Here is a 168400-nt window from a genome sequence, read left to right as displayed (position 1 = left end):
GGGGGGTTGCGTTTTTGCCGGACCTTCCGCCATGCGCAACCCCCCCACCGGCCCTCCGGGCCACCCTCTCCCCAGAGGGGAGAGGGCTAAAAGCGCCAAATGCGATTTCCCTGCGGGCGAGGGGTTCTTGGATTTGGCAATCACCGACTCAGCAGCTTGCGCTCGGGAATCGGCGGGGGCGAGGGGTGCAGGAGGACGCCGGTGTCGGAGAACTCCACGCGGGCGGTCTCGTAGACGGCCAGCGCGAGGTCGAGGGCCACGCGGAACTCCGGCTTGAAGTGCTTCAGTTCCTTGTACCCGCCGCCGAACTGGTTGAAGAGCGCCTTCCAGGTCACCGGCGTCGGGTCGCGCAGCACATGCAGGCGGTAGGCGAGCCACACATACACGTCGATGGCCATGGAACAGCCGCCGATGTGGCGGATCGCCGGCTCCCAGATCGGCACGGGGGAACGCTTCAGGGCCGCGAAGAAGGTCTCCGACAGTTGCACCGTCTCGCGCCACAGCGTGCCCTGCCCGTCGTCGTCGCGCAGCCGGATGCCGCCGTTGACGATGTTCTCCTTGGCGAAGCCCTCCGCCCCGTCCTTGTCCCAGAAGAAGGTCAGGCGGCACAGGTTGATGCGGGTCGCCTGCTCCTGCACCGCCTTGTAGGTGGAGCCGCCGGCCGACACGCCCATGCGGTCCAGCCAGTCGTTCATGGAGCGGCCAAGCTCGATCTCGCGGCTGTTGTCCTGGATCGCGCGGGTCTGCAGGTACAGCAGGATCAGCCGCGCCTTGGCGCCGTAGGGCACACCCACGGGCATCAGGCTGCCGTCGCGTTTGCGCTCCTTCCCCGGCTCCACCAGCAGGGTCACGCGGCCCTGGTCGCGGCGCCATTCAGCGTCGGGCGCCAGTTTCCGGTGCGGCAGGCTGGTCAGGCAGAAGCCGGAATAGGTGATGCCGAGCGCGTTCGACTCATCCTCAAGCACCGCCGCCGCGACGTCGACGACGCTGGCGCGCTTCGGATCGACGAGGTTCCGGGCTTCCTGCCGGCCGTGCGTGATGATGAGTTGGTGTACGTCGCCCATCGGTCCCCGATCCCCCCGCTCCATGATGCCCGCAGTCGATCATGCACCGCCCCGGGAGTCCATTTGGCGATCACCGACCAAGCTAATTGGACCCTAATTGCCGGAGTCTATTTGCTAGGTCGGCGATTGCCTGTGGACGACTCGGGAATCGGTCGGCCATCGCCAAGGAACGGGTCGGCCATCGCCAAAGGTCCCTGTGGGAATCCGGCCGACTCGTGCCCTGGTCGGTGATTGCCAAACGCCCCGGTGGCTCGAATCGCGGCGACTCGGCGCGGCGATGGTCGGCGATTGCCAAACGCTGCCCAAACCCCGCCGGATCGCGGTTTGGCAATCGCCGACTCCCCCGGCCATGGCTCCGGAATGGGCGCCGAATGGTCGGCGATTGCCAAACGGGACGGAGGGGTACCCCGCGACGAAACGGCAGCGGCGCGGTTGGAGCTTTCCGGGGGCGCGCCGGTTGCGTCCCATGTTCCGAACGCAGCCTCCAGTCGGGAGTACGGGCCTTGACCGCCGATCACTTGGGAAAAGAAGTCCTGCGCCGCGTGAGCGATCTCGACGCTGCGGCCCACCGCAAATCCGTCGCGCTGGGCGAAGAGGCGCCAGCCCTGCGCGACAGCCTTCAGGTGCAGGCCTCGCGCAAGGTGCTGGTCCCGGTGCTGACAGGCCTGTGGGCCGCCGGGCGAGGGCGGGAAGAGCCGGCGCTGTCGCGGCTCGCGCGGCAGGGGCTGCTCGCCATCCTGCTGGGCACCATGGCGGCCAAGGCCGGCAAGCGGATGGTCTGCCGCGCCCGCCCGAACGAGGGCGGCGACCCGTCCCGCTGGGGCAAGGCCGACGGCAAGCACGCCTCCTTCCCCTCGGGCCACGCCACGGACGTGGCGGCGGTCGCGACGGTGATCGGCATGAACCGGGGCTTCTCGCCGGTGACCGTCACCAGCGTCGGCTTCGCCGCCGCCGTCTGCTGGTCGAGCATGGCGACCGAACGCCACTGGGCGTCGGACCTGCTGGCCGGATCGGTCAACGGCATCGTGGCCGGCGTGGCCGCCGGCCTGATCGACGAGTGGGTGGAGGAGCGGACGGACAAGGCCTGACCGCGCGCCTTCAGTCCAGCCAGCGGAAATCCGGAAGCGACAGGCGCCGTAGCGGCCCGCCGTCGGCGCGGGACAGGGACAGCTCCAGCCGGGGCGGCGCGCCCTTGGGCAAGGCTTCGACCGTGAGGATGCCGGCGGCGCTCAGAACTGCGAGATCACCACCCGGTGGACCGTCCAGCGGCATGGACAGGTGAACGCCCACGATCTCCGCCAATCCCGCCGCGCTCTGGCGGTCGCCGGCCCGGCCGTCGGTCCAGGCGTCGGGCCGCGTGCTTCCGGGGGAACGGAACAGGAAAAGCCGCGCCGGATCCTCGCTGTCCAAGGAAACCGGGATCGTCATGCCGGGCGGCAGGTAGGGCGGCGCGAAGTCCCACGTCTCGAACGGCAAGGGCTGGCCGGCGGAGTCCGTGCGGACGGAGATGCCGAACGGGCAGGCCCCCGTCTCGCGCCACCGCGCCCGCTCGGCAAGGCGGGTCCGCGCGATGGACGGACCGCGGATCGCGTCGGCGTCCGTTTCCCACAGAAGCTCAAGGAAGGCGTTGTCGAAGCAATAGCAGAGGTTGGCCGTCCCCTGCCCCGGGTGCTGCCGCCGGTAGCTCGGCCGCAGCCCGGCGGCATCGAGGGCCGCCGCCTCGGGCGCGCCGGGTTCGACGAAGACGAAGACGTGGCAGAGATGCAGATCGGGGAGCATGGAACGGCCCCTTACCCCGCCGCGTCGGCCATGGAGTGGAGCAGGCGTTCCCGGATTTGGGCCAGCTTGTTCTCGTGGGTCACCTTCAGGCCGAACACGTCCTTCACGTAAAACACGTCGATGGCCTTTTCCCCATAGGTGGAAATCTTCGCCGACGAGATCTGCAGGGTCAGGTTCGACAGGGCGCGGGTCAGGTCGTACAGCAGGCCCGGCCGGTCGCGGCCGTTCACCTCGATCACCGTGTGGGTGGTGGAGGCGTTGTTGTCGATCAGCACGCGCGGCGGCACGTGGAAGACGCGGGTGCGGCTGGCGTGCGGGGCCTTGCGCTGGGCGAGGTCGTGCAGCGGCTTCAGCTGGCCGGACAGCACCCGTTCGATCATCACCGACAGTTTGGCAAGCTTGTCGCCGCTCTCGAAGGCGCCGCCACCGGCCGCGTCCTGCACGGTGAAGACGTCCAGCGCCATGCCGTTGGTCATGGTGAAGATGCGCGCGTCCACGATGTCCGCCCCCGACGCCGCCAGCGCGCCGGCAAGGCGGGAGAACAGGCCGTGGTGGTCGGTAGCGTAGATCGTGACTTCCGTGATGGCGCGGCCGCGGTCGATGCGGGTGTCCACGGTCAGCGGGCGCTGGTCGCGCTCCGCCTCGCGGACCAGCCGCGCGTGGCGGGCCAGCGTTTCGGCGTCGAAGGCCAGCCAGTAGGCCGGGTAGCCCAGCGCCGTGTGCCGGTCGAAGTCGGCATCGTCGAAGTCGCTGAGTTCGGCCCGGAGTGCCGCCTGCGCCGCCTGGATGCGGCGCCCGCGCCCCTCCACCGACAGGCCGCCGGACATCAGCTCTTCCGACCGGTTGTACAGCTCGCGCAGCAGCGTGGCCTTCCAGTTGTTCCAGCGCTGCGGCCCCACGGCGCGGATGTCGGCCACGGTCAGCACCAGCAGCAGGCGCAGACGCTCCGGCGACTGGACCAGCGAGACGAAGTCGCGCACGGTCTTGTCGTCCTCCAGGTCGCGCTTGAAGGCGACCTGCGACATGGCGAGGTGCCAGCGCACCAGCCACGCCACCGTCTCCGTCTCCTCCGCCGTCAGGCCCAGGCGCGGGCAGAGCTTTTCCGCCACCCGCGCGCCCAGCACGGAATGGTCGCCGCCGCGCCCCTTGGCGATGTCGTGCAGCAGCACCGCGACGTAGAGCGCGCGCCGCGACACCACCTTGTGGATCACCTCCGACGACAGCGGCAGCTCGTCGGTCAGCTCGCCCGTCTCGATCTTGTGCAGGATGCCCAGCGCGAACAGCGTGTGCTCGTCCACCGTGTAGACGTGGTACATGTCGTACTGCATCTGCGCCACCACCCGGCCGAAGTCGGGGATGAAGCGGGCGAGCACGCCGGCCTCGTTCATGCGGCGGAGCGTGATTTCCGGGTCCTTGGGGCCGGTCAGGATCTCCAGGAACAGCCGGTTGGCCTCCGGGTCCGCGCGCAGCTTCGGCCCCACCACCGACAGGGAGCGCGTGATGGCGCGCAGCGCGTTCGGGTGGATGTCGATGTCGTTGATCTGGGCGCAGTGGAACAGCCGGATCATGTCCAGCGGCGCTTCCTTGAACTGGCGGTCGCTGCGGACGTTCAGCCGTTCGCCGTCCACGATGAAGCCGTCCACGTCCTTGCGCCGGGTCAGCGCGGCCAGCCGCAGGATGTTGAACTTCGGCGGGCGCTTCGATTCCGCCTCCAGCGCCGCGCAGAAGATGCGCGTCAGGTCGCCCACGTCCTTGGCGACCAGGAAATAGTGCTTCATGAATCGTTCCACGCCCTTGGTCCCGGCGTGGTCGGTGTATCCCATGCGGCTGCCGATCTCCGTCTGCACGTCGAAGGTCATCCGGTCTTCCATGCGGCCGGTCAGGTAGTGCAGGTGGCAGCGCGCGGTCCACAGGAAGTTCTGCGCCTTGGCGAAGCGCTGCGCCTCCTCCGGCAGCAGGACCTTCTTGCCGACCAGATCCTCCACGTCCTCCACGCGATACAGGTACTTGGCGATCCAGAACAGCGTCTGCAGGTCGCGCAGGCCCCCCTTGCCGTCCTTCAGGTTGGGTTCCAGCACATAGCGGCTGTCGCCCAGCTTCAGGTGGCGGTTGTCGCGCTCGGCCAGCTTGGCCTCCACGAACTCCGGCCCGGATCCGGCGACGACCTCCTTGTCGAAGCGGCGCTTCAGCTCGCCGTAGAGCTTGCGCGGACCCCAGAGGTAGCGGCTCTCCAGGATGGCGGTGCGGATGGTGACGTCGGCCTTGGACTGCCGGATGCACTCGTCCACGCTGCGCACCGCGTGGCCGACCTTCAGCCCGAGATCCCACAGGATGTAGAGCATGTACTCGACCACCTGCTCCACGCGCGGCGTGCGCTTGTAGGGCAGCAGGAACAGCAGGTCGATGTCGGAGAAGGGCGCCAGCTCCCCACGGCCGTAGCCGCCGGTCGCGACGATGTCGAACACCTCGCCCGAGGTCGGGTTGGCCGTGGGGAAGATGTTCTGGATCGTGAAGTCGGCCAGCGTGCGGACCAGCCCGTCGGCAAGGTAGCAGTTCTGCCGCACGCAGTCCTCGCCCGAACCCTTGGCCTCGAACCGGCTGCGCACCTCCGCCCGGCCGTCGTTCAGCGCGGTGCGCAGGCAGGCGATCAGGGCGGGGCGCAGCTTGTCGCCGGTCCCAAACTGCTCGACCAGCTTTTCCAGCTCCTCCGCCAGCTTGCGCCGGGACAGGATCGCGCGGCGGTTCGGGATGTGCTGGGCGTCGGCAGCAGACTCAGGCGCGGCGGACCCGGGTGTGGCGGACTTGGGCGCGGCGGCGCGGGCAGAGAGCATCGGCAAAGCGAAAGCCTTCCCAGGAATAACAACGGGTGCGACAAACCGTGAAGCGCGGGGACTATAGCCGGAAACGCGGGGGACCGCACGCGACTCGGAATGCGATCCAACAAACCCTTTTCCGCAACCGTCGGAATGCCTTACGATGCCGGGCCAGGGCCGGGTTCGCTCCCCAGCAGCGCCGGCGCAGAAGGGCTATCCATGGCGCTGTCTTCGAAGTCACCGATGCGGAGCCTGATCGGCATCCTGATTGCCAGCCTTGTCCTTCCGCTCGTCATCTTTGCCGGCGTCTGCGCCTACGACCGCGCCCGCATCCTGGAGGAGGCGGAGGAGTCGCTGCGCCGGACCACCGACATCCTGCATGAACATGCGCTGCGCATGCTGGAAATCCAGGATCTGGTGATCCGCCAGGTGGAGGGCCGCATCGCCGGCCTGTCCTGGGACGAGATCGCCCGGTCGGAGGACGTTCATCGGTTCCTGCGCGACCTCGACCAGGGGCTGGAGCAGGTGGACGCCATCTGGATCACCTCGCCGCAGGGGATCACGGTGGCGGGCAGCCGCTATTTCCCGTCGCCGATGACCGACGCCAGCCAGCGCGAGCACTTCACCGCCCTGCGCGACGGCGGGTCGGACTTCATCCTGTCCCGCGCCATCCAGGAATCGATCAGCAAGCAGACCTTCTTCGTGGTGGCGCGTCGGCGCCCCTCCCCCGACGGACGCTTCAACGGTCTGATCGCCGTGTCGATCAGGGCGGAGACGCTGGTGCGCCTGTACCGGGAGGCGGCGCCCCACCTCAACCACGCGGCCGGACTGATCCGGGAGGACGGCGTCTTCCTGATCCGCGACGCGGAGATCCCGCCGCCGGGCACCGCCCCGCAGATGGCCAGCCAGAACTTCCGCCGCGCCGTGGCCGCCGAGCCGGAGCGGGGAAGCTTCACCGGCGCCTCGGCCATCGACAACGTGAAGCGGCTGGTCGCCTACCGCAAGGTCGGCAAGTACCCGGTCTATGTCGTGCTGGCCGCCGGGCAGGACGCGGTGCTCGCCCCCTGGCGCCAGCATGTGCTGATCCTGGGCCTGCTGTGCGGCGGTGCCGCCCTGTCGCTGTTCCTGATGACGCTGCTGGCCCTGCGCCAGACCAACCGCGAGCGCGCCGCGCTGATCCGCCTGGAGCAGGAGGCCGCCAAGCGCGAGCTGGCCGAAGCCGCGCTGCGCCAGAGCCAGAAGCTAGAGGCCATCGGCAAACTGACCGGCGGCATCGCGCACGACTTCAACAACCTGCTGACCGCCATCATCGGTAGCCTGGAAACGCTCCGCAGCCGCCTTGCCCACGGTGGCCACAGGGTCGAGGGCAAGGACCTCGACGGCCCCATCGACATCGCCCTGCAGGGCGCCAACCGGGCGGCCAACCTGACGCAGCGGCTGCTCGCCTTCGCCCGCCAGCAGCCGCTGAACCGCAGCACCGAGGATATGAACCGGCTGGTGTCGGGCATGACGCCGCTGCTGCGCCGCTCGCTGACCGAATCCATCACGCTGGAAATGGAGCTGGCCGAGGAGCTGTGGCTCACCTCCTGCGATCCGGTGCAGGTGGAAACGGCGCTGCTGAACCTCGCCATCAACGCCCGCGACGCCATGCCGGAGGGCGGGCGGCTGCGCGTCCGGACCGCGAACGTCGCGCTGAATGCCACCACCGCCGCGGCCATCGGCGACGTCCCGCCCGGCGACTATGTCCGCCTGTGCGTGTCCGACACCGGAACGGGCATGCCGCCGGACGTGCTGGCCCGCGCCTTCGATCCCTTCTTCACCACCAAGCCGGTCGGCCAGGGCACGGGGCTGGGCCTCAGCCAGGTCTACGGCATCGTGCGCCAGTGCGGCGGCGGTGCTCGCATCCTCTCCTCCCTCAGCCAGGGGACGACGGTGGAGCTGTACCTGCCCCGCCACGTCCCGCCGGCCGAGGAGCCCGCCGATACGGTGGCCCCGGCCACGACCGGCTCAGCCGCTCCGGGCATCGCCGGCGGGGGGCCGCGGCGCATCCTTCTGGTGGAGGACGAGGCCATCGTCCGCTTCGTCGCGGCCGAGGCGCTGCGCGGCGCCGGCTACGACGTGGAGGAGGCGGAGGACGCCCCCTCCGCCATGGCGCTGGTCGAGGGCTCCACACCCTTCCACCTGATGCTGACCGACGTCGGCCTGCCCGGCCTGAACGGCCGCCAGCTCGCCGAGATGGCGCGGCGCCAGTGCCCGGCGCTGAAGGTCGTCTACATGACCGGCTATGCCGGCATCGCCAACGAGTCGGAGTTCGAGGCCGGCACGCTGCTTTTGCCCAAGCCCTTCACCCCCGACGCCCTGGTCCAGAAGGTCGGACAGGTGCTGGCCCAAGGGAACGTCCCGGCCTGAAGGGGCTGTGACCGCTGTCACTGAACGCTATTCCCATTCGGAGTAGGGATTCATCCGGGAAAGACGGGAGAGCTCCGATGACCGGAACGGCGGACAAGGCGCGCGGCGAACTGGCGAACCTCGGCAACGCGCTGACGCTCGCGGAGCGCGGCCTGCCGCGCCACAGCATCATCGACCTGATCGCTTGGCTGCTGCACGCGGCGAACCTTCACCCCGGCGCCGTGTCCGACAGCCTGCTGCTTGAGGTCTGCGACGTGGTCTGCGGCACCATCGCCGAGGACAGCGAAAAGATCGCCCTGATCCGCATGGGCTGGGCGGCCATCGTCCAGGCCCAGTACAAGCGGCACGGTCTGGTCCTGGTGAACGGAGACGGCGAGATCCGCGCCTGCGCGGCGTGACGACGTAAAGCCCCCTCGCCCATCCCCTCGCCCTCTCCCGGCGGAGCCGGGCGAGGGGCTTTTCTTCACTCCTCGCGCACGGCCAGATGGACGTTCCTGCCGCCGTGGCGTTCCAGGATGGCGCCGGCCTTGGCCTCGACGGCCGGATCGGTGACGCGGACCCAGAGGATCACGCCCCCGGCTTCCAGCGCCCGGCTGAACTCGTCGGTGTCGGGGTGGCTGGTCAGCTCGTCCAGATAGTCCTTGATGGCGACACCGCCCAGACCGGCCGCCACCAGCGCCGCCAGCGGGGCGGCGATCGGCCCGCCGACGATGGCGAGCAGCCCGGCGGTGGTCAGCGGGAAAGCGTATTTCAGCTCGCCCACCAGACCGGTCAGCGCCTCGTCGCGCGGGGCGGGCGGGCGCTGGTCGGCGGCCTCCAGCGAGGTGTGGCTCGCCAGGATGGACAGATCCTCGCGGGTGAAGCCGGCCTCCAGAAGGGCGGCGACGGCGCGGTCGAACGCCTCGCGCGTTTCGAACAGGGCGACGACCTCGTGCACCTCGCGCCCCGCATTCGATTGAATGGCATTCGATTGGGCGGCGTTCGGAGCGCGGTTGTTGTCGGACGCTTGCGTCACGGCCTCTTCCTCCCCAGCTTCGTAAGGATGGGCAGTCTACCGGACGGCGCCGCCGGAAACAAAGGCCCGCAACGCATAGACCCCGGCCCAGGCCCCCGCTGCCGCCCCCCACCGCCAAGCCTCTCTTCCGCAGGGCGCGGCTCGTGCTAGGGTGGCGCCCCATTCCGTTCCCCCACCATCGAAACCCGGTCGTACCTCCCGTGTCAGACGCGATTGCCGCCGCCGTCCCCGCCGCCATTCCTTCGGACGCCACCCCGATGATGGTGCAGTATCTGGAGATCAAGCAGGCGCACCCGGATTGCCTGCTGTTCTACCGGATGGGCGACTTCTACGAGATGTTCTTCGAGGACGCGGTGAACGCGGCTCGCGCGCTGGACATCGCCCTGACCAAGCGCGGCCAGCACCTGGGCGAGGACATCCCCATGTGCGGCGTGCCGGTGCACAGCCACGAATCCTACCTGCAACGCCTGATCCGCCAGGGCTTCCGCGTCGCCATCTGCGAGCAGATGGAGGACCCCGCCGAGGCCAAGAAGCGCGGCAGCAAATCGGTCGTGAAGCGCGGCGTCATCCGCATCGTCACCCCCGGCACGCTGACCGAGGATTCGCTGCTGGATTCCCGCTCCTCCAACTGGCTGGCGGCGGTGGCGGAGGCCGCGGGCGGGGTGGGGCTGGCGTGGCTGGAGCTGTCCACGGGCGAGCTGGTGGTCCAGCCAGTGGAGCGCGCCGGCCTTGGCGCCGCGCTCGGCCGCCTCGACCCGCAGGAGGTGCTGGTTTCCGAAAAGCTGTGCCAGAGCCCCGACCTGTACGAGCTGTGGGGGGAGTGGAAGGCGCGCCTGACCGTGCAGCCCACCCCGCGCTTCGACAGCGAGAACGGCCGGCAGCGCCTGCTGACGGTCTACGGCGTCGGCACGCTGGACGCCTACGGCCAGTTCTCCCGCGCGGAAGTCGCGGCGGCCGGTGCGCTGGTCGCCTATGTGGAGTTGACGCAAAAGGGCCGCGTGCCGCGCCTGTCGCCGCCCCGCCGGCTCGGCCCCGGTGCGGTCATGGAGATCGACGCCGCGACCCGCCGCAACCTGGAGCTGACCCGCACCCTGACGGGGGAGCGGCGCGGCAGCCTGCTCGCCACCATCGACCGCACGGTGACCGGGGCCGGCGCGCGGCTGCTCGCCGCCCAGCTCTCGGCCCCGCTGACCAACCCCACGGCCATCGCCAAGCGCCACGACATGGTCGAGTTCGCCATGACCGAGGAGCGGCTGCGCCTGGACCTGCGGGAAGGCCTGCGCCGCTGCCCGGACCTGGAGCGCGCGCTGTCCCGCCTGACGCTGGGGCGTGGCGGTCCGCGCGACCTGGCCGCTGTACGCGACGGGCTGGCCCAGGCCTCGGCCATCCGCATGCTGCTGAACGGCGTCCCTGGCCCCCTGCCCGACGGGTTGGGCGCGGTCGCCAAGGGGCTGGGCGAGCACAGCGAGCTGGTCCACCAGTTGACGCAAGCCCTGTCACCGGAGCTGCCGCTGCTGGCCCGCGACGGCGGCTTCATCGCGCAAGGCTACTCCTACGCGCTGGACGAGCTGGTGACGCTGCGCGACGAAAGCCGCCGGCTGATCGCCGGGCTTCAGGCGAAGTATGCCGATCTCGCGGGCGTGCCGACGCTGAAGGTCAAGCACAACAACGTGCTGGGCTATCACATCGAGGTGACGGCGACCCACGCGGACAAGCTGATGTCCGGCAAGGGGCGCGAGGTCTTCATGCACCGCCAGACCATGGCGAACGCCGTGCGCTTCGGCACGGTGGAGCTGTCGGACCTGGAGCGCCGCATCTCCGAGGCCGCCGACAAGGCGCTGGCCGTGGAGCTGGAGCTGTTCAACGAACTGGTGGAGGGGGTGACGGGCCGCGCCGACGCCATCGCCCAGGCCGCCCACGCGCTGGCCGCGCTGGACGTGGCGACCTCGCTGGCCGAACTGGCGGTGGAGCGGCGCTACAGCCGACCAACCGTGGACGGCAGCCTCGCCTTCTCCATCCGGGGCGGCCGGCATCCGGTGGTGGAAGCGGTGCTGGACGCCGGCAACGCCGGCCCCTTCGTCGCGAACGACTGCGACCTTGCCCCGGACAACCGGCTGTGGCTGCTGACCGGCCCGAACATGGCCGGCAAGTCCACCTTCCTGCGCCAGAACGCGCTGATCGCCGTGCTGGCGCAGATGGGCAGCTTCGTCCCGGCGGACAGCGCGCACATCGGCGTGGTCGACCGGCTCTACAGCCGTGTCGGTGCGGCCGACGATCTGGCGCGCGGGCGCTCCACCTTCATGGTGGAGATGGTGGAAACCGCCGCCATCCTGAATCAGTCCGGGGAACGCGCGCTGGTCATCCTGGACGAGATCGGGCGCGGCACGGCGACCTTCGACGGCCTGTCCATCGCCTGGGCCTGCGTGGAGCATCTGCACGACGTCAACCGCTGCCGCGCGCTGTTCGCCACGCACTATCACGAACTGACCATGCTGGCGTCGAAGCTGCCGGCGCTCAGCTGTCACACCATGCGCATCAAGGAGTGGCAGGGCGACGTGGTCTTCCTGCACGAGGTGACGGCGGGTGCCGCCGACCGCAGCTACGGCATTCACGTCGCCAAGCTGGCCGGCCTGCCGGGCGCCGTGGTCGGCCGGGCCGAGGAGGTGCTGACCATCCTGGAGTCGGGCGAGCAGAACGCCGCCATCCACCGGCTGGCGGAAGACCTGCCGCTGTTCAGCGCCGCACTCAAGCGTCCCGCCCCGGCCGCAACGGCGTCGGCCCCCGCCACTCCGGCGGAACCCTCCCCGGTGGAAGAGGCCCTGAAGTCCATCGACCCCGACAGCCTGACGCCAAGGCAAGCGCTGGAGGAGTTGTACCGGCTGCGGGGGATGGTGAAGTAACCGGTGGTAATGCGTAGGTTGTGTTGAGCCCTTGCGAAACACAACAGCATCGCGCGGCAAGGAATGTTGGGTTGCGCTGCGCTTAACCCAACCTACAACTGCTCAAACGAAAGAGGGGCGGTGTAGCAGCACCGCCCCTCTTTTCGTTTGCAAACCTCATACGGTGACCATCCGCCTGAGGAATGCGGGTACCGGAGAGTGTTGAACTGACCCCTGGTGTCTAAAATATAGCGCCGGAGGACGGCTTCGACAACCGCCTTCCCGCTCAGGGGCTGGCCGCTCAGGGGCGGGCCGTTTCGGGCTCGTCTTCCTCGGCGGCCGCGCCGCGGTCGTGGATGGTGGTGACGTGGCGTGCGTGGCGCAGCTTTTCCTCGACCGCCTCGCTGACGAACTGGTCGAGCGACCGGCCTTCGCGCGCCGCCGCCTTGGCCGCTTCGGATTCCAGCGCTTCCCGCAGATGAACCATGTCGATGCCTCCCTCGCGGTCGTTTCCCGGAAGGAGACATGGGAAGCGAACCTCGTGGGCGCGAGTCACCTATCCGGATGTTGCAGCGGAACGATGGTGTTCAGCGCCCGCGCGGCCACGGCCAGCGGGTCCTCGCCTGGCGCGCAGGGGTGGGCGGCGGCGAGCAGCGCTTCGGGCACGCTGGCGGCCACATAGTCCTCCACCGTCTCGAAGACGGGGATGATCATGGCGATGCGGGTCAGTTCCACGACCTTCTTCACCGGACCGCCCGCCGCCAGCATGGCGAGGTGCTTGCCAACCGACGCGGCCTCCCCGTTGATGACCAGCATCATGCCGATGCCGGCGCTGTCGATGAACCCCAGCCCGGAAAGGTCAAGAAGGTAGCGGCGCTCCGGCCCGCCCTTGATGTCGGCGATCACGCGGCGCACGGCGTCGGCGTCCTGGCCGGTGAAGCGGCCGGTCAGCACAAGACGCGCGAAATGGCGTTCCCTCTCGATGCGATGCTGCACGGGCCGCAACCTCTCCTGTTCCTGCTCGCCATGATCCGCACGGCTCGCGCGTCGGGCAAGGCACCGTGCGCAGGATGGCCTGCGGGTTGTTGACGCAGGGCACCAAAAGAGGCCCAAGGGGTTGATGACTAAGCGGTTGATGCTTGACGGCGTGCAGCGCCGGTCCTAAAAGCGTGTGCACGTGGTGATTTGGTCGACCGGCTTGCGGGCCACGTAAAACAACCCGCTAAAAAGGTCCGAGCCGCGTCCGCGCCTCGACCCGAACGGTCGGGGCTTTTTTGTTTGGCCGGTCTGCCCCGCCGGCGGACACAGGAGAACACGCGGCATGGCACGCACCGACCATCGCACCCCCAACGTTTCGGGCCTGCGCCCGCGGTCCAAGCTGGTCCACGGCGGCATCCGCCGCTCCAGCTTCGACGAGACCTGCGAGGCGCTGTACCAGACCTCCGGCTACGTCTACGGCTCGGCGGAGGAGGCGGAGCACGCCTTCGCCAACGACGGCTCCCGCCACGTCTATTCGCGCTTCCGCAACCCGACCACCGCCATGTTCGAGGACCGGTTGGCCGAGTATGAGGGGGCCGAGTGGGCCTACGCGACCACCAGCGGCATGGCGGCGGTGCACGCGGCCCTGTGGTGCAACCTGCGCACCGGCGACCGCATCGTGGCGCCCCGCTCGCTGTTCATCTCCTGCTACTGGGTCATCAAGGAGCTGTCGGCCCGCTTCGGCGTGGAGGCGGTGTTCGTGGACGGCACCGACCTGAACGCCTGGGAAGCCGCCCTGTCCAAGCCGACCAACGCCGTCTTCCTGGAAACACCCAGCAACCCGGGCCTTGAGGTCGTGGACCTGCGCGCGGTCAGCGAGATGGCCCACAAGGCCGGGGCCAAGGTGGTGGTGGACAACGCCTTCGCCACGCCGGTCCTGCAACGTCCGTTCGAGATGGGCGCCGACGTGGTCGTCTATTCCGCGACCAAGCACATCGACGGCCAGGGCCGCTGTCTGGGCGGCATCATCCTGACCAACGACAAGAAGTACGGGTCGGAGGTGATCCACCCCTACCTGCGCCACACAGGCCCGACCATTTCGCCCTTCAACGCCTGGCTGCTGCTGAAGGGGCTGGAGACGCTGGAACTGCGCGTCGCCGCGCAGAGCGCGTCGGCCCTGAAGGTGGCGGAGTTCCTGGAGGGCCACGCCAAGGTGGAGCGCGTGCTCTACCCCGGCCTGCCCAGCCACCCGCAGCACGACCTCGTCCGCCGGCAGATGACCGGCGGCGGCACCATGCTGTCCGTCTTCCTGAAGGGCGGCAAGGAGGAGGCCTTCCGCGCCCTGAACGGGCTGGGGATGGTTATGATCTCCAACAACCTGGGCGATTCGAAGAGCCTGATCACCCACCCGGACACCACCACCCACTCCAAGCTGACGCCGGAGGAGAAGGTGGCGGCGAACATCCGCCCGAACCTGCTGCGGCTGTCCGTCGGCCTGGAGGATGCGCAGGACATCATCGAGGATTTCGACCGCGCGCTGGCCGCCCTCTAACCACACTGTTGTAATCCGTCCGGTTCGGACCCAGATTGAGCCCGGAACAAAATGCTGCACTGCAGCGTTGGGTTCCGGGTTTTGTTTTTCGGGCGAGGTGACGGATCATGGCAAGGCACAAGGCCGGCAACGGCGAACCGACGGAACGGCTTCTCACCCTGGCGGGCGATCTGACCCGCACCGGCGTGAAGACCGGCGAAATGGGCGTCGCGGCGGCCCAGACCATCGGCTATCGCACCGCCATGATGGCGGCGGCCATGGGCAATCCCATCGACCTCGCCAACCCCGAATTCATCCGCATGGGCTCCGAAAAGGTCGAGGCGATGGTGGAGGCCACCCACGCCGTCGCCAAGGGCATCGGGGAGTTCCAGCACGCCTGGGCCACCCTGATGCAGGGGCAGGCGCAGGCCGCCATGATCGTCGTCGGCGGCCTCGGCCAGTGCCGCACGCCGGCCGACTTCGTCGAGTTGCAGCGCCGCACCCTGACCGAGTCGCTGGAAGCCGGCATCCACGCGGCGCTCTATCTGGTGGAGTCCGCCGCCGCGCTGACCGCCGCCGGCATGACCCCCGCCTACCGGACCGTGCGCGCCAACGCCCGCCGTCTGGCCCGCCAGCACGCGTAGGACAGGCTTTTCCTACCCCTGCAAGCCGGCGATCAGCAGTTCGACCATCCGGTCGAAGCTCTCGTCGATGCTGGCGGACAGGCCGAATCCGTGCGCCCGCTCCAGGGTGATGAAGCCGTGGAGCGCGCTGCGCAGGGCGCGGACGGCGTGCACCACGTCGTCCCCGCCCAGACCGCGCTGCCGCAGTGGACGGCCGACGAGTTCCACCACCTCCAGGAAGGCCGCCGAGAGTTCAGGATCGTCGCCGGGCGTCACGGCGCGCTGCGTCGCCTCGTACAGGCCGGGGTGCGCGTGGGCGAAGGCGCGGTAGGCCCGCGCGATCGCGCGCAGGCCGTCCATTCCGCTGCGGCCCTGCATCGCCGCCGCGAGTTCCACCTTCAACACCCTGGCCGCGCGCAGGGCCAGGTCCCGCTGCAACCCGTCCAGCCCCGCCACATGGGCGTAGAGCGACGGGGAGCGCACGCCGAGCCGTTCGGCAAGACGGGCGAGGGTCACTGCGGACAGCCCTTCGGCGTCGGCCAGTGCCACCGCCTCGTCCAGGACCCGCGCTGGGGTCAAACCGATCCGCCGCGCCATCAGGCAGCCCGCCCCCCGGCGTTGCCCTGGGCCAAGGCTTCCGCCCGCTGCTTCAGCGCGCGGTTCATCGCCTCGAACCCCGCCCGCGTCGGTCCGGCCATCCGGATCCACAGCGGCGCGACCAGCAGGCCGCGGAAGCGTTCCTCGTGACGGAAGCAGACCCCCGCCCCGTCCGGTTCGATGCGGAAGGCGTGTTCGCCGTCGAACAGGCCCGGCAGCAGCACGCGGCCCAGCCACCGCAGTTCCCGCCCAGCCTCGCAGAGCAGGACGGTCGGGCGGAAGGTCATCGGCGCCGCGCCATCGGGCGCGATGCGGACGCGCAAGCGGGCACCCGTGGCCAAGTCGCCCTCCAGAGAGCGGATGAAGGGATTCCAGTCGGGATAACGGGCGGTGTCGGTCAGAACGGTCCAAACGACGGAAGCCGGTGCGTTGATGCGGATGGCGGTGTCGATGCGACGCATGGTCGGTACCTGTCTAAGGTCATTAGGCCTGCACCGTGCCTAAGACCATTAGGTAAGTCAAGGCTCCCGATTATGATTTCCATCTGGTATGACCAGCCGACCGTTGACAGCCCGCAATTGCCGCGCGAACATTAACCACACTTCTCGCATGTCAATAGGCGCCGGCCCGGACAGGCCGCGCATACCAACGCACCCTTCGATCTCACAGGAAATGCCGTTGCTCAGGGGAGCCGTCGCGTGTATCAACAGGCGCTTAACCTTCTGAGGCAGTTCGCGGAGAGGGCGTTCCAGGCCGTGAGCGGTGATCTCTCCATAGAGCAATTGCGCGACCTGATGCATCCGGGCGGCCACACGCCCATCATCCAGCGCCGTCGCGCGGTGCTGATTCATTCCCGCGTGCGGATGGTCGCGGCGGTCTTCGCCGTGCTGACGCCGCTGTGGATCGTCATCGACGTCCTGATTTTCGGCTGGCCCTTGTGGGGCTATCTGGCGGGCCTGCGTGTGGTGGCGAGCCTCGCCTTCGGCGCGCTGGCGCTCGGCTACCGCATCTGCGACGAGATCGGCAGCGCGTGGCGCGGGCTGGCCCTGCTGCTGGCCGTGCCGACGATCTTCTTCCTCGCCTCCCACCCCATGCTGAACGAGGACGAGATCGCGGGCAGCGCCGCCGCCGTGGCGGCCGGCTACGCCTTCCTGCCCTTCGTGATGGTCGCGGGGCTCAGCGTCTTTCCGCTGACGGCATTGGAAGGCATCGTCTTCGCCCTGCCGCTGCTGCTGGCCCATCTGGTGGCCGGCGTCTACGGATCCCTGGTCTTCCCGTTCCCATCCTACCTGGGCGCCCTGTGGCTGCTGGTGCTGATCATGGTGGTGGCCACGCTGTCGGCCATGAGCCAGTTGCACTTCATGATGGCGCTCGTCGATCAGGCTTCCCACGACGGGCTGACCGGTGCCTTTTCCCGCCGCATCGGTGAGGAGCTGCTGCGCCTTCAGTTCGCGCACGCCCAGCGGTCGGACCACCCGCTGTCGCTGGTCTTCTTCGACCTGGACAACTTCAAGGCCATCAACGACCGCTTCGGCCACGACCAGGGCGACAAGGTGCTGGGCCGCGCCGCCGAGTCCATCCGCAGCATGTTGCGCACCTCCGACGTGCTGGTCCGCTGGGGTGGGGAGGAGTTCCTGGTCATCATGCCGAACACGCCCCGCGACGGCGCGCTGGTCGCGGTGGACCGGCTGCGCATCAAGGGCTTCGGCCAGCGCCCGGACGGCACCGGCCAGACCGCCAGCATCGGCATCGCCGAATACACCGTGGACCGCCCCGTCGACTGGGAAAAGCTGGTCGAATTGGCCGACCACCGCATGTACCTCGCCAAGCAGAACGGCAAGGACCGCATCGTCGTCAGCGACCGGGTCTTCGAACCGGCGCAGTGACGGCACGTAGGTTGGGTTAAGGCGCAGCCGCAACCCAACACACGCCGCCGTGCAATGGATGTTGGGTTGCGCTGCGCTTAACCCAACCTACGCAGGCACAAAATGAAAGCCGCCCGAAGGCAGGAACCTTCGGGCGGCTTTTTTCTCTCGCCTTTCGGCGTCCATTACTCGTCGCGCTGTCCCAGGAACTGCAGCAGGAACTGGAACAGGTTGATGAAGTCCAGATACAGCGTCAGGGCGCCCATCAGGGCCAGCTTGCCCTGGCTTTCATGGTCGTAGCCCTCGGCATACTGCTCCTTGATCGCCTGCGTGTCGTAGGCGGTCAGGCCCGTGAAGATCAGCACGCCGATGGCCGAGATGGCGAAGTGCAGCGCCGGCGAGTGGAAGAAGAGGTTCGCCAGCCCGGCGATGATGATGCCGAACACGCCCATCATCAGGAAGGAGCCCATCTTCGACAGGTCGGCCTTCGTGGTGTAGCCGTAGAGGCTCATCGCCAGGAAGGTCGCGGCCGTCACGAAGAAGGTCAGCGCGATGCTGGCCCCGGTGAAGACCAGGAAAATCGCCGACATCGACAGGCCCATCGCCGCGCAGTAGGCCCAGAAGACCGCCTGTGCCGAGGCGAAGGACAGGCGGTTGATGCCGAAGGACAGCACCATCACGAAGGCCAGCGGCGCCAGCATGACCACCCACTTCAGCGGGGTCATGAAGATCGCCTGCATCAGCGCCGGGCTGGTGGAGACCAGGAACGCCACAAGGCCCGTCACGACGAGGCCGGCGCCCATGTAGTTGTAGACACGCAGCAGATGCTGCCGCAGGCCTTCGTCGAAGTACCCCCGATCGAACGCGCGGCCTGCCGTCGCATAGCGGTTGAAGGTCGGGTCAGCCATGAGTCGTCCTCGGAACAGAGTTATTCCCGTTTCCAGGACATATTGGCGAACGCCCAACGCCGTTCAACAGGAATCGGGAGCGTTGCCGTTGGATGAAAAAGGCTTCATGCCCCTTTCATCCATAGGAACACTAATCATTGCGCAGCAAAGGCGCCGACGGCTGGCCCAGCGCCCGCCACGTTCCATAGAAGCCGAAAGCCAGCGTGATCGCGGTGCTGAGCAGTGCCGTCGTCACCACGGCGGACGGCAGGAACGTCCAGTCCCAATGCATCATGCGGGTCAGCACCGCCCAGGCGGTCACTGTACCGATGACCCCGGCGATGGCGGCGGTCAGGATGCCCAGAAGCCCGTATTCCAGCAGGAAGGCCTTCAGCACGTCCATCCGCGTGGCGCCCAGCACCTTCAGCACCACCGCGTCGTAGACCCGGCGCCGGTGCCCGGCCGCCACCGCGCCGGCCAGCACCAGCGTGCCGGCGGCCAGTGTGATGGCGGCGGTGATCCGCACGGCGGTGCCGATGTGGCCCAGCATGGTGTTGACGGTGTCCAGCGCGTCCTTCACCCGCACCAGCGTGACGTTGGGGAAGCGTTGCAGCACGGTGCGCTGCACCTCCGCCTCCGTCTCCGGCGCGCTGCGGACGGTGGCGATCCAGGTCTGCGGGGCCTTTTCCAGCGTGCCCGGCGCGAAGACCAGCGTGAAGTTGATGGCGAGCGTGGAGAAGTCCGCCGCCCGCACGTTGGCGACCTTCGCCTCGATGCTGCGGCCCAGGATGTTGACGCCGAGCCGGGCGCCGGGGCCGATGCCGAAGGCGTTCGCCACGCTCTGGTGGATGGAGATCAGCGGCTCGCCCCGGTAATCCTCCGGCCACCATTGGCCGGCGACGATTTCCGAATGCTCGGGCAGTTTGGCGGAGTAGGTGATGCCCCGGTCGCCGGAGAGGATCCAGGCCTGATCCGGATTGGACAGGGCCTTTTCCGCCTCCACCCCGTTCACCGTCTCGATCCGGCCGCGCAGCGACGGCACCGCTTCGAAGCCGCTGGTGCCGGGCAGGGCGGCGACCATCTGTTTCAGCGGGTCGAACTGGTCCGGCTGGATGTCCACGAAGAAGAAGCTGGGCGCGTCCTTCGGGATGGTCTCGTTGACGCGGCGGGAGAAGTTGCCCTCGATCAGCGCGATGGCGACCAGCACGGTCAGGCCGAGGCCGAGCGACAGCACCACCGTCCCCGTCGGGTTGCCGGGCCGGTGCAGGTTGGCGAGCGCCAGCCGCAGCCCCGGCCGGCGCGGGCGCCCGACCCCGGCCGCACCCTGGGTGACCAGCCACGCCGCCGCGCGGAAGGCCGCGAAAGTGGCGATGGAGCCGCCGACGAACCACGCCGCGAAACCCTTGTTCTCCGCCGTGACGACGGCGAGGCCCGCCAGCGCCAGGACGGTCAGGGCCGTGCCCAGGATGTAGACGGCGCGTGGACGCCCGCCGGCCGGGGCCACCACGTCGCGGAACTGCGCCGCCGCCGGCACCTCCCGCGCGCGGCCGAGCGGCCACAGCGAGAAGGCCAGCGCCGTCAGCACGCCGTAGAGTGCCGCCAGCGCCAGCGCCCCCGGATAGACGCCGATGCGCACCGAGACGGGCAGCAGATCCTCCAGCAGCACACCGAGACCCAGCGGCGCCACCGTGCCCAGAACCAGCCCCAGCAGGATGCCCAGCGCCGCCAACGCGAGGATTTGCAGCAGATAGACCTGAAAGACCAGCGGCCCCGGCGCGCCCAGGCACTTCAGCGTGGCGATGGTGCGCGCCCGCGAATCGAGGTGGCTGCGCACCGCGTTGCCCACCCCGACGCCGCCGACCAGCAGCGCGGTCAGCCCCACCAGCGTCAGGAACAGGGTCATGCGCTCGATGAAGCGCTCCACCTGCGGGGAGGCGTTGGTGAAGTCGCGCACCCGCCATGTCGCGTCGGGAAAGCGCGCCTTCAGCGCCGCCTGCCACTGGGCGGGATCGGTGCCCGGCTTCAGCGCGACCTTGGAGGTCCAGTAAACGATGCTGCCCGGTTGCAACAGGCCGCTGCCCTCCAGCGAGCCCAGCGCCACCATCAGCCGCGGCCCGAGCGAGAAAGCGCCGGAGGAGGCCTTGTCCGGCTCCCGCGCCAGGACGCCGCGAATCGTGTAGGTCCCGTCGCCGAGTCGCACCGCGTCGCCGACCTTGGCGCCCAGCCGGTCGAGCACGCTTTCCTCGACCAGGGCGCCCCATCGGCCATCCCTGTTCGCCAGCGCGCCCTGGAGGTCGCCGTCCGGCCGCAGGCTTGCCGTGCCGTACAGCGGGTAAAGGTTGTCCACCGCCTTCAGTTCGACCAGCGAGGAGCGCTGCTCGTCGCCGGAGCGCAGCATGGCCCGCATCTCCACGGACTGGGAGACGCGGCCGGACTGTTCCAGGAAGGCGCGTTGTTCGGCGTTGGGCGGCGTGTAGATCTGCCGCACCGACACGTCGCCGCCCAGAATCGCCCGGCCGTCCGCCTGCAACCCGTCGAGAATGCCGTCGGACACCGACTGCACCGCGGCGATGGCCGCCACGCCCAGGGTCAGGCAAGCCAGGAAAATCCAGAACCCCTTCAACCCCCCGCGCAACTCACGACGGGCTAGACGGAAGGCGAGGGAGAGATTGCTCATGGCAGCACCGAAAGCCCTTCTCCCCACGACATGTTTCCACCGTCATCCCCGCGAAGGCGGGGATCCAGGCCGAAGGAGCACCCTGAGGCGGAGTTTTCTGGATCCCCGCCTTCGCGGGGATGACGGGAAGGAGAGGTGGTTGCAAAATCGAACAAAGGTTTCACGCCTCACTCCCCCGCGACGCGCACGCGGTCGGCGCGGGCGGCGAGGCCGTCGTCGACGATTCGGCCGTCCATCAGGCGCACCGTGCGGTCGCAGCGCTTGGCCAGCGCGGGGTCGTGGGTGATCAGGACCAGCGTCGTGCCGCGCCGCTCGGCGAGGTCGAACAGCAGTTCCACGATGGTGGAGCCCGTGTCGATGTCCAGGTTGCCGGTGGGCTCGTCGGCCAGCAGGAGCGACGGCTCTGCCACGAAGGCGCGGGCCAGCGCCACGCGCTGCTGCTCGCCGCCCGACAGCTGGCCCGGATAGTGGCTGAGCCGGTGGGCCAGCCCGACCGCCTCCAGCCCTTCCCGCGCGCGGTCGAAGGCGTCGGCCGCCCCGGCGAATTCCAGCGGGATCGCCACATTCTCCAGCGCCGTCATGGTCGGGACGAGGTGGAAGGCCTGGAACACGATGCCGACATGGTCGCGGCGGAAGCGCGCCAGCCCGTCCTCGTCCAGCCGGCCGAGATCGTGCCCGGCAACGCGTACGGCGCCGCTCGTGGGACGTTCCAGTCCCGCCATCACCATCATCATGGTCGACTTGCCGGAGCCCGACGGGCCGACCACGCCGACCCGCTCTCCCGCCTCGACGCGGAGATTCAATCCCCGCAGGATGTTGACGGGTCCGGCCGCGCTGTCCAATCTCAAGTGGACCTCGTCGAGGGCGACGATGGCAGAGGCCGGGGAATCGGGGCGGGACATTGGCATGCGTCTCACGGACCAGCGGAAAAGCCTTTCGCCATATGGCACGGTGCGCCGCCATTTCAACACGGGTCTGGCCGCGCTTATGGTCGCGGCGGGCCTGGGCTTGAGCGCGCCCGCCATGGCCGCGAACGGCCCCGTGAAGCTTCTGGCGCTGGGCGACAGCCTGACCGCCGGCTATGGCCTGCCGGAACCGCAGGGCTTCACCGCGCAGTTGCAGGGCGCGCTGCGGGCCAAGGGCTACAACGTGACCATCGTCAACGCGGGCGTGTCCGGCGACACCACGGCGGGGGGCCTGTCGCGACTCGACTGGGCGCTGGCCGACAAGCCGGACGCCGTGCTGGTGGAGTTGGGCGCCAACGACATGCTGCGCGGGCTGGACCCCGCGGCGTCGCGCCGCAACCTGGACGGTATCCTGAAGCGGCTGACCGCTGAAAAGCTGCCCGTACTCCTGACCGGGATGGTCGCGTCGCCCAGCCTGGGCCGCGCGTACGGCGACAGCTTCAACGCCATCTACCCCGAGCTGGCGCGCACGTACGGCGTACAGCTCTACCCGTTCTTCCTGGACGGGGTCGCGGCCGACGCGGCCCTGAACCAGCCGGACGGCATCCACCCCAACGCGGCCGGAGTGAAGGTGATCGTGGAACGCATGGCGCCCCACGTCGCCCGCCTCCTGGACAGCATCACCAAGACCGGAGGCTGAACCCCATGGCGACCCTGGCCGACGACAACACTGCCACCGACCTGCGCTTCAAGGCCGCCTCGGCCACCGGCTCCGACCCCACGGGCTCCGATTGGGGGACGCTGGTCAAGGAATGCCTGGACGAGCTGGGGGCGGTGGAGGACTGCAACCTCGGCTTCCTCTACATCACCGACGCGATGGCGGAGCACGCGACCAGCATCGTCACGCTGCTGCGCGGCGTGACCGGCATCCGCGACTGGGTCGGCACCGTCGGCATCGGCGTCTGCGCCAACGACGAGGAGATCTTCGACCAGCCGGCCATCGCCGTCATGGTCGCCAAGCTGCCGCCGGACAGCTTCCGCCTGTTCCCGATGGTGAAGGGCGACCTGGAGCCGCTGCGCCGCATGGCCGGCGGCTGGCTGGACAAGCACGGGGCGATGCTGGGGCTGGTGCACGCCGACCCGCACCACCAGGATCTCGCCGGCCTCGTCACCACCCTGTCCGACGCGACGGGGGCCTTCCTGGTCGGCGGCTTCTCCGCCTCCCGGACGGAGTTCCCGCAGTTCACCATCCCCGGCAACACGGCCACCATGGTCAGCGGGCCGGTGGACAAGGGCGGCGTGTCGGGCGTGCTGTTCGCGCCGACGCTGACGGTCGCCACCGGCCTGACCCAGGGCTGCACCCCCATCGGCCCGATCCGCACCATCACCGCCGCCGAGGACAACGTCGTTCTGGAGATCGACGGCCGCCCGGCGCTCGACGTGTTCAAGGAGGACATCGGGGAGATCCTGTCCCGCGACCTGCGCCGCGTGTCCGGCTACATCTTCGCCGGCCTGCCCATTCCGGGATCCGACACGGCGGACTATCTGGTGCGCGACCTGATCGCCATCGACCCGCGCGCCGGCTGGATTTCCATCGCGCACCGCGTGCAGAGCGGCCAGCAAATCCTGTTCACCCGCCGCGACCAGCAGAGCGCCGAGTCCGACATGCGGCGCATGCTTGCCAATCTGAAAAAGCGCGTGAAGACGGTGCCCAAGGGTGCCATCTACGTCAGCTGCATCGCCCGTGGCCCCAGCCTGTTCGGGGACGGCAGCCAGGAACTCGCCCTCATCCGCGAGACCTTCGGCGACATTCCGCTGGCCGGCTTCTTCGCGTCGGGCGAGATTTCCCACAACCGCCTGTACGGATACACGGGCGTGCTCACCCTGTTTCTCTAAGGATTTCGCCTCATGCAATACCGTCCGCTCGGCCGCACCGGCCTGTCGGTCAGCGCCATCGGCCTGGGCACCATGACCTGGGGCCGCCAGAACACCGAATCCGAGGGCCACGCCCAGATGGATTACGCACTCGACCAGGGCGTGACCTTCTGGGACACGGCCGAAATGTACGCGGTCCCACCGACCGCCGACACCTACGGCAAGACCGAAACGGTCATCGGCAACTGGTTCAAGGCGCGCGGCCGGCGCGACAAGGTGATCCTGGCGACCAAGATCATCGGCCTGGGCGACGGCTTTTCCTGGGTGCGCAATGGCAAGTCCACGCTGGACCGCGCCAACATCTTCGCGGCGGTCGAGGACAGCCTGCGCCGGTTGCAGACCGACTACATCGACCTGTACCAGCTCCATTGGCCGGACCGCGTCACGAACCGCTTCGGCCAGCGCAACTACGTCCACAAGCCGGAAAAGGACCGCACCCCCATCGAGGAAACGCTGTCCGCGCTGGACGAGCTGGTGAAGTCCGGCAAGGTGCGCCACGTCGGCCTGTCCAACGAGTCGCCCTGGGGCACCATGACCTTCCTGCGCATCGCGGAGCAGAAGGGCCTGCCGCGCGTCGCCTCGATCCAGAACGCCTACAACCTGCTGAACCGCACCTTCGAGGAAGGGTTGGCCGAGGTGGCCCTGCGCGAGGAGGTGGGCCTGCTGGCCTACTCGCCGCTCGGTGCCGGCACGCTGTCGGGCAAGTATCTGGACGGCGCCGTCCCGCCGGGCACGCGCCGCGCCATCGACCACCGCCCGTCGCGCTACGCCACCGTCAACGCCGACGCGGCGACCCGTGCCTATCTGGACATCGCCCGGCGCCACGGCCTGTCGCCGACGCAGATGGCCATCGCCTTCACGCTGCACCAGCCCTTCGTCGCCTCGTCGCTGATCGGTGCCACGAGCTTCGAGGATCTGAAGTCCAACATCGCCGCCATCGACGTGAAACTGTCGGATGAGGTGTTGAAGGAGATCGACGCGGTCAACGAACGCTACCCCGACCCCTGCCCCTAAGGTCCTGATGATCCGTCTCTTCGTCGCGCTCGACTTTCCGGAGGAGATCCGCCACCGCCTCGCCGGGCTGGGTGGCGGGGTTCCCGGCGCCCGCTGGACCGACGCGGACAACCTGCACCTGACGCTCCGCTTCATCGGCGAAGTGCCGGAGGATCAGGCCGCGGAGATCGACGACGCACTGGCGGAGGTGACGGCTCCCGCCTTCGACTTGGTTCTGGACGGCGTGGGCGTGTTCGGCAGTGGCCGGAACGCCCGCGTCCTCTGGGCCGGGGTGGAGCGCAGCGAGGCTCTGTCCCACCTCCAGTCCAAGGTCGAGTCGGCGCTGGTGCGCTGCGGCCTGCCGGTGGAGGAGCGCAAGTTCTCCCCGCACATCACGCTGGCCCGCCTGAAGGACGCGCCCAAGGACCGCATCGGCCGCTTCATCGAAGAACGCGGCCTGTTCCGCGCCGGCCCGATCCGCATGAACCACTTCACGCTCTACCGCAGCCACCTCGGCAAAGGGGCCGCGGTGTATGAGGCGTTGCGGGAGTATGGGTTGGGGTGAGGGGGTTCTCGATTGTCGTCGGGCAACGGATGCTCGTCGGGCAACAGGATTCACACGGATTTCACGGATTTAAGCACGGATGACACGGATTTGAGTCGCGTAGGTTGGGTTAAGGCGCAGCCGCAACCCAACGCCCGCAGCGACGCAAAGCCTGTTGGGTTTCGCGTGCGCTCAACCCAACCTACGGGCATTCAATCCGTGAAATCCGTGTCCAAATCCGCGAAATCCGCGAAAAATCTGTTGCCGCCAAGAATCCTGCCCCCTTACAGCGGCACGCCCTTGATCATGCGCGGCAGGTCGCCGACCACACCCATCGCGTGCCGCATGAAGAAGCGCTTCAGCGGCGGCAGGCGGTTGACGACGGCCATGCCGAGGTCGCGGGCCAGCCGGATCGGCGGGATGTTGTTGGAGAACAGGTGCACCAGCCCGTCGCAGACGGCGGCCAGCAGCACGGTGTCGAAGCGGCGCCAGCGCTGGAAGCGGGCCAGCACCTCCGGCGAGCCGACGTCGAGGCCCAGGCGGTGGGCGTCCACGATCACCTCCGCCAGCGCCGCCACGTCGCGCAGGCCCAGGTTCAGGCCCTGGCCGGCGATGGGGTGGATGGCGTGGGCCGATTCGCCGACCAGCGCCAGACGCTCCGCGATGAAGCTCTCGGCCAGCAGGACGGACAGGGGCCAGCCCTCGCGCCGGGTCAGGATCTCGATGTCGCCGAGATAGCCGCCGGAGCGGCGGGTCAGCTCCTCGATGAACTGGTCCTCGGGCAGCTTCAGGTACATGTCGGCCAGCGAGGACTTCTCGCTCCACACGATGGAGGAGCGGTTCTCCGTCATCGGCAGGACGGCGAAGGGGCCGTTGGGCATGAAATGCTCCACCGCCACGCCGTTGTGCGGCTGCGAATGGCGGATGGTGCAGATGATGGCGGTCTGGTCGTAGGCCCAGCGGCGCACGCGGATGCCGGCGCTCTCACGCGCCAGCGAGCGGCGGCCGTCGGCCCCCACCACCAGCCGCGCCTTCACCACCCGCCCATCGGCCAGCGTCACCGAGGCGCCGTTGCGCGACCGCTCGATCTTCGTCGCCTGGGCCGGGGCCAAGTGCACAAGGCCCGGCAGTTCCGCCGCGCGGGCGAACAGGGCGCGGCGCATGTCCTTGTTGTCGAGGATCCAGCCGAAGGGCTGGTTCTTGCCGTCCACCGTCACGTCGGTGTGGTCGTAATGGACGAACAGCGGCGAGAACTGGTCGGCGACGCGGATGTCCAGGATCGGGCCGGCTTGCGGCTCCATGTGCTTCCACACGCCCGCGCCTTCCAGCACTTTCATGGAGGCGTAGGCCACCGCCGTGGTCCGGATGTCGAACCCGTCCGCCGCGTGGTGGTCCGGGCTGTCACGGTCGATGCAGACCACCGGAACGCCGGCGGTGGCGAGTGCGGCCGCCATGCTGAGCCCGGCGAGGCCGCCGCCCAACACCACAACCTCGGTCGTGATCTCCTGCGCTGCGGTGGTGCCCGAGTCGGTCATGATGACGTGCCCTTCGAAGTTCGTATGCGGGTGAACAATCGTCCCCCCTTTGCCGGATGTCCAGTGGCGCAGCGTCGCGGCTTGCGCAATGCACAGAAAATAGGCACTCTCTGCCCAAGGGCGCGCCGGATGCGCTGGATTCGCTTGAAATTGGCGGCTCCTGCAACCGGCACGATTTTTGAAGACGTTGATTTTTGCGGTCGAGGCGAACACGCTCGATGCACGTTCGGGCTATCCCTCGGGAGAGAGGGGATCGACCGAGGGGCCGGGCGACCGCGCGGGCCGGCACACACGCTTAAAGGGGAAGCCACATGAAACTGGTTATGGCCATCATCAAGCCGTTCAAGCTGGACGAAGTGCGCGAGGCGCTGACCTCGCTCGGGATCCAGGGCCTGACGGTGAGCGAGGTGAAGGGCTTCGGCCGCCAGAAGGGTCAGACCGAGATCTACCGCGGTGCCGAGTACTCCGTGAGCTTCCTGCCCAAGGTCAAGGTCGAGGTCGCCGTGTCCGACGACCAGTACGAGCAGGTGGTCGAGGCGATCCAGAAGGCCGCCAACACCGGCCGCATCGGCGACGGCAAGATCTTCGTCATGGAGATCGCCCAGGCCGTGCGCATCCGCACCGGCGAGACGAACTCCGAAGCCCTGTAATACCATGTTCGAAACGTTCTGACGTTTCGAACATGGTATCGGCCGCGACGGCGGCCGCGGCCCGCAAGGGCCGAAGCCTGCGTGGCGTGTGAACGCAGCGGTCCGAATGTTTCGGACCGCGTGTAACGCGGCGCTTCGGGCCGGGCTTCCCGGCACGACCGTTCCGGGTCCGCCCGTCCGGCTGGGCGGACCCAGGACGGGTTTTGGGTCGGATCTTTGCGGCGTTTCCCGCCGGGGCTGAGCGCGCTGTTCGTTTTTCTTGCGCGGCCATTCCCGCGACTTGAGGGCGCCTCTTCCAGTCCTTCGAAAGCCGCCGTGAACCAGCCCGTTCGCGCGCTGTTTGCTTTTCCTTGTCCGGTTTTGTGCCCTTGTGCGGGCGCACCACCGCCGGTAGGATCGTTTCCGATTCGTACGGGTTGCGCCGAACCGGCGGGCCTGTCTTTTTGGCCGACCTATTGGAAGGATTTTCGGCGGCATGTCCCTTCCGGACCTTGGCACCTTCGCGACCATCAACGACCGGCTCGACCGGCTGTCCGATTATCCCTTCACGCGGCTGGCGGCCCTGCTGTCCGGTGTGACGCCGCGCGCCAACGTCGAGCCGATCATGATGTCGGTGGGCGAGCCGCAGCACAAACCGCCGGCCATCATCGACGAGACGCTGCGCGCCAACGCGCATCTCTGGGGCAAGTACCCGCCGGTGGGCGGCACGCCGGAGTTCCGCAGCGCCGTCGGCGACTGGCTGACCCGCCGCTACGCCCTGCCGGGCGGGCTGTTCGACGCGGAAAAGTCCGTCCTGCCGGTGTCCGGCACGCGGGAGGCGCTGTTCCTGCTCGCCCTGCTGGCCGTGCCGACCACCAAGGCGGGCCGGCAGCCGGCCGTGCTGATGCCCAACCCCTTCTACGCGCCTTACGAGGGGGCGGCCCTGCTGGCCGGGGCGGAGCCGGTGTTCCTGTCGGCGACGCGCGAGACCGGCTTCCTGCCGGACCTCGACGCCCTGTCGCCGGAACTGCTGGAGCGCACGGCGCTGTTCTACCTCTGCACCCCGGCCAACCCGCAGGGGGCGGCGGCGGACGCCGCCTATCTGACGCGGGCCATCGGGCTGGCGCGGCAATACGGCTTCGTGCTGGCCGTGGATGAATGCTACGCCGAGATCTACCTGGACAGCCCGCCGGTCGGCGCGTTGCAGGTGGCGTCGGGCCTGGAGCACGGCAGCGATCCTTGGCGCAACCTGCTGGTCTTCCATTCCCTGTCCAAGCGGTCGAGCGCGGCCGGCCTGCGGTCCGGCTTCGTGGCCGGTGATCCGCGGCTGATCGCGGCCTTTTCCCGCGTGCGCAGCTATTCCAACGCCGGCATGCCGCTGCCGGTGCTGGCGGCCAGCGCCGCGCTGTGGCGCGACGAGGCGCATGTGGAGGAAAACCGCGCGCTTTACCGCGCCAAGTTCGAGGCGGCGGAGGCCTCGCTGAAGGGCCGCTTCGGCTATTACCGGCCGGACGGCGGCTTCTTCCTGTGGCTGGACGTCGGCAACGGCGAGGAGGCGACGCGCCGCCTGTGGGCGGAAGGCGCCATTCGCGTGCTGCCCGGCGCCTATCTGTCGCGCAGCAACCCGGGCGAGCCGAACCCCGGCGATCCCTTCATCCGCGTGGCGCTGGTCAACGACACCGAAACCGTCGCCAACGCCTGCGCCGCCATCGCGCGGATTCTGGGCTAAGACATCTAGCCCCTCTCCCTTGAGGGGAGAGGGGTTGGGGTGAGGGTGGCGGGGTTTTTTCCCGGCTGCCGCCGGTAATGACCCCTCAACCCAACCCTTCTCCCCCAAGGGGAGAAGGGATTTTTGATTGTGGCACATCAGGAACTCCACCCATGGCTCGACCCGCAAGCCCCCGCAGCGGAAGCGGCAAATCCTCCGGACGGCCGGAGAAGCCGCCCTTCTTCTCGCCCGCCATGCGCGCCTTCGTGGTCGCGCGGGCGCGCGAGCTGGCGGGATTCGCCCTCGGCGTGCTGGGGCTGGGGCTGATGATCGTGCTGGGCAGCTACAACCCGTCCGACCCGTCCTGGAACGCTGTGCCCGCCGCCGGGGCCCGGATCCACAACCTGTTCGGCCTGTTCGGCGCCTATCTGGCCGACCTGCTGATCCAGGCGCTGGGCTGGGCCGCCTATCTGCTGGCGCTGGTGCCCATGGTCTGGGGCTGGCGGCTGAGCCTGCAGAAGAGCGTCCGCCACCCGCTGTTCCGCAGCGTGCTGGCGGTGTGGGGCGTGCTGCTGGTCGCCATGTTCCTGGCCGGCATGACCGACCTGGAGGACGACCCGCTGAACGGCCATCCCGGCGGCAGCTTCGGCATGGTGCTGCTGGAGGGGGTCAGCAACCTGCTGCTGGGCGGCAACGGCCGGTCGGCGGTCGCCACCTCGGCGGGCGTGGCCGGCGGCTTCATCCTGTTCATCGCCATGGGCCTGTCCATCGGCGAATGGCTGGCCAGCCTGCGCCAGCTCCTCACCCTGCCCGGCCGGATCCGCCGGGGCGTCGGGGCGGGCTTCGGGGCCGGATTCGGGCTGCTGCGCCGGCACGGCAACGCGGCCATGAGCTTCGCCACCAGCCGCATCGGCGACATGAGCCGCCGCGACCCGCGCTTCGAGGCTCCGGACGAGCCCCACCCGGCGGACACGGACGCGGACGAGGGCGGCACGGACACCCTGCGCGCGACGCCGCGCGCGTCCCGCACCCGCACCGAGCCGACCATTGAGCCGCGCCCCGACGCCAAGGCCCGCGACGTGGCCGTGGTGACCAGCGCGCCCAAGCCCGCCAAGGCCGCCGCCGACGCGCCCCGCCGCGACACCCCGCGCCAGGCCGCCCTGCATCTGGAGGAGGCTGACGGCTACGAGCTGCCGCCGCTGGACCTGTTGCAGGTCGTCCCCACCTCCGGCCGTGGCGAGAAGGTGGACGAGGCGGCGCTGCGCGAGAACGCGGTAAAGCTGGAAGGCGTGCTGTCCGACTTCGGCGTGCGCGGTGAGGTGCAGAAGGTCCACCCCGGCCCGGTCGTCACCCTGTACGAGCTGGAACCGGCCCCCGGCACCAAGTCGTCCCGCGTCATCGGTCTGGCCGACGACATTGCGCGGTCGATGAGTGCCGTGTCCGTGCGCGTCGCCGTGGTGCCCGGCCGCAACGTCATCGGCATCGAGCTGCCCAACGCCAAGCGCGAGACCGTGCTGCTGCGCGAGCTGATGGCCGCCGACGCCTTCGACAAGAGCGGCGGCAAGCTGGCGCTGGCGCTGGGCAAGGACATCGGCGGGCAGCCCATCGTGGCCGACCTCGCCCGCTTCCCGCACCTGCTGGTGGCGGGCACCACCGGTTCGGGCAAGTCGGTGGCGATCAACACGATGATCCTGTCGCTGCTCTACCGCCTGCCGCCGGACCGCTGCCGCTTCATCATGATCGACCCCAAGATGCTGGAGCTGTCGGTCTATGAGGGCATCCCGCACCTGCTGTCGCCGGTGGTGACCGATCCCAAGAAGGCGGTCGTCGCGCTGAAATGGACGGTGCGGGAGATGGAGGACCGCTACCGCAACATGTCCAAGCTGGGCGTGCGCAACATCGAGGGCTACAACGCCCGCCTGCGCGAGGCCCGCGCCGACGGCGAGTCGCTGACCCGCCGCGTGCAGACCGGCTTCGACCCCGACACCGGCAAGCCGATCTTCGAGGAACAGCCGCTCGACCTGAAGGAGCTGCCCTACATCGTCGTCATCGTCGACGAGATGGCCGACCTGATGCTGGTGGCGGGCAAGGACATCGAGGCGGCGATCCAGCGTCTGGCGCAGATGGCGCGTGCCGCCGGCATCCACCTGATCATGGCGACGCAGCGTCCGTCGGTGGATGTCATCACCGGCACGATCAAGGCCAACTTCCCCACCCGTATCAGCTTCCAGGTCACCTCCAAGATCGACAGCCGCACCATCCTGGGCGAGCAGGGGGCGGAGCAGCTGCTCGGCCAGGGCGACATGCTCTACATGGCCGGCGGCGGCCGCATCACCCGCGTCCATGGCCCCTTCGTGTCGGACCAGGAGGTCGAGCATGTGGTGAAGTACCTGAAGACGCAGGGCGAGCCCGCCTACGTCGACGCCATCACGGAGGAGGACGACGAGGACGCGTCCTCCTCCTTCGATGACGGCTCGGCGGCCGGCGGCGGGTCGGGCGACGACCTCTACGACAAGGCGGTGGCCGTGGTCTGCCGCGAGCGCAAGGCCTCCACCAGCTTCATCCAGCGCCAGCTGCGCATCGGCTACAACTCCGCCGCCCGCCTGATCGAGCGGATGGAGACCGAAGGCGTGGTCAGCAAGCCCAACCACGCCGGCAAGCGCGACGTTCTGGCGCGGAACATCGAGGAGTAGCGAATCATACCCTCGCCCATCTCCGATGGGAGAGGGAGGGACCCACGGCGCAGCCGTGGAAGGGTGAGGGCAAGGTTCCTCGGGATGACCTTGCCCTCACCCTCCCACCTTCGGCGGGTCCCTCCCTCTCCCGCTGGAAGCGGGAGAGGGGAATTCAGGGCCACGCTCGTTTCCGGCCCTGTTTCAGCCCAAAAGATCCTGTAGAAGCAGGGACCATGAAGACCGCGCTCCTCCGCCGCACCCTCGCCGCCGCCGCTGTTGCCCTGTTCGTGGGCACGCTGGCCGCCACCCCGGCCCTGGCCGCTCCCCCCCGCCCGGCCACCCTGTCCGCCCAGGACCAGGCGGTGATCGCGCATGTGGAGGAGTACCTGAACGGCATCCACACGCTTCAATCGAAGTTCGTGCAGGTCAGCCCGAACGGGCAGCAGACGACGGGCACCTTCTACCTGTCGCGGCCGGGCCGGATGCGCCTGGAATACGACCCGCCGGTGAAGGACTTCGTCGTCGCCGACGGATCCTTCATCTTCTACTGGGACGGGGAGATGCGGCAGCAGTCGAGCGCGCCCATCGGCTCCACCCTCGCCGACTTCATCCTGCGCAAGGACATCCACCTCAGCGGCGACGTGACCGTGACCGGCGTCTTCCAGGCGCCCGGCGTGGTGGAGGTCAGCCTGACCGAGACCAAGGACCCCGGCAAGGGCACCCTGACGCTGGTCTTCGAGGATCGGCCCTTCCAGCTGCGCAAGTGGCGCGTGCTGGACGCCCAGGGCTTGACGACCGAGGTGGCGCTGCTGAACCCGCGCAGCGGCGTGCAGTTCGATTCCAACCTGTTCTACTTCGTGGAGCCGAAAAAGGGGTCGGATTACGGCCGGGGGAACTGAGGCCGCAACCAAACCCCTTCCGGCCCTGTTGCCGCTTGTGTGCATCGCACCAACACAGGAGGCAAGCCATGGCTGTGGTCCGCGTCTACGACGCCGAGCGCGTCCAGTGCATGAACGACCTGCTGGCGCGCAACTGGTGGGTTATGGCCCTGCGCGGGGCCGCGGCGATCGTTCTGGGATTTCTCGCCTTCATGATGCCGGGGGTGACGGTCGCCACGCTGGCGATCATGCTGGCGGCCTACCTGCTGGCGGACGGTGTCCTTGCCATCATCGCCGGCATCCGCGCCGCCCGCGCGCAGGAACGCTGGCTGCCCTTCGTCCTGGAAGGCATCGCCGGCCTGATCGCCGGGGGGCTGGCGGTCCTGTGGCCGAAGGCGACCCTGTTCGCGCTGGTCTTCCTGGTTGCCGTCTGGTCGGTCGTCACCGGCTTCGCCGAGATCATGAGCGCCTGGCGCATGCACCGCAGCCACGGCAAATGGGCCTGGGGCATCGCCGGCGCCCTGTCTGTGGTGTTCGGCTTCGGCGTGTGGGCGGTGCCGGCGCTGGGGCTGCTGGCGCTGGCCTGGAGCGTGGCGAGCTACCTGATCGCCTTCGGCGTGCTGACGCTGGTCACCGCCTTCCGCCTGCGCCGCTGCCACCACGACCACAGCCATTCCGATCACGGCACCGCCGTGCCGGCCGAATAGCCGTCAGGCCAGCGCCGCCAGCATGAAGGCCGGCAGGGCGAAGCTGGCGGCGTGGATGTCCGGCGTGTAGTAGCGGGTCACCAGCCCCGCCGCGTCGAAGCGCGGGCGGATGGCGTCGGCCGTCTGGCGGCGCAGCGACTCGTCGTCGGTCGCCCAGCCGAAGGCCATGAAGCCGCCGTAGTAGCTGGGCACCGGCGCCACGAAGAAGCCGGCATCCTTGAACAGCCGGCCCAGCCGCCGATGGCTGGTGTTCAGCTCGTCCGGCTGGAGGAAGGGCACGCCGTTCTGCGTGACCAGCACCCCGCCCGGCGTCAGCCGCGCCTTGCAGTCGCGGTAGAACTCCTCGGTGAAGAGGACCGCACCCGGCCCGTGGGGGTCGGTGGAGTCGACGATGATCACGTCGTAGGTCTCGTCGGTGTCCTTCACGAAGGCGCAGCCGTCCGCGATCACGAGGTTGGCGCGCGGGTCGTCGAAGGCCCCGGCGCTGATGGAGGGCAGATGCGCAATCGACAGGTCCACCACGGTCCGGTCGATCTCCACCATCGTCACGCGCTCGACCGCCTTGTGTTCCAGGCAGCGGCGCAGCATGCCGCCGTCACCGCCGCCGACGATCAGCACACGGCCGACGCGCCCATGCGCCAGGATCGGCACATGGGTCAGCATCTCGTGATAGATGAACTCGTCGCCCTCGGTGGTCTGGATGACCCCGTCCAGCGCCATGACGCGGCCAAGCACCGGGTTCTCGAAGATCACCAGATCCTGGAGGTCCGTCTTGTCCCGGTACAGGACGCGGCCCATGCGCAGGCGCTGGGCCACGTCCGGGTACAGGGTCTCGTCGAACCAGCCGCCGTTCTTCTGGCCGCCGTTCACTTTATCGGAGGTCATGACTCGGTTTCGCCGCGCAGCAGCTCGTCGCACTTCACCCGGGACGGGCTGAAGGCGCGTTCCAGCACCGGGATGGCCTTCATCGGTTCGGCGTCGCCGCACATGAAGATGTCCAGCGCGGCGTAGCCACGCTCCGGCCAGGTGTGGATGCTGATGTGCGACTCGGCCAGCACCGCCACGCCGGAGATGCCGCCGTTCGGCGTGAAGTGGTGCAGGTGGATGTGCAGGAGCGTCGCGCCCGCCACCTCCACCGACTCGATCAGCGCCGCGCGGACGTGCTCAAGCTCGTCCAGGCGCTCCGCGCCCCACAGGTCGATGATCAGGTGCGTGCCGGCGAAGACCTTGCCGTCGCGCGCGATGAAATGGTCCTTGCGTTCGTCTTGGGCTTCTTTCCAAGGACCCGTCGTGACATTCGTCCGGTCGACGGTGTGACCTTCCGCTTGGGCTTTCCTTGGAGCGCTTCCCAAGTCCATCCCCAATTGGAAGAGAGAAGCGGACTTCGCCATCGTTCTCCCCCATCAGCAGATGTTCCGCGGAGACCGCGGAGAGGGGCGGCATATGGCCCAAGCCGCCCGGCAAATCAACAAAATTCTACAGCTCGACAGCGCTTTTTGGCCCGTTTCCGGCCCACTGGCGCAGTGTCCTCGCCCCGCGCATAATCGTGGAGCTAACCGCCCACGAGCCGCCCACGAGCCGCAAATGAACCGCAAACCCCTGATCGGCGTTCCCGCCTGCGCCCGCATGATGGGCGAGCACCCCTTTCACGTCGTCGGCGACAAGTATGTGCGCGCGGTGTCGGACGGGGCGGGCGGCATGCCGCTGCTGATCCCCGCGCTGGGGACGGCGCTGGAGATGGACGATCTGGCCGGCCGGCTGGACGGCCTGCTGGTCACCGGCAGCCCGTCCAATGTGGAGCCGCACCGCTACGGTGGCGCGCCCAGCGAGCCCGGCACCCTGCACGACCCGGAGCGCGACGCCACCACCCTGCCGCTGATCCTGGCCGCGCTGGAGATGGGCGTGCCCCTGCTGGGCATCTGCCGGGGGTTCCAGGAGTTGAACGTCGCGCTGGGCGGCACGCTGCACCCGGCGGTGCACGAGGTGCCCGGCCTGTCCAACCACCGCGAGGACAAGGAGGCGCCGCTGTCCGTCCAGTACGGCCCGGCGCACAGCATCCGGCTGGCGCCCGGCGGAATCCTGGCCGAACTGGCCGGCGGGGCGGTGGAGGTGCACGTCAACTCCCTGCACGGGCAGGGGATCGACCGGCTGGCGGACGGCTTGATGGTGGAGGCGACCGCCGCAGACGGGCTGGTCGAGGCGGTGCGGGTGGCCGGGGCGCCGGCCTTCGCGCTGGCGGTGCAGTGGCACCCGGAATGGCGGTTCTGGGAGAACCCGCTGTCGGCGGCGCTGCTGCGCGCCTTCGGGGCCGCCGCCGCCGAACGGGCTCGGCGGCGGGCGTCCTGAAAACGCAGGCGCACTAAACTGTTCGCAACCTTAACGTGCTTGAAATCCAGGCACGCCTTCGGTGCTTATCCGGCGCGGGAGACGCGGCGCAGGAAGTCGATGAGCTGGGCCTGCTCCTCCGGGGAGAGATCCTTCACCATGGCCTTGTCGTGGGCCTCGATGCGTGGAATCAGCTCGTCCAGCAGCTTTTCGCCTTCCGGCGACAGGCGCAGCGCGTAGGAGCGGCGGTCGTTCGGCGACGGCGCGCGGATCACGAGGCCGCGCGACTCGAGCCGGTCGATCACCGCGACCATGGTGGAGCGATCGATGCCCACGGCCGCGCCCAGGTCGGACTGCGACAGGCCCTCGTTCTCCTTGATCATGATCAGCACGCCGAACTGGCCCGGCGTGATGTCGTGGGGAGCCACGGCGTTCTGGAAGCTTTGGAAAACGGCCACCTGCGCCTTGCGCAGATTGTAGCCGACCAGCTCCGGCAGGGGGCCGAGAGCCATTTTTCCGGTCTTGCTGGGACGCTGGCGGGTGCGGCGGTCCCCGGTGGTGGAACGGTCGGTGTCAGTCAACGGTAGCGCCATTGTGTATGAGCTTGTCTGTTGGTCGGGTAAAATGCAGGCAAGTGCTACTTTTGTCAGCAAGAACCGCGCAGTCCGATTCGATTGCATAGCACCCATTCGCGTTACGCATTGGTTACACCGCAAGCAGTGACCACCTCTAAGTGTACGAAGTGACCGCGCCCCGCCGAATTCACGGGCATGCCTGACGCGGTTGCCCGCGGCCGGTCTTCCCCTGCCGCCCGCGGGATCCGGAACGGAGCTTCCGACGCCCGGTCCCCCCCAGACCGGGCGTCTTCGCGCCCGGCCCATGCTTCCAGACAAGACCGTCTTTCAGACAAGATCATTGTCCGTCCGGCGGGCTTTCAGGCAAGCAGACTTTCGGATAGGTGTTGGTGTCCGCAGCATCCGAAAGAAAGGCGCGCCATGGCCTACGCCATCCCTCTGTGGTCCCAGCCCACCGTTCCGGTCGTCGGCGGCGATCCGTTCCCGGTCCGCCGCATCTACTGCGTCGGCCGCAACTACGCCGCCCACGCGCGCGAGATGGGCGCCGATCCGGACCGTGAGCCGCCCTTCTTCTTCGCCAAGCCCGCCGACGCCGTCGTGGCCGACGGCGGCACCGTCCCCTACCCGCCCAAGACCGCCAACCTCCACCACGAGATCGAGCTGGTCGTCGCCATCGGGCGCGGCGGGCGCGACATCCCGGTGGAGAGCGCGCTGGAGCATGTCTACGGCTACGCCGTCGGGCTGGACATGACGCGCCGCGACCTTCAGAACGCCGCGAAGAAGGAAGGCAAGCCCTGGGACATGGGCAAGGGCTTCGACCATTCCGCCCCCTGCAGCGCCATCCGCCGCGCCGCCGACATCGGCCACCCGGACAAGGGCGCGGTGACGCTGTCGGTCAACGGTGACCTGCGCCAAAAGGGCGACCTGTCCGACCTGATCTGGTCCATCTCCGAAACGATCTCGTACCTGTCTGGCCTTGTCGAGCTTCAGCCAGGCGACCTGATCTACACCGGCACGCCGGAGGGCGTGGCCGCCGTGGTCAGCGGCGACCGGCTGGAAGGCGCCGTCGAGGGCGTCGGCACCCTGACCGTGACCATCGGCTGAGTAATCGAATGCGCATTGCCACCTGGAACATCAACTCCGTCCGCATGCGGATGGAGTTGCTGCTTCGCCTGATCGACGAGACGCAGCCGGACGTCATCTGCCTTCAGGAAACCAAGGTCGTCGACGCGGACTTCCCCCTGGCCCCGCTGGCCGAGAAGGGCTACGTCCACGCTCACGTCCACGGGATGAAGAGCTACAACGGGGTCGCCATCCTGTCGAAGCTGCCCTTCGTCTCGCGCGACGTGCAGCACTGGTGCAAGAAGCAGGACTGCCGCCACGCGCTGGCCGAGCTGCCGGGCGGGATCGAGCTGCACAGCGTCTACATCCCGGCGGGCGGAGACATTCCGGACCCGGAACAAAACGACAAGTTCGCCCACAAACTTCAGTTCGTAGACGAAATGACCGAGTGGTGGACCACCCACCGCAGCCCCGAGCGGCGCATGGTCATGGTCGGCGACCTGAACATCGCGCCGCTGGAGCACGATGTGTGGAATCACAAGGAGTTGCTGAAGATCGTCTCGCACACGCCCATTGAGGTGGAGAAGCTGACGGCCATGCAGCGCTCCATCGGCTGGGTGGACGCCGTGCGTCATTTCGTTCCCGAAACGGAAAAGCTCTACACCTGGTGGAGCTACCGCGCGAAGGATTGGGCGGCGTCCAACCGGGGCCGCCGCCTGGACCATGTGTGGGTGACGCCGCCGCTGAAGGACGCCTTGCAGGGCCACCAAATCCTCCGCGACGCCCGCGGCTGGGAGCCGAAACCCTCAGACCATGTCCCAGTGATCGTGGATCTGAATATCTGAATCGGCGCTTCTATCCCCTCTCCCAGCCCCGCTGGGAGAGGGAGGGACCCGCCGCAATGTGGCGGGAGGGTGAGGGCAAGGTTTTCCCGAGAATCTTGCGACTGCATGCCCTGGAGTCTCGGCGAAACCTTGCCCTCACCCTCCCATCGCTTTGCGATGGGCCCCTCCCTCTCCCGCCGGGGGCGGGCGAGGGGTTTCTAAAAGCGCTTCATTCCACTATCGAAACATTCATCGCCACGACGCTGGGCGTTCCATCCTTGGCGATCCGGAAGCGGTGGAAGCAGCCGTCCGTGAGGCGGTGCGCCGGTTTGGCGACCATGTCCCAACCGGTGGCCAGCGCGTAGAGCGCGCGCATGACGCCGTTGTGGGCGACGGCGCCGGTTGGGCGACCGTCGGCCGCCAGTTCGGCCAGCCAGGGCTTCAGGCGGTTCTGCACGTCGCGCGGGCTCTCCCCGCCCGGCGCGTGGAAGTCGAGGCCGAGCTGCTCGCGCTCCGCCGTTAGGGCGCCGCTCGCCCGCAGATCGTCCAGCAGGCGCCCTTCCCAGTCGCCCCAGTTCATCTCCACCAGCCGGGGCTCCGGCGTGGGGTCGAGGCCGAGGAGCCGCGCCGTTTCCCAGGCGCGCCGCTTCGGGCTGGCGACCCAGCGGTAGTTCAGCACCTCGGAAGGCAGGCGCCAGAGGGCGACTCGGGTGCGGCCGGCGTCGGACAGGGGCTCGTCGACGCTGCCCTGGATGCGGCCGGCGGCGTTCCAGGCCGTCGGGCCGTGGCGCAGGATGATGAGGTCGGTCATGGGGTTCCCTTGAGCGCGATGCGCCGAACCAAGCCATCCAGTTCGGCCGCCGCGATGGAAAAGTCGTGCTCGTCGCGCGCGATGCGGCGCGCGGCCTCGCCGAAGGCCCGGCGGCGCTCCGAGTCGCGCAGCAGCGACTCGACGGCACCGGCGAAGGCAACCGCATCGCCGACGGGCGTCAGCAGCCCGGTGACGCCGTCGCGCACCACGTCGGGCACGCCGCCCGTCCGCCCGGCCACGACCGGCAGCCCGGCCGCCTGCGCTTCCAGCAGCGCCATGCCATAAGCCTCGTTGATCGCGGGCCAGACGAGAAGGTCCGAGGCGGCGTAAAGGGCCGGAAGGGCGGGTGCATCGAGTTGGCCGAGGAAGTGAACGGCTCCACGGGCAAAAAGCAACTCGATCCGAGCACGGGCAGAGCCGTCGCCGACGAGGAGGAGGTGAAGAGGGGGCAAAGCTTTTCCGGCCAGAGCTTCCGCCAGGATCTCGTACGAGCGCTCCTTGTCGCCGGGGCGCATCATGCCGACGGCCAGCAGCCAGGGGACGTCCGGAGACAGGCCGTGGCGCTCGGCCAGCGCGGCACGGTGCTGCGCGCGGGCGTCCGCGGCGGCGGCGAAGGGGGCAGTCTCGATGAAGGGGCGCAGGGGCACCAGCCGGTCCGGCGAGTCGAGCAGGGGCAGGATGCCCTCCGCGTCGTGGCCGGCTATGGTGACGATGGCGGCGGCCTGCCGGATCGCCGATTCCGTGGCGCAGTGTCCGGCGGCGAAGGGGCCGATGGCGCGCTTGGGCGCGAAGGAAGCCTCGGCCGCCACGTAGGGAATGCCGAAACGGCGGCAGACCGTCGGGCCGATCCAGTCCGGGGCCTTGTGGTAGAGGTGGTAGGTGAACCAGAGGTCCGGCGGTTCCCCCTGCCAGCGCCGGATCAGCCGGTCGGCGCAGCGGGCGCCCAGCTCCGCGAGGCGCTCCGCCCGGCCGGGCTGGCGGCCGTCGTCCCAACTGCGCAGGTTGGAGGCGAGCGTCACCCGGTGCCCGCCGGCCTCCAGCGCGGCGATCAGCAGGCGCGCCATGCGGCGGTCGCCCGACGGGACGGGGTGCGTCGGGGATTTCAGAGGCGCGTAGAAGGCGATGCGCATGCCCGCCCGCGCTCCCCAACCGTTCTAGATAAGGACCGGGTCCGGCGCGGCGACCACCCGGTTCCGGCCGGCGGCCTTGGCGCGGTACAGCGCCTCGTCGGCGCAGGACAGCAGGCCGTCCACGCTGCGGGACCCGGCGTGGCAGGAGGCCAGCCCGATGGACACGGTGAAGCGCACCTCCTCCGCTCCGGCCGGGACGGACAGCTCCGCCGTGCGGGCGCGGATGCGCTCGGCCACCAGGGCGGCGCCGGCGGCGTCGGTTTCCGGCAGCAGGATGGCGAACTCCTCCCCGCCCATGCGGCCCAGCAGGTCGTTGCCGCGCAAAACGCTTTGGCAGGCGTCGGTGAAGACCCGCAACGCCTCGTCCCCGACAGCGTGGCCGTGGGTGTCGTTGATGCGCTTGAAGTGGTCGACGTCCAGCACCAGCAAGGCGACCGGCCGGTCGTAGCGGCGGGAGCGGGCCATCTCCTGCTCCGCGACGTCGAAGAAATGGCGGCGGTTGCAGGCGCCGGTCAACGGGTCGGTGATCGACAGTTGACGCAAGCGCTCCTCGCTCTCCTTCAGCGCCGTCACGTCGTTGATCAGCACATAGATGACCGGCAGCCCGTCCCAGGGCAGCGGCGACATGCTGACCTGCGCGCAGGTGCGCCGCCCGTCCGCGGAGACGACGACGCCGTCCTGCGAGCGGATCAGCTCCCGTTCCTGAAGGCAGCGCAGGAAGGCCGCGCGCTGCGCCTCGGTGTCCGCCTCCTCCACGAAATCCAGGAAATGGCGCCCGACCAGCGCGTCGCCGCTCTGGCCCAGGATGCGCGCGGCTTCCTGGTTGGCGAAGACGATGCCCATTTCCTGATGGATCAGCAGCCCCGCCGGCAACAGGTCGAGCAGATCGCCCAGCTTGCTGCGCGTCACCGACAGCTCGTGGCTGGTGACGACCGCATCGGTGTCGTCGTCCAGCTCGATGAAGGTGAGCAGGGACGAAGCGCTGGAGTCGGAGAAGATGGTCATGAGGTCGCAGTCGTGGCGCGGCGTTAACACTTTACCGCCCGCCCATCAGTCGTGCAACGCACAACAGGCCGGATCACCAACAAAGGTCATAGGACTACCCCCGCCGGTGAAGCGCGCGAACAGGCGGTCGATGCCCGCCTCGCAGCCGAAATCCCGGCGCACGCGCGCCGCACCGGCCCGGCCCAGCGCGGCACGGGTCGCCGGGTCGCGGATCAGCCGTTCCAGCGCGTCGGCCAGCGCCTGGGGATCCTCCGGCTCGACCAGCCGGCCGGTGGCGCCGTCCTCGATCAGCTCCGGCACCGCGGCGGTGCGGGTGGACAGGCAGGGCAGAGCCTGCGCCTGCGCCTCCATCAGCACGTTGGGCAGCCCGTCGCGGTCGCCGTCGCGCGCCGTCCGGCAGGGCAGCACGAACAGGTCGGCGCGCCGGTACTGGGCGATCACCGCGTCCTGCGCCCGCGCGCCCATCCACTCGATCCGGCCGGTCAGGCCGAGACTGGCGGCCTGCGCCTTCAACGCCGTCAAACGCTCCCCACCGCCGACATGGACCCAGCGCCAGTGCAGCCCGTCCGGCAGGCGGCCCAGCGCGTCGACCAGCAGGTCGAAGCCCTTCTTCTCCACCGCCCGCCCGACCGACAGCAGGATCACCGGGTCGGCGGGATCGGACCCGTCGCGCGCCGGACGCACGGCGGGCGGGTCGGGGAAGCGGGCGAAGTCCAGCCCGTGGTACAGCAGCTCGACCCGCTCCGGCTCCGCCGCCAGCGCGGCGAGATGGTCGTGGCCGAAGCCCGTGCAGGTGACGCCCCAGCGCGCCTCGGCCAGCTTTTCCCGCTTTTCCCAGTCGGGCGAGGTCCAGATGTCCTTGGCGTGGGCGGAAAAGCTCCAGGGCAGGCCGGTCAGCAGGGCGGCGTAGCGGGCCACGCTGGCCGGCGTGTGCAGGAAATGGGCGTGCAGCCACCCCACCCCGGCCGGCAGCTCCGCCGCCAGCACGCAGGCCTGGCCGAAGCGGCGGACGCGGTTGCGCGTGGGGTCGCGGCGCAGATCGGCCGTCCAGGCGGCCCGAGCCGTCCGCCAGCCGGGCAAGCGCCGCGCGGCGGCCAGCGCGCGCAGCACCCGCACCGGTTCCTGGTGCAGATACTCGGGCAGGTAGGTGACCGGGGCGGCGACGCGGCGGTTCAGCTCGTGCACCGCCTTGTCGGTCGGGTGACGCAAGCTGATGATGTGTTGACGCAAGCCGCGCCGCTCCAGCCCCAGGATTTCCTGCGCGATGAAGGTCTCCGACAGGCGCGGCCAGCCCTTCACGAGGACGGCAACCGTCATGGGGGCGACCGTCATGGGATTTGCGCTCACGCGCAGCCCCCGGCGGCGCGCCGAAGCTCCGGCTCCCTCTCCCGCATCAACTCCCTTTGCGGCAGGTACCGCCCGGCCAGCCGGTTGACGCTGTCCAGCCCGTCCAGCAGGCCGGGCACGACGACCGAGGAGGGCGGGGACTGCCAGGGAAGCCGGCGCAGGGCCGTCGCCATGGCGGCGGCGTGGCGCACCCCGTCGTCCATCAGCACGGACACCAGCCCCAGGTCCCGCGCGCGGGTTGCCCGGATGGTCTGCTCGCGGCGCGGCGTTTCACGTGGAACGATCAGCGCCCGCTTGTCGAAGGACAGGATCTCGCAGAAGGTGTTGTAGCCGCCCATGGCGACCACCCCAGCCGCCCCCTGCATCAGCCTCTCGATCCGCGCCTCGAAGGCGGTGGCGGTGACCTTCGGCAGGGCGTCGGCCCGCGCCAGGAACTGCGCCTGGAGTTCCGGCTGCATGAAGGGGCCGAAGACCAGCACGGCGCGGTAGGGGATGTCGGGGTCAGCCTCGTAGGCGCGCAGGACCCAGTCCACCATCGCATCCCCGTCGCCGCCGCCGCCGGGGGTGACCAGGATGTAGGGCTCCTCCGGCAGGCCGGGCTCGTGCGGGGCGGCGGCCGGGACGGTGCGCTGCAGATAGCCGGTGTAGACCATCTTGGCCCGCGCCTCGTCCGAAAGGTCGATCCCCTCCAGCGGGTCGCAGACCTGCGGCAGGCCGTAGACCCAGATCTCGTCGTAGAGGCTGTCCAGCACCGGCAGCACGCCCTTGCGCTCCCACTCCGGGGCGAGCAGCGCCGGCTCGTCCAGCACATCGCGCAGGCCCAGCACCAGCGGCACGCCGCGCGCCTTCAGGTCGTGCAGAGTCTCCCGCACCTCGCCGCGCAGGCCCAGCGGTTCCTTGTCCACGATGAACAGATCGGGCTGGTACATCTCCGCCGTGTGGCGGATCAGCGAGGCCCGCATCGCCAGAATCTCGTCGATGTCCAGGTGCAGGTTCAGCGCGGTGTACTCGCCGTTGCGCAGCTTGATCACGCCGGGGATGCGCACGAAATCGACGCGCGCGCGGAAGTCGAAGCTGCCCACGATGGGCGACCCCGACAGGATCAGCACGGACAGGTCCTTGTAACGCTCCACCAGCGCATGGGCGATGGCCCGGCAACGGCGCAGATGGCCGAGCCCGAAGGTGTCGTGGCTGTAGATCAGCACGCGGCCGGAGGATGGGCGTTCGCTCATGAGCTTTCCTTCCCCCATATCTGGCCCCACATCTGGCCCCACCGTCTGGCCGGGCCGTCCCGGCCTGCGCGCGGTCCGTGAATGAGTGTGCGTCATGCCGCCTTTGCGGTTGTAGCAGACCAGTGTATCAGGAACCATGCCCCATGCTGCCGTGCAGCAAAGGAGGTACGGTTTCTGCTACCTCTGCGCGCCCGTGTCCCCTTGGTAGAATGGCGCCATGGAATCCAGCATCTTCCGGTTCATCTTTCGGCACAGCGCCCGCCAGCAGATCGCGCTGACCGTCATGACCCTGGCGTCGTTTCCGTTCCTCTATGCCTCGCTCGACCTGCCGAAGCGGATCGTCAACGAAGCCATCGCCGGCAAAAGGCTGCCCCAATCCTTCCTGGGCTTCCACGTCGATCAGGTAAGTTACCTGTTCGTGCTGTGCGGGCTGTTCCTGAGCTTGGTGTTGGTTAACGGGTGGTTCAAGTACGTCATCAACACCTACAAGGGGCGGCTGGGCGAGCGGATGCTGCGCCGTCTGCGGTACGAGCTGTATGTGCGGGTCCTGCGCTTTCCGCTGCCGCGCTTCCGGAAGATGTCGCCGGGCGAGATCATCCCGATGATCACGGCGGAGGTGGAACCGCTGGGCGGCTTCATCGGCGACGCCGTCGCCATCCCCGTGTTCCAGGGCGGCACGCTGCTGGTCTACATCGCCTTCATCTTCATCCAGGACCCGGTGCTGGGCGCGGCGGCGGTGGCGCTCTACCCGTTCCAAGGGTGGCTCATCCCGCGCTTGCAGCGCAAGGTCAATCAGCTTGGCAAGCAGCGCGTACGAGCCATGCGTCAAATCGCTGACCGCATCGGCGAAACGGTGTCCGGCATCCAGGAGGTGCACACCCACAACACCGCCGCGTGGCATCTCGCCGATCTCAGCCACCGGCTTGGCGATGTCTACGACATCCGGTTCGAGATCTATCAGCGCAAGTTCTTCGTGAAATTTTTAAACAACTTCATCAACCAGTTGACGCCCTTCTTCTTCTATTCCATCGGCGGTTATCTGGTCATCCACGGGCGGCTGTCCTTCGGTGCGCTGGTGGCGGTGCTGGCCGCGTACAAGGATCTGGCCGCTCCCTGGAAGGAGCTGCTGGACTGGTACCAGCAGAAGGAGGACAACCGGATCAAGTACGACCAGGTCGTCGAACAGTTCCATGTTCCGGATCTTCTGGACGACCACCTGCTGAACGGGGAGGAGGACATCCCCCTGCGCGGCACGCTGGCCTTCCGCAACGTCGGCTTCGGCGAGGACGGCAGCGCGCGGGTGCTGGAGGGGATCAGCTGCGAGATCCCGCTGGACGGCCACACCGCCGTCGTCGGCATCGGGTCCGGCCGGGACGAGCTGGCGCAGCTGGCGGCGCGGGTGCTGCTGCCCAGCGCCGGCCAGATCCAGCTGGGGGACTGCGATTACGCCGTCCTGCCGGAAAGCGTGACCGGGCGCCGCGCCGCCTATGTGGGGGCCACGCCCTACCTGTTCGCCGCCTCGCTCTACGACAATCTCGTCTACGGCCTGCGGCACCGGCCGCTGCGGCCGGGTGAGCATGGCAACCCCTCCCCCGAACGGCGCAAGCGCCGCATGACCGAGGCGGTGCTGTCCGGCAACACCACCGACGACGTGCGGGCGGACTGGATCGACTACGCCGCCGCCGGCTGCGACGGGCCGGAGGACCTGAAGGCGCGCATCCTGAAGGTGCTGACGCTCGTGAACCTGGACGAGGACGTGTATGGCATGGGGCTCGGCCGCACGGTCGATCCGGACAAGCGGCCGGAGGTGGCCGCCCGCGTGCTGGAAGCGCGCGATGCGATGCGGACCATGCTGGAAAACCCCGACCTCGGCCGCCTTGTGGAGCGGTTCGACCCAGCCCGCTACACCCTGAACGCCAGCGTCGCGGAGAACCTGCTGTTCGGCACGCCGGTCGGGCCGATCTTCCAGCCCGACGCGCTCGCCTCCAACCCGTACGTGCTGTACGTGCTGGACAAGGTCGGCCTGACAGAGCTGTTCCAGGACGTCGGCCGCCGCGTGGCGGAGACGATGGTGGAACTGTTCGCCGGCCTGCCGCCGGGGCACGAGTTCTTCGAGCGCTTCTCCTTCATCGGCTTCGCCGAGCTGCCCGAGTATCAGGCCATCCTGGGGCGCATCGCCAAGGAAGGCATGGGCACCCTGAAGCCGGAGGAGCGGACGCGGCTGATCGCCCTGCCCTTCCGTTTGATCCCCGCCCGCCACCGCCTGGGCCTGATGACCGCCGAGATCGAGCGCCAGCTCATGGAAGCCCGGCGCGTCTTCGCCGCCGACCTGCCGGCGGACCTGAAGGGCGCCGTCGCCTTCTTTGAGCCGGACACCTACAACGCCGCAGCCAGCATCCAGGACAACATCCTGTTCGGAAAGCTGGTCTACGGGCAGGCCCAGGTCCATTCCAAGGTCGGCCGCATCCTGGCGGAGCTGGTCGACCGGCTGAACCTGCGCGACACGGTGGTGGAGGTCGGGCTGGACCATCCGGTGGGCGTCGCCGGGTCCCGCCTGTCGGCGGCGCAGCGGCAGAAGGCGGCGCTGGCCCGCGCCCTGCTGAAGCGGCCGGACCTGCTGGTGCTGAGCGAGGCGACCAGCGGCCTGGACACCGCCAGCCAGAACAAGGTCCACAGCGCGATCATGGAGGACCGGCAGGGCTGCGGCCTGATCTGGGTCCTGCACCGCGCCACCTTGGCACGCGCCTTCGACCGGGTCATCGTGCTGAAGGACGGGCGCATCGCCGAACAGGGCCGATTCGAGGAATTGAGCAGACCCGGAACGCTTCTGCATGAGATGATGACGGCCGAATAGGCCGCCCGGCACGGAGGAGGCTTGAGCGCATGAGCATCGCCGAAGAAGTCGAGTGCCTTCGCAGGATCCCGCTGTTCGCCAACGTGGAGACGGCCAAGCTGAAGCTGCTGGCCTTCACCAGCGAGCGGCTGAACTTCAAAGCCGGGGACGTCCTGTTCCACCAGGACGAGATGGGCAGCTGCGCCTACATCCTGCTGAGCGGCGAGGCGGAGGTGGTGGTCACCGGTCCGGGCGGCCCGCTGGCCGTCGCCACGCTGGGCGCCAACGAGATCGTGGGCGAGATCGCCATCCTCTGCGACGTCCCCCGCACCGCCACCGTCCGCGCCGCCACCGACCTGGAAACGCTGTGCGTGCCCAAGGACCACTTCTTCCAGATGATGAAGGAGTTCCCGCAGATGGGCGTGGAGATCATGCGCGCGCTGGCCCACCGCCTGGAAAAGACCACCATCCGCCTGCGCGAAGTCCTGAGCCGACAGGTGTCGTGACCTAAAAATCCCTCGCCCGCCTCCGGCGGGAGAGGGAGGGGCCCGCGCCGAAGGCGTGGGAGGGTGAGGGCAAGGTTTTTCCGAGAGTCCTTCCTCTGCCTTCCTTGGATTCTCGGAGAAACCTTGCCCTCACCCTCCCGCCGCTTTGCGGCGGGCCCCTCCCTCTCCCATCGGGGATGGGCGAGGGAGTACTCGGACAGCCCCCGAAAGGTTCCCATGAACATCCTCTTCCATGTCCAGCATTTGCTCGGCATCGGGCATGACCGGCGGGCGGCGCTGATCGCGCGGGGGCTGGCGCGGGCCGGCATGGGCGTGACGGTGCTGCGCGGCGGGCATCCGGTGCCGGGCATCGACTACGGGCCGGCGGCCGTCGTCCAGCTTCCGCCGGCCCGCGCCGCCGACGGGACCTTCAAGACCCTGCTGGACGAGCACGACCGCCCCATTGACGACGCTTGGCGCGCCCGCCGGCGCGAGGCCGTGCTCAACGCGTTTAAACACACCCGGCCCGACGCGCTGCTGGTGGAGTCCTTCCCCTTCGGCCGCCGCGCCTTCCGGTTCGAGCTGCTGCCCCTGCTGGAGGCCGCCCGCGCCGTCGGCACGGTCACTGCCTGTTCCGTCCGCGACATCCTGGTCGCCAAGTCGAAGCCTGAGCGGCTGGACGAGACCGTCGCGACGGTGGAGCGCCTGTTCGACCGCGTGCTGGTGCACGGCGACCCGGCCCTGATCCCGTTCGAGACCACCTTCCCCGCCGCCGCGCGCATCGCCGGGCGCATCCTCTACACCGGCTACGTCGCCCCCCCGCCCACGGTTGCAGAAACGAACGACGGGGCGGACGAGGTGGTCGTCTCCGTCGGCGGCGGGGCGGTCGGGTTGCCGCTGCTGCGCGCCGCGCTGGCCGCCCGCGCGCTGACGCCCGCGCGGGACGCGCGCTGGCGCCTGCTGGCCGGGCCGGATGTGCCGGAGGCTGAGTTCCACGCCCTGCGGGCCGAGGCCCCGCCCGGCGTGGTGGTGGAGCGCGCGCGGCCGGACTTTCCCGCCCTACTCCGCCGCTGCCGGCTGTCGATCAGCCAAGCGGGCTACAACACCGTGCTGGACCTGCTGCAAGCCGGCTGCCCCGCCGTCGTGGTGCCCTTTGCCACCGGCAACGAGACCGAACAGGCCACCCGCGCCCACCTGCTGGAGCAGCGCGGCCGGCTGGTCGTGGTCGAGGAGGCGGGCCTGACGCCGGAGAGTTTAGCCGAGGGCGTGAAGCGGGCGCTCGCCCTGCCCCCGCCCCCGCCGGTTCCCGTCCGCCTGGACGGCGCCGCCGAAACCGCGCGCCTGCTGGCTGATCTGGTGGATATGGCGAGGCGCCACTAAACCGTTTGGGATGCTTGGATTTTCACGCCGGGGGGGCCATGCTGGGGCCTGTTTCGGTCCCGGCACCCCGGTCGTGATGACGAAAACCGCTCTTCTCAGCCCTCCGCGCGCCGGTTGGGGCGATCTGGCTGCCGAGCTGGACGCTTGGGCGGACCGGGGGCTTACCGCGACCTTCTGGTGGCGCGACGACGACGCGACGGTGCCGACGCCGGAGCTGGGACGGCTCACCGACCTGTCGGACGCCTTGCGCGTTCCCCTGGCGCTGGCCGTCGTGCCGGCGACCGCCGCTCCGGATCTCGCCCGGCTTCTGGAAGGGTTTCCCCTCGTCAGCGTGCTCCAGCACGGCTGGTCGCACGCCAACCACGCCGCCCCACCGGCCAAGAAGTGCGAGCTGGGCGCCGACCGGCCGGCGGAGACCGTGGTGGCGGAGCTGGCCGAGGGTAAAGGCCGGCTGGAAGCTCTGTTTGGCGCGCGCGCCCTGCCCGTCCTGGTCCCGCCCTGGAACCGCATCGCGCCCGGCGTTGAGGTGCGTTTGACGGAGTTGGGAATCCAGGGCCTGTCCACCTTCGCCCCGCGAAAAGTGTCAAGTGGCCCCCTTGCTTGTGTCAACACGCCCGTGTGCGTCAACACGCATGTGGACCCGGTGGCGTGGCGCGACGGCGGGCGCTTCCTGGGCGAGGCTGAGTCGCTGGGCATGGCGGTCGCCCATCTGCGCGCGCGCCGGCTGGGGGAGGTTGACGCCGGGGAACCCACCGGGTTGCTGACGCACCATCTGGTGATGGACGGCGAAACCTGGGCCTTCACCGAACGTTTCCTGTCCGAGACCGTGCGTCACCGGGCGGCGGCCTGGCTGCCGGCCGGCGCCCTGTTCGGAGTTCCCTGAAATGGCGGAGGTGCTGCGCTATCCCTCCGCGGTGCTGCTCGGCGACTACGCGCGGGCGGCGGCGGGGCTGGCGCTGACGGCGCTGCCGCTGGCGCTGATCCCGGTCACCCCCTGGGTCGGCGGGCCGCTGGCGGCCTGCGCGCTGCTGTTCGCGGCCTTCGCCGTGCGCACCGTCCAGCGCCAGATCACCCGTGTGACCATGGACGAGGACGCCCTGCGCGCTGACGGGCCGCTGGGCGCCATGGTCCGCTGGGACGAGCTGTCGGACCTGCGGCTGCGCTACTACACGACCCGGCGCGGGCGCGACGATGGTTGGATGCAGGCGACCCTGCGAGGGCGGGGCGGGCGCATCCGGATCGACTCGACGCTCGACGGCTTCGACGCGGTGATCGAGCGGGCGGTGGAGGCGGTGAAGCGGAGGGGCCTGCGGCTGAGCCCGGTCACCATCGACAACCTGCTGGCCTTGGGCATCGAGCCCCCAGATCATACAGGACCGGAGGAACCGGCATCATGACCCGCAAGCTGCTCCGGGTGGAAGACCTGAAGGTCGGTTTCCATGTTCCGGGCGGCGTGGTGCAGGCTGTGCGCGGCGTGTCCTTCCGGGTGCGGGCGGGGTCCACCGTCGCGCTGGTCGGAGAATCCGGGTCCGGCAAGTCGGTGGCGGCGCAGTCGATCCTGCGCATCCTGCCCCGCTCCGCCCAGATCACCGGCGGGCGCATCCTGTTCGACGACGGGGACCGGACCGTCGACATCGCCGGCCTGCCCGCCGACGGCAAGGCCATGCGCGCGCTGCGCGGCGGCCGCATTTCCATCATCTTTCAGGAGCCGATGACCTCCCTCTCGCCGCTGCACACCATCGGCGATCAGGTGGGCGAGGCTGTGCGGCTGCACCAGCGGGTGACCGCCGCGCAGGCCCGCGCGCTGGCCGAGGACATGCTGCGCCGGGTGCGCTTCCCCGACCCGAAACGCGCGCTCGACACCTACCCGTTCGAGCTGTCGGGCGGCCTGCGCCAGCGCGCGATGATCGCCATGGCGCTGGTCTGCCGCCCGGCCCTGCTGATCGCGGACGAGCCGACGACCGCGCTGGACGTCACCATCCAGGCGCAGATCCTGAAGCTCATCAAGGACTTGCAGGCGGATTTCGGGATGGCCGTGCTGCTGATCACCCACGACCTGGGGGTGGTCGCCAACCTCGCGGAGGAGGTGGTGGTCATGCACCGGGGCCGGGTGATGGAGTCCGGCACGCGCGAGGACATCTTCGCCGACCCGCGCCATCCTTACCTGAAGGCGCTGCTGCGCGCCGTTCCCCGCTTCCACATGGCCCCCGGCGAGCGGCTGGTGCCCATCCGCTCGATAACGTCGAAGGGCGGCAGCCTGCTGGAGCAGGACCACCGGCCCTGGCCGCCCGGCGCCGACGAGGCCGGCCCCCTGCTGGCCGTGGAGGGCATCACCAAGCGCTACGGCGCGCGCAAGTCCGGCTGGTTCGGGGCGAAGGCCGGGGCGGGCACGCTGGCCGTGGACGACGTCAGCTTCACCATCCGCCGGGGCGAATGCCTGGGGCTGGTGGGGGAGTCCGGCTGCGGCAAGACCACGCTGTCGAAGATCCTGATGCGCGCCCTGACCCCCGACGCGGGCACCGTCCGCTTCAACGATTACGGCCGGGCCGTGGACGTGCTGGGCCTGCGCGGCGACGCGCTGACCGCCTTCCGGCGCAAGGTGCAGTTCGTCTTCCAGGACCCGTTCGGATCGCTGAACCCGCGCATGCCCGTCGCCGACATCATCGCGGAGCCGCTGGTCATCCACCGCATCGGCGACGAGGCCGAACGCGCCGCCCGCGTGCGGGAACTGATGGAGCTGGTCGGGCTCGACGCCCGCCACCTGAAGCGCTACCCGCACAGCTTCTCCGGCGGCCAGCGCCAGCGCATCGGCATCGCCCGCGCCCTGGCGCTGCGGCCGGAGCTGCTGCTGCTGGACGAGCCGGTGTCGGCGCTGGACGTGTCCATCCAGGCGCAGGTGCTGAACCTGCTGAAGGACCTGAAGGAGCGGCTGGGCCTGACCTACCTGTTCGTCAGCCACAATCTGGCGGTGGTGGACTACATGGCCGACCGCATCCTGGTCATGTGCCGGGGCCGCATCGTGGAGAGCGCCCCGCGCGAGGCGCTGTTCCGCAACCCGGTCCACCCCTACACCCAGGCGCTGCTGGCCGCCGTGCCGGAACCGGACCCCAGCCGCCCGCTGTCGCTGACCGAGCTGGAGGAAGGCCGCAGCTCCGACCCCGCGCGCTGGCCAGCGCCCTTCACCATCGACGCCGACCACCAGCCGCATCTGGTGGACCTCGGCAACGGCCACTGCGTCCGCGCCGCCGCGTCGGTGCGGGTGCGGGAGGTGGCGTGATGGCACGCCGCCCTGCCCTCCTCGCCCTCGTCTTTCTTGCGTTGAGCGCGTTTAGCGCCGTTGACGAGGCGGTCGAGACGCCCATGCTGGCCGGCGCGGTCGCGGCGGGCACCCTGCCGCCGGTGACCCAGCGCCTGCCCGCCGAGCCCGCCGTCGTGCCCATGGACTGGGCATGGCAGAAGCCCGGACGGCACGGCGGGGACCTGAATGTGCTGATGGCGCGGGTGAAGGACACCCGGCTGATCTACGTCTACGGCTACGCCCGGCTGGTCGCGCTGACGCCGGACCTGCGCATCGTCCCGGACATTCTGGAGCGGGTGGAGGAAAGCGACAGCCGCGTCTTCACCTTCACCCTGCGGCGCGGCCACCGCTGGTCCGACGGGCACCCCTTCACCACGGAGGATTTCCGCTACTGGTGGGAGGATATGGCCTCCAACTCCAAGCGCTACCCCGGCGGCCCCCCGGCCGAGCTGCTGGTGGCCGGGGAACGCCCGACGGTGGAGATCATCGACGAGGTCACCGTCCGCTACAGCTGGAGCCACCCCAACCCCTTCTTCCTGCCCATGCTGGCCGGGGCCAAGCCGGTCGAGATCTACGCGCCGGCCCATTACCTGAAGCAGTTCCACCCCCGCTACACCGACGCCGCGACGCTGAAGCAGCGGGTGGAGGAGGCGCACCAGAAAAGCTGGCAGCAGCTTCACAACCGCAAGGACAACCTGACGGAGTTCGACAACCCCGACCTGCCGACGCTCCAGCCCTGGGTCCCGACCACCGCGCCGCCGGCGGAGCGCTTCGTCTTCGTCCGCAACCCCTGGTTCCACCGGGTGGATGCGCAGGGCCGGCAGCTGCCCTACATCGACCGCGTCGTCATGACCGTCGCCGACGCCAAGATCATCCCCGCCAAGACCGGGGCCGGGGAAAGCGACCTTCAGGCGCGCTACCTGCGGTTCGACAACTACACCTTCCTGACCCAGGGGGCGAAGCGCAACGACTACCGGGTGACGCTGTGGCGCACCGGCATCGGGGCGCAGATGGCGCTGTTCCCCAACCTGACCTGCAACGACCCGGTGTGGCGCACGCTCAACCGCGACGCCCGCTACCGCCGCGCCCTGTCGCTGGCCATCGATCGGGAGGAGTTGAACCAGGTCGTCTATTACGGCCTCGCCACCCCGTCCAACAACACGCTGCTGGAGGCCTCGCCCCTGTGGAAACCGGAATACCGGGACCGCTGGGCCCAACACGACGTGCGGCAGGCCAGCCGCCTGCTGGACGAGATCGGCCTGACCAAACGCGACGCGAACGGCGTTCGCCTGCTGCCCGATGGCCGCCCGCTGGAGATCGTCGTGGAGACCGCCGGGGAGAGCACGGAGGAAACCGACGCGCTGGAGCTGATCGCCGACGGTTGGCGGCGTATCGGCGCGCGGCTGTACATCCGCTCCTCGCAGCTGGACGTGTTCCGCAACCGCATCTTCGCGGGCGAGACCTGCATGTCCATCGCCCGCGGCCTGGACGACGCCATCGCCACCGCCGACATGAGCCCGGCCGAGCTGGTGCCCGTGGACCAGGGCAAGTACCAGTGGCCGAAATGGGGCCAGTTCCACCAGACCATGGGCAAGGAGGGCGAGCCCCCCGACCTGCCCGAGGCCAAGGAGCTGATCGACGCCTACCGTGCCTGGCGCGACGCCCCGGACGAGGCCGGCCGCGCCGCGGCGTGGGAGCGCATCCTGACCATCAACGCCGACCAGGTCTTCACCATCGGCACCGTCGCCGGCGTGCCGCAGCCGGTGGTGGCCCGGCAGACCCTGAACAACGTCCCGGCCGAGGGCCTCTTCAACTACGACCCCGGCGCCCATTTCGGCATGTACCGCCCCGACACCTTCTGGTTCGCGGCGAAGGAGGGCGGGTGATGGACCAATTCATACCCCGTTCCCTCTCGGGTGCAGCGCCGGAACGATCGGTAATCGTCATCCCCGCGAAGGCGGGGATCCAGGCCGATTCGGAAACGTGCCGGGGTGCCCTGGATCCCCGCCTTCGCGGGGATGACGGAAAGGGAGCTTTCGTCCGGGATGATCGGAGGGCACCATGCTGGGCTATGTGATCCGCCGCATCCTGATCATGATCCCGACGCTGCTGGCGATCAGCGCGATCACCTTCGTCATCATCCAGCTGCCGCCCGGCGACTACCTGACCTCGATGGTCAACGAGCTGCAAAGCCGGGGTGAGAATGTGGACCAGGGGCGGCTCGCCATGCTGCGGGAGACCTACGGGCTCGACCGGCCGATGATCCAGCAGTACGCGGTCTGGCTGGCCGGCATGCTGCGCGGGGATTTCGGCTATTCCTTCGAATACAACATGCCGGTGCGGGACGTGGTGGGCGACCGGCTGGTGCTGACGGTGGTGATCTCCGCCGCCACCATCGTCTTCATCTGGGGCGTGTCCTTCCCCATCGGCATCTATTCCGCCACGCACCAGTACAGCCTGGGCGACTACACGCTGACCTTGCTGGGCTTCCTGGGGCTGGCGACGCCGAACTTCCTGCTGGCGCTGGTGCTGCTGTATTTCGCCAACGTGTGGTTCGGCCTGTCCATCGGCGGGCTGATGGACGCCAAATACCTCGGCCAGCCCTGGAGCTGGGGCAAGGCGGTGAGCGTGGCCGAGCACATGTGGATCCCGGTCATCGTCATCGGCACCTCGGGCACCGCCGCGATGATCCGCCGCCTGCGCGCCAACCTGCTGGACGAGCTGCACAAGCCCTACGTCGTCACCGCCCGCGCCAAGGGGCTGCCGCCCGGCCGGGCGCTGATGAAGTACCCGCTGCGGGTGGCGCTGAACCCCTTCGTCGCCGACATCGGCAACCTGCTGCCGCACATCGTGTCCGGCGCCGCGGTGGTGTCGGTGGTGATGTCGCTTCCGACGACGGGGCCGATGCTGCTGCAGGCGCTGCGCAGCCAGGACATGTATCTGGCCGGGTCCTTCCTGATGTTCCTGGCGGTGCTGACGGTCGTCGGCGTCTTCCTGTCGGATTTGGCGCTGGCGGCGCTCGACCCGCGCATCCGGCTTGGCGGAGGAGCCCGGCGATGAGCGATACGCCCCTTTCCCATGGCCCCCTGCCCCACGCGGTCGACACGGCCCCCTGGGACCCGGAGGAGATCGAGCGCCTGTCGCCGGAGCAGGAACGCTTCACCATGGCGTCGCAGTGGTGGATGGTCTGGTGGCGGCTGCGGCGGCACCAGCTGGCGGTGCTGTCGGGGGCGATCCTGATTCTGCTCTACGCCTCCACCCTGGTCAGCGAGGTGCTGGCGCCCTACGCGGTGGACAGCCGCCATTCCCGATTTATCCACGCCCCGCCGCAGGCCGTGCATCTGTTCCACGAGGGGAGCTTCGTCGGCCCCTTCGTCTACGGATACAGCTACCACCTGAACCTGGAGACGCTGAAGCGGGAGTACGCGCCCGACCCCGCCAAGGTGCAGCCGATCCGCTTCCTGTGCCGGGGCGATTCCTATCACTTCTGGGGGCTGGTCGAGGCCGACCTGCATCTCGCCTGCCCGGCCGAGGGCGGCACGCTGTTCCTGCTGGGCACCGACCGGCTGGGCCGCGACCTGCTGTCGCGCATGATCTACGGCACGCGCATCTCGCTGACCATCGGGCTGATCGGCATCACGGTCAGCTTCGTGCTGGGGATCACCATCGGCGGCATCGCCGGCTATTACGGCGGCTGGGTCGACAACCTGATCCAGCGCCTGATCGAGATCATCCGATCCTTCCCGGAGCTGCCGCTGTGGATGGCCCTGTCGGCCGCCCTGCCCGTCACCTGGAACCCGATCTTCGTCTATTTCGGGATCACCATGATCCTGGGCCTGCTGGAATGGACCGGGCTGGCCCGCGCCGTGCGGTCCAAGCTGCTGGCCCTGCGGGAGGAGGACTTCACCACCGCCGCCCAGCTGATGGGCGCCAGCCCCGCCCGCATCATCGGCCGCCACCTGCTGCCCAGCTTCATGAGCCACCTGATCGCGTCCGCCACCTTGGCGATCCCCGGCATGATCCTGGGCGAGACGGCGCTGAGCTTCCTCGGCCTTGGCCTGCGCCCGCCGATCACCAGCTGGGGCGTGCTGCTGACCGAGGCGCAGAACATCAACGTGGTGGCCCTGTACCCCTGGCTGATGCTGCCGGTGGTTCCGGTGATCGTGACGGTGCTGAGCTTCAACTTCCTCGGCGACGGTTTGCGCGACGCGGCGGATCCGTATAGGTAACGCTCAGAATAGGTAACGCTCAGACGTTGGGTTTCGCTTTACTCAACCCAACCTACGGAAGCGTGCAATCTCTCGTAGGTTGGATTGAGCGCAGCGAAACCCAACGTCTGGAGCTTTCCACCGATCAGGGCTTCCTCTTCGCCGCCACCGGAGCCGGCTGGTCCTTGAGCTGCGCCAGAACGTAGCGCACGCGCGACAGGTCGGGTTCGGCCTTGGCGGCCACCTGGGCCGGCGCGGGCGCGGCCTTTCTGGGCGCGGGAGCGGGTGCCGCCACCGGCGCGGCCTTGACCTCGACCGGCTTCGGTTTCGGCTCCGATTCCACCACCGCGGCGACCTCCGCCCTGGCGGGCTCGGGCGTCGGGGCGGCGGGTTTGCGCGGGGTCGCCCTGGCTTCGAGGATGGCCGGCGTGGTGCGCGGTTCGCCGTTGCCCTTCGGCGTCCAGGTGCGGAAGGGGCCGGTGTCCACATGGACGTGGCCGGTGCTGGCGTACATGGCGTAGCCGCCGCGGTGCATGGCCTCCGCCTCCTCCGCGATGCGGCGGGCGGAGACGCCGGGGATGTAGATGTCCGCCGCCTGGCCGCGCAGGTGGTAACTGTGCTCCGCCACGTTCGGGTTGGTGCGGGCCAGCGCCACGTTCGTCGCTTGCGAGCGGTAGCCCGAGGTGATCTGGACCGGCGTGTCCGGCGTCGCACCGCAGCGCTCGCGCAGTTCCACCAGCATATCCACCAGCGCCGGGTCGACCGGGGCGACGTCGCCGGTCCTGCGGTCGCGGAACAGCTCGGAGATGCGCTGCAAGGCCGCGGGGTCGTAGCCGCCGGGCCGCCAGTAGGTGACGCTGACCGTCTCACCGCTGGCGGGGTGGTACAGGGTGATCGACCGTGGGTCGCCGCCGAGCGATGTCTGGGGAGTGGGGGTGGAAGCACAGCCGGCGAGGATACCGCCGGCGAGCAGGCTCAACCATGACAGGCGCAGAAAAGGTCGCTTGTTCATCCCCAGAGTTCCCCCTCCGGTTGCAAGCGTCCTTCATACCATGATTGTCACAGAACTTGGCAGTGACAACGCACCATGGGACTGGCACTTCGGCGGTTTTTGTGACCGAAAAACATCACAGCCAAGGTCATAGGCCCGCTTGGCGCGAGCCCCCTGCCCCACGGTCAGGGCCTTACGGCGACAGGACCATCCCTTCGCGGGCGACCAGGGTGCCGGGGCGCAAGGCCTCGGCCTCGGCGGCGATGGCGTCCAGCTGCGCGTCGGTGCGCCTGGGGTCGTGGTGGAAGATGACCGCGCGGCCGACCCCGGCCTCGTCGGCGAGGCGCAGGCATTCCTGCCACGTCGAGTGGCCCCAGCCGAGATGGGCGGGGTATTCGGCGTCGGTGTAGGTGCTGTCGTAGACCAGCAGGTCGGCGCCGCGCACGAGGTCCAGGATACGGGGGTCGCGGCCCTCCGCCGGGTGCTCCGTGTCGGTGACGTAGCAGAAGCTGCGCCCGCCGAACTCGATGCGGTAGCCGACGGCCTCGTCGGGGTGGTTCAGCCGGCCGGTGCGCACGGTGACGCCCGGCTTCAGGGTCAGCGTGTCGCCGGCCGCGAATTCCTGGAAGGAGCAGTCGGCCCGGAAGATCTCCACCGGCACCGGGAACAGCGGCGGCGACATCATGCCCTGCAGGACGGAGCGGATGGTCCGCCCCGGCTCCAGATGCCCGGCCCAGATGCGCACGGAACTGGCCGCGTCGAAGGCCGGCGCGAAGAAGGGAAGGCCGCAGATGTGGTCCAGGTGGCTGTGCGTCAGCAGCAGGTCGAGATCGACCGGACCCTGGCGCATCAGCGCCTCGCCCAGCGGGCGGATGCCGGTGCCGGCGTCCAGGACCAGCAGCGCGTCACCGCACCGCACCTCGATGCAAGGCGTGTTGCCGCCGTAGTGAACCGTCTGTGGACCGGGGGAGGCGATGCTGCCGCGAACGCCCCAGAAACGGACGGCAAAGGCCGGCGGCGCGGCGGGCGTATCGGAAACGGTGGATTCCGTCATGATGCGCCCAATTTGGCGGGAGCCTTTTCCCAAGTCGAGTGAAAAGGCACTCCCTTGGATGGAACAAAAACCCTGTGGCTATTCCCTACATGTGGAGATGCTGAATCCAATAAGATGTGGTAGACAGGCCAGGACTCGCCAATCGACGCGATGAACCGCCTCCGGACACGATCGACGGATGGATCCTGACAAGCTCGCCAAAGTCCTCGCCATGGCCGAGTCGGAGCACCAGGGCGAGGCTCAGTCCGCTCTGCGCGCCGCCCGCATCATGCTGGCGCGGGCCGGCCTGTCGTTCCGCGATCTGGCGCGCGGCGCCCGTCCCATCGCGGCGTCCGAGCCGCCCCCGTCCGCCGCTGCCCAGCCGGCCGCGCCGCCGGACCGGCCGCCGCCGCCCGACCAGCTCGTCCAGGGCCTGCGCCGGCAGGTGAGGGACCTGGAGCTGGAGATCGCCGGGCTGAAGCGGCAGCTGGAAAAGACCACCGGCGACATGGAGCGCCAGCGCGAAGAGGCCGACCGCTGGCGCACGCTGGCCCGCGAGACCGCGGAAAAGCTGTGGGACCTCGGCAAGGCGATGGAGCGCAAGCACAGCCGCCACACCAGCAAGGACAAGCGCCGCGCCATCCTGGACCTTCTTCAGGACCCCGGCAGCGCCCTGCTGGCCGACCACGAGATCGCGCGCCGCGTCGGCACCTCGACCAAGCTGGTCGCGCACTGGCGGCGGCGGCTGGCCATCGTCGGGCGGAAAATCCGGCTGCTGCCGGTGGTGCCGCGCGGGCGGGGCCTGTGGGGCGGCGGCCATCGCAAGCATGGGGCGGCGCTGGAAGGCCCGCGGCGGCGCTGGATGGGCTATCCGGTGGCGGTCACCATCTCAGGCCGCTCCGACCCCCACGGCCACCATCACGGGACCCATCACGGGACCAGGCGGTAGCCTCCGGGCTCGGTCACCAGGATTTCGGCGTTGGAGGGGTCGCGCTCGATCTTCTGGCGCAGGCGGTAGACGTGCGTCTCCAGCGTGTGGGTGGTGACGCCGGCGTTGTAGCCCCACACCTCGCCCAGCAGCGTCTCGCGCCCGACCACCGCGTCGCCGGCCCGGTGCAGGTATTTCAGGATCGCCGTTTCCTTCTCGGTCAGGCGGATCTTGCGGTTCTTGCCCTCCTCCACCAGCAGCTTCGCCGAGGGGCGGAAGCTGTAGGGGCCGATGGAGAAGACGGCATCCTCCGTCTGTTCGAACACGCGCAGCTGCGCGCGCAGGCGGGCCAGCAGCACGCCCATGCGGAAGGGTTTGGCGACATAGTCGGTGGCGCCCGAATCGAGCCCCAGGATCGTGTCCGCGTCGGAACTGGCCGCCGTCAGCATGATGACCGGGCAGCGCACGCCTTCCCGCCGCAGCAGGCGGCACAGGTCGCGCCCGTCCATGTCCGGCAAGCCGACGTCCAGCAGGATCGCGGAGAAGGCCCCCTCGCGCGCAGCCCCCAGGGCGGAGGCGGCGTCCCCGGCCTCCACCGTTTCGAACTCCTCCAGCAGTTGGAGCTGTTCGGACAGGGATTGCCGGAGGGCGACATCGTCGTCGACGAGGAGAATGCGTTTCGCAAGCGTCATGCGGAGGTGATCACCGTTGGCCCGGGCGCGAATTTGGGCGTGAATTTACCACGCGGTGCGCGGGCTTGTCTTTGGAAACGGGGGCCGATCCGGGAACAGCGCCAGGGATTGTTCCGTCCCGGAAACATTCCGGTCATGCGCCGAACAGGCTGGTCAACCGCTCGACACCCCCGGCGTCCGGCGGCGCCGCAACGATCCGCCCCGCCGCGAGGCCGAGCGCGCGCAGCTCCGCCGCCACATCCTCCGTCGGCACGGCGATGCCACGCATCAGCGCCAGTGCACCCTGTTCCAAGTGGCGCAGCGCCGCCGCCTCGCCGGTGCCGAGGGCCGGGTCCCGCCACAACGGTTGGTCCACCAGCGCGACCAGCTTCAGGCGGCGGTTGTCCACGGACAGCGCCCCCGCCACGCCGGGCAGGGCGAGCCCGTCGACCAGCACCGCCGCGCCGTCCGGCAGGCGCGACACCGCGATGTCGGCGGCGAGGATCGCCGACTGGTCCACGCGCGGGTAGGGACCGGGCAGGGGCCGCCCGGCGACGGACCATCTGGCCTCCCGCAGCGCCGCGACCATGCGCGGGCCATAGGCGCCGGGCGACCGGCCTTCCGGAACCAGAACATGCAGAGCCGGCCGATCCGGCATGACCCATACTCCCCAAGGCTGCGAGCGGAGGGATCATACCGCAGCGCAGCATAACCTGCACGGGGATCTCCCCGGTCTGCGGTCGCCGGGGGCATCGTTGCCGGAGACATCGTTGCCGGGCGCGAAACGGTGTGACGCGCGGGATTTGCTGGACAGGGGTGCGCCTCCTGCGCTTTGCTTCCCGCGCCTTCGCGCCTATGTCGTGATCGTTCGTGACGCACGGCGCGACCCCGGCACGGTCCTTTCAGAAAAGCCCCTCAGGCACAGTCCCCCAGGCACAGCCCCATGCACGCCGACCTTACTTCCGAACCCGCCCAGCCCTTCGACGAGGCCGCCATGCGCGCGGTGGACCGGGCGCTGGCCGCGATGCGCCGGGGTGAGGCCGTCGCCATCGAAACCGCCGACGGCACCGTCGGCGCCGCCGTGTCGGTGGAATCCGTGGCGATCGACGCGGTGGAGCGGCTGACCCGCCTGACCGGTGAGACGCCGGTGCTGGCCGTCACGCGGCGCCGCGCCACCGTGCTGAAGCTGATGGAGGAGGGGACGGGCGTCGTCGCCCTGTCGCTGCCCCGCTGCCTGACCGCCGACGAGGCCCACGCGCTGGCCGACCCCGAACATTATCCCTATTCATGTGGGGGGCCGGACGGCGGCCTGCCGGACGGGCTGACCGCCACGGCCATGGCCCCCGGCTCGCGCGAGGCGGCGGCGGTGGATCTGGCCCGGCTGGCCCGGCTGCTGCCCGCGGCGGTGGTGGCCCCGGCGCCCGCGGCGCGGGGTTCGGCGGCGGACTGGGCGGCGGAGCACGACCTGTTGCTGGTGCGGGCGGGCGACATCGCCGATTACCGCATCCATGTGGTGCGCACGCTGCGCAAGGTTGCCGAGGCGCGCGTGCCCCTTGCCGGCGCGGAGAACACGCGCATCGTCGCCTTCCGCCCGATCGACGGCGGGCCGGAGCATCTGGCGATCATCATCGGCGACCCGCAGCCGGACGCCCCGGTGCTGGCCCGCCTGCATTCGGAATGCTTCACCGGCGACCTGCTGGGCAGCCTTCGCTGCGACTGCGGCGACCAGCTGCGCGGCGCGATCGCGGAGATCGCCCGACACGGCAGCGGCGTGCTGCTGTATCTGGCGCAGGAGGGGCGGGGCATCGGTCTGGTCAACAAGCTGCGCGCCTACCGCATCCAGGACCGCGGCTTCGACACGGTGGACGCCAACGAGATCCTGGGCTTCGAGGCGGACGAGCGCGTCTATCTGCCGGCGGCGGAGATGCTGCGCCAGCTTGGCTTCGCCGGGGTGCGGCTGATGACCAACAACCCGGAGAAGCTGCGCCAGCTCGCCCGCTGCGGGATCGAGGTGGTGGAGCGCGTTCCCCACATCTTCCCGGCCAACGGTCACAACGAAGGCTATCTGCGCACCAAGGCCGAGCGCAGCGGCCATATGTTCTGATTCTTCGACTCTTCATTGGGCAGGAACAGCCCCCGCGACCCGGCAGCTCTTGCCGGGCAGGGGCGGGGGCGGCAGCGCTTTCCGGGTGAAAGCGGCGGCGGGGGCGGCAAACCGGCCCGAAGAGTTGGCACGGAGGTTGCTTTCCCACCGGTGGACTCAGTGCCGGGAGACCGACCATGGCCATCGACGCCGCCACCATAGACACCACCGCCGCCTCGCGGCCGGTGCTGCGCGAGCGTCCGCCGGAGCGGTCCACCGCTTCACCGATCATCAACGACGGGCACAACGGGCGCGGGGTCGAAATCCAGGGGGACATGTCCTTTGGGGATTTCCTGGACATCATCAACCCGCTGCAACACATCCCGATCATCAGCAACATCTATCGCGAGATCACCGGCGACACGATCAAGCCGTCGTCAAAGGTAATCGGCGGCATCCTGTACGGCGGCCCGCTCGGCGGCATGGCGGCCATCGCCAACGCCGTGGTGGAGGAAGCACAGGGCAAGGATCTCGGCGATCAAGTCATGGCGTCGCTCGGCTTCGGCGGCGGCGATCATGCCGCGCCCGGTGCGGCCCCCAACGCAGGCAAAACGGCCGTCGCGGCCCTGCCGGACACGGCGGCGCTGGCCGCAGCCACGGCGACAGGTGCCAAGCCCGCCTCCGCCATGCCGACTTCACCAACGGCGGCTCCGGCCGCGCAGGCGGCAGGGGCCGACAAGCCGGTCCGCTTGGCCGCGGCGGCGCAGCAGGGCGCTCAGCCGACCGCGGCGGGCGGGCGCGATGCCCTGCTGGCTGCGGACACGCCGCACCCCACGCGCATGCCGACCCGCGACACGCCGCTCGCCAGCTCGATGCTCGCCAAGCACGCGGCACCGAGGTTCGCGGCACCGATGCCCGGCTCCACGACGGCGACGGCCGGTGCCCTGCCGAGCGGAGCCAAGGCCAGCACCCCGGGGAACCAGCCGGCGGCGAACCAAGCGGGAGCGAACCAACCGGCCGGCCAGGGCGCCGATCAGGCGACGGCCAGGGCGGACGCACCGAACCCGATGCGGCCGGTGGCGCCGGACATGCTGTCCGAGACGATGATGCGCAATCTGGCGAAGTACGAGCAGAGCAAGAGGGCCGCCCAGCCGGCCGCCCCCAGCCTGCGCGTGTCGAGCTGACCGCGACCGTTCCGGCAACGGCCGGTTGATCAGGGCAAGAGGGAAGGGCGGGGCTTCACCCCCTGGAGATCCCCATGGACATCATCGTGCATCAGGACGCCGGGTCCGGCGGCCATCTGGATTTGGGCCTTCTGGAATGGCCGGGCGGGTCGTTCCGCTGCGCGCTCGGGCGCGGCGGCGTGCGGGCCGACAAGCGGGAAGGGGACGGCGCCACCCCGGTCGGCCGCTTCCCCCTGCGCCGCGTCCTGTGGCGTGCCGACCGTCTGGCGCGGCCGGAGACAGGCCTGCCCACCGCGCCCATCGCCTCCGACGACGGCTGGTGCGACGACCCGGCCGACCCCGCCTACAACCGCCCGGTCAAGCGTCCCTTCGCCGCCAGCCACGAAGAGCTGTGGCGCGCCGACGGCGTCTACGACGTGATCGTGGTGATGGGCCACAACGACGACCCGGTGGTGCCGGGGCAGGGCAGCGCCGTCTTCATGCACGTCGCCCGCCCGGATTGGGAGCCGACCGCCGGCTGCGTCGCGCTGCCCCTGCCGGACCTGCTGCGCCTGCTGAAGGACTGCGGGCCGGGCACCTTTCTGACGGTGCTGGACCCCGCTCAGACGGGATAAGGGCGCGCCCCGAAGATCGCCGTGCCGACGCGGACATGGGTGGCGCCGAAGCGGATGGCCGTCTCGAAGTCGCCGCTCATCCCCATGCTGACCTCTGGGAGGCCCAAGCGGCTGGCCATGTCGGCCAGCAGGGCGAAATGCATGGCCGGCTCCTCGTCCACCGGCGGGATGCACATCAGCCCGGTTACGGGCAGGTTCCAACGCCCCAAGCAGGCGGCCAGGAAGGCCTCGACCTCGTGCGGGGGGATGCCGGCCTTCTGCGGTTCCTCACCGGTGTTCACCTCGATCAGGCAGCGCGGGCGGCGGCCGGCCTTGGTCATCTCGCCGGCCAGGGCTTCGGCAAGCTTCGGGCGGTCCAGCGTCTGGATGACATCGAACAGGGCCACCGCCTCCTTGACCTTGTTGGTCTGAAGGGGGCCGATCAGATGCAGCTCCAGGTCCGGGAAACGCTCCCTCAGGGCGGGGAACTTGCCCTTGGCCTCCTGCACGCGGTTCTCGCCGAAGACGCGCTGTCCGGCCGCCAGAGCCTCCTCCACGGCCTCCGCAGGGTGGGTCTTGGAGACGGCCACCAGCGTCACCGCGCCCGAGTCGCGTCCGCAGGCCGTGCAGGTGTCGGCGATGGAGCGGCGCACCGCCTCCAGGCGAGCGGTCACGGTGTCGCCGGACCAATTGGCCCCAACGTGCGAAGCGGGTACGTGCGAAACAGTGTTGTGCGACGCGGTCATGGCGGCCCTCCCACTCACGGGTCCTTAAGTCCTTTGGTCCCGATCCGCAGGTCCGATGCGCGGATGCGACGGCGCGCGCCGGTGTACAGGGACCGGAGGGCGTGGTAACGGACAGACCCACGAAACGCAAGCACCCCGAGGAGAAGACCGCATGCGTGGCTGGACGCGCCCCATCATTCCGTCGGCGATGATCTTATCCGCCCTGATGCTGGCCGCCGGGCCTCTGACGTCGGGGGCCGCCATCGCGCAGGACGCCGGCAAGCCCCAGGCAACTCCACAGCAGACGGCTCCACAGCAGGCGGCCCCGCAGCAGGCCCCCGCGCCGCAACGGACGGCCGCCGGCTCCCCCCTGGCGCAGGTTCCCTTCACCGAGCAGCCCTTCCCCCTGCGCGACGGGGACGGCAGCTACAAGGAGTTCCTGAACAAGGTCGCAGCCGACGTCGGCCGGCGCTGCGGCAAGCAGGAAAATTATGGCTGGGAGTTCCGCAAGGGCGACCAGGAGAAGATGGACCGCATCTTCCAGGGCACCATGGACAACTTCTCCCAGGCCGGCTGGGCGGTGGGAGCGGCCAAGTCCCGCTCGATCCCGGATCCGGAAACGGCGGCCTATGTGGCGGACAAGGACAAGCGGCGCCTGCTGCTGATCTGGGTGCCGATGTCGGACGCGGCGCTTCTGCTGATGTGCGAGACGGAAGCCCCAGCACCGAAGAAATGACTCCGCCGAAGAAGTGATGCGCCGGTTCAGTTGAAAAAGTCCGGCTGAAATAGTCCGGCTGGAAACGAAAACGGCGGCGGAAAATTTCCGCCGCCGTTTCCTTTTGACCGTCCGCTGGCTGGATTAGAAGGCCAGGCGGGTGTCCAGCATGATGACGTGGGCGTGGTCGTCCAGGTTGGCGCCACCGGTCAGAGCCGGCGCAGCCTTGGAGTCATAGTTGACGTAGCTGTACTCCAGGCCCGTGGTCAGGCCCGGCGCCACGGTGTAGGTCACGCCGCCCTGCCAGATGTCGGCGCGGCCCGGCAGAACGCCGTTCACGTTGTCGTTGCCGCGGGAGTTGAGATAGTCCACGGCCAGGACGAACGGGCCGGTGGTGTACTGCGCACCGACGATCCAGACTTCCTGCTTCTCCTTGGCGGTCAGCGCCTTGTCGTAGCCGCTGTCGCCGCTGTAGGCGTAGCTGCCGCCGAACTTGAAGCCGGCGTAGCCGATGTTGGCGCCGGCGTGGACCGAGCTGAGATCCTTGAAGTCGGTCCCCGCGACGTTCACCGACTGGCCGAGCTGGTAGAAGGCGCTGGCCTCGACGGCGACGCTGCCGAACTCGTTCTTGTACAGGCCGCCGAACTCCACGACGTCCTGGAACACGCCATAGCCGCCGTTGTTCTTGCGGCGGTTGACCGACTGGTTCACGTCGCCGGTGCGCGGCATGTAGGACACGCCGGCCTGGAACCCGGAGAAGGTCGGGGTCAGGTAGATGATCTTCGTGCCGGCATCGCCCGAGGCGAAGGCGCGGAAGTTGTTCGTCGTGCTCGGCAGCAGGTCGAGCAGGGCGTTGCCGTTAACGGTGTTCGCGCCGTTCAGGAAATAGACGGTGTTGTTGTCCGGACCGCCGGCGATGCCCTCGACGTTCGGGCCGATGATGCCGTACTCGTCCGACAGGCCGTTGATCACGCCGGCCTGGATGGTGCCGAAGCCGCCGTTGGCGAAGATGAAGGCGCGGTCGCCGGTCACGCCGGTGCCGGTCTGCGTCGCAGCGCCGTTGCCGGTGCGGATACGGACGCGGCCGCCATACTCCAGACCGTTGTCGGCCTTGGCGGTCGGGGTGACGACCAGGCGGTAGCGGTTGGAGAATTCGGTCGAACGCAGGCCGGCGTCGTTCTTCTGGTCAACGTAGGCGCCCTGGAAGAAGGCATCGCCACCGATAACCACGTCGAACTTGGATTGGGCCGACGCCGTGCCGCAGCCGGCGGCGAGGGCAAGAGCGGCGCAGCCGATGACGAGAGAACGCTTCATGGATGATCCATCCTTTTGACAGGCGACCCCGAGGAGGGGCTAGGCGGTTGTGCTTCCCAAATGCGAGTTAACCTGCGCGAGGGTGCCGCAGCAAGCGCCTTTGCGTCGTCATTCAGCGGTCGTGTCACACCGTTGCATCCGGAACACACCTCTAAGTGGCTGAAACAATTGGATGATGTTGCTATGCTGCAAAATTAACACATTCCGTGCCCACATTTAAGGCGAACTGCCTGGAAATAGGGCACAAAAAAAAGGGCGGTGGCCGAAGCCACCGCCCCTCTTCTCGCGAACGATCTTGGCTTAGAACGCCAGGACCGAACGGACCAGGAACACCGAGCCCTTGTCGTCCGGCGAACCGAGCGTGGCCGTCGGGGTCTTGTCGCTGTTGGCGTCGAAGTAGTCGTACTGAGCCTGCAGGGTCAGGCCCGGGGCGACGGTGTAGCCGGCGCCGACTTCGATGACGCTCAGACGGCGGCTGCCCGGCAGAGCCATGTCGCCCGGATCCACGCCGTACTTGTAGTTGGCGCCGACAACGATCGGGCCAGTGGTGTACTGCACGCCGGCGACCCAGTTGTAGGTGCGCTCGCCGAACTGGCCGGAAATGCGGTTCTGGCCCGACTTGCCGAAGTCGGTGTAGCTGCCGCCAACGGCGAAGCCGGCGTAGCCGACCTGCGCGCCGACCTGCCAGGCGTTCAGATCGCGGTAGCTCTGGACCGGGACCGAAGCGGTGGTGGTGCCGACGGCGTCACCCCAGAAGTAGCCGGCGCTGCCCTGAACCTTGAAGCCGCCGAAGGTGTTGCTGTAGTTCGCACCAACTTCGACCAGGTCCTGCCAAGTGCTGGTGAAGCCCGAGGTGGCCGTGCCCAGCTTAACGCGGTTGACGTCCTGGTTCACGCTGTCGTTGCGCGGGGTGTAGCTGGCGCCCAGCTGCAGACCGGCGAAGCGCGGCGAGAAGTAAACGATCTTGGTGCCGTTGCCTTCCGGCGTCAGCGACGGCCACACGATGCTGTCGCCGCCGTTGATGCCCATCACGACGCCGCCGTTGACGTCCGCGCCGGAGTAGCGGCCGTTGACGACGGCCTGCTGCGGGTAGTTGCTCTGCGAAGCGCCGATCCAGTTGACCACGCGGTCAAACAGGGACAGCGGCAGGTAGTCCATCGGGGCCGTGGTGTAGGTCTCGTCGTTGAACGAGTTGGTCACACCGAGGCGGACCTGACCGAAGGTGCCCTGCGCGAAGATGTAGGCGCGGTCGCCCGACACGCCGGTGTTGGTGCCGGCGGCGCGGATGCGCACGCGGCCGCCGTACTCCAGACCGTTGTCGGCCTTGGCGGTCGGGATGATGTTGACGCGGAAGCGGTTCTGGAACTCGGTCGAACGCAGGCCGGTGTTCAGATCCTGGTCGACGTAACCAGCTTCGAAGTAGGCGTCGCCGCCGACCTTGACTTCAAACTTGGCCTGGGCGTTGGCCGCGCCGGCGCCGAGCGCCAGAGCAGCGGCGGCGCAGCCCGCCAGCAGATAACGATTCATGATTGTTGCCTCCATCCTGGCAGCAGAATTTTCAGCCGGATTAACTTCCTGGCTTGGACTGTCGTACGCACATGGACGAGAGCCAGCAAGCCGGAAATCGCGAAAATGCAGCTTTGATGGAACAGTGTGTCCGACGGATCACACCGCCAAGCGGCGGAAAAGCAGGCTCCGGCAAGCGATGGAGGCCGGCCGCGAACCCGTCGTGCATGGCTGGAAGGGCGCATCGCCTGTTGCCGTTGACGGGTATTTATGGTCTTTTCACCGGCACCCGCCGCACGTCCGTGCGCGGTACCCCGATTTTATTGACCCAGGTTCCCGACCATGCGCCGTTCCCGTGCCCTTCGCCTCACCCCCGTCGTGATCGCGGCTACGCTCGCCCTCGCCGGCTGCTCCAGCTGGGGCGGCAAGACCGAGACGATGGACGAGCAGATGCGGAACAAGGATTACAAGTTCGGCAGCCTGCTGGGCACCGAAGGCGGCATCAACCTGTTCGGCAAGAACAAGCGCAACGGCGCCGACCAGGGCGACCCGAACGGCATCGGCGTCAACAGCTTCCTGTGGCGGGCTTCGCTGGACACGCTGTCCTTCATGCCGATCGTCTCGGCCGACCCCTTCGGCGGCGTGATCCTGACCGACTGGTACTCCCCGCCGGACGCGCCGAACGAGCGCTTCAAGGTGAACCTCTACATCATGGACCGCCAGCTCCGCGCCGACGGCGTGCGCGTGTCGGTGTTCAAGCAGCAGCGCGCCGGCGCCGACTGGCGCGACATCCCGGTCGGTCCGGAGACCGCCAGCACGCTGGAGGACGCGGTGCTGACCCGCGCCCGGCAGCTTCGCGTGGCCCAGGCCGCCGCGTCGCGCTGACGCCGGCCTCTGCCCGGCGGCGCCTGTCGGTCCGCCGCCGGCGCCTTATCTGATAGAGCCTTCGAAACACACCAAACGGCGTCTGCGGTCATGTCGCGTTACAATGTCAAGGAAACCGAGGCGAAGTGGCAGGGCGTGTGGGAGCGGCAGGGCTGCTTCACCGCGCGCGAGGACGCCTCGCGGTCGAAATATTACGTGCTGGAGATGTTCCCCTATCCGTCGGGGCGCATCCACATGGGCCACGTCCGCAACTACACCATCGGCGACGTGATCGCGCGCTACAAGCGCGCGCGGGGCTTCAACGTCCTGCACCCGATGGGCTGGGACGCCTTCGGCCTGCCGGCGGAAAACGCGGCGCTGGAGAAGAAGGTCCACCCCGCCAAGTGGACGCGCGAGAACATCGCGACCATGCGCGGGCAGCTGAAGACGATGGGCCTGTCCATCGACTGGGACCGCGAGGTCGCCACCTGCGACGTGGAGTATTACCGCCACGAGCAGAAGATGTTCCTGGATTTCCTGAAGGAAGGCCTGGCCTACCGCAAGGAGTCCTGGGTGAACTGGGACCCGGTGGACAACACCGTGCTGGCCAACGAGCAGGTGATCGACGGCCGCGGCTGGCGCACCGGCGCGCTGGTGGAAAAGCGCAAGCTGTCGCAGTGGTTCCTGAAGATCACCGCCTTCGCCGAGGAGCTGCTGCAAGGCCTGGAGACGCTGGACCGCTGGCCGGAACGCGTCCGCCTGATGCAGGAGAACTGGATCGGCAAGTCGACCGGCGTGCGCTTCCGCTTCGACGTGAAGGGCCGCGAGGACAAGCTGGAGGTCTTCACGACGAGGCCCGACACGCTGTTCGGCGCCTCTTTCGCCGCCATCTCCGCCAACCACCCGCTGGCCGCCGAACTCGCCGCGACCAACCCGGCCCTGGCCGAGTTCATCGCCGAGTGCAACCGCCTGGGCACCAGCGAGGAGGCGATCGAGACCGCGGAGAAGAAGGGCTTCGACACCGGCCTGCGCGTCGTGCACCCCTTCGACCCGGATTGGGAGCTGCCGGTCTTCGTGGCCAACTTCGTGCTGATGGAATACGGCACGGGCGCCATCTTCGGCTGCCCGGCGCATGATCAGCGCGACCTGGACTTCGCCCGCAAGTACGGCCTGCCGGTCACGCCGGTGGTCATCCCGGCCGACGCCGACCCGGCGACCTTCACCGTCGGCGACGAGGCCTACACAGGCCCCGGCCTGCTGCGCAACTCGCGCTTCCTCGACGGGCTGGAGGTTGAGCCGGCCAAGCAGGAGGTCGGCAAGCGGCTGGAAGAGAAGGGGCAGGGCGAGCGCACCACCCAGTACCGCCTGCGCGACTGGGGCGTGTCCCGCCAACGCTACTGGGGCTGCCCGATCCCGGTCATCCACTGCGAGAGCTGCGGCATCGTCCCGGTGCCTGAGAAGGATCTGCCGGTCGTGCTGCCGGAGGACGTGACCTTCGACAAGCCGGGCAACCCGCTGGACCACCACCCGACCTGGAAGCACACGACCTGCCCGACCTGCGGCAAGCCGGCGGTGCGCGAGACGGACACCTTCGACACCTTCATCGAGTCGAGCTGGTATTTCGCCCGCTTCTGCTCGCCCAAGGTCGAGGATCAGGCCTTCACGCGCGAGGCGGTGGACTACTGGCTGGCGGTCGACCAGTACATCGGCGGCATCGAGCATGCCGTGCTGCACCTGCTCTATTCCCGCTTCTGGACGCGGGCGCTGAAGCAGTGCGGCTACCTGAACGTGGAGGAGCCCTTCGCCGGCCTCTTCACCCAGGGCATGGTCAACCACGAGACCTACAAGGACGCCGCCTCCGGCGCCTGGCTGGCCCCGACCGACATCCAGAAGAACGACACGGGCAATTACGTCCGCACCGACAACGGCGGCGCCGTCACCGTCGGCCGCGTCGAGAAGATGTCCAAGTCCAAGAAGAACGTGGTGGACCCGGCGCACATCATCGGCACCTACGGCGCCGACGCCGCCCGCCTGTTCATGCTGTCCGACAGCCCGCCGGAACGCGACCTGGAATGGACCGAGGCCGGCATCGACGGCGCGTGGCGCTACATCAACCGCTTGTGGCGCATGGTCACCGAGGCTCCGGTGGAGCTGCCGCCCCCCGGCGCACCGAAGCCGGACGCATTCGGCGAGAAGGCCGAGGCGACCCGCCGTCTCGTCCACAAGGCCATCGCCGGCATCTCGGAAGACCTGGAGAAGTTCCGCTTCAACAAGGCCGTGGCCCGTGTGCGCGAGCTGTCCAACGCTCTGGCCGAGCTGGATGGGAAAGGCGCCGGTGAGGGCTGGGTCCTTCGCGAGGGCTTCGAGGCCATCATCCGTCTGATCGGCCCGATGATGCCGCACCTGGGCGAGGAGCTGTGGGCGCAGCTGGGCCACAGCACGCTGCTGGTGGACCAGCCCTGGCCGGAGGCCGACCCGTCGCTGGTGGTGGAGGACGCCGTCACCGTCGCGGTGCAGGTCAACGGCAAGCTGCGGGCTACGCTGGAGCTGCCGCGCGACATGGCCAAGGACGCCGCCGAACAGGCTGCCCTGGCCGACGCGAACGTCCAGCGCGCCTTGGAGGGCAAGCCCGTGCGCAAGGTCATCGTCGTCCCGAACCGGGTGATCAATGTCGTCGTCTGACCGGCCCCGCCTGACGCGGATGAGCGTGAAGGGAATGAACCGGCGGGGGCTTCTGGCCCTCGCCGCCCTGGCCCCGGTGGTCCTGGGGACCTCCGCCTGCGGCTTCCACCCCCTTTATGCCGGCAAGGGCGCCGACACCGTCTCCGCCAAGCTGCAGGAGGTGGATATCGGGCCGATCGCCGACCGCTACGGCCAGCAGCTCCGCAACCTGCTGATCGACCGTTTCTACAAGGACGGGCGCCCCGCCAACACGCGCTACCAGCTGTACACCAGCCTGACCGCCTCGGAACAGAAGCTGGCGCTGCAGAAGGACGCCACCGCGACCCGCGCCCAGCTCGTCGTGTACGCGCCCTACCGGCTGGTCGAGGCCAGCACGGGCCGCGTGGTGCTGCAGGCCAACGCGCGGTCCTACGTCAGCTACAGCGTCCTGGAGCAGCAGTACGCCGGCCTCGCCACGGTGGACAACGCCTACGACCGCGCCCTGCTGGAGATTTCCAACGACATCACGACCCGCGTCGGGATGTTTCTTGGCAAGGAGCCGTGACGGCCTGACCACCGTCACGCAGCCCATCACGCAAGGAGGGGCGGTTTCCCGGTGAAGCTGCAACCGAGGGCGATCGACGGCTTTCTGCGCAGCCCCGACCCGAAAATCCGCGCGGTCCTGTTCTACGGCCCCGACGCCGGCCTCGTGCGCGACCGGGCGATGACGGTCGGCCGCACGGTCGTGCCGGATCTCTCCGATCCCTTCCGCGTCACCGAAATGCTTGGCCGTGCGGTGGCCGAGGATCCCGCGCGCCTTGCGGACGAGGCGGCGGCCATGTCCCTCATCGGCGGACGGCGCCTGATCCGTGTGCGCGAGGCGGAAGACAACGCCACCGCCGCCTTCACCACCTTCCTGGCCGACCCGCCGCCGGGCGACAGCCTCGTGGTGGTCGAGGCCGGCGACCTCGCCAACCGGTCCAAGCTGCGCACCCTGTTCGAGGGTGCCGACCACGCCGTCGCCATCCCCTGCTACGTCGAGGAGGAGGCCTCGCTCGGCCGCGTGATCGCCGACATTCTGCACGGCCACGGGCTGACCGCTGACCCCGACGCCTTGGCCTTCCTGGCCGGCAACCTCGTGGGCGATCGCATGGTGGCGCGCGGGGAGGTGGAGAAGCTGGCGCTCTACATGGGCGCGGAAAAGCGCGTCCGGCTGGAAGACGCGCAGGCCTGCGTCGGCGACAGCGCCGCGCTCTCCCTGGACGAGCCGATCTGGGCGGCGGCCGACGGCGACTTCCCGACGCTCGACCGCTCGTTGGCGCGGCTGTTCGCGGAGGGCATAGCCCCGGTGGCGATCCTGCGCACCGCCCAGCGCCATTTCCAGCGCCTGCAACTGGTCGCGGGCGCCGTCGCCGCCGGCAAGTCCGTGGACGCCGCCGTGGAGTCCCTGCGCCCGCCGGTGTTCTTCAAGATGAAGCCGCGCCTGACATCCCAGGCCCGGAAGTGGCCGGCGCCGTTGGTGCGTCAGGCCCTGGAACGGCTGGTCGAGGCCGAGGCCGACTGCAAGCGCACCAACATGCCCGACCAGACCATCTGCGCGCGCGTTCTGTTCCAGCTCGCTTCGCTGGCGCGGCGGTAGGGCAGGGGATCAGGACGGTTCAGTCCGCAAAGGCCCGAAACACGGCGACGCATCCCACCAGTGCTATGTCATGGCGCGGGAAGCGTTTCGCCAATTCGCCGTCGAGCACCTCGACCGTGTCATCCCGGTTCGAAAAGATGCCCTTGGCGTTGTAGATGTCCATCAGCTTCTGCGCCGCCGCGCTGCGCGGGGCGGAGCCCTGGACGATGGTGGCGCCGAACAGCACGCCACCCCGGTTCATCAGCGGCCGCAGATGGTCGAAGGCGACCGCTTTTTCCGCCATGCTGCCCGGGACGCAGTGCAGCAAATACATCAGGCCCACCGAGTCGAATCCCGGATTGTCGAAGCGGATCGGCTCCAGAACATTGCGGCGGAAGGTCTCCGGGCGGTAGCGCGCAACGCGGCGGGCCGCGAAGGCGAGGCTGTTCCCGTTCAGGTCCATCAACGCCAGCCGCGGTTCCGGGTCCGGAAAGCGGCAGTGGTCGAGATACCAACCGGTGCCCACACCGACGTCCAGATGGTTGCCGGTGACGTTGGCGTCGTAGAGGTCCAGCAGACGCGCCGTCGGGCACTTCCACAGGCGGTGGTTCGAAAAGCCGAGGACCAGCGCGTCGTACACCCACTTCAGGATCCAGCCCTTGTAGGCCGCCTGCCCGGCTTGAACGGCGTCCGCGCTGACCATCGCGCTTACTCCCCGCCGCCGAGCCGCCGCAGCACGTCGTCGAGCTGGTCGAGCGTCTGGTAATGGATGCTGATGGTGCCGCCTTTACCCTGGGGACTGATGGCGACCTTCAGCCCGATCCGGGCCGAGATCTCCTCCTCCAGGTTCACCAGATCGACGTCCTTCAGGGTCGGGTCGGCGGCCGGGCTGCGGCTCGGCTTTTTCGCGGCGGGCGCACCGCCACGCATCAGGTCTTCGGTCTGGCGCACGTTGAGGCCGCGCTTGACCACCTCGCGCGCGACCGACACGGGATCCGGCGCGGTCAGCAGGGCGCGAGCGTGACCGGCGGTGAGCGCGCCTTCCTGCACCATGCCCTTGACCGGATCCGGCAGGGCCAGCAGGCGCATCATATTGGCGACGTGGCTGCGGCTCTTACCAACGGCACGGGCCAAGTCTTCCTGCGTGTGTTCGAACTCCTCCATCAGGCGCTTGTAGCCCTCCGCCTCTTCAAGCGGGGTCAGGTCCTGACGCTGGATATTCTCGATCAGCGCGATTTCGAGCGCTTCGCGGTCCGACAGGTCGCGGATGACGACCGGCACCTCGTGCAGGCCGGCAATCTGCGCCGCGCGCCAGCGGCGTTCGCCGGCGATCAGCTCGTAGGTGGTGGTCGAGTCCGGATCGCGCCGGACCAGCAGCGGCTGGAGGATGCCCTTGTCGCGAATCGATTCGACGAGACCCTGGAGCGCCTCGTCGTCGAAGTTCCGGCGCGGCTGGTACTTGCCGGGGTGGATGAACTCAATGGGCAGCTGCTTGGACTGTCGCACCTTGTCGAGCGCCGAATAGTCCTCCTCCGCCTCACCGAACAGGGCGGACAGGCCGCGGCCCAGGCTGGCGCGGCGGGCACCGCCGTCGGTACGCTTGGTCTCCTCCATCACGCGCTCAGCCTCTTTTCACGGCGCAGCACTTCGCCGGCCAGGTGGATGTAAGCCTGCGAACCGGGGCAGCGCATGTCGTAGATCAGCACCGGCTTGCCATGGGACGGCGCCTCCGACACCTTCACGTTCCGGGGGATGACGGTGTCGTAGACCTTCTCCCCAAAGAAGCCGCGGACGTCGGCCGCCACCATGTCGGACAAGTTGTTGCGCTTGTCGAACATGGTGAGCACAACACCATGTATGTCGAGGTCCGGGTTGAAGCTGCGCTTCACCCGTTCGATCGTCCGCACGAGGTGGCTGAGACCCTCCAGCGCGTAGAACTCGCACTGCAGCGGCACCATGACGGCGTGCGACGCGACCAGCGCGTTCAGCGTCAGCAGGCCGAGCGCCGGCGGGCAGTCGATCAGCACGTAGTCGTATTCCAGCGCGCTCTTGTCCACGGCCTCGCGCAGCCGGAACTCGCGGCGGTCGGCGGCGACCAGTTCGATCTCCGCACCCGACAGATCCACCGAGGAGGTGATGATCGACAGGTTCGGCACGGTGGAGATCACCGCGGCCTCTTCCAGCGCCATGCCGTCGAACAGCACGTCGTAGATGCCGACGCGGCGGTCGGCGCGCGGGATGCCGAGGCCGGTGGAGGCGTTGCCCTGGGGATCGAGGTCGATCACCAGCACGCGCTTGCCGATGGCGGCAAGCGCGGTCGCCAGATTGATCGTCGTCGTGGTCTTGCCCACGCCACCCTTTTGGTTGGCGATGGCAATGACGCGGGCAGCGGACAGGGCGGCGGGCATGGCAGCCTCTCGGGAAGCCTCGGAGCGGGAATGCATCTGGGTCGCGGTCTTAGACACGGTCGATACCACTCACACGCAGGATGGTTCCGGTGGGGTCGGTCTGGCTGTCGAAGCGCTCGGTGCGCATCATCCAATATTTGGTAGTATCGGTCAATTCTTCCGCCACATTTTGGCCCTTCGGAAAGATCGCAACACCGCGGCTTCCGATGAACGGATGCGCCCAGGACAGCAGGTTGTTCAGGGGGGCGAGGGCGCGGGCGGTCACCACGTCGGCCTCAATGCCCGACACCGCCTCGATCCGCTTGTTGTGCACCGTCACGCGCGCACCGGCCGCGCGGGCCGCCTCGCGCAGGAAGGCGCATTTGCGGGCGTCGCTCTCGATCAGATGAACCTCCGGCACGCCCATGATGGCGAGCACCAAGCCGGGAAAGCCAGCCCCGCTGCCCAGGTCGACCAGCACCCGCACCGACTCCGGGATCAGCGGGAGGAGCTGAGCCGAGTCCAGGAAGTGCCGCCGCCACGCGTCGGGCAGGGTGGAGGGTCCGACGAGGTTGATCTTGGGCTGCCACTTGCGCAGCGTCGCCTCATAAGCGGCGAGACGGTCCAGTGTTTCACGTGAAACACCGGTCGCATCCCGAAACGCCGTAGCGTCAAACCCTGCCATTTACACCGCCACCTTCACATCGCGACGTTTCACATGGCGGAGCAGGGCGACCAGCGCCGCCGGAGTCATGCCGGGAAGACGCGCCGCCGCACCCAGTGTCGCCGGGCGGGCTTGGCGGAGCTTCTGCCGGATCTCGGCGGATAGGCTGCCGATGGCGTCCGGGTCCAGATCGTCGGGCAGTTCCAGCGCCTCGTCCTTGCGGAATGCCCGGATGTCCGCTTCCTGCCGGTCGAGATAGCCAGCGTATTTCCCGTCGATTTCCAACTGCTCGGCGATGTCCCCGGTGATCTCACCCAACTCCGGCCACAGGCGGGACAGAGTCGACAGGTCCAGATCCGGATAGCGCAGCAGGTCGGCGGCCGAGCGGCGCACGCCGTCCTGGTTCACCGGAATGCCTTGCCGCAAAAGCTCCGCCGGAGTGGCCTGAAGGGTGCGAACCAGCTCCCGCGCGGCGCTCAGGGCCGCCGCCTTCGCGGTGAAGGCGTCGCGGCGCTCCGACCCCACACAGCCGATGGCGAGACCCTTGGGCGTCAGCCGCTGGTCGGCGTTGTCGGCGCGCAGCAGCAGCCGGTATTCGGCGCGGGAGGTGAACATGCGGTAGGGCTCATTCGTGCCCCGCGTGATCAAATCGTCGATCAGAACGCCGATGTAGGCGTCGGCGCGGTCGAGCACGAAGCCCTCCGTCGACCCGCCCGCGACCATGGCAGCGTTGATGCCCGCCATGATGCCCTGCGCCGCCGCTTCCTCGTAACCGGTGGTGCCGTTGATCTGGCCGGCGAAGAACAGGCGCGGGACGCGCCGCGTCTCCAGCGTCGGCTTCAACTCGCGCGGGTCCACATAGTCGTATTCGATGGCGTAGCCGGGGCGGACCATCGCGGCCCGCTCCAACCCCGGCATGGTCTTCAGGAAGGCCAGCTGCACATCGCGGGGCAGGGAGGTCGAGATGCCGTTCGGATAGACGGTGTCGTCGTCCAGCCCTTCGGGCTCCAGGAAGATTTGGTGCCGCTCTTTGTCGGCGAAGCGCACCACCTTGTCCTCGATGGACGGGCAATAGCGCGGGCCGGTGCTTTGGATCTGGCCGGAATACATCGGCGCGCGGTGGAGGTTGCCACGGATCAGCGCGTGCATCTCCGGTGTCGTCCAGGTGATCGCGCAGTCGATCTGCGGCGTGTCGATCCGGTCCGTCAGGTAGGAGAAGGGCGGGGGCGGCGCATCGCCTGGCTGCTTCTCCAAAGCGTCCCAGTCGATCGTCTTCCCATCCAGCCGGGGCGGGGTGCCGGTCTTCAGGCGCCCGAGCGGAAAGCCGACGCGCGCCAGCCTGTCCGACAGTCCGATGGACGGAGCCTCACCGACGCGGCCGGCCGGCGTGGTCTCCTCCCCGATGTGGATCAGGCCGCGCAGGAAGGTGCCGGTGGTCAGGACCACCGCGCCGGCACCGATGGTCTCCCCGGCCCCGGTCACCACGCCGGACACACGCCCGGTGCCGTCGATGATCAGGTCCTCCGCACCGCCGGCTTCGATGGACAGGTTTTCCTGTTCCGCCAGGATCGCCTGCACCGCTTGTCGGTAGAGCTTCCGGTCAGCCTGGGCGCGCGGGCCGCGGACGGCCGGACCTTTGCTGCGGTTCAGGATTCGGAACTGGATGCCGCCCCGGTCGATGGCGCGGGCCATGACGCCGTCCAGGGCGTCGATCTCGCGCACCAGATGCCCCTTCGCCAACCCGCCGATGGCCGGGTTGCAGGACATCTCGCCGATGGTTTCCACCTTGTGGGTGAGGAGCAGCGTGCGCGCACCCATGCGCGCGGCAGCGGCCGCAGCCTCGCACCCCGCGTGGCCACCGCCGACCACAATGACGTCGAACGTTCGCATGCGCGGGACCATAGCGGAGTCGGTCGCTTGCGCCAAGCGCCGCGACGCGCGTCACCCATGTTTCACGTGAAACACAGGGTCACTTTCCGATGCAGAAGTCCCGGAAGATGACGTCCAGCAGGTCCTCCACATCCACCCGCCCCGTGATGCGCCCAAGCGCCCGGCTTGCCAGCCGCACATCCTCCGCCATCAGCTCGGGAAGGGGTGCCGTCAGCGCGCGGCGGAGGGTATCGCGGCATTCCTCCAACGCCGCGCGGTGCCGCGCCCGGGTGAGGGCAGGCGTTCCACTCCCGGCGAGCCGGTCGGCGGTAAACGCGGTCAAACGCCGTTCCAAGTCCCGCAGCCCAGCCCCGGTGCGCGCCGAAACAGGGATAGCCTCCCGGTCGGCAATCACCGGAGCATCACTGGCGGCAAGGTCAGTCTTGTTCAGCACGATCACCGTTTCCGCATCGACCAACGCTACCGTTGCCGGATCGAGCGCGGGCAGGGCGGTTGCGTCGAACACGGCAATCTTCACATCCGCCCGTGCGGCCCGGTTGAGCGCGCGGCGGATGCCTTCCTCCTCCACCTCGTCGGCGGCAGCCTCGCGCAGGCCGGCGGTGTCGGCGAGGACGACGGGATAGCCGCCCAGGTCCAGATGCACCTCGATCACGTCGCGGGTGGTGCCGGCGCGGGCGGAGACGATTGCTGCCTCACGGCGGGCCAATGCGTTCAGCAGGCTCGACTTGCCGGCGTTGGGCGCGCCGACGATGGCAATGTGCAGGCCCTCGCGCAGCCGCTCGCCCCGGCCCTTGTCATCCAGATGCGCGTCGATCTCCGAGGCGAGCGCGTCCAGCACCGGACGCGCCGCGTCCGACACGCCGGAGGGCAAATCCTCGTCGGGAAAGTCGATGTCCGCTTCGATGTGGGCGAGCGAGCGGGTCAGCCGCTCCCGCCAGCCGTCGTAGAGCTTGCCGAGCGCACCTTCCATCTGCCGCAGGGCCTGCCGGCGCTGGGCCGACGTCTCGGCATCCACGAGGTCCGCGACCGCCTCCGCTTCGGTCAAGTCGAGCTTGCCGTTCTCGAAGGCACGGCGGGTGAACTCGCCGGGCTCGGCGACGCGAAGGCCGGGCAGGGCGGACAGCGCCTCCACCACGCTAGCGACGACCGTGCGGCCGCCATGCAGGTGCAGTTCCACCACATCCTCGCCCGTGAAACTGCGGGGCGCGGTGAAGTACAGAACCAGGGCGTCGTCCAGCAACTCCCCGGTCTTCGGGTCCCGCAGTTTGGCGAGGGTTGCTTCACGGGGGCGGGGCAAGGGCCGGCCGGTCAGGGCGCCGAGCGCCGCGCCGGACGCCGGCCCCGAAACGCGAACCACCGCCACACCGGCGCGGCCGGGGGCGGTGGCGAGGGCGAAAATGGTCGCGGTCATCGCAAATTCCGAAGCGCTCAGCCGGCCTGTTCCGGCCGCAGCTCCTTCTGGTCCGTGGCGAGCATCAGGCGTTCGACGCGGCGCCCTTCGACCAGATGAGTCGTCAGGATCTCGTCCACATCGGCGGGGGAGTGGTAGGTGTACCAGACGCCTTCCGGATAGACGACCATGGTCGGTCCAAGCTCGCAACGGTCAAGGCAGCCGGCGGAGTTGATCCGCACCTTGCCGTCCAGGCCCAGCTCACGCGCGCGGGCCTTCATGTAGTCGCGGAGCTTTTCGGATCCCCGGGCCGCGCAGGACCCGCGTTTGTGCCCATCGGGGCGGAGGTTGGTGCAGCAGAAAACGTGGGCTTCGAAATAGGGCTTCGGATCGGTCACTTGCGTCCATCCTGTCCCAGGGCACTGGCCATCTGGGACCAAAACATTTTCTGAAGCTGCTCGATGCCCTGAATGCCCGCGGGCAGCCACGTCTTCATCATCGTTTCCGGATCCATGGCGTGCAGGCTGGCGTGCATGCGGTCCTGGATTTCCTGCATCATGGCGTCCTGCATCGGCTTCACGTCGGGCAGGCCCAGGAAATGGCGCGCCTCTTCGGGTGTGCAGTCGATGTCGATGGTGATCTTCATGGCCCCATTCCCTCGGAAAACGCGTGGATCGCAGGAAATTTAGGGTTGAGCGCCGCTTCGGCTCATGCCCCACTATACAGATAGGGAGCCCTGGCGCAACGGCACCACCGCGCCAGTTTATTCCCCGAACGCCCCACAGAACCGGAAATGCCGTCATGCCCTCGAATCGGCTTGGGGAAGAGACCAGCCCCTACCTGCTCCAGCACAAGGACAACCCCGTCCATTGGATGGCCTGGGGCACCGACGCCTTCGAGCGGGCGAAGCGCGAGAACAAGCCGGTGCTGCTGTCCGTCGGCTACGCCGCCTGCCACTGGTGCCACGTCATGGCGCACGAGAGCTTCGAGAATCCGGAGATCGCCGCCCTGATGAACGACCTGTTCGTCAACATCAAGGTGGACCGGGAGGAGCGGCCGGACGTCGATCAGATCTACCAGTCCGCCCTGGCGCTGCTGGGTCAGCCGGGCGGCTGGCCGCTGACCATGTTCCTGACGCCGGACGCGGAGCCCTTTTGGGGCGGCACCTACTTCCCGCCCAGCGCCCGCTACGGTCGCCCCGGATTCCCCGATGTGTTGAAGGGCGTGGCAGCGAGCTACCGGAGCAAGCCCGACAGCATCGCGCACAACGTCACGGCGCTGAAGGACGCGCTGGGCAAGCTGGCCCAGAACACGGCGGGCGGCGCGATCGAGATGGCCGTCCTCGACCAGATGGCCGAGCGGTTGGTGCGGGAGGTCGACCCGTTCCACGGCGGCATCGGCAACGCGCCGAAGTTCCCGCAGGTGCCGATCTTCGAACTGCTGTGGCGCGCGTGGCAGCGCACGGGCAAGGAGCCGTACCGGGAGGCGGTGACAAACACGCTGGCGCACATGTGCCAGGGCGGCATCTATGACCATCTGGGCGGCGGCTTCGCCCGCTATTCGGTGGACGAGATGTGGCTGGTCCCGCATTTCGAAAAGATGCTCTACGACAACGCCGAGCTTCTCGACCTGCTGACGCTCGTCTGGCAGGGGGAGCGGGAACCGCTGTTCGAAACGCGCATCCGTGAAACGGTCGGCTGGCTGCTGCGCGAGATGATCGCGGAGGGCGGCGCCTTCGCCGCGACGCTGGACGCCGATAGCGAAGGGGAAGAAGGCCTCTTCTACGTCTGGAACGAGGCGGAGGTGGACCAGCTGCTCGGCCCCGACGCGGCGGCTTTCAAGAGCGCCTATAGCGTCACGACCAACGGCAACTGGGAGGGCGTGACGATCCTGAACCGCCTGCACCGGATCGAGGCCCTGGACGACGCCACCGAGGCGACGCTCGCCCGCGCGCGCGCCATCCTCTGGGCGGAGCGGGAGAAGCGCGTCCGTCCGGGTTGGGACGACAAGGTGCTGGCCGACTGGAACGGGCTGATGATCGCGGCACTCGCCCACGCCGGCATGGCCTTCGGCGAGCCCGAATGGATCGCCGCCGCGCAGCGCGCCTTCGCCTTCGTCCGCGACCGCATGACCGAGCAGGGGCGCCTGCGTCACAGCTGGCGGGCCGGCAAGCTGAAACACGCCGCGACGCTGGACGACTACGCCCACATGGCGCGCGCGGCGCTCGCGCTGGTCGAGGCGACCGGCGACCCGGCGGCGCTGGAGCAGGCGCGGGAGTGGGTGCGGGTGCTGGATGAGCATTTCTGGGATCCGGCGGCCGGCGGCTACTTCTACACGGCCGACGACGCGCGCGACCTGATCGTCCGGACCAAGTCCGCTCACGACAGCGCCATCCCCAGCGGCAACGGCACGATGCTCGCCGTGCTGGCGACGCTCTACCACCGCACGGGCGAGGAGGCGTATCGGGAGCGCGCGGACGCGCTGGTCGCCGCCTTCTCCGGGGAGTTGGCCCGCAACTTCTTCCCGCTGCCCACCTTCCTGAACGCGGCGGAGCTGTTGCAGAACGCACTGCAGGTCGTCATCGTCGGCGATCCGGCGGGAGCGGACACGGCGGCGCTGCGCCGCGCCGTGCTCGACCGCTCGCTACCCAACCGCATCCTCAGCGTGGTTGCGCCGGATGCCGTCCTGCCGGCGAACCACCCGGCGCACGGCAAGGGCATGCAGGGTGGCGTGGCGACGGCCTATGTCTGCACCGGCATGACCTGCTCCCCGCCGGTGACCACACCCGCCGCCCTCGCCGAAGCCTTGCCGAGGAGATGACCGCATGGGACGCCTGACCGTCGACAGCCCGCTTGGCCCCCTGACCCTGATCAGCGCCGACGACGCACTCGTGGCGCTCGACTGGGGACGGCAGGGGGAGGATGCGCCGGATCCGGTCCTGGCCGAGGCCGCGAGCCAGCTCGCCGACTATTTCGCCGGTCGGCGGCGCGACTTCGACCTGCCGCTGGCGCCACGTGGAACGGACTTCCGGCAGCGGGTCTGGGCGGCGATGCTGGCGATCCCCTATGGCGAGATGCGAACCTACGGCGACATCGCCCGCGCGCTGGGCTCGGCACCGCGCGCGGTGGGCGGAGCCTGCGGGGCGAATCCGATTCCGGTCATCGTCCCCTGTCACCGGATCGTCGGTGGAGGCGGGTCGCCCGGCGGCTATTCCGGCTTCGGTGGGTTGGAGACCAAGGACTGGCTGCTGCGGCTTGAGCGCCGCCACCGCGTGACAGGCGATGCGGCCGGGGCTACGCTGACGCTTCAGCTCACATAAAAACAGGGAAGGGACCAACCATGGTTCACGCGATCCGCATCCACGAATACGGCGGACCCGAGGTGCTGCGCTGGGACGAGGTCGAAGTCGGGGAGCCCGGCCCCGGCCAGGTGCGCGTCCGCCAGACCGCTGTGGGGCTGAACTACATCGACACCTACCACCGCACCGGCGCCTACAAGCTGCCGCAGCTTCCGGCCGTGATCGGCATGGAGGCGGCCGGCGTGGTCGAGGCGGTCGGGCCGGACGTTACGACGCTGAAGGTCGGCGACCGCGTCGGTTACGCCATGGTGATCGGCGCCTATGCGGAATCCCGCCTGATCCCCGCCGACCGGCTGATCCCGCTGCCGAGCTGGATCGAGGACCGGCAGGCCGCCGCCATGCTGCTGCAAGGCATGACCGCGCAGTTCCTGCTGCGCTCCACCTACAATGTGCAGCCGGGCGACACGATCCTGGTGCAGGCCGCGGCGGGCGGCGTCGGCCTGATCCTGTGCCAGTGGGCCAAGCATCTGGGCGCCACGGTGATCGGCACGGTCAGCAGCGACGAGAAGGCGGAGCTGGCCCGCGCCCACGGCTGCGACCATCCCATCGTCTACACGCGCGAGAACTTCGTGAACCGCGTGAAGGACCTCACGGACGGGCAGGGCGTGCCGGTCGTCTATGACGGCGTCGGCAAGACCACCTTCATGGACAGCCTGGACTGCCTGCGCCCGCGCGGCTTCATGGTGCTGTTCGGCGCTGCCTCCGGCGCTGTGCCGCCGCTGGACCTGCAGGTTCTGGCCGCCAAGGGTTCGCTCTACGTCACGCGGCCAACGCTGGGCACCTACGTCGCCAAGCGCGAGGACCTGATGCAGAGCGCCGCCGACCTGTTCGAGGTGGTGCACGCCGGCGGGGTGAAGATCGCCGTTCAGCAGACCTTCCCGCTGCGCAACGCGGCAGAGGCCCACCGCGCGCTGGAATCCCGCGCCACGACCGGTTCGACCGTGCTGTTGCCGTAAGCGGTGGTGTTGGGTTTCGGCTGCACCTCAACCCAACCTACGAAAGCGCTTCGCCGTAGGTTGGGTTGAGCGGCGCGAAACCCAACGCCGGACCGCTATTCCGCGACCCAGAGCGGGTTCTTCAGCTTCTTCAGAAGCTCCGCGTGTGCCGACAGTTCCTCTTCGCTCGGGGCGTGGGGGCGTGGGGCGCGGAAGGGGCGATCGATGCGGATGGACGGGCCGCCGCTCGCCGAGGGGCCGGAGGCCAGCTGCAGGCCCGCCTGCCGCCCGCCCATAAGCTCCAGATACACCTCGGCCAGGAGCTGGGCGTCGAGCAAGGCGCCGTGGTAGGTGCGGCTGGAGTTGTCCACGCCGAAGCGCTTGCAGAGCGCGTCCAGGGTGGCCGGCGCGCCGGGAAACTTCTGGCGGGCCATCAGCAGCGTGTCGATGGCGCGGTCCTTCGGCATCACCGGATAGCCGGCGATCCGCAGCTCCCAATTCAGGAAGTGCATGTCGAAGGCCGCGTTGTGGATCACCAGCGGCGCGTCGCCGATGAACGCCACGAAGTCCGCCACCACGTCGTTGAACAGCGGTTTGTCGGCCAGGAACTCGGTCGTCAGGCCGTGCACCGCCACGGCGTCCGGCGGCACGTCGCGTTCCGGGTTGATGTAGCAGTGGAAGCTCTTGCCGGTGGCGATGTGGTTGTGCAGCTCCAGGCAGCCGATTTCGATCAGCCGGTGCCCTTCCTCGGGCTTGAAGCCGGTCGTTTCCGTATCCAGCACGATCTCACGCATGCACCACCTGTCCCGGCTGGTAGCCCCGCGGCGGCCACTGCCGGCCGCGAAGTCGTTTCACATCAGCAATTATTTCCCGCAGAGCCCTTCTGGTGCTTAGGCGCCCGTCGCCGGTGTTGACGACGTAGTCCGCGCGCCGCCGCTTTTCAGCGTCGGGCGTCTGCCGCGCCAGAATAGCGGCGAACTTCTCCGGCGTCATGCCCGGCCGTGCCAGCACGCGCGCCTTCTGCACGGTGAAGGGGGCGGAGACGACGACGGTGCGGTCCACCCGGCGCTCCCCGCCGGTCTCGAACAGAAGCGGGATGTCCAGCACCGCAACCTTCACGCCACGCCGGGCGGCGTGGCGGAGGAAACTCTGCTGCGCCTCGCGCACCTTGGGGTGCAGGATGGCCTCCAGCCGCTTCAGCGCCTCCGGGTTCCCAAAGACGGCGGCGCCCAGCGCGCGCCGGTCCACGGCGCCGTCGCGCACCACGCCGGGGAAGGCGGCGTCGATGGCCGGCACGGCGGCCCCGTGCCGGCCGAGCAGCCCGTGCACCACGGCGTCGCTGTCGCACACCGGCGCGCCCATGCTTGCCAGCATGCGCGCCGCCGTGCTCTTGCCCATGCCGATGGAGCCGGTGAGACCCAGGACGATCATGGCCGGTCCGCGTCAGCCCTGGAGCACGAAGCGCTTCAGATCCTCCGTCACCTCCGGCTCCGTGCCGAACCAAGCGGCGAAGCCGGGGCGTGCCTGGTGCAGCAGCATGCCGATTCCGTCCACCACGCGGTTGCCGCGCGCCTGCGCCGCTTCCAGCAGCGGGGTCATCAGCGGCGTGTAGACGATGTCGGTCACCACGGCGGCGGCGGACAGGGCGCGCAGATCGAGATCCAGCGCCGGCTGTCCGGCCATGCCCTGCGTCGTGGTGTTCACGACGAGGGATGCCCCCTCCAAAAGTGTTTCACGTGAAACCCAATCGGCGACCTCGATGGCCCCGCCGATGTCGGCGGCCAGTTCCTCGGCGCGCGCCCGCGTGCGGTTGACCAGCCAGACCAGAGGCGCGCCCTCGTCGAGCAGGGAGGCGACCACCGCGCGCGCCGCTCCGCCGGCGCCGATCACCAGGGCCGGCCCGTTGGACGCTTTCCAACCCGGCGCGCCGCTTTTCAGGTTCTCGATGAAGCCGAAGCCGTCGGTGTTGCGGCCCTCCAGCGAGCCGTCCTCGCCCACGACAATGGTGTTCACGGCGCCCATGCGCCTGGCCGTGGCGTCCAAGCGGTCCACGGTGCGGTAGGCCGCCTCCTTGTGCGGGACGGTGACGTTGCAGCCGCGGAAGCCCAGGGCGGGCAGGGCGCGGATGGCGTCCTCGATGCGCTCCGGCGGGACGGCCAGCGGCACATAGGCGCCGTCGATGCCGTAGCGATCGAGCCAGTAGCCGTGCAGCCGGGGAGACCGCGAATGGCCGACGGGCCAGCCCATGACGCCGGCCAGCTTTGCTTTTCCCGAGAGTATCATTCCGTGATCACCCCATGCGCCCGCAGGAACCCGAGCAGCGGCAGCAGCGGCAGCCCCAGGATCGTGAAGAAGTCGCCGTCCACGCGGTGGAAGAGCTGCGCGCCCAGGCCCTCCAGCTGATAGGCGCCGACAGAGTGCAGCACGCCTTCGCCGGCCGCGTCCAGATAGGACTCCAGAAAGGCGTCGCTGAAAGGGCGCATGGTCAGGCGCGCGCGGTCAATCTGGTGCCACAGCCGCTCCCCGTCGCGCACCACGACGGCGCAGCTGACCAGCCGGTGCGTCTTGCCGCGCAACGCCTTCAGCTGTTCGCGCGCAGCGTCGCGGCCGCTCGGCTTGTCGAACCATTGCCCGTCGCATTCCAGCATCTGGTCGGCGCCGATCACCAGCGCGCCGGGATGCTTGCGCGTCACGCGCTGTGCCTTCAGCTCGGCCAGCGCCTCCGCCACCTCGTCCACGCCGATGCCCTGGGCACGGGCGGCGAGTTTCACCTCCTCCTCGTCCACCGCGGCGGGGGCGAGGGTGACGCGCACGCCGGCGCGCTCCAGCATCTCCGCGCGCGTCCTGGAGCCCGAGGCCAACACCACGCCCACCTTATTCTCAGGGGTCATGCCATCGGCCCTCCAGGCAAGCCGCCGCTCTGGCGCCGGGCGAGCAGCATCATGATCTCCGCCGCCGTCTCCTCGATGGAGCGTCGGGACACGTCGATCACCGGCCAGCCGCGCCGGCTGAACATCCGCCGCGCGTCGGTCACCTCGGCCCGCACCACCTCCGGATCGACGTAGGTGGAGGACTCGTTCTGGTTCAGCAGCTTCAGCCGGTTGCGGCGGATCTGGACGAGCCGGTCCGGGTCCTTGGTCAGGCCGACGATCAGGGGGCGGGTCAGCTTCTCGATCTCCGGCGGCAGGGGGCAGCCGGGCACGATCGGGATGTTGGCCGCCTTGATGCCGCGGTTCGCCAGATAGATGCAGGTCGGCGTCTTCGACGTGCGCGACACGCCCATCAGGATCACGTCGGCCTCGTGCAGGTCCCAGCTCGACTGCCCGTCGTCGTGGGCCAGCGCGAAGTCCATGGCGTCCATGCGCCCGAAATACTCCGCGTCCAGCGCGTGCTGGCGGCCCGGCTGGCGCTGCGACTCCACGCCCAGGAAGGCGGCCAGCGCGTTGATCAGCGGATCCAGCACCGGGATGCAAGGCACCTGCACCTCGCGGCAGAAGTCCTGGAGCCGGCGGCGCAGCGTCTCGTCCACCAGCGTGAACATGACGAGGCCCGGATTCTCCTGGATGCCTTCCAGCACCATGTCGAGCTGCCGGTCAGTGCGCACGAGGTTCCAGAAATGCTCGACCGGGCGCACGTCGTCGAACTGGATGACGCAGGCGCGCGCCACGCTGTTGATGGTCTCGCCCGTGGCGTCCGACACAAGATGCAGATGGAACTGTCTCATCCGTCCCCAATGTGTTGTGGAGAACCCGGTCCAAACCTGTGGACAACGGGGATACTCCTGATTCCATCCCAAGGAGCGGGACTCACCGCCCCCGCTGGAGCCCCCTTCGGGACAAGTCCGGCGTCCTCTTCGGAAGATGGGAACAACCGTCCGCGCGGACCATGTTATCCACGGGATTCCCATGCTTCGAGATATAGCATTCCCGCCATTTCCGGCGGAAGCGTCCGGAGTCGTCCACATCACGCCGGATCCGTCCACAGAACGCGGGGCAGCCTGTGGATGACTCCGGGCAAAGCGGGGATTCCCGTTTTCCACAGGCTTCCACCACCCCATCTTCCTTTCTCTTCTTAAAAAGAATACTGAGTAGGAGGTGAAGCCCGAGGGACGTGTTTCCGGGGCGACAGACTTCTTAATAGGGAACGAAACGCCGTGTCCGAGACCGTCAAGCCGATGCTCGCCGCCCTTGCCGGGGAGGTGCGCCCGCGCCCGCCCTTCTGGCTCATGCGCCAGGCCGGCCGCTATCTGCCGGAATACCGCGCGCTGCGGGCCAAGGCCGGCAGCTTCCTGGACATGTGCTACAACCCCGACCACGCGGTCGAGGTGACCTTGCAGCCGCTGCGCCGCTACGACATGGACGCGGCGATTCTGTTCTCCGACATTTTGGTGGTGCCGCACGCGCTGGGCCAGCCGCTGGCCTTCCAGGAGGGGGAGGGGCCGAAGCTCGACCCTGTGAGAAACGTGGAAGACCTGAAGCGGCTGTCGCGCGACCGCTTCCACGAGCGGCTGGAGCCGGTCTACGAGACGGTGCGGCGGCTTTCCAAGGCGATCCCCGCTCACACCACGCTGATCGGCTTCGCCGGCGCGCCCTGGACCATCGCCTGCTACATGGTGGAAGGGGCGGGGTCGAAGGAATACGCGCATGTGAAGCGCTGGGCCTACGGCGACCCGGCGGGCTTCGCTCAGCTGATCGACCTGCTGGTCGAGGTGACCGCCGATTATCTCTGCACGCAGATCGAGTCCGGCGCCGAGGTCGTGCAGCTGTTCGACAGCTGGGCGGGCGTCCTGCCGGCCGGCGAGTTCCGCCGCTGGGTGACGGAACCGACGCGCCGCATCGTCGCGCTGATCAAGGAACGGCACCCCACAGTTCCCGTCATCGGTTTCCCGCGCGCTGCGGGCCTCTGCTATGAGGACTACGTGGCCGACAGTGGGGTGGATGCCGTCGGGCTCGACACCACCGTCCCGCCCCTCTGGGCGGCCCGCAATCTGCAATCCCGCCTGCCGGTGCAGGGCAACCTGGACCCGATCATGCTTGCGGTCGGCGGCGAGGCGCTGCGCAAGGCGGCATGGGAGATCCTGGACACGCTGGCCGGCCGGCCCTTCGTCTTCAACCTGGGCCACGGCGTCATCCAGACCACCCCGCCGGAGCATGTCGCCGAGCTGGCGCAGCTGATCAAGAGCTGGCCCAACCGGGGCTGACGAAAGCGGGGCTGAAAAGGCGGCTAAAAAGTATGAGGGAGGGGCTGGACAGGAGAGCGGTCACGCTCCAGTTTACCGCTCCATGCCAGTCCCACCCTCCTCTCCCCATCGCGCGCAGCGAATCGCAGTGGTCCTCTTCAACCTCGGCGGCCCGGACAGCCCCGAGGCGGTGAGGCCGTTCCTGTTCAACCTGTTCGCCGATCCTTCGATCATCCGCATCCCGAACCCGATGCGGTTCCTGCTGGCCAGCTTCATCTCCGGCCGGCGCGCCAAGGCGGCGAAGGACATCTACGCCCAGATCGGCGGCCGGTCGCCGCTGCTGGAGAACACCCAGGCGCAGGCCGACGCGCTGGAGTCCGTGCTGACGGGGCAGGGGCTGGAGGCGAAGGTCTTCATCGCCATGCGCTACTGGCACCCGATGAGCGCCGAGACGGCCGCCCGGGTGAAGGATTACGCGCCGGATCTCGTGATTCTGCTGCCGCTCTACCCGCAATTCTCGACCACCACGACCGGATCCAGCGACCGTGTGTGGCGCGAGGCGGCGAAGACCGTGGGGCTGACCGCGCCGACGAAGCTGGTCTGCTGCTACCCGACGCAGGCCGGCTTCATCGACGCCTCGGCCGCGGTGATCCGGCCGCTCTACGAGAAGGCGCTGAACCACGGCAAGCCGCGCGTCCTGTTCTCGGCGCATGGGCTGCCGAAGAAGGTCGTGGCCGGCGGCGACCCCTACCAGTGGCAGTGCGAGCGCACGGCCGAGTCCATTGCCGCGGCGCTGGGGATCGAGGATCTGGACTGGCTCAACTGCTACCAGAGCCGCGTCGGCCCGCTGGAATGGATCGGCCCTTCCACCGACGAGGAGATCCGCCGCGCCGGCCGGGACGGCGTGCCGATCCTGGTGGTGCCCATCGCCTTCGTGTCGGAGCATTCCGAGACGCTGGTGGAGATCGAGATCGAATACCGCCACCTCGCCAAGGAGGTCGGCGTGCCTTGGTTCGGCCGCGTGCCGACCGTGGGGGTGGAGCCGGCCTTCATCGACGGGCTGGCGCGGCTGGTCCACCAGTCGGTCGCCACCAAAGCGCCGATCTGCGCCCAGAACGGCGGCCAGCTCTGCCCCGCCGGATTCTCCGGCTGCCCCCAGCAGTCGAAATAAGAAACCGCAAGAAAGGGGACTCCGGTGCTCTACCTCTGGGTCAAGGCGCTGCACGTCATCAGCATTATCGCCTGGATGGCCGGGATGCTCTACCTGCCGCGGCTGTTCGTCTATCACTGCGAGGCCAAGCCGGGCTCCGAATCGTCGGAACGGTTCAAGGTGATGGAACGCCGCCTGATGCGCGCCATCATGAACCCGGCGATGATCGCGGCCTACGTGTTCGGCATCACGATGATCGTGCTGAATCCGGATTGGCTCCACCAGGGCTGGCTGCACGCCAAAATCCTGTTCGTGCTGGCGCTCAGCGCCGTGCACGGCATGATGTCGCGCTGGATGAAGGACTTCGCCGCCGACCGCAACACGCACCCGCAGCGCTTCTTCCGCATCATGAACGAGGTGCCGACCCTGCTGATGATCGGCATCGTCATCTTCGTGATCGTGAAGCCGTTCTGACGTCGTAGCCCTTCTGACGTCGTAGGTTGTGTTGAGCCCCCAGGCTCAACACAACAAGCGTTCCGCCGCGTGTTGTTGGGTTTCGCTGACGCTCAACCCAACCTACGATGCGTCCTGCAAACGCCGGTTCACGGCCTTTTCCGCCTCCACGATCAGGAACACCGCCACCCCGGCGCTGGTCATCCAGGCCCAGTCCGCCCACCCAACCGCCGCCGTGCCGAACAGGCGCTGCATCGAGGGGGCGTAGGTGAAGGCGACCTGCAGCGCCAGCATCAGGACGATGGAGATCCACACCGGCCGGCTGCCGAACAGCCCCTGCCGGTTCAGCACGGACGCGCTGACCGCACGCGCGTTGAACAGAAAGGCGATCTCGCCGATCACCAGCGCGTTGACGGCCATGGTGCGGGCAACCGGTGCCGGGTCACCGTGCCCCTCGTGCAGCAGGAAGAACCCGAAGCTGGCGGCGACCAGCAGCGCCATCACCAGCACCATCCGCCCGATCAGCACGCCGGTCAGGATCGGCTCATCCGGCGGGCGGGGAGGGCGCTTCATCACGTCGGCCTCCGGCGGCTCGAAAGCCAGCGCGAGGCCCAGCGTCACCGCCGTCACCATGTTGACCCACAGGATCTGCACCGGCGTGATCGGCAGGGTGTAGCCGGCCAGCACCGCCACCAGGATCACCAGCGCCTGGGCGCCGTTGGTCGGCAGCAGGAACAGGATCGTCTTGCGCAGATTGTCGTAGACGGTGCGGCCTTCCTCCACGGCGTGGGCGATGGAGGCGAAGTTGTCGTCGGCCAGCACCATGCTGGCGGCCTCCTTCGCGGCCTCCGTGCCCTTGCAGCCCATGGCGACGCCCACGTCGGCGCGCTTCAGGGCGGGCGCGTCGTTCACGCCGTCACCGGTCATCGCGACCGTGTGCCCCTCCGCCTGGAGCGCGCGAACAAGCCGCAGCTTGTGCTCCGGCGTCGTGCGGGCGAAGACGTCGGCGTCGCGGGCCACGGCCGCCAGCGCCGCGTCGTCCATGCGGTCGAGCTGCGCCCCGGTCACGGCCTCCCCCTTGAGGTTGAAGCGCTGCCCAATGGCCTGCGCGGTGCCGGCGTGGTCGCCGGTGATCATCGTTACGCGAATGCCGGCTTCCTGGCAGCGCCGGACGGCGGCGATGGCCTCCTCCCGCGCTGGGTCAATCAGCCCGCAGAGTCCCAGCAGCGTCAGCCGCTCCCGCACATCCGCCATGGCGAGTCCAGAGGGGTCGGCGGCGCGCCGGGCGAGCGCCAGCACCCGCTGTCCCCGGGCGGCCAGGGCCTCCACCCGCGCGTGCCACGCCGCCGTGTCCAGCGGCTGCGGCCCGTCAGCACCGAGCACGGTCGCGCACATCGCCAGCACCCGCTCCGGCGCGCCCTTCACGTACAGCACGCCATGCCCGGAACCGTTCCGGTGCAGGGTCGCCATGAATTTGTGCTCGGACTCGAAGGGGATCACGTCGGCGCGGGGGTGCCGCTTGGCCTCCGCGCGGGCGTCCAGGCCGGCTTTGCGCGCCAGGACCAGCAGGGCGCCGTCGGTTGGGTCGCCGGACACCGTCCAGTCGCCGGCCTCGTCCCGCTGCAGCGCCGCGTCGTTGCACAGCAGGGCGGCGCGGGCTAGTTCCGGCAGCACCGGTTCGGAGGATGGTTCCACGGCGGCGCCGTCGCGCTGGAAGGCGCCCTCCGGCCGGTAGCCGGCGCCAGTGACGGTGTAGCGGCCCTCCGCCGTCACAACCGTCTCCACGACCAGCTCGTTGCGGGTCAGCGTGCCAGTTTTGTCGGAGCAGATGACCCCGACCGAGCCCAGCGTCTCCACCGCCGGCAGGCGGCGGATGATGGCGTTGCGGCGGGCCATGCGGGTGACACCGATGGCCAGCGTGATCGTCATCACCGCCGGCAGCCCTTCCGGGATCGCCGCGACCGCCAGCCCGACGGCGGCCATCACCATGTCGGGCCAGGGCTCCCCCTGCACGAATGTGCCGAACAGGAAGGTGAGGGCGGTCAGCGCCAGGATGCCGATGGTCAGCCAACGGCCGAACACGGCCATCTGGGCCAGCAGTGGCGTGGTCAGCTCCTCCACGCCCGCCAGAAGGCTGCCGATGCGCCCCAGCTCCGTCGCGTCCCCCGTGGCCACCACGACGCCGACGGCCTGTCCCTGGGCCACCAGCGTGGCCGAATAGGCCATGCCGCTGCGGTCGCCCAGCGGGGCGTCCGGCTCCACCGGATCGGTGGTCTTGGCGACGGGGACGGATTCGCCGGTCAGGGCCGCCTCCTGCACGCGCAGGCCCTTGGCGTGGACCAGCCGCAGGTCGGCCGGCACCCGATCGCCGGAGGCCAGCAGCACCCGGTCGCCGGGCACCAGCTCCTCCGCCGGGACGGTCGCCTGACGGCCGTCGCGCAGCACCACGGCCTGGGGGGACAGCATGTTGCGGATCGCGTCCAGCGCCTGCTCCGCCTTGCCCTCCTGCACGAAGCCGATCAGCGCGTTGATCAGCACCACCCCGGCGATCACCGCCGCGTCGGTCAGGTGCCCCAGCAGCAGCGTCAGGACCCCGGCGCCGATCAGCACATAGATCAGCACGTTGTCGAACTGCGCCAGGAAGCGCCGAAGGCTGGAGCGGCGGGGCGGCGGGGTCAGCCGGTTCGGTCCCCAGCGGTCGAGCCGGGACCGCGCCTCCTCCGGCGACAGGCCGCCCTCCGGGCTGTCCAGCGAGGCCAGCGTCTCCGCCGCCGGGCGTGCGTGCCAGGGCGGGGCAGGCGCTTCGGATGTTCGGTCTTGCAGGTCCATGGAAGTCCGTAAGGGGCTGAGTCGATCACCCACCTGTGCATGTCGTACCGGATGGGCAAAAACACCAGGGGTTGCGGCGCCGGGTCCTGTACCGAATAGTCCACGGTTTCGCTTTCGTTTGACTTGCAGCGAACGATCCGCTAACCATTTCATTCACCACGGGGCGGCAAGCCTCGCGGGACCCCACACCCACATCTGCCGTTCCGTCCCTCCCCAACGATTCGGGCGCGGCGACCGAAGAGCCTCATGCTCCCCTCAGCGTCGTCTGACGCCCAACCGACGCACCCGTCGTCGGCCCGGGACTTCTGGCACTCCCCCCGCATGACGATTCCCTAAGGCACCCCCATGCATCTCCAAGAGCTGAAGTGCAAGAGCCCCGCCGAACTTCTGGCGTTCGCGGAGGAGCTGCAGATCGAGAATGCCAGCACCCTGCGCAAGCAGGACATGATGTTCGCCATTCTGAAGCAGCTGGCCGAAAACGACGTTCCGATCTACGGCGATGGTGTGCTTGAGGTCTTGCAGGACGGTTTCGGGTTCCTCCGTTCCCCCGAAGCGAATTACCTCCCCGGTCCCGACGACATCTACGTCAGCCCCAGCCAGGTGCGCCGCTTCGGCCTGCGCACCGGCGATACGGTGGAAGGCCAGATCCGCGCGCCCAAGGACGGGGAACGCTACTTCGCCCTCCTCAAGGTCAACACCATCAACTTCGATGCGCCGGACAAGGTCCGCCACCGCATCAACTTCGACAACCTGACCCCGCTCTACCCGGAAGAGCGGCTGCGCATGGAAGTCGACGACCCGACCAAGAAGAACTACACCGGCCGCATCATCGACCTCGTGGCGCCGCTGGGCAAAGGCCAGCGCGGCCTGATCGTCGCCCCGCCGCGCACCGGCAAGACGGTGATGCTGCAGAACATCGCCCATTCCATCGCCACCAACCATCCGGAAGCCTACCTGATCGTGCTGCTCATCGACGAGCGCCCGGAAGAGGTGACCGACATGGCCCGCTCGGTGCGGGGCGAGGTGATCAGCTCCACCTTCGACGAGCCGGCGACCCGCCACGTCCAGGTCGCGGAAATGGTGATCGAAAAGGCCAAGCGCCTGGTCGAGCACAAGCGCGACGTGGTCATTCTGCTGGACTCCATCACCCGTCTGGCGCGCGCCTACAACACGGTCGTGCCGTCCTCGGGCAAGGTGCTGACCGGCGGCGTGGACGCCAACGCGCTCCAGCGGCCGAAGCGCTTCTTCGGTGCGGCCCGCAACATCGAGGAGGGCGGTTCGCTGACCATCATCGCGACCGCGCTGATCGACACCGGCAGCCGCATGGACGAGGTGATCTTCGAAGAGTTCAAGGGCACCGGCAACTCCGAGATCGTGCTGGACCGCAAGCTGTCGGACAAGCGCACCTTCCCGGCCATCGACATCTCCAAGTCGGGCACCCGCAAGGAAGAGCTGCTGGTCGACAAGGGCACCATCTCCAAGATGTGGATCCTGCGGCGCATCCTGATGCCGATGGGCGTGACCGACGCGGTCGATTTCCTGGTCGACAAGCTGAAGCACACCAAGTCGAACGCCGAATTCTTCGAATCCATGAACCAGTAAGGCGTCCGACGTTCTTACTGCGAAACGAAAAAAGGCGAGCGGCATCAAGCCTCTCGCCTTTCTTTTTGTCCCGATGCACGGCCCCGTCGAAACGGGACCGGAATGTCCGGATCAGAACGGGGACTGGTTGGCGGCCTGCTGCGCCTCCGCCTGGGCGGCGGTCTGGCGGCGGTACAGGTCCACGAAGTCGATCGGGTTGATCATCAGCGGCGGGAAGCCGCCGTCCTGGGTGCAGCCGGCGACGATCGCGCGGGCGAACGGGAACAGCATGCGCGGCCCCTCGATCAGCAGCACGGCGCGGTGGTGCTCCTTCGGCAGGCCCGGCAGCTGGAACAAACCGCCGTAGGCGACCTCGGTCAGGAAGGCGACGGACTCGCCCTGCTTGGCCTCGCAGCGCAGCTTCAGGACGACCTCGTAGACGTCCTCACCAACCGGCTGGGCCTGGACGTCGACGCCGATGTCCACCTGCGGCTGGGCCTGCCCCGGCATGAGGCTCTGCGGCGCGTTCGGGTTCTCGAAGGACAGGTCCTTCACATACTGCGCCAGCACATGCATCGGCAGGGAGCTGGCGGCTTCCTGGTCTTGACCGTTCGTCTGCTGATCGGACATGAACAACTCCTGGCCGCGGGGGCGGCGTGACAGTGGAAAAATGCAGGATCCGCTGGCTAGCACGGATCCGGCGGACCGACAACGAAAAGAGCCGTGGGAAAAGAGCCGGGAGAAATCCTCCACCGGCTCTCCCTTTACCGGTGATCGTTCCTGAACCTGGAATCCGGCGGTGCCCAGCGGGATTCGCCCAGCTGCGGGGCATCGCCGGGCTGGGGCTCCGCCGGGTCCACCTCGCGGTAGTCGCCGTCGATCACGCCGGGCGGCGGGCGGTGGCGCGGGTCCGGGCTTTCTCCGCTGCTCCAGCTCCGGCCCCCCATCTGCCCGTACATCTGGAAGGACGCGTTGCCCCGCAGACGGTCGAACAGCCAGCGGCCCAGGGCGTTGCGCAGCGGGGGCACGAACAGCAGCAGGCCGACGATGTCGGTCAGGAAGCCGGGAATGATCAGCAGCACGCCGGCGGCAACGACGCAGAACCCCTCGAAGACGGCGCCGACGGGAAACTCGCCGCGCTGGGCGGCCTCCTGGGCGCGGCGCAGGACGGACAGCCCCTGCCAGCGGATCAGCAGCGACCCGAGCACCGCGGACAGGATCACCAGCCCGACGGTCGGGCCGGCGCCGATCCAGTCGCCGACCTCCACGAAGGTGGCGATCTCCGCAACCGGCAGCAGAAGGAACAACAGAAGCAACGGATTCATGGCTGTCCTTGCTCTTTCAACCTTATGGGCCTATCTAGGCTTGGGTAAGCCTCCCGGTTTTCGGATCGGTTTGGCTTCTCCGGTACAGGGCACCGGGCATATTTCCTTCGAAATGTCCGCCGGTGAGCGTTCAGGGTACACTTAATGACGACCCGCCGGAGGGTCCAGTGGTTCGGTCGGCCCTTTGTTCGCCGGCCCTCAGTCGCCCGGAAGGATTGACGATGGGAGATGGTTTCGTGTTCGTCGAAATCGTGATTTTCGCGATGATCGCCGCGTTTCTCGTGTACCGGCTGCGCAGCGTGCTCGGCCGCCGCACCGGTGAGGAACGGCAGCGGCCGAACCCCTTCTCCCCGCGCACGGGCCTGCCCGACAACGTCGTCCCGATGCCCGGCCGCGACCGCCCGGCGCCCGCCGCCGCTCCGTCGCCGGACGAGCCGGTGTCGCTGCACGCCGCGCTGGTGCAGATCGCCGCCGCCGACCCGAGCTTCGAGGAAAAGCACTTCCTCCAGGGCGCGCGCGGCGCGTTCCAGATGATCGTGGAGGCCTTCGCCAAGGGGGACACCGCCACGCTGCGCCCGCTGCTGGCCGACGACGTCTACGACAACTTCGCCCGCGCCATCCGCGAGCGTCAGGCCGCCGGGGAGACGCTGGAAACCCGTATCGAGCGCATCGCCGACGCCGACGTGGTGGAGGCGCGCATGGACGGCCGCACCGCGCTCGTCACCGTCAAGTTCGTGTCGGAGCAGATGAACGTCGTGCGCAACCGCGACGGCGCCGTGGTGGACGGCGACCCGAAGGCGGTGGTGGAGGCGGTGGACGTCTGGACCTTCGCCCGCAACACCCGCGCCAGCAACCCGAACTGGTCGCTCGTCGAGACCCGCACGACCCACTGATGCCCACATCATCGATGATCCGTTTCAGCGCCGCGGCAGTCCTTGCCGCGGCGTTTCTCGTTTCCTGTGGCCGGAAAGAGGAGGAGGCGAAGGCCCCGCCGCCGCCCGACAAGCTGGTGCTGAAGCCCGTCGCCTTCGCCGACCTGCCGGGCTGGACCGCGGACCGGGTGGCGGAGGCGCTGCCGGCCTTCCGGCGCTCCTGCGACAAGCTGAAGGCTTTGCCGCCCGATCGTCCCGTCGGACCTGACGGGGTCGGGGGCAGGGCGGTGGACTGGCAGGCGCCCTGCGCCGCGCTGGCCGGTCTTCCGGCGGGGGACGACGCGGCGGTGCGCGCTTTCTTCGAGGGGAACTTCACCCCCTATGCCGCCGCGAACAACGACAACCGGCGCGGCCTCTTCACCGGCTACTACGAGGTGGAGCTGAAGGGCAGCCGCAGCCCGGATCCGGCCTATCCCGTGCCGCTGTACAAGCGTCCGGCCGACCTGATCCTGGTCGATCTGGGCGACTTCTCCGACCGCTGGAAGGGGGAGCGCACGGCCGGGCGCGTCATCGACGGCCGGCTGAAACCCTATGAGGACCGCGCCGCCATCGAGGCCGGCGCGCTGCGCGGCAAGGGGCTGGAGCTGCTATGGCTTCAGGACCCGGTCGCCACCTTCTTCCTGCACATCCAGGGCTCCGGCCGCGTGCGCCTGCCGGACGGGACGGACACGCGCGTCGGCTACGCCGCCCAGAACGGCCACAAATACGTCGCCATCGGCAAGGAGCTGATCGACCGGGGCGAGCTGAAGCGGGAGGAGGTCTCGCTCCAGACCATCCGCGCCTGGCTCCAGGCCCATCCGGACCAGGCCGCCGCGCTGATGAACAAGAACCCGTCCTTCGTCTTCTTCCAGGAACTGAAAGGGGAGGGGCCGAACGGCGCCCAGAACGTGGCGCTGACGCCGGGCCGCAGCCTCGCCGTCGACTCCAAGTTTCTGCCCTACGGCGTCCCGGTCTGGCTCGACGCCGAGGACCCTATAGGCGGAAAGGCGCGGTTGCGCCGCCTGCTGGTCGCCCAGGACACCGGCGGCGCCATCCGCGGCCCGGTGCGCGGCGACGTCTTCTGGGGCCACGGCGATGAGGCCGAGACGAAGGCCGGCGTGATGAAGAGTGCGGGGGAATACTACATCCTGCTGCCGAAGACGGTCACGCCGGCGTCGTGACACTCGGTGGCGAGCCGCTCTAAATAAAGGTCGAATACCTTCAAATACGCATCTTCGTGGCGTCCGCCCGGAACGGGGATCAGGGCGACAGAGGGGAAATTTTTAATCGCCGGTCGTAAATCCTCCAGGGGTGTGATGTCATCGTCGACGCCCTGGAAAATGGTCGTCGGGGTTCCGTCCAGCCGGTGCAGCGCTGGGACGACGGAGTAACTTTCCGTCAGAAACGCCTCAATGGGCAGTGCGGACCAAGCATAGCTGTACCAGTGTCTGCGAAAAGCGGCTCGGATGGCGAAAAGTAGAGAAGGGGACACACCGTCCAGGATCAAGGCACAAGGTCGATGGTCGGCAGCCTCCAGTATCGCGACGGTGGCGCCGAAGGAGCGGCCGATGAACAGGGTCCGTTCCGGGGAACACCGCGTACGTGCGGCGATGGTCGCCAATGCGGTATCCATGTCCGCCTTGAATGCTTCCAACCTCGCGGGTCCGGCAGCACCGTCCTGGCCTGGGTAGGAAAGGGCGTGGATGGTGATGCCGAGGTCTTGTATCCGAGGAAACAACTCAACCTCGTAACGCCCAAGGGCACCGTGTTGGCCAGGGAAGAACAAAGCGCAGTCGGCCGAATTTTCCGGACCGTAACGGCGCACCATGACGCTCCGTCCACCCCCAACGGGAACTTCCAGGGCGGCGTCGGCACTTTGGGCCAGCGCCGAACTCGCCGGGAACAACAGCGCATCCAATGCAATGCGCAACGCCAGCATGGGCAAAAGGAAGTATAACGCAACCACGATGGTTGCCACGGCACCTAGTCGGCGTACCATCGAGAAAAGGGTGCTGCGGGAAGACGTATCTCCCGCGCCCCGATGTTTCACGTGGATCAGAGTCCGCTCACGCTTTGTCGAGCATCCGGCCGAGGTCCCGTCCGGCGAAGACGTGGATGTGCAGGTGCGGAACCTCCTGATGGGCGTCGGTGCCGCAGTTGGACAGGATGCGGTAGCCGGGCTCGGCGGCGCCGGCTTGGCGGGCGACCTCGCCGACGGCGCGGAACAGGCCGGCGATCTCTGCTTCCGACGCCTTGGCGGTGAAGTCGTCCATATCGACGTAGGCGCCCTTCGGGATGACCAGGATGTGGGTCGGGGCCTGCGGGTTGATGTCGTGGAAGGCCAGGGCGTGCTCGGTCTCCAGGACCTTCTTGCACGGGATCTCGCCGCGCAGGATGCGGGCGAAGATGTTGTTCGGGTCGTAGGTCTTGGCCATCTCGTCGATTCCCTTCCGCCGTGTTCTTCGAGCGTTACGCCTTGCGCGCCTTCTTCTCGGCGATGCCGCTGGTGCCCTCGCGCTGGGCCAGCTTTTCCCAGACCTCGGCCGGATCCAGGCCGGCATCGGCCCACAGAACCATCAGGTGATAGAGCAGGTCCGCCGATTCCGAGGCCAACGCCGCCTTGTCGCCGCGCACGGCCTCCAGAATGGCTTCCACCGCCTCCTCGCCGACCTTCTGGGCGATCTTGGAGGTGCCGCGGCTGAACAGCTTGGCGGTGTAGGAGGTCTCCGGGTCGGCGCCCTTGCGGGACAGCACGGTGGCGTGCAGCCGGTCCAGCACCTCGGCGGTCGCTGCGCCCTTGCCCTTCTTGTCGTCACCCATGGGCCGGCTCCGAGGCTTTTCTTTCGGCGTTGGGGGCGGGGCGCACCGGGATGCCGGCCTGGGCGAGCGCCGCCTTGGCCTGACCGATGGTGTAGGTGCCGAAATGGAAGATGGAGGCCGCCAGCACCGCCGTGGCGTGGCCCTCGCGGATGCCTTCCACCAAATGGTCCAGCGTGCCGACGCCGCCCGACGCGATGACCGGGATGCGCAGGCTGTCGGCCACCTTGCGGGTCAGCGCCAAGTCGAAGCCGCTCTTGGTGCCGTCGCGGTCCATGGAGGTCAGCAGGATCTCGCCGGCCCCGTAGGACTCCATGCGCTTGGCCCACTCCACCGCATCGATTCCCGTGGCCTTGCGGCCGCCGTGGGTGAAGATCTCCCAGCGGCCGGGCGACACCTGCTTGGCGTCGATGGCGACGACGATGCACTGGGCGCCGAACTTTTCCGCCGCTTCCTGCACGAACTCCGGCCGGTGAATGGCGGCGGTGTTGATCGACACCTTGTCCGCACCGGCCAGCAGCAGCTTGCGGATGTCCTCCACCTGACGGACGCCGCCGCCGACGGTCAGCGGCATGAACACCTGCTCGGCGGTGCGGCGCACCACATCAAAGATGGTGTCGCGGTTCTCGTGGCTGGCGGTGATGTCCAGGAAGGTCAGCTCGTCGGCGCCTTCCCGGTCATAGACGCGGGCCTGCTCCACGGGGTCGCCGGCGTCCACCAGATCGACGAAGTTGACCCCCTTCACCACCCGGCCGTCCTTGACGTCCAGGCAGGGGATGACGCGCATCTTCAGCATCAGTCGGCATCCCCGGAGACAGGGGCGGAAGAGAGCAGGTCGAGCGCCGTCTTCGGGTCGATCCGGCCGTCGTACAGCGCGCGGCCGCAGATGACGCCCTGGATGCCCGTGTGCTCTTCCTTCTTCAGCGCGGTGAGGTCGTCGATGGACGACACCCCACCCGACGCGATCACCGGCGTGGTCAGGTGGAAGGCGAGGTCGGCCGTCGCCTCCACATTCACGCCGCCCATGGCGCCGTCGCGGTTGATGTCGGTGTAGATGATGGCGGCCACACCGCTGTCTTCGAACTTCAGCGCCAGATCCAGCGCCTTGATGGTCGAGGTCTCGGCCCAGCCGGCGACGGCGACGAAGCCTTCGCGCGCGTCGATGCCCACGGCGACCTTGCCGGGGAACTCCTTGCAGGCTTCCTTCACCAGCTCCGGCTCGCGCAGGGCGACGGTGCCCAGGATGACGCGGCTGACGCCCTTTTCCAGCCACATGGCGATGGTCTTCAGGTCGCGGATGCCGCCGCCGAGCTGCACGGGGATGTTCACGGCGCCGAGGATGCCCTCCACGGCCTGGCCGTTGACCGGCTTGCCCTCGAAGGCGCCGTTCAGGTCGACGAGGTGCAGCCACTCGAAGCCCTGGCTCTGGAACAGGCTGGCCTGGGAAGCGGGCTCGGTGTTGAAGACGGTCGCCTGGCTCATCTCACCACGCAGGAGCCGAACGCAGGCACCGTCCTTGAGGTCGATGGCGGGATAAATGATCATCGCGGTGTCTCGTCCTATGGCGTGTCGGGGAGCGTGGAGGAAGGCGTGTCGGTGTCGAGGTCTTTCACATAGAAGTGTCCGGCCAGTCTTTTGCCGTCCACCAGCGCATAGAAGGGATGCGTCCCCCAGCGCTTGAAACCCAGGTCTTCGTAAAGCGCGATGGCCGCCTGCTGCGTCTCGCGCACGTCCAGGTTCAGGACGCGGAAGCCGGAGGCCCGCGCCTCCTCCTCCACCGCCTGCGTCAGGCGCTTGGCGAGGCCGTGGCCGCGCGCCCAGGGGGCGACGAAGCTGGTGGTCAGCGCGGCGGCGTGGGCCTGCGCCTCGTTGTTGCGGGCGGGCTTAACCAGCTGGGCGGATCCGGCGATCACGCCGTCCAGCCGCGCAACGAACAGGATGCGCTCCGGCACGACCAGGACGCCCTTCCAGTAGCGCTCCATCACGTCGCGCGGCGGCGGGGCGACCCAGCCGAAGCCGCCGCCCACCTTGATGGCGTCGTCGGCGGCGTCGCACAGGTCGTGCAGGTCGCCGGTCTTCAGAGCCTCGACGCGCTCGATGGCGATTTCCGCCATGGTCAGACCCGCCACGTCAGGAAATTGCCGACCAGCGCAAGGCCGGTCGCCTGACTCTTTTCCGGGTGGAACTGGGTGCCGACCATGTTGTCGCGCCCGATGACCACGGGGAACGACCCGCCGTAATCGACTGTGGCGATCACGTCGTCCGGGTTCTCCACCGCGAAGCGGTAGGAATGGACGAAGTAGGCGTGCGCGCCCTCCGGCAGGTTCGCCAGGATCGGGTGCGGGCGGCGGATGTTCAGCTCGTTCCAGCCCATGTGCGGGATTTTCAGGGTCGGGTCGGCGGGCTCCATCTTCACGACTTCGCCCTTGATCCAGCCGAGCCCTTCGGTCACGCCGTATTCGCGCCCGCGCTCGGCCATCAGCTGCATGCCGACGCAGATGCCCAGGAAGGGGCGGGCCTTGACGTGCACCACCTCCTCCAGCGCCTCCAGCATGCCGGGGACTTCGGACAGGCCGCGCTTGCAGTCGGCGAAGGCGCCCACGCCCGGCAGCACGACGCGGTCGGCCTTGCGCACCGCCTCGGCGTCGGAGGTGACCAGCACCTGGAAGGAGGCATGGGACTCCGCCGCCGCGCGCTCCAGCGCCTTGGCGGCGGAACGCAGGTTGCCGGAGCCGTAATCGATCAGCGCAACGGTTTCCATGGAACAAAAGCTTTCAGAAGAGGACCGGCTTTAGAGGGAACCGCCCAGCGTGCCCTTGGTGGACGGCACGGCGTCGCGCTTGCGCGGGTCGATCTCGATGGCTTCACGCACCGCGCGGGCGAGCGCCTTGTAGCAGCTCTCCACGATGTGGTGGTTGTTCTCGCCGTACAGGCACTCGACGTGCAGCGTCACGCCGGCGGCCATGGCGAAGGCCTGGAACCACTCGCGGAACAGCTCCGTGTCCATGTCGCCGATCTTGTCGCGGCTGAAGGCGACCTTCCAGATCAGGTAGGGCCGGTTGGAGAAGTCCAGCGCCACGCGGGTCAGCGTCTCGTCCATCGGTACGTAGGAATGGCCGTAGCGCTGGATGCCCTTGCGGTCGCCCAGCGCCTTCGCCACGGCCTGGCCGATGGCGATGCCGGAGTCCTCGGTCGTGTGGTGGGCGTCGATGTGCAGGTCGCCCTCGGCCAGCACCGTCAGGTCCATCAGGCTGTGACGGGACAGCTGTTCCAGCATGTGGTCGAGGAAGCCGACCCCCGTCTTCACGTCGTAGACGCCGGTGCCGTCCAGGTTCACGGCAACCCGGATGCGGGTTTCGGTGGTGTTCCGCTCGATCGAGGCGCGGCGGCCGCCATTGGCAGGGCTCTGGTCCATGGACTCGGTATTTAGCAGGAAGCGGTGCCACACGCCAGCGGTGCAGACCCCAAAAACGGCTATGACGGGTTCATGCGATTGTCCTACGCACGTGTGCGGGCTATCATCGAATGCACGCAACACGAGCATAGCCCAATATGCCGCTTTTCCGCCTCCGCCGGTTGGTCCTTGCCGCCGTTTTGACCCTCGCCGCCTGCGCCACGATGGACCCCCCACCCCAAGGAAAGCAGACCCCAGGAAAGCAGGCCCCGCCGGTCGCGCGCGGCTCGACGGAGCCGATCCGCTTCGCGGAGCTGGCGCTGGGCTCCATGCGGCGTGGTATGGCGATCGGGCGCTATGTCTGGGACATCGACTGCGCGCCGCCCTACGAGGACGTCTACTGGACCACCGGTCGCAACCTGCGCCAGGGCTCCACGATGGAGGAGCGCTTCGCCGAGGTGCTGACCGACGCCGGCTTCGACGTGACCGGCCGCCTGAACGGGGTGCATGACCCGGAGGTGGACCGCCACCGCGCCCGCTTCACCGTCCAGGGCGACCTGCGCGACATCCGGCTGGAGCTGTGCCGGCGCAAGCACTGGATCACCGGGGCGGGGAAGGGCGATTCCGGCACGGGGGCGGTGCGGGTGGACTGGTCGGTCTACGACGCGCACAGCGGGCAGCTCGTCCACCGCGTGACGACCAACGGCGTGGCGCGCAAGGAGGCCGGCGTGCCGCAGGGAGACATCATGCTCATCGAGGAGGCCTTCGCCACCGCCGCCGAGGCGCTGGCCGCCGACCCCGGCTTCCGCGCCGTCGTGGCGAAAGGGAGTGTGTCAAGTGGTGGGGGCCGAGAGTCAAGTCCGCCGCTTGCGTCAACCATCCCCGTTGTGTCAAGTGCCCAACCGTCAAGTGGACCGGCTTCCGAACCCCCGGCTTCCGAACCCCCGGCCTCCGATCCCATAGTGTCAAGTCCGGTGCCGGTTGACACACCCGCTCCGCCAGCGGCGCTGCTCATCCGGGGGCCGGCCGCTTTCCAGGGCTACGCCGACGATCCCACCGCCCGCGCCACCTCCGCCCGCTTGCGGGTGGGGGAGGAGGGGCACGGAGTCGCGCTGGGCGAGATCGACGGCCAGTCCGTCGTCTTGACGCCCAGCGCCGGACTTGACGCACGCATCACCGTCCGCCCGGCGCAAGGCGTGGCGCTGGACGGCACCGTCGTGGCGCGTGACGCGCTCGGCGGCTTTGCGTTGGTCCGCGTTCCGGCGCGTTTAACCGCCGTTCCCGTGCGCGGGGGCGAGCCCGCGGTCAGCGAGACGGTCACCGCCGTGGTGAAGGGCGGGGCCGACGCCGCGTCCGGCATCGTGGCGGCGCTACGGCCCGACCCGCGCGCGGGCATCGACGTGATCCAGGCGGACCTGACCGGGCCGCAACCGGCCCTGGGTGATCCGCTGGTGGACGAATCCGGCAACCTGCTGGCGCTGGCCCGCGCGCCGGCCCCGCTGGGCGGGCCGGGGGCGCACGGGCTGGCCGACTTCACGCCGGTGGGGCCGATGTTGACGCGCATGGGGGTGCGGTTGACGCAAGGGCCGGTTGGGGCCACTCCCGCCCGGACCTCCCTGGGCCGGACCAAGCCCGGGCTTGACGCCAGTCTTGACGGGAACCGCCGTCCCCCCACATAGACCCGTGACCCAATGTGCCTTTGTTCGGTTGATCCCGCATGGGCACGGGCGTCTTTCCCTTCGAACGCGGTCCCAATGACTTCCTCCCACGATCCAATCCAGTGGCACGGCACCACCATCCTGTCGGTCCGCAAGAACGGCCAGGTGGTGATCGCCGGCGACGGCCAGGTGTCCGTCGGCCAGACGGTCATGAAATCGAACGCCCGCAAGGTGCGCTGGCTGGCCGGCGGCACGGTGATGGCGGGCTTTGCCGGCGCCACCGCCGACGCGCTGACCCTGTTCGAGCGTCTGGAAGCCAAGCTGGAGCAGCACCCCGGCCAGCTCACCCGCGCCTGCGTGGAGATGGCCAAGGACTGGCGCACCGACCGTTACCTGCGCCGGCTGGAGGCGATGATGGCCGTGGCCGACCGCAGCGTCAGCCTAGTCCTGACCGGCAACGGCGACGTGCTGGAGCCGGAGGACGGGCTGATCGGCATCGGCTCCGGCGGATCCTACGCCCTGGCGGCGGCGCGCGCGCTGGTCGACATCGACGGGCTGGACGCGGAGGCCATCGCGCGCAAGGCGATGAAGATCGCCGCCGACATCTGCGTCTATACGAACCAGAACGTCACTCTTGAAAAGATTTAACCCTCATATCGGGTCCGCCGCCATGACCGCCGCCATCTCCTCCAACACCGCCGCCTTCAGCCCGCGCGAGATCGTCTCGGAACTCGACCGCTACATCGTCGGCCAGCACGAGGCCAAGCGCGCGGTCGCCATTGCGCTGCGCAACCGCTGGCGCCGCCAGCAACTCCCCGAGGGCCTGCGGGAGGAGGTTCTGCCCAAGAACATCCTGATGATCGGCCCGACCGGCGTCGGCAAGACCGAGATCGCCCGCCGTCTGGCAAAGCTGGCCCAGGCCCCCTTCCTGAAGGTGGAAGCGACCAAGTTCACCGAGGTCGGCTACGTCGGCCGCGACGTGGAGCAGATCGTCCGCGACCTCGTGGAGGCCGCCATCGGCATGACCCGCGAGCGCCTGCGCAAGGAGGTCGCCGCCAAGGCCGAGCTGCGTGCCGAGGAACGCGTGGTCGACGCGCTCTGCGGCGAGAACGCCAGCCCCGAGACGCGGCAGAAGTTCCGCAAGATGCTGCGCGAAGGCTCGTTGAACGACCGCGAGATCGAGGTGCAGGTGGCCGACACCGGCGCCGGCAACATGCCGACCTTCGACATCCCCGGCATGCCGGGCGCCCAGATGGGCATGCTCAACCTGAACGACATCTTCGGCAAGGCCTTCGGCGGCCGCACCAAGACCCGCCGCATGACCGTGCAGGAATCCTACGACGTGCTGATGGCCGAAGAATCGGACAAGCTGCTGGACCAGGAAAAGGTCGTGGCCGAGGCCATCCAGGCGGTGGAGCAGAACGGCATCGTCTTCCTGGACGAGATCGACAAGATCTCCGCCCGCTCCGACTACAAGGGCGGGGCCGACGTCAGCCGCGAGGGCGTGCAGCGCGACCTGCTGCCGCTGATCGAGGGCACGACCGTCAGCACCAAGCATGGTGCCGTGAAGACCGACCACATCCTGTTCATCGCGTCGGGCGCCTTCCACCTCGCCAAGCCGTCGGACCTGCTGCCGGAACTGCAGGGCCGCCTGCCGATCCGGGTGGAGCTGAAGGCCCTGACCCAGGACGACTTCAAGCGCATCCTGACCGAACCGGAAGCCAGCCTCATCAAGCAGTACAAGGCCCTGCTGAATACCGAGGACGTGGAGCTGATCTTCGCCGACGACGCCATCGACGAGCTGGCGCGGCTCGCCGCCGACATCAACGCCACGGTGGAGAACATCGGCGCCCGCCGCCTGCACACGGTCCTGGAACGGTTGCTGGAGGAGATCAGCTTCACCGCCAGCGACAAGGCCGGCCAGACCGTGACCATCGACGCCGCCTACGTCCGCGAGCAGGTCGGCGGTTTGGCGAAGAACACGGATCTGTCGAAGTTCATTCTGTAGGCTGTGCAGCAATTGCGTAGGTTGGGTTAAGCCGGAGGCGCAACCCAACACCGTCCACAGTGCGACGTGTGTTGGGTTTCGCTTGCGCTCAACCCAACCTAGGCTACCAATCGGTGACGAAGCGTTCCCCGGGCAGGCGGATGATCACCGACGTGCCGGTGCCTTCCATGGAGCGGATTTCCAGGCGGCCGCCGTGCTGTTCGATCAGGGATTTGGCGATGGACAGGCCAAGCCCGATGCCTTCGTAGCGGCGGGCGAGGCTGGCGTCGCCCTGGACGAAGGGCTGGAACACCGTTTCCAGACGGTCTTCCGGAATGCCGATGCCGCTGTCGAACACCTCCGCCACCAGGGCGCCTTCGCTGTCGACGCGGGCGGACACGCCGATGCGGCCGCCTTCCGGGGTGAACTTGATGGCGTTGGACAGCAGGTGCAGCAGCACCTGCTTCAGCGCGCGGGGATCGGCCAGAAGGGGCGGCAACTCCACCCCGATGTCGGCCTCCACGCGCAGCTTGCCGCGTTCCGCCCGCTTGGCGACCAGGCGCAGGCAGGACACGACCACGTCGCGGAAATCGCAGAGCGATTCCTCCAGGTCGACACGGCCCGCCTCGATGGTCGCCATTTCCAGAAGGTCGTTGATGTTGGCGAGCAGCAGTTCGCCCGACCGTTTGATCTCCGCCGCGTAGTTCACATACATCGGGTTCTCCAACGTCCCCAGCATTTGCTGATGGATGACGTCGGCGAAGCCCAGAATGCCGTTCAGCGGCGTGCGCAGCTCGTGGCTCATGTTCGACAGGAAGGCGGTCTTGGCGCGGTTGGCCAGCTCCGCCGCCTCCTTCGCCTCGACCAGGGCCAGCTCCGCCGCCTTGGTGTCGCTCGTGTCGCGCAGCATGGCGACGAAGACGTGGAAGCCGGGCAGGTCGATCTCCGACAGCGACAGCCAGGCCGGGAATTCGCTGCCGTCGCGCCGCCTTGCGGTGACCTCGCGCCCGATGCCGATGACGTGCCGCTCGCCGGTGGTTTTGTAGCGGCGCATGTACTCGCCGTGCCGCGCCGCCTCGTCCGGCGGCATGAGCACGTGGATGTGCTGTCCCGCCAGCTCGTCGGGGCGATAGCCGAGAAGACGCTCCGCCGCCTGGTTGGAGCTGAGGATGACGCCGCGCGCGTCCACGGTCAGGATCGCCTCGACCGCCTGTTCGACGATGGCGCGGTTCTGCGCCTCGCTGCGTTTAAGCTCCTCCGCGGCGGCGCGGTCGGCCGTGACGTCCTCGATCACCGCCGTCAGAGCCTGGATCCGCCCGTCCGGGCCGCGCAAGGCCGACGGGCGCATGGCGGCGCGCATGACCGTGCCGTCGGCACGGAGAAAGCGCTTTTCGAAAGGGGCGGGCGTGGCGTCCCCCCGCACGACGCGGGCGAAGCGCTCGCTCTCCCAGGCCCAGTCCTCGGGGTGGGTGATGGCCTCCAGGGAGCGGCCGACCAGCTCCGCAGAGCGGCAGCCCAGGCTGTCGGCGAAGGCGTCGTTCGCCGCGACGATACGGCCGTCCAGCCCGGCGACGACCATGCCGACGGATGCGCTCTCGAAGACGTGACGGAACAGGTCGTCCGCGTGGCCGTCTTGCGGCACCCAGGGGGCGGCCTTGGCGGTCATCGAACGATCCTGTCTGAACGAACGTGGTCGCGGTGCAGCATGGAACAAATGTCATAGGCGTTCGCGCCGGGGAAATCGACCTGAAACGTTCCAGGGAATTGCCCCGGGGTGCGACCGATCATCCCACATGCGAATGATGGCCAGGGGATGAAGGCCGATCAGCGCCGCCGATCAGCGCCGCCGATCAGCGCCGCCGGTCAGCGCCGTCGGCCAGCCACCCGGCGCCGGGGCGCCGGGCCGCAGCGGGCCAGCGTTTCGTCCAGCACGCCGAGCATCCGTTCCAGCGTGCCGTCGTCCAGATCCTGGATGCGCTCGGCCAGCCGGTTCGCCAGCTCCGTCGCCTTGGGGCTGAGGCCGGCGGTGTCCACGGTGACGCGGGGGTGGGAAAGGTCGGCCAGCCGCTCCAGCTCCTCCGCCTCGTCCCAGATGATGCCGAAATAGGCACAGATCTGGCGGACCAGCTGCGGGGAAGGCTGGCCCCGCTTGCCGTGCTCCAGCGCCGACAGATAGGCCGAGGAGATGTGGAGGTCCGTCGCCATCTGCTTGAGGGTCACGCCCTTGCCCTCGCGCAGCGTGCGCACCCGTTGGCCGAAGGGAGTCATCGCCGCCCTCGTCCCTACCGGTCCCGGCGCCGCTTGATGAGGACGTAGAGCGCGCCCTCGCCGCCGTGCCGGGGCTGCGCGGGCCGCACGGCCAGAACCATGGGCCGCAGGGGGGAATCGGCCAGCCAACGCGGCACCGATTGACGCAACACGCCGGCCCCGCCGCTGTAGGTGCCCTTGCCGGTGATGACCAGCACGCAGCGCCGCCCCTCGTGCCAGGACCGGTGGACGAAGCCCGACAGGGCGCCGTGCGCCTGCGCCTGGCTCATGCCGTGCAGGTCGATGCGCCCGTCGATCTCCATCTCGCCGCGGCTGAAGCGGTCGGCGGTGCGGCGGTCGATGTTGTCCGTGTTGCCCAGCGTCAGCGGCGGCTGCGACGGGCGCGATCCCTTGGACAGGCCACCGCGCGGTGGGGCCACCGGCGGCGGCGCGGCGCTGGTGGGGACAGGTTCGGGCTCCGTGGCGGGGGCCGGTGGCGGTTCCGGATCCTCGACGACGCGTCCGGGCATCGGCTCGGCATCGCGCATGGCGATCCGCCACAGGCGCCGCTCCTCGGTGGTGACCGAGCGGCGGCGGCTCATGGCGCGCTCCTCGCCGCCGGGGGCGCGAGGAAGGGGGAGCGGGGCGGATCAAACACGGCTGTTCAAGGGCTTCCGGCACGGATGATCAGGGATAAGCCCTTGAACATTCCGCCGTGTCAATCCTCCACCAGCAGAATGTGCAGCCGGCGGGGGCCGTGGGCGCCCAGCTCGATCTTCATCTCGATGTCGCCGGTTCGTGACGGACCCGTAATGAAATTCACCGTGCGGGGCATGGCGCCGGCGGCGCGCAGCCGGTCCCAGGCGTCCTCCATCGTGCCGACCACCTGTCCGCGCTTCAGCACGACGATGTGCGTGTCGGGCAGGAAGTTCAGCGTCGTCGGTCGTTCCGCTCCCGAAAGGAGCATCAGCGTGCCGGTCTCTGCCACGGCTGCGAAGGCGCCGGTGACCGACGCGCCGTCGCTGTCGCGGGCGCGCCCCTTGGTGACGGTCAGGGTCGGGCGCTCGTCCCAGGGCACGGCGTCGAGAGCTGCGTCGGGGGCGACGCGCACCTCGGCAGGCAGGTTCAGCCCGGCCAGATACTCGGCCACGGCGCGCGGCACGTCGCCCAGCGACGGCAGCCGTTCCACCGTCGCCGCGACCTCCGTCGCCATGGCGACGAACAGGTCCACTTGTTGGTCCGGCGGGATCTGGGCGCGGGCCGGGACGAGGTTGCGCGGGTGGACGGCCAAGCGCCGGCGCGCCTCGTCGGCGCCGTCCGCCGAGTTCAGCGCCTTGCGGATGCCGCCCAGGATCTGGGCGCGGGCGGAGGAAGTGTCGGCCATGGTCAGCGCTTCCCTTTCGTCTCGGCCCAGAGCTGCTGGAAGGTCTTGCCCTCCGGCGCCGGCATGTCGCGGTATTGGGTCCAGCCCTGCGCCAGCGGCAGCGTGGCGAAGCGCCCCTTGCCGCGGCCGAGCGCGCCCAGCGCCCGCACGGCCATGCGCGTCGCCGCGTGGTACAGCGCCGGACGCCGCGCGAACCAGCCCCAGAAGGCCAGCCCCTTGCGCATACTGGCCGGCTGGAGACCGCGTTCGAACTCCTTCTCCCGCCAATGGCGCATCATCTTGGGCAGGGGGATGCGCATGGGGCAGACCGCCTCGCACCGCCCGCAGAAGGTGGAGGCGTTGGGCAGGTGCCCGGCCTCCTCGATGCCCAGCAGGGCCGGCTGCATCACCGACCCGATCGGCCCCGGATAGACCCAGCCGTAGGCGTGCCCGCCGACCGCGCCGAAGACCGGGCAATGGTTCATGCAGGCGCCGCAGCGGATGCAGCGCAGCACGTCCTGGAACTCCGTTCCCAGCAGCGCCGACCGCCCGTTGTCGAGCAGGACGACGTGGAACTCCTCCGGCCCGTCCAGGTCGCCGGGGCGGCGCGGGCCGGTGGAGACGGTGGTGTAGGCCGACGCCTCCTGCCCCGTCGCGGAGCGCGCCAGCAGGCGCAGCACCAGCGCCGCGTCCTCCAGCGTCGGCACCACCTTGTCGATGGTGGCGATCACGACGTGGACGCGCGGCAGGATTTGCGTCAAGTCGCCGTTCCCCTCGTTGGTCACGATGACGGTGGAGCCCGTCTCCGCGATCATCAGGTTGGCGCCGGTGATGCCGACGTCCGCCTGCTGGAACTTGCGGCGCAGCACCTGCCGGGCCTCGGCGATCAGCACCTTGGGATCGTCCAGCACGCGTTCCGGCGGCAGATCCGTGTGGGCCTCGCGGAAGGTGCCCTCCACATCCTGCTTGGACAGGTGGAAGGCCGGGGCGATGATGTGGCTGGGCGGTTCGCGGCGAAGCTGGATGATGTATTCGCCCAGATCCGTCTCGATCGGCGTCAGGCCGTTGGCCTCCAGATAGTCGTTGATGCCGATCTCCTCGGAGATCATCGACTTGCCCTTGGTGACGGTCTTTGCGTCAACCTTGCGGCATATGCCCAGGATGGCGTCGCGCGCCTCCTGGTCGGTGCGGCACCAGTGCACATGGCCGCCCTGCTCGGTCACCTTGGCCTCGAAGGCCTCCAGATAGGTGTCGAGGTTGGCGAGGACGTGGTTCTTCAGGTCGCGGCCCTGGTCGCGCAACGCCTCGAACTCTGGCAGGCGGTCGGCGGCTTGGCGGCGGCGGTTGACGAAACCGGCCGGCGCGATGGCGAGGACCTTCTGAAGCCGCTCGTCGCTCAGCGCCTTGCGGGCGTTCTCGGGGAAGGCGTGGGTGGTCGGGTGCATGGTCTCACGCCCTTTCGCCGATGGGTTCGCCGATGGGGGGAGCGTCGGTGACGCCGGCCAGCACCTCCGCCACATGACGCACGCGGATGGCGGAGCCCTCGCGCTTCAGCTTGCCGGCCATGTTCAGCAGGCAGCCCATGTCGCCGGCCAGCAGCGTGTCCGCCCCGGTCGCCGCGATGTCGGCGGTCTTCGCCTCGACCATGCGGTTGGAGATGTCCGGGTACTTGACGCAAAAGGTCCCGCCGAAGCCGCAGCAGACTTCCGCCCCCGGCAGTTCGTTGATCGTCAGGCCGTCCACGCTGTTCAGCAGGTGGCGGGGCTGCTCCTTGATGCCCAGCTCGCGCAGGCCCGAACAGCTGTCGTGGTAGGTGACCACCCCGTCGTAGCGCGCCTCCACGCCGGTCAACCCCAGCACGTCGGTCAGGAAGGAGACCAGCTCGAAGGTCCGCGCCGACAGGTAATGCGCCCGCGCCGCCCAGGCCGGGTCGTCGGCCAGCAGCTCCGGATAGTGCTTCTTGATCTGCCCGCCGCAGGAGCCGGACGGCACGACGACGTAGTCGAACCCCTCGAACGCCGCGATGGTGTTGCGGGCGAGGTCCTGCGCCGTCTTCCGGTCGCCGGAATTGAAGGCGGGCTGCCCGCAGCAGGTCTGTGCCGATGGCACCTCCACCGTGCAGCCGGCATCCTCCAGCAGCTTCACGGCGGCAAAGCCGACCGTCGGGCGGTAGATGTCGACGAGGCAGGTGACGAACAGCCCGACCCGGCGTGAAGCTTCCGGGGGCGATGTTTCCGGGGGCGAGGGGCGCTTTTCGGCCATGATGTCCCGTTCTTGCTGGGATTCGTTCTTCCTTGAGAGAGCGACTTTAGGTGGTCGTACCAGCGATGGCAACGGGGAGGGATGTGCGCCCAACTACGAAAATTCGCAGTTGTCGGTTATAGTAAGCGCTCACAAGAACGCTTGTGGGAGCGCTGCCATGGGCCACATGACCCGCCGTGACTGGATCCGCGCGAACGGCTGGGACCCGCGCGATCCGGACGCCATCGTCGCCTTCGTCCTCGAAAAGTCGGAAACGGAGGAGGACAAGAAGGCTGTCGAGGTCGAAGCGCACATCGTCGCCGCGCTGATGGGGGCCGAACCGTGGCCCGTGTGAAGGTCCTTCTCGCCGACACCGGCCCGCTGTTCACGCTCGCCTTGGGGGATGCCCTCGATCTGCTCGGCCGCCTGTCCGTCCCCGTCGTGCTCACCGACGAGGTCGTTTACGAGGCCACCTGGAACACGCAGAGCGAAGCCGCCCGCCTTGTCCGCCGCTGGCTCGACGGCAAGCCGGACTATCTCGAAGTCGTGGAAACCGAAGTCGGCCATATGGCGGCAAGCCTGCGGCGTGCCGGCATGAACGCGCCAAGCGACCTTGGGGAGGAGTCGGTGCTCAACGCCATCAAGCTCGGTCGTGTGGGCGAGGGTCCCTACATGATCGTGTTCGAAGAAGCGCGCTTGGCCGATCCGCAATTCTATGGTCCGCGCCCGGTTCACGCGGTGTCCACCCGCGCCTTTCTCGTCGGGCTTGAGCGGTCCGGTATCCTCACGCCGGGTGAAGCGGACGCCGTCTGGCAGAAGGTCCGCGGGGCGCGGCGCAACCCGAACCCGGCGATCATCGACATCCCGTCCGAGGTGGATGGCGAGGAAACACGCTGGATACCCGCCCCGGACACTCCCTAACCCCTCGCCGGCACGACCGCACTCGCCAGGAACAGGGCGGCTGCGGCCACCACGACGCTCGGGCCGCCGGGGAGGTCCCAGCGCAGGGAGGCGAGCAGGCCGCCCAGAACCGCGACCATGCCGAAACTTGACGCAAGCACCGCCATCACCTCCGGCGTGCGGGCGAAGCGGCGGGCCGCGGCGGCGGGGATGATCAGCAGGGAGGTGATCAGCAGGATGCCGACGATCTTCATCGCCGCCGCGATCACCAGCGCGATCAGCAGCATGAAGGCCAGCCGCAGCGCCTCCACCGGCATGCCCTCCACCCGCGCCAGGTCCTCGTCCACCGTCACGGCCAGCAGGGGGCGCCACAGCGCGATCAGACCGCCCAGCGCGACCGCCCCGCCGGCGTATATCCAGGCCAGATCCGCCGTGGTGACGGACAGGATGTCGCCGAACAGGTAGCTGATCAGGTCGACCCGCAGCGTCTCCAGAAAGGCAATGGCGACGAGGCCCAGCGACAGCGACGAATGCGACAGGATGCCCAGCACCGTGTCCGACGCCAGCGCCCGGTGCCTCTGCAACCCGACCAGCGCCAGCGCCAGCGCCACGCAGACCCCGACCACGCCGACCAGCGGGTTGACGCCCAGCAGGAAGCCCAGCGCGACGCCCAGCAGGGCGGAATGGGACAGCGTGTCGCCGAAATAGGCCATGCGCCGCCACACCACGAAGGACCCCAGCGGCCCGGCCAGCAGCGCGATGCCGCAGCCGGCGGCCAGGGCGCGAAGCACGAAATCATCCATGGCAGCAGTCCCCGTCGTGGCCGGGCATCACGCTGCCGTCTTCGGCGTGCGCGTGGTCGTGGTGGTGGACATAGACGGCCAGCGCGTCGGCGTGGCGGCCGAACAGGGCATGGTATTCGGGGTGGCGCCGCACATCCTCCGGCGTGCCCTGGCAGCAGACGTGCCGGTTCAGGCACAGCACCCGGTCGGTGCGCGCCATCACCGTGTGCAGGTCGTGGCTGACCAGCAGCACGCCGCAGCCGCGCGTCCGGCGCAACGTCTCGATGCGGGCGAAGAGTTCGGCCTGTCCGTGCACGTCCACGGCCTGGTCGGGCTCGTCCAGCACCAGCAGGTCCGGGTCGCCCAGCAGGGCGCGGGCCAGCAGCACGCGCTGCATCTCCCCGCCGGAGACGGACTGCACCGGGCTGTCGGCCAGATGGGCGACTCCGGCGTCCTCCAGCGCCGCCGCCAGCCGCTCCCGGGTCACGGGGCGCCACAGGGCGAGGAAGCGGCGGACCGTCAAGGGCAGGGTTGCGTCAACTGTCAACCGCTGGGGCATGTAGCCGATGCGCAGCCCGGGCCGCCGGCCGACCGTCCCGGCGGAGGTGCGGACGAGACCCAGCACCGCGCGCACCAGCGTCGTCTTGCCGGCGCCGTTGCGGCCGATCAGCGTGACGATCTCGCCCGGCCGCACCTCCAGGTCCACGCGGTCGAGCACGACGCGCCCGCCCAGGCGCACGGTCAGCCCTTTTGCGTCAACCAGGGGGGCTTTCGCTAGGGGAGCGCCGTCCTTGGGTGGTGGTGAGCCGGCAAGCTGAATTGACATGTTATGTTATAACGTGACATTGATCCGGACGAACACCCGTATGCGCCCGAAACGCCCGACTGTCCAGACCGACAAAAGGAACCCACCCATGCGCATCGCGCTCTCCGCCGTGCTTGCTGCCCTGATCGCCTCCGGCCCCGCGCTGGCCGACCCCCCGAAGGTCGTCGCCTCCATCAAGCCGGTGCATTCGCTGGTCGCGTCGGTGATGCAGGGGGTGGGGGAACCGGCGCTGATCGTGCGGGGCGCCGCCTCGCCGCACAGCTACGCGCTGAAGCCGTCGGACGCCAAGGCGCTGGCCGACGCCGACCTCGTCTTCTGGATCGGGCCGGAGCTGGAGGGTTTCCTCGCCAAGCCGCTGGAGGCCACCGCCGCCAAGGCCAGCACGGTGGAGCTGCTGACCGCCCCCGGCGTGACTCTCCTGAACGCCCGCGAGGGCGGCGCCTGGGACGCCCACGACCACGGTCACGGCCACGACCACACCTCCGCCCGGCACGAGCGTGGGCATGAGGAGGCGAACACCCACATCTGGCTCGACCCCGCCAACGCCCGCGCCATGGTCGCCGCCGTGGCCGACGCGCTGGCCGGCAAGGACCCGGCTAACGCGGCCACCTACAAGGCGAACGCGGAGCGCACCGCCCAGCGCATCGACGCGCTGGACGCGGAGCTGAAGGCCGCGCTCGCCCCGGTCGCCGGCAAGCCCTTCGTCGTCTTCCACGACGCCTACCAGTATTTCGAGGCGCATTACGGCCTGAACGGCGTCGGCGCCATCACCGTCAGCCCGGAACGCCGCCCCTCCGCCAAGCGCCTGTCCGACATCCGCGCCAAGATCGCCTCCCTGGGGGCGGCCTGCGTCTTCGCCGAACCGCAGTTCGAGCCGGCGCTGGTCGACACCATCGTTGACGGCACCAAGGCGAAGAAGGGCGTGCTCGACCCCGAAGGCGCCGACCTGCCCGACGGGCCGGACCTCTACCCCACGCTGATGCGCAACATCGCCGCGTCGCTGAAGGGCTGCCTGTCGTAAGAATCCTTAGGTTCAACCGGCGGAAGATCTCGGCCAGTGGGCAAGCGCTTTCTCCTGGCCGTCATCCCCGCGAAGGCGGGGATCCAGAAAGCTCGGCACATAAGTGCTTGAATCGGCTGGATCCCCGCTTTCGCGGGGATGACGATGGAAAGATTTTGCCCTGTTGACCGGGCCTCGTCGCGCAACGTTGGTGACAACTTAACCCAACCGGCGAGACGTGCTAGACCGTGCGGGAAGTTTCCCACGGAGGCAGGCATGAAGATCGGGGTCGTCGGGTGCGCGGGGCGCATGGGGCAGATGCTGGTGCGCGAGATCGCCGCCACGCCGGGCTGCACGCTGGCCGGCGGCACGGTGCGGGTGGGCAACCCGGCGCTCGGCAAGGATCTCGGCACGCTGGCCGGAATCGACGCGCTGGGCGTGGCCGCCATCGACGACGCGGCGGCCCTGTTCGCGGAGGCCGACGCGGTGATCGACTTCACTACCCCCGACGCCACCGTCCGCCACGCCGCACTGGCCGCCCAGTCGGAAACCGTGCTGATCGTCGGCGCCACCGGCATCAGCCCGGCCCAGCAGGAGGCCATCAACCAAGCGGCCACCCACACGCCCATCGTGCAGTCGCCGAACATGTCGCTGGGCGTCAACCTGCTGCTGGCGCTGGTCGAGCAGGTCGGCCGCGCGCTGGGCGACGACTTCGACATCGACATTCTGGAAATGCACCACCGCAACAAGGTGGACGCGCCCTCGGGCACCGCGCTGGGCCTCGGCCGTGCGGCGGCGGCGGGGCGCGGGGTGAAGCTGGAGGACGTCTGGCAGAAGGTCCGCGACGGCCACACCGGCGTGCGCCCGCGCGGCGAGATCGGCTTCGCCACGCTGCGCGGCGGCGACGTGATCGGCGACCACACGGTCGTCTTCGCCGGCGACGGGGAGCGGGTGGAGCTGACCCACAAGGCGTCGGGCCGGCAGATCTACGCCAAGGGCGCGGTCCGCGCCGCCCTCTGGGCCAACGACAAGAAGCCGGGCCTCTACAGCATGCGCGACGTGCTGGGCGTGTGATGCGCCGCCGGTCCCTCCTGATGGCGGCGGCGCTGGCGATTTTCGTCGGATTGCCGGGCGGACTGCCGGCCGGGATGGCGGCCGAACCGACGCCGGAGGCGTTCGTCTCCGGCCTCTACCGGCACTATGTCGGCAAGGGCGCGCGCGGGCTGGACCTGCACGATCCGGCACTGTGCCGGCGCCTCTTCACGCCCGACACCGCCGCCCTGCTGACCGCCGACCGTCGCGAGGTCGCCCGGCTCGGCGAGACGGGCCGGCTGGACTTCGACATCTTCGTCGCCGGCCAGGACTGGGAGCTTGCCAAGCCGCCCCAGGTCCGGGCGGAGCCGACCGGCCGCACAAGCGCCACGGTGATCGCGGAGGGGGTGAACGGCCTCGGTCCCGCGACCGTGCGCTACGACCTCGTGAAGACCGACGCCGGCTGGCGCATCCAGGACATGCGCTGGACGGACATCCCGGACTCGCTGCGCGCTATCCTCCAAAGGCCGTACTGAACCGCGCTCAAGCCACCGCTTCATCCTCCTCCACACCCTGGGCCTGTTCCCAGGCGAGCAGGGCGCGCTTGCGCGGGACGCCGTAGCGGTAGTTGTGGATGACCCCCGACTTCTGGATCACCCGGTGGCAGGGGATCAGCAGGCAGATCGGGTTGCGTCCGATGGCCGCACCCACGGCGCGCATGGCGGTCGGCTGGCCGATGGCGCGGGCCACGTCCTCGTAGGAGACGACCACGCCGGAGGGAATGCGCATCAGCGCCTCCCACACCTTGATCTGGAAGTTGGTGCCCTTCATCAGCAGGCGCATGGGTTCCTGGGCGGCCCCCTGCCAGCGGAAGGCGCGGGCGGCCGCCGGGCGGGTGGCGTCGGCGTCCTCGACCAGCCGGGCGGCGGGCCAGGCGCCGGCCAGCTCCTCCAGCGCGTCGCGCCCGTCCGGCCGGTCGGCGAAGCTCAGCCAGCAGACGCCGCGCTCGGTCGTGGCGACCAGCGACGGGCCGAAGGGCGTCTCGTGCAGGCCCCAACGGATGGTCAGGCCGCCGCCCAGCGCCTTGTACTCGCCGGGGGTCATGGCCTCGCAGGCGACGAACAGGTCGTGCAGCCGCGACGGCCCCGACAGCCCGACGTCCAGCGCCACGTCCAGCACGCTGCGGTTTTCGGCCAGCAGCCGCTTGGCGTTGTCCAGCGTCAGGAACTGCACGAAGCGCTTCGGGCTGATGCCGGCCCAGCGGGTGAACAGGCGCTGGAAGTGGAAGGGACTCATCCCCGCTACTTCGGCCAGCTCCTCCAGCGTGGGCTGATCCTGCCAGTTCTCGATCAGATGCCGGATGACGGTGCCGAGGACGCGGTAATGCTGCGCGTCGATGGAATCGGCGACGGGGGGATCGGCGACGGGGTTCAAGCACGGCATGGCGACGGTCTCCCTGGCTCCATGGACGGCCCAGGATGCGCCGAGGCCGGAGACCGACCAACCCGTTTCTTGCGGTCTTCCTAGTGGACCGGTTCCGGAGGGCAGGGGGTGTGGCGCCACGCGGCCAGGGCGTCCTTCAGGGCCTTGGCGAACTCCGCCCGCTCGTCCGGCGACAGGAAGGAGCCGACGACCACCGACTGCCCGTGCGAGGACAGGGTGACCTGACTCTCATGCCGGGGCGGGTCGTCCATGGTGACGCGCAGCCAATAGGGCTGGAAGGTCCAGCGCCGCTCCGGCCGCTTCCAGGCGACGCGCTGCACGGTCAGGTCGCTGTCGGTCAGCCGCACCCGCTCGTAGAGCCGCGCGGCCCGATAGTTGACGCGGAAGGCCAGCCACAGCACCAGCACGTCCAGCCCGCAGAAGGGCACCACCGGCCAGGCGCCGTTGGCGACGAAGATGCCGGCGATCAGCAGGTTGACCAGGATCACCGAGCCCATCAGCACCCGGAACCCGTGCCGCCCCAGGCTGCGGTGGGGGTGCAGGATCGCGTCGAAGAGGATGCACGGGGGCCGGGCTGTGGTCATATGACGAAGCTAATAAGCCTCCCGTCCGGAGTCCAGCGGTCCGCGGCGTCGGCGCGTTTGCATGACCGGTCGAGGTCCCGCTATTCTGCGCGCCATGAAGCCCGCCGCCGTCCAAGAATTCTTCCGCCGCCTCAGCGCCGCCAACCCGGAACCGAAGAGCGAGCTGGAGTACGTCAACCCCTACACGCTGCTGGTCGCCGTCGTGCTGTCGGCGCAGGCCACCGACATCGGTGTCAACAAGGCGACGGGGCCGCTGTTCCAGATCGTCACCACGCCCCAGCAGATGATCGAGCTGGGGGAGGAACGGCTGCGCGGTTACATCAAGACCATCGGCCTGTTCAACACCAAGGCCAAGAACGTCATCAAGCTGTCGGAGATCCTGGTGAAGGACCACGGCGGCGAGGTGCCGCGCGACCGCGAAGCGCTGGAGACGCTGCCGGGCGTCGGGCGCAAGACGGCCAACGTGGTGCTGAATGTGGCTTTCGGGGAGGAGACCATCGCGGTCGACACCCACATCTTCCGCGTCGGCAACCGCACGGGTCTCGCCCCCGGCAAGACCCCCGACGCGGTGGAGCAGAAGCTTCTGAAGGTGGTGCCCAAGGCCTACCGCCGGCACGCGCACCACTGGCTGATCCTGCACGGCCGCTATGTCTGCAAGGCCCGCAAGCCCGACTGCCTGGCCTGCCCCGTCGGCGATCTCTGCGGCTTCAAGGACAAGACGAAGCCCGCCGGGGCGTGACGCCGGGGGACGCCAGAGGACTCCAGGGGGCTCATCGACGGTTCATCGTTCGCGCCACGGCGTAGGCTCCCGCCACCGCGCCGGCGGTCAGCAGGGCCGCCCCCACCGCGCGGGTGAGGGAGCGCGGGGGACGCGGTGCCGGGGGCAGGCGCTTCCACACGGCCCAGGCCTCCTCCGGCCGGTCCGGGTCGGCGATGCGCAGGGCGGCGAAGGCCTGCTCGGTCAGGCCGGGGTCGGTGTCGGGCAGCGGCACCAGACGGCGGCCCGACGGTTTCCCCAGACGGTCCATGGCGGCGACGAGGCTGCCGGTCTCGCGGATCGCGGCGGACAGGTCCGACGGCTCGACCCCCATATGCTCGGCCAGCAGGCGGTTGCGCAGGGCACGGATCGCGGCGGCGGCGGACTCGTCGCCGGGGGGCGCCTCCAACGCCAGGTCGCATTCCGTGTCGTAGCCCATGGAGCGGTTGTTCAGGTTGGACGAGCCGACGCGCAGCAGACGGTCGTCCACCACCATCACCTTGGAATGCACGACGATGCCGGCCCCGCCCTCCGTCACCGGGGTCATGGCGCGCAGCCGGCCGTGCCGGTCCGCGGCGCGAAGCTCCTGAAGCACCACGCCGCGCGGCGTGTCCATGGCCATGCGGTCGAACCAGCTCGGGCTTTCCATCGGCACGACCACCACGACCTCCGGCCCGTCGGGCTCGGCCAGCCGGCGGGCCAGCGCGTGGGCGACCCGGAAGGAGGCGAAATACTGGTTTTCCAGATAGATGCTGCGGCGCGCCCCGGCGATGGCGGCGAAGGTCAGCGCCTCGTTCTCGCGCACCGCCGAGCCGGCGAGGCTGTCGGGGATGGTGCGGGCGATGCCGACCTGGGCGCCGGTCAGCAAGGGTGCCATGTCCTTCGGCCAGGGATCGCCCCCGGAAGCACCGGTCGCCGGAGGGGCGGCGGGGGGCGGGGCCTCCCCGGTGGCGTGGCGCCAGCGCTCGCGCGCCAGATCGCCCAGCGCGCGGGCGGCGTCGCCGTCCACCGCCATCATCAGGTCGTGGCGCGGCGCGTGGAGTTCGCCCGTCGGCCAGCGGCGGCGGGGCTCGTCGTCGCGGTGCTCCGGCGTGTCCCAGCGGTCGCCGGCCAGGTCGATGCCGCCGCAGAAGGCCAGCGCATCGTCGATCACCACCACCTTCTGGTGCTGGGCGGCCCCGACCGGCAGCGCCCCGTCCAGCCGCAGCGTCAGCCGCCGCCCGGTGCGGCGGTTCAGCTCGACCAGCGGGGCATGGGGATGCTCCAGCGAGATGGGGAAGGGCATGTCCCACTTCAGGGCGTGGACCCGCAGGGACGGGCGCCGCGCGATCAGGCCGGCGAGGAAATGGCCCAGCGTCTCCGGCGCGTCGGGGTCGAGGCGCATGCGCGGGTCGATGTCCCAGCCCAGCACCAGGATCGAGTGCCGCGCCCGCAGCATGGCGGCGCGCACCGCCGCGAAGAAGGCCGCCCCGTCCACCAGAACGGCGACGCGCTCCGCGCGCTCGATCCGCCAGCAGGTGGTGCCCGCGCGCAGGATCGTTCGCGGCGTCGCAAGCTCTGCGGTGTCGCGGTGATGGTCCATCCCGGCTCCGATCCGTGTCTGCCCTGCATCGAGTAACCCCTTCGGCGTCCCCCTGTTCCGCATCCGGGCTGGGGCGCCGGAAGGGCGAGCGCCGCAACGATGTCGGGGATTGCCTGTTGAGGTTGGCGAAAGGGGGCGCGGCTCCCGCAACGGGACGCACGGCGTTATGAGGCCGGCGGACCGGAGCCTTCGCGAAAATCCCCCGTTGGAAAAGGCGCCTCCGTGAACGGCGCCACCACCAGATGGAGAGATGAGGATGCGTAACCTGATGATCGGCGCCGTCTCGGCGCTCGCCCTGATGGCCGGCACGGCCGTGGCCCAGACCGGCAGCACCACGGGCACCACGACGGTCCGCCCGAGTGCTCCCGCCACCACGACCGCCCCGTCCACCGGCATGAGCACCACCGGCCCGGGCACCTCGGGTTCGTCGGGCATGTCCGGCACCTCGGGCTGGTCGGGCCAGACCACCGCCCCGTCGGGTCTCGGCAGCACCACCAGCAGCACCCCGTCGCGCGACAACCAGACCGCGACCGGCACGCATTGCCCGCCGGGCACCGCGAACTGCGGCCCTGACCAGGGCGCTACCGGTGGCGCGGGCGGCGCCGGCGCCGGCTCGGGCTCCAGCGGCACGGGCGGTGCCGGTGGCACCGGCGCGAGTGGCGGTGCTGGCGGCGCCGGGGGTGCGGGTGGCGGCGCTGGCGGTGGTGCCGGCGGCGGTGCTTCCGGCGGCCACTGACGCCACCGCAGCTTGGCTGCAAGACAGCGGGCGCGCCGGTTCTCCGGCGCGTCCGTTTTTCTTGTGTCCGATTTTTGTGTCAGGCGGTGGCGGCTTCCAGCGTCTCGGCGCCGGCGGCGGTGGCGACCAGGGTGCGGAACAGGGCCTGCTGGCGGTTGTCGGCGACCAGATATTCCGGGTGCCACTGGACGCCGATCAGGAAGGGGTGGGCCGCCGCCTCGATACCCTGGACGACGCCCGCGTTCTCCCGCGCCACCACGCGCAGGCCGTCGCCCAGCCGGTCCACGGCCTGATGGTGCAGCGCGTTCACCCGGCATTCGGCGATGCCCAGGATGCGGTAGAGGTGGCTGTGCGGCTCGATGCGGATGCGCTTGCGCGGCAGCACGGTGCGCAGGCGCGGCGCCTCCAGGTAGATCTCGTGGATGTCCATGTGCAGGGAGCCGCCGCGGTGCACGTTGATCATCTGCGAGCCGCGGCAGATGCCCAGCACCGGCAGGGTCAGCTTGGCCGCGCAGTCCAGCGCGTTCAGCTCCAGCTTGTCGCGCTCGGGGTCGATGCGGATGTGCGGGCGGGCGGCCTCGCCGTAGAGCGAAGCGTCGATGTCGTCCCCGCCGCCCACCACCAGCCCGTCCAGCCGGTCGATGGGGAAGGGATCCAGCGCGGTGATGCGCACCGCCCGCGCCCCGGCGCGGTGCAGGGCCAGCCTGTTCGCCCACCAGGCGATGCGGCTGCCGTGCACCGAGGCGGTGACCCCGATCAGCGGGCGTCCGGTGGGGAGGAACGCGGCCATGGCGTGCGCGTCAGCCGGTGCGCCGCCGACCGGCTTCGGCGGCCCAGTCGTCCAGCGCCTTGCGGGCGGCGAAGTCGCGGTAGTCGGAGCCCAGCCGGTCCAGCCGCGGGCGGTCGGCGGCCAGCTCCTCCACCGCCACCCAGCGGTTCCAGTCCTGGGCCAGCCGCCAGTTCGGGTCGCCCAGCCGGGCGTTCGGCAGGCGGTAGTGGAAGGTCGGGCGCGGCCGGACGTGCGGGTCCTGCACCTTGGCGAACAGCGTGTCCGGGGTCAGGTGGGCGAACAGCGGGAACAGGTCCAGCTCGCGGTTGCGGGTCGGGTTCGCCTCCAGATAGTCGGCGACCAGCCCGTCCATGTCCGGACGGTAGGCGGGATCGACGACCTTGACCGCGTAGTCCACCGGGAAGGCGGCGATGTAGCCGGTCAGCCGGCGCGTCGGGTCCACGCGGATCTCGCTGCGCAGCCAGGGCGACAGGATCAGGAACGCCTTCAGGTGGTCCAGCACATAGTCCGCGTCGGTGCGCGCCACCTGCGGATTGAAGTGCAGGCCGAAGGCGAACAGCGGGCTTGCCTCCGTCCCCGACGCGCCGCGCTCCCGCAGGGTGGTGAACAGCGCGTCCAGCTCGGGCAGGCGGTCGATGGGGATGGGCGGAGCGGCGATCTCGAAGGGCATGACGAGGCTGCCGATGTTGCCCCACCAGGGCCGCAGCGTTTCAACCACCGTTTCCACGAGCTTGGCGGGAGTGCCGGGCTCCGCGTCCGCCTCCTTCTTCTCGGGATGGGCGGAGCGCATGTCCAGTTCCACCGTGAAGTCGCCCAGCCGCGTGCCGGTCACGCGCCAGCGGTGGGGGTTCTCCCTCTCCGTCGTGCCGCCGTAAAGGTCGCGGACCACGGCGGCGGAGGAGGGAGCGTCGAGATCGGCGAATTCCACCTCCACGCCGACCTGGCGAGGGGAACCGTCGGGCGCGGTGGGGTGCGGGGGCGTCAGGAAAGCTGTATCCATGGTGCCCGTTCAACACGGCGCCCCAAGGCCCGGTTCCAGGAGGAAAAAAATGCCGGGTACCGCGCAGGAGGGAAGGGGGATGCCGCGTATAACCCTGTGGAAGCGGCCGGGAAGGCCCGACGGGGCGTGCCGGACGCGTCGTCCGGAAGAATCTTCCGCCAACGGGTCTTCCGCCAACTGGGCTTTCGCCAACAAGGGGTTCGCGGTCGCTTGGGACTGACGCGCAGACAGGAACGCATCGACGGATGCGGGGCCGCCGATTTCGGTGACCTGAGCGACGAGTCATTGATGGCCGAGGTGGCGGCGGGCAACCGCCGCGCCTTCGACGTCCTGACCCGCCGTCATTTGACGAGGAGCTTGAGCTTGGCCCTGCGCATCGCCGGGAACGCCCACGACGCCGAAGAGGTCGTCCAGGACGCCTTCCTCCAGGTCTGGCGGAACGCCGATGGCTGGCGGGGCGACCGCGCGCTCTTCACGACGTGGCTGTACCGCATCGTGGTCAACCGCGCCCTGACCAGCCGGCGGCGGCGCGGCTTCGCCCCGATGGAGGAGGCGGCCGAGATCCCCTCGCCGCTGCCGGGCGCGGAGGAGGCGGTGGAGGAGCGGCAGCTCGCCCGGAGCGTGGACAGCGCCATTGCGGCACTGCCCGAGCGCCAGCGGGCCGCGCTCAGCCTGTGCGTGTATGAGGAACTCAGCTGCGCCGAAGCGGCGAAGGTCTTACAAGTTTCCGTCTCCGCCATGGAGAGCTTGCTGGTCCGGGCGCGGCGCGTGCTTCGCGAGACGCTGCGCCCCCTGGTCGGCCCGTTCGACGAGGGCAACCGATGAAGCACAGCCCGATGAAGCATGGCCCGATGAAACACAGCATGACGATCGCACGCTTCCGGCATCTGGCCGAGGCCTACGGCGCGGACATCGCGCGCTGGCCGGCGGCGGAACGCGCCGTCGCCGCGGCCCTGCTGTCCACCTCGGACGAGGCCCGACGGGCGCTGGAGCAGGCGCGGGCGCTCGACTCCTGGCTGGCGCTCGCCGCTCCGGCGGTGGACGACGCACAGGCCGAGCGGATCTTCGACGCCATCGGCGAGCGCATCGACAACGAAGCCGCACCGTTGCTGGGCGGCGCCGTGATTCCGTTCCGCCGCACCCCGTCGCGTACCTTCTGGCCGGCCGCGGCTTTCCTCGCCGGGATGGCGGTGATGGGCGTGCTGGCGGGAACCGAAAACCTTCTGCAACCGGCCTCGACGCAAGCGGACGGCCTCGCCAGCCTCGTTGCGCCGCAGTCCTATCTTCTCGCGTGGAACGAATGACCACCCCCATGCGCCGCCCCATAGGCCGCCGTTTGATGCCCATCGCCCTGCTCGGGTCCGTCGGCCTGAACCTGTTCCTGGGTGGCTTCCTCCTGGGGCGCCCCCATCACCATGGCGGCCCGCCCCCGCCCGAGCGCTTCATCGAGCGGGTCGCCGAGACGCTGCCCGACGCCGATGCGGCCATCCTGCGCCGCGCCATGGCGGAGCATCGCGAGGACTTCGGCCGCGACCACGCGCGGCGCGACGACTTCATCCGGCAAGTCCAGGCTCTGCTGTCGGCGGAACCGTTCGACCCCAAGGCCATGCAGTCCCTGTTCGCCGCCCATGACCGCGCGGAGCAGGACTTCCGCGACCGCCTGCAAAAGGACCTGATCGCCGCCGCGACCGAGATGTCGCCCGAAGGCCGCCACCGCCTAGCGACCTTCCGCCCGGAGGGACGCCGGCCGTGAGGCGGCCCGTAAAATTTTAGCGACAGCGCGCAGGAGTCGGCGCAGGCGCGTGTCTAACCCTTTGTGAGCAACCCGCCCGGATCCCGCAGGACTTCCCGCCCTTGCGGCCGGAGGCGGGGCGGACGAAGGAGAATGACATGTCCATCTCAAGCGTGACCTCATCCTCGGTCGCCGGAGTGGCCCAGCAGCGGCCGCCGGGGCCGGGCAAGGAAATCCGGGAAGGGATCGGCCAGCTCAAGAAAGCCATCGATTCCGGCGATCTGGACTCCGTCCAGAAGGCCTATGATTCGCTGTCCAAGCTGCAAAGCGACTCCCAGTCCTCCAGCACCGGCGGCACCAGCGGCGCGTCCGATTCCAACAACCCGCTGTCGAAGATGCTGTCCGCCGTCGGCGACGCGCTGAAGACCGGCGACGTCTCCCAGGTTCAGAAGGCGTTCGAGGCGAACGGCCCCAAGGCTCATGGCGGCGGGCGCGGCGGGCGTGGCGGCGGCGACCGCATGGGACTCCCGCCGGACGGCGGCCAGGGCGGCCCGCCGGACGAGGTGAAGAGCGCCATGGGCAGCCTCGCCCAGTCGCTGCAATCCGGCGACCTGACCTCGGCGCAGGATTCCTTCTCGTCGCTGGCGAAGCTCCTGGGCACCAGCAACGACAATTCCTCCTCCACATCGTCCACCAGCAGCACGAGCAGCACGGGCTCGGCCAAGGACCGCTTCAAGACGATGCTGGACAGCCTCGGCACCTCCTTGCAGTCCGGCGATCTTTCCGGCGCGCAGAAGGCCTTCGCGTCCCTGGCGCCGCGCGGTTCGCAGGGGGTCAACGTCACGGTGTGACGTGATGAGCCGACCTGTCGGCCGAACGGAACGACGCCGAACGGAACGACTGGGCAAGCCCCGTCCGGGCCGGGAATGGCTGCGGACGGGGGCTCAGGTGTCCCAGTTCGGCGCCCAGCTGGGCGCGATGGTGCGGGTGTGGCCGGCCAGCTTGTCCAGCGCCGCGCGGTCGGCGGGATCGAGCTGGAGGTCGAGTGCGGCGAGATTCGCGCGCAGATGCTCGACGCTCGTCGCCTTCGGGATGACCGCCACGTTGTCCTGGCCGAGCAGCCATGCGAGCGACACCTGCGCCGGGGTGGCCCCCATCTTGTCCGCGATGCGCCGGATCTCCGGATTGGTCAGCACCTCCCCGTGGGCCAGCGGGCTGTAGGCCACCAGCAGCATCCCGCGCGGGCGCAGATAGTCCAGAACCGGCGCCTGCGACAGCAGCGGGTGGTATTCCACCTGATCGCAGAAGATGTCGGCCCCGATCTCCTCCACCGCCTGACGCAGAAGGGCGACGGGGAAGTTGCTGACGCCGATGCGGCGCACCTTGCCGGTGGTGCACAGCTCCGTCATGGCGCCCAGCGTCTCCTCCAGTGGCACACGTGGGTTCGGCCAGTGGATCAGCAGCAGGTCCACATAATCGGTGCGCAGCCGGCGCAGGCTTTCCTCGGTGGAGCGTTCGACCTCGCCGCGGGTCAGCCGGTCCATCCACAGCTTCGTGGTCAGGAAAAGCTGGCTGCGGGTGATGCCGGCTTCGGCGATGGCGGCGCCGACCTCGGCCTCGTTGCCGTAGGCTTGCGCGGTGTCGATGTGCCGGTAGCCGAGGTCGAGCGCGCCCCGCACCACCCGGGCGCACACCGATCCGGTCAACTGCCAGGTGCCGAGTCCCAGCGCGGGCATGTGGGTTCCGTGGTGTGTGAGTGTCTTCATCGAGGGCTACCCCTTCCGATCAGCGGAAACATCTGCATTTTAGGTAAACTTCATAATAAAGACTTATCGTCGTTCGGAGCTGTACTCCGTAATTGTAGCCTTTGATCGAGCATGATCCAGACAATGCCGTGGATTTGTTTGAGCGATTAACTGTGATTTAACCATAACCGGCTATCCCAGAGACCGGCGGAACGGTCCTGACCTTCGACGCCCGGCCGCTTTTCCGCCCGATGGGGAGCCCGAGACACCATGACCCTGCTGGCCCGCCTTTTTGCGCTGGTGCTGCTCGCCGTGCTGCCGGCCATCGGCATCCAGGCCTACAGCGTCCTCCAGTTCCGCGCGGAGCGCGAGCAGGAGGTGGCTGCCCAGGCCGAGCGTCTGCTGCACCTCGTGGAGGGTGAACAGGCGCGCATCGTGGATGGCGCGCGGCTGATGGTCACGGCCATCGCGGAATCGGCCACCGTGCGCGCGGGCGACCACGTTCGGTGCCGGGAGCATCTGGGCCGTCTGGCGCACCGGGCGTCCGAATACCGCGGGCTGGCGGTGATCGGCCTGGACGGCGCCGTCCTGTGCAGCGGCGTGCCGGAAACGGCGGGCGCCGTCGCGATGGACCAGCCCCACATCCGCCGCGCGATCCAGGAAGGGCGCTTCGTCGTCGGCGAATGGACTCCGGATGGTGCGAGGGGGGATGGTGCAAGGGGCGACGGTACGAGGGGTGATGGCGCGACGAGCGAGGCTCCGGGCCGGGGTGTGCTGCCCTTTGCCGTGCCGTTCCGCAACGATGCGGGCGACGTGGCGGGGGTCGTGACGCTCGGCCTCGACCTGCCCTGGCTGTCGGCCAACTTCGCCGCGCGCCCGCTGCCCGACAACGCCAGCCTGATGGTGACCGACCGCAAGGGCGCCATCCTCGTGAAGCTGCCCAACGGCATCGCGCAGCGCGGGGAGCGCGTGCCGCAATCCTACCTGGACCTGATCGACGACGAGCGCGGTGGCGTCCTCACCATGCCGGGATTGGACGGCGTGACGCGCGTGCTAGCCTATTCCCCGGCGCAGCGCGGCGCGCGCGACCTGTTCGTCAGCGTCGGGCTGGACCACGCCGCGGCCATCGGGGCCATCGACCGCACCACCCGGCACGGCCTGCTGATGACGCTGGCCGGGCTGCTGGTGGCGATCGCCGCCGCCTGGGTCGGCGGCACCCTGTTCATCCGCCGGCCGGTCGAGGCGCTGATGCGCGCCGCGCAGGGCTGGCGCGAGGGCAACTCCGCCGCCCGCGCCGGGCTGGTGGACCGCAACTCCGAAATCGGCCGTCTGGGCCACGCCTTCGACGCCATGGCCGAAACGCTGGAGGCGCGGGAGCGCGCGCTGCGCGGCTCGGAGGAGCATATGCGGGCGGTGCTCGACGCGCTGCCGGCCTTCATCGGCGTGCTGACCCCGACGGGCGAGGTCCTTCAGGTCAATCGCGCCGCCGTCGAGGTCGCCGGCCTGCCGGCCGACCGGATCGTCGGGCGTCCCTTCCACGAGACCTGCTGGTGGTCCTTCGACGGCTCGGCCCGCGACCGCCTGCGCGCGGCGGTGGCCCGCGCGGCGCATGGCGAAGCCTCCCGCTTCGACGCGTCCATCAGGCTGTCCGACGACCGGTCGATGATCGTCGACGTCGGGCTGACCCCGATGCTGAACGCCGAGGGGCGGGTCACGCACCTGATCGTCTCCGGCATCGACATCACCGAGCGCAAGCGGACCGAGGAGGCGCTGCGCGTCACCAACGAGCGGTTCCGCACGGCGCTCCGCAACTCCGGCGTGGTGGTGTTCAACCAGGACCGCGACCTGCGCTACACCTGGATGCACAACCCGGCGCTGGGCTTCACGAACGAGACCGTGGTGGGCAAGACCGACCGCGAGATCTTCGAGGACCGCGGCGATGCCGACGCCCTGACCGCCATCAAGCGCCGCGTCCTGGACACCGGCGAAGGCGTGCGCGAGGAAATCCGCATCCGGCAGAAGGGCGAGGACCATTACTTCGACCTGACCGTCGATCCGTTGCGCGGCCATGACGGCGCCGTCGTCGGCATCACCTGCGCCGCCGTGGACGTCACCGGCCGCAAGCAGGCCGAGGCCGACCTGCGCCGCGCGCGGGAGGAGGCGGAGCAGGCGGCCGTCAGCAAGTCCAAGTTCCTGGCCGCCGCCAGCCACGACCTGCGCCAGCCGGTGCAGTCGCTCTACCTGTTCGCCGCGGCCCTGACCGACCGGCTCCAGGGCAACCCCAGCCTGCCGCTGCTGGACAACATGCGCCAGTCGCTGGACACGTTGAAGGCGCTGCTGGACGGGCTTCTCGACATCTCGCGGCTGGAATCCGGCAAGATCGCCGTCGCCCCGACCGAGGTGCGGATGGGGCAGGTGCTCGGCCGGCTGGTCGCCGAATACGCGCCGCGCGCCGCCCAGAAGGGGCTGGAACTGCACGCCGTGCCGACCCGCGCCTGGGTGCGCACCGACCCGGCCCATCTGGAGCGCATCCTGCGCAACCTGATCGAGAACGCGCTGCGCTACACCCGCCAGGGCCGCATCCTGATCGGCTGCCGCCGTGCGGCCAAGGACCGGCTGCGGGTGGAGGTCTGGGACACCGGCGTGGGCATCCCCGCCGACCGGCTGGACGAGATCTTCGAGGAGTTCACCCAGCTGAACCAGAGCGGCGACCGCGGGCTTGGGCTGGGGCTGGCCATCGTCAAGCGCTTGTCCGCCCTGCTGGAGCACCGGGTGACCGTGCGGTCGCGCGAAGGGCTGGGCTCCGTCTTCGCGGTGGAGCTGCCGCGCGTCGTCACCGACCGGGATCGCGCCCGTCCGGCGGCCGCCCGTCCGTCCGCCGCCCACCCGTCCGCCAGCGTCGACGTGCGCCAGCCGGCCAACGACTGCGAGGTCAAGGGCATGGTGCTGGTCATCGACGACGAGGCGATCATCCTGCTCGGCCTCAAGGCGATGCTGGAGGGCTGGGGCTACAGCGTGCTGACCGCGCGGTCGGGCGACCAGGCTCTGGAACGGCTGCGCGCCGACGGCCGCCGCCCGCAGATCGTGCTGGCCGACTACCAGCTCCAGCAGGGGCGGACCGGTCCGGAAGCGCTGGCCGCCGTGCAGGGGCTGGTCGGCAAGGACGTGCCCGGCATCATCCTGACCGGCGACACCGCCCCGGAACGGCTGGACGAGGCGCGCCGCAACGGCTTCCGCATCCTGCACAAGCCGGTGTTCCCGAACGACCTGCGCAAGCTGATGGCGAGCGCCGGGGCGGCCTGACCCTCATCCGTCGGCAGGGGGCGCGCCGCCCGGATCAGGCCTCGGCGCCGGTGTTCACCACGAGGTCCGACAGGCCGACGCCGGCGCGCGCCGCGTCCTCCGTCAGGTCGCGGCGGCTGCTCCAATAGCTGCGGCCGTTGATCTCTGTCATGCGGCCGTTCCGCTTCACCACCCACACGCCGGTCGCCGCCATGTGGATGACCTGGGCCAGGGGTTGGCTGGCAGGGACCGCCGGGCGGGCCTGCGTGACGGGGTGCGGTGCGGCGTCGGCGCGCAGGAAGACGGGGATGTCGGGATGGCCGCTCACCGGATGCATCGGGCGCCGTTCGCGACGGTCGCTCGGGCGGCAGGGCGAGGTGGCTGGACGGGCTTGCGGCCGAGCGGTGAGGGTCATGGCATGCATCCTGGAACGTTTCCGGTCCACCCGCGCTTTTTCCGTCGGCAGGTAGTTACGACACTAAACTTCCATGGATTGGTTCGGGAAGTAAAGCAAAAATGATCGTTTAATTTCGTTAATCATACTATCGAACGGTCGCATGCAAATGAATACATGCGATCATTTGATAAAATTTTACACGTCTTGCAGACTTCTCTGCACCGCGCCGCGCATCCGTTGCGCGGGGCGCACGAAACTCCGGCGCGGCCTTGAGGGTTGAACTCTGGGGCCGAAAGGCTTCGCAAGGATGACGCAAAGACCGGAGGACGACGACATGGCCGCCGAACCGAAAAATGCCCAACCAAAGAATGCCCAGCCAAAGAATGAAGGCGAGGGCAACCGCACCGCCGACGCACAATACCGCAAAGGCGTGCAGGACCACGTCCAGCACCACGACGTGCAGGGCGACGCCCAGCGCGCCCGCGACGCCGTGGACGGCCCGGAGGGCGAGGAACTGCGCCGCGCCGAAGAGGAAGGCAAGCGTCACGCCAAGGGCGAGGACCCGCAACTCAAGCCCTGAACGGAGACGCCAGGGCGCGGTTGAAACCCACATGCACGGGCGCCGGCCGCGCGGCGCCCGTGTCCTTTCATGCCCTGGAATGATCACACGCAGCGGCGTGTTCAACCCGTAAGCATAAGCCCGGCCGTCGGAGCGATCCGGCGCGCCGGGACGACAGGCCCCCCGAAGGACGGGCCAGCCAAGACGGGCCAGACAAGACGGGTAGGAACAGAATGAAGACGATTGCGGTGATCCTGGTCGGCGCGACGGTGCTGGCGGGTTGCTCGAACCTCAGCCATCGCGAACAGCGCACGTTGTCCGGTGGCGCCATCGGCGCGGCGGGCGGTGCGGCGGTCGGCGCCCTGACCGGCGGCAGCGCCGTCATGGGCGGCGTCATCGGCGGCGCGGCGGGTGCGGCGGTCGGCGCCCTGACGTCGGACAGCGGCCACCACCGCCGCTAAACGGGCTCTTAAAGCGGATTTCAATCCGCTTTGGACCGCGACTGCGGTCCCGGACGCCCATGCGTCCGAAGCCCGGCCTATCGCGGCAACTTCGTTACCGCTGGCGGCAGGCGGATGCCACAGGCATCCGCTGAGAGCCGGCAAATGAGGCCATTTGAATCTAGAGCGAACCGGCCGGATCATGCCACCGTGTGTTGCGGTGCGGGACCCGGCCGGGATCGCCGGCCCTTTCCGGCCGGGTCATCAAAGAGTAGCAGGCCCGTCGCCAACGCTTGCAAACGGCGGTGGATCGCCTAGAACACTCGTTCATGACCCAACCGCTCCGCATCGGCACGCGCGGCAGCCCGCTGGCGCTGGCGCAGGCCCACGAGACCCGCGACCGTCTGATCGCGGCGCACCCCCATCTGGGCGCCCCTGGCGCCATCGAGATCGTCGTCTTCAAGACCACGGGCGACCGCATCCTGGACCGCACGCTGGCCGAGGCCGGCGGCAAGGGCCTGTTCACGAAGGAACTGGAGGACGCGCTGCTCGACGGGCGCGCGGACCTCGCCGTCCATTCGATGAAGGACGTGCCGACCTGGCTGCCGGACGGGCTGGAGATCGCCACCCTGCTGCCGCGCGAGGACACGCGCGACGCCTTCTTCTCGCGCGGCGGGCACGACGTCGACAGCCTGCCCGCGGGATCCGTCGTCGGCACCGCCGGCCTGCGCCGGCAGGCGCAGATTCTGGAGCGGCGCCCCGACCTGACGGTCGTTCCCTTCCGCGGCAACGTGCAGACGCGCCTCGCCAAGCTTGACGCCGGGGAGGTGGACGCAACGCTGCTGGCGCTGGCCGGGCTGCGCCGCCTGGGCCTGACCGACCGCATCACCGCCGTGCTGGAGCCGGAGGTCATGCTGCCCGCCGTCGCCCAGGGCGCCATCGGCATCGAAATCCGCAGCAACGACGACGCGACCCGCGCGCTGCTCGCCCCGCTCCATTGCGGCGACACCGCCGCCCGCGTGGGGGCGGAACGCGCGCTGCTCGCCATGCTCGACGGCTCCTGCCGGACGCCCATCGCGGCCATGGCCACGCTGGACGGCGACCGGCTGACGCTGAAGGCCAAGGTGCTGTCGCCGAACGGACGGCAGGTCTTCCGGGCCGAACGCAACGGCCCCACGACCGAGGCCGCCGCGCTGGGCGCCGATGCGGGCGCGGAGATCAAGGCGGTCCTGCCGCCCGGCTTCTTCCTGCCGTAACGGAACGGCCGCGATGCAACCGGCTAGGGCGCGGCCGCACCTCCTCGTCACCCGCCCGGCGGAAGACGCCGAACCGCTGGCCGCGCGCCTGCGCACCCTGGGCTTCGACGCCTCCGTCGAGCCGATGCTGGATATGGTCTGGCTCGACGGGCCGGAGCCGGAACTGGACGGCGTACAGGCCCTCCTTTTCACCAGCGCGAACGGCGTACGGGCATACGCCAGACGTACAGTCCGGCGCGACCGTCCGGCCTATGCGGTGGGCGACGCGACCGCCGCCGCCGCCCGCGCCGCCGGGTTCGCCGCGGTGGAGAGCGCGTCGGGCGACGTGTACGCGCTGGCCGATCTGGTGCGGGCGCGCTGCGCGCCGGACCGGGGGATGCTGCTTCATGTCGCAGGGACGAAGCTGGCCGGCGACCTGTCGGGATTGCTGACGGCATCCGGTTTTTCGGTCCGCCGCGAGGCGCTGTACGATGCCGTTCCGAGCACACGGCTGTCCGACGATACGGCGGCGGCGCTGCGTACGGGAACACTCGACGCCGTGTTGTTTTTCTCTCCCCGTACTGCCCGTTCGTTTGTTAGGCTGGTCAACGAGGCGGGGCTGCTCGACTGCTGTCGTACAGTGGACGCGCTCTGCCTCAGCCCCGCGGTCGCGGAGGCTGCCTGCACGTACGGCGACCTGGGAGTGACGCCGTGGCAGAACGTACGGGTGGCGCCGCGGCCGGAGCAGGACTCGCTGCTCGGCCTGCTGCCGGAACCCTCCGGCCGCATGGGCCGGGCTTGAGCGCATCCGCTTGGGGGCCGTGGCGTACGTCGAGAACAACAGCGACCAAGAAGGCACCCCATGACCCCTCGCCCAGGCTCTGATCACGAGGCCGATCCGAACGGCCCGACGCCGTCCGACAACACGCCGGCCGCCGGCGGTCCCGCCGTCGAGCGCATCATCGAACGCTTCGGCGGCATCCGCCCGATGGCGCACAAGCTGGACATCCCCGTGACCACCGTGCAGGGCTGGAAGAAGCGCGGGGCCATTCCGCTAAACCGCCACGCCGACCTGCGCGCCGCCGCTGCCAAGCGCAACATCAAGCTGGACGAGGCCGACCTTGAGGCCGCCACCCCCATCGAGGACCGGCCCACCCCCGCCGGAGCCCCGGTGGACGCCGCCGATTCGGTGACGCCGCTGCCCCCGGAAGCCGCCGCCCTGTCCGCGCCGGAAGGTGTGGAGGCCGAGAAGACGCCCGAGAAACTGGCCGAGGGCGCGGAACTGGTCGAGCCGGTCATCATCGCCGGCCCGGCCCACGCCACCGAGGTGCCGGCCGCCGAGCCCGTTTCGACGGAGCCCAAGCCGGAAGACATCAAGCCGGCGGAGCCGTCGGTTGAGCCGGCCACCGCCGAGCCGGTGCACGTCGAGCCCGCGCCTGTCGAACCGGTCCATGCCGAGACGACCCGCGTCGAGACGCCGGTCGTCGAACCGATCGAGCCGGTCCAGTCCGCCGCCGCGGCTTACGAGCCGCCGCACCATCACGTTCATGAGGAGCGCCGCTCCGGCGCCGGCTTCGCGACCGCCGTGTCGCTGCTCGCCCTCCTCGTCGGCGCCGCCGCCCTGTCGGAGCCCTGGTGGGGTCCGCGCGTGCCCGGCTGGCCCGCCAGCGGTGCCGCCCCGGCCCAGCAGGCCGCCGCGCCCGCCCCGGCGGCGCAGCCCGACCCGGCGCTCCGCACCCAGCTTCAGCAGATCGCCGACCGCGTCGGCCGTCTGGAGCAGCGCCCGGCCCCGGCCGCCGGGAACGGCGGTAATGCCGGCGGCGTCGATCCGCAGGTTTTGGAAAACGCCCTGCGCCAGCTCTCCGGCCGCATCGACCAGCTGGACCAGCGCGTCCAGCAGGCCGCGTCCGCCGGTGGCGCTGCCGCTCCGCAGCCCGACCCGCGCGTGAACCAGCTCGCCGAACGGCTGGGCGGGATCGAGCAGCGCGTGTCCGCCGTGGGCGCCAACACCCAGGCCGCCGAGGAACTCCGCAAGGAGGTGGACGGGCTGAAGCAGCAGCTCGCCTCCGTCAATCAGGTCGTGGAGACCCGCCGCGACGCCGCGACCGCGGCGCAGGCCCTGGTGCTGGCCGCCGGGCAGCTTCGCTCGGCGCTCGCCACCGGGCAGCCGTTCCAGCAGGAACTCCAGGCCGTCCGCGCGCTGGGCGTGAACGACCCGCAGGTGACGCAGCCGCTCGACGCCGTGGCGGGCTACGCCGCCAAGGGCGTGCCGACGCAGCCGCAGCTCGCCGACCGCTTCCAGTCCCTGTCCTCCGACATCGTGCGGGCGGACAACCAGGGCGAGGGCGGCGACTGGGTCAATCAGGTCACCGGCAAGCTCGCCACGCTGGTTACCGTGCGCCGCCAGGGCGGTGGCGTGGTCGGTGACAGCGCCGGTGCCGTGGTCGCCCGCGCCGAGGCGGCGGTGCAGGAAGGCAACCTCGCCAAGGCCGTCGAGGAGCTGGGCGCCCTGAAGGGTCCGGCGGCCAACACCGCCGCCCCGTGGGTTGCCGACGCCAAGGCGCGGCTGGCCGCCAATCAGGCGGGCCAGCAGCTGACCACCCGCGCCATCGGCCTGCTGTCGCAGTCGGCGGGCGGGGCCACCGGCGAGAAGGGGGCCGGCCAATGATCCGCGCGCTCTGGTTCCTCCTGAAGGTCGCGGTCCTCGTCGCCGCGGCCATCTGGCTGGTCGAACGGCCGGGCACCGTCAACATCAGCTGGCAGGGCTACGTCGTCGAGACCAGCTTCGGCATCGCAGTGCTGATCGCGCTGGCCGCGCTGGCCTTCGGCGTCTTCCTGTTCCAGTTGGCCCGCGGCATCCTCCGCGCGCCGCGCAACATCGGCCGCTACAGCCGCACCCGCCGGCGCGAGCGCGGCTACAAGGCGTTGACCCGCGGCATGGTGGCGGTCGCCGCCGGTGACGCGGTCACCGCCCGCAAGATGGCGCGCAAGGCCGACGGCCTGCTGAACGAGCCGCCGCTGACCATGCTGCTGTCGGCCCAGGCCGCCCAGCTTCAGGGCGACGACCGCGCGGCGAAGGAATACTTCACCGCCATGCTCGATCGGCCGGAGACCGCCTTTCTCGGCCTGCGCGGCCTGCTGACCCAGTCGCTGAAGGCCGGCGACCGGGTGGAGGCTCTGCAGCTCGCCCGTCGGGCGCAGTCGCTCCAGCCCAACACGCCCTGGCTGCTCGGCACGCTCTACGACCTGGAAGCCCGCGCGGGCGAATGGGCGGCGGCCGAGGGCACGCTGCAACAGGCGGTGCAGGCCGGCGCCATCGCCAGCGACCAGGGCCGCCGCCACCGCGCCGCCCTGCTGCTGGAGCGCAGCTTCGAGGCGGAGCGCCGTGGCCGCAGCGATGCCGCCCTGGCGCACGCCCAGGCGGCGCACGACCTCGTGCCCGGCTTCGTCCCGGCGGCGGCCCGCGCGGCCCGTCTGCTGCTGGCGGCCGGCAAGCACAAGCAGGCCTCCAAGACGATCGAGCGGAGCTGGCGGGTCCACCCGCATCCGGACCTGACCGACGCCTACCGCGAGGTGGTCGGCGGCTACGACGCGATGACCCGCGTGAAGCTGTTCGAGAAGCTGCGCACCATCGCGCCGAACGACGTCGAGTCGCACATCGCCGTGGCCCGCGCCTCCCTGGACGCGCAGATCTGGGGCGAGGCGCGCGCGCACCTGAACAAAGCGCTGGAGCTTCAGCCCTCGCGCCGGCTCTACCGCCTTCTGGCGGAGCTGGAGCGGGCGGAGCACAACGACGAGGACGCGGCCCGCGCCTGGCTCGCCCAGGCGGCCGCCGCCCCCGCCGACGCGGCCTGGACCTGCACCGCCTGCAACGCGGTCACCCCGGCCTGGGGCGGCCTGTGCGGCCATTGTGGCGCCTTCGACAGCCTGGAATGGAAGGCCCCGACCATGACCGTGTCGCTGATGGCGCCGGAAGGCGCCCCGGCCATCGCGCATAAGCCCGCCCATCCGGCGGAGCTGCCCGTCGGCCAGATCGCCCCGCAATCCGCGACATAGCGACTCACCGGCAGCCTTTTTGGGCCGAACGCCTCTTGGGACGCTGCGAGAGCCCCTTCCCGGTCCGCCGGGGAGGGGCTTTTTGCTTTGGCCATTTCCTTTGCCTATGGCTCTTGTCGAGAAGCCGCCGATCCTCGGCCTAATCCAGCGCGGCGGTGAGGTGGTGCCGCACATGCTGGCCAACGTGCAGCAGGCGAGGATCCGGCCCGGCAGTCTGATTTACACCGACGAGTACGACATCTACGCGCGCCTGGAAGCCTGAGGCTACGAGCACAAGACGGTCTGTCACGCGCGCGGCGAATACGCCCGCGATGAGGATGGCGACGACTTGTGTGAGGTGCACGTTAACGCTCTCGAAGGGCTTTGGTCGTTGCTGCGTTCCTGGTTGCTTCCGCACCGCGGCATCTCGCAGGAAAAGCTCCCGGCCCATCTCGGCTTCTTCCAAGCCGTCCATAACACCCGCCGACGGCGACAGGCTCTACTCGGCGCCCTCATCGCCGCCCTGGTTGGGGGTATCATGAAACCTTCGCCCGGTTACTCGGTCAAAGTGAGAAGCGACCGCCTCATATCTGCTCAAGCGTATGTGCAGGTGATCAAGCATTCATATTTTCAGAATTGGAGGCGCAGCGGGCAATGATCGCACCATCTTTGTGGAGAAACCAAGATATTCAAAGCTATGTCGTGGTGATGACTTGACACTTGCATCGCAAGAAGCGCCCAATTTTCGTCTCCCTTGAACCGTATGATGAACCGTATGACCATAGGCCCTTTTTCGCGGCATCTATGGCATCGAGATGCAGCAAGGCTAGGAGGCGGCAATGAGAACAACCACACTCGCTCTGTTCCTGCTGGTTTTCACCGCCGATCTCACGGTTCTGCCCCATCCACGCGTGCTTGCCGGACCCGCCGAAGATGTGCAGTCGGCAATGCAGCTCCTCAAGTCCAAGGCCGCAGCGTTGGGCGTGCCGAGCATCAAAGGAGAGGAAGCCGTTGCGGGAAAGACTGTGCCAGCGCTGTACTTCGGCAACACCAAGATGAACAACAATTTCTCGTTAGTTGACGAGGTTCAGAAAGAAAAAGGAGGCACGGCCACTATCTTCGTAAAAAGTGGAGATGATTTCGTCCGCGTAGCAACGAACGTGAAAAAAGATGATGGCTCTCGCGCTATCGGCACCCTGCTGGACCCCAAGGGTAAGGCGATCGCCGCAGTCGCCAAAGGCGGGAGCTTCTACGGAGACGTCGACATATTGGGCAAGCCCTACATCACAGGGTATGAACCAATCCGTGACGCACAAAACAACATCATCGGTGTCTATTACGTCGGCTATTTGAAGGGTTAAAAGGCTCGAGCGAACGGATACGCCTGCCTTTGCGTGCGCCGGCGCGGCTCAGGAAACGCGACCAGCGCCGGCCGAGCGCGGGATCGGGCGTTGCGAGGAGTCCGCCCATGGGAGAGCCCCGCAACCGGCCCGCAACCGGGTTGTTCAACTCAGGAGCTTCGGCGGTCCCGACGAATTGGAGACCGTCGACGCTCCCCTGCCCACGGCCGGCCGGGGCGAGGTCCGGGTTCGGGTGCTCGCCTCGAGCATCGAGTACACCGACGTGGTGGTCCGGCGTCACCTCTACCCGTGGGTGCGCCGCCGGCCGCCGTTCATGTTGGGCGCCGTTCGTGTTGGGCGCCGTTCGTGTTGGGCTATGACGTTGTGGGGGAAATCGATCAGCTCGGCGACGGCGTGCGCGGCTTTCAGCTTGGCGATCGCGTCGCTGATCTGACGGTGGTCGGGTCGAACGCCGCCTGTCGCACGCTCCGGGCCGACCGGCTGACCCGTGTGCCAGTGGACCTCGACGCGGCGGAGGCAGCCCATTTCCTTTGCCTCATTTCCTTCGCCTCATTTCCTTCGATGGTAAAGGGTTTGGAAAGAAGCCCCCCTCTACAACGCAGCGTGGTTGATCGGCAGGGCGAACCCGATGGGGCCGGACACGGCAGAGATGAGCAATACCGACGTCACCGCGCTGCTGCGGCGCGAGGAGGAACTGGCGCGGCGCACCGCCATGCTGGACGCGGTGACGCAGGCCGCCACGCGCATCGTCGGGCAGGGCGACTGGCAGACCGGGGCGGAGGAGCTGCTGGCCCGGCTCGGCCGCGCCCTGGGCGCCCGGCACGCGGCGCTCTATCAGGCGCACCGGGTCGGCGGCGCGGTGATGCAGGCCAGCCTTGCCGAATGGGCGACGGAGGGCGCGCCCAGCGCCGCCAGCGACCCGTCGCGGCTGGTCGTCCGGCTGGACGACGCGGACGCGGTGGAGGCGTTGCAGGACGGCTTCCCGGCCCAGCGGGGCGACGGCTGGCTGGCCGTGCCGATCACGCTGGACGGCCAATGGTGGGGCCATCTGGCCTTCGACAGCGGGGCCGGCCGGCCGCGCAGCCCGCGCGAGGTGGAGGTGCTGAAGACCGCCGCCACGCTGCTGTCCGCGGCCATCGAACGCGCCCGGCTCGACGACGAGCTGCGCAAGAGCCAGGCGCGCAAGCAGGCCATCGTCGAATCGGCGCTCGACTGCGTGCTGACGGTGGACGCCTCCGGCCTGCTGGTGGAGTTCAACCCGGCGGCGGCGCAGACCTTCGGCTGGAGCCGGGCGGAGGCGCTGGGGCAGCGGATGGACGAGCTGATCATCCCACCGGCCCAGCGCGCCGCCCACCGGGCCGGCTTCGCCCGCTTTCTCGCCGGCCAGGGCGGCGCCATGATCGGCCGCCGCGTCGAGGTCACGGCCATGCGCCGCGACGGCAGCGAGTTTCCGGCCGAACTCTCCATCGCGTCGAGCCGCGTCGGGGACGAGCTGTTCTTCACCGCATACCTGCGCGACATCACCCGGCGCAAGACCGCGGAGCGCGCCCTGCTGGAGGCCAAGGCCAGGGCCGAAGCCGCCGCCGAGGCGAAGAGCGCCTTCCTCGGCAACATGAGCCATGAGCTGCGCACCCCGCTGAACGCCATCATCGGCTTTTCGGAGATCCTGAAGGATCAGGTGCTCGGCCCCCTGGGCGATGCGAAATACGCGGAATTCGCCGCCGACATCCACGAAAGCGGTGCGCATCTGCTGGGCATTATCAACGACGTGCTGGACATGGCGCGCATCGAGGCGGGCGAGCACCACCTCCAGCCGGAGACCATCGACCTCGGCGCGGTCGTGCGCTCCTGCCTGCAGATGATGCGCGACCGCGCGGCGAAGGGCGGGGTGGCGCTGGTGGACGACACCGGGCCGTTCCCGGTGGGCCTGCACGCCGACCGCCGCGCCGTCATGAAAATCCTGCTGAACCTGCTGTCCAACGCCGTGAAGTTCACCCCGTCCGGCGGCCGGGCGCGGGTCTGGGCCGGGCCGGACGAGAACGGCGCGGTTCTGCTGACGGTGGAGGACAGCGGAATCGGCATTCCGCCCGACGCGCTGCCCCGCGTGTTCGAGCCCTTCCAGCAGGCCGACATGAACCTGAACCGCCGCCACGACGGCGCGGGCCTCGGCCTGACCGTCACCCGCGCGCTGGTCGAACTGCACGGCGGCACCATCACGCTGACCAGCGCGCCCGGCCAGGGAACGACCGCGACCGTGCGTTTTCCGCCAATGGACGTGTAGGTTAAACGCTAGGCGTTGTTGCCCAGGCGGGTGCCTTCCAGGATGGCCTCGTCGAAGATGGCGCCGGTGCGGCTGCATCCCGTCAGGTCGGCCATGGTCAGGTCGCAGCCCTTCAGGTTGGTGGAGGTCAGCGACGCGCCGGCCAGCCGCGCGCGCACCAGCGAGGAGCGCATGATCTTCGCGCCCGCGCTGATCAGCAGCGTGCCCAGGTTGGCGCCGTCCAGGCAGCCGTCGATCAGGATGGCGCGGTCCAGCTTCGCCCCGCGCATGTCGGCGCCCCTGAGGTCGGCGGAGCGCAGGTCGGCGCCGTCGAACTGGGCCGCCTGAAGCTGTGTGCCCTTCAGCCGGGCGTTGCGCAGCCGCGCCCCCGTGCCCTTGGCCAGCGTCAGCACCTTGCCCGACAGGTCGGCCCCGTCCAGGTTCATCCCCGACAGGTCGAGCTGCTGCCCCTTGGCGCCGCTGGTGCCGAGCCAGAGCAGGTGCTGGTGCAGCAGCCGCTCGATCTCGTCGGGCGGCGGGCAGGGGCGGGTGTCCGCCTCTTCCGCCGGCTCGTCCTCGACGATCGGCTTTTGCGGGGTGGCGGCGGCGGCGACCGCTTCCGCGTCGGTGCGGATGGAGTTGGCGAGGTCGCTCTCCGACACCTTGGCGCCGTCGAACCTGGCGCCGCGCAGGTCGGCGCCGTTGAAGTCCGCCCCCTGGAGGTCGGCGCCGGAGAAGTTGCAGTCGCGCAGGTCGGTGCGCTGCATGCGCGCACCCTGCATGCGCGAGTTGGTGAAGTCCGCCGCCCGCGCGAAGCTGCCCGACAGCTTGGCCCGCGCCATGTCGGCGTTGGTCAGGCGGGCGGAGGACATGTCGGCCGGCCCCGGCTCGAAGCCGACGACCTTGATCTCGCCGTTGGCGCCCCGGTTCGCCATGCTGCCGTCGCGCAGGTCCACCTCGACCATCACCGCGCCGTCCAGGATGGCGCCGCGCACGTTGGCCCCGCGCATGTCGGTGCGGAACAGCCGCGCCTCCGAGAGGTCGGCTCCGCGCAGGTCGGCGCCGTAGAGGTCGGCGTGGTCGAGGATGGTGCCCTTCAGCGTCGCGTCGCGCAGGATGGCGCCCGACAGGTGCGCGCCGGTCAGGTTGCGGCCGGACAGGTCCAGCCCCGACAGGTCGAAGAAGGGCAGGTTGGCGCGGGCACCGTTCGGCCGTCCCTCCGTGAAGCGGATGTGCCGTTCGCAGACCCGGTCCAACTGGTCTTGCGTCAACCGGATGCGGGATTTGAGGGTGCCGTCGTTCGCCATGGCACCCTCAGGCAAACAGCGCGTCGATGTCGGACTGCGAGATCTCGCCCCCGCCCGACGGTTCCGGGGGTGGCGCGGCGGGGCGCGGGGCTGCGGGGCGGGGCGCCGGCTTGACGGGCGGTGGAGCTGGCGGCGGCGGCGCGGCCGGCTTGGTCGCCGGTTCGGCGCGTTCCATCACGTGGGGGATCTGCGTCGCCAGACCGTCGAACAGCGCGTCGATGTCGTCCTGGCTGACCTCCGGCCCACCGAGCTGCGGACCGTTCAGCAGGTGTGCGTCGGGACGGGTGTCGCCGATCTTGCGGTGGGAGGCCACCTCCTCCGGGGTCGGCGCCGCGGCGATGCGTTCCACGCCCCAGATCTCGATCATCGTGTTCACGCGCTGCTCGATGTAGCGCAGCGTGTTGACGACCTTGGTGGTGCGCTGGCCGGTGATGTCCTGGAAGGAGCAGGCGGTCATGATCTCGATGCACCACGCCTCGATGGCGTCGACCATCTCCGCGATTTCCGGATCCTCACGCGGGATGCACTGGGTGATCTCCTGGATCTTCTCCGTGGCGTTCAGGATGTCGGTGGTCGCGCGCTCCGTCGCCCCGACGATCTCGTCCAGCTCGCCGGTCGCCGCCTCGATCCGGTTGGAGCCGGTGTCGGCCGGGCGCAGGGCGGCGATGTCGCTGCGCGTCTCGCGCACCACCTGGGTGATCGCCGTCAGCTCCTGCTGGAGCGCCAGCCCGTCGCCCGAGGCGCGGGCCATGGTCCCGGGCTCCGCGCCGCGCAGGCGGTTGACCTGCTGCTCCAGCGCGGCGGTCACGCGGTGGAGTTCGTCCATCGCGATCACGCGGGACCGCCGGTCGCGCATGCGCAGGAAGGCGCGGCCGCGCGCCGTCTGCGACAGGGCCTCCTCCATCTGGAGGTAGTCCAGCTCGGTCAGTTCCAGCAGGGGAACGTCGTTCATGTCCGTCACCGTCGGCGGGACCCTGGTCGAAATGGCGCCGGTGGAGCGCGCATAGATAAAATGTCGGATATCACGATACGCCCGGCGGGCCTTCGCGCAAAGCGCAAAGCCGCCGCACGTCTCGGTCGCATTTCCGTCCTGAATAAAGTATTAACGCGGCGCGTGGGTGCGCATGATGTCGCACCGTTGGTTCCGCCGTTGGATTTTTGGGGGGCCGTCTACTTGCGCGGCGCCATGCTGCCCGCGACGCCGCCCTTCGCGTCAGCGGGCGCCATCATCGCCAGGATCCATAGAGGCGGCGCCCAGAAGAAGGGCGAACCGGAAACGAGATAGGCCGCGGGCCACAGCCCGGCCCAGGCCGTGTTGGCGGCGGTCATGGCGCGCAGCGTGCCGATGTGAAGGGCCAGCGGATCAGCCGTGGCGGGGTTGGCTGGGGCCGAACTGGTGCGGGTGCGGGCGTTGGGGGAGGGCATGGGGGCGTTTCCTGGCCGGGGTTGTCGGGAGGCGGCTTTTTCTTTTGGGGCATCCGTGCTTCGGTCCCGGGCCGCCTTCACGTATAGTCGCCAACAGCGGCGCGGCGCAAACGGCTCCGGTCCCGCCGCGGTGACGGCGGCCGTCCCCGGACCGGCCAATGGGAGCATCCGATGCATGGGGTTGAACGGAATGCCGTTTTCTCCCAAATCTGCCGCGCCCGCTGAATGTTGATGATGGGTGCCGGGTGCTGGGGAGGATGATTCGATGAAACGGACGGTTCGGCTTGCGGCGGTGGCCTGCGTCTCCGCGATGCTGGGGGCCGGACTGCTGGCGGGCGGCATTGCGGCGGGGCCCGCCTCGGCGGCGTTGCCGGCCGGCATCGGCGGTGCCACGACCATCGCCCCGATGCTGGAGCAGGTGACCCCCGCCGTGGTGAACATCGCCGTGCTGTCGCGCGCCCCGCAGGCGGAAAACCCGCTGCTGCGCGACCCCTTCTTCCGGCGCTTCTTCAACGTTCCCGAACAGCAGGCGCGTCCGCAGGTCAGCGCCGGGTCGGGCGTGATCGTGGACGCACGGCGCGGCTACGTCGTCACCAACGCCCATGTGGTGGAGAACGCGCAGGAGATCGCCGTCACCCTGAAGGACCGACGCCGGCTGCGCGCCAAGCTGGTCGGGCGCGACACCGCGACCGACATCGCGCTGCTGAAGATCGAGGCGGAGAACCTGACCGCGCTGCCCTGGGGCGACTCGGACCGGCTGAAGGTCGGCGACTTCGTGGTCGCCATCGGCAACCCCTTCGGGCTCGGCCAGACCGTGACGTCCGGCATCATTTCCGCGCTGGGGCGCAGCGGGCTGAAGATCGAGGGGTATGAGGACTTCATCCAGACCGACGCCTCCATCAACCCCGGCAACTCCGGCGGCGCGCTGGTCAGCTTCAATGGGGAGCTGATCGGCATCAACACCGCCATCATCGGGCCGGCCGGCGGCTCGGTCGGCATCGGCTTCGCCGTGCCGGTCAGCATCGTGCGCTCGGTGATGGAGCAGCTGGTCGAGTATGGCGAGGTGCGGCGCGGCCGGCTGGGCGTGGCGATCCAGGACCTGACCCCCGACCTGGCCGAGAGCATGAGCCTGGCCGGCGATGCCGGCGCCGTCATCGCCCAGGTGGAGCCGGGCTCCGCCGCCGACAAGGCGGGGCTGCGCAGCGGCGATGTGGTGGTGGCCGTGGAAGGCCGCGCGGTGCGCAGCGCCACCGACTTCCGCAACCGCGTCGGGCTGGTGCGCGTCGGCACCCCGATGCAGGTGACCGTGCTGCGCGGCGGCGGCGAGCGCAACCTGACCATCCGGACGGCGAAATAGCCGGGATGGACAGGACGGAATGATCGGGCGCCCCTCCCCCCCGAAACGGCAGGCGCCACCCGCGCCGATGATCAGCGCGGCGCAACGCCAGCGCGAGGTCGCCAAGCTGCTGATGCGGCTGGACGCCATGCTGAAGTCGTCGGGCGATCTCGCCGCCGCGGCGCGCGAGCGCGTGTCGGTCGGCGGCATGGGGCGCTACCGCAAGTTCACCAAGAAGGTGCGCGACTTCTTCGCGCTGGCCGCCGTCACCCAGGAACGTCTGGACGCCGCCCCCTCCGAGATGGAGGAGCTGATCGGTCCCATGACCACCGCGCTGGAGCGCCTGCACGCCCGCATGGTGATCCTGTTCGTGGAGGAGAGCGCCGGTTTCTTCGGCACCTTCGCGCGGGTGAAGGCCCTGCCCATCGGCACGCACGAGATCGTCGGGGTGGAGCTGCGGGCGCTGCTGGAGATCCGCAAGTTCCTGGACGATCCGCTCTACGACGGGGAGCGCGGGCAGACGCTGCGCGCCCAGACGGACCGCATCGCCGGGCTGATGCGCGTGGTGATGGACCGCTGCCCGCCCTTGCCCGACTTCGGCGACGAGCCGAGCATCGGCCCGAGGGGTGCCGTCAACAAGCCGATCCGCCCGCCCCGTCGAACGGCCCCCGACCCCCGTCAGCCCCCGGCGCGGCCGACCCCCCCGCCGTTGCCGCAGCCCGACCCGCGCCTGGAGGTCCGCCCGCTGACCTTCGACGATATGGACGACGAGGACGCCTGACGTCGGGTTGGGTTGCGCTTAGGAGAACGGGGCGCAGGCCGGTGCCTGTGCTGACCTGAAAACCCCTCTCCCATCGGGGATGGGCGAGGGGTTTAAGACGCGCTCATATGCCTTCGCGGCATCCGCTGCCCGCAAAAAACCCGGCGCGGACTTTCGTCCGGCCGGGTTTTTGCCGAAACAACCTGAAAAGTCAGGTGTTTAGGGGCGTTTACTCGCCGTCCGCGACCACGGGGGCCGGAGTGGTGGCCGCCGGCTTGGCCTGGGCGCTGTACAGGCTGACTTCGCCGTTCAGCTGGCCGCCGCACTCGACCATCAGCTCGCCGTACTTGACGGCGCCGTTGATCCGGCCGGTGGAGCGCACAGTCAGGCGGCCGCGCACGGTGATGTCGCCTTCGAAGCGGCCGCCGATGTCGGCCTCGTCGATCTCGACGGAGCCCTTGAACAGGCCGGTCTCGGCGATCTCGATGGAGCGGCCGTTGCGCAGCTTGGCCTCGACCGTGCCTTCGACGACCAGCACGTCGCAGGACCCGATCTCACCGGCCAGCGAGATGTCGCGGCCGACGATCAGGCGGCGGTGGTCGGACGCCAGCGGGGCGCTGGCCGGTGCCGGGGCCGCCGGGGCCGCGGCAACGGGGGCCGCCGGGGCGCCGAAGCCCTCCGGCTTGCGGGGAGCGACGCCCGGAAGGTCGACGGTGCGGCGCGGGATGTCGGTCGGCTTGAAGCTCGCACCGGGGATGCCGGCGCCGGCCGGCGGCTTCGGGATGCTCGTGTTCATCTCGGGTCCCTTATCGGAAAACGGCACGGGGGTCGGCTCGGAAGACGGCGCGCGGGCGGCCGGAGCGGGGGCTTGCGGAGCCGAGGGGGAAGACGGATGCGCGGACGGTGCCGCCGCAACGGACGGGTTCGCGAGCGAGGCGAGCGGCGAGACGGTCGCCGCGCCTTCAGCGGTGGCCACCGCCGGCGCGGCCCCTTCGGTGCTTTGGCCGGCGCTCGGGGCTTTCGGCGCACCGGCGGGCGGAGTCTTTCGTCCGAACAGCATGAACGTTGGTCCCCAGGTCAGTCAGGTCATCAAGGCAGCGTCAAGATGCCGGGGGCCCTGATCGACGGCTGTCAAAAACGGCGGTCAAAAAGCCCACCCCAGCGGGGGTAACACGGTCATCCGGCCGGCCGCAAGTGGGCTTTCACGGACGGGAAGAGCCCGCCGCGCCCGCTACGGACGATCGCGCCGCCGCATGCCCCGTCATCGAATGATAGACATGGACCATGAAGGCGCTCGCGATCACCGGCACCAGGAGGTTGACGAAAGGGATCGTCGAAAGAAAGGCGATTGCGACGCCAGCCGAAAAAGGTTTCAACGGCCGGGCACGCCGCAGGAAGCCGGCCTCTTTTCGTCCCAGCCGGCGGATGGCGACCATCTCGAAGTATTCGCGCCCCAGAAGATAGCCGTTCGCCGTGTAGAACACCAACAGGTTCAGCCCGGGCAGCATCAGATACAAGGGCAAGGCCGCCACATTCACCAGAAGCACGACCGCGAAGAAGCGCAGGGCGGTCACCAGTTCTTCCGTAATCCCCGTCTGGCGGGCCGGGGGAAGGTGGGGGTAGTGGCGGCGCTCCACCGCGTTCAGCACCTCGTCCAGGAAGAAGCTGGACACCATGCCGACGGTCGCCGGGAACAGGAACCAGGCCAGTATCAGGACGGCCAGGCCGCCCAGCACGTCCAAAGGCTGGTCCACCCAGGCGTAGCCGGTCAGCTGGGTGTGGAACAGCGCCCACCAGACCCCGACGGCCAGCAGCCCGAAGGCCGCGGCGGCGGACAGCACGCCGATCCACACCACCCGGCGCGAGGTCGGATCCGACAGCTGGGCGAAGGCGAGAAGCAGAGCGCGGATCATGGCAGTCCCCTTGGAAGGCGCTGCTTATCTACGACGGCGCGGCGCCGTCTTCCAGAGCCCAGCCGCGCGCCCGAACGTCGAGCGGCTTGTGACGCGGCGACGCGTCTGTATACTCCCGGCCAATTTCCCCCTGATTACCCCATAGGAGAGACCATGGCCCCGGCCGAATTCGACGTTACCGGCATCGGCAACGCCATTGTCGACGTGATCGCGCACGCCGACGACGCCTTTCTCGCCGCCAACGGCATCGAAAAGGGCGCCATGACCCTGATCGACGCCGCCCGCGCGGAGGAACTGTACGGCCGCATGGGGCCGGGCGTCGAGGTGTCGGGCGGCTCCGCCGGCAACACCATGGCGGGCATCGCCTCGCTGGGCGGCAAGGGGGCCTACATCGGCAAGGTCCACAACGACCAGCTGGGCCAGGTCTTCCGCCACGACATCCGCGCCACCGGCGTGCATTTCGAGACGCAGGCCGGCCACGGCGGCGCTCCGACGGCCCGCTGCCTGATCCTGGTGACGCCGGACGCCCAGCGCTCCATGAACACCTTCCTCGGCGCCTGCGTGGAACTGGGGCCGGAGGACATCGACGAGGCCCTGATCGCCAACTCGCAGGTCACCTACCTGGAAGGCTACCTGTGGGATCCGCCCCGCGCGAAGGAGGCCTTCCTGAAGGCGGCCACCATCGCCCACGGCGCCGGCCGGCAGGTGTCGCTGTCGCTGTCCGACAGCTTCTGCGTCCATCGCCACCATGGGGAGTTCCTGGACCTTGTCCAGACCCACGTCGACATCCTGTTCGCCAACGAGCATGAGATCTGCGCCCTCTACAAGACCGACCGGTTCGAGGACGCGCTGGAGGCGGTGAAGCGCCTGGGCAAGGTCGCGGCCCTGACCCGCAGCGAAAAGGGCGCCGTCATCGTCACCGGCGGTTCGGTGGTCGAGGTTCCGGCCGCCCCGGTGGAGCGCGTGGTGGACACCACCGGCGCCGGCGATCTCTACGCGGCGGGCTTCCTCTACGGCCACACCCGCGGCCTGTCCCCGGCGGTCTGCGGCCGCCTGGGCGCCGTCGCCGCGGCGGAGATCATCAGCCACGTCGGCGCCCGGCCGGAGGTCGTGCTGGCCGATCTGGTGACGCAGAAGGCCGTTCTGGCGTAATTGGTTCCGGCGTAATTGCCGGACCACGCTTCCGTGGGTTAAGCTGGCGGACGCCCCCCGTCCGCCGGCCCTGCCCATCATGCAAGTGTATCTGCCGATTGCCGAGATGTCGGTCAACGCGCTGCTCGTGCTCGGCATGGGCGGGCTCGTCGGGTTCCTGTCCGGCATGTTCGGGGTGGGCGGCGGCTTCCTGATGACGCCGCTGCTGATCTTCATCGGCGTGCCGCCGGCGGTGGCCGTGGGCACCCAGGCCAACCAGCTGGTCGCGGCCAGCGTGTCGGGCGTGCTGGCCCACTGGCGGCGCGGCAACGTGGACGTGAAGCTGGGCATCGTCATGCTGCTGGGCGGCATGGTCGGCACCGTCGTCGGCGTCTGGATCTTCGGCCTGCTGCAGCGGATCGGCCAGATCGACGTGGCGATCACGCTGGCCTACGTCTTCTTCCTCGGCACCATCGGGTCGATGATGCTGGTGGAATCCAGCCGCGCGCTGATCCGCCGCCGCGCGCCGACGGCCAAGCGCGGAAAGCTGCACCGGCACCTGTGGCTGCACGGCCTGCCGCTGAAGATGCGGTTCCAGCGCTCCAAGCTCTACATCTCGGCGCTGCTGCCGGCGGGCATCGGCGCCATCGGCGGCATGCTGGTGGCGATCATGGGCATCGGCGGCGGATTCATGCTGGTGCCGGCGATGATCTACCTGCTGAACATGCCCACGGGCCTCGTGGCCGGCACCTCGCTGTTTCAGATCATCTTCACCACCGCCATGGCAACGCTGCTGCAGGCCGCCACCAACCAGACGGTGGACGTGATGCTGGCGCTGCTGCTGCTGATCGGCGGCGTGGTCGGCGCGCAGTTCGGGACCAAGGCGGGTGGGAAGCTGCGCGGCGAGCAGGCGCGGCTGCTGCTGGCCTCCCTGGTCGTGGCCGTCGCGCTGAAGCTGGCCTGGGATCTGGTGGTCGAGCCGAACGACGTCTTCACCATCTCCACGAGGATGCTGTGAGGCGGATTTGGTGGTTCCGCGGCGCCGGGGCGCTGGCCGGACTGGCCGTGGGTGGCACGCTGGCCGCGACCGTCTGGGCGCAGCAGCTCGTCGCCGATCTGTCCAGCCACCTGATCGCCATCACCACCGGCTTCACCGGCACGGAGGTCGTGCTGTTCGGCACCACCGACGGGGCGGGCGACGTCGCCATCGTGGTGACCGGCCCGCGCGGCTCCGTCACCGTGCGCCGGAAGGAGCGCATCGCCGGCATCTGGATCAACGCCCGCAGCGCCCGGTTCGAGCAGGTGCCGAGCTACTACATGGTGGCGACCAACCGGCCGCTCGACCAGTTCGCCAGCCGGCCGGTCCTGGAACGGCACCAGATCGGCCTGCCGAACCTGCAGCTCGGGCCGCGCGAACAGCTGTCGCCGGAGCAGCTGGCCCTGTTCCGCTCCGCCCTGATCCGCAACAAGCAGCGCGCCGGCCTCTACGGAATCACGCTGGGTCAGGTGTCCTTTCTTGGCGAGCGGCTGTTCCGGACCAACATCTACTTTCCGGCCAACGTGCCGACCGGGCTGTACAATGTGGAAGCCCTGCTGATCCGCGACGGCGACGTGGTCAGCGCCCAGACCACGCCGCTGGTGGTCTCGAAGGTCGGGTTCAGCGCCGAAGTGTTCGAATTTGCCCGCAACCAGCCGGTGACCTACGGCCTTGCGGCGGTGATCGGTGCGATCGCCGCCGGCTGGCTGGCCGGCGCCGCCTTCCGAAGGGTGTGAGCCCACAGGTGCAAGCATGACCGACCCGACCGCATCCTCCAGTCCGGAAACCGCCGAACCGACAGCGGCCGCCAAGCCGCCCGTGCGCATCTTCCTCGTCGTCGTGGACGAAAGCCCCGAACACCGGGTCGCCCTGCGCTACGCCTGCCTGCGCGCCCGCAAGTCGGGCGGCAAGGTGGCGCTGCTGACGGTCATTGAGCCCGGCGAGATGCAGCACTGGCTGGCCGTCGAGAACCTGATCCGCGAGGAGCAGCGGACGGAGGCCGAACAAAAGCTTCAGAAGCTCGCCCGCGACGTGAACAAGCTGACCGGCACCCTGCCGGCCCTGTACGTGCGTGAGGGCAACCGCCGCGACGAGGTGCTGGCCCTGATCGAGGAGGAACCCAGCATCTCCATCCTCGTGCTGGGCGCCGGCATCGATCCGGAAGGGCCGGGGCCGCTGATCTCCTACTTCACCGGGCGCGGCCTTGCCCGCCTGCGCATCCCGCTGACCATCGTCCCCGGCGGCCTTGGCGACGACGCCATCGACGCGGTGACGTAAGGATCACCGCCCGTACAGTGCGGCGAGGCTGCGCAGGTCGATGTCGCTGCGGTCGTCGGTCAGGACCGGCTGCCCGGCGGTGTTGGCGGGGGCGAGGCCGTCCAGGATGCGCCGCGCGGCATACGCCGCGGCGGGCGGGGCGTTCTCCAGCCGTACGCGCAGCTCGTCCAGCGTACGTCTCTCCTTCGTGGCGATCAGCAGGTAATTGCCGCGCCCGGCCTCGGTGACGTACACCGACGGAAAGACGGCGCCCTGCGTCGCCGCCAGCGGCCCGACCAGCGCGTCGCGGTCGAGCGGCGAGGCCACGTTCATCAGCAGGACGCCTCCGGGCGCCACGCGCCGCTCGACCGCCGCGAAGAACTCCCGCGTTGCGGTGAAGAAAGGGATGATGGCGGTGGAGTAGAGGTCGACGATCACCACGTCGTGCTGCTCGGCCGAGATTTCCACATGGCGGCGGGCGTCGTCCACCGCGACCCGCACCTCCGGCCGCAACCCGAAACGCTCCCGCGCCACCTCGACCACGGCGGGGTCCAGTTCGACGCCCAGTATGTCGGCGCCAGGCCACGCCTCCAGGATCTCCTTGGCGACCGCGCCGCCGGCCAGCCCAAGCACCAGCACGCGCGTCCCTCCTGCCGGGGGAGGGGCGGCCAGCGCCGGGGCCGCCGCGAACAGGTCGTAATAGAGGCCGGTCGGCCCTCCGTCCTTACGGATGCGCGACTGCGTGGCCCACAGCACGTTCAGGTGCAGGCGGATCTCCTCACCGTCGTCGCGAACCATGATCGTGTTGTGCGGCGTCTCCCGGTAGACGGTGAAGCCCTTCCCCTCGCCGAAGCCCGCCGCCCAGGCCGCCGGCACCGCCAGCGCGGCCGCGGCGGCCATCCGCCTCCCGCCGGGAACGACGGCGCAGGCGAGTGCCGGCAGGGCGGCGGCCAGCGCGTAGCCGCCCGACACACCCAGCTCCGGAATGGCGTAGAAGGAGGCGAAAAAGGTCCCGCCGATGCTGCCCAGCGTGCCCACGGCGTAGATCCGCCCGGCCGCCGCCGCTCCCGACAGGGCGCTCAGCCCCGCGCAGATGGGCGACACCATGGCCAGCGCGAAGGACGGTCCGCCCAGGATCAGCGCCGCCCCGAAGACGGACCCCTCCGCCGCGTTCATCCGCGCCGCCGTGTCCGCCAGCATCGGCTTGCCGAGCCAGGGCGTCAGCGCCGCCGCGACCGCCCCGGCCAGCAGGGCGAAGCGCAGCGCCGGCACCGCCTTCGGCCCGTCGCCGACCTGCCCGCCGACCCAATATCCCGCCGCCATGAAGGTCATCACCACCCCGATGACCGCACCCCACTGGTAGACCGAATAGCCGAAATGCGGCGCCATCAGCCGCCCACCGAGGATTTCCATCATCATCAGCGACCAGCCAGCGGCGAAAGCCGCGGCGGCGAGGGCGTAGGGGCGGGTGGGGGAGGACTCCGGGTGGGATTCTTGCAAAATCGAACGTCCTTGTCTTTACGTCACCCCGCGAAAGCGCATGGGTGCTGACGTGAGTCCCCCTCTCCCGGCGGGGCCGGGCGAGGGTTTTGGTGCCGCTACCCCGCCAACCCATAGACCTCCACGGGCTCGGCCAGTCCCTTCACGGCATGGCGTCCCAGCGGTTCCAGGCGGGCGCCGCAGGCGGCGGCGATCTCGGCGGAGGTCAGGACGGTGCGGCCGAGCTGGCTGCACAGCCCCTCGATCCGATTGACCAGGTTGACCGCCGGGCCGATCACCGTGAAGTCCAGCCGGTTGGCCGAGCCGATGTTGCCGTACATGACGTCGCCGATGTGCAGCGCGATGCCGCAGCGGAGCGTCGGCTGGCCCCAGGCGGCGCGTTCGGCGTTGCGGGCCTCCATGGCCTTCAGGGCGGCTTCGGCCGCATCCAGCGCCTTGGTGCAGGCGGCGGAGCCGCTGTGATCGCCGTCCTCCAGCGGGAAGATGGCCAGCATGGCGTCGCCGATGAACTTCAGGATCTCGCCGCCGCGCTCCTCCACGGCCCCGCCCATGATCTCGAAATAGCCGTTCAGCAGAGCGATCAGCTCCTCGCGCGGCAGGCGGTCGGCCAGCGGCGTGAAGCCGCGCAGGTCGCAGTACCACAGCACGGCGCGGACGTTGGCGCCGGTGCCGCGCCGGATGTCGCCGGACAGGATGCGCGTGCCGGTCTGCCGGCCCACATAGGTGTCCAGCACCGTGGTGGCGAGCCGGCGCAGCGCCATCGTCTCCAGCACCGCGCCCAAGGCCGGCAGGACCGCATCCACCAGCGCGAGGTCGGCGGTGGAGAAGCCGCCGGGCCGGTCGGTGGTGAAGCTCAGCACGTTGCGCCGGCCGCCGGTGAACAGCAGGACCATGGCGACATAGTCCGTGGCGCCCTGCTCGCGCAGTTCGCCCAGAACGGGGTAGGGCCAGGGCGGCTCCATCTGCTCCAGCCGGTAGCGCATGCCGTCGGCCCCGTGGTCCAGCAGGGTGGCGAAGGGGCTGGTCAGATACTCGGCGCTGGCTTCGGTGCCGTGGGGGCGGGGGTTGACCTCGACGCTTTCGGCGTCGCGGCGCCAGAAGAAGCCGATGGAGCGGATCTGCGGGTGCAGCAGCGGCAGGCCGCAGACCACGCGCATCAGGGGAACGCCGGCCGCCATCAGGCGATGGCAGAAGCGGTCCATCAGCTCCTCGATGCTGCCGGACTGCCGCCCTTCGCGCAGCAGCCAGTCGATCAGCGCCTGCGCGTCGCGGATCGGTTCGGGAGTGGGGAGGGGTGCTGCGGGCCGCGCAATGCTCACGTGACGATAACCATACAGACGCGGTGCTTGATCTGGCGGCGGATTCTGCCCAAGTTTCGCCTACGCCGCCAGTCTTGTTCGGCGTCGATGGAGGATATTGCCATGTTCATTCAGACCGAGCAGACGCCCAACCCGGCGACTCTCAAGTTCCTGCCGGGTCGCGACGTGCTCGGATCCGGCGCCGCCGACTTCTCCAGCCGCGAGGAGGCCGGCAACTCCCCGCTCGCCCAGCGCCTGTTCGAGATCGACGGGGTGCGCGGCGTGTTCCTGGGCAGCGACTTCGTCACCATCACCAAGTCGGACGACAAGGAGTGGTTCCTGCTGAAGCCGTCGATCCTTGGCGTCATCATGGAGCACTTCACCGCCAACCGCCCGGTGCTGCTGGGCGACGCCGGCGACGGCCACACCCACGCCGACCACGGTGACGACGACGAGATCGTCAGCCAGATCAAGGAACTGCTCGACACCCGCGTGCGCCCGGCCGTGGCGCAGGACGGTGGCGACATCACCTTCCACGGCTTCGAGGAAGGCGTGGTCTATCTGGTGATGAAGGGCGCCTGCTCCGGCTGCCCCAGCTCCACCGCCACGCTGAAGGCCGGCATCGAGAACATGCTGCGCCACTACATCCCCGAGGTGGTCGAGGTGCGCGCCGTCCGCTGACCCGGATCAGGATTACGGCGATAAAAAGGGCACGGGGAGACCCGTGCCCTTTTTGTTTGCGCGGGAACTTATTCCGGGCCGTGAAATCTATTCCGGAACGACGAACTGCATGCCCAGCCAGCGCCAGCGGCCGTCCGCCGTCGGCAGGGTGCAGTTGACGCGGGCGCGGCCGGGGGCGAAGGCGTCCTTGATGCGGACCTCCACCCGGTCCTCCGCAATGCGCTCCAGCGCCGTGCGGCCCTGGCCGGAGGCGAAGCAAGCCAGCCGCGACAGGTCGCCCACCCCCTCCGCCACGGTGAAGCCCAGCGGCGGCGGGTTGACGGTCAGCAGCGGGTCGTCGGGCGTCAGGTCGGTCACCGGCAGCGGCAGCGCGTTGGCGGCCAGCCGGAAGCGGTCGACGCTGCCGAAGCTCTCGTTCATCACGAAGCGCGGCAGGCTCCAACGGTCGGCGTTGGCGTGCAGCACGCCGGACTGCTGGCCGAAGGCGGCGGTGAAGCCCTGCTCCGTCACGATGGTGCGGACGGCGGAGGACACCTCCCCCTGCGGGTAGGCGAACAGGGTCGGGCGCTGGCCGGTCTCCGCCTGGATGCGGTCGGCCATGCGCTTCAGCTCCGCCCTGATGTCGGCGGCCGGGCGGTTCACCAGCGACTGGGTGGAGGCGCCGAGGCCGCCGATGGTCACCCCGGCGGACGTCAGCTGCCGGACCTCCGCCCAGGTCATGTGGGCGGGGGAGCCGCGGTCGATGGCGTCGGTGGCGACGAACAGGGTGAAGGGCAGGCCGGCTGCCTTCAGGCGCGGCCAGGCCTCGCGGTAGGCGGATCGGCTGGCCTCGTCGATGGTGATGGCCACCGTCCGGTCGGGCAGCGGCGCGCCGGAACGCAGGGCCTCCAGGATCTTCGGCAGGGGGAGGACTTCGTACTCGCCGTCCTCCAGCTCGTCCAGATGGGCTTCGAACTGGTCGAGGCGGATGCTGATCGAGGGGGTCTGGTCCTCGCCGAAGCGGTCGTAGGCGAAGACGACGGCCGTTGGGGTGCTGGCCATTGGGGCGCCGGGCGCCTCCGCCGCCACGGCGGGTCCGCCCGCCCAGGCCTGGAAGACCCAGGCGGCGGCCACGGCGAACAGTGCGGCGGCGCGTCGAAGCGGCATATCGGCCCATGCGGATCGTGAAACCGGACGGCGGTCCGGCTTACCCCGGGTGGTGTGACACATCCGGGCCGTGGTGAACAAGTCCGCAACGCCCGTATATGACCCCGCGGCGTGCTGCCGACCACCGGTTGATGCAGGGATGCAACAAACAGCCCCGCATCCGCTCAACCAAACACCCGGTCAGGTGCCCATCAGCAGCCCATCAGCAGGCCGCCCGCCGCCGCGTCGGTCAGCAGGGGATAGCCGTCGGCGTCGGGAAGCTGGTAGTGCCACCACTCGCAGGCGTAATGCCGCCAGCCGGCCGCCGTCATGATCCCCAGCAGCAGGGCGCGGTTGCGCTGTTGGTCCGGGGTCAGGTCGGTGCGCGCGTGGTGCGAGCGGTCGGTCATGTCGTCGAAGCCGGTGCCCATGTCCAAGGGCCGCCCGGAACCGTCAGCCAGGGTCAGATCCACCGCCACCCCGCGAGAATGCATGGAGCCGATGCGCGGGTCGGCGATGTAGGCGGGGTCGGGGAAGGCTTCCCAAAGCCTCCATTGCGCCTCGACCGGCCGGAAGGCATCGTAGATGCGCAGCCGGCAACCGATGCCGCGGGCAAGCCCGATGGCGGCGCGCAGCCGCTCCGCCGCGTCCGGGTGCAGCAGGCAGACGGGCTGGCGGTAGATCGGAACGCCGGCCAGATTGTCGGGCGTGGCGTAGAGCAGGTCGAGATCGACGTCGAAGGCCGGCGGTGCGATGGGCGTGAGCATGGCCGCTGTTTAGCACGGCCCCGATCGGTTACAGAAGCCGCTGGTAAGAGCAAAAGGTGTGGAAACGATGAGGGTTCTGGGATTGGACACGGCCACGTCGGGATGCTCGGCGGCGGTGTGGGACGACGGGCGCGTCACCGCGCGCCGGGCGGAGCCGATGGCGCGCGGCCAGGCGGAAGCGCTGGTCCCCATGGCGGAGGCGGCGCTGGCCGAGGCCGGGGTCGGCTTCGACGGTCTGGACCGCATCGCGGTGACGGTCGGCCCCGGCGCCTTCACCGGCCTGCGCATCGCGCTGGCGGCGGCGCGCGGCTTCGCGCTGGCCGCCGGCCTGCCGGTGGTCGGCATCACCACCTTCGAAGCCATCGCCCACGGCCTGCCGGAGACGGAACGCGCCGGGCGGGCGGTGCTGGTGGCCGTGGACTCCCGCCGGGCCGAACCCTTCCTCCAGCTCTTCGCCCCCGACCTCGCGCCGATGGGGGAGCCGGCGATGCCCGATCCGGCCGCGATCCCCGGCTGGCTGGACGGGCTTTACGCCCGGGGGCCGCTGCTGGTCGCCGGCGACGGGGCCGGGCTGCTGCGTCTGTTGCTGGAAGGCCGGCCGGACACCGCTTTCGCGAGCGGGCCGGGCATGCCGGACGCCGCCGTGGTGGCGGCGCTGGGGGCGGAGCGCGCGGCCGGCCTGCCGGCCCAGCCCTTCTACCTGCGCCCGCCCGACGTCACGCTGCCGCGCCAGCCCTCCTGAGCACCATCATGAGCCCTGCATCATGAGCACCGACATCCTGTTGCGGCCGGCCGGCGTCCTGGAGGCGCCGGTGCTGGCCGAACTGCAGCGCGTCTGCTTTCCCGAGGATCCCTGGGGGGCGGAGTCCATCGCCACGCTGGTGGGCCAGCCGGGCAACTTCGCGCTGCTTGCGCTGCACGCGGGGGAGCCCATCGGTTTCGTCATGGCACGCGTCGCGGCGGAGGACGGGGAAATCCTTGCCATCGGTGTGCTGCCGGAGGCACGGAGCGGCGGCGTGGGGCGGCACCTTGTCGCGGCGGCGCTGGACGGGGCGCAGCGGCTCGGCGCCACCGCGCTTTTCCTTGAAGTTGCTGAAGACAACGGCGCGGCGCAGGCCTTGTATAAGGCCAGCGGTTTCTTTCCGGTCGGCCGGCGGCCCGGATATTACAAGCGGCCGGACGGAAGGGTTGCCGCGCTCGTCCTGCGACATTCCTATGCAAACGAATAGATTTTAACCTTTACGGACCAAAAGGCGGTGGATCCCGGCCGGATCATCCGGATTTTCGGGCATTACGGCCAGAATGGAGTGACCCAGCTCAGCCAAGGATCGGGGTACATTCTCCAAGGGTTCGCCAGCGTTCAGCCGCACTTCCAGCGTCTGCCCCGGGGCCATCCGCTCCACCGATAACTTGGTTTTGACGAAGGTTAACGGGCATACGTCCGTGGTGATGTCCAAAAAGAAATCGGGCGAGTTTTTTTCGTACACTGCTTCCTCTTTGCGATCAAAGGATGGATATTGCACACGGCCTCAAACCTCTTTATATGGAGAGGAACGCCAAGCCGCGGAGCAAGCTTACATGAGCAATGGGAACCCTTCCAACGCGCTGTTGTCTCTGACCACGGAGATCGTTGCGGCGCACGTCTCCAACAATACAGTGGCTCTCAGCGATCTTCCGACGCTGATTGAGCAGGTCTACAAGTCTCTGGCGAACGTCGGCACGGAGCCGGTTGCGACGGAAGAGCGTCCGCAGCCCGCTGTGCCCATCAAGAAGTCGGTGACTCCCGATTACATTGTGTGCCTGGAGGACGGCAAGAAGCTGAAGATGCTGAAGCGCCACCTCAAGACGGCCTACAATATGTCGCCGGAGGAATACCGGGACCGTTGGGGTCTGCCGGCCGACTATCCCATGGTGGCCCCGAACTACGCGCGCCAGCGCAGTTCGCTGGCCAAGCAGATCGGGCTCGGCACCCGTGCGCGTCGCGGTGCGGCGTAAGGTCAGTCTGGCTTGAGCGTCGGTTTCCGGCGGACCGCCGATCCGGTCGGTCCGCTCCGGAGCCTTTTTTGGTTTCGGAACGCTTTTTTGCTCCGTCCAGCCTGCGACAACGCGCCTGCCGATGCCGCAATCGGCGACGAGGCGGTTGACCGGCAACCAGCCCTTTGTGTTATCCCTGTTGTGTGATTGAACCGGGCTCCGGATGGGGTGCGGGTCGTCGCCATGAACACGAACAACGCCAGCGAACCGTCGAATGGCTGATACAAGCACGGACCAGGGCAGTTCGTCCGAACTGCGCATGGGCTCCCTGGAAGTGCGGCTGGCCGAAACGGCCGCCGAGATCGACTGGGCGCAAGCGCTGCGCTACCGCGTCTTCTACGAGGAGATGTCGGCGGTCCCGACCCCCGACATGGCGGCGCGCCACCGCGACTTCGACGACTTCGACACGCTGTGCGACCACCTGCTGGTGATCGACCACGCGCGCGGCGACGGGCCGGAATCCGTGGTCGGCACCTACCGCCTGATCCGCCGACCGGCGGCGGCGAAAGCCGGGCGCTTCTACTCCAGCGACGAATACGACATCAGCCGGCTGGTCGCCCATCCCGGCGAGATCCTGGAACTCGGCCGGTCCTGCGTGGACGCCGCCTACCGCACGCGCGGCAGCATGCAGCTGCTGTGGCGCGGCATCGCGGCCTATGTGTTCCACCACGACATCGCGCTGATGTTCGGCTGCGCCAGCCTGCCGGGCACCGACCCCGCGGCCCTGGCCGAGCCGCTGGCCTACCTCCACCATTACCACCTCGCCCCGCCGGAGCTGCGCCCCGTCGCCCTGCCGGAACGGCACGTCGGCATGGACCTGATGCCGCGCGACCAGATCGACCCGCGGCGCGCGCTGAACGTGTTGCCGCCGCTGATCAAGGGGTACCTGCGGCTGGGCGGCTTCATCGGTGATGGCGCGGTGATCGACCACCAGTTCAACACGACGGACGTGTCCATCATCGTGAAGACGGACCTCATCACCGACAAATACTCCAAGCACTACGAGCGGCGCAGCCGCGACGCCCAGATTGCATGACGGGCAAGTTCGCATGAGCGCGGTGGACGCCTCCGGTTGTCACCCCCTGGGATCGCCGGTCCGCGGCGCCCTGCGTCTTGTCGTCTATCTCGCCTGGACGCTGCTGCTGGTGCCGCTCCAGCTGCTCGCCCAGACGCTGAAGCTGACGGCGCGGTACCGGATCCCGCTGGTCTACCACCGGATCTGCGCCCGCATCCTGGGCTTCGACGTGGTGGTGCGCGGGGAACGCGCGGCGGACGGGCCGGTGCTGTTCGTCTCCAACCATTCCTCCTACCTGGACATCACCGTTCTCGGCTCGCTGATCCCCGGCTCCTTCGTCGCCAAGAGCGAGGTGGCCGGCTGGCCCTTCTTCGGCTTTCTGGCGAAGCTCCAGCAGACCGTGTTCGTGGAGCGCAAGGCCCGCGCCGGCGTGGAGCGGCAGCGCGACGAGCTGGGCGCGCGGCTGGACGCCGGCGACAGCCTGATCCTGTTCCCGGAAGGCACCTCCAGCGACGGCAACCGCACGCTGCCCTTCAAGACGGCGCTGTTCGCGGTCGCCGCCCGGCGCATCGACGGCAAGCCACTGACCGTGCAGCCGGTCAGCATCACGCCGACGCGGTTGGACGGCATCCCCATGGGCATCGCCTTCCGGCCCTTCTACGCCTGGTACGGCGACATGGACCTCGCCCCGCACCTGTGGACGGTCTTCACGTTGGGCCGCATGACGGTGGAGGTGGAATTCCACCCGCCGGTGACCATCGACGGCTTCTCCAGCCGCAAATCGCTCGCCGAACATTGCCAGCGCGCCGTCGCGCGCGGGGTGGAGCGTTCGGTGTCGGGACGCTGATCAAAAAATTTTGGAAAAAATGCAGCGGCCCGCGAATCCTTTTGCCGCCCTCCGGCCTCTTACGGGTTGAGGCGTCCCGCCTCGGCTTGTTTCGGAGGATTGTCATGGCGTTCTACAGGAAGAACATCGGCGGCGTGCATCAGGCGGTTCGGGTGGCGGGCGGCCTTGCCGTCGCGGCCGGGGCCTTCGTGTCGCTGTCCGGCGCGGCCGTGTGGCTGGTCGCCGCCGGCGGCGCGGCGTTCGCCCTGACCGGACTCGTCGGTTACTGCCCGATGTGCGCGGTCGCCGGCATCGGCAAGGAAGGCCCTGCATGAGGGCGGCGATCACGGCTGATTTGCCGGCCGATTTGTTCGAGGCGGCGCGCCTGGGAGACCAGGGCGCCATCGTCCGCCTGCTGGAAAAGGCGCAGCCCGACATCCGCCGCTACGCCCGCGCGACCTGCCGCACCTCGGCGGACGCCGAGGACGCCGCGCAGGAAGCCCTGTGGCGGCTGTTCCGGCACGTCGGCACCATCCGCACGCTTTTGTCCTTCTCTGGCTGGCTGTTCAGCGTGGTCCGGCGGGAATGCCTCCGCCTCGCCCGCCGGGCTGGAGCGACGGTCGCGGAGAGCGAGGCCGAAGCGGTCCTGCTCGACCGGACGGAGGCCGAGCTGCGGCTTGACGTGGCGGCGGCCTTCGAGGCCTTGCCGCCGCACTACCGCGAGGTCGCGCTGATGCGCGACGTCAACGAAATGACCATCGACGAGATCGCCACGGCGCTCGGCACCACGCGGCAGGCGGTGAAGGCCCGCCTGCACCGCGCCCGCCTGCTGCTGCGCGAATATCTGACGCGGTGACGCATGATCGGTGACGCATGGCCGTTCCCCTGAACCGGGATGAGCCTGCGGTTGACTCGTTTTGCCGCACTCGTGTTACCATATTGGCTGGAAGCGATGCCGCGACGCGGCGGATCGCGCGCCTGACGGGTCCAAAATCGATGGGCCGTCTCGGCGCGCCTTTTTGTATTGGTGCGGAAGGGATCGTTGAGTAAGAAGCTCTTCATCAAGACCTGGGGCTGCCAGATGAACGTCTACGACTCCGCCCGCATGGCGGATGTCCTGGCACCCCTGGGCTACCGGCCGGTGGACGAGCCGGACGGCGCCGACATGGTGATCCTCAACACCTGCCACATCCGCGAAAAGGCGTCCGAGAAGGTCTTCTCGGAGCTTGGCCGCCTGCGCCTGCTGAAGGACAGCAAGGCCGAGGCCGGCGACGGCCGCATGATCGTCGCGGTGGCCGGCTGCGTCGCGCAGGCGGAAGGCGAGGAGATCGTCGCCCGCGCGCCCTACGTGGACATCGTCTTCGGGCCACAGACCTACCACACCCTGCCGGAGATGGTCGCCAAGGCCAGCCGCAAGGCTGGCAGCGTGCTGAACACCGACTTCCCCGTGGAGTCCAAGTTCGACTTCCTGCCGGACGAGAGCGCCGCCCAGGGCGTGACCGCCTTCCTGGCCGTGCAGGAGGGCTGCGACAAGTTCTGCACCTACTGCGTCGTGCCCTACACGCGCGGGGCCGAATTCTCGCGCAACGCCGACCAGATCCTGGCGGAGGCCCGGCGCCTCGTCGCCAACGGCACGCGGGAGATCAACCTGCTGGGCCAGAACGTCAACGCCTGGCACGGCGACGGGCCGGACGGGTCGACCTGGGGCCTGGGCCGGCTGATCCGCGCGCTGGCGGAGATCGACGGGCTGGCGCGCATCCGCTACACCACCTCGCACCCCAACGACATGGACGACGACCTGATCCGCGCCCATGCGGAGGTGCCGCAGCTCATGCCGTACCTGCATCTGCCGGTGCAGGCGGGCTCCGACCGGGTGCTGGCGGCGATGAACCGCAAGCACACCGCCGACGACTACCGCCGCGTCATCGACAAGCTGCGCGCGGCCAACCCGGATCTGGCGCTGTCGGGCGACTTCATCGTCGGCTTCCCCGGCGAGAGCGATGCCGACTTCGCCGACACGCTGCGCATCGTGACCGACGTGGGCTACGCCCAGGCCTATTCCTTCAAGTACAGCGCGCGCCCCGGCACGCCCGCCGCCCTGGAGCATTCCCAGGTGCCGGAGGATGTGAAGGACGCCCGGCTGGCGGCGCTCCAGCAATTGCTGAACGCGCAGCAGCAGGCCTTCAACCAGAGCTTCGTCGGCCGCACCGTGCCGGTGCTGTTCGATCGCAAGGGCAAGCACGCCGGCCAGCTGCTGGGCAAGAGCCCCTTCATGCAGTCGGTCCATGCCGAAGCGAACGACCGGCTGTTGGGTCGAATCGTGGAGGTGCGGATCGACGCCGCCCACCCGAACAGCCTCGCCGGCACCATCGTAACGGGCGAATTCCAAACGTCCCTAAACGGGACTCAACCGCTGGAGGCCAGTGTTTGAACGGCTTGCCGGATCAGCGCATCGACCTGAATTTCGACGACAACCGGCTTCTGCCGATGCTGTACGGGGAGCATGACCGCCACCTCGCGCGCATCGAAAACCAGCTGGGCGTCTCCCTGATTTCCCGAGGCAACACGCTGACCATCGCCGGCCCATCGGAGTCCGCCGAATCCGCGCGCTCGGCGCTGGACGCCCTGTACGAGCGGCTGAAGCGCGGCATGCCCGTCGGCACGGGGGAGGTGGATGCCGCCGTCCGCATGGCCACCGGCGTCGGTGGTGCTGTGCGCGACCAGAACCTCGCCACGCTCAGCCGGGCGGAGATCGCGGTGCGCACCCGGCGCAAGGGGGCCATCACTCCCCGCTCGCCCATGCAGGCCACCTACCTCCAGGCGCTCGCCGAAAGCGAGATGGTCTTCGGCCTCGGCCCGGCGGGCACGGGCAAGACCTACCTCGCCGTGGCGCAGGCCGTGGCGATGCTGACGACGGGGCAGGTGGACCGCATCATCCTGTCGCGTCCCGCCGTGGAGGCCGGGGAGCGGCTGGGCTTCCTGCCCGGCGACCTGAAGGAGAAGGTGGACCCCTACCTGCGCCCGCTCTACGACGCGCTGCACGACATGCTGCCGGCGGAGCAGGTGAAGAAGCGGCTGGAGTCCGGCGAGATCGAGATCGCCCCGCTTGCCTTCATGCGCGGCCGCACGCTCGGCAACGCCTTCGTCATCCTGGACGAGGCGCAGAACACCACGCCCATGCAGATGAAGATGTTCCTCACCCGCCTGGGCGAAGGCGGGCGCATGGCGGTGACCGGCGACATCTCGCAGACCGACCTGCCGGCCGGCACCAAGTCCGGCCTGCGCGAGGCGCTGGACATCCTGCAGGGGGTGGACGGCATCCGCTTCGTGCATTTCACCGACGTGGACGTGGTGCGCCACCCGCTGGTCGCCCGCATCATCCGCGCCTACGACCGCTTCGACGCCCAGCCCAAGCCCGCCCGCCGGCCCGCCGCCGGCAATGGGAACAGCGGCACGGACGGGGAGGGGACACCGTGATGGCCGTGGATGTCGTTGTTTCACGTGAAGCCGGCGACTGGGCGGACAACGCCGAATGGCTGTCGGAGCGCGCCGCGCTGGCCGCGCTGTCCGTCACCTACGACGAGGACGAAGGGCCGGCGGAGCTGTCCATCGTGCTCGCCGACGACGCGCTGGTGCACCGCCTGAACCGCGAATACCGAGGCAAGGACAAGCCGACCAACGTCCTGTCCTTCGCCCTGACCGAGGCGGAGGAGCCCGACGCGGGCGAGGACGCTCCCGTCATGCTGGGCGACGTGATCCTGGCCTGGGAAACCGTCGCCCGCGAGGCGGAGGAGCAGGGAAAGACGCCTTCGGACCACATGACCCACCTTGTGGTGCATGGCGTTCTGCACTTGTTGGGGTATGATCACGAGACGGACGAGGATGCCGAGGAGATGGAGCAGCTGGAGGTCCAGGTGCTCGAAACCCTCGGGATCGCCGATCCGTACGCCACAACGCGAACCTCTTCCGGAACCCCTCCGGGAGAGGCGAACCTGGACGAACAACCGCCGGACCGATGAGCGAAATATCCGACAGTCGAACGCCCCGTGAAGACGGGGCCGAAGACCACCATTCCCTGGGCCACCTGTTCAAGGGGTGGCTCCGCACCGTCATCGGGGGGCGCGACGACGCGACCCTCCGCGCCACGATCGAGGAATTGATCGAGGAGCCGGACGGCGAAGAGGGATCCCTGGGGGCGGGCGAACGCGCCCTCCTCGCCAACATCCTCAAGCTCCGCGACCGCACCGTCGACGACGTGATGGTGCCGCGCGCCGACATCGTGGCGGTGGAGGTGGACACGCCGTTCCCCACCCTCGTCCAGCGCATGGCGGAGGAGGCCCATTCCCGCCTGCCGGTCTACCGCGAGACGCTGGACGAGGTGGTGGGCATGGTCCACATCAAGGACGTGCTCGCCGCCGTCGCGAAGGGCCTGACGGTCGAGCTGAAGGACATCGTCCGCGACCTCTCCATCGTCGCCCCCAGCATGCCGGTGGTGGACCTGCTGGTGCAGATGCGCCAGAAGCGCCAGCACATGGCGCTGGTGGTGGACGAGTTCGGCGGCATCGACGGCCTCGTCACCATCGAGGATCTGGTGGAAGAAATCGTCGGCGAGATCGAGGACGAGCACGACGAGGAAGCCCAGCCGCGCCTCGTGGAACGCCCCGACGGCTCGATCATCGCCGACGCCCGCGTCTCCATCGAGGATTTCGAGGAGCGCGTCGGTTCCTTCCTGACCGAGGAGGAGCGCGAGGACGTCGACACGCTCGGCGGCCTGGTCGTCTCGCTCGCCGGCCGCGTGCCGGGCCGCGGCGAGATGCTGACCCACCCCTCCGGCATCGAGTTCGAGATCGTCGAGGCCGACCCCCGCCGCATCAAGCGCCTGCGCGTCCGCAACACCCCCGCCAACAACTCCGCCCTGGCGGAGGTGGGCTAGTCGTCGTTCCCCTTCCTCCTCCGTGGGGAAGGGGAACGCGTTTTTTCCGTCATCCCCGCCTCTCGCGCTGGCGAAGCCAGCGCTGACGGCGTCAGGCGGATTGAAAATCCGCTGAGAGCCTGCGCGGGGATGACGATGAAGGTTGCCGCGCTGCTCCCCACCTACGGTGGGCAGCCCCGCCACACCGGAGTCCATTCCTTGTCCCTGTCCGACACCCTGACCACCCCGGTTCCGCGGCACCGGTTCCCGGCGCGCCTTGCCCAGCTTGCCGGATGGCGGCGGCTGGCCGTGGCGGCGGGCTTCGGCGGGTTGGCGACCTTCGCGCTGCCGCCGGCCTGCGCCGTGCCGTTGCTGCTGATCGCCTTTCCGGGGCTGCTCTGGTTGCTCGACGGGGAGCGGACGGGGCGGCAGGCCTTCGCGGTCGGCTGGTTCTTCGGCTTCGCCCATCATCTGCTCGGCCTCTACTGGATCAGCGCGGCGCTGTTCACCGACATCGGGCGCTTCTGGTGGGCGCTGCCGCTGTCGGCGGCCGGGCTGCCGGTCCTGCTGTCCATGTTCACGGGCTTCGCCACGCTGCTCGTCTGGAAGACGCGGGCGACCGGGCTGGCGCGGGTGGTCCTGTTCGCCGCGTCCTGGGCGCTGTTCGAATGGCTGCGCGGCCATGTCTTCACCGGTTTCCCGTGGAACCTGATCGGCTACGGCTGGACCGGCTTCCTGCCGGTGCTGCAGAGCGTGTCGCTGTTCGGCATCTATGGCCTCAGCCTGCTGACAGCCCTGGTCGGGGCGCTGCCGGCCGCGCTCGGTGATCCGGCCCTGCCGCCGCGCCGGGCCTGGGGGGCGCTGGCCGCCGGGCTGGCGCTGTTCGTGGGGCTGGGCGTGTGGGGTGAACTCCAGCTTGCCGGCGCCCCGACGGAAACGGTGCCGGGGGTGCGGCTGCGGCTCGTCCAGCCGGCCATCGACCAGCGGCTGAAATGGGCGCCCGGCGAGAGGGTGCGCAACGTCCAGCAGCAGCTCGACCTCTCCGCCGAGCCTCCGTCGGCACCGTCGGCCGAGCCCCCCACCCACATCATCTGGTCGGAAACGGCCGTCCCCCTGTTCATGGAACAGGATGCCCGCGTGCGCCAGGCGCTGGGCTCGGTGACACCGCCGGGCGGGCTGGTGATCACCGGCGCGCCGCGCGTGACCATGGGGGCGGACGGGGAGCAGCGCTACTACAACAGCCTGCTGGCGGTGGACGGCAGCGGCGCTATCGCGGGCAGCTTCGACAAGTTCCACCTCGTGCCCTTCGGCGAATACATGCCGCTGCGGAACTGGCTTCCGGTCGGGGCCATCGCCGGCAACGGGGCGGAGTTCTCGGCCGGGCCGGGGCCGGTGACGCTCGACCTGAAGGGCCTGCCGCCGGTCAGCCCGCTGATCTGCTACGAGGTGATCTTCCCTGGTGCGGTGGTGGACCACGCCCACCGGCCCCAATGGATGCTGAATCTCACCAACGACGCCTGGTACGGCAACACCGCCGGCCCGCATCAGCATTTCGCCATCGCCCAGACCCGCGCGGTGGAAGAGGGGCTGCCCCTCGTGCGCGTCGCCAACACCGGAATCTCCGGCGTCGTGGACGCCTACGGGCGGGTGACGGCCATGCTCGGCCTCGGTCAGCGGGGCATCGTCGATGCAGCCTTGCCAAAAGCACGCCCGGCTCCCACCCTTTACGGTTGGGTGGGAGATGGTCTTTTCGGGGTAATGCTCCTGTTCTGCCTTGCCCTCGGTCTGCTCGCTCGACAACGCCGCTAGCGCAACCAACAATCTTTTTCAACCACGCGCATCGGGAGCGGCAGGGGCACCCTTGACTGCATACATGGATATGTCGTATCAAGGTTGCACAACTGTTTCAGGGAATTAGAGAATGCCAGCAACAGCAACGCGGGGCCGCCGTGCGTCAGCCGGCCGTCCCAAGACGGGAAAGCCGAATCCGATTGACGTCCATGTCGGTTCCCGCGTCCGGTTGCGCCGGACCCTGTTGGGGATGAGCCAGGAAAAGCTGGGCGAGGCCATCGGCCTGACGTTCCAGCAGGTCCAGAAGTACGAGCGCGGCGCGAACCGCATCGGCGCTTCCCGCCTGTTCGACCTCAGCCGCGTCCTGGACGTGCCGGTGTCGTTCTTCTTCGACGACATGCCGGCCGAAGCGGCCTCCGCGCCGGTTGACGACGACGAGGCGGGCGCCGGTGGTTACGAGGAACGTTCGGGCGGCTACGAGCCGGACCCGATGGCCAAGCGCGAGACGCTGGAACTGGTGCGGGCCTACTACCGCATCAACGACCCGTCGGTCCGCAAGCGCCTGTTCGAGCTGACCAAGGCGGTTGCCAACGCCGGCATGGCCGACGCCGCCGAATAACCGCCGACCGGGTTGGACGTGTGAACGCAGTGGCCCGATTTTTTCGGACCGCGTGTGATACGGGGCCTGTGATACGGGGCCTGTGATACGGGGGATGTGACCGGACGGTCGCATCCCCCGAATTCATTGCGGGTGGAACCGGGTTTCTACCCCCGTTCTCCTGGGAGATCTCTTGACCCCGACCGCAAACCTTGTCACATACGGCGAAGATCGGGTTTTCCTCGGGTGCTGTACCGGTCGCCATTGTTTTGTGTGAAATAGCCCCGTCCATTGCCGAGGTTCGCCGTGGCCAAGCTCAATTACGTCTTCACCAGCGAGTCCGTGTCCGAAGGCCATCCGGACAAGGTGTGCGACCGCATCTCCGACGCGATCGTCGATCTGTACCTGTCCCACGATCCCTACG

The 168400-nt window shown here is 69.2% G+C and carries 167 protein-coding genes, 1 pseudogene and 1 riboswitch; of the genes and pseudogenes, 92 read left to right on the top strand and 76 right to left on the bottom strand.

Translation table 11 applies throughout. The annotated features are described in order from the left end of the window. Positions 1-140: 140 nt before the first annotated feature. The gene (locus ACSVC7_RS15805; protein ID WP_448205133.1) at positions 141-1064 is read right to left on the bottom strand and encodes a replication protein RepA; all 924 of its coding nucleotides are present in this window, start codon (positions 1062-1064) and stop codon (positions 141-143) included. A gap of 542 nt (positions 1065-1606) precedes the next feature. On the opposite strand from ACSVC7_RS15805, the gene ACSVC7_RS15800 reads away from it, so the two are divergent. Beyond that, positions 1607-2152, top strand: coding sequence for a phosphatase PAP2 family protein (locus tag ACSVC7_RS15800; RefSeq protein WP_448205134.1), 546 nt, complete (start codon positions 1607-1609; stop codon positions 2150-2152). 10 nt (positions 2153-2162) lie between these two features. Here the strand turns inward: ACSVC7_RS15800 and ACSVC7_RS15795 are convergent, their stop codons facing one another. Continuing rightward, complete coding sequence (locus ACSVC7_RS15795) at positions 2163-2843, bottom strand: VOC family protein (protein WP_448205135.1); 681 nt, start codon at positions 2841-2843, stop codon at positions 2163-2165. Between the two features lie 11 nt (positions 2844-2854). Continuing rightward, complete coding sequence (locus ACSVC7_RS15790) at positions 2855-5674, bottom strand: [protein-PII] uridylyltransferase (protein WP_448205292.1); 2820 nt, start codon at positions 5672-5674, stop codon at positions 2855-2857. A 201-nt stretch (positions 5675-5875) separates the two neighbouring features. Between ACSVC7_RS15790 and ACSVC7_RS15785 the strand changes: the two genes are divergently transcribed. Together ACSVC7_RS15785 and ACSVC7_RS15780 are read left to right on the top strand one after the other, a co-directional pair. After that, positions 5876-8065 (top strand): ATP-binding protein, encoded by a 2190-nt coding sequence (locus ACSVC7_RS15785; RefSeq protein WP_448205136.1) that lies wholly within the window; start codon positions 5876-5878, stop codon positions 8063-8065. 77 nt (positions 8066-8142) lie between these two features. After that, positions 8143-8463: a hypothetical protein gene (locus ACSVC7_RS15780; RefSeq protein WP_448205137.1), complete on the top strand. Its 321-nt coding sequence runs from the start codon at positions 8143-8145 to the stop codon at positions 8461-8463. A gap of 65 nt (positions 8464-8528) precedes the next feature. Here ACSVC7_RS15780 and ACSVC7_RS15775 read toward each other — a convergent pair whose 3' ends face one another. Continuing rightward, entirely contained in the window at positions 8529-9080 is a 552-nt protein-coding gene (locus tag ACSVC7_RS15775) for a hypothetical protein (RefSeq protein ID WP_448205138.1), read from the bottom strand. Positions 9081-9337: 257 nt separating this feature from the next. Between ACSVC7_RS15775 and mutS the strand changes: the two genes are divergently transcribed. Then, a complete protein-coding gene (gene mutS, locus ACSVC7_RS15770; protein WP_448205293.1) occupies positions 9338-11980 on the top strand; it encodes a DNA mismatch repair protein MutS in 2643 nt (880 codons plus the stop codon). A 280-nt stretch (positions 11981-12260) separates the two neighbouring features. Here the strand turns inward: mutS and ACSVC7_RS15765 are convergent, their stop codons facing one another. Together ACSVC7_RS15765 and ACSVC7_RS15760 are read right to left on the bottom strand one after the other, a co-directional pair. Further along, on the bottom strand, positions 12261-12446 hold the full coding sequence (locus ACSVC7_RS15765) for a hypothetical protein (RefSeq protein ID WP_448205139.1): 186 nt from the start codon (positions 12444-12446) through the stop codon (positions 12261-12263). Positions 12447-12511: 65 nt separating this feature from the next. Further along, the gene (locus tag ACSVC7_RS15760) at positions 12512-12955 is read right to left on the bottom strand and encodes an STAS domain-containing protein (protein ID WP_448205140.1); all 444 of its coding nucleotides are present in this window, start codon (positions 12953-12955) and stop codon (positions 12512-12514) included. Between the two features lie 171 nt (positions 12956-13126). After that, a riboswitch (SAM riboswitch) is annotated at positions 13127-13206 on the top strand. Positions 13207-13280: 74 nt separating this feature from the next. On the opposite strand from ACSVC7_RS15760, the gene metZ reads away from it, so the two are divergent. Together metZ and ACSVC7_RS15750 are read left to right on the top strand one after the other, a co-directional pair. Then, entirely contained in the window at positions 13281-14489 is a 1209-nt protein-coding gene (metZ, locus tag ACSVC7_RS15755; RefSeq protein WP_448205141.1) for an O-succinylhomoserine sulfhydrylase, read from the top strand. 107 nt (positions 14490-14596) lie between these two features. Further along, positions 14597-15112 (top strand): phasin family protein, encoded by a 516-nt coding sequence (locus ACSVC7_RS15750; protein WP_448205142.1) that lies wholly within the window; start codon positions 14597-14599, stop codon positions 15110-15112. Between the two features lie 12 nt (positions 15113-15124). Here ACSVC7_RS15750 and ACSVC7_RS15745 read toward each other — a convergent pair whose 3' ends face one another. Together ACSVC7_RS15745 and ACSVC7_RS15740 are read right to left on the bottom strand one after the other, a co-directional pair. Next, positions 15125-15688 (bottom strand): TetR/AcrR family transcriptional regulator, encoded by a 564-nt coding sequence (locus ACSVC7_RS15745; protein WP_448205143.1) that lies wholly within the window; start codon positions 15686-15688, stop codon positions 15125-15127. After that, positions 15688-16149, bottom strand: a complete 462-nt coding sequence (locus tag ACSVC7_RS15740) for an SRPBCC family protein (protein ID WP_448205144.1) — start codon at positions 16147-16149, stop codon at positions 15688-15690. Before ACSVC7_RS15740 ends, ACSVC7_RS15745 begins: the two co-directional genes overlap by 1 nt. 294 nt (positions 16150-16443) lie before the next feature. Here ACSVC7_RS15740 and ACSVC7_RS15735 point away from each other — a divergent pair, with 294 nt between their 5' ends. Next, a complete protein-coding gene (locus ACSVC7_RS15735) occupies positions 16444-17574 on the top strand; it encodes a GGDEF domain-containing protein (RefSeq protein WP_448205145.1) in 1131 nt (376 codons plus the stop codon). A gap of 164 nt (positions 17575-17738) precedes the next feature. Here the strand turns inward: ACSVC7_RS15735 and ACSVC7_RS15730 are convergent, their stop codons facing one another. The 3 genes from ACSVC7_RS15730 to ACSVC7_RS15720 form a co-directional block, all read right to left on the bottom strand. Next, positions 17739-18461 carry a Bax inhibitor-1/YccA family protein gene (locus tag ACSVC7_RS15730; protein ID WP_448205146.1) on the bottom strand — a complete coding sequence of 241 codons (723 nt, stop codon included), beginning with the start codon at positions 18459-18461 and terminating at the stop codon, positions 17739-17741. Between the two features lie 130 nt (positions 18462-18591). Further along, complete coding sequence (locus ACSVC7_RS15725) at positions 18592-21117, bottom strand: ABC transporter permease (protein WP_448205147.1); 2526 nt, start codon at positions 21115-21117, stop codon at positions 18592-18594. Positions 21118-21284: 167 nt separating this feature from the next. Then, a complete protein-coding gene (locus ACSVC7_RS15720; protein WP_448205148.1) occupies positions 21285-22019 on the bottom strand; it encodes an ABC transporter ATP-binding protein in 735 nt (244 codons plus the stop codon). 4 nt (positions 22020-22023) lie between these two features. Between ACSVC7_RS15720 and ACSVC7_RS15715 the strand changes: the two genes are divergently transcribed. From ACSVC7_RS15715 to thpR, 4 genes are read left to right on the top strand one after another with little or no spacing between them, the layout of a single operon-like run. Continuing rightward, positions 22024-22722, top strand: a complete 699-nt coding sequence (locus tag ACSVC7_RS15715) for an arylesterase (protein ID WP_448205149.1) — start codon at positions 22024-22026, stop codon at positions 22720-22722. Positions 22723-22727: 5 nt separating this feature from the next. After that, complete coding sequence (locus ACSVC7_RS15710) at positions 22728-23918, top strand: FIST signal transduction protein (RefSeq protein ID WP_448205150.1); 1191 nt, start codon at positions 22728-22730, stop codon at positions 23916-23918. A 12-nt stretch (positions 23919-23930) separates the two neighbouring features. Then, positions 23931-24971, top strand: a complete 1041-nt coding sequence (locus ACSVC7_RS15705) for an NADP(H)-dependent aldo-keto reductase (protein WP_448205151.1) — start codon at positions 23931-23933, stop codon at positions 24969-24971. A 7-nt stretch (positions 24972-24978) separates the two neighbouring features. Continuing rightward, on the top strand, positions 24979-25515 hold the full coding sequence (gene thpR, locus ACSVC7_RS15700; RefSeq protein WP_448205152.1) for an RNA 2',3'-cyclic phosphodiesterase: 537 nt from the start codon (positions 24979-24981) through the stop codon (positions 25513-25515). A 263-nt stretch (positions 25516-25778) separates the two neighbouring features. Here thpR and ACSVC7_RS15695 read toward each other — a convergent pair whose 3' ends face one another. Then, positions 25779-27029 carry a UbiH/UbiF/VisC/COQ6 family ubiquinone biosynthesis hydroxylase gene (locus ACSVC7_RS15695; RefSeq protein WP_448205153.1) on the bottom strand — a complete coding sequence of 417 codons (1251 nt, stop codon included), beginning with the start codon at positions 27027-27029 and terminating at the stop codon, positions 25779-25781. Positions 27030-27340: 311 nt separating this feature from the next. On the opposite strand from ACSVC7_RS15695, the gene glnK reads away from it, so the two are divergent. From glnK to ACSVC7_RS15670, 5 genes are all read left to right on the top strand, one after another. Beyond that, positions 27341-27679, top strand: a complete 339-nt coding sequence (gene glnK, locus ACSVC7_RS15690) for a P-II family nitrogen regulator (protein ID WP_448205154.1) — start codon at positions 27341-27343, stop codon at positions 27677-27679. 475 nt (positions 27680-28154) lie between these two features. After that, a complete protein-coding gene (locus tag ACSVC7_RS15685; protein WP_448205155.1) occupies positions 28155-29387 on the top strand; it encodes an aminotransferase class I/II-fold pyridoxal phosphate-dependent enzyme in 1233 nt (410 codons plus the stop codon). A 152-nt stretch (positions 29388-29539) separates the two neighbouring features. Beyond that, entirely contained in the window at positions 29540-32059 is a 2520-nt protein-coding gene (locus tag ACSVC7_RS15680; RefSeq protein ID WP_448205156.1) for a DNA translocase FtsK, read from the top strand. A gap of 215 nt (positions 32060-32274) precedes the next feature. After that, positions 32275-32940, top strand: a complete 666-nt coding sequence (locus tag ACSVC7_RS15675) for a LolA family protein (protein ID WP_448205157.1) — start codon at positions 32275-32277, stop codon at positions 32938-32940. Between the two features lie 68 nt (positions 32941-33008). Further along, the gene (locus ACSVC7_RS15670) at positions 33009-33626 is read left to right on the top strand and encodes an HdeD family acid-resistance protein (RefSeq protein WP_448205158.1); all 618 of its coding nucleotides are present in this window, start codon (positions 33009-33011) and stop codon (positions 33624-33626) included. A 3-nt stretch (positions 33627-33629) separates the two neighbouring features. Here ACSVC7_RS15670 and speE read toward each other — a convergent pair whose 3' ends face one another. After that, on the bottom strand, positions 33630-34511 hold the full coding sequence (gene speE, locus ACSVC7_RS15665; protein ID WP_448205159.1) for a polyamine aminopropyltransferase: 882 nt from the start codon (positions 34509-34511) through the stop codon (positions 33630-33632). Next, positions 34508-35017 (bottom strand): adenosylmethionine decarboxylase, encoded by a 510-nt coding sequence (speD, locus tag ACSVC7_RS15660; protein WP_448205160.1) that lies wholly within the window; start codon positions 35015-35017, stop codon positions 34508-34510. Before speD ends, speE begins: the two co-directional genes overlap by 4 nt. A 193-nt stretch (positions 35018-35210) precedes the next feature. On the opposite strand from speD, the gene ACSVC7_RS15655 reads away from it, so the two are divergent. After that, positions 35211-35972 (top strand): gamma-glutamyl-gamma-aminobutyrate hydrolase family protein, encoded by a 762-nt coding sequence (locus ACSVC7_RS15655; RefSeq protein WP_448205161.1) that lies wholly within the window; start codon positions 35211-35213, stop codon positions 35970-35972. A 65-nt stretch (positions 35973-36037) separates the two neighbouring features. On the opposite strand, the gene ACSVC7_RS15650 is transcribed toward ACSVC7_RS15655, so the two are convergent. Then, on the bottom strand, positions 36038-36532 hold the full coding sequence (locus tag ACSVC7_RS15650) for a MarR family winged helix-turn-helix transcriptional regulator (RefSeq protein ID WP_448205162.1): 495 nt from the start codon (positions 36530-36532) through the stop codon (positions 36038-36040). A gap of 414 nt (positions 36533-36946) precedes the next feature. Here ACSVC7_RS15650 and ACSVC7_RS15645 point away from each other — a divergent pair, with 414 nt between their 5' ends. Further along, a complete protein-coding gene (locus ACSVC7_RS15645; RefSeq protein ID WP_448205163.1) occupies positions 36947-37630 on the top strand; it encodes a fumarylacetoacetate hydrolase family protein in 684 nt (227 codons plus the stop codon). An 8-nt stretch (positions 37631-37638) separates the two neighbouring features. Next, the gene (xth, locus tag ACSVC7_RS15640) at positions 37639-38433 is read left to right on the top strand and encodes an exodeoxyribonuclease III (protein ID WP_448205164.1); all 795 of its coding nucleotides are present in this window, start codon (positions 37639-37641) and stop codon (positions 38431-38433) included. A 208-nt stretch (positions 38434-38641) separates the two neighbouring features. Here the strand turns inward: xth and ACSVC7_RS15635 are convergent, their stop codons facing one another. From ACSVC7_RS15635 to ACSVC7_RS15615, 5 genes are read right to left on the bottom strand one after another with little or no spacing between them, the layout of a single operon-like run. After that, the gene (locus tag ACSVC7_RS15635; RefSeq protein ID WP_448205165.1) at positions 38642-39223 is read right to left on the bottom strand and encodes a histidine phosphatase family protein; all 582 of its coding nucleotides are present in this window, start codon (positions 39221-39223) and stop codon (positions 38642-38644) included. Next, positions 39220-40353 (bottom strand): glycosyltransferase family 4 protein, encoded by a 1134-nt coding sequence (locus ACSVC7_RS15630; protein ID WP_448205166.1) that lies wholly within the window; start codon positions 40351-40353, stop codon positions 39220-39222. The genes ACSVC7_RS15635 and ACSVC7_RS15630 overlap by 4 nt, the downstream gene beginning before the upstream one ends. 24 nt (positions 40354-40377) lie before the next feature. Continuing rightward, positions 40378-41358, bottom strand: coding sequence for a GGDEF domain-containing protein (locus tag ACSVC7_RS15625; protein WP_448205167.1), 981 nt, complete (start codon positions 41356-41358; stop codon positions 40378-40380). 45 nt (positions 41359-41403) lie between these two features. Then, positions 41404-42690, bottom strand: coding sequence for a glycosyltransferase (locus ACSVC7_RS15620; RefSeq protein WP_448205168.1), 1287 nt, complete (start codon positions 42688-42690; stop codon positions 41404-41406). A gap of 11 nt (positions 42691-42701) precedes the next feature. Beyond that, on the bottom strand, positions 42702-43937 hold the full coding sequence (locus ACSVC7_RS15615; RefSeq protein ID WP_448205169.1) for a glycosyltransferase family protein: 1236 nt from the start codon (positions 43935-43937) through the stop codon (positions 42702-42704). A gap of 217 nt (positions 43938-44154) precedes the next feature. Here ACSVC7_RS15615 and ACSVC7_RS15610 point away from each other — a divergent pair, with 217 nt between their 5' ends. The 9 genes from ACSVC7_RS15610 to ACSVC7_RS15570 all read left to right on the top strand — a co-directional run bounded on the left by ACSVC7_RS15610 (position 44155) and on the right by ACSVC7_RS15570 (position 56162). Continuing rightward, a complete protein-coding gene (locus ACSVC7_RS15610) occupies positions 44155-46791 on the top strand; it encodes an ABC transporter transmembrane domain-containing protein (protein WP_448205170.1) in 2637 nt (878 codons plus the stop codon). 29 nt (positions 46792-46820) lie between these two features. Next, positions 46821-47276 carry a cyclic nucleotide-binding domain-containing protein gene (locus ACSVC7_RS15605; protein WP_448205171.1) on the top strand — a complete coding sequence of 152 codons (456 nt, stop codon included), beginning with the start codon at positions 46821-46823 and terminating at the stop codon, positions 47274-47276. Between the two features lie 216 nt (positions 47277-47492). Next, complete coding sequence (locus tag ACSVC7_RS15600) at positions 47493-48635, top strand: glycosyltransferase family protein (RefSeq protein WP_448205172.1); 1143 nt, start codon at positions 47493-47495, stop codon at positions 48633-48635. 76 nt (positions 48636-48711) lie between these two features. Continuing rightward, positions 48712-49518 carry a polysaccharide deacetylase family protein gene (locus ACSVC7_RS15595; protein ID WP_448205173.1) on the top strand — a complete coding sequence of 269 codons (807 nt, stop codon included), beginning with the start codon at positions 48712-48714 and terminating at the stop codon, positions 49516-49518. A 1-nt stretch (position 49519) separates the two neighbouring features. After that, on the top strand, positions 49520-50032 hold the full coding sequence (locus ACSVC7_RS15590; protein WP_448205174.1) for a hypothetical protein: 513 nt from the start codon (positions 49520-49522) through the stop codon (positions 50030-50032). After that, complete coding sequence (locus tag ACSVC7_RS15585; RefSeq protein ID WP_448205175.1) at positions 50029-51912, top strand: ABC transporter ATP-binding protein; 1884 nt, start codon at positions 50029-50031, stop codon at positions 51910-51912. The genes ACSVC7_RS15590 and ACSVC7_RS15585 overlap by 4 nt, the downstream gene beginning before the upstream one ends. Then, positions 51912-53819: an ABC transporter substrate-binding protein gene (locus tag ACSVC7_RS15580; protein ID WP_448205176.1), complete on the top strand. Its 1908-nt coding sequence runs from the start codon at positions 51912-51914 to the stop codon at positions 53817-53819. Before ACSVC7_RS15585 ends, ACSVC7_RS15580 begins: the two co-directional genes overlap by 1 nt. Positions 53820-53994: 175 nt before the next feature. Further along, positions 53995-54993 (top strand): ABC transporter permease, encoded by a 999-nt coding sequence (locus tag ACSVC7_RS15575; protein ID WP_448205177.1) that lies wholly within the window; start codon positions 53995-53997, stop codon positions 54991-54993. Next, entirely contained in the window at positions 54990-56162 is a 1173-nt protein-coding gene (locus tag ACSVC7_RS15570; RefSeq protein ID WP_448205178.1) for an ABC transporter permease, read from the top strand. Before ACSVC7_RS15575 ends, ACSVC7_RS15570 begins: the two co-directional genes overlap by 4 nt. A 124-nt stretch (positions 56163-56286) precedes the next feature. On the opposite strand, the gene ACSVC7_RS15565 is transcribed toward ACSVC7_RS15570, so the two are convergent. Next, positions 56287-57153: a peptidoglycan L,D-endopeptidase MepK gene (locus ACSVC7_RS15565; protein WP_448205179.1), complete on the bottom strand. Its 867-nt coding sequence runs from the start codon at positions 57151-57153 to the stop codon at positions 56287-56289. 172 nt (positions 57154-57325) lie between these two features. Beyond that, entirely contained in the window at positions 57326-58186 is an 861-nt protein-coding gene (locus ACSVC7_RS15560; RefSeq protein ID WP_448205180.1) for an MBL fold metallo-hydrolase, read from the bottom strand. A 178-nt stretch (positions 58187-58364) separates the two neighbouring features. On the opposite strand from ACSVC7_RS15560, the gene ACSVC7_RS15555 reads away from it, so the two are divergent. After that, positions 58365-59114 carry a hypothetical protein gene (locus ACSVC7_RS15555; protein WP_448205181.1) on the top strand — a complete coding sequence of 250 codons (750 nt, stop codon included), beginning with the start codon at positions 58365-58367 and terminating at the stop codon, positions 59112-59114. Here the strand turns inward: ACSVC7_RS15555 and ACSVC7_RS15550 are convergent. Both ACSVC7_RS15550 and ACSVC7_RS15545 read right to left on the bottom strand, forming a co-directional pair. Next, positions 59096-59785, bottom strand: a complete 690-nt coding sequence (locus ACSVC7_RS15550; protein WP_448205182.1) for a response regulator transcription factor — start codon at positions 59783-59785, stop codon at positions 59096-59098. The genes ACSVC7_RS15555 and ACSVC7_RS15550 overlap by 19 nt on opposite strands. Before the next feature lie 133 nt (positions 59786-59918). Next, complete coding sequence (locus ACSVC7_RS15545) at positions 59919-60422, bottom strand: glycosyl transferase (protein ID WP_448205183.1); 504 nt, start codon at positions 60420-60422, stop codon at positions 59919-59921. A 285-nt stretch (positions 60423-60707) separates the two neighbouring features. Here ACSVC7_RS15545 and ribA point away from each other — a divergent pair, with 285 nt between their 5' ends. The 3 genes from ribA to ACSVC7_RS15530 all read left to right on the top strand — a co-directional run bounded on the left by ribA (position 60708) and on the right by ACSVC7_RS15530 (position 63645). Beyond that, positions 60708-61868 (top strand): GTP cyclohydrolase II, encoded by a 1161-nt coding sequence (gene ribA / locus ACSVC7_RS15540; protein ID WP_448205184.1) that lies wholly within the window; start codon positions 60708-60710, stop codon positions 61866-61868. 176 nt (positions 61869-62044) lie between these two features. Further along, positions 62045-63031, top strand: a complete 987-nt coding sequence (locus ACSVC7_RS15535; RefSeq protein WP_448205185.1) for a hypothetical protein — start codon at positions 62045-62047, stop codon at positions 63029-63031. Positions 63032-63105: 74 nt separating this feature from the next. After that, on the top strand, positions 63106-63645 hold the full coding sequence (locus tag ACSVC7_RS15530) for a L,D-transpeptidase family protein (protein ID WP_448205186.1): 540 nt from the start codon (positions 63106-63108) through the stop codon (positions 63643-63645). Here ACSVC7_RS15530 and ACSVC7_RS15525 read toward each other — a convergent pair. After that, a complete protein-coding gene (locus ACSVC7_RS15525) occupies positions 63633-64298 on the bottom strand; it encodes a YggS family pyridoxal phosphate-dependent enzyme (RefSeq protein WP_448205187.1) in 666 nt (221 codons plus the stop codon). The genes ACSVC7_RS15530 and ACSVC7_RS15525 overlap by 13 nt on opposite strands. Positions 64299-64521: 223 nt before the next feature. On the opposite strand from ACSVC7_RS15525, the gene ACSVC7_RS15520 reads away from it, so the two are divergent. Then, positions 64522-65085 (top strand): hypothetical protein, encoded by a 564-nt coding sequence (locus tag ACSVC7_RS15520; RefSeq protein ID WP_483508398.1) that lies wholly within the window; start codon positions 64522-64524, stop codon positions 65083-65085. Positions 65086-65208: 123 nt separating this feature from the next. Here the strand turns inward: ACSVC7_RS15520 and ACSVC7_RS15515 are convergent, their stop codons facing one another. After that, positions 65209-66378 (bottom strand): porin, encoded by a 1170-nt coding sequence (locus ACSVC7_RS15515; protein WP_448205189.1) that lies wholly within the window; start codon positions 66376-66378, stop codon positions 65209-65211. 300 nt (positions 66379-66678) lie between these two features. Then, a complete protein-coding gene (locus tag ACSVC7_RS15510; protein ID WP_448205190.1) occupies positions 66679-67905 on the bottom strand; it encodes a porin in 1227 nt (408 codons plus the stop codon). A gap of 321 nt (positions 67906-68226) precedes the next feature. On the opposite strand from ACSVC7_RS15510, the gene ACSVC7_RS15505 reads away from it, so the two are divergent. The 4 genes from ACSVC7_RS15505 to holA all read left to right on the top strand — a co-directional run bounded on the left by ACSVC7_RS15505 (position 68227) and on the right by holA (position 73048). Continuing rightward, positions 68227-68769: a DUF3576 domain-containing protein gene (locus ACSVC7_RS15505; RefSeq protein ID WP_448205191.1), complete on the top strand. Its 543-nt coding sequence runs from the start codon at positions 68227-68229 to the stop codon at positions 68767-68769. A gap of 90 nt (positions 68770-68859) precedes the next feature. After that, a complete protein-coding gene (gene leuS / locus ACSVC7_RS15500) occupies positions 68860-71430 on the top strand; it encodes a leucine--tRNA ligase (RefSeq protein WP_448205192.1) in 2571 nt (856 codons plus the stop codon). Then, on the top strand, positions 71417-71974 hold the full coding sequence (gene lptE / locus ACSVC7_RS15495; protein WP_448205193.1) for an LPS assembly lipoprotein LptE: 558 nt from the start codon (positions 71417-71419) through the stop codon (positions 71972-71974). Before leuS ends, lptE begins: the two co-directional genes overlap by 14 nt. 51 nt (positions 71975-72025) lie before the next feature. Continuing rightward, positions 72026-73048, top strand: coding sequence for a DNA polymerase III subunit delta (holA, locus tag ACSVC7_RS15490; protein ID WP_448205194.1), 1023 nt, complete (start codon positions 72026-72028; stop codon positions 73046-73048). A gap of 19 nt (positions 73049-73067) precedes the next feature. On the opposite strand, the gene ACSVC7_RS15485 is transcribed toward holA, so the two are convergent. The 8 genes from ACSVC7_RS15485 to ACSVC7_RS15450 form a co-directional block, all read right to left on the bottom strand. Continuing rightward, on the bottom strand, positions 73068-73730 hold the full coding sequence (locus ACSVC7_RS15485) for a class I SAM-dependent methyltransferase (RefSeq protein ID WP_448205195.1): 663 nt from the start codon (positions 73728-73730) through the stop codon (positions 73068-73070). A 5-nt stretch (positions 73731-73735) separates the two neighbouring features. After that, a complete protein-coding gene (locus ACSVC7_RS15480; protein WP_448205294.1) occupies positions 73736-74641 on the bottom strand; it encodes a ParB/RepB/Spo0J family partition protein in 906 nt (301 codons plus the stop codon). After that, complete coding sequence (locus tag ACSVC7_RS15475) at positions 74641-75435, bottom strand: ParA family protein (protein WP_448205196.1); 795 nt, start codon at positions 75433-75435, stop codon at positions 74641-74643. The genes ACSVC7_RS15480 and ACSVC7_RS15475 overlap by 1 nt, the downstream gene beginning before the upstream one ends. 49 nt (positions 75436-75484) lie before the next feature. Further along, positions 75485-76099 carry a 16S rRNA (guanine(527)-N(7))-methyltransferase RsmG gene (gene rsmG, locus ACSVC7_RS15470; RefSeq protein WP_448205197.1) on the bottom strand — a complete coding sequence of 205 codons (615 nt, stop codon included), beginning with the start codon at positions 76097-76099 and terminating at the stop codon, positions 75485-75487. After that, positions 76100-77968, bottom strand: coding sequence for a tRNA uridine-5-carboxymethylaminomethyl(34) synthesis enzyme MnmG (gene mnmG, locus ACSVC7_RS15465; protein ID WP_448205198.1), 1869 nt, complete (start codon positions 77966-77968; stop codon positions 76100-76102). Positions 77969-78047: 79 nt separating this feature from the next. Further along, entirely contained in the window at positions 78048-79379 is a 1332-nt protein-coding gene (mnmE, locus tag ACSVC7_RS15460) for a tRNA uridine-5-carboxymethylaminomethyl(34) synthesis GTPase MnmE (protein WP_448205199.1), read from the bottom strand. Positions 79380-79396: 17 nt separating this feature from the next. After that, a complete protein-coding gene (locus tag ACSVC7_RS15455) occupies positions 79397-79756 on the bottom strand; it encodes a (2Fe-2S) ferredoxin domain-containing protein (RefSeq protein ID WP_448205200.1) in 360 nt (119 codons plus the stop codon). Then, on the bottom strand, positions 79753-80004 hold the full coding sequence (locus ACSVC7_RS15450; RefSeq protein ID WP_448205201.1) for a DUF6489 family protein: 252 nt from the start codon (positions 80002-80004) through the stop codon (positions 79753-79755). Before ACSVC7_RS15450 ends, ACSVC7_RS15455 begins: the two co-directional genes overlap by 4 nt. A 155-nt stretch (positions 80005-80159) precedes the next feature. Between ACSVC7_RS15450 and ACSVC7_RS15445 the strand changes: the two genes are divergently transcribed. Genes ACSVC7_RS15445 through ACSVC7_RS15435 form a run of 3 tightly spaced genes read left to right on the top strand, consistent with a single transcriptional unit; the run spans position 80160 to position 83672 of the window. Continuing rightward, positions 80160-82178, top strand: a complete 2019-nt coding sequence (locus ACSVC7_RS15445) for a thioredoxin domain-containing protein (RefSeq protein WP_448205202.1) — start codon at positions 80160-80162, stop codon at positions 82176-82178. Between the two features lie 4 nt (positions 82179-82182). Then, a complete protein-coding gene (locus ACSVC7_RS15440; RefSeq protein WP_448205203.1) occupies positions 82183-82677 on the top strand; it encodes a methylated-DNA--[protein]-cysteine S-methyltransferase in 495 nt (164 codons plus the stop codon). A 20-nt stretch (positions 82678-82697) separates the two neighbouring features. Beyond that, the gene (locus ACSVC7_RS15435; RefSeq protein WP_448205204.1) at positions 82698-83672 is read left to right on the top strand and encodes a quinone oxidoreductase family protein; all 975 of its coding nucleotides are present in this window, start codon (positions 82698-82700) and stop codon (positions 83670-83672) included. A 95-nt stretch (positions 83673-83767) separates the two neighbouring features. Here the strand turns inward: ACSVC7_RS15435 and dnaQ are convergent, their stop codons facing one another. Genes dnaQ through ACSVC7_RS15410 form a run of 5 tightly spaced genes read right to left on the bottom strand, consistent with a single transcriptional unit; the run spans position 83768 to position 87375 of the window. Then, complete coding sequence (gene dnaQ / locus ACSVC7_RS15430) at positions 83768-84445, bottom strand: DNA polymerase III subunit epsilon (RefSeq protein ID WP_448205205.1); 678 nt, start codon at positions 84443-84445, stop codon at positions 83768-83770. Beyond that, the gene (gene coaE, locus ACSVC7_RS15425; protein WP_448205206.1) at positions 84438-85082 is read right to left on the bottom strand and encodes a dephospho-CoA kinase; all 645 of its coding nucleotides are present in this window, start codon (positions 85080-85082) and stop codon (positions 84438-84440) included. Before coaE ends, dnaQ begins: the two co-directional genes overlap by 8 nt. A gap of 12 nt (positions 85083-85094) precedes the next feature. After that, positions 85095-85934, bottom strand: a complete 840-nt coding sequence (locus ACSVC7_RS15420) for a shikimate dehydrogenase (protein WP_448205207.1) — start codon at positions 85932-85934, stop codon at positions 85095-85097. Beyond that, positions 85931-86542, bottom strand: a complete 612-nt coding sequence (locus tag ACSVC7_RS15415; protein ID WP_448205208.1) for a Maf family protein — start codon at positions 86540-86542, stop codon at positions 85931-85933. Before ACSVC7_RS15415 ends, ACSVC7_RS15420 begins: the two co-directional genes overlap by 4 nt. Then, positions 86539-87375 carry a pyruvate, water dikinase regulatory protein gene (locus ACSVC7_RS15410; protein WP_448205209.1) on the bottom strand — a complete coding sequence of 279 codons (837 nt, stop codon included), beginning with the start codon at positions 87373-87375 and terminating at the stop codon, positions 86539-86541. Before ACSVC7_RS15410 ends, ACSVC7_RS15415 begins: the two co-directional genes overlap by 4 nt. 450 nt (positions 87376-87825) lie before the next feature. Here ACSVC7_RS15410 and hemE point away from each other — a divergent pair, with 450 nt between their 5' ends. The 3 genes from hemE (at position 87826) to hemJ (ending at position 90454) form a co-directional block, all read left to right on the top strand. Beyond that, positions 87826-88851, top strand: a complete 1026-nt coding sequence (gene hemE / locus ACSVC7_RS15405) for a uroporphyrinogen decarboxylase (protein ID WP_448205295.1) — start codon at positions 87826-87828, stop codon at positions 88849-88851. A gap of 82 nt (positions 88852-88933) precedes the next feature. After that, a complete protein-coding gene (hemH, locus tag ACSVC7_RS15400; protein ID WP_448205210.1) occupies positions 88934-90001 on the top strand; it encodes a ferrochelatase in 1068 nt (355 codons plus the stop codon). A 24-nt stretch (positions 90002-90025) separates the two neighbouring features. After that, positions 90026-90454: a protoporphyrinogen oxidase HemJ gene (gene hemJ / locus ACSVC7_RS15395; RefSeq protein ID WP_448205211.1), complete on the top strand. Its 429-nt coding sequence runs from the start codon at positions 90026-90028 to the stop codon at positions 90452-90454. A 102-nt stretch (positions 90455-90556) separates the two neighbouring features. Here the strand turns inward: hemJ and ACSVC7_RS15390 are convergent, their stop codons facing one another. Next, positions 90557-93262 carry a cation-transporting P-type ATPase gene (locus ACSVC7_RS15390; protein WP_448205212.1) on the bottom strand — a complete coding sequence of 902 codons (2706 nt, stop codon included), beginning with the start codon at positions 93260-93262 and terminating at the stop codon, positions 90557-90559. Positions 93263-93607: 345 nt separating this feature from the next. On the opposite strand from ACSVC7_RS15390, the gene rho reads away from it, so the two are divergent. Further along, a complete protein-coding gene (rho, locus tag ACSVC7_RS15385; RefSeq protein ID WP_448205213.1) occupies positions 93608-94864 on the top strand; it encodes a transcription termination factor Rho in 1257 nt (418 codons plus the stop codon). A gap of 111 nt (positions 94865-94975) precedes the next feature. Here the strand turns inward: rho and secB are convergent, their stop codons facing one another. Continuing rightward, positions 94976-95473: a protein-export chaperone SecB gene (gene secB, locus ACSVC7_RS15380; protein ID WP_448205214.1), complete on the bottom strand. Its 498-nt coding sequence runs from the start codon at positions 95471-95473 to the stop codon at positions 94976-94978. A 134-nt stretch (positions 95474-95607) separates the two neighbouring features. Further along, complete coding sequence (locus tag ACSVC7_RS15375) at positions 95608-96168, bottom strand: FxsA family protein (RefSeq protein WP_448205215.1); 561 nt, start codon at positions 96166-96168, stop codon at positions 95608-95610. 221 nt (positions 96169-96389) lie between these two features. On the opposite strand from ACSVC7_RS15375, the gene ACSVC7_RS15370 reads away from it, so the two are divergent. Then, the gene (locus ACSVC7_RS15370; RefSeq protein ID WP_448205216.1) at positions 96390-97061 is read left to right on the top strand and encodes a Tim44/TimA family putative adaptor protein; all 672 of its coding nucleotides are present in this window, start codon (positions 96390-96392) and stop codon (positions 97059-97061) included. Continuing rightward, positions 97061-98260: a murein transglycosylase A gene (mltA, locus tag ACSVC7_RS15365; protein ID WP_448205217.1), complete on the top strand. Its 1200-nt coding sequence runs from the start codon at positions 97061-97063 to the stop codon at positions 98258-98260. Before ACSVC7_RS15370 ends, mltA begins: the two co-directional genes overlap by 1 nt. Here mltA and ACSVC7_RS15360 read toward each other — a convergent pair. From ACSVC7_RS15360 to hisB, 8 genes are all read right to left on the bottom strand, one after another. Then, positions 98221-99057 (bottom strand): alpha/beta hydrolase, encoded by an 837-nt coding sequence (locus tag ACSVC7_RS15360; protein WP_448205218.1) that lies wholly within the window; start codon positions 99055-99057, stop codon positions 98221-98223. The two genes, mltA and ACSVC7_RS15360, sit on opposite strands and share 40 nt — an antisense overlap. A gap of 88 nt (positions 99058-99145) precedes the next feature. After that, positions 99146-99514 (bottom strand): histidine triad nucleotide-binding protein, encoded by a 369-nt coding sequence (locus tag ACSVC7_RS15355; RefSeq protein ID WP_448205219.1) that lies wholly within the window; start codon positions 99512-99514, stop codon positions 99146-99148. 34 nt (positions 99515-99548) lie between these two features. Further along, the gene (locus tag ACSVC7_RS15350) at positions 99549-99899 is read right to left on the bottom strand and encodes a phosphoribosyl-ATP diphosphatase (protein WP_448205220.1); all 351 of its coding nucleotides are present in this window, start codon (positions 99897-99899) and stop codon (positions 99549-99551) included. Further along, on the bottom strand, positions 99892-100692 hold the full coding sequence (gene hisF, locus ACSVC7_RS15345; protein WP_448205221.1) for an imidazole glycerol phosphate synthase subunit HisF: 801 nt from the start codon (positions 100690-100692) through the stop codon (positions 99892-99894). Before hisF ends, ACSVC7_RS15350 begins: the two co-directional genes overlap by 8 nt. Continuing rightward, on the bottom strand, positions 100692-101441 hold the full coding sequence (gene hisA, locus ACSVC7_RS15340) for a 1-(5-phosphoribosyl)-5-[(5-phosphoribosylamino)methylideneamino]imidazole-4-carboxamide isomerase (protein ID WP_448205222.1): 750 nt from the start codon (positions 101439-101441) through the stop codon (positions 100692-100694). The genes hisF and hisA overlap by 1 nt, the downstream gene beginning before the upstream one ends. 14 nt (positions 101442-101455) lie before the next feature. Beyond that, the gene (locus ACSVC7_RS15335) at positions 101456-102010 is read right to left on the bottom strand and encodes a GNAT family N-acetyltransferase (RefSeq protein WP_448205296.1); all 555 of its coding nucleotides are present in this window, start codon (positions 102008-102010) and stop codon (positions 101456-101458) included. Between the two features lie 2 nt (positions 102011-102012). Continuing rightward, positions 102013-102657 (bottom strand): imidazole glycerol phosphate synthase subunit HisH, encoded by a 645-nt coding sequence (hisH, locus tag ACSVC7_RS15330; RefSeq protein ID WP_448205223.1) that lies wholly within the window; start codon positions 102655-102657, stop codon positions 102013-102015. 30 nt (positions 102658-102687) lie between these two features. Continuing rightward, positions 102688-103311, bottom strand: a complete 624-nt coding sequence (gene hisB, locus ACSVC7_RS15325) for an imidazoleglycerol-phosphate dehydratase HisB (RefSeq protein ID WP_448205224.1) — start codon at positions 103309-103311, stop codon at positions 102688-102690. 137 nt (positions 103312-103448) lie between these two features. Between hisB and ACSVC7_RS15320 the strand changes: the two genes are divergently transcribed. From ACSVC7_RS15320 to hslU, 3 genes are all read left to right on the top strand, one after another. Further along, positions 103449-104969: a S1 family serine peptidase gene (locus ACSVC7_RS15320; protein ID WP_448205225.1), complete on the top strand. Its 1521-nt coding sequence runs from the start codon at positions 103449-103451 to the stop codon at positions 104967-104969. 75 nt (positions 104970-105044) lie between these two features. After that, a complete protein-coding gene (gene hslV, locus ACSVC7_RS15315) occupies positions 105045-105596 on the top strand; it encodes an ATP-dependent protease subunit HslV (RefSeq protein WP_448205226.1) in 552 nt (183 codons plus the stop codon). A gap of 22 nt (positions 105597-105618) precedes the next feature. Further along, positions 105619-106956 (top strand): ATP-dependent protease ATPase subunit HslU, encoded by a 1338-nt coding sequence (gene hslU, locus ACSVC7_RS15310; RefSeq protein ID WP_448205227.1) that lies wholly within the window; start codon positions 105619-105621, stop codon positions 106954-106956. A gap of 103 nt (positions 106957-107059) precedes the next feature. On the opposite strand, the gene ACSVC7_RS15305 is transcribed toward hslU, so the two are convergent. From ACSVC7_RS15305 to ACSVC7_RS15280, 6 genes are all read right to left on the bottom strand, one after another. Next, positions 107060-108601, bottom strand: a complete 1542-nt coding sequence (locus ACSVC7_RS15305) for a PAS domain S-box protein (RefSeq protein WP_448205228.1) — start codon at positions 108599-108601, stop codon at positions 107060-107062. A 197-nt stretch (positions 108602-108798) separates the two neighbouring features. Next, entirely contained in the window at positions 108799-109203 is a 405-nt protein-coding gene (locus tag ACSVC7_RS15300) for a helix-turn-helix domain-containing protein (protein ID WP_448205229.1), read from the bottom strand. A gap of 14 nt (positions 109204-109217) precedes the next feature. Continuing rightward, positions 109218-109784 (bottom strand): Smr/MutS family protein, encoded by a 567-nt coding sequence (locus tag ACSVC7_RS15295; RefSeq protein WP_448205230.1) that lies wholly within the window; start codon positions 109782-109784, stop codon positions 109218-109220. A 116-nt stretch (positions 109785-109900) separates the two neighbouring features. After that, entirely contained in the window at positions 109901-110566 is a 666-nt protein-coding gene (locus tag ACSVC7_RS15290; RefSeq protein WP_448205231.1) for a LutC/YkgG family protein, read from the bottom strand. Between the two features lie 2 nt (positions 110567-110568). Next, a complete protein-coding gene (locus ACSVC7_RS15285; protein ID WP_448205232.1) occupies positions 110569-111990 on the bottom strand; it encodes a LutB/LldF family L-lactate oxidation iron-sulfur protein in 1422 nt (473 codons plus the stop codon). A gap of 4 nt (positions 111991-111994) precedes the next feature. Then, positions 111995-112807 (bottom strand): (Fe-S)-binding protein, encoded by an 813-nt coding sequence (locus tag ACSVC7_RS15280; RefSeq protein ID WP_448205233.1) that lies wholly within the window; start codon positions 112805-112807, stop codon positions 111995-111997. 157 nt (positions 112808-112964) lie between these two features. On the opposite strand from ACSVC7_RS15280, the gene ACSVC7_RS15275 reads away from it, so the two are divergent. Beyond that, complete coding sequence (locus tag ACSVC7_RS15275; protein WP_448205234.1) at positions 112965-113141, top strand: hypothetical protein; 177 nt, start codon at positions 112965-112967, stop codon at positions 113139-113141. Beyond that, complete coding sequence (locus ACSVC7_RS15270) at positions 113129-113707, top strand: hypothetical protein (protein WP_448205235.1); 579 nt, start codon at positions 113129-113131, stop codon at positions 113705-113707. The genes ACSVC7_RS15275 and ACSVC7_RS15270 overlap by 13 nt, the downstream gene beginning before the upstream one ends. Here the strand turns inward: ACSVC7_RS15270 and znuB are convergent. Then, a complete protein-coding gene (znuB, locus tag ACSVC7_RS15265; protein WP_448205236.1) occupies positions 113704-114489 on the bottom strand; it encodes a zinc ABC transporter permease subunit ZnuB in 786 nt (261 codons plus the stop codon). The two genes, ACSVC7_RS15270 and znuB, sit on opposite strands and share 4 nt — an antisense overlap. Further along, a complete protein-coding gene (znuC, locus tag ACSVC7_RS15260) occupies positions 114482-115294 on the bottom strand; it encodes a zinc ABC transporter ATP-binding protein ZnuC (protein WP_448205237.1) in 813 nt (270 codons plus the stop codon). The genes znuB and znuC overlap by 8 nt, the downstream gene beginning before the upstream one ends. Positions 115295-115382: 88 nt before the next feature. On the opposite strand from znuC, the gene ACSVC7_RS15255 reads away from it, so the two are divergent. The 3 genes from ACSVC7_RS15255 (at position 115383) to ACSVC7_RS15245 (ending at position 117862) form a co-directional block, all read left to right on the top strand. Then, positions 115383-116315: a zinc ABC transporter substrate-binding protein gene (locus ACSVC7_RS15255; protein WP_448205238.1), complete on the top strand. Its 933-nt coding sequence runs from the start codon at positions 115383-115385 to the stop codon at positions 116313-116315. A gap of 255 nt (positions 116316-116570) precedes the next feature. Next, positions 116571-117368: a 4-hydroxy-tetrahydrodipicolinate reductase gene (gene dapB, locus ACSVC7_RS15250; protein ID WP_448205239.1), complete on the top strand. Its 798-nt coding sequence runs from the start codon at positions 116571-116573 to the stop codon at positions 117366-117368. Next, on the top strand, positions 117368-117862 hold the full coding sequence (locus tag ACSVC7_RS15245; protein ID WP_448205240.1) for a YqhG/Tai3 family protein: 495 nt from the start codon (positions 117368-117370) through the stop codon (positions 117860-117862). Before dapB ends, ACSVC7_RS15245 begins: the two co-directional genes overlap by 1 nt. Positions 117863-117869: 7 nt before the next feature. Here ACSVC7_RS15245 and ACSVC7_RS15240 read toward each other — a convergent pair whose 3' ends face one another. Together ACSVC7_RS15240 and ACSVC7_RS15235 are read right to left on the bottom strand one after the other, a co-directional pair. After that, positions 117870-118769 (bottom strand): methylated-DNA--[protein]-cysteine S-methyltransferase, encoded by a 900-nt coding sequence (locus ACSVC7_RS15240; RefSeq protein WP_448205241.1) that lies wholly within the window; start codon positions 118767-118769, stop codon positions 117870-117872. A gap of 80 nt (positions 118770-118849) precedes the next feature. Then, entirely contained in the window at positions 118850-119353 is a 504-nt protein-coding gene (locus ACSVC7_RS15235) for a DUF2244 domain-containing protein (protein ID WP_448205242.1), read from the bottom strand. A 94-nt stretch (positions 119354-119447) separates the two neighbouring features. Between ACSVC7_RS15235 and nth the strand changes: the two genes are divergently transcribed. Then, entirely contained in the window at positions 119448-120092 is a 645-nt protein-coding gene (gene nth, locus ACSVC7_RS15230; RefSeq protein ID WP_448205297.1) for an endonuclease III, read from the top strand. Positions 120093-120123: 31 nt separating this feature from the next. On the opposite strand, the gene ACSVC7_RS15225 is transcribed toward nth, so the two are convergent. Further along, entirely contained in the window at positions 120124-121692 is a 1569-nt protein-coding gene (locus ACSVC7_RS15225) for a phospholipase D-like domain-containing protein (protein ID WP_448205243.1), read from the bottom strand. Between the two features lie 256 nt (positions 121693-121948). Between ACSVC7_RS15225 and ACSVC7_RS15220 the strand changes: the two genes are divergently transcribed. Next, positions 121949-122428, top strand: a complete 480-nt coding sequence (locus tag ACSVC7_RS15220; protein WP_448205244.1) for a hypothetical protein — start codon at positions 121949-121951, stop codon at positions 122426-122428. A gap of 79 nt (positions 122429-122507) precedes the next feature. Here ACSVC7_RS15220 and ACSVC7_RS15215 read toward each other — a convergent pair whose 3' ends face one another. Further along, positions 122508-123218, bottom strand: a complete 711-nt coding sequence (locus tag ACSVC7_RS15215; protein ID WP_448205245.1) for a gamma-glutamyl-gamma-aminobutyrate hydrolase family protein — start codon at positions 123216-123218, stop codon at positions 122508-122510. Positions 123219-123228: 10 nt separating this feature from the next. Continuing rightward, positions 123229-124218: an amidoligase family protein gene (locus ACSVC7_RS15210; protein ID WP_448205246.1), complete on the bottom strand. Its 990-nt coding sequence runs from the start codon at positions 124216-124218 to the stop codon at positions 123229-123231. A 288-nt stretch (positions 124219-124506) separates the two neighbouring features. Here ACSVC7_RS15210 and ACSVC7_RS15205 point away from each other — a divergent pair, with 288 nt between their 5' ends. The 4 genes from ACSVC7_RS15205 (at position 124507) to ACSVC7_RS15190 (ending at position 126801) form a co-directional block, all read left to right on the top strand. Further along, on the top strand, positions 124507-125043 hold the full coding sequence (locus ACSVC7_RS15205; protein ID WP_448205247.1) for a sigma-70 family RNA polymerase sigma factor: 537 nt from the start codon (positions 124507-124509) through the stop codon (positions 125041-125043). A 38-nt stretch (positions 125044-125081) separates the two neighbouring features. Further along, entirely contained in the window at positions 125082-125522 is a 441-nt protein-coding gene (locus tag ACSVC7_RS15200; RefSeq protein ID WP_448205248.1) for a hypothetical protein, read from the top strand. Beyond that, entirely contained in the window at positions 125519-125971 is a 453-nt protein-coding gene (locus tag ACSVC7_RS15195) for a periplasmic heavy metal sensor (RefSeq protein WP_448205249.1), read from the top strand. Before ACSVC7_RS15200 ends, ACSVC7_RS15195 begins: the two co-directional genes overlap by 4 nt. 137 nt (positions 125972-126108) lie before the next feature. Next, positions 126109-126801 (top strand): hypothetical protein, encoded by a 693-nt coding sequence (locus ACSVC7_RS15190; RefSeq protein ID WP_448205250.1) that lies wholly within the window; start codon positions 126109-126111, stop codon positions 126799-126801. A gap of 93 nt (positions 126802-126894) precedes the next feature. Here ACSVC7_RS15190 and ACSVC7_RS15185 read toward each other — a convergent pair whose 3' ends face one another. Further along, on the bottom strand, positions 126895-127716 hold the full coding sequence (locus ACSVC7_RS15185) for an aldo/keto reductase (protein ID WP_448205251.1): 822 nt from the start codon (positions 127714-127716) through the stop codon (positions 126895-126897). 249 nt (positions 127717-127965) lie between these two features. Here ACSVC7_RS15185 and ACSVC7_RS15180 point away from each other — a divergent pair, with 249 nt between their 5' ends. After that, entirely contained in the window at positions 127966-130998 is a 3033-nt protein-coding gene (locus tag ACSVC7_RS15180) for a PAS domain-containing protein (protein ID WP_448205252.1), read from the top strand. A gap of 34 nt (positions 130999-131032) precedes the next feature. On the opposite strand, the gene ACSVC7_RS15175 is transcribed toward ACSVC7_RS15180, so the two are convergent. Beyond that, entirely contained in the window at positions 131033-131392 is a 360-nt protein-coding gene (locus tag ACSVC7_RS15175; protein WP_448205253.1) for a hypothetical protein, read from the bottom strand. 316 nt (positions 131393-131708) lie between these two features. On the opposite strand from ACSVC7_RS15175, the gene ACSVC7_RS15170 reads away from it, so the two are divergent. From ACSVC7_RS15170 to ACSVC7_RS15125, 10 genes and pseudogenes are all read left to right on the top strand, one after another. Then, positions 131709-131954: a hypothetical protein gene (locus tag ACSVC7_RS15170; RefSeq protein WP_448205254.1), complete on the top strand. Its 246-nt coding sequence runs from the start codon at positions 131709-131711 to the stop codon at positions 131952-131954. A 212-nt stretch (positions 131955-132166) separates the two neighbouring features. Next, a complete protein-coding gene (locus tag ACSVC7_RS15165) occupies positions 132167-132394 on the top strand; it encodes a YMGG-like glycine zipper-containing protein (protein WP_448205255.1) in 228 nt (75 codons plus the stop codon). A 308-nt stretch (positions 132395-132702) separates the two neighbouring features. Then, the gene (gene hemC / locus ACSVC7_RS15160) at positions 132703-133629 is read left to right on the top strand and encodes a hydroxymethylbilane synthase (protein ID WP_448205256.1); all 927 of its coding nucleotides are present in this window, start codon (positions 132703-132705) and stop codon (positions 133627-133629) included. Positions 133630-133642: 13 nt separating this feature from the next. After that, on the top strand, positions 133643-134410 hold the full coding sequence (locus tag ACSVC7_RS15155; protein ID WP_448205257.1) for a uroporphyrinogen-III synthase: 768 nt from the start codon (positions 133643-133645) through the stop codon (positions 134408-134410). 60 nt (positions 134411-134470) lie between these two features. Continuing rightward, positions 134471-136276, top strand: coding sequence for a COG4223 family protein (locus tag ACSVC7_RS15150; RefSeq protein ID WP_448205258.1), 1806 nt, complete (start codon positions 134471-134473; stop codon positions 136274-136276). Further along, the gene (locus tag ACSVC7_RS15145; RefSeq protein WP_448205259.1) at positions 136273-137664 is read left to right on the top strand and encodes a heme biosynthesis protein HemY; all 1392 of its coding nucleotides are present in this window, start codon (positions 136273-136275) and stop codon (positions 137662-137664) included. Before ACSVC7_RS15150 ends, ACSVC7_RS15145 begins: the two co-directional genes overlap by 4 nt. 100 nt (positions 137665-137764) lie before the next feature. Beyond that, positions 137765-137926 (top strand): hypothetical protein, encoded by a 162-nt coding sequence (locus ACSVC7_RS15140; RefSeq protein ID WP_448205260.1) that lies wholly within the window; start codon positions 137765-137767, stop codon positions 137924-137926. A gap of 556 nt (positions 137927-138482) precedes the next feature. Beyond that, complete coding sequence (locus tag ACSVC7_RS15135) at positions 138483-139004, top strand: Cache 3/Cache 2 fusion domain-containing protein (protein ID WP_448205261.1); 522 nt, start codon at positions 138483-138485, stop codon at positions 139002-139004. 33 nt (positions 139005-139037) lie between these two features. Further along, positions 139038-139463 (top strand): annotated as a pseudogene (locus tag ACSVC7_RS15130) (alcohol dehydrogenase catalytic domain-containing protein); the annotation flags it as partial. Between the two features lie 190 nt (positions 139464-139653). After that, complete coding sequence (locus tag ACSVC7_RS15125; protein ID WP_448205262.1) at positions 139654-141285, top strand: ATP-binding protein; 1632 nt, start codon at positions 139654-139656, stop codon at positions 141283-141285. Positions 141286-141293: 8 nt separating this feature from the next. Here the strand turns inward: ACSVC7_RS15125 and ACSVC7_RS15120 are convergent, their stop codons facing one another. From ACSVC7_RS15120 to ACSVC7_RS15110, 3 genes are all read right to left on the bottom strand, one after another. Continuing rightward, the gene (locus ACSVC7_RS15120) at positions 141294-142571 is read right to left on the bottom strand and encodes a pentapeptide repeat-containing protein (protein ID WP_448205263.1); all 1278 of its coding nucleotides are present in this window, start codon (positions 142569-142571) and stop codon (positions 141294-141296) included. A gap of 7 nt (positions 142572-142578) precedes the next feature. After that, positions 142579-143523: a protein phosphatase CheZ gene (locus tag ACSVC7_RS15115; protein ID WP_448205264.1), complete on the bottom strand. Its 945-nt coding sequence runs from the start codon at positions 143521-143523 to the stop codon at positions 142579-142581. Positions 143524-143741: 218 nt separating this feature from the next. After that, positions 143742-143996, bottom strand: a complete 255-nt coding sequence (locus ACSVC7_RS15110) for a hypothetical protein (protein WP_448205265.1) — start codon at positions 143994-143996, stop codon at positions 143742-143744. A 265-nt stretch (positions 143997-144261) separates the two neighbouring features. Between ACSVC7_RS15110 and ACSVC7_RS15105 the strand changes: the two genes are divergently transcribed. Beyond that, positions 144262-145353 (top strand): Do family serine endopeptidase, encoded by a 1092-nt coding sequence (locus ACSVC7_RS15105; protein WP_448205266.1) that lies wholly within the window; start codon positions 144262-144264, stop codon positions 145351-145353. Positions 145354-145372: 19 nt separating this feature from the next. Then, positions 145373-146113 (top strand): hypothetical protein, encoded by a 741-nt coding sequence (locus tag ACSVC7_RS15100; RefSeq protein ID WP_448205267.1) that lies wholly within the window; start codon positions 145373-145375, stop codon positions 146111-146113. Between the two features lie 208 nt (positions 146114-146321). Here ACSVC7_RS15100 and ACSVC7_RS15095 read toward each other — a convergent pair whose 3' ends face one another. Both ACSVC7_RS15095 and ACSVC7_RS15090 read right to left on the bottom strand, forming a co-directional pair. Further along, positions 146322-146888, bottom strand: a complete 567-nt coding sequence (locus ACSVC7_RS15095) for a bactofilin family protein (protein WP_448205268.1) — start codon at positions 146886-146888, stop codon at positions 146322-146324. Positions 146889-147294: 406 nt separating this feature from the next. Then, positions 147295-148005, bottom strand: a complete 711-nt coding sequence (locus ACSVC7_RS15090) for an EI24 domain-containing protein (RefSeq protein ID WP_448205269.1) — start codon at positions 148003-148005, stop codon at positions 147295-147297. Between the two features lie 153 nt (positions 148006-148158). Here ACSVC7_RS15090 and ACSVC7_RS15085 point away from each other — a divergent pair, with 153 nt between their 5' ends. From ACSVC7_RS15085 to ACSVC7_RS15070, 4 genes are all read left to right on the top strand, one after another. Then, positions 148159-149157, top strand: coding sequence for an adenosine kinase (locus tag ACSVC7_RS15085; RefSeq protein ID WP_448205270.1), 999 nt, complete (start codon positions 148159-148161; stop codon positions 149155-149157). A gap of 79 nt (positions 149158-149236) precedes the next feature. Continuing rightward, complete coding sequence (locus tag ACSVC7_RS15080; RefSeq protein ID WP_448205271.1) at positions 149237-150154, top strand: sulfite exporter TauE/SafE family protein; 918 nt, start codon at positions 149237-149239, stop codon at positions 150152-150154. Beyond that, positions 150151-150909: a TIGR02186 family protein gene (locus ACSVC7_RS15075; protein ID WP_448205272.1), complete on the top strand. Its 759-nt coding sequence runs from the start codon at positions 150151-150153 to the stop codon at positions 150907-150909. Before ACSVC7_RS15080 ends, ACSVC7_RS15075 begins: the two co-directional genes overlap by 4 nt. Before the next feature lie 16 nt (positions 150910-150925). Beyond that, a complete protein-coding gene (locus ACSVC7_RS15070; protein WP_448205273.1) occupies positions 150926-151450 on the top strand; it encodes a universal stress protein in 525 nt (174 codons plus the stop codon). 3 nt (positions 151451-151453) lie between these two features. Here the strand turns inward: ACSVC7_RS15070 and ACSVC7_RS15065 are convergent, their stop codons facing one another. Further along, the gene (locus ACSVC7_RS15065; RefSeq protein WP_483508393.1) at positions 151454-152929 is read right to left on the bottom strand and encodes a fused MFS/spermidine synthase; all 1476 of its coding nucleotides are present in this window, start codon (positions 152927-152929) and stop codon (positions 151454-151456) included. A gap of 98 nt (positions 152930-153027) precedes the next feature. Beyond that, positions 153028-154248, bottom strand: coding sequence for an adenylate/guanylate cyclase domain-containing protein (locus ACSVC7_RS15060; RefSeq protein WP_448205275.1), 1221 nt, complete (start codon positions 154246-154248; stop codon positions 153028-153030). Positions 154249-154350: 102 nt separating this feature from the next. Here ACSVC7_RS15060 and ACSVC7_RS15055 point away from each other — a divergent pair, with 102 nt between their 5' ends. Continuing rightward, complete coding sequence (locus ACSVC7_RS15055; protein ID WP_448205276.1) at positions 154351-154908, top strand: NifU family protein; 558 nt, start codon at positions 154351-154353, stop codon at positions 154906-154908. A gap of 87 nt (positions 154909-154995) precedes the next feature. On the opposite strand, the gene ACSVC7_RS15050 is transcribed toward ACSVC7_RS15055, so the two are convergent. Continuing rightward, positions 154996-156054 (bottom strand): polysaccharide deacetylase family protein, encoded by a 1059-nt coding sequence (locus ACSVC7_RS15050; RefSeq protein ID WP_448205277.1) that lies wholly within the window; start codon positions 156052-156054, stop codon positions 154996-154998. A 191-nt stretch (positions 156055-156245) separates the two neighbouring features. After that, positions 156246-156800, bottom strand: a complete 555-nt coding sequence (gene ddpX, locus ACSVC7_RS15045; protein WP_448205278.1) for a D-alanyl-D-alanine dipeptidase — start codon at positions 156798-156800, stop codon at positions 156246-156248. 67 nt (positions 156801-156867) lie between these two features. Here ddpX and tsaB point away from each other — a divergent pair, with 67 nt between their 5' ends. Beyond that, positions 156868-157542: a tRNA (adenosine(37)-N6)-threonylcarbamoyltransferase complex dimerization subunit type 1 TsaB gene (gene tsaB / locus ACSVC7_RS15040; protein WP_448205279.1), complete on the top strand. Its 675-nt coding sequence runs from the start codon at positions 156868-156870 to the stop codon at positions 157540-157542. Positions 157543-157564: 22 nt separating this feature from the next. Continuing rightward, positions 157565-158029: a GNAT family N-acetyltransferase gene (locus ACSVC7_RS15035; RefSeq protein WP_448205280.1), complete on the top strand. Its 465-nt coding sequence runs from the start codon at positions 157565-157567 to the stop codon at positions 158027-158029. A gap of 3 nt (positions 158030-158032) precedes the next feature. Here ACSVC7_RS15035 and ACSVC7_RS15030 read toward each other — a convergent pair whose 3' ends face one another. After that, complete coding sequence (locus tag ACSVC7_RS15030; RefSeq protein ID WP_448205281.1) at positions 158033-158287, bottom strand: sulfurtransferase TusA family protein; 255 nt, start codon at positions 158285-158287, stop codon at positions 158033-158035. Positions 158288-158378: 91 nt separating this feature from the next. On the opposite strand from ACSVC7_RS15030, the gene ACSVC7_RS15025 reads away from it, so the two are divergent. The 12 genes from ACSVC7_RS15025 to ACSVC7_RS14970 all read left to right on the top strand — a co-directional run. Then, entirely contained in the window at positions 158379-158795 is a 417-nt protein-coding gene (locus tag ACSVC7_RS15025) for a Ros/MucR family transcriptional regulator (RefSeq protein WP_448205282.1), read from the top strand. Positions 158796-159048: 253 nt separating this feature from the next. Then, positions 159049-159870 (top strand): GNAT family N-acetyltransferase, encoded by an 822-nt coding sequence (locus tag ACSVC7_RS15020; protein ID WP_448205283.1) that lies wholly within the window; start codon positions 159049-159051, stop codon positions 159868-159870. A gap of 13 nt (positions 159871-159883) precedes the next feature. Then, positions 159884-160696, top strand: a complete 813-nt coding sequence (locus ACSVC7_RS15015) for a lysophospholipid acyltransferase family protein (RefSeq protein WP_448205284.1) — start codon at positions 159884-159886, stop codon at positions 160694-160696. Between the two features lie 104 nt (positions 160697-160800). After that, complete coding sequence (locus ACSVC7_RS15010; RefSeq protein WP_448205285.1) at positions 160801-161010, top strand: YgaP family membrane protein; 210 nt, start codon at positions 160801-160803, stop codon at positions 161008-161010. Further along, positions 161007-161531: an RNA polymerase sigma factor gene (locus tag ACSVC7_RS15005; RefSeq protein WP_448205286.1), complete on the top strand. Its 525-nt coding sequence runs from the start codon at positions 161007-161009 to the stop codon at positions 161529-161531. The genes ACSVC7_RS15010 and ACSVC7_RS15005 overlap by 4 nt, the downstream gene beginning before the upstream one ends. A gap of 186 nt (positions 161532-161717) precedes the next feature. Then, positions 161718-163106 carry a tRNA (N6-isopentenyl adenosine(37)-C2)-methylthiotransferase MiaB gene (miaB, locus tag ACSVC7_RS15000; RefSeq protein ID WP_448205287.1) on the top strand — a complete coding sequence of 463 codons (1389 nt, stop codon included), beginning with the start codon at positions 161718-161720 and terminating at the stop codon, positions 163104-163106. A gap of 56 nt (positions 163107-163162) precedes the next feature. Beyond that, positions 163163-164152, top strand: coding sequence for a PhoH family protein (locus ACSVC7_RS14995; protein WP_448205299.1), 990 nt, complete (start codon positions 163163-163165; stop codon positions 164150-164152). After that, positions 164152-164694, top strand: coding sequence for an rRNA maturation RNase YbeY (ybeY, locus tag ACSVC7_RS14990; RefSeq protein WP_448205288.1), 543 nt, complete (start codon positions 164152-164154; stop codon positions 164692-164694). Before ACSVC7_RS14995 ends, ybeY begins: the two co-directional genes overlap by 1 nt. Then, entirely contained in the window at positions 164691-165608 is a 918-nt protein-coding gene (locus ACSVC7_RS14985) for a hemolysin family protein (protein ID WP_448205289.1), read from the top strand. The genes ybeY and ACSVC7_RS14985 overlap by 4 nt, the downstream gene beginning before the upstream one ends. A gap of 129 nt (positions 165609-165737) precedes the next feature. Continuing rightward, positions 165738-167396, top strand: coding sequence for an apolipoprotein N-acyltransferase (lnt, locus tag ACSVC7_RS14980; protein ID WP_448205290.1), 1659 nt, complete (start codon positions 165738-165740; stop codon positions 167394-167396). A gap of 112 nt (positions 167397-167508) precedes the next feature. Continuing rightward, positions 167509-167997 carry a helix-turn-helix domain-containing protein gene (locus ACSVC7_RS14975; protein WP_448205291.1) on the top strand — a complete coding sequence of 163 codons (489 nt, stop codon included), beginning with the start codon at positions 167509-167511 and terminating at the stop codon, positions 167995-167997. A 285-nt stretch (positions 167998-168282) separates the two neighbouring features. Beyond that, a partial coding sequence (locus tag ACSVC7_RS14970) for an S-adenosylmethionine synthetase N-terminal domain-containing protein (RefSeq protein ID WP_483508404.1) occupies positions 168283-168400 on the top strand: 118 nt, incomplete at its 3' end.

The organism is Azospirillum mesophilum, from assembly GCF_053470405.2.
Note: the sequence above shows the minus strand (reverse complement) of the source record. Positions and strands in the feature narration are given on the sequence as shown.

Excerpts from the sequence above, each read along its gene's own strand:
- ACSVC7_RS15805 (WP_448205133.1), bottom strand. The coding sequence starts at position 1,064 with ATGGGCGACGTACACCAACTCATCATCACGCACGGCCGGCAGGAAGCC.
- ACSVC7_RS15795 (WP_448205135.1), bottom strand. The coding sequence starts at position 2,843 with ATGCTCCCCGATCTGCATCTCTGCCACGTCTTCGTCTTCGTCGAACCC.
- ACSVC7_RS15790 (WP_448205292.1), bottom strand. The coding sequence starts at position 5,674 with ATGCTCTCTGCCCGCGCCGCCGCGCCCAAGTCCGCCACACCCGGGTCC.
- ACSVC7_RS15785 (WP_448205136.1), top strand. The coding sequence starts at position 5,876 with ATGGCGCTGTCTTCGAAGTCACCGATGCGGAGCCTGATCGGCATCCTG.
- ACSVC7_RS15780 (WP_448205137.1), top strand. The coding sequence starts at position 8,143 with ATGACCGGAACGGCGGACAAGGCGCGCGGCGAACTGGCGAACCTCGGC.
- mutS (WP_448205293.1), top strand. The coding sequence starts at position 9,338 with ATGATGGTGCAGTATCTGGAGATCAAGCAGGCGCACCCGGATTGCCTG.
- ACSVC7_RS15765 (WP_448205139.1), bottom strand. The coding sequence starts at position 12,446 with ATGGTTCATCTGCGGGAAGCGCTGGAATCCGAAGCGGCCAAGGCGGCG.
- metZ (WP_448205141.1), top strand. The coding sequence starts at position 13,281 with ATGGCACGCACCGACCATCGCACCCCCAACGTTTCGGGCCTGCGCCCG.
- ACSVC7_RS15750 (WP_448205142.1), top strand. The coding sequence starts at position 14,597 with ATGGCAAGGCACAAGGCCGGCAACGGCGAACCGACGGAACGGCTTCTC.
- ACSVC7_RS15745 (WP_448205143.1), bottom strand. The coding sequence starts at position 15,688 with ATGGCGCGGCGGATCGGTTTGACCCCAGCGCGGGTCCTGGACGAGGCG.
- ACSVC7_RS15740 (WP_448205144.1), bottom strand. The coding sequence starts at position 16,149 with ATGCGTCGCATCGACACCGCCATCCGCATCAACGCACCGGCTTCCGTC.
- ACSVC7_RS15730 (WP_448205146.1), bottom strand. The coding sequence starts at position 18,461 with ATGGCTGACCCGACCTTCAACCGCTATGCGACGGCAGGCCGCGCGTTC.
- ACSVC7_RS15725 (WP_448205147.1), bottom strand. The coding sequence starts at position 21,117 with ATGAGCAATCTCTCCCTCGCCTTCCGTCTAGCCCGTCGTGAGTTGCGC.
- ACSVC7_RS15720 (WP_448205148.1), bottom strand. The coding sequence starts at position 22,019 with ATGTCCCGCCCCGATTCCCCGGCCTCTGCCATCGTCGCCCTCGACGAG.
- ACSVC7_RS15715 (WP_448205149.1), top strand. The coding sequence starts at position 22,024 with ATGCGTCTCACGGACCAGCGGAAAAGCCTTTCGCCATATGGCACGGTG.
- ACSVC7_RS15710 (WP_448205150.1), top strand. The coding sequence starts at position 22,728 with ATGGCGACCCTGGCCGACGACAACACTGCCACCGACCTGCGCTTCAAG.
- ACSVC7_RS15705 (WP_448205151.1), top strand. The coding sequence starts at position 23,931 with ATGCAATACCGTCCGCTCGGCCGCACCGGCCTGTCGGTCAGCGCCATC.
- thpR (WP_448205152.1), top strand. The coding sequence starts at position 24,979 with ATGATCCGTCTCTTCGTCGCGCTCGACTTTCCGGAGGAGATCCGCCAC.
- ACSVC7_RS15695 (WP_448205153.1), bottom strand. The coding sequence starts at position 27,029 with ATGACCGACTCGGGCACCACCGCAGCGCAGGAGATCACGACCGAGGTT.
- glnK (WP_448205154.1), top strand. The coding sequence starts at position 27,341 with ATGAAACTGGTTATGGCCATCATCAAGCCGTTCAAGCTGGACGAAGTG.
- ACSVC7_RS15685 (WP_448205155.1), top strand. The coding sequence starts at position 28,155 with ATGTCCCTTCCGGACCTTGGCACCTTCGCGACCATCAACGACCGGCTC.
- ACSVC7_RS15680 (WP_448205156.1), top strand. The coding sequence starts at position 29,540 with ATGGCTCGACCCGCAAGCCCCCGCAGCGGAAGCGGCAAATCCTCCGGA.
- ACSVC7_RS15675 (WP_448205157.1), top strand. The coding sequence starts at position 32,275 with ATGAAGACCGCGCTCCTCCGCCGCACCCTCGCCGCCGCCGCTGTTGCC.
- ACSVC7_RS15670 (WP_448205158.1), top strand. The coding sequence starts at position 33,009 with ATGGCTGTGGTCCGCGTCTACGACGCCGAGCGCGTCCAGTGCATGAAC.
- speE (WP_448205159.1), bottom strand. The coding sequence starts at position 34,511 with ATGACCTCCGATAAAGTGAACGGCGGCCAGAAGAACGGCGGCTGGTTC.
- speD (WP_448205160.1), bottom strand. The coding sequence starts at position 35,017 with ATGGCGAAGTCCGCTTCTCTCTTCCAATTGGGGATGGACTTGGGAAGC.
- ACSVC7_RS15655 (WP_448205161.1), top strand. The coding sequence starts at position 35,211 with ATGAACCGCAAACCCCTGATCGGCGTTCCCGCCTGCGCCCGCATGATG.
- ACSVC7_RS15645 (WP_448205163.1), top strand. The coding sequence starts at position 36,947 with ATGGCCTACGCCATCCCTCTGTGGTCCCAGCCCACCGTTCCGGTCGTC.
- xth (WP_448205164.1), top strand. The coding sequence starts at position 37,639 with ATGCGCATTGCCACCTGGAACATCAACTCCGTCCGCATGCGGATGGAG.
- ACSVC7_RS15635 (WP_448205165.1), bottom strand. The coding sequence starts at position 39,223 with ATGACCGACCTCATCATCCTGCGCCACGGCCCGACGGCCTGGAACGCC.
- ACSVC7_RS15630 (WP_448205166.1), bottom strand. The coding sequence starts at position 40,353 with ATGCGCATCGCCTTCTACGCGCCTCTGAAATCCCCGACGCACCCCGTC.
- ACSVC7_RS15625 (WP_448205167.1), bottom strand. The coding sequence starts at position 41,358 with ATGACCATCTTCTCCGACTCCAGCGCTTCGTCCCTGCTCACCTTCATC.
- ACSVC7_RS15620 (WP_448205168.1), bottom strand. The coding sequence starts at position 42,690 with ATGACGGTCGCCCCCATGACGGTTGCCGTCCTCGTGAAGGGCTGGCCG.
- ACSVC7_RS15615 (WP_448205169.1), bottom strand. The coding sequence starts at position 43,937 with ATGAGCGAACGCCCATCCTCCGGCCGCGTGCTGATCTACAGCCACGAC.
- ACSVC7_RS15610 (WP_448205170.1), top strand. The coding sequence starts at position 44,155 with ATGGAATCCAGCATCTTCCGGTTCATCTTTCGGCACAGCGCCCGCCAG.
- ACSVC7_RS15605 (WP_448205171.1), top strand. The coding sequence starts at position 46,821 with ATGAGCATCGCCGAAGAAGTCGAGTGCCTTCGCAGGATCCCGCTGTTC.
- ACSVC7_RS15600 (WP_448205172.1), top strand. The coding sequence starts at position 47,493 with ATGAACATCCTCTTCCATGTCCAGCATTTGCTCGGCATCGGGCATGAC.
- ACSVC7_RS15595 (WP_448205173.1), top strand. The coding sequence starts at position 48,712 with ATGACGAAAACCGCTCTTCTCAGCCCTCCGCGCGCCGGTTGGGGCGAT.
- ACSVC7_RS15590 (WP_448205174.1), top strand. The coding sequence starts at position 49,520 with ATGGCGGAGGTGCTGCGCTATCCCTCCGCGGTGCTGCTCGGCGACTAC.
- ACSVC7_RS15585 (WP_448205175.1), top strand. The coding sequence starts at position 50,029 with ATGACCCGCAAGCTGCTCCGGGTGGAAGACCTGAAGGTCGGTTTCCAT.
- ACSVC7_RS15580 (WP_448205176.1), top strand. The coding sequence starts at position 51,912 with ATGGCACGCCGCCCTGCCCTCCTCGCCCTCGTCTTTCTTGCGTTGAGC.
- ACSVC7_RS15575 (WP_448205177.1), top strand. The coding sequence starts at position 53,995 with ATGCTGGGCTATGTGATCCGCCGCATCCTGATCATGATCCCGACGCTG.
- ACSVC7_RS15570 (WP_448205178.1), top strand. The coding sequence starts at position 54,990 with ATGAGCGATACGCCCCTTTCCCATGGCCCCCTGCCCCACGCGGTCGAC.
- ACSVC7_RS15565 (WP_448205179.1), bottom strand. The coding sequence starts at position 57,153 with ATGAACAAGCGACCTTTTCTGCGCCTGTCATGGTTGAGCCTGCTCGCC.
- ACSVC7_RS15560 (WP_448205180.1), bottom strand. The coding sequence starts at position 58,186 with ATGACGGAATCCACCGTTTCCGATACGCCCGCCGCGCCGCCGGCCTTT.
- ACSVC7_RS15555 (WP_448205181.1), top strand. The coding sequence starts at position 58,365 with ATGGATCCTGACAAGCTCGCCAAAGTCCTCGCCATGGCCGAGTCGGAG.
- ACSVC7_RS15550 (WP_448205182.1), bottom strand. The coding sequence starts at position 59,785 with ATGACGCTTGCGAAACGCATTCTCCTCGTCGACGACGATGTCGCCCTC.
- ACSVC7_RS15545 (WP_448205183.1), bottom strand. The coding sequence starts at position 60,422 with ATGCCGGATCGGCCGGCTCTGCATGTTCTGGTTCCGGAAGGCCGGTCG.
- ribA (WP_448205184.1), top strand. The coding sequence starts at position 60,708 with ATGCACGCCGACCTTACTTCCGAACCCGCCCAGCCCTTCGACGAGGCC.
- ACSVC7_RS15535 (WP_448205185.1), top strand. The coding sequence starts at position 62,045 with ATGGCCATCGACGCCGCCACCATAGACACCACCGCCGCCTCGCGGCCG.
- ACSVC7_RS15530 (WP_448205186.1), top strand. The coding sequence starts at position 63,106 with ATGGACATCATCGTGCATCAGGACGCCGGGTCCGGCGGCCATCTGGAT.
- ACSVC7_RS15520 (WP_483508398.1), top strand. The coding sequence starts at position 64,522 with ATGCGTGGCTGGACGCGCCCCATCATTCCGTCGGCGATGATCTTATCC.
- ACSVC7_RS15515 (WP_448205189.1), bottom strand. The coding sequence starts at position 66,378 with ATGAAGCGTTCTCTCGTCATCGGCTGCGCCGCTCTTGCCCTCGCCGCC.
- ACSVC7_RS15510 (WP_448205190.1), bottom strand. The coding sequence starts at position 67,905 with ATGAATCGTTATCTGCTGGCGGGCTGCGCCGCCGCTGCTCTGGCGCTC.
- ACSVC7_RS15505 (WP_448205191.1), top strand. The coding sequence starts at position 68,227 with ATGCGCCGTTCCCGTGCCCTTCGCCTCACCCCCGTCGTGATCGCGGCT.
- leuS (WP_448205192.1), top strand. The coding sequence starts at position 68,860 with ATGTCGCGTTACAATGTCAAGGAAACCGAGGCGAAGTGGCAGGGCGTG.
- lptE (WP_448205193.1), top strand. The coding sequence starts at position 71,417 with ATGTCGTCGTCTGACCGGCCCCGCCTGACGCGGATGAGCGTGAAGGGA.
- ACSVC7_RS15485 (WP_448205195.1), bottom strand. The coding sequence starts at position 73,730 with ATGGTCAGCGCGGACGCCGTTCAAGCCGGGCAGGCGGCCTACAAGGGC.
- ACSVC7_RS15480 (WP_448205294.1), bottom strand. The coding sequence starts at position 74,641 with ATGGAGGAGACCAAGCGTACCGACGGCGGTGCCCGCCGCGCCAGCCTG.
- ACSVC7_RS15475 (WP_448205196.1), bottom strand. The coding sequence starts at position 75,435 with ATGCCCGCCGCCCTGTCCGCTGCCCGCGTCATTGCCATCGCCAACCAA.
- rsmG (WP_448205197.1), bottom strand. The coding sequence starts at position 76,099 with ATGGCAGGGTTTGACGCTACGGCGTTTCGGGATGCGACCGGTGTTTCA.
- mnmG (WP_448205198.1), bottom strand. The coding sequence starts at position 77,968 with ATGCGAACGTTCGACGTCATTGTGGTCGGCGGTGGCCACGCGGGGTGC.
- mnmE (WP_448205199.1), bottom strand. The coding sequence starts at position 79,379 with ATGACCGCGACCATTTTCGCCCTCGCCACCGCCCCCGGCCGCGCCGGT.
- ACSVC7_RS15450 (WP_448205201.1), bottom strand. The coding sequence starts at position 80,004 with ATGAAGATCACCATCGACATCGACTGCACACCCGAAGAGGCGCGCCAT.
- ACSVC7_RS15445 (WP_448205202.1), top strand. The coding sequence starts at position 80,160 with ATGCCCTCGAATCGGCTTGGGGAAGAGACCAGCCCCTACCTGCTCCAG.
- ACSVC7_RS15440 (WP_448205203.1), top strand. The coding sequence starts at position 82,183 with ATGGGACGCCTGACCGTCGACAGCCCGCTTGGCCCCCTGACCCTGATC.
- ACSVC7_RS15435 (WP_448205204.1), top strand. The coding sequence starts at position 82,698 with ATGGTTCACGCGATCCGCATCCACGAATACGGCGGACCCGAGGTGCTG.
- dnaQ (WP_448205205.1), bottom strand. The coding sequence starts at position 84,445 with ATGCGTGAGATCGTGCTGGATACGGAAACGACCGGCTTCAAGCCCGAG.
- coaE (WP_448205206.1), bottom strand. The coding sequence starts at position 85,082 with ATGATCGTCCTGGGTCTCACCGGCTCCATCGGCATGGGCAAGAGCACG.
- ACSVC7_RS15420 (WP_448205207.1), bottom strand. The coding sequence starts at position 85,934 with ATGATACTCTCGGGAAAAGCAAAGCTGGCCGGCGTCATGGGCTGGCCC.
- ACSVC7_RS15415 (WP_448205208.1), bottom strand. The coding sequence starts at position 86,542 with ATGACCCCTGAGAATAAGGTGGGCGTGGTGTTGGCCTCGGGCTCCAGG.
- ACSVC7_RS15410 (WP_448205209.1), bottom strand. The coding sequence starts at position 87,375 with ATGAGACAGTTCCATCTGCATCTTGTGTCGGACGCCACGGGCGAGACC.
- hemE (WP_448205295.1), top strand. The coding sequence starts at position 87,826 with ATGCTCGCCGCCCTTGCCGGGGAGGTGCGCCCGCGCCCGCCCTTCTGG.
- hemH (WP_448205210.1), top strand. The coding sequence starts at position 88,934 with ATGCCAGTCCCACCCTCCTCTCCCCATCGCGCGCAGCGAATCGCAGTG.
- ACSVC7_RS15390 (WP_448205212.1), bottom strand. The coding sequence starts at position 93,262 with ATGGACCTGCAAGACCGAACATCCGAAGCGCCTGCCCCGCCCTGGCAC.
- rho (WP_448205213.1), top strand. The coding sequence starts at position 93,608 with ATGCATCTCCAAGAGCTGAAGTGCAAGAGCCCCGCCGAACTTCTGGCG.
- secB (WP_448205214.1), bottom strand. The coding sequence starts at position 95,473 with ATGTCCGATCAGCAGACGAACGGTCAAGACCAGGAAGCCGCCAGCTCC.
- ACSVC7_RS15375 (WP_448205215.1), bottom strand. The coding sequence starts at position 96,168 with ATGAATCCGTTGCTTCTGTTGTTCCTTCTGCTGCCGGTTGCGGAGATC.
- ACSVC7_RS15370 (WP_448205216.1), top strand. The coding sequence starts at position 96,390 with ATGGGAGATGGTTTCGTGTTCGTCGAAATCGTGATTTTCGCGATGATC.
- mltA (WP_448205217.1), top strand. The coding sequence starts at position 97,061 with ATGCCCACATCATCGATGATCCGTTTCAGCGCCGCGGCAGTCCTTGCC.
- ACSVC7_RS15355 (WP_448205219.1), bottom strand. The coding sequence starts at position 99,514 with ATGGCCAAGACCTACGACCCGAACAACATCTTCGCCCGCATCCTGCGC.
- ACSVC7_RS15350 (WP_448205220.1), bottom strand. The coding sequence starts at position 99,899 with ATGGGTGACGACAAGAAGGGCAAGGGCGCAGCGACCGCCGAGGTGCTG.
- hisF (WP_448205221.1), bottom strand. The coding sequence starts at position 100,692 with ATGCTGAAGATGCGCGTCATCCCCTGCCTGGACGTCAAGGACGGCCGG.
- hisA (WP_448205222.1), bottom strand. The coding sequence starts at position 101,441 with ATGATCATTTATCCCGCCATCGACCTCAAGGACGGTGCCTGCGTTCGG.
- ACSVC7_RS15335 (WP_448205296.1), bottom strand. The coding sequence starts at position 102,010 with ATGGCGGAAATCGCCATCGAGCGCGTCGAGGCTCTGAAGACCGGCGAC.
- hisH (WP_448205223.1), bottom strand. The coding sequence starts at position 102,657 with ATGGAAACCGTTGCGCTGATCGATTACGGCTCCGGCAACCTGCGTTCC.
- hisB (WP_448205224.1), bottom strand. The coding sequence starts at position 103,311 with ATGGACCAGAGCCCTGCCAATGGCGGCCGCCGCGCCTCGATCGAGCGG.
- ACSVC7_RS15320 (WP_448205225.1), top strand. The coding sequence starts at position 103,449 with ATGCCGCTTTTCCGCCTCCGCCGGTTGGTCCTTGCCGCCGTTTTGACC.
- hslV (WP_448205226.1), top strand. The coding sequence starts at position 105,045 with ATGACTTCCTCCCACGATCCAATCCAGTGGCACGGCACCACCATCCTG.
- hslU (WP_448205227.1), top strand. The coding sequence starts at position 105,619 with ATGACCGCCGCCATCTCCTCCAACACCGCCGCCTTCAGCCCGCGCGAG.
- ACSVC7_RS15305 (WP_448205228.1), bottom strand. The coding sequence starts at position 108,601 with ATGACCGCCAAGGCCGCCCCCTGGGTGCCGCAAGACGGCCACGCGGAC.
- ACSVC7_RS15300 (WP_448205229.1), bottom strand. The coding sequence starts at position 109,203 with ATGACTCCCTTCGGCCAACGGGTGCGCACGCTGCGCGAGGGCAAGGGC.
- ACSVC7_RS15295 (WP_448205230.1), bottom strand. The coding sequence starts at position 109,784 with ATGAGCCGCCGCCGCTCGGTCACCACCGAGGAGCGGCGCCTGTGGCGG.
- ACSVC7_RS15290 (WP_448205231.1), bottom strand. The coding sequence starts at position 110,566 with ATGGCCGACACTTCCTCCGCCCGCGCCCAGATCCTGGGCGGCATCCGC.
- ACSVC7_RS15285 (WP_448205232.1), bottom strand. The coding sequence starts at position 111,990 with ATGCACCCGACCACCCACGCCTTCCCCGAGAACGCCCGCAAGGCGCTG.
- ACSVC7_RS15280 (WP_448205233.1), bottom strand. The coding sequence starts at position 112,807 with ATGGCCGAAAAGCGCCCCTCGCCCCCGGAAACATCGCCCCCGGAAGCT.
- ACSVC7_RS15275 (WP_448205234.1), top strand. The coding sequence starts at position 112,965 with ATGGGCCACATGACCCGCCGTGACTGGATCCGCGCGAACGGCTGGGAC.
- znuB (WP_448205236.1), bottom strand. The coding sequence starts at position 114,489 with ATGGATGATTTCGTGCTTCGCGCCCTGGCCGCCGGCTGCGGCATCGCG.
- znuC (WP_448205237.1), bottom strand. The coding sequence starts at position 115,294 with ATGTCAATTCAGCTTGCCGGCTCACCACCACCCAAGGACGGCGCTCCC.
- ACSVC7_RS15255 (WP_448205238.1), top strand. The coding sequence starts at position 115,383 with ATGCGCATCGCGCTCTCCGCCGTGCTTGCTGCCCTGATCGCCTCCGGC.
- dapB (WP_448205239.1), top strand. The coding sequence starts at position 116,571 with ATGAAGATCGGGGTCGTCGGGTGCGCGGGGCGCATGGGGCAGATGCTG.
- ACSVC7_RS15245 (WP_448205240.1), top strand. The coding sequence starts at position 117,368 with ATGCGCCGCCGGTCCCTCCTGATGGCGGCGGCGCTGGCGATTTTCGTC.
- ACSVC7_RS15240 (WP_448205241.1), bottom strand. The coding sequence starts at position 118,769 with ATGCCGTGCTTGAACCCCGTCGCCGATCCCCCCGTCGCCGATTCCATC.
- ACSVC7_RS15235 (WP_448205242.1), bottom strand. The coding sequence starts at position 119,353 with ATGACCACAGCCCGGCCCCCGTGCATCCTCTTCGACGCGATCCTGCAC.
- nth (WP_448205297.1), top strand. The coding sequence starts at position 119,448 with ATGAAGCCCGCCGCCGTCCAAGAATTCTTCCGCCGCCTCAGCGCCGCC.
- ACSVC7_RS15225 (WP_448205243.1), bottom strand. The coding sequence starts at position 121,692 with ATGGACCATCACCGCGACACCGCAGAGCTTGCGACGCCGCGAACGATC.
- ACSVC7_RS15220 (WP_448205244.1), top strand. The coding sequence starts at position 121,949 with ATGCGTAACCTGATGATCGGCGCCGTCTCGGCGCTCGCCCTGATGGCC.
- ACSVC7_RS15215 (WP_448205245.1), bottom strand. The coding sequence starts at position 123,218 with ATGGCCGCGTTCCTCCCCACCGGACGCCCGCTGATCGGGGTCACCGCC.
- ACSVC7_RS15210 (WP_448205246.1), bottom strand. The coding sequence starts at position 124,218 with ATGGATACAGCTTTCCTGACGCCCCCGCACCCCACCGCGCCCGACGGT.
- ACSVC7_RS15205 (WP_448205247.1), top strand. The coding sequence starts at position 124,507 with ATGGCCGAGGTGGCGGCGGGCAACCGCCGCGCCTTCGACGTCCTGACC.
- ACSVC7_RS15200 (WP_448205248.1), top strand. The coding sequence starts at position 125,082 with ATGACGATCGCACGCTTCCGGCATCTGGCCGAGGCCTACGGCGCGGAC.
- ACSVC7_RS15195 (WP_448205249.1), top strand. The coding sequence starts at position 125,519 with ATGACCACCCCCATGCGCCGCCCCATAGGCCGCCGTTTGATGCCCATC.
- ACSVC7_RS15190 (WP_448205250.1), top strand. The coding sequence starts at position 126,109 with ATGTCCATCTCAAGCGTGACCTCATCCTCGGTCGCCGGAGTGGCCCAG.
- ACSVC7_RS15185 (WP_448205251.1), bottom strand. The coding sequence starts at position 127,716 with ATGAAGACACTCACACACCACGGAACCCACATGCCCGCGCTGGGACTC.
- ACSVC7_RS15180 (WP_448205252.1), top strand. The coding sequence starts at position 127,966 with ATGACCCTGCTGGCCCGCCTTTTTGCGCTGGTGCTGCTCGCCGTGCTG.
- ACSVC7_RS15175 (WP_448205253.1), bottom strand. The coding sequence starts at position 131,392 with ATGACCCTCACCGCTCGGCCGCAAGCCCGTCCAGCCACCTCGCCCTGC.
- ACSVC7_RS15170 (WP_448205254.1), top strand. The coding sequence starts at position 131,709 with ATGGCCGCCGAACCGAAAAATGCCCAACCAAAGAATGCCCAGCCAAAG.
- ACSVC7_RS15165 (WP_448205255.1), top strand. The coding sequence starts at position 132,167 with ATGAAGACGATTGCGGTGATCCTGGTCGGCGCGACGGTGCTGGCGGGT.
- hemC (WP_448205256.1), top strand. The coding sequence starts at position 132,703 with ATGACCCAACCGCTCCGCATCGGCACGCGCGGCAGCCCGCTGGCGCTG.
- ACSVC7_RS15155 (WP_448205257.1), top strand. The coding sequence starts at position 133,643 with ATGCAACCGGCTAGGGCGCGGCCGCACCTCCTCGTCACCCGCCCGGCG.
- ACSVC7_RS15150 (WP_448205258.1), top strand. The coding sequence starts at position 134,471 with ATGACCCCTCGCCCAGGCTCTGATCACGAGGCCGATCCGAACGGCCCG.
- ACSVC7_RS15145 (WP_448205259.1), top strand. The coding sequence starts at position 136,273 with ATGATCCGCGCGCTCTGGTTCCTCCTGAAGGTCGCGGTCCTCGTCGCC.
- ACSVC7_RS15135 (WP_448205261.1), top strand. The coding sequence starts at position 138,483 with ATGAGAACAACCACACTCGCTCTGTTCCTGCTGGTTTTCACCGCCGAT.
- ACSVC7_RS15125 (WP_448205262.1), top strand. The coding sequence starts at position 139,654 with ATGAGCAATACCGACGTCACCGCGCTGCTGCGGCGCGAGGAGGAACTG.
- ACSVC7_RS15120 (WP_448205263.1), bottom strand. The coding sequence starts at position 142,571 with ATGGCGAACGACGGCACCCTCAAATCCCGCATCCGGTTGACGCAAGAC.
- ACSVC7_RS15115 (WP_448205264.1), bottom strand. The coding sequence starts at position 143,523 with ATGAACGACGTTCCCCTGCTGGAACTGACCGAGCTGGACTACCTCCAG.
- ACSVC7_RS15110 (WP_448205265.1), bottom strand. The coding sequence starts at position 143,996 with ATGCCCTCCCCCAACGCCCGCACCCGCACCAGTTCGGCCCCAGCCAAC.
- ACSVC7_RS15105 (WP_448205266.1), top strand. The coding sequence starts at position 144,262 with ATGAAACGGACGGTTCGGCTTGCGGCGGTGGCCTGCGTCTCCGCGATG.
- ACSVC7_RS15100 (WP_448205267.1), top strand. The coding sequence starts at position 145,373 with ATGATCGGGCGCCCCTCCCCCCCGAAACGGCAGGCGCCACCCGCGCCG.
- ACSVC7_RS15095 (WP_448205268.1), bottom strand. The coding sequence starts at position 146,888 with ATGAACACGAGCATCCCGAAGCCGCCGGCCGGCGCCGGCATCCCCGGT.
- ACSVC7_RS15090 (WP_448205269.1), bottom strand. The coding sequence starts at position 148,005 with ATGATCCGCGCTCTGCTTCTCGCCTTCGCCCAGCTGTCGGATCCGACC.
- ACSVC7_RS15085 (WP_448205270.1), top strand. The coding sequence starts at position 148,159 with ATGGCCCCGGCCGAATTCGACGTTACCGGCATCGGCAACGCCATTGTC.
- ACSVC7_RS15080 (WP_448205271.1), top strand. The coding sequence starts at position 149,237 with ATGCAAGTGTATCTGCCGATTGCCGAGATGTCGGTCAACGCGCTGCTC.
- ACSVC7_RS15070 (WP_448205273.1), top strand. The coding sequence starts at position 150,926 with ATGACCGACCCGACCGCATCCTCCAGTCCGGAAACCGCCGAACCGACA.
- ACSVC7_RS15055 (WP_448205276.1), top strand. The coding sequence starts at position 154,351 with ATGTTCATTCAGACCGAGCAGACGCCCAACCCGGCGACTCTCAAGTTC.
- ACSVC7_RS15050 (WP_448205277.1), bottom strand. The coding sequence starts at position 156,054 with ATGCCGCTTCGACGCGCCGCCGCACTGTTCGCCGTGGCCGCCGCCTGG.
- ddpX (WP_448205278.1), bottom strand. The coding sequence starts at position 156,800 with ATGCTCACGCCCATCGCACCGCCGGCCTTCGACGTCGATCTCGACCTG.
- tsaB (WP_448205279.1), top strand. The coding sequence starts at position 156,868 with ATGAGGGTTCTGGGATTGGACACGGCCACGTCGGGATGCTCGGCGGCG.
- ACSVC7_RS15035 (WP_448205280.1), top strand. The coding sequence starts at position 157,565 with ATGAGCACCGACATCCTGTTGCGGCCGGCCGGCGTCCTGGAGGCGCCG.
- ACSVC7_RS15025 (WP_448205282.1), top strand. The coding sequence starts at position 158,379 with ATGAGCAATGGGAACCCTTCCAACGCGCTGTTGTCTCTGACCACGGAG.
- ACSVC7_RS15020 (WP_448205283.1), top strand. The coding sequence starts at position 159,049 with ATGGCTGATACAAGCACGGACCAGGGCAGTTCGTCCGAACTGCGCATG.
- ACSVC7_RS15015 (WP_448205284.1), top strand. The coding sequence starts at position 159,884 with ATGAGCGCGGTGGACGCCTCCGGTTGTCACCCCCTGGGATCGCCGGTC.
- ACSVC7_RS15010 (WP_448205285.1), top strand. The coding sequence starts at position 160,801 with ATGGCGTTCTACAGGAAGAACATCGGCGGCGTGCATCAGGCGGTTCGG.
- ACSVC7_RS15005 (WP_448205286.1), top strand. The coding sequence starts at position 161,007 with ATGAGGGCGGCGATCACGGCTGATTTGCCGGCCGATTTGTTCGAGGCG.
- ACSVC7_RS14995 (WP_448205299.1), top strand. The coding sequence starts at position 163,163 with ATGCTGTACGGGGAGCATGACCGCCACCTCGCGCGCATCGAAAACCAG.
- ybeY (WP_448205288.1), top strand. The coding sequence starts at position 164,152 with ATGGCCGTGGATGTCGTTGTTTCACGTGAAGCCGGCGACTGGGCGGAC.
- ACSVC7_RS14985 (WP_448205289.1), top strand. The coding sequence starts at position 164,691 with ATGAGCGAAATATCCGACAGTCGAACGCCCCGTGAAGACGGGGCCGAA.
- lnt (WP_448205290.1), top strand. The coding sequence starts at position 165,738 with ATGACGATGAAGGTTGCCGCGCTGCTCCCCACCTACGGTGGGCAGCCC.
- ACSVC7_RS14975 (WP_448205291.1), top strand. The coding sequence starts at position 167,509 with ATGCCAGCAACAGCAACGCGGGGCCGCCGTGCGTCAGCCGGCCGTCCC.